Annotated in this window: 226 protein-coding genes, 7 tRNA genes and 1 other RNA gene (2 of these 234 only partly in view); 93 read left to right on the plus strand and 141 right to left on the minus strand. The window is 68.7% G+C overall.

Annotation, left to right across the window (positions count from 1 at the left end; genetic code table 11):
* From NE358_RS08800 to NE358_RS08820, 5 genes are all read left to right on the plus strand, one after another.
* A protein-coding gene (locus NE358_RS08800) for an alternate-type signal peptide domain-containing protein (protein WP_289937611.1) crosses the window boundary here: on the plus strand, nt 1–417 show its 3' portion. Its footprint begins 177 nt before the window's first position; only the last 417 of its 594 coding nucleotides appear in the window; its start codon lies off the left edge, out of view; the stop codon is at nt 415–417.
* A gap of 10 nt (nt 418–427) precedes the next feature.
* Entirely contained in the window at nt 428–949 is a 522-nt protein-coding gene (locus NE358_RS08805; protein ID WP_141377768.1) for a hypothetical protein, read from the plus strand.
* Nucleotides 946–1,437 (plus strand): hypothetical protein, encoded by a 492-nt coding sequence (locus NE358_RS08810; RefSeq protein WP_289937615.1) that lies wholly within the window; start codon nt 946–948, stop codon nt 1,435–1,437. Before NE358_RS08805 ends, NE358_RS08810 begins: the two co-directional genes overlap by 4 nt.
* Nucleotides 1,438–1,511: 74 nt before the next feature.
* Nucleotides 1,512–2,645 carry a signal peptidase I gene (locus tag NE358_RS08815; RefSeq protein ID WP_289937618.1) on the plus strand — a complete coding sequence of 378 codons (1,134 nt, stop codon included), beginning with the start codon at nt 1,512–1,514 and terminating at the stop codon, nt 2,643–2,645.
* A gap of 110 nt (nt 2,646–2,755) precedes the next feature.
* Complete coding sequence (locus tag NE358_RS08820) at nt 2,756–3,241, plus strand: Dps family protein (protein WP_056231037.1); 486 nt, start codon at nt 2,756–2,758, stop codon at nt 3,239–3,241.
* Nucleotides 3,242–3,441: 200 nt separating this feature from the next.
* Here NE358_RS08820 and NE358_RS08825 read toward each other — a convergent pair whose 3' ends face one another.
* The 5 genes from NE358_RS08825 to NE358_RS08845 form a co-directional block, all read right to left on the minus strand.
* On the minus strand, nt 3,442–4,935 hold the full coding sequence (locus NE358_RS08825; protein ID WP_289937626.1) for an amidohydrolase: 1,494 nt from the start codon (nt 4,933–4,935) through the stop codon (nt 3,442–3,444).
* Complete coding sequence (locus NE358_RS08830; protein WP_289937628.1) at nt 4,932–5,558, minus strand: FMN-binding negative transcriptional regulator; 627 nt, start codon at nt 5,556–5,558, stop codon at nt 4,932–4,934. The genes NE358_RS08825 and NE358_RS08830 overlap by 4 nt, the downstream gene beginning before the upstream one ends.
* Before the next feature lie 144 nt (nt 5,559–5,702).
* Nucleotides 5,703–6,695, minus strand: coding sequence for an Fpg/Nei family DNA glycosylase (locus NE358_RS08835; protein ID WP_289937631.1), 993 nt, complete (start codon nt 6,693–6,695; stop codon nt 5,703–5,705).
* Nucleotides 6,695–7,237, minus strand: a complete 543-nt coding sequence (locus tag NE358_RS08840; RefSeq protein WP_103209067.1) for a ribose-5-phosphate isomerase — start codon at nt 7,235–7,237, stop codon at nt 6,695–6,697. The genes NE358_RS08835 and NE358_RS08840 overlap by 1 nt, the downstream gene beginning before the upstream one ends.
* Before the next feature lie 89 nt (nt 7,238–7,326).
* Nucleotides 7,327–8,514, minus strand: a complete 1,188-nt coding sequence (locus NE358_RS08845; protein WP_116239880.1) for a ferrochelatase — start codon at nt 8,512–8,514, stop codon at nt 7,327–7,329.
* A 127-nt stretch (nt 8,515–8,641) separates the two neighbouring features.
* On the opposite strand from NE358_RS08845, the gene pepN reads away from it, so the two are divergent.
* The 5 genes from pepN (at nt 8,642) to NE358_RS08870 (ending at nt 14,782) form a co-directional block, all read left to right on the plus strand.
* Entirely contained in the window at nt 8,642–11,191 is a 2,550-nt protein-coding gene (gene pepN / locus NE358_RS08850) for an aminopeptidase N (protein WP_289937637.1), read from the plus strand.
* Nucleotides 11,192–11,321: 130 nt separating this feature from the next.
* Nucleotides 11,322–12,233 (plus strand): ABC transporter ATP-binding protein, encoded by a 912-nt coding sequence (locus NE358_RS08855; RefSeq protein ID WP_289937639.1) that lies wholly within the window; start codon nt 11,322–11,324, stop codon nt 12,231–12,233.
* Nucleotides 12,230–13,030, plus strand: coding sequence for an ABC-2 transporter permease (locus NE358_RS08860; protein WP_289937641.1), 801 nt, complete (start codon nt 12,230–12,232; stop codon nt 13,028–13,030). The genes NE358_RS08855 and NE358_RS08860 overlap by 4 nt, the downstream gene beginning before the upstream one ends.
* 67 nt (nt 13,031–13,097) lie before the next feature.
* Nucleotides 13,098–14,336, plus strand: coding sequence for a mechanosensitive ion channel family protein (locus NE358_RS08865; RefSeq protein WP_289937644.1), 1,239 nt, complete (start codon nt 13,098–13,100; stop codon nt 14,334–14,336).
* Nucleotides 14,333–14,782 carry a globin gene (locus tag NE358_RS08870; protein ID WP_103209051.1) on the plus strand — a complete coding sequence of 150 codons (450 nt, stop codon included), beginning with the start codon at nt 14,333–14,335 and terminating at the stop codon, nt 14,780–14,782. The genes NE358_RS08865 and NE358_RS08870 overlap by 4 nt, the downstream gene beginning before the upstream one ends.
* On the opposite strand, the gene NE358_RS08875 is transcribed toward NE358_RS08870, so the two are convergent.
* Nucleotides 14,783–15,616 (minus strand): cation-transporting ATPase, encoded by an 834-nt coding sequence (locus NE358_RS08875; protein WP_289937647.1) that lies wholly within the window; start codon nt 15,614–15,616, stop codon nt 14,783–14,785.
* 170 nt (nt 15,617–15,786) lie between these two features.
* Nucleotides 15,787–16,455 carry a DUF8185 domain-containing protein gene (locus tag NE358_RS08880; protein ID WP_289937649.1) on the minus strand — a complete coding sequence of 223 codons (669 nt, stop codon included), beginning with the start codon at nt 16,453–16,455 and terminating at the stop codon, nt 15,787–15,789.
* A gap of 53 nt (nt 16,456–16,508) precedes the next feature.
* Between NE358_RS08880 and NE358_RS08885 the strand changes: the two genes are divergently transcribed.
* Nucleotides 16,509–17,378, plus strand: coding sequence for an acyl-CoA thioesterase (locus NE358_RS08885; RefSeq protein WP_289937654.1), 870 nt, complete (start codon nt 16,509–16,511; stop codon nt 17,376–17,378).
* Between the two features lie 130 nt (nt 17,379–17,508).
* On the opposite strand, the gene NE358_RS08890 is transcribed toward NE358_RS08885, so the two are convergent.
* From NE358_RS08890 to NE358_RS08905, 4 genes are all read right to left on the minus strand, one after another.
* Nucleotides 17,509–18,054 carry an acyl-CoA thioesterase gene (locus tag NE358_RS08890; protein WP_289937657.1) on the minus strand — a complete coding sequence of 182 codons (546 nt, stop codon included), beginning with the start codon at nt 18,052–18,054 and terminating at the stop codon, nt 17,509–17,511.
* Complete coding sequence (ettA, locus tag NE358_RS08895) at nt 18,047–19,726, minus strand: energy-dependent translational throttle protein EttA (protein WP_103209039.1); 1,680 nt, start codon at nt 19,724–19,726, stop codon at nt 18,047–18,049. The genes NE358_RS08890 and ettA overlap by 8 nt, the downstream gene beginning before the upstream one ends.
* 56 nt (nt 19,727–19,782) lie before the next feature.
* Nucleotides 19,783–20,280 carry a DUF6993 domain-containing protein gene (locus NE358_RS08900; protein ID WP_170210692.1) on the minus strand — a complete coding sequence of 166 codons (498 nt, stop codon included), beginning with the start codon at nt 20,278–20,280 and terminating at the stop codon, nt 19,783–19,785.
* Nucleotides 20,281–20,371: 91 nt separating this feature from the next.
* A complete protein-coding gene (locus tag NE358_RS08905; protein ID WP_289937668.1) occupies nt 20,372–20,905 on the minus strand; it encodes a single-stranded DNA-binding protein in 534 nt (177 codons plus the stop codon).
* Between the two features lie 206 nt (nt 20,906–21,111).
* Here NE358_RS08905 and NE358_RS08910 point away from each other — a divergent pair, with 206 nt between their 5' ends.
* Nucleotides 21,112–21,369, plus strand: coding sequence for a hypothetical protein (locus NE358_RS08910; protein ID WP_103209032.1), 258 nt, complete (start codon nt 21,112–21,114; stop codon nt 21,367–21,369).
* A gap of 52 nt (nt 21,370–21,421) precedes the next feature.
* Here NE358_RS08910 and yczR read toward each other — a convergent pair whose 3' ends face one another.
* On the minus strand, nt 21,422–22,840 hold the full coding sequence (yczR, locus tag NE358_RS08915; RefSeq protein WP_141377747.1) for a MocR-like transcription factor YczR: 1,419 nt from the start codon (nt 22,838–22,840) through the stop codon (nt 21,422–21,424).
* Between the two features lie 61 nt (nt 22,841–22,901).
* On the opposite strand from yczR, the gene yczE reads away from it, so the two are divergent.
* Nucleotides 22,902–23,510: a membrane protein YczE gene (gene yczE / locus NE358_RS08920; RefSeq protein WP_116239889.1), complete on the plus strand. Its 609-nt coding sequence runs from the start codon at nt 22,902–22,904 to the stop codon at nt 23,508–23,510.
* A gap of 20 nt (nt 23,511–23,530) precedes the next feature.
* Here the strand turns inward: yczE and NE358_RS08925 are convergent, their stop codons facing one another.
* Nucleotides 23,531–23,740: a methyltransferase gene (locus NE358_RS08925; RefSeq protein ID WP_103209024.1), complete on the minus strand. Its 210-nt coding sequence runs from the start codon at nt 23,738–23,740 to the stop codon at nt 23,531–23,533.
* Nucleotides 23,741–23,841: 101 nt separating this feature from the next.
* Here NE358_RS08925 and NE358_RS08930 point away from each other — a divergent pair.
* The 6 genes from NE358_RS08930 (at nt 23,842) to NE358_RS08955 (ending at nt 25,991) form a co-directional block, all read left to right on the plus strand.
* A tRNA-Arg gene (locus NE358_RS08930) sits at nt 23,842–23,917 on the plus strand.
* A 35-nt stretch (nt 23,918–23,952) separates the two neighbouring features.
* Entirely contained in the window at nt 23,953–24,579 is a 627-nt protein-coding gene (gene orn, locus NE358_RS08935; RefSeq protein WP_103209021.1) for an oligoribonuclease, read from the plus strand.
* Nucleotides 24,580–24,615: 36 nt separating this feature from the next.
* A tRNA-His gene (locus NE358_RS08940) sits at nt 24,616–24,691 on the plus strand.
* A 144-nt stretch (nt 24,692–24,835) separates the two neighbouring features.
* Entirely contained in the window at nt 24,836–25,213 is a 378-nt protein-coding gene (locus NE358_RS08945) for a metallopeptidase family protein (protein ID WP_499317668.1), read from the plus strand.
* Nucleotides 25,210–25,512 (plus strand): ATP-dependent Clp protease adapter ClpS, encoded by a 303-nt coding sequence (gene clpS, locus NE358_RS08950; RefSeq protein ID WP_103209931.1) that lies wholly within the window; start codon nt 25,210–25,212, stop codon nt 25,510–25,512. The genes NE358_RS08945 and clpS overlap by 4 nt, the downstream gene beginning before the upstream one ends.
* Complete coding sequence (locus NE358_RS08955; protein WP_289937685.1) at nt 25,509–25,991, plus strand: DUF2017 family protein; 483 nt, start codon at nt 25,509–25,511, stop codon at nt 25,989–25,991. The genes clpS and NE358_RS08955 overlap by 4 nt, the downstream gene beginning before the upstream one ends.
* Nucleotides 25,992–26,003: 12 nt before the next feature.
* Here NE358_RS08955 and NE358_RS08960 read toward each other — a convergent pair whose 3' ends face one another.
* From NE358_RS08960 to gatC, 7 genes are all read right to left on the minus strand, one after another.
* A complete protein-coding gene (locus NE358_RS08960) occupies nt 26,004–26,468 on the minus strand; it encodes a hypothetical protein (RefSeq protein WP_289937687.1) in 465 nt (154 codons plus the stop codon).
* Nucleotides 26,469–26,484: 16 nt separating this feature from the next.
* Nucleotides 26,485–27,078, minus strand: a complete 594-nt coding sequence (locus NE358_RS08965) for a nucleoside/nucleotide kinase family protein (protein WP_246078287.1) — start codon at nt 27,076–27,078, stop codon at nt 26,485–26,487.
* The gene (locus tag NE358_RS08970; protein ID WP_246078284.1) at nt 27,053–27,373 is read right to left on the minus strand and encodes a hypothetical protein; all 321 of its coding nucleotides are present in this window, start codon (nt 27,371–27,373) and stop codon (nt 27,053–27,055) included. Before NE358_RS08970 ends, NE358_RS08965 begins: the two co-directional genes overlap by 26 nt.
* A 97-nt stretch (nt 27,374–27,470) precedes the next feature.
* Nucleotides 27,471–28,727: a DNA polymerase IV gene (locus NE358_RS08975; protein WP_116240070.1), complete on the minus strand. Its 1,257-nt coding sequence runs from the start codon at nt 28,725–28,727 to the stop codon at nt 27,471–27,473.
* 118 nt (nt 28,728–28,845) lie between these two features.
* Nucleotides 28,846–30,360, minus strand: a complete 1,515-nt coding sequence (gatB, locus tag NE358_RS08980) for an Asp-tRNA(Asn)/Glu-tRNA(Gln) amidotransferase subunit GatB (protein WP_116239894.1) — start codon at nt 30,358–30,360, stop codon at nt 28,846–28,848.
* The gene (gene gatA / locus NE358_RS08985; protein ID WP_289937695.1) at nt 30,360–31,880 is read right to left on the minus strand and encodes an Asp-tRNA(Asn)/Glu-tRNA(Gln) amidotransferase subunit GatA; all 1,521 of its coding nucleotides are present in this window, start codon (nt 31,878–31,880) and stop codon (nt 30,360–30,362) included. Before gatA ends, gatB begins: the two co-directional genes overlap by 1 nt.
* The gene (gene gatC, locus NE358_RS08990) at nt 31,877–32,176 is read right to left on the minus strand and encodes an Asp-tRNA(Asn)/Glu-tRNA(Gln) amidotransferase subunit GatC (RefSeq protein ID WP_103209004.1); all 300 of its coding nucleotides are present in this window, start codon (nt 32,174–32,176) and stop codon (nt 31,877–31,879) included. Before gatC ends, gatA begins: the two co-directional genes overlap by 4 nt.
* A 72-nt stretch (nt 32,177–32,248) precedes the next feature.
* On the opposite strand from gatC, the gene NE358_RS08995 reads away from it, so the two are divergent.
* Together NE358_RS08995 and NE358_RS09000 are read left to right on the plus strand one after the other, a co-directional pair.
* On the plus strand, nt 32,249–33,928 hold the full coding sequence (locus NE358_RS08995) for a long-chain-fatty-acid--CoA ligase (protein WP_289937698.1): 1,680 nt from the start codon (nt 32,249–32,251) through the stop codon (nt 33,926–33,928).
* A 129-nt stretch (nt 33,929–34,057) separates the two neighbouring features.
* On the plus strand, nt 34,058–34,555 hold the full coding sequence (locus tag NE358_RS09000) for a hypothetical protein (protein ID WP_289937699.1): 498 nt from the start codon (nt 34,058–34,060) through the stop codon (nt 34,553–34,555).
* A 59-nt stretch (nt 34,556–34,614) separates the two neighbouring features.
* Here NE358_RS09000 and ligA read toward each other — a convergent pair whose 3' ends face one another.
* The 5 genes from ligA to NE358_RS09025 all read right to left on the minus strand — a co-directional run bounded on the left by ligA (nt 34,615) and on the right by NE358_RS09025 (nt 40,835).
* Nucleotides 34,615–37,059: an NAD-dependent DNA ligase LigA gene (ligA, locus tag NE358_RS09005; RefSeq protein ID WP_289937700.1), complete on the minus strand. Its 2,445-nt coding sequence runs from the start codon at nt 37,057–37,059 to the stop codon at nt 34,615–34,617.
* Complete coding sequence (locus tag NE358_RS09010) at nt 37,056–37,973, minus strand: sigma-70 family RNA polymerase sigma factor (protein ID WP_289937702.1); 918 nt, start codon at nt 37,971–37,973, stop codon at nt 37,056–37,058. Before NE358_RS09010 ends, ligA begins: the two co-directional genes overlap by 4 nt.
* Nucleotides 37,974–38,005: 32 nt before the next feature.
* The gene (locus tag NE358_RS09015) at nt 38,006–38,464 is read right to left on the minus strand and encodes a carboxymuconolactone decarboxylase family protein (RefSeq protein WP_103208994.1); all 459 of its coding nucleotides are present in this window, start codon (nt 38,462–38,464) and stop codon (nt 38,006–38,008) included.
* Between the two features lie 79 nt (nt 38,465–38,543).
* Complete coding sequence (gene mnmA / locus NE358_RS09020) at nt 38,544–39,641, minus strand: tRNA 2-thiouridine(34) synthase MnmA (protein WP_141377728.1); 1,098 nt, start codon at nt 39,639–39,641, stop codon at nt 38,544–38,546.
* A 9-nt stretch (nt 39,642–39,650) separates the two neighbouring features.
* Nucleotides 39,651–40,835: a cysteine desulfurase family protein gene (locus tag NE358_RS09025; RefSeq protein ID WP_289937707.1), complete on the minus strand. Its 1,185-nt coding sequence runs from the start codon at nt 40,833–40,835 to the stop codon at nt 39,651–39,653.
* Nucleotides 40,836–40,881: 46 nt separating this feature from the next.
* Here NE358_RS09025 and glgX point away from each other — a divergent pair, with 46 nt between their 5' ends.
* The 3 genes from glgX (at nt 40,882) to glgB (ending at nt 47,248) form a co-directional block, all read left to right on the plus strand.
* Nucleotides 40,882–42,960: a glycogen debranching protein GlgX gene (gene glgX, locus NE358_RS09030; protein ID WP_289937709.1), complete on the plus strand. Its 2,079-nt coding sequence runs from the start codon at nt 40,882–40,884 to the stop codon at nt 42,958–42,960.
* Nucleotides 42,961–43,028: 68 nt separating this feature from the next.
* The gene (locus NE358_RS09035) at nt 43,029–45,113 is read left to right on the plus strand and encodes a maltotransferase domain-containing protein (protein WP_174799689.1); all 2,085 of its coding nucleotides are present in this window, start codon (nt 43,029–43,031) and stop codon (nt 45,111–45,113) included.
* Nucleotides 45,110–47,248, plus strand: coding sequence for a 1,4-alpha-glucan branching protein GlgB (gene glgB, locus NE358_RS09040; protein ID WP_116239903.1), 2,139 nt, complete (start codon nt 45,110–45,112; stop codon nt 47,246–47,248). The genes NE358_RS09035 and glgB overlap by 4 nt, the downstream gene beginning before the upstream one ends.
* Before the next feature lie 133 nt (nt 47,249–47,381).
* On the opposite strand, the gene NE358_RS09045 is transcribed toward glgB, so the two are convergent.
* Nucleotides 47,382–48,332, minus strand: coding sequence for a tetratricopeptide repeat protein (locus tag NE358_RS09045; protein WP_289937714.1), 951 nt, complete (start codon nt 48,330–48,332; stop codon nt 47,382–47,384).
* Nucleotides 48,329–50,140: a DUF8094 domain-containing protein gene (locus NE358_RS09050; RefSeq protein ID WP_289937716.1), complete on the minus strand. Its 1,812-nt coding sequence runs from the start codon at nt 50,138–50,140 to the stop codon at nt 48,329–48,331. The genes NE358_RS09045 and NE358_RS09050 overlap by 4 nt, the downstream gene beginning before the upstream one ends.
* Nucleotides 50,141–50,310: 170 nt before the next feature.
* Between NE358_RS09050 and NE358_RS09055 the strand changes: the two genes are divergently transcribed.
* Nucleotides 50,311–51,387, plus strand: coding sequence for an AI-2E family transporter (locus tag NE358_RS09055; RefSeq protein WP_289937717.1), 1,077 nt, complete (start codon nt 50,311–50,313; stop codon nt 51,385–51,387).
* Between the two features lie 3 nt (nt 51,388–51,390).
* Here NE358_RS09055 and NE358_RS09060 read toward each other — a convergent pair whose 3' ends face one another.
* The 9 genes from NE358_RS09060 to rpsB form a co-directional block, all read right to left on the minus strand.
* Nucleotides 51,391–52,113, minus strand: a complete 723-nt coding sequence (locus tag NE358_RS09060) for an alpha/beta hydrolase (RefSeq protein ID WP_141377720.1) — start codon at nt 52,111–52,113, stop codon at nt 51,391–51,393.
* Nucleotides 52,113–52,400 carry an Rv1322 family protein gene (locus NE358_RS09065; RefSeq protein WP_141377718.1) on the minus strand — a complete coding sequence of 96 codons (288 nt, stop codon included), beginning with the start codon at nt 52,398–52,400 and terminating at the stop codon, nt 52,113–52,115. The genes NE358_RS09060 and NE358_RS09065 overlap by 1 nt, the downstream gene beginning before the upstream one ends.
* Nucleotides 52,401–52,409: 9 nt before the next feature.
* Nucleotides 52,410–53,123 carry an aggregation-promoting factor C-terminal-like domain-containing protein gene (locus NE358_RS09070; protein ID WP_246078277.1) on the minus strand — a complete coding sequence of 238 codons (714 nt, stop codon included), beginning with the start codon at nt 53,121–53,123 and terminating at the stop codon, nt 52,410–52,412.
* A gap of 49 nt (nt 53,124–53,172) precedes the next feature.
* Nucleotides 53,173–53,748 carry a DivIVA domain-containing protein gene (locus NE358_RS09075; RefSeq protein ID WP_103208974.1) on the minus strand — a complete coding sequence of 192 codons (576 nt, stop codon included), beginning with the start codon at nt 53,746–53,748 and terminating at the stop codon, nt 53,173–53,175.
* The gene (locus NE358_RS09080; protein WP_103208972.1) at nt 53,745–54,797 is read right to left on the minus strand and encodes a phosphatidate cytidylyltransferase; all 1,053 of its coding nucleotides are present in this window, start codon (nt 54,795–54,797) and stop codon (nt 53,745–53,747) included. Before NE358_RS09080 ends, NE358_RS09075 begins: the two co-directional genes overlap by 4 nt.
* Nucleotides 54,798–54,803: 6 nt before the next feature.
* Nucleotides 54,804–55,358, minus strand: a complete 555-nt coding sequence (frr, locus tag NE358_RS09085; protein WP_094736471.1) for a ribosome recycling factor — start codon at nt 55,356–55,358, stop codon at nt 54,804–54,806.
* 75 nt (nt 55,359–55,433) lie between these two features.
* Nucleotides 55,434–56,153 carry a UMP kinase gene (gene pyrH, locus NE358_RS09090; RefSeq protein WP_116239906.1) on the minus strand — a complete coding sequence of 240 codons (720 nt, stop codon included), beginning with the start codon at nt 56,151–56,153 and terminating at the stop codon, nt 55,434–55,436.
* 144 nt (nt 56,154–56,297) lie between these two features.
* Complete coding sequence (gene tsf / locus NE358_RS09095; RefSeq protein ID WP_289937737.1) at nt 56,298–57,125, minus strand: translation elongation factor Ts; 828 nt, start codon at nt 57,123–57,125, stop codon at nt 56,298–56,300.
* A gap of 150 nt (nt 57,126–57,275) precedes the next feature.
* Nucleotides 57,276–58,145, minus strand: a complete 870-nt coding sequence (rpsB, locus tag NE358_RS09100; RefSeq protein WP_103208964.1) for a 30S ribosomal protein S2 — start codon at nt 58,143–58,145, stop codon at nt 57,276–57,278.
* A 314-nt stretch (nt 58,146–58,459) separates the two neighbouring features.
* Here rpsB and NE358_RS09105 point away from each other — a divergent pair, with 314 nt between their 5' ends.
* A complete protein-coding gene (locus NE358_RS09105; RefSeq protein WP_180993452.1) occupies nt 58,460–58,957 on the plus strand; it encodes a murein hydrolase activator EnvC family protein in 498 nt (165 codons plus the stop codon).
* Between the two features lie 6 nt (nt 58,958–58,963).
* On the opposite strand, the gene NE358_RS09110 is transcribed toward NE358_RS09105, so the two are convergent.
* The 10 genes from NE358_RS09110 to NE358_RS09155 all read right to left on the minus strand — a co-directional run bounded on the left by NE358_RS09110 (nt 58,964) and on the right by NE358_RS09155 (nt 66,870).
* Nucleotides 58,964–59,581 (minus strand): DUF3060 domain-containing protein, encoded by a 618-nt coding sequence (locus NE358_RS09110; RefSeq protein ID WP_289937744.1) that lies wholly within the window; start codon nt 59,579–59,581, stop codon nt 58,964–58,966.
* A gap of 113 nt (nt 59,582–59,694) precedes the next feature.
* Entirely contained in the window at nt 59,695–60,696 is a 1,002-nt protein-coding gene (locus tag NE358_RS09115; protein ID WP_289937747.1) for a tyrosine recombinase XerC, read from the minus strand.
* Between the two features lie 66 nt (nt 60,697–60,762).
* The gene (gene dprA / locus NE358_RS09120; protein ID WP_103208956.1) at nt 60,763–61,917 is read right to left on the minus strand and encodes a DNA-processing protein DprA; all 1,155 of its coding nucleotides are present in this window, start codon (nt 61,915–61,917) and stop codon (nt 60,763–60,765) included.
* Nucleotides 61,914–63,437 carry a YifB family Mg chelatase-like AAA ATPase gene (locus tag NE358_RS09125; RefSeq protein ID WP_103208954.1) on the minus strand — a complete coding sequence of 508 codons (1,524 nt, stop codon included), beginning with the start codon at nt 63,435–63,437 and terminating at the stop codon, nt 61,914–61,916. Before NE358_RS09125 ends, dprA begins: the two co-directional genes overlap by 4 nt.
* The gene (locus tag NE358_RS09130) at nt 63,434–63,796 is read right to left on the minus strand and encodes a YraN family protein (protein WP_103208951.1); all 363 of its coding nucleotides are present in this window, start codon (nt 63,794–63,796) and stop codon (nt 63,434–63,436) included. Before NE358_RS09130 ends, NE358_RS09125 begins: the two co-directional genes overlap by 4 nt.
* A 92-nt stretch (nt 63,797–63,888) precedes the next feature.
* Nucleotides 63,889–64,212: a DUF2469 family protein gene (locus NE358_RS09135; protein ID WP_055836674.1), complete on the minus strand. Its 324-nt coding sequence runs from the start codon at nt 64,210–64,212 to the stop codon at nt 63,889–63,891.
* An 86-nt stretch (nt 64,213–64,298) separates the two neighbouring features.
* Entirely contained in the window at nt 64,299–64,952 is a 654-nt protein-coding gene (gene rnhB / locus NE358_RS09140; RefSeq protein ID WP_141378312.1) for a ribonuclease HII, read from the minus strand.
* Nucleotides 64,949–65,698 carry a signal peptidase I gene (gene lepB, locus NE358_RS09145; protein ID WP_103209919.1) on the minus strand — a complete coding sequence of 250 codons (750 nt, stop codon included), beginning with the start codon at nt 65,696–65,698 and terminating at the stop codon, nt 64,949–64,951. The genes rnhB and lepB overlap by 4 nt, the downstream gene beginning before the upstream one ends.
* A 144-nt stretch (nt 65,699–65,842) precedes the next feature.
* Nucleotides 65,843–66,196: a 50S ribosomal protein L19 gene (rplS, locus tag NE358_RS09150; RefSeq protein WP_499317682.1), complete on the minus strand. Its 354-nt coding sequence runs from the start codon at nt 66,194–66,196 to the stop codon at nt 65,843–65,845.
* A gap of 182 nt (nt 66,197–66,378) precedes the next feature.
* Entirely contained in the window at nt 66,379–66,870 is a 492-nt protein-coding gene (locus tag NE358_RS09155; protein WP_258027936.1) for an MFS transporter permease, read from the minus strand.
* Between the two features lie 118 nt (nt 66,871–66,988).
* Here NE358_RS09155 and map point away from each other — a divergent pair, with 118 nt between their 5' ends.
* Complete coding sequence (gene map, locus NE358_RS09160; RefSeq protein ID WP_103208945.1) at nt 66,989–67,771, plus strand: type I methionyl aminopeptidase; 783 nt, start codon at nt 66,989–66,991, stop codon at nt 67,769–67,771.
* A gap of 222 nt (nt 67,772–67,993) precedes the next feature.
* Here map and trmD read toward each other — a convergent pair whose 3' ends face one another.
* The 4 genes from trmD to rpsP are packed head-to-tail and all read right to left on the minus strand — an operon-like array spanning nt 67,994 to nt 69,981.
* The gene (gene trmD / locus NE358_RS09165) at nt 67,994–68,683 is read right to left on the minus strand and encodes a tRNA (guanosine(37)-N1)-methyltransferase TrmD (RefSeq protein WP_116239912.1); all 690 of its coding nucleotides are present in this window, start codon (nt 68,681–68,683) and stop codon (nt 67,994–67,996) included.
* A 1-nt stretch (nt 68,684) separates the two neighbouring features.
* Nucleotides 68,685–69,332 (minus strand): ribosome maturation factor RimM, encoded by a 648-nt coding sequence (gene rimM / locus NE358_RS09170; protein ID WP_116239913.1) that lies wholly within the window; start codon nt 69,330–69,332, stop codon nt 68,685–68,687.
* The gene (locus NE358_RS09175; protein WP_094736438.1) at nt 69,332–69,562 is read right to left on the minus strand and encodes an RNA-binding protein; all 231 of its coding nucleotides are present in this window, start codon (nt 69,560–69,562) and stop codon (nt 69,332–69,334) included. Before NE358_RS09175 ends, rimM begins: the two co-directional genes overlap by 1 nt.
* Nucleotides 69,563–69,567: 5 nt before the next feature.
* Nucleotides 69,568–69,981 (minus strand): 30S ribosomal protein S16, encoded by a 414-nt coding sequence (gene rpsP, locus NE358_RS09180; RefSeq protein ID WP_056230889.1) that lies wholly within the window; start codon nt 69,979–69,981, stop codon nt 69,568–69,570.
* Nucleotides 69,982–70,214: 233 nt separating this feature from the next.
* Between rpsP and NE358_RS09185 the strand changes: the two genes are divergently transcribed.
* Both NE358_RS09185 and NE358_RS09190 read left to right on the plus strand, forming a co-directional pair.
* Complete coding sequence (locus tag NE358_RS09185) at nt 70,215–71,378, plus strand: glutamate--cysteine ligase (protein ID WP_289937783.1); 1,164 nt, start codon at nt 70,215–70,217, stop codon at nt 71,376–71,378.
* A gap of 49 nt (nt 71,379–71,427) precedes the next feature.
* Nucleotides 71,428–72,153 (plus strand): SGNH/GDSL hydrolase family protein, encoded by a 726-nt coding sequence (locus NE358_RS09190; protein ID WP_289937786.1) that lies wholly within the window; start codon nt 71,428–71,430, stop codon nt 72,151–72,153.
* A 30-nt stretch (nt 72,154–72,183) separates the two neighbouring features.
* Here NE358_RS09190 and ffh read toward each other — a convergent pair whose 3' ends face one another.
* Together ffh and NE358_RS09200 are read right to left on the minus strand one after the other, a co-directional pair.
* Complete coding sequence (gene ffh / locus NE358_RS09195) at nt 72,184–73,728, minus strand: signal recognition particle protein (protein ID WP_289937788.1); 1,545 nt, start codon at nt 73,726–73,728, stop codon at nt 72,184–72,186.
* A gap of 167 nt (nt 73,729–73,895) precedes the next feature.
* Complete coding sequence (locus NE358_RS09200) at nt 73,896–74,444, minus strand: TetR/AcrR family transcriptional regulator (RefSeq protein WP_289937791.1); 549 nt, start codon at nt 74,442–74,444, stop codon at nt 73,896–73,898.
* A 64-nt stretch (nt 74,445–74,508) separates the two neighbouring features.
* On the opposite strand from NE358_RS09200, the gene lipB reads away from it, so the two are divergent.
* The 4 genes from lipB (at nt 74,509) to NE358_RS09220 (ending at nt 77,798) form a co-directional block, all read left to right on the plus strand.
* Entirely contained in the window at nt 74,509–75,147 is a 639-nt protein-coding gene (lipB, locus tag NE358_RS09205; protein WP_289937794.1) for a lipoyl(octanoyl) transferase LipB, read from the plus strand.
* Nucleotides 75,144–76,178, plus strand: a complete 1,035-nt coding sequence (gene lipA, locus NE358_RS09210; RefSeq protein ID WP_181904660.1) for a lipoyl synthase — start codon at nt 75,144–75,146, stop codon at nt 76,176–76,178. Before lipB ends, lipA begins: the two co-directional genes overlap by 4 nt.
* Before the next feature lie 127 nt (nt 76,179–76,305).
* Nucleotides 76,306–77,475 carry an inorganic phosphate transporter gene (locus NE358_RS09215; protein WP_103209911.1) on the plus strand — a complete coding sequence of 390 codons (1,170 nt, stop codon included), beginning with the start codon at nt 76,306–76,308 and terminating at the stop codon, nt 77,473–77,475.
* Entirely contained in the window at nt 77,472–77,798 is a 327-nt protein-coding gene (locus tag NE358_RS09220) for a hypothetical protein (RefSeq protein ID WP_056230874.1), read from the plus strand. The genes NE358_RS09215 and NE358_RS09220 overlap by 4 nt, the downstream gene beginning before the upstream one ends.
* Nucleotide 77,799: 1 nt before the next feature.
* Here NE358_RS09220 and NE358_RS09225 read toward each other — a convergent pair whose 3' ends face one another.
* The 4 genes from NE358_RS09225 to smc form a co-directional block, all read right to left on the minus strand.
* On the minus strand, nt 77,800–78,228 hold the full coding sequence (locus NE358_RS09225; RefSeq protein WP_103208921.1) for an MSMEG_6728 family protein: 429 nt from the start codon (nt 78,226–78,228) through the stop codon (nt 77,800–77,802).
* A 4-nt stretch (nt 78,229–78,232) separates the two neighbouring features.
* Nucleotides 78,233–78,733: a DUF2004 domain-containing protein gene (locus tag NE358_RS09230; protein WP_103208919.1), complete on the minus strand. Its 501-nt coding sequence runs from the start codon at nt 78,731–78,733 to the stop codon at nt 78,233–78,235.
* Nucleotides 78,734–78,802: 69 nt separating this feature from the next.
* Nucleotides 78,803–79,675 carry a signal recognition particle-docking protein FtsY gene (ftsY, locus tag NE358_RS09235; protein WP_103208917.1) on the minus strand — a complete coding sequence of 291 codons (873 nt, stop codon included), beginning with the start codon at nt 79,673–79,675 and terminating at the stop codon, nt 78,803–78,805.
* Nucleotides 79,676–79,679: 4 nt separating this feature from the next.
* Entirely contained in the window at nt 79,680–83,231 is a 3,552-nt protein-coding gene (gene smc, locus NE358_RS09240; RefSeq protein WP_289937811.1) for a chromosome segregation protein SMC, read from the minus strand.
* A gap of 453 nt (nt 83,232–83,684) precedes the next feature.
* Here smc and NE358_RS09245 point away from each other — a divergent pair, with 453 nt between their 5' ends.
* A complete protein-coding gene (locus NE358_RS09245; protein WP_289937812.1) occupies nt 83,685–83,972 on the plus strand; it encodes a hypothetical protein in 288 nt (95 codons plus the stop codon).
* A 67-nt stretch (nt 83,973–84,039) separates the two neighbouring features.
* Complete coding sequence (locus tag NE358_RS09250; RefSeq protein ID WP_289937815.1) at nt 84,040–85,119, plus strand: GNAT family N-acetyltransferase; 1,080 nt, start codon at nt 84,040–84,042, stop codon at nt 85,117–85,119.
* 42 nt (nt 85,120–85,161) lie between these two features.
* Here the strand turns inward: NE358_RS09250 and NE358_RS09255 are convergent, their stop codons facing one another.
* The 10 genes from NE358_RS09255 to NE358_RS09300 all read right to left on the minus strand — a co-directional run bounded on the left by NE358_RS09255 (nt 85,162) and on the right by NE358_RS09300 (nt 93,409).
* The gene (locus NE358_RS09255; protein ID WP_289937817.1) at nt 85,162–85,446 is read right to left on the minus strand and encodes a WXG100 family type VII secretion target; all 285 of its coding nucleotides are present in this window, start codon (nt 85,444–85,446) and stop codon (nt 85,162–85,164) included.
* Nucleotides 85,443–85,868 (minus strand): hypothetical protein, encoded by a 426-nt coding sequence (locus tag NE358_RS09260; RefSeq protein WP_289937819.1) that lies wholly within the window; start codon nt 85,866–85,868, stop codon nt 85,443–85,445. Before NE358_RS09260 ends, NE358_RS09255 begins: the two co-directional genes overlap by 4 nt.
* A gap of 98 nt (nt 85,869–85,966) precedes the next feature.
* Nucleotides 85,967–87,787 carry an alpha/beta hydrolase gene (locus NE358_RS09265; RefSeq protein WP_289937821.1) on the minus strand — a complete coding sequence of 607 codons (1,821 nt, stop codon included), beginning with the start codon at nt 87,785–87,787 and terminating at the stop codon, nt 85,967–85,969.
* Nucleotides 87,787–88,074 (minus strand): hypothetical protein, encoded by a 288-nt coding sequence (locus tag NE358_RS09270; protein ID WP_141378302.1) that lies wholly within the window; start codon nt 88,072–88,074, stop codon nt 87,787–87,789. Before NE358_RS09270 ends, NE358_RS09265 begins: the two co-directional genes overlap by 1 nt.
* A 98-nt stretch (nt 88,075–88,172) precedes the next feature.
* The gene (gene mutM / locus NE358_RS09275; protein ID WP_289937824.1) at nt 88,173–89,063 is read right to left on the minus strand and encodes a bifunctional DNA-formamidopyrimidine glycosylase/DNA-(apurinic or apyrimidinic site) lyase; all 891 of its coding nucleotides are present in this window, start codon (nt 89,061–89,063) and stop codon (nt 88,173–88,175) included.
* Nucleotides 89,056–89,748: a ribonuclease III gene (gene rnc, locus NE358_RS09280; RefSeq protein ID WP_103208888.1), complete on the minus strand. Its 693-nt coding sequence runs from the start codon at nt 89,746–89,748 to the stop codon at nt 89,056–89,058. The genes mutM and rnc overlap by 8 nt, the downstream gene beginning before the upstream one ends.
* 10 nt (nt 89,749–89,758) lie before the next feature.
* On the minus strand, nt 89,759–89,968 hold the full coding sequence (gene rpmF, locus NE358_RS09285) for a 50S ribosomal protein L32 (RefSeq protein ID WP_013586329.1): 210 nt from the start codon (nt 89,966–89,968) through the stop codon (nt 89,759–89,761).
* A 2-nt stretch (nt 89,969–89,970) separates the two neighbouring features.
* Nucleotides 89,971–90,465: a YceD family protein gene (locus tag NE358_RS09290; protein ID WP_103208886.1), complete on the minus strand. Its 495-nt coding sequence runs from the start codon at nt 90,463–90,465 to the stop codon at nt 89,971–89,973.
* A gap of 230 nt (nt 90,466–90,695) precedes the next feature.
* The gene (gene coaD, locus NE358_RS09295) at nt 90,696–91,193 is read right to left on the minus strand and encodes a pantetheine-phosphate adenylyltransferase (RefSeq protein ID WP_289937886.1); all 498 of its coding nucleotides are present in this window, start codon (nt 91,191–91,193) and stop codon (nt 90,696–90,698) included.
* A gap of 41 nt (nt 91,194–91,234) precedes the next feature.
* Nucleotides 91,235–93,409 (minus strand): ATP-dependent DNA helicase RecG, encoded by a 2,175-nt coding sequence (locus NE358_RS09300; protein WP_103208880.1) that lies wholly within the window; start codon nt 93,407–93,409, stop codon nt 91,235–91,237.
* 83 nt (nt 93,410–93,492) lie between these two features.
* On the opposite strand from NE358_RS09300, the gene rsmD reads away from it, so the two are divergent.
* Nucleotides 93,493–94,059 (plus strand): 16S rRNA (guanine(966)-N(2))-methyltransferase RsmD, encoded by a 567-nt coding sequence (rsmD, locus tag NE358_RS09305; protein WP_289937892.1) that lies wholly within the window; start codon nt 93,493–93,495, stop codon nt 94,057–94,059.
* 4 nt (nt 94,060–94,063) lie between these two features.
* Here the strand turns inward: rsmD and thiL are convergent, their stop codons facing one another.
* Nucleotides 94,064–95,068, minus strand: a complete 1,005-nt coding sequence (gene thiL / locus NE358_RS09310; protein WP_289937893.1) for a thiamine-phosphate kinase — start codon at nt 95,066–95,068, stop codon at nt 94,064–94,066.
* A 25-nt stretch (nt 95,069–95,093) separates the two neighbouring features.
* Here thiL and NE358_RS09315 point away from each other — a divergent pair, with 25 nt between their 5' ends.
* Nucleotides 95,094–95,597: a DUF3515 family protein gene (locus NE358_RS09315; RefSeq protein WP_103208875.1), complete on the plus strand. Its 504-nt coding sequence runs from the start codon at nt 95,094–95,096 to the stop codon at nt 95,595–95,597.
* 127 nt (nt 95,598–95,724) lie between these two features.
* On the opposite strand, the gene NE358_RS09320 is transcribed toward NE358_RS09315, so the two are convergent.
* From NE358_RS09320 to leuC, 6 genes are all read right to left on the minus strand, one after another.
* Entirely contained in the window at nt 95,725–96,810 is a 1,086-nt protein-coding gene (locus NE358_RS09320; protein WP_289937896.1) for a D-alanine--D-alanine ligase family protein, read from the minus strand.
* The gene (locus NE358_RS09325; protein WP_141378296.1) at nt 96,710–97,852 is read right to left on the minus strand and encodes an NAD(P)H-dependent glycerol-3-phosphate dehydrogenase; all 1,143 of its coding nucleotides are present in this window, start codon (nt 97,850–97,852) and stop codon (nt 96,710–96,712) included. The genes NE358_RS09320 and NE358_RS09325 overlap by 101 nt, the downstream gene beginning before the upstream one ends.
* The gene (locus tag NE358_RS09330) at nt 97,842–98,582 is read right to left on the minus strand and encodes a lysophospholipid acyltransferase family protein (protein ID WP_103208868.1); all 741 of its coding nucleotides are present in this window, start codon (nt 98,580–98,582) and stop codon (nt 97,842–97,844) included. The genes NE358_RS09325 and NE358_RS09330 overlap by 11 nt, the downstream gene beginning before the upstream one ends.
* Before the next feature lie 5 nt (nt 98,583–98,587).
* The gene (murA, locus tag NE358_RS09335) at nt 98,588–99,961 is read right to left on the minus strand and encodes a UDP-N-acetylglucosamine 1-carboxyvinyltransferase (RefSeq protein WP_289937901.1); all 1,374 of its coding nucleotides are present in this window, start codon (nt 99,959–99,961) and stop codon (nt 98,588–98,590) included.
* A gap of 62 nt (nt 99,962–100,023) precedes the next feature.
* Nucleotides 100,024–100,620, minus strand: a complete 597-nt coding sequence (leuD, locus tag NE358_RS09340; protein ID WP_103208865.1) for a 3-isopropylmalate dehydratase small subunit — start codon at nt 100,618–100,620, stop codon at nt 100,024–100,026.
* A gap of 1 nt (nt 100,621) precedes the next feature.
* On the minus strand, nt 100,622–102,103 hold the full coding sequence (gene leuC, locus NE358_RS09345) for a 3-isopropylmalate dehydratase large subunit (protein WP_289937905.1): 1,482 nt from the start codon (nt 102,101–102,103) through the stop codon (nt 100,622–100,624).
* Nucleotides 102,104–102,410: 307 nt separating this feature from the next.
* Between leuC and NE358_RS09350 the strand changes: the two genes are divergently transcribed.
* Nucleotides 102,411–103,721, plus strand: a complete 1,311-nt coding sequence (locus NE358_RS09350; RefSeq protein ID WP_103208860.1) for an O-acetylhomoserine aminocarboxypropyltransferase/cysteine synthase family protein — start codon at nt 102,411–102,413, stop codon at nt 103,719–103,721.
* Nucleotides 103,718–105,031 (plus strand): LLM class flavin-dependent oxidoreductase, encoded by a 1,314-nt coding sequence (locus tag NE358_RS09355; protein WP_289937911.1) that lies wholly within the window; start codon nt 103,718–103,720, stop codon nt 105,029–105,031. The genes NE358_RS09350 and NE358_RS09355 overlap by 4 nt, the downstream gene beginning before the upstream one ends.
* Before the next feature lie 143 nt (nt 105,032–105,174).
* On the opposite strand, the gene NE358_RS09360 is transcribed toward NE358_RS09355, so the two are convergent.
* Nucleotides 105,175–106,257 (minus strand): TerC family protein, encoded by a 1,083-nt coding sequence (locus NE358_RS09360; protein ID WP_499317697.1) that lies wholly within the window; start codon nt 106,255–106,257, stop codon nt 105,175–105,177.
* 161 nt (nt 106,258–106,418) lie between these two features.
* On the opposite strand from NE358_RS09360, the gene NE358_RS09365 reads away from it, so the two are divergent.
* The 7 genes from NE358_RS09365 (at nt 106,419) to NE358_RS09395 (ending at nt 111,613) form a co-directional block, all read left to right on the plus strand.
* Complete coding sequence (locus tag NE358_RS09365; RefSeq protein WP_116239931.1) at nt 106,419–106,973, plus strand: RNA polymerase sigma factor; 555 nt, start codon at nt 106,419–106,421, stop codon at nt 106,971–106,973.
* Entirely contained in the window at nt 106,970–108,031 is a 1,062-nt protein-coding gene (locus NE358_RS09370) for a DUF4349 domain-containing protein (RefSeq protein ID WP_289937916.1), read from the plus strand. The genes NE358_RS09365 and NE358_RS09370 overlap by 4 nt, the downstream gene beginning before the upstream one ends.
* A gap of 277 nt (nt 108,032–108,308) precedes the next feature.
* Entirely contained in the window at nt 108,309–108,632 is a 324-nt protein-coding gene (locus NE358_RS09375; protein WP_289937917.1) for a WXG100 family type VII secretion target, read from the plus strand.
* A complete protein-coding gene (locus NE358_RS09380; protein WP_103208846.1) occupies nt 108,629–108,913 on the plus strand; it encodes a WXG100 family type VII secretion target in 285 nt (94 codons plus the stop codon). Before NE358_RS09375 ends, NE358_RS09380 begins: the two co-directional genes overlap by 4 nt.
* Before the next feature lie 3 nt (nt 108,914–108,916).
* Entirely contained in the window at nt 108,917–110,323 is a 1,407-nt protein-coding gene (locus NE358_RS09385) for an endonuclease toxin domain-containing protein (protein WP_289937918.1), read from the plus strand.
* Between the two features lie 14 nt (nt 110,324–110,337).
* Nucleotides 110,338–110,793 (plus strand): hypothetical protein, encoded by a 456-nt coding sequence (locus NE358_RS09390; RefSeq protein ID WP_289937919.1) that lies wholly within the window; start codon nt 110,338–110,340, stop codon nt 110,791–110,793.
* Nucleotides 110,794–111,451: 658 nt separating this feature from the next.
* Nucleotides 111,452–111,613 carry a hypothetical protein gene (locus NE358_RS09395; RefSeq protein WP_289937920.1) on the plus strand — a complete coding sequence of 54 codons (162 nt, stop codon included), beginning with the start codon at nt 111,452–111,454 and terminating at the stop codon, nt 111,611–111,613.
* Nucleotides 111,614–111,773: 160 nt separating this feature from the next.
* Here NE358_RS09395 and NE358_RS09400 read toward each other — a convergent pair.
* Nucleotides 111,774–111,849, minus strand: a tRNA-Glu gene (locus NE358_RS09400).
* A 187-nt stretch (nt 111,850–112,036) separates the two neighbouring features.
* Here NE358_RS09400 and NE358_RS09405 point away from each other — a divergent pair.
* Entirely contained in the window at nt 112,037–112,675 is a 639-nt protein-coding gene (locus NE358_RS09405) for an MBL fold metallo-hydrolase (protein WP_141377205.1), read from the plus strand.
* 170 nt (nt 112,676–112,845) lie between these two features.
* Here NE358_RS09405 and NE358_RS09410 read toward each other — a convergent pair whose 3' ends face one another.
* Genes NE358_RS09410 through NE358_RS09425 form a run of 4 tightly spaced genes read right to left on the minus strand, consistent with a single transcriptional unit; the run spans nt 112,846 to nt 116,966 of the window.
* A complete protein-coding gene (locus NE358_RS09410) occupies nt 112,846–113,115 on the minus strand; it encodes an HPr family phosphocarrier protein (RefSeq protein WP_055836516.1) in 270 nt (89 codons plus the stop codon).
* Between the two features lie 27 nt (nt 113,116–113,142).
* The gene (locus NE358_RS09415; RefSeq protein ID WP_289937928.1) at nt 113,143–115,209 is read right to left on the minus strand and encodes a PTS fructose transporter subunit IIABC; all 2,067 of its coding nucleotides are present in this window, start codon (nt 115,207–115,209) and stop codon (nt 113,143–113,145) included.
* An 18-nt stretch (nt 115,210–115,227) separates the two neighbouring features.
* Entirely contained in the window at nt 115,228–116,193 is a 966-nt protein-coding gene (locus NE358_RS09420) for a 1-phosphofructokinase family hexose kinase (protein ID WP_289937930.1), read from the minus strand.
* The gene (locus tag NE358_RS09425; protein WP_141377422.1) at nt 116,190–116,966 is read right to left on the minus strand and encodes a DeoR/GlpR family DNA-binding transcription regulator; all 777 of its coding nucleotides are present in this window, start codon (nt 116,964–116,966) and stop codon (nt 116,190–116,192) included. The genes NE358_RS09420 and NE358_RS09425 overlap by 4 nt, the downstream gene beginning before the upstream one ends.
* 211 nt (nt 116,967–117,177) lie before the next feature.
* Here NE358_RS09425 and NE358_RS09430 point away from each other — a divergent pair, with 211 nt between their 5' ends.
* From NE358_RS09430 to NE358_RS09440, 3 genes are read left to right on the plus strand one after another with little or no spacing between them, the layout of a single operon-like run.
* On the plus strand, nt 117,178–118,224 hold the full coding sequence (locus NE358_RS09430) for an ABC transporter substrate-binding protein (protein WP_289937933.1): 1,047 nt from the start codon (nt 117,178–117,180) through the stop codon (nt 118,222–118,224).
* A 56-nt stretch (nt 118,225–118,280) separates the two neighbouring features.
* Entirely contained in the window at nt 118,281–119,276 is a 996-nt protein-coding gene (locus tag NE358_RS09435; RefSeq protein WP_246078187.1) for a FecCD family ABC transporter permease, read from the plus strand.
* A complete protein-coding gene (locus NE358_RS09440) occupies nt 119,273–120,046 on the plus strand; it encodes an ABC transporter ATP-binding protein (RefSeq protein ID WP_289937938.1) in 774 nt (257 codons plus the stop codon). The genes NE358_RS09435 and NE358_RS09440 overlap by 4 nt, the downstream gene beginning before the upstream one ends.
* 16 nt (nt 120,047–120,062) lie before the next feature.
* Here the strand turns inward: NE358_RS09440 and NE358_RS09445 are convergent, their stop codons facing one another.
* The 6 genes from NE358_RS09445 to NE358_RS09470 all read right to left on the minus strand — a co-directional run bounded on the left by NE358_RS09445 (nt 120,063) and on the right by NE358_RS09470 (nt 124,639).
* Entirely contained in the window at nt 120,063–120,485 is a 423-nt protein-coding gene (locus NE358_RS09445) for a hypothetical protein (RefSeq protein WP_289937941.1), read from the minus strand.
* 92 nt (nt 120,486–120,577) lie between these two features.
* On the minus strand, nt 120,578–120,760 hold the full coding sequence (locus NE358_RS09450) for a hypothetical protein (RefSeq protein WP_103208828.1): 183 nt from the start codon (nt 120,758–120,760) through the stop codon (nt 120,578–120,580).
* A gap of 27 nt (nt 120,761–120,787) precedes the next feature.
* Nucleotides 120,788–121,702, minus strand: coding sequence for a CE1 family esterase (locus tag NE358_RS09455; RefSeq protein WP_289937943.1), 915 nt, complete (start codon nt 121,700–121,702; stop codon nt 120,788–120,790).
* A gap of 122 nt (nt 121,703–121,824) precedes the next feature.
* Nucleotides 121,825–121,896, minus strand: a tRNA-Gln gene (locus NE358_RS09460).
* A gap of 261 nt (nt 121,897–122,157) precedes the next feature.
* Nucleotides 122,158–123,666, minus strand: coding sequence for a glutamate--tRNA ligase (gene gltX, locus NE358_RS09465; RefSeq protein WP_289937945.1), 1,509 nt, complete (start codon nt 123,664–123,666; stop codon nt 122,158–122,160).
* Nucleotides 123,667–123,676: 10 nt separating this feature from the next.
* Complete coding sequence (locus tag NE358_RS09470; protein ID WP_289937947.1) at nt 123,677–124,639, minus strand: LysR family transcriptional regulator; 963 nt, start codon at nt 124,637–124,639, stop codon at nt 123,677–123,679.
* 80 nt (nt 124,640–124,719) lie between these two features.
* Between NE358_RS09470 and NE358_RS09475 the strand changes: the two genes are divergently transcribed.
* Nucleotides 124,720–125,808 (plus strand): aminotransferase class V-fold PLP-dependent enzyme, encoded by a 1,089-nt coding sequence (locus tag NE358_RS09475; protein ID WP_289937951.1) that lies wholly within the window; start codon nt 124,720–124,722, stop codon nt 125,806–125,808.
* Nucleotides 125,809–125,854: 46 nt separating this feature from the next.
* On the opposite strand, the gene NE358_RS09480 is transcribed toward NE358_RS09475, so the two are convergent.
* The 5 genes from NE358_RS09480 to NE358_RS09500 form a co-directional block, all read right to left on the minus strand.
* Nucleotides 125,855–127,126, minus strand: a complete 1,272-nt coding sequence (locus NE358_RS09480) for an MFS transporter (RefSeq protein WP_116239945.1) — start codon at nt 127,124–127,126, stop codon at nt 125,855–125,857.
* Nucleotides 127,119–127,886, minus strand: a complete 768-nt coding sequence (locus tag NE358_RS09485) for a fumarylacetoacetate hydrolase family protein (protein WP_103208816.1) — start codon at nt 127,884–127,886, stop codon at nt 127,119–127,121. Before NE358_RS09485 ends, NE358_RS09480 begins: the two co-directional genes overlap by 8 nt.
* A gap of 495 nt (nt 127,887–128,381) precedes the next feature.
* A complete protein-coding gene (locus tag NE358_RS09490) occupies nt 128,382–129,488 on the minus strand; it encodes a branched-chain amino acid aminotransferase (RefSeq protein ID WP_103208814.1) in 1,107 nt (368 codons plus the stop codon).
* A 54-nt stretch (nt 129,489–129,542) separates the two neighbouring features.
* Nucleotides 129,543–130,592 carry a 3-isopropylmalate dehydrogenase gene (locus NE358_RS09495; protein WP_141377225.1) on the minus strand — a complete coding sequence of 350 codons (1,050 nt, stop codon included), beginning with the start codon at nt 130,590–130,592 and terminating at the stop codon, nt 129,543–129,545.
* Between the two features lie 24 nt (nt 130,593–130,616).
* Entirely contained in the window at nt 130,617–132,119 is a 1,503-nt protein-coding gene (locus NE358_RS09500; protein ID WP_499317707.1) for an MFS transporter, read from the minus strand.
* Nucleotides 132,120–132,230: 111 nt separating this feature from the next.
* On the opposite strand from NE358_RS09500, the gene NE358_RS09505 reads away from it, so the two are divergent.
* Entirely contained in the window at nt 132,231–132,773 is a 543-nt protein-coding gene (locus NE358_RS09505; protein ID WP_141377227.1) for a TetR/AcrR family transcriptional regulator, read from the plus strand.
* 20 nt (nt 132,774–132,793) lie between these two features.
* On the opposite strand, the gene NE358_RS09510 is transcribed toward NE358_RS09505, so the two are convergent.
* The 10 genes from NE358_RS09510 to NE358_RS09555 form a co-directional block, all read right to left on the minus strand.
* A complete protein-coding gene (locus NE358_RS09510; protein WP_103208805.1) occupies nt 132,794–132,985 on the minus strand; it encodes a hypothetical protein in 192 nt (63 codons plus the stop codon).
* A 113-nt stretch (nt 132,986–133,098) separates the two neighbouring features.
* On the minus strand, nt 133,099–134,703 hold the full coding sequence (gene serA / locus NE358_RS09515) for a phosphoglycerate dehydrogenase (RefSeq protein ID WP_103208803.1): 1,605 nt from the start codon (nt 134,701–134,703) through the stop codon (nt 133,099–133,101).
* Between the two features lie 293 nt (nt 134,704–134,996).
* Nucleotides 134,997–135,335 carry a bacitracin resistance protein gene (locus tag NE358_RS09520; protein WP_289937955.1) on the minus strand — a complete coding sequence of 113 codons (339 nt, stop codon included), beginning with the start codon at nt 135,333–135,335 and terminating at the stop codon, nt 134,997–134,999.
* Nucleotides 135,332–135,874 carry a DNA polymerase III subunit gamma/tau gene (locus NE358_RS09525; RefSeq protein WP_141377231.1) on the minus strand — a complete coding sequence of 181 codons (543 nt, stop codon included), beginning with the start codon at nt 135,872–135,874 and terminating at the stop codon, nt 135,332–135,334. The genes NE358_RS09520 and NE358_RS09525 overlap by 4 nt, the downstream gene beginning before the upstream one ends.
* A gap of 142 nt (nt 135,875–136,016) precedes the next feature.
* On the minus strand, nt 136,017–137,042 hold the full coding sequence (gene ilvC, locus NE358_RS09530) for a ketol-acid reductoisomerase (protein ID WP_056230637.1): 1,026 nt from the start codon (nt 137,040–137,042) through the stop codon (nt 136,017–136,019).
* A 65-nt stretch (nt 137,043–137,107) separates the two neighbouring features.
* On the minus strand, nt 137,108–137,617 hold the full coding sequence (gene ilvN / locus NE358_RS09535; protein ID WP_056230635.1) for an acetolactate synthase small subunit: 510 nt from the start codon (nt 137,615–137,617) through the stop codon (nt 137,108–137,110).
* A 1-nt stretch (nt 137,618) separates the two neighbouring features.
* Nucleotides 137,619–139,427 carry an acetolactate synthase large subunit gene (locus NE358_RS09540; protein ID WP_116239949.1) on the minus strand — a complete coding sequence of 603 codons (1,809 nt, stop codon included), beginning with the start codon at nt 139,425–139,427 and terminating at the stop codon, nt 137,619–137,621.
* Between the two features lie 45 nt (nt 139,428–139,472).
* On the minus strand, nt 139,473–141,191 hold the full coding sequence (gene ilvD, locus NE358_RS09545) for a dihydroxy-acid dehydratase (protein WP_289937964.1): 1,719 nt from the start codon (nt 141,189–141,191) through the stop codon (nt 139,473–139,475).
* A 64-nt stretch (nt 141,192–141,255) separates the two neighbouring features.
* Nucleotides 141,256–142,035 (minus strand): trehalose-phosphatase, encoded by a 780-nt coding sequence (otsB, locus tag NE358_RS09550; RefSeq protein ID WP_289937966.1) that lies wholly within the window; start codon nt 142,033–142,035, stop codon nt 141,256–141,258.
* A gap of 61 nt (nt 142,036–142,096) precedes the next feature.
* Nucleotides 142,097–143,587: an alpha,alpha-trehalose-phosphate synthase (UDP-forming) gene (locus NE358_RS09555; RefSeq protein WP_116239951.1), complete on the minus strand. Its 1,491-nt coding sequence runs from the start codon at nt 143,585–143,587 to the stop codon at nt 142,097–142,099.
* Nucleotides 143,588–143,731: 144 nt separating this feature from the next.
* On the opposite strand from NE358_RS09555, the gene NE358_RS09560 reads away from it, so the two are divergent.
* Entirely contained in the window at nt 143,732–143,986 is a 255-nt protein-coding gene (locus tag NE358_RS09560) for a cytochrome c-type biogenesis protein (RefSeq protein ID WP_103208787.1), read from the plus strand.
* 70 nt (nt 143,987–144,056) lie between these two features.
* On the opposite strand, the gene NE358_RS09565 is transcribed toward NE358_RS09560, so the two are convergent.
* Genes NE358_RS09565 through NE358_RS09575 form a run of 3 tightly spaced genes read right to left on the minus strand, consistent with a single transcriptional unit; the run spans nt 144,057 to nt 146,664 of the window.
* Nucleotides 144,057–145,244 carry an acetyl-CoA C-acetyltransferase gene (locus tag NE358_RS09565; protein WP_103208785.1) on the minus strand — a complete coding sequence of 396 codons (1,188 nt, stop codon included), beginning with the start codon at nt 145,242–145,244 and terminating at the stop codon, nt 144,057–144,059.
* Entirely contained in the window at nt 145,241–145,891 is a 651-nt protein-coding gene (locus NE358_RS09570; RefSeq protein WP_289937976.1) for a CoA transferase subunit B, read from the minus strand. Before NE358_RS09570 ends, NE358_RS09565 begins: the two co-directional genes overlap by 4 nt.
* A complete protein-coding gene (locus NE358_RS09575; protein WP_141377240.1) occupies nt 145,891–146,664 on the minus strand; it encodes a CoA transferase subunit A in 774 nt (257 codons plus the stop codon). Before NE358_RS09575 ends, NE358_RS09570 begins: the two co-directional genes overlap by 1 nt.
* A 100-nt stretch (nt 146,665–146,764) precedes the next feature.
* Between NE358_RS09575 and NE358_RS09580 the strand changes: the two genes are divergently transcribed.
* From NE358_RS09580 to NE358_RS09590, 3 genes are read left to right on the plus strand one after another with little or no spacing between them, the layout of a single operon-like run.
* Nucleotides 146,765–147,547 carry an IclR family transcriptional regulator gene (locus NE358_RS09580; protein WP_103208781.1) on the plus strand — a complete coding sequence of 261 codons (783 nt, stop codon included), beginning with the start codon at nt 146,765–146,767 and terminating at the stop codon, nt 147,545–147,547.
* Between the two features lie 50 nt (nt 147,548–147,597).
* The gene (locus NE358_RS09585; RefSeq protein ID WP_103208778.1) at nt 147,598–148,125 is read left to right on the plus strand and encodes a MarR family winged helix-turn-helix transcriptional regulator; all 528 of its coding nucleotides are present in this window, start codon (nt 147,598–147,600) and stop codon (nt 148,123–148,125) included.
* Complete coding sequence (locus NE358_RS09590) at nt 148,122–149,363, plus strand: MFS transporter (RefSeq protein WP_289937986.1); 1,242 nt, start codon at nt 148,122–148,124, stop codon at nt 149,361–149,363. The genes NE358_RS09585 and NE358_RS09590 overlap by 4 nt, the downstream gene beginning before the upstream one ends.
* A gap of 267 nt (nt 149,364–149,630) precedes the next feature.
* On the opposite strand, the gene NE358_RS09595 is transcribed toward NE358_RS09590, so the two are convergent.
* Entirely contained in the window at nt 149,631–150,170 is a 540-nt protein-coding gene (locus tag NE358_RS09595) for an NUDIX hydrolase (RefSeq protein WP_289937988.1), read from the minus strand.
* A gap of 157 nt (nt 150,171–150,327) precedes the next feature.
* Between NE358_RS09595 and NE358_RS09600 the strand changes: the two genes are divergently transcribed.
* Complete coding sequence (locus tag NE358_RS09600; protein WP_289937991.1) at nt 150,328–151,242, plus strand: hypothetical protein; 915 nt, start codon at nt 150,328–150,330, stop codon at nt 151,240–151,242.
* Nucleotides 151,243–151,361: 119 nt separating this feature from the next.
* Here NE358_RS09600 and NE358_RS09605 read toward each other — a convergent pair.
* Nucleotides 151,362–151,437: transfer RNA gene (locus NE358_RS09605), tRNA-Lys, on the minus strand.
* A gap of 103 nt (nt 151,438–151,540) precedes the next feature.
* Here NE358_RS09605 and NE358_RS09610 point away from each other — a divergent pair.
* Nucleotides 151,541–152,365 carry an inositol monophosphatase family protein gene (locus tag NE358_RS09610; protein WP_289937992.1) on the plus strand — a complete coding sequence of 275 codons (825 nt, stop codon included), beginning with the start codon at nt 151,541–151,543 and terminating at the stop codon, nt 152,363–152,365.
* Nucleotides 152,362–152,931: a hypothetical protein gene (locus NE358_RS09615; protein WP_289937993.1), complete on the plus strand. Its 570-nt coding sequence runs from the start codon at nt 152,362–152,364 to the stop codon at nt 152,929–152,931. The genes NE358_RS09610 and NE358_RS09615 overlap by 4 nt, the downstream gene beginning before the upstream one ends.
* Nucleotides 152,932–152,949: 18 nt before the next feature.
* Here the strand turns inward: NE358_RS09615 and NE358_RS09620 are convergent, their stop codons facing one another.
* Nucleotides 152,950–153,204, minus strand: coding sequence for a hypothetical protein (locus NE358_RS09620; protein WP_289937994.1), 255 nt, complete (start codon nt 153,202–153,204; stop codon nt 152,950–152,952).
* A 30-nt stretch (nt 153,205–153,234) separates the two neighbouring features.
* Here NE358_RS09620 and NE358_RS09625 point away from each other — a divergent pair, with 30 nt between their 5' ends.
* Entirely contained in the window at nt 153,235–153,966 is a 732-nt protein-coding gene (locus NE358_RS09625; RefSeq protein WP_289937995.1) for a DUF6891 domain-containing protein, read from the plus strand.
* A gap of 81 nt (nt 153,967–154,047) precedes the next feature.
* Nucleotides 154,048–154,587 (plus strand): YaeQ family protein, encoded by a 540-nt coding sequence (locus NE358_RS09630; RefSeq protein WP_289937996.1) that lies wholly within the window; start codon nt 154,048–154,050, stop codon nt 154,585–154,587.
* A gap of 71 nt (nt 154,588–154,658) precedes the next feature.
* On the opposite strand, the gene ssrA is transcribed toward NE358_RS09630, so the two are convergent.
* Nucleotides 154,659–155,028, minus strand: a transfer-messenger RNA (tmRNA) gene (gene ssrA, locus NE358_RS09635).
* A gap of 186 nt (nt 155,029–155,214) precedes the next feature.
* On the opposite strand from ssrA, the gene NE358_RS09640 reads away from it, so the two are divergent.
* Together NE358_RS09640 and NE358_RS09645 are read left to right on the plus strand one after the other, a co-directional pair.
* Nucleotides 155,215–155,826 carry a hypothetical protein gene (locus tag NE358_RS09640; RefSeq protein WP_289937997.1) on the plus strand — a complete coding sequence of 204 codons (612 nt, stop codon included), beginning with the start codon at nt 155,215–155,217 and terminating at the stop codon, nt 155,824–155,826.
* A gap of 64 nt (nt 155,827–155,890) precedes the next feature.
* On the plus strand, nt 155,891–156,544 hold the full coding sequence (locus NE358_RS09645; RefSeq protein ID WP_141377257.1) for an SIMPL domain-containing protein: 654 nt from the start codon (nt 155,891–155,893) through the stop codon (nt 156,542–156,544).
* 20 nt (nt 156,545–156,564) lie between these two features.
* Here NE358_RS09645 and smpB read toward each other — a convergent pair whose 3' ends face one another.
* The 4 genes from smpB to prfB all read right to left on the minus strand — a co-directional run bounded on the left by smpB (nt 156,565) and on the right by prfB (nt 160,335).
* Nucleotides 156,565–157,041, minus strand: coding sequence for an SsrA-binding protein SmpB (gene smpB, locus NE358_RS09650; RefSeq protein ID WP_094734236.1), 477 nt, complete (start codon nt 157,039–157,041; stop codon nt 156,565–156,567).
* Between the two features lie 85 nt (nt 157,042–157,126).
* The gene (ftsX, locus tag NE358_RS09655) at nt 157,127–158,044 is read right to left on the minus strand and encodes a permease-like cell division protein FtsX (RefSeq protein WP_103208757.1); all 918 of its coding nucleotides are present in this window, start codon (nt 158,042–158,044) and stop codon (nt 157,127–157,129) included.
* On the minus strand, nt 158,041–159,099 hold the full coding sequence (gene ftsE / locus NE358_RS09660; RefSeq protein WP_116239970.1) for a cell division ATP-binding protein FtsE: 1,059 nt from the start codon (nt 159,097–159,099) through the stop codon (nt 158,041–158,043). Before ftsE ends, ftsX begins: the two co-directional genes overlap by 4 nt.
* Before the next feature lie 126 nt (nt 159,100–159,225).
* Nucleotides 159,226–160,335, minus strand: coding sequence for a peptide chain release factor 2 (gene prfB, locus NE358_RS09665; RefSeq protein ID WP_103208752.1), 1,110 nt, complete (start codon nt 160,333–160,335; stop codon nt 159,226–159,228).
* Between the two features lie 26 nt (nt 160,336–160,361).
* On the opposite strand from prfB, the gene NE358_RS09670 reads away from it, so the two are divergent.
* Nucleotides 160,362–161,645 carry an MFS transporter gene (locus tag NE358_RS09670; protein ID WP_499317718.1) on the plus strand — a complete coding sequence of 428 codons (1,284 nt, stop codon included), beginning with the start codon at nt 160,362–160,364 and terminating at the stop codon, nt 161,643–161,645.
* An 88-nt stretch (nt 161,646–161,733) separates the two neighbouring features.
* Here the strand turns inward: NE358_RS09670 and NE358_RS09675 are convergent, their stop codons facing one another.
* Entirely contained in the window at nt 161,734–162,753 is a 1,020-nt protein-coding gene (locus NE358_RS09675) for an NADPH:quinone reductase (RefSeq protein WP_289938005.1), read from the minus strand.
* A 127-nt stretch (nt 162,754–162,880) separates the two neighbouring features.
* Between NE358_RS09675 and NE358_RS09680 the strand changes: the two genes are divergently transcribed.
* Both NE358_RS09680 and NE358_RS09685 read left to right on the plus strand, forming a co-directional pair.
* Nucleotides 162,881–162,962: transfer RNA gene (locus NE358_RS09680), tRNA-Leu, on the plus strand.
* A gap of 42 nt (nt 162,963–163,004) precedes the next feature.
* Nucleotides 163,005–163,754: a DedA family protein gene (locus tag NE358_RS09685; protein ID WP_103208746.1), complete on the plus strand. Its 750-nt coding sequence runs from the start codon at nt 163,005–163,007 to the stop codon at nt 163,752–163,754.
* Here NE358_RS09685 and ku read toward each other — a convergent pair.
* Nucleotides 163,751–164,632 carry a non-homologous end joining protein Ku gene (ku, locus tag NE358_RS09690; protein WP_289938008.1) on the minus strand — a complete coding sequence of 294 codons (882 nt, stop codon included), beginning with the start codon at nt 164,630–164,632 and terminating at the stop codon, nt 163,751–163,753. The two genes, NE358_RS09685 and ku, sit on opposite strands and share 4 nt — an antisense overlap.
* Nucleotides 164,633–164,828: 196 nt before the next feature.
* Between ku and NE358_RS09695 the strand changes: the two genes are divergently transcribed.
* On the plus strand, nt 164,829–167,264 hold the full coding sequence (locus NE358_RS09695) for an ATP-dependent DNA ligase (RefSeq protein ID WP_289938010.1): 2,436 nt from the start codon (nt 164,829–164,831) through the stop codon (nt 167,262–167,264).
* Between the two features lie 21 nt (nt 167,265–167,285).
* On the opposite strand, the gene NE358_RS09700 is transcribed toward NE358_RS09695, so the two are convergent.
* The 6 genes from NE358_RS09700 to murI form a co-directional block, all read right to left on the minus strand.
* A complete protein-coding gene (locus NE358_RS09700; protein WP_289938013.1) occupies nt 167,286–167,987 on the minus strand; it encodes a GNAT family N-acetyltransferase in 702 nt (233 codons plus the stop codon).
* A gap of 57 nt (nt 167,988–168,044) precedes the next feature.
* Nucleotides 168,045–168,962: a cation diffusion facilitator family transporter gene (locus NE358_RS09705; protein WP_289938014.1), complete on the minus strand. Its 918-nt coding sequence runs from the start codon at nt 168,960–168,962 to the stop codon at nt 168,045–168,047.
* A 137-nt stretch (nt 168,963–169,099) separates the two neighbouring features.
* Nucleotides 169,100–170,605, minus strand: coding sequence for a hypothetical protein (locus tag NE358_RS09710; RefSeq protein WP_289938017.1), 1,506 nt, complete (start codon nt 170,603–170,605; stop codon nt 169,100–169,102).
* Nucleotides 170,606–170,717: 112 nt separating this feature from the next.
* The gene (gene rdgB / locus NE358_RS09715; protein WP_289938018.1) at nt 170,718–171,314 is read right to left on the minus strand and encodes an RdgB/HAM1 family non-canonical purine NTP pyrophosphatase; all 597 of its coding nucleotides are present in this window, start codon (nt 171,312–171,314) and stop codon (nt 170,718–170,720) included.
* Nucleotide 171,315: 1 nt separating this feature from the next.
* Nucleotides 171,316–172,041, minus strand: coding sequence for a ribonuclease PH (rph, locus tag NE358_RS09720; RefSeq protein ID WP_103208731.1), 726 nt, complete (start codon nt 172,039–172,041; stop codon nt 171,316–171,318).
* Between the two features lie 35 nt (nt 172,042–172,076).
* A complete protein-coding gene (gene murI / locus NE358_RS09725) occupies nt 172,077–172,895 on the minus strand; it encodes a glutamate racemase (RefSeq protein WP_103208730.1) in 819 nt (272 codons plus the stop codon).
* Between the two features lie 403 nt (nt 172,896–173,298).
* Here murI and NE358_RS09730 point away from each other — a divergent pair, with 403 nt between their 5' ends.
* Nucleotides 173,299–174,624, plus strand: coding sequence for a nicotinate phosphoribosyltransferase (locus tag NE358_RS09730; protein ID WP_289938025.1), 1,326 nt, complete (start codon nt 173,299–173,301; stop codon nt 174,622–174,624).
* 121 nt (nt 174,625–174,745) lie between these two features.
* Here NE358_RS09730 and NE358_RS09735 read toward each other — a convergent pair whose 3' ends face one another.
* From NE358_RS09735 to NE358_RS09745, 3 genes are read right to left on the minus strand one after another with little or no spacing between them, the layout of a single operon-like run.
* Entirely contained in the window at nt 174,746–175,012 is a 267-nt protein-coding gene (locus NE358_RS09735; protein WP_056230575.1) for a DUF3039 domain-containing protein, read from the minus strand.
* Between the two features lie 51 nt (nt 175,013–175,063).
* The gene (locus NE358_RS09740; protein ID WP_289938028.1) at nt 175,064–176,590 is read right to left on the minus strand and encodes a hypothetical protein; all 1,527 of its coding nucleotides are present in this window, start codon (nt 176,588–176,590) and stop codon (nt 175,064–175,066) included.
* A gap of 11 nt (nt 176,591–176,601) precedes the next feature.
* Nucleotides 176,602–178,626, minus strand: coding sequence for an ABC transporter ATP-binding protein (locus NE358_RS09745; protein WP_289938029.1), 2,025 nt, complete (start codon nt 178,624–178,626; stop codon nt 176,602–176,604).
* Nucleotides 178,627–178,955: 329 nt separating this feature from the next.
* Here NE358_RS09745 and NE358_RS09750 point away from each other — a divergent pair, with 329 nt between their 5' ends.
* Together NE358_RS09750 and NE358_RS09755 are read left to right on the plus strand one after the other, a co-directional pair.
* Nucleotides 178,956–179,894 carry a hypothetical protein gene (locus NE358_RS09750; protein ID WP_103208722.1) on the plus strand — a complete coding sequence of 313 codons (939 nt, stop codon included), beginning with the start codon at nt 178,956–178,958 and terminating at the stop codon, nt 179,892–179,894.
* Nucleotides 179,895–179,971: 77 nt separating this feature from the next.
* On the plus strand, nt 179,972–181,315 hold the full coding sequence (locus NE358_RS09755; protein WP_289938030.1) for a maltokinase N-terminal cap-like domain-containing protein: 1,344 nt from the start codon (nt 179,972–179,974) through the stop codon (nt 181,313–181,315).
* 73 nt (nt 181,316–181,388) lie between these two features.
* On the opposite strand, the gene NE358_RS09760 is transcribed toward NE358_RS09755, so the two are convergent.
* Complete coding sequence (locus NE358_RS09760; protein ID WP_289938032.1) at nt 181,389–182,936, minus strand: S1C family serine protease; 1,548 nt, start codon at nt 182,934–182,936, stop codon at nt 181,389–181,391.
* A 148-nt stretch (nt 182,937–183,084) separates the two neighbouring features.
* Here NE358_RS09760 and NE358_RS09765 point away from each other — a divergent pair, with 148 nt between their 5' ends.
* Nucleotides 183,085–184,290 (plus strand): aminotransferase class I/II-fold pyridoxal phosphate-dependent enzyme, encoded by a 1,206-nt coding sequence (locus tag NE358_RS09765; RefSeq protein WP_289938034.1) that lies wholly within the window; start codon nt 183,085–183,087, stop codon nt 184,288–184,290.
* An 880-nt stretch (nt 184,291–185,170) separates the two neighbouring features.
* Here NE358_RS09765 and NE358_RS09770 read toward each other — a convergent pair.
* Together NE358_RS09770 and NE358_RS09775 are read right to left on the minus strand one after the other, a co-directional pair.
* A complete protein-coding gene (locus tag NE358_RS09770) occupies nt 185,171–185,977 on the minus strand; it encodes a carbon-nitrogen hydrolase family protein (RefSeq protein WP_289942606.1) in 807 nt (268 codons plus the stop codon).
* Between the two features lie 156 nt (nt 185,978–186,133).
* On the minus strand, nt 186,134–186,298 hold the full coding sequence (locus tag NE358_RS09775) for a hypothetical protein (protein ID WP_289938035.1): 165 nt from the start codon (nt 186,296–186,298) through the stop codon (nt 186,134–186,136).
* A gap of 84 nt (nt 186,299–186,382) precedes the next feature.
* On the opposite strand from NE358_RS09775, the gene NE358_RS09780 reads away from it, so the two are divergent.
* Nucleotides 186,383–186,456: transfer RNA gene (locus tag NE358_RS09780), tRNA-Met, on the plus strand.
* Nucleotides 186,457–186,665: 209 nt separating this feature from the next.
* On the opposite strand, the gene NE358_RS09785 is transcribed toward NE358_RS09780, so the two are convergent.
* Genes NE358_RS09785 through NE358_RS09800 form a run of 4 tightly spaced genes read right to left on the minus strand, consistent with a single transcriptional unit; the run spans nt 186,666 to nt 190,271 of the window.
* Entirely contained in the window at nt 186,666–186,956 is a 291-nt protein-coding gene (locus NE358_RS09785) for a Dabb family protein (RefSeq protein ID WP_289938036.1), read from the minus strand.
* Nucleotides 186,957–187,940, minus strand: coding sequence for a GDP-L-fucose synthase family protein (locus NE358_RS09790; RefSeq protein WP_289938038.1), 984 nt, complete (start codon nt 187,938–187,940; stop codon nt 186,957–186,959).
* Nucleotides 187,937–188,986: a GDP-mannose 4,6-dehydratase gene (gene gmd, locus NE358_RS09795; RefSeq protein WP_289938040.1), complete on the minus strand. Its 1,050-nt coding sequence runs from the start codon at nt 188,984–188,986 to the stop codon at nt 187,937–187,939. Before gmd ends, NE358_RS09790 begins: the two co-directional genes overlap by 4 nt.
* A 16-nt stretch (nt 188,987–189,002) precedes the next feature.
* On the minus strand, nt 189,003–190,271 hold the full coding sequence (locus NE358_RS09800; RefSeq protein ID WP_353853270.1) for a glycosyltransferase: 1,269 nt from the start codon (nt 190,269–190,271) through the stop codon (nt 189,003–189,005).
* Nucleotides 190,272–190,325: 54 nt separating this feature from the next.
* Between NE358_RS09800 and NE358_RS09805 the strand changes: the two genes are divergently transcribed.
* From NE358_RS09805 to NE358_RS09820, 4 genes are all read left to right on the plus strand, one after another.
* A complete protein-coding gene (locus NE358_RS09805; protein WP_289938042.1) occupies nt 190,326–190,901 on the plus strand; it encodes an LbetaH domain-containing protein in 576 nt (191 codons plus the stop codon).
* Between the two features lie 14 nt (nt 190,902–190,915).
* Nucleotides 190,916–192,022 (plus strand): glycosyltransferase, encoded by a 1,107-nt coding sequence (locus NE358_RS09810; protein WP_289938044.1) that lies wholly within the window; start codon nt 190,916–190,918, stop codon nt 192,020–192,022.
* Nucleotides 192,015–193,115, plus strand: coding sequence for a glycosyltransferase (locus tag NE358_RS09815; protein WP_289938046.1), 1,101 nt, complete (start codon nt 192,015–192,017; stop codon nt 193,113–193,115). The genes NE358_RS09810 and NE358_RS09815 overlap by 8 nt, the downstream gene beginning before the upstream one ends.
* A 159-nt stretch (nt 193,116–193,274) precedes the next feature.
* Nucleotides 193,275–194,384, plus strand: coding sequence for a glycosyltransferase family 4 protein (locus NE358_RS09820; protein ID WP_289938048.1), 1,110 nt, complete (start codon nt 193,275–193,277; stop codon nt 194,382–194,384).
* Between the two features lie 133 nt (nt 194,385–194,517).
* Here NE358_RS09820 and NE358_RS09825 read toward each other — a convergent pair whose 3' ends face one another.
* The 6 genes from NE358_RS09825 to NE358_RS09850 form a co-directional block, all read right to left on the minus strand.
* Complete coding sequence (locus tag NE358_RS09825) at nt 194,518–195,684, minus strand: glycosyltransferase family 4 protein (RefSeq protein WP_289938049.1); 1,167 nt, start codon at nt 195,682–195,684, stop codon at nt 194,518–194,520.
* A gap of 28 nt (nt 195,685–195,712) precedes the next feature.
* Complete coding sequence (locus NE358_RS09830) at nt 195,713–196,909, minus strand: hypothetical protein (protein WP_289938050.1); 1,197 nt, start codon at nt 196,907–196,909, stop codon at nt 195,713–195,715.
* A 20-nt stretch (nt 196,910–196,929) separates the two neighbouring features.
* Nucleotides 196,930–197,280, minus strand: a complete 351-nt coding sequence (locus NE358_RS09835) for an acyltransferase (RefSeq protein WP_289938051.1) — start codon at nt 197,278–197,280, stop codon at nt 196,930–196,932.
* 157 nt (nt 197,281–197,437) lie between these two features.
* The gene (locus NE358_RS09840; RefSeq protein ID WP_289938052.1) at nt 197,438–198,097 is read right to left on the minus strand and encodes a hypothetical protein; all 660 of its coding nucleotides are present in this window, start codon (nt 198,095–198,097) and stop codon (nt 197,438–197,440) included.
* Between the two features lie 326 nt (nt 198,098–198,423).
* Nucleotides 198,424–199,761, minus strand: a complete 1,338-nt coding sequence (locus tag NE358_RS09845) for an O-antigen polymerase (protein WP_435302724.1) — start codon at nt 199,759–199,761, stop codon at nt 198,424–198,426.
* 420 nt (nt 199,762–200,181) lie between these two features.
* Entirely contained in the window at nt 200,182–200,832 is a 651-nt protein-coding gene (locus NE358_RS09850) for a CPBP family glutamic-type intramembrane protease (RefSeq protein WP_353853271.1), read from the minus strand.
* A 235-nt stretch (nt 200,833–201,067) separates the two neighbouring features.
* Between NE358_RS09850 and NE358_RS09855 the strand changes: the two genes are divergently transcribed.
* The 7 genes from NE358_RS09855 to NE358_RS09885 all read left to right on the plus strand — a co-directional run bounded on the left by NE358_RS09855 (nt 201,068) and on the right by NE358_RS09885 (nt 208,293).
* Entirely contained in the window at nt 201,068–201,664 is a 597-nt protein-coding gene (locus NE358_RS09855; protein ID WP_289942608.1) for an arsenate reductase/protein-tyrosine-phosphatase family protein, read from the plus strand.
* A 238-nt stretch (nt 201,665–201,902) separates the two neighbouring features.
* On the plus strand, nt 201,903–203,417 hold the full coding sequence (locus NE358_RS09860) for a tyrosine-protein kinase domain-containing protein (protein ID WP_289938057.1): 1,515 nt from the start codon (nt 201,903–201,905) through the stop codon (nt 203,415–203,417).
* A 168-nt stretch (nt 203,418–203,585) separates the two neighbouring features.
* On the plus strand, nt 203,586–205,304 hold the full coding sequence (locus NE358_RS09865) for a DUF4012 domain-containing protein (protein ID WP_289938060.1): 1,719 nt from the start codon (nt 203,586–203,588) through the stop codon (nt 205,302–205,304).
* A 222-nt stretch (nt 205,305–205,526) separates the two neighbouring features.
* Nucleotides 205,527–206,048, plus strand: coding sequence for an LPXTG cell wall anchor domain-containing protein (locus NE358_RS09870; RefSeq protein ID WP_103208681.1), 522 nt, complete (start codon nt 205,527–205,529; stop codon nt 206,046–206,048).
* Between the two features lie 148 nt (nt 206,049–206,196).
* Entirely contained in the window at nt 206,197–206,685 is a 489-nt protein-coding gene (locus NE358_RS09875; protein WP_116239994.1) for a cupin domain-containing protein, read from the plus strand.
* A gap of 49 nt (nt 206,686–206,734) precedes the next feature.
* The gene (locus NE358_RS09880; protein ID WP_103208676.1) at nt 206,735–207,655 is read left to right on the plus strand and encodes an SMP-30/gluconolactonase/LRE family protein; all 921 of its coding nucleotides are present in this window, start codon (nt 206,735–206,737) and stop codon (nt 207,653–207,655) included.
* A complete protein-coding gene (locus tag NE358_RS09885) occupies nt 207,652–208,293 on the plus strand; it encodes a formylglycine-generating enzyme family protein (protein ID WP_289938070.1) in 642 nt (213 codons plus the stop codon). Before NE358_RS09880 ends, NE358_RS09885 begins: the two co-directional genes overlap by 4 nt.
* A gap of 43 nt (nt 208,294–208,336) precedes the next feature.
* On the opposite strand, the gene NE358_RS09890 is transcribed toward NE358_RS09885, so the two are convergent.
* Nucleotides 208,337–209,944, minus strand: coding sequence for a glycosyltransferase family 4 protein (locus NE358_RS09890; RefSeq protein WP_289938072.1), 1,608 nt, complete (start codon nt 209,942–209,944; stop codon nt 208,337–208,339).
* A gap of 94 nt (nt 209,945–210,038) precedes the next feature.
* Complete coding sequence (locus NE358_RS09895) at nt 210,039–210,470, minus strand: MarR family winged helix-turn-helix transcriptional regulator (RefSeq protein WP_289938074.1); 432 nt, start codon at nt 210,468–210,470, stop codon at nt 210,039–210,041.
* 111 nt (nt 210,471–210,581) lie between these two features.
* Here NE358_RS09895 and idi point away from each other — a divergent pair, with 111 nt between their 5' ends.
* The 7 genes from idi to NE358_RS09930 are packed head-to-tail and all read left to right on the plus strand — an operon-like array spanning nt 210,582 to nt 216,169.
* Nucleotides 210,582–211,133, plus strand: a complete 552-nt coding sequence (gene idi, locus NE358_RS09900) for an isopentenyl-diphosphate Delta-isomerase (protein WP_289938076.1) — start codon at nt 210,582–210,584, stop codon at nt 211,131–211,133.
* Nucleotides 211,130–212,197, plus strand: coding sequence for a polyprenyl synthetase family protein (locus tag NE358_RS09905; RefSeq protein WP_289938078.1), 1,068 nt, complete (start codon nt 211,130–211,132; stop codon nt 212,195–212,197). Before idi ends, NE358_RS09905 begins: the two co-directional genes overlap by 4 nt.
* Complete coding sequence (locus tag NE358_RS09910; RefSeq protein WP_103208667.1) at nt 212,194–213,063, plus strand: phytoene/squalene synthase family protein; 870 nt, start codon at nt 212,194–212,196, stop codon at nt 213,061–213,063. The genes NE358_RS09905 and NE358_RS09910 overlap by 4 nt, the downstream gene beginning before the upstream one ends.
* Complete coding sequence (crtI, locus tag NE358_RS09915) at nt 213,060–214,616, plus strand: phytoene desaturase family protein (RefSeq protein WP_116239998.1); 1,557 nt, start codon at nt 213,060–213,062, stop codon at nt 214,614–214,616. Before NE358_RS09910 ends, crtI begins: the two co-directional genes overlap by 4 nt.
* A gap of 1 nt (nt 214,617) precedes the next feature.
* Complete coding sequence (locus tag NE358_RS09920; RefSeq protein ID WP_289938085.1) at nt 214,618–214,968, plus strand: lycopene cyclase domain-containing protein; 351 nt, start codon at nt 214,618–214,620, stop codon at nt 214,966–214,968.
* Nucleotides 214,965–215,279 carry a lycopene cyclase domain-containing protein gene (locus NE358_RS09925; protein ID WP_103208659.1) on the plus strand — a complete coding sequence of 105 codons (315 nt, stop codon included), beginning with the start codon at nt 214,965–214,967 and terminating at the stop codon, nt 215,277–215,279. The genes NE358_RS09920 and NE358_RS09925 overlap by 4 nt, the downstream gene beginning before the upstream one ends.
* Nucleotides 215,276–216,169, plus strand: coding sequence for a prenyltransferase (locus tag NE358_RS09930; RefSeq protein WP_103208656.1), 894 nt, complete (start codon nt 215,276–215,278; stop codon nt 216,167–216,169). The genes NE358_RS09925 and NE358_RS09930 overlap by 4 nt, the downstream gene beginning before the upstream one ends.
* Nucleotides 216,170–216,847: 678 nt before the next feature.
* Here the strand turns inward: NE358_RS09930 and NE358_RS09935 are convergent.
* Together NE358_RS09935 and NE358_RS09940 are read right to left on the minus strand one after the other, a co-directional pair.
* Nucleotides 216,848–219,793, minus strand: coding sequence for a UPF0182 family membrane protein (locus NE358_RS09935; RefSeq protein ID WP_103210875.1), 2,946 nt, complete (start codon nt 219,791–219,793; stop codon nt 216,848–216,850).
* Nucleotides 219,794–219,841: 48 nt separating this feature from the next.
* Complete coding sequence (locus tag NE358_RS09940) at nt 219,842–220,969, minus strand: YlbL family protein (RefSeq protein ID WP_141377328.1); 1,128 nt, start codon at nt 220,967–220,969, stop codon at nt 219,842–219,844.
* Nucleotides 220,970–221,095: 126 nt separating this feature from the next.
* On the opposite strand from NE358_RS09940, the gene NE358_RS09945 reads away from it, so the two are divergent.
* Nucleotides 221,096–222,583, plus strand: coding sequence for a zinc-dependent metalloprotease (locus NE358_RS09945; protein ID WP_371861611.1), 1,488 nt, complete (start codon nt 221,096–221,098; stop codon nt 222,581–222,583).
* Between the two features lie 824 nt (nt 222,584–223,407).
* Here NE358_RS09945 and NE358_RS09950 read toward each other — a convergent pair.
* The gene (locus tag NE358_RS09950) at nt 223,408–225,159 is read right to left on the minus strand and encodes an ATP-dependent helicase (protein WP_141377330.1); all 1,752 of its coding nucleotides are present in this window, start codon (nt 225,157–225,159) and stop codon (nt 223,408–223,410) included.
* On the minus strand, nt 225,156–226,067 hold the full coding sequence (nudC, locus tag NE358_RS09955; RefSeq protein WP_141377332.1) for an NAD(+) diphosphatase: 912 nt from the start codon (nt 226,065–226,067) through the stop codon (nt 225,156–225,158). The genes NE358_RS09950 and nudC overlap by 4 nt, the downstream gene beginning before the upstream one ends.
* Before the next feature lie 105 nt (nt 226,068–226,172).
* Between nudC and NE358_RS09960 the strand changes: the two genes are divergently transcribed.
* Entirely contained in the window at nt 226,173–227,669 is a 1,497-nt protein-coding gene (locus tag NE358_RS09960) for a phosphotransferase (protein WP_103210879.1), read from the plus strand.
* Between the two features lie 208 nt (nt 227,670–227,877).
* Nucleotides 227,878–228,000: the start of a hypothetical protein gene (locus NE358_RS09965; RefSeq protein WP_289938106.1), read on the plus strand. It continues 294 nt past the right edge of the window; the window shows 123 of its 417 coding nt (coding positions 1–123); the start codon lies at nt 227,878–227,880; its stop codon lies beyond the right edge, outside the window.

Genomic DNA, 228,000 nt, shown 5'->3' on the forward strand with positions numbered 1-228,000 from the left:
GGAAACCTCGCCCTGTCGCTCGGCACGGGCTCGTGGAGCCTGAAGGGAGTCCTCGGGCAGGCGACGTCGGTTTCGAACCTCACCAACGTCAAGATCGTCCCCGGCGACGTCCTCACGCTCACACAGCCGGTGACCGTCACCCTCGTCGGCGACACCCTGGCCGCCGACCTCGCGGTCACCCAGGGCGCCAGCTTCGTCACGGGTCCCGCAGCCCCCTACGTGAAGGTCGCTGTGAACATCACCGGCCTGGGCGCGCAGACGGGGACCAACACCTATCGCGTGACTCCCGCCACGGCCGGAACCCTGACCGCCACCGTCACGGTCACCTTCGATTCGACAACCCCCAACCTCGTGGGCGTGAACACCCCCGTGGACCTCAACCAGCTCGCGTTCTCGCTGACCCAGGCCTCCAGCTGAGGAACGACCCATGCACCGTCGCGACGATCGCGTTCCACGGCGCGTCCGGTGGACCGCGGTCCTCGTCGCAGCGCTCGTGCTGGGCCCCGGCACACTGGCGGCACACGCCGTCTGGTCGGACCGCCACCCGGTCACCACTGGGGTGACCTCGACCGGCTCACTCGGAGCGACCGCGAGCTGGGCGGGGAGCTGGAGCGCGTGGCAACCGCTCGTGCCGGGGCGCTCCAGCGACACCGCGGCCCTGCGTGTGAGTGCGACCGGGTCGGGTGACACGTTGCGCTGGCGAGTGAACGCCACGGCGTCCGTGTCGACCTCGCTCGCGCCGTACGTCTCGACGCAGGTGTTCGTCGGCGCCTGCGGGACCGGCACCCCCCTCCCCGCGGGTGGGTTCGCGCCAGCCGGCGGATATGCACTCGGAGCATCGGTGGACCTGTGCCTGCGCGTCACTCTCGACGCGAGCGCTCCGTCGACGACCCAGGCGACCGCTCTCACCCCGCAGATCACCGTCACCGTCGATCAGGCGACGTCATGAGCCGTCGCCTCGCGATCGTCGCCCTCGCCGCCGCCCTGGCCCTGGCGCTCACCGTGCCCACCGCCGCCGCGGCCGCCTGGCGTGCGACCACCTCCGCGCCGGTGTTCTCGCTCAGCACGTCCGCGCTCGCGGCGCCCGTCACGACGTGCACGTCGAAACCGGCGGTGCTCGGTGTGTCGTCGTACGCGCAGATCTCATGGTCCCCGGTCACCGATGCGACGTCGTACACCGTCACCGCCACGAACTCTGCGAACGGCGCCAACCAGGTGGTCGCCACGGGCGTGACCGCCACGGCGATCGATGTGACCGGCTCGGTGCTGACATCGCTCCTGTCGTCGGTCGTGAGGGCGCTGCTCGACGGTGGCAGTGTGGTGATCACCGTCACCGCCGTCACCCGAAATTGGACGTCACCGCCCAGTAACGGGCAGCCGATCGTCCTCTCCAGTGTGGTCGGCGGACTGCTCGGGGGCGTCAAGTGTCAGAGCTGATCGAGGATCCCCGCACTCCCGGCTCCACCGCTTCACCGCCGGAGCGGCCGAGGTGGACTCGGGCGCGCGCCATCGTGGGCAGCATCGTTCTCGTCGCGGTGTCGCTCTTCGCCCTGATCACCGTGGTGATCCCTCTGCTCCTCGGCGCGCAGACGTACACTGTTCTGACCGCGAGCATGCAACCCGGCATGCCACCGGGGACGTTGATCGCGGTTCGCCCGTCGTCGATCGACGACGTCCGGGTCGGGGACGTCGTGACTTATCAGCTGCGCTCGGGTGAGCCCGCCGTGGTCACGCACCGCGTCGTGGGCACGACCAGCAGCACCGGTGGCGCGCGGCTGTTGATCACCCGAGGAGACGCCAACGACGCCGACGATCCACCGGTGCAGAGCGAGCAACTTCGCGGGACGGTGGTCTTCGCGGTGCCCTATCTCGGTTACCCGGGGGTCGTCTTCGGGGGCCAGGAGCGCGGGATCGTCATCGCGGCGGTCGGTGTCGCGGTCGTCGGCTACGGCCTGGTGCTGCTCATCTTCGATCTCGTCCGTTCGCATCGCCACCGCAGAGCGACCACGGCGTTCACGCTGATCCTCGTGATGGCATCCGTCCCCTTGCTCATGCCGACTCCCGCGTCGGCGTCATCCACCCGGCTGCTCGTGAGCGACGATGGGGCGCGCTTCGTCTCCGACGGAGCGGTGCGTCTGTTCGACCAGCCGGACCGCATCGTTCCGGGCGGCACGCTCACCTCCACCCTCTGGATCCGAAACGCGAGTCCCGATCCGGCGCGGGCGGGGCTGCGCCTCGATACCGCCCCCGTCGACACGGACCCCGTCGACACGTCGTTCGCGCGCTCTCTCACCCTGATCGTGGCCTCGACCCCGGTGCCACAGGGGGACCAGTGGGTGAGCTCGGTGATCGCGCCGGGTGACACGCTCCGCGTCGACCTCGGAGTGAGAATGGATGCCGCATCCGGCAACATCTCGCGCAACGCTGACGCCGTCGTAACTCCCGTCGTCCAGCTCACGGACGCGACAGGGACCGACCCCGTGATTGGGGAACCTGATCCGACCCTCGCGGACCCGTCCCGGACCGGAGGATCGCTCGCGTGGACCGGCATCCGCTCCACACCCTGGGGCATGCTCGTCGCCGGGGCCGCCGCGGTGGTGACCCTTGGTCTCGCCCTGGGACTGAGACGCGACCAAGGAAGGTGAGGATTGCCAATTCACCAGGGATTTAGCCGAGCCTCATCTTGCTTGCGGAATGCTCCCACGTGAGTAGCGTTGCATTCAACGAGACTTCGAACGTCGCCTAAGGAGCACACATGAGCACCGTCCAGACCCCCGCCGCCACCACCGTCGACCCGACCATGGCCGCCGGCACGGCGCAGTTCCTCTCCCCCGTCGTCATCGGCCTCGAGGCGCTTGTCGTCAACGGCAAGCAGGCGCACTGGCACGTCCGCGGCGCCAACTTCATCGGTGTGCACGAGCTGCTCGACTCGGTGGTCGCGCACGCGCAGGAGTGGGCCGACCTGGCCGCCGAGCGCATCGTGGCCCTGGGTCTTCCCATCGACTCGCGCCTGTCGACGGTCGCCGCAAAGGCGAAGGCCACCGAGGTGCCGGCCGGTTTCGCACAGTCCGACGTGGTCATCCGTGCCGTGATCGCCGACATCGACGCGGTCCTCGTCGACATCGAAGCTGCCATCGAGGGTCTCGACGAGATCGACATGTCGAGCCAGGACGTGGCGATCGAGATCAAGCGCGGCCTCGACAAGGACCGCTGGTTCCTCTTCGCGCACCTCGCCGCGTAAGACATTCCTCGAAGGGGGCGGTGCTTCGGCACCGCCCCCTTCGTTCTTCTCGGGCGTGGATCGTCCTGTCCCGTCCGCCGCCTCGTGGGCCCTGCCGCCCGCCGCGCGCGTGAGGGGTCACTCTCTGTCGCCGAGCGCCGCTCCCTGTGACACATACCGACCTCTCACGCGAAGGCGAGATGGTGCTTCTGCGCCGCGCGTCAGGCGCCGTGCGTCACACGACCGGCCACGAGCGTCGTACGAACGGGCATCGCGCGCAGTCCACGCTCGTCGGCGGTCAGCGGGTCGGCCCCCACGATGACGAGATCGGCGACGGCGCCCGGTGAGATCTCCGCGGGTGCGGTCGATCCACCCGCCGTCGAGGCGCTGATCGCGGTGTCGATGTCGATCCGCTGATGCGGGTGCCACGCGTCACGTCCGTCGCGCGTGCGGAACACCGCCGAGGCCATCGCGGCCCAGGGGTCGAGGGGCGCTACCGGCGCGTCGGAACCGAAGCGGAGGTTGGCGCCGCTGTCGGCCAAGGCCCGCAGCGGATAGGGCTGTGCGGATTGCTCGGCCCAGATGGCATCCGTCATGTCCCGATCGTCGAGCGCGTGCTCGGGCTGCACGCTCGCGGCGACCCCCAGACGGGCGAAGCGAGGAATGTCGGCGTGCGCCACGAGCTGCGCGTGCTCGATGGTGCCCACCGCGCCGGTGAGGGCGTACGCGTCGAGCGCGTGCGCGTTCGCCACGTCGCCGATGGCGTGGATCGCGCATTCCAATCCGGCCGCCGTCGCCCGCGTCATCATCTCGATGAGCTCCTCCGGCGGGACGGTCAGCAACCCGTGGTTGCCGGTGTCGCCCGGATAGTGGTGGGCGCACGCCGCCGTGCGGGTGCCCAGCGAGCCGTCGGTGATCACTTTGAGCGGCCCGACCCGCACGAGACCGTTCGACGAACCCCTCACGGAATCGCCGGTGCGCAGGCCCTCGGCGATGGCCCGGTCCAGATCTTGCGGGTACGTGCCGTACGAGATGCGCAGGGTGTCGAAACCGCGCGCCGCTCGCCGCTGCCAGGGCTCGTCGTTCCAGGTCATGTCGAGGTCGACGAGGCCCACGACCCCGCGTGCCGCGGCCGTGCGGGCCATGCGCTCCACCGCGGCATCGGCGACGGCGGCGTCGACGGCGTTCAAACGGCGCGAGATCTCGAACGCGTCCTCTTCGACGAGCATCCCGGATGCCACGGGCTCGAAACCCTCGCGCCGGAAGGCCGCCGTGTTCATCCACACGCTGTGCACGTCGGCGTTGATCAGGTACGTCGGGACGCCCGCGGTGGTCGCATCCAGCAGCTCGAGGCTCGGCGCGTCGGACCAGAGCCCGTCACGGAATCCGGAACCCACACGGCGGCCGTCGGACTCGGGGGCGAGCGCCATGATCGTTGCGGCGTCGTGGGCGCTCGCCACCTCGCCGAGGGGCACACGATCCGCCGCGAGGGCCCACTGGAGCACGTGCACGTGGTGGTCCCAGAGCCCGGGGAGGAGCCACCCGCCCTCCGCGTCGATGAGGGCGCCGGTGGGTCGGAGGTTGCCCGTCGGCGCGATGTCGACGATCCGTCCGTCGGCGATGACGATGTCGACCGGTTCGGACGTCGGGAGGAATTCGCGTCCGGGCCCGGCGACACGCACCGCGCGGACGAACCCGACGTTCTCGCCGATCACGGGCGGACCCGCGCGTCGGCCGCGCGACGCATCTCGGCGGAGAGCTCGTGACGCCCCTCGGCGGTCAGACCCTCGATGATCGTGTCGACGACCTCCGCGGAGCGGTTCTGGCTGAGCTTGCGCTTCGCCGTTACGCGCGTCGGCGTGAGACGGAACCCCACGGTCCCGCGTTCGAGCCTCTCGACGAAGGCGGCGTCGTTGGGCAGGGCGTACAGCCCTCTCGCGTCGTCACCGTGACCCTCGAAATGCTCGACCAGGCGCTCGAGTACCCGCAGATTCTCCTCCGAAGAGAGCAGTTCCGGGATGCCGCTGAGGTGCGCCGTCACGAAATTCCATGTGGGCACGGCCGGGACGTCCCCGTACCATCGCGGCGTGATGTAACCGTGCGGGCCCTGAACGACGACGAGCAGTTCCCGGTCGCCGAGACCGAGGATCGCGTCGTCGGGTCTGCCGACGTGACCCACGATCGTGAGGTCGTCGCGGGTGTCGTCGAGCATGACCGCGTAGTGCGACGCGATGAGGCCGTCGTCGGTCTGACTGATGAGGGTCACCCACGGGTTGAGGTCGATGAGACGGCGGATCTCACCGACGTCGGTCATCGCGAAGCTCGGATTCTGACGCACCGGATCAGCCTAGAACGCGCCGCCTCGCGGCTTCGACAGGCTCAGCCGCCTCCGGCCCCGGTCGCCGAGCCCGTCGATGGGACCGGAGCCCCGCGCGAACCGCTCGGGTCCCGGAGCCTGTCGAAGGGACCGGAACCCACGCACTCATGCCTGGCACTTCGGGCACCAGTACAGCTTGCGCCCGGCGGCCTCCTCCATCACGATCGCCGTTCCGCACACGCGGCAGGGCAGTCCTTCGCGGTGGTAGACCCAGTGCCGGTCGTCTCGATGGGCCATCGCCCGACGGTACGCCTCGGGATCGAGGTCGTCCATGGTCATCATCTGGCCGGTCTCGACGCCGATCGGGAGCAGTCGCGCCCAGTCGCGCCAGAGGCCGCGAACGACCTCTTCCGGCACCTCACGGCCGGGCGTGTGCGGATTCTGCCGCGCCCGGAACAGCAGTTCGGCGCGGTAGACGTTGCCGATCCCGCTCACGACCGACTGGTCCATGAGCAGCAGGCCGATCGCGGTGGGCTTCTTGCGCACGGTCGCCGTGAACTGCTCTTCGCCCTCGGCGAGATCGTCGACCAACGGGTCGGGTCCGAGTTTGGCGATCGTCGCCGCCACCTCGTCGGGCGTCTGCAGCGCACAGGCCGTGGGTCCACGCAGATCGGCACATGTCGTCTCGGTCAGCAGGCGAAGTCGCACCGCACCGACGACGGGTGGGGGCCACTCGTTCTGCTCCTCGAGCCCCGTCGTCTGCTCCGACATGCGCACCCGAGCGCGCCGCGGGGCGCCGATCGATGTCAGGGAGTTCTCGCCCGCGGCATCCATGATCGGCCCGTCGTCGAGCACGGTGCCGCGCTGATTGGTCTGGCCCATGCGCCCGTTCGCCGAGGCGATCGTGGCGTCGACGACCACCTCGCCCGAGAAGTCCCACGCACCGTACATGCCGAGGTGCACGCGTAGCCACACGTCGCCGTCGAATCGCAGGAACATCTGCTTCGCCACGGCTCGCACCTCGAGGGCCTCGCGGCCGTCGATCACCTGTGAGCCCTCGACGAAACGCCCCTGCGGACTGGATGCCGAGACTGTGCGGCCCACGATGTTGCGCTCGAACTGGCGCGCGATGCGGTGGACGGAATGCCCTTCGGGCATCAGCCTGCCTCGGGGTCGAACGAGTCGCTGGCGTCGCTCATCGTGTTGCGCGTGTGCCCGGCGCGGGGGTCGGGGAGCAGCACTCCGTCTTGCTCGTACGCGGCGAGCTGGCCGATACGGCGCGCATGGCGCTCTTCGCCCGAGAAGGGGGTGGCGATGAAACGGTCGATGAACGACGCGGCCTCACCGAAGGTGTGCTGGCGCGCACCGATCGAGATGACGTTCGCGTCGTTGTGCTCGCGGGCGAGCTCTGCGGTGGAGATGTTCCAGACGAGCGCGGCGCGCACCCCGAGCACCTTGTTCGCGGCGATCTGCTCGCCGTTGCCCGAACCGCCGAAGACGACACCGAGGGCCTCGACGCCCGCGGCCTGGTCGCGGACGACCGCCTGGGCGGCGCGGATGCAGAACGAGGGGTAGTCGTCGAGGGCGTCGTACTCGATCGGACCGTGGTCGACGACCTCGTGGCCCTGCTCGGCCAGGTGGTGCTGGATCTGGGTGGAGAACTCGAGACCGGCGTGATCGGTGCCGATGTGGATGCGCATGCGGCAAGTCTATTGAGACCGTCCGACATCGCGGGCGGACATGACGACGCCGCCCGCTCCTCGAAAGGAACGGGCGGCGTCGAGGATGGTCAGGGGCGCAGGCCCGCGGCGACGGGCTTGAAACCGGCACGGATGTTCTCGCAGCATCCGGGGCGGCAGACGTCGTACCAGGGACCGAGGTCGGTGAGGTGCGGGCGCTCCGACTTCGGCGTGCCCTTCAGACGCTCTTCCACGAGGTCGATCAAGCCCGAGACGTACGCCGGGTCGATACCCGGGGTCGGCGTGCGCACCGCGCGGATACCGGCCTCATCGGCGGCCTCCATGGCCTCGGTGTCGAGGTCCCAGAGCACCTCCATGTGGTCGCTGACGAACCCGAGCGGAACGATGACGACGGCCTCGGCGCCGCGGCCCGGCAGCTCCGCGATCACGTCGTTGACATCCGGCTCGAGCCAGGGCTGCGTCGGCGGACCCGAACGCGACTGGTAGACCAGCTCCCACTCCACATCGGCGACGGCCGCGGCGACCTCGGCCATGACGAACGCGGCGACGGCCTTGTGCTGCGCCTCGTACGCTCCGCCCTCGCCGAAGTCGACGTCACGGGGGCCGGAGCGCTGCGCGTCCGCCGTGGGGATCGAGTGCGTCGAGAACAGCACACGGATCTTCTCGGGCGCGATCCCCTCGGCGACGTACGCCGAAACGGCATCCGTCACTCCACGCACGAACGTGGTGACGAAGCCGGGGTGGTCGAAGAACTGGCGGACCTTGTCGATGGTGACCGTCTCGCCGAGACCGGTGGCCTCGAGCACGCGCGCGTAGTCCTCGCGGTATTGGCGGCAGCTCGAGAACGAGCTGTAGGCGCTCGTGGCGATCGCCAGAAGAGTCGTGTCCCCCGCTGCTGCTGCCTCGGTCACGGCCTCTTCGAGATACGGCGACCAATTGCGGTTGCCCCAGTACACCGGGAGCCCCAGTCCGCGCTTGGCGATCTCGGCCTCCAGGGCCGCTTTGAGCTCGCGGTTGTGCTGATTGATCGGGCTCACCCCGCCGAAGTGGCGGTAGTGGTGCGCGACCTCTTCGAGGCGCTCGTCGGGGATGCCGCGACCGCGCGTGACGTTGCGCAGGAACGGGATGACGTCGTCCTGGCCCTCGGGCCCGCCGAAGCCGGCGAGGAGGATGCCGTCGTACGCCACCGGCGTCTCGACCCACTTGGGCCCGGACGCCGCGGCGGGCGACGCGTAGAGGACGGTCTCGGGGCTGATATCCGTGTCGGTCGTGCTCACGATGACATCCTCCCACCTGCCCGACGAGCCCGGACGCGAGATATCTCGCTACTAGGCTTATACGGTTGTCAGCGACGTCAACCGCGTCACCCGCGACAATTCCACCCAGATCCCCGGGAGTACGCCAGTGCCAGGAGAGAACCTCACCCGCCTCGAAGCGCAGGAGCGCCGCGCGATCGTCGACACGCACTCCTACGACGTGCAGCTCGACCTCACCCGCGGAGACGAGACCTTCTCCTCGCGGACCGTCGTGTCCTTCGCCTCCACCGAGGGGTCCTCGACCTTCATCGACCTCATCGCACGGACAGTGCACTCGGTGACGCTCAACGGTCGCTCGCTCGATCCCGCCGCGGTCTTCGCCGACTCGCGTATCGCGCTCGACGACCTGGCCGCGCAGAACGAGCTCGTCGTCGAGGCCGACTGCGAGTACACCAACACCGGTGAGGGCTTGCACCGCTTCGTCGACCCCGTCGACGGCGAGGTCTATCTCTACTCGCAGTTCGAGGTGCCCGACTCGCGCCGCATGTACACGGTGTTCGAGCAGCCCGATCTCAAGGCCGAATTCACCTTCTCGGTCACGGCGCCCGCTCGATGGAAGGTCGTCTCCAACTCCCCCACCCCGGAGCCGGTTCCCGTGACCGACGACACCGCCCGCTGGGATTTCCCCGCGACCCCGCGCATCTCCTCGTACATCACGGCTCTCGTCGCCGGCCCCTACGAAGCCACCTACAGCGAGCTGACCAGCGCCGACGGCCGCGTCATCCCGCTCGGTGTGTTCGCTCGCAAGAGCCTCTGGCAGTACCTCGATGCCGACTACGTCTTCGAGAAGACCCGTCAGGGCTTCGCGTACTTCGAGGAGAAGTTCGGTTTCCCGTACCCCTTCGCCAAGTACGACCAGCTCTTCGTCCCCGAGTTCAACGCGGGCGCCATGGAGAACGCGGGTGCGGTGACCTTCACCGAGACGTACGTCTTCCGCAGCAAGGTGACCGACGCCGTCAAGGAACGCCGCGTCGTCACGATCCTGCACGAGCTGGCCCACATGTGGTTCGGCGACCTCGTCACGATGAAGTGGTGGAACGACCTCTGGCTGAACGAATCGTTCGCCGAGTGGGCGTCGACCATCGCGACCGCCGAAGCCACCGAGTGGGAGGCCGCCTGGACGACCTTCAACGCGATGGAGAAGACCTGGGCCTACCGTCAGGACCAGTTGCCCTCGACCCACCCGGTCGTCGCCGAGATCAACGATCTCGAAGACGTGCAGGTCAACTTCGACGGCATCACCTACGCCAAGGGCGGCTCGGTGCTCAAGCAGCTCGCCGCCTGGGTGGGCATCGAGCAGTTCTTCGCCGGTGTCGCGGCGTACTTCCAGAAGCACCAGTGGTCGAACACCGAGGTCGGCGACCTGCTCGTCGAGCTCGAGGCCACCAGCGGTCGCGACCTGGGCGACTGGGCCAAGAAGTGGCTCGAGACCGCCGGCGTCAACACCCTGACCCCGCTCATCGAAGAGGGCGCCGACGGAACGATCACGCGCTTCGCCATCGTGCAGACCGCTCCGGCCGACTACCCCACCATCCGACCGCACCGCCTGGGTGTCGGCTTCTACTCGCTGAACGATGCGGGCGCCCTCGAGCGCGTGCACCGCGTCGAGATCGACGTCGACGGCGACCGTACCGAGGTCGCCGAGCTGCGTGGCATCCGTCGTCCCGACCTCGTCCTGCTCAACGACGACGACCTCGCGTACGCGAAGATCCGCCTCGACGAGCGTTCGCTGGCCACGGCCATCGCGCACCTGAAGGACATCTCCGACCCCCTCGCACGCTCGCTCGTCTGGGGTGCGGCGTGGGATCAGACCCGGGATGCCGAGTCCTCCGCGACCGACTACCTCGACCTCGTCCTGCAGAACATCGGCTCCGAGACCGAGTCGACCACCGTGCGCACGACCCTCGGTCAGCTGCAGCTCGCGGCGAACTCGTACGTCGCCCCGGCGAATCGCGAGGCCGCGCGCGAGCGCGTCGCCGACGGACTCTGGGCGCTCGCGCAGTCGGCGGAGGCCGGCAGCGACAGCCAGCTGCAGTTCGTCACGGCCTTCGCCTCGGCTGCCGCCACCCCGGCGCACGCAGAGACGGTCCGGGCCCTGCGCGACGGCGACGCGACGCTCGAGGGGCTCGAGATCGATACCGACCTGTCGTGGCAGCTGCTGGTCTCGCTCGCCTCCGCTGGTGTGGTCACCGCCGTGGACATCGACGAAGCCCGCGCCGCCGACAACACCGCCAAGGGCGGCGAGTTCGCGGCGATGGCCAAGGCATCGCTGCCCTCGCACGCGGCGAAGCAGGAGGCATGGGACTCGCTCATCGAGCGCACCGACGCCCCCAACACGATCGTGCGGTCGACGGCCGCCGGCTTCACCAACCCGGCGACGGTCGACGTGCTCGCCGACTTCGTCGAGCCGTACTTCGCGATGCTGCTGCCCATCTGGGAGTCGCGCAGCTACCAGATCGCGAACTACCTGATCGTGGGGCTGTACCCGGCCGCACTGGCGAACACGGCGCTGCGTGACGCGACACGCGCATGGCTGTCGCAGAACGCCGACGCCGCGCCCGCGCTGCGTCGCCTCGTCGGTGAGAACCTCGCCGGTGTCGAGCGCGCGCTGGCCGTGCAGGAGCGCGACGCCGCCTGAGTTCACCTCGACCGAGTGCCCCCTCTCCCTCCGGGGAGGGGGCACTCGTCGTTTCCGGATCATCCTCGCGGTGCGCCGCATCATCCTTCCGAAGGACGCGGCTCCCGGCGCTGCTTCGTAGCGTGGAAGCATGATCGTTGCAGAGAACCTCACCAAGCGTTACGGCGACAAGACCGCCGTCGACGGCGTCTCGTTCACGGTGGCCCCGGGACGGGTGACCGGCTTCCTCGGGCCGAACGGCGCGGGCAAGTCGACGACGATGCGCATGATCGTGGGCCTCGACCGACCCACGGCGGGACGCGTCACCGTCGGAGGCCAGGACTACCGCCGGCTTCGCTCGCCTCTCACCGAGGTCGGGGTGCTGCTGGATGCCAAAGCCATCCACACCGGCCGATCGGCGCGCAACCATCTCCGCGCGATGGCCGCCACACACGGAATCGGCGCGCAGCGGGTCGACGAGGTCATCGAACTCACCGGCATCGGTGCCGTCGCCGGAAAGCGTGCCGGTGGCTTCTCGCTCGGCATGGGCCAGCGGCTCGGGATCGCGGCGGCCCTGCTCGGCGACCCGCACACGCTCATCCTCGACGAGCCGGTCAACGGCCTCGACCCCGAGGGAGTGCGCTGGGTGCGCCAGTTCGTCCGGCACCTCGCCGGCGAAGGGCGCACCGTGCTGTTGTCGAGCCACCTGATGAGCGAGATGTCGCAGACCGCGGACCACGTGATCGTCCTCGGTCGGGGCCGCGTGCTCGCCGACGCCGCTCTTCCGGAGCTCGTGCGCACCTGGACCACGACCACGCTGCTGGTGCGCTCCCCCCGCCTCTCCGATCTCGTCACCGCTCTCGAGATCCCGGATGCCACCATCTCCGCCGTCGAGCCCGGAGCGGCCCAGATCACCGGGGTCACCCCCGAGACCGTCGGCGACATCGCCGCAGCTCATGGCATCCCCCTCTACGAACTCAGCCCACGGGTGGGTTCCCTCGAGGACGCCTACCTCGCCCTGACCGACGACTCCGTCGAGTACAAGACCAAGGAGATCGCATGACCGCCCTCGCCGCCGCGCCCCGCCGGGCGACGCACACCGATACCCACCGACTGAGCTTCGCGCACCTGCTGAAGAGCGAGACGATCAAGATCCTCACGCTCCGCTCGACCTGGTGGTCTCTCGGGGTCACCGCGGCGCTGTCGGTCGGGATCTCGCTCTTGATCGCTCTGGCGACCAGCGGTCACAACGCCGGCATGGCGCCCACGACCATCATCCTGGCGCCCACCCAGTTCACGATGCTCGTCGCCGGCATCCTGGGTGCGATCGTGGTGACCGGGGAGTACTCCACCGGCATGATCCGCTCCACGCTCACCGCCGAACCGCGCCGCGGCGCGGTGCTGCTCGCGAAGGCGATCGTGGTGGCGCTCACGATGATGGTGACCACGGTCGTCATCTACGCCGTCGCGATCGCAGCCACTGCTCCTCTGCTGGGCACGAGCGTCGATTGGTCGACGCCGGCCGACTCCGTCGTACCGCTGGCGCTCGGCGTGGTCTCGATGGCCTGCTTCACCCTGATGGGTGTCGGGTTCGGCTTCCTGCTGCGCAGCGGCGCCGGCGCGATCGCCGTGACGGTCGGCGTTCTCTTCGTTCTGCCGATCATGCTCAGCCTGTTCTCGATCGCCGGCCCGGAGTGGATGTGGGTCGTCGAGTCCGGCAGGTACCTTCCGGTCAGTGCGGCGGGGTCCCTGACACAGCCCGGAGTGGAAGACGTTCTCGAGCCCGCCGTGACGATGGCCGGGTGGGTCGTCGGTCCCCTCGTCCTGGGATGGACGGCCCTGCGCTCGCGCGACGCGTGACACTTCCTCCTCACGGATGCCTCGACGCTCAGCCAGCGCCGAGGCATCCGTCGTTAGTCTGAATCCGATGTTCGTTCTCGCCGAAAATCCCTCCCCCTCGCCCTCGATCACGTCGCCGAGCGACCTCACCAACCCCGATACGTGGGGCTGGATCGGCGGACAGCTGCTGAGCTTCGGCGGCACACTGCTGCAGATCCTCGGAATCGTCGTGGGCGTCGCCGTCGCCGCGTGGATCCTTCGTGTGATCATCCGCCGCGTCGTCGACCGCATCGTCAACGGTGCGAAGAGCAAGGCCCGCGTCGACGACACCCAGGCGCTCGACCGTTCGCCGCTGAGCGCCGTGCGCCTCGTGCAGCGCACGCGCACCCTGGGGACGATCCTGCAGAACATCGTCAACGTCATCCTCGTGATCGTGGCGCTCGTGTGGGTCGCCAGCATCGTCGCCCCCGATGCCCTCGCCTCCCTGACCCTCCTCACGGCGGCGATCGGCGCAGGTCTCGGCTTCGGCGCGCAGAACATCGTCAAAGACGTGCTGAACGGGATCTTCATCGTCGCCGAAGACCAGATCGGCATCGGCGACGTCGTCGACCTGGGCCTCGCGACGGGCATCGTCGAATTCGTCAGCGTCCGCATCACCCACGTCCGCGACGTCAACGGCACGCTCTGGTACGTCCGCAACGGCGAGATCACCCGCATCGGCAACATGTCGCAGGGCTGGTCTCGCGTCATCATCGACCTCGCCGTGCCCGTGGATGCCGACATCGACGATGTCGAGAAGGCCATGCTCACCGCGGCGAAGACGATGGCGAAAGAGACGAAGTGGCGCTCGCGCATCATCGAGCAACCCGAGATCTGGGGTCTCGAGTCGATCAGCGGCGACGCCCTCGTCATCCGGCTCGTCATGAAGACGCGCTCGAGCGCGAAAGACGACGTGGCCCGTGAGCTCCGAGCGCGACTGAAGAAGGCGATCGACGCGATGGGCATCGCTCTCCCGCAGCTGAACTCCATCGTGCTGACGGGCGCCGAGGGTGCGCAAAGCGTTCGCGGGGCGCACCCGCCCAAGACCAAGGAGACCCAGGTCGCCGTCGGTTCCGGCCGCCCGATCTGGCGGCCGCGGCGCAACAGGCTCGACGTGTCCGAGACGGTCGAGGACCACACCACCGACGCCCCCGCGCCGAAGGTCACCAAGAAGCCCGTCCGCGATGACACTCCCACCGCCGTCGTCGATCTTCCCGCGGCCCCGGGCGCCGCTCAGCCCAAGCCCACGCCCCCCGCTGTGCGCGCCGACGACAAGGACGACTCATGACCGAGCCGGTCAGCTTCTACGACCAGGTGGGCGGCATGGACACGTTCCGCCGGTTGGTCGACGCGTTCTACCGGGGGGTCGCCTCCGACGACGTGCTCAAGCCGATGTATCCCGAGGAAGACCTCGGCCCGGCCGCCGAGCGCCTGACGCTGTTCCTCGCGCAGTACTGGGGCGGCCCGACCACCTATGGCGAGACGCGCGGGCACCCGCGCCTGCGCATGCGCCACATGCCGTTCCACGTCGACCCCGATGCCCGCGATCGGTGGTTGCGCCACATGCGCGCAGCCGTCGACGAGATCGCGCTGCCGCCCGCCTTCGAGGCACCCCTGTGGGACTACCTCGAGCGGGCGGCCTACGCGATGGTCAATACGTTCGAAGCCCGCGGGATCGGACCGCAGCAGGGCGGACGCTCCGAGGACGGTCTCCCGATCCGCGCGAGCGACTGATCACCGACCGAGGAAGTCGCCGAATCCGGGAATGTCGAGGTTCGACAGTCCTTCACCGAACCCGCTGAGGTGCTCCCCCGCCCCCGATACGGCATCCTGGGCGCCTCCGGCCCACTCACCGATGCCCGTCCCCTCCGCGAGCGACGCGAGATCGGCCCCGGATGCCATCGCCTCCAGGTCGACGCCCTCCGCGAGTCCCGCGAAGTCGACGCCCAGCTGCCCGGCTTGCGCGAGCAGGGGGCCGGCGACGGCGCTGACGATAGCGCCGCCCGCTACCGCGGCGAGCAGTCCCCCGGCGCCCACCACGCCGGCGCCGATGAGTCCGCCGCGTCCCGCTTTTGCCAACAACCCCGACATGCGACCGGGGCGTGCAGCCTCCGCGCGTGCAGCGGTGCGCGCGAGGTCATCCGCGGTGTCGGTACGAGGACGCTCGTGCGGGGCCAGGTCGGCATCCATCCGCTCCTTCACGTGCGCGCGTTGCGCCGGTGTGAGCCGGGCGAATGCCTCGCGGTGCATCTGCTCGACCCGGTCGGAGTCGGCGGTGCGCAGAAGGTAGTCGTAGCGGGCGATCGCGGCGCGATCGTCGGTCGTCAGTGACGATGACGCACCGGATGCCGCGGGCGGGGCGTACCGACCGTTCGATGCGGGCGGCATGGAGCCGCGCGACGCGGCAGGCGGAGTCTCGACGCGGCGATCGCCCGTCACGGCGTCCGCGGCGGAGCGGACCATGTCGCGCCAGTCCTTGCCCCCGGACGGGTTCGAGGTCCGCTGAGACGACGCGGCCTTGCCGGCGGCTTTGGTGGCCAGATCGAACAGGCGGGAGAACGAGACCATGAAGGTACCTCTCGACGGGCGGCACGCGGCCGCGACGTCAAGGTCTCCTCCGCCCCTTCGGGCCGACATACCCGGAGTCCAACCGTGGACTCGTGATGACGGATATGCCGCGTCGGGAGTACTCCCCTTGCTGCCTTCAGCGTAAAGAGGCCACCTGTGCGCTTGCTGGATCAGCTCCCGGTGGTGCGCACGGCGGTGAGCCCCGAGCGCACCGGCCCTCGGACGAGCACGTGGCCGCGCGCGAGGCTCACGCGTGTCCACGCGCCGCTCCTGCGCACAGGTGCAATCTCCGACCCGGCGATGAAGCCGAGGGCGAAAGCCGCGAAGGCGGTTCCGAGCGGCAGACCACCCAAGGCGTCGTCGGGCTGGCCCCACACCTGCGCGCGGACGAGCCGCACGGCGTCCTCGCCCGCGTCGGCGGGAAGAGCGTCGGCGACCGCGGCGACCCCGTACTGGGCTCGAGAGGCCAGGACGGCCGCGTCGATGGCATCCGTCTGCTCCCATCCCCCGCGCGGGGGTGAGATGCCCGCCCAGGCGGGAGACGTCGCCGTGGCGGGGAGCGCGACAGCGGACGCGTCGTCGGGAGCGGGAAGGAGCGCAGAAGCATCGACGACCAGATCGCACTCGAGGTCGGGGTCGATCGCCGACACCCGCAGCCCCAAGACCGTCGGGGTCGCGTCGAGCAAGCCGCGCGGAGCGAGCGGGGCGGCGGTCGCGACGAGCACTCCCCCGTCCGCGCGCAGTCGCACGGTGCCGTCGCCGAGGCGGATCGTTCGGGCGGCGAAAGTGAGCAGGTCGGCTGCCGCCTGCGGGTCGGGAAACAACAGGCGCGCGGACACCCGCCCTAAACTATCAAGCGGTGCGGGTTCGTCGTGCCGGAACGGGAGTCCGTGTGTCCGAAGCCATCGATCCCGTGGCGTCCCTGCTCTCCGTGCTCGATCTGCGCGACGCTGGAGCGCGCACGACCGAGGACATCTTCACGGGGGTGTCGCAGCCTATGCCGACCGGCCGCGTCTACGGCGGTCAGGTGCTTGCTCAGACCATCGTGGCAGCTTCGCGCACCCTCCCGCCCGAGCGCTCCGTGCACTCGATGCACGGGTACTTTCTGCGCCCCGGCGATCCGGCCGACGGCATCACCTTCTCGGTCGATCGCATCCACGACGGCCGGTCGTTCTCGACCCGCCGCACGCAAGCGTTCCAGTCCGGCGTGCCGATCTTCTCGATGATCGCGTCGTTCCAGGACGAGGATCCGGGTCTCGAGCACTTCGAACCGATGCCCGACGGCATCCCGCAGCCCGAGGACGCCCCCGTGCTCGACGTCGAAGCGCTGCATCCGATCAGTCGGCGGATCTTCTCCGAGAGCCCGGTCGACGTCCGCCACGTGACCTCGCCCCTGTACGCCTCGGTCGAGGGTCCGCTCGTTCCACGTCAGGCCGTGTGGATGCGACTGCGGCGCTCGATCACCGACGACCCGGCGGTGCACCGCGCCGCCCTCGCCTACCTCAGCGACCTCACGATCCAGGAGTCGATCATGCGCGCGCACGGCGTCGCGTGGAACGCCGCCGGGCTCAAGGTCGCCAGCCTCGACCACGCCATGTGGTGGCATCGTCCCGGCCGTGTCGACGACTGGCTCCTGTACGTGCAGGAGTCGCCCAACGCGCGCGGCGGCCGCGGTCTCGCCACGGGCCGGATCTACGCGCGCGACGGCGCCCTCCTCGCCAGCGTCGCGCAGGAGGTCATGGTGCGCGTCCCTCGCAACTGATCCGGGATGCCGCTGTCCCGGCGCGTCTGCTCGAGGGTGCCGGCACGGTCCGGGGTCGGCGATCGGTGGGACGGCACCGGGTCGTGTTGCGGGCGGTGTGCAGATCGCGGAGCGGAGCCGGCGCCCCGTGTCAGCCGCGCGACGAACGGCGGCGGTACTCGATCGGGTCGCCGATGTACGGGGCCCACGCGGTGCGCTCCGCCTCGGTCCATCGCGTCGGCCGCCCGGTCGCCGTGTCGACGAGCACGGTGACCGCGGTCGCGCGCGCATACAGGACGGGCTCGGCGTCTCCGACGGGAGAGTAGACCTCGTAACAGATGTCGGCGCTGGATCCGCCCATGGCTCCGATCCACATCCGCACGTCGAGGGGACGCTGGGTGTAGGGAACCGGGCGCAGGTACTCGATCTCCTGCCGCGCGATGAGCGTGGCACGGTCGCCCCCGCTGTCGAGCACGTCCATGTCGAAGACCGCTGTCGGGAGCGGTTCTCCCTCGCCGTCGCTGAACCAGAACGCGCGCAGACGAGCCTCTTCGAGGAGCTTCAGCATCGACGTGTTGTTGACGTGCCCGAGTGCGTCGAGATCGCCCCACCGGAGGTGGATCGGCACGTGTACCCGCGAGGGACCGGCGGATGCCGGGCCCTCGCGGGGGGTGCTCGCGGCGGGGTTCTCAGTCACGCGTGAGCTTGCGGTAGGACGACCGCGACGGGTTGGCGGCATCGGCGCCGAGGCGCTCGATCTTGTTCGCCTCGTACGCTTCGAAGTTGCCCTCGAACCAGTGCCACTGGTCGGGATGCTCGTCCGTACCCTCGTAGGCGAGGATGTGCGTCGCGATGCGGTCGAGGAACCACCGGTCGTGAGTGATCACCACGGCGCAACCGGGGAACTCGAGCAGCGCGTTCTCGAGCGAGCTCAGCGTCTCGACGTCGAGGTCGTTCGTCGGCTCGTCGAGGAGCAGCAGGTTGCCGCCCTCTTTGAGCGTCAGGGCCAGGTTGAGGCGGTTGCGCTCACCGCCGGAGAGCACGCCCGCCTTCTTCTGCTGGTCGGGGCCCTTGAAACCGAACTTCGACACGTACGCACGCGAGGGGATCTCGGTCTTGCCGACGGTGATGATGTCGAGACCGTCCGACACGACCTCCCACAGCGTCTTCTCGGGGTCGATGTTGGCGCGGGACTGGTCGACGTAGCTGATCTTGACGGTCTCGCCGATCTTGAGCGAACCACCGTCGAGCGGCTCGAGGCCGACGATGGTCTTGAAGAGCGTGGTCTTACCCACACCGTTGGGGCCGATGACGCCGACGATACCGTTGGGAGGCAGGTTGAAGCTCAGGTTGCTGATGAGCGAGCGGTCGCCGAAGCTCTTCTCGAGCTTCTTCGCGTCGATCACGATGCTGCCCAGGCGGGGGCCCGCGGGGATCTGGATCTCGTCGAAGTCCAACTTGCGCGTGCGCTCGGCCTCGGCGGCCATCTCTTCGTAGCGGGCGAGGCGCGCCTTCGACTTGACCTGGCGGCCCTTCGCATTCGAGCGGACCCACTCGAGCTCTTCCTTGAGGCGCTTGGCGAGCTTCGCGTCCTTCTTGCCTTGGACGTCGAGACGCTGGCCCTTCTTCTCGAGGTAGGTCGAGTAGTTGCCCTCGTAGGGATACAGGTGACCGCGGTCGACCTCGGCGATCCACTCCGCGACGTTGTCGAGGAAGTACCGGTCGTGGGTGATCGCGATGACGGCGCCCTTATAGGCCTTCAGGTGCTGCTCGAGCCAGAGCACGCTCTCGGCGTCGAGGTGGTTGGTGGGCTCGTCGAGGAGCAGCAGATCGGGCTTCTGCAGCAGCAGCTTCGCCAGTGCGACGCGACGACGCTCACCGCCGGAGAGCGGGACGACCGAGGCGTCGGCGGGCGGGGTGCGCAGGGCGTCCATCGCCTGGGCGAGCTGCGAGTCGAGGTCCCAGCCGTCGGCCGCGTCGATCTCTTCCTGCAGCGTTCCCATCTCGGCCAGGAGCGCGTCGAAGTCGGCGTCGGGATCGGCCATCAGGGCGGAGATCTCGTTGAAGCGGTCGAGCTTGGGCTTGATCGCCACGCCGTCCTGGATGTTCTCCAGCACGGTCTTGGTGTCGTCGAGCTCGGGTTCCTGCATGAGGATGCCGACGGTGAAGCCCGGGCTCAGCCGCGCCTCGCCGTTGGACGGGACGTCGAGCCCGGCCATGATCTTCAGGATCGTCGACTTACCCGCACCGTTCGGCCCGACCATGCCGATCTTGGCACCGGGCAGGAACGACATGGTGACGTCGTCGAGAATCAGCTTGTCGCCCACAGACTTTCGGGCGCGGACCATGGAGTAGATGTATTCCGCCATAACCCGTCCAGTCTAGGGGCGGTGGAGCGGTCCGCCGACGAGACGTCGGCGCGGGTTCACCAGTCGATCGCTCGGGTCTGACCGATCAGGCACCCTCCGGACGACAGACCCGGCAGCACCGCGGTGACGGGATTGCCGATGGAGGGACCGACCTGGCCGACGAGGCATTGATCGCCGATGCGGACGGAGAACTCGATGCTCTCCGCCGGGTTGTCGACGGTGGTCTGATCGGCGGTCACCTGCATCGCGGCCTTGTCGAAGCCCGCCGCCGCCAGGGCGTCGATGTAGGCACGCCCGGCGACCTGGTTCGGTCCCGACCAGACTCCGTCGACGACCGTGGTGAAGAACGGCAGGTTCTCGGCGGCCGACCCTCCCGGGATCAGCGCCGGCGCCGCGGGGGTCGTCGGCGCCGACGACGGAGTGTCGGTCGCTGACGCTGACGGCTCCGTCGTCTCGACGGGCGCGGGGGTGGGCGACGGGCCGGTGCACCCGGCGAGGCCCAGCGCCGCGACGAGGGTCAGGGCGGCGAGGGGACGACCGAGGAGGCGAGACACGCGAACGAGTCTACGGACCCTCCCGCGTCGCCCCTGTCCGCCGCACGCGGACGCGCGCCGACTCGACCCCCGCGCCGCCTCGACGACCGCCTCAGAACGGACGGCTCTCCCCCGCGACCGACAGCGGGGCACCCCCGCCTGCGCCGGCTTCCGCGCCGACCGTCTCGGCGCCGTCCGCGCCCTCGTCGCCGCCGCCGGGGAGGGCCCACGCCTCGTCGGTGGGCTCGTCCGCGTCCTGGCCGTTCGCGGCGGCGGAGGAGTCCGATGACCTGGCCGCCTTCTCGAACCGCGTGGTGCCCCACCGCAGGTCGTGTCCGATGGCATCGGCCACGACATCGGCGCTGACCCCGCGCTTGGCCTCGTTCTCCCACTCGCGCAGGCGCAAGCGGCCGGCGAGGACGACCCGCTGTCCCTTTCGAAGCGAATGCAGGGCGTGAGCGCCGAGGTCGCCGAAGGCGGAGACGTTGTAGTAGTTGGTATGACCGTCCACCCACTCTCCGCGCTCGCGGTCGAGCCTGCGCTCGCCCACTGCGATGCGGAAGGCCGCGATGGGGCCTCCCCCGCGTGTCGAACGCTGTTCCAGCTCGCCGACGATGTTCCCCACCAGGGTGATGTGATCGCTCATGTCCGTGCTTCCTCTCGACGTGGTGTGCGCTCCGGCATCCGTGTGCCCGACGGATGCCGGAGCCACACCCAGAATGACCTCCTCCGCCCGTCCGGGAATCGTCGTATCCGCACTTCTGGGGAGGGATTGCGACGTCGCCCGGCTGGGGAGGAATCGTCGGGTCGCGGCACCCGGTCGATGTCGGAGGTTGGTTCTACCGTCATCGCATGAGCACCGCACTGTGGAACGACCTCGCTCCGGCCCCGCGTCCGGCCGGGTGGGGAGCGGCGACGCACGTCGCCGCGGGCCTGTGGCGCATCGCCGACCCGCGCGGCATCGTGGTCGGTCACGTCCGCGCGATCGCCGCCGAAGGCGGCTGGCGCTACGCCGCCGAGCGCTTTCACACCGCCTCCGGCAGTTTCCGACGGCTCGGAGAGTTCTGGTCGTCCGCCGACGCCGTCGAGTGCCTGCGCTACCTGCGGTGAGTCGCCGACCGGTGGGGAGGGCACCGCGGCGCGCACGGGGCTGCACCGGTCATCACACCACCGTCGCGAAGTCGGTCCGCGCAGGCACCGCGCTTCCTCCTCGCACGTCGTCCCACGCTCCACGAAGGATGCCGACCGCTCGGCGCAGTGTCGCCGGCGACGCCGTGAACGGCATCCGCAACCGGCGGTCGTGTCCGCCTTCGACCGCGAATCGCGAACCGGCCGACAGTGCCAATCCTCGCGCACGCGCCGCCATGACCAGAGGAGTGCTCAGCGGTTCGCCGATGCTCACCCACAGGGAGACACCTCCGTGAACCTCCGGGATGTCCCATTCGGGGAACACCCGGCGCAGCTCCTCCACGACACAGTCACGACCTTCGCGCAGGAGCGTTCCTCGCTGTGCGGCGATCTCGCCGAGACGAGGAATGAGCCGAGCGGCGATGGCCTGCTCGAGCTCAGGGGTGCCCAGGTCGTGCACCGGACGGCCGCTCGCCAATCTGCGGACGATGTCGGGCGCGGCCCGCACCCACCCGACGCGCAACCCGCCCCACACCGTCTTGCCCAGGGAGCCGACGCGGATGACACGCTCATCGTCGATGAAGGGCGCAGGCCCCGCTGCGCGGTCGATGTCCAGTTGGGCGGTGGTCTCATCGATCACCAGCAGAGTGCCGACCGATTGCGCGCCGAGGAGGAATGCCTCGGTCTCGGTGGTGTCCATGGTGCGGCCGGTCGGGTTGTGGAAGTCGGGCATGAGATACGCCAACGAGGGCAGTGTCCGCGCGAATGTCTGCTCCGCTCGTTCCAGGTCCCACCCGTGAGCGGAGTCGACCGGCACCCCCACCAGGCGAGCGCCCACGCGGCGGAAGGCGTCCGCGGCGTGCGGGTAGGTGGGCGTCTCGATCATGACCCGGTCGGCCCGGTGCAGGAGCACCGAGGCGATCAGGTGGATCGCGCTCTGGGCGCCCGTGGTGACGAGGATCTGGTCGGGAGAGGTTGCGAAGCCCCGGTCGCGATAGTGCTCGGCGATCGCCGTACGCAGCCCGAGGTCGCCGACGACGTCGTAGCCGATCCGCGCCACGAGGGCGGGAGCTTCTTGGACGACCTCGGCAATGACCCCCGGAAGGCCAGGCCACGCCGCCGGGCTCGCCTGCTGCAGGTCGATGGTCTCGGCGTCCAGCTCGTGACGACCGGGATCGGTGCGGCGCAGGGGCAATGTCACGCTGCCACTGCCGCGGAGGCTCTCGATGTGTCCGCTGTCCCGGAGGCTCCGGTACGCGGCCGCAACCGTCGTCCGGCTCACCCCGAGGGCTGCGGCGAGCTCACGCTCGGCGGGAAGCGCGGTGGCGGGAGCGAGCCGGTTGTCCAGACAGAGCAGGCGGACCGCATCTGCCAGAGCCTCATAGGCCGGGCCGTTTCCGCGCCAGCCGCCGAGAGACGAAGCAAGAGTGCGAGCGGATACGCGGGAGTCCATGCGGCCACAATAGTCAAATTGGCATCACTGCAGAAAGCCAATCGGATGATTGGATCGGTCCATGCCTTCTCGGATCGTGCGCCTCTTTGTCGGACTCGTGTTGTACGGCTTCGGCTGTGCCGTCACCGTCGCCGCCGGTCTCGGTGTCGACCCCTGGACCGTCTTCGCGCAGGGACTGTCGCGCGTCTCAGGAATCGGCATCGGCTGGATCACCAACATCGTCGGCCTGGGTGTCCTCCTCCTGTGGATCCCCTTGCGACAGAAGCCCGGTGTCGGAACCGTCGCCAACATCCTGCTCGTCGGCACGAGCCTGCAGCTCGCCCTCGGGTTCCTCCCTCACCCCGACGTGTTCTGGCTCCAGGCGGTCATGCTCGTCGTAGGCGTCGTGCTGGTGGCCGTGGCATCCGGTCTCTATATCGGAGCCCACTTCGGCCCCGGACCGCGCGACGGCCTCATGACGGGAATGAACGCGCGCTTCGGTTGGCCCATCTGGGCGTGCCGGCTCTCGGTCGAGGGGTCCGTCCTGGCCTTGGGATGGCTCCTCGGCGGAACCGTGGGAATCGGCACCGTCGTGTTCGCCGTCGGGATCGGACCGCTGGTCCACCTCGCTCTGCCGCTGTTGGCCGCGCCGAAGCCCGTTGGTCGTCGGCACGACGTGGTGAACGCCTGACCGCGGACGAGCGTCCGACCTCAGTGCTCGCGGAACTCCGGCCGCTCACTCCCGGGCTTCAGGTGCGAGTGCACCGCGTTCTTCGCGATCTCCATGGAGGGGTACACGCCCAGCGGCTCGTCCTTCCCCGCCATGTGGACGCGGTAGCCGTCGGCATCCTTCTGGATCTTCCCGACCACCCCATTGGGCCCGTACGCCACCCAGATGCGTCGTGTCACCGTCTCGGACATGAGTGCTCCTTTGCTCTCGTTGCGCGAAATGTACCGCCGCCCGGCCGGCCGCGCCAGGGGCTGGCTCGGCGGAAGGCGGTCGAGCGATATCCTGATGACGACCCCCAGTAGCTCAGTGGATAGAGCAGCGGCCTTCTAATCCGCCGGTCACACGTTCGAATCGTGTCTGGGGGACCAGAGCCGGCGTCGGGACCCCTCACTAGGATGTGGGGATGGTAAACGCCTCCGAGAACGACCGGCTCGTCTGGATCGACTGCGAGATGACGGGCCTCGACCTCGGCGTCGACGAGCTGGTCGAGATCGCTGTCGTCATCACCGATTTCGAGCTCAACGTGCTCGATCCCGGTTTTCAGATCGTCATCAAGCCCGACGATTCCGCTCTCGCCAACATGGGCGAGTTCGTGACCGACATGCACCGCTCGTCGGGACTGCTCGACGAGATCCCCAACGGCGTGAGTCTCGCGGATGCCGAGTTCCAGACGCTCGAATACATCCAGCGGTTCGCACCCGTCGAGGGCAAGGCACCCCTCGCCGGTAACACCATCGGCACCGACCGCATGTTCCTGGCCAAGTACATGCCGCGGGTCGACCGCTGGCTGCATTACCGCAACGTCGATGTCTCGAGCATCAAAGAACTTTCGCGCCGGTGGTATCCGCGTGCGTACTTCCAGGCGCCGGCCAAGAACGGCGGACATCGTGCCCTCGCAGACATCCGCGAGTCGATCCGCGAACTCGCCTACTACCGCGCCGCGGTGTTCGTGCCGCAGCCGGGCCCCACGAGCGAAGAGGCCAAGGCAGTCTCCGCGTCGGCCGTGTCGTCGTTCGCGCTCGACGTATGACATAATCGTTCAGTTGTCTGCTTCGGCAGACACATGGTGGCTATAGCTCAGTCGGTAGAGCACCGCGTTGTGGTCGCGGGGGTCGCGGGTTCAAGTCCCGTTAGCCACCCCACTACTCGAAGGCCCGGAAGAGCAACGCTCGCCGGGCCTTCGTCGTTCGAGACCGGCACTCCCCCGAGCCATAGAATCGACGAGGGGATGCCGGAGCAAGATGCCGGCCGCCCTCAGACGGCTCGAGACCCCCGGGAGGCCCGCCGTGAACGATGACGTCGACGCGCGCCCGGCGCTCGAGATGGACGCCACGACTTTCGAGAGGCTCGTGGTCGACGAGCTGGATCGGCTTCCCGACGATATGGTCGACGGGCTCGACAACGTGGTGTTCGTCGTCGAAGACCGCCCGGAGGACGGCTCGCTCGATCTGCTCGGCCTGTACGACGGCTGGGCTCTCACCGAGCGAGAGAGGTACGGGGTCGGCGAACTCCCCGACCGCATCATCCTGTATCGCGAACCGCACCTCGCCGCGTGCGACGACGAGACCGAGCTGAGGGACGAGATCCACACCACGCTGGTCCACGAGATCGCGCACTTCTACGGAATCGACGACGAGCGCCTGCACGAGCTGGGGTGGGCATGATGGCGGGCCTGGCCACTCCCGATCTCGACATCGAACGCGAAACGAACCTGTCCGCCGCACCCCCGTCGTCCTGGCAGACGGTCGTGTGGAACGACCCCGTCAACCTCATGAGCTACGTCACCCACATCTTCCGCACCTACTTCGGCTACGACGCCTCCACCGCGAACAGACTGATGCTCGCCGTACACCACGACGGTCACGCCGTCGTCGCCCGCGGGCCCCGAGAGGTCATGGAAGCGCACGTGCAGGCGATGCACGACTTCGGTTTGTGGGCCACCGTCCGGAAGGATCCCGCGTGAGCGAGCGGATCGTCGTCCTCGAGATCAGTGGACTCGAGGCCCTTCACCTCGCCGGCATCGTCGGACAGTTCCGCGATCTGCTTGCGGACTCGCACTCCGAGAACGACCCCGCCATCGAGCGTCTGCTCCCCGACGCGTACCCCGACGACGCTGCCGCGAGCCGCGAGTTCCGCCGCCTCACCAGTTCCGACATCCTCGAGCGCCGGTCTCAGGATGTCGCGACCGTGCTGCACACGCTGGGGCTCGACGGCGCCGATCTCGACCCCGACAGCGACCCCGACGCGACGATCGCCGTGGCCCTCGGCGAGACGGAGGCGCTCGCCTGGATGCGAACCCTGTCGGCGCTCCGGCTGGTCATGGCGACGCGTCTCGGCATCCGAAACGACGACGATCACGACCCCGAGGATCCTCGATACGGCGTGTACGACTGGATCGGATATCGCCTCGACGGCCTCATGGCCGCTCTCGACAGATCCTGACGCCCCTTCTCGTCAGTCGCCCCGACCCGTCGGCCATTCCGGTGCTTCCGGGGGACACTCGATGGGCTCACTCGTGACGCGAGAGGACTGGACCACGTACCGCCGGCACGCCTGGCCCCAGTAGTCGCCTGTCCGCCAGAGGAGGCTCGCGTCTCGTTCGAAGCGGTAGGCGGCCGCCACGAAGACGTCGCCTTTTTGCGAAAGCAGCCGCAGGTCGAAGGGGAAGAGTGTCTCGCCGGGCGATGCGGGACGGCCGAAAAAGGCGGCGACGTCGCCAGGGGAAGCACCGGGGACGGCAGCCAGGCGTCGCAGCTGTTCAAGGAGCTCCCCGTCCGCGTAGGCCGACGCGGCCCGATCTCCCTCGCGCTCGAGCGGAGCGGGTGCTTCTGCGACCGCCCGAGACGCGATCGATGCCACCACGACGGCAACGCCCAACGACGCGAGCCACACGCGCCTCGTTCTGGTCAGCCGGATCATGCCGTGTGACCGATCGTCACGGGATGGTGACGACGAGGTCGGCAAGGTGCGCGGGATCGTGGGCGGCGAGGTGGTGCTCCTCTTGCGCGGCCCACCGGTCCCAGTGAGGGCGGTAGGTCTCGCCGTCGCGACCGAGGGCACGCGTCTTCCGCGACGACAGCGGGGCATCCACCCACACCGACACGTCCGCGACCCGAGCGACCTCGGGAGTCAGAAGGCCGGCGCCCTCCACGAGCAGCGGCAGCGAGGGATCGACGGCATAGGCCTCCGCGCGCGAACCCGTCTCCCAATCCCATCTCTCCCAGACGCCGACGAGACCGCGCGCGTGAGGCGAGAGTATCGTCCGTCGGGCGTAGTCGACGCCGTCGGCCAGGCCATCCCACCCCGGGTAGACATCGTCGAGCGCAACGAGCTGCACGCGACTGCGGCCCGGCCACGTCGCGACGAGGCGCCGGGCCAGGGAGCTCTTCCCCGCGCCGCTGCGGCCGTCGAGGACGACGACGGGATTCGCGGCGCCCACCGCGACGACGCGTGCCGACACGGCAGCCACCGCCGCCGTGAGGGCGTCGTCGACCGGGTCTGCGCTACTTCTTGAGAGCGCGGATGACACGGCTGAGGGCTCGGCCGGCCACCCACACGAACGGGATGCCGACGGCGAGCAGCGAGACGAGATTCGGGTCGAACCGCAGGTCGTCGCCGCGACGGATGTAGGCGCCGAGCGGAAGCGTGTAACCGCCCCCGCCGCCACCGCCGTTCCCCTGCTCGTCGGATCCCCCGCCATAGCCGGCCCAGACGAGGGCGACGGGGACGATGCGCACGCCGTCGACGTCCTGCTGCTCGCCGTAGGCGGAGGTGACGCCGAAGCTCGTGGCCTGCTTGCCGAGTTCCAATGCGATGTTGGGCATGAGCCCACCGTAGCGGCCCGCCGGCGAGCAGCCCAGGGGCGTTGCGTCCGGTGTCCGCGCGTGCCATCGGCGGCGACGGACCTCGCCCGGTGTCGCCTCAGTGGTCGTAGGACGGTCGCGGGTTCGTCGGCAGGGCTCCCCCGCCGCGCGACGGGCCCAGGAGCGATCCTCTCGTCACCGCTCCGCGGCCGAAGCGCGCGGTGGCGCCGTCGAGAGCGCCCTCGACGCGGCGCCACTCGGCGTCGTCGTCCCACAGCGTCGCCGCCATCGCCGCGGGCTTCAACTTCTCGCCTCGCACACCGACCAGGCGCACGGCCTGTCGCCGGTCGAGGGAGTCGAAGAGCTCGATCGCGGCGTCGCCGATGCGTTGGCCGACAGAGGTCGGTTCGTTCAGCGTGCGCGACCGGCTCAGCGTCGTGAAGTCGGAGAAGCGGACCTTGATCGCGATCGTCGACGCCTCGTACTGCTGGCCGCGGAGGCGGGCTCCGACGCGGTCGGCCAGTCGTCGCAGCTCGACGTGCAGCAGGCGCGTGTCGGAGATGTCGGTGTGGAACGTCTCTTCGTGTCCGATGCTCTTCTCGGAACGCCCCGTGTGCACCTCGCGCGCGTCGATCCCGCGGGAGAGGTGCCAGATGCGCTCCCCCATCGCCGACCCGAGGACCTGGTCGAGCGCATGCCGCGGGGTGTCGAGGATGTCGGAGACGAGACGGATGCCGCGCGATTCGAGCGCCTCGGCGGCCTTCGGCCCCACGCCCCACAGCGCCCGCACCGATCGGGGGCGGAGGAAGGCCTCGGTGTCGGCGGCGGCCACGACGAGCAGACCGTCGGGCTTCGAGATCGTCGAGGCCATCTTGGCGACGTGCTTGGTGGCGGCGACACCGATGCTGCAGGTGAGACCCGTCTCGGCCTTCACTCGCGCGCGGAGGTCGCGCGCGATCGTGCCGGGACTCCCCCACAGCCGGCGTGCGCCGCGGACGTCGAGGAAGGCCTCATCGATCGACAGCGGTTCGACGAGCGGCGTGACGTCGTGGAAGATCGCCATGACCTGACGCGACATCTCGGTGTACCGGTGATACGGCGGGTTCACGACGATCGCCGTCGGGCAGAGGCGCAGGGCGATGGCGACCGGCATGGCCGATCTCACCCCGTAGCGGCGCGCCTCGTACGAGGCGCTCGAGACGACACCGCGCCCCTCGGACCCGCCGATGATCAAGGGCTTGCCCGCGAGCGAGGGGTCGTCGAGCACGGCGACCGACGCGAAGAACGCGTCCATGTCGACGTGCAGGATGCCGGTCCCCGTGTCGTCGGCGTCGGGGCGCGAGACGATGCGTCCCGATCCGTCGCCTCGTCCCATGGCATCCATTCTCCCTCGGACCTCCGACATCGGCCCCGGTGCGGGCGTCGAAGCCCGGAATGACGGATGCCACGACCCCGAGCCGTGCGAGACGGCCGAGGTCGTGGCATCCGGTGTCCTACTGAGCGGCGCGCTCGAGGACCAACTCACGCACGCGCGCGGCGTCGGCCTGGCCCTTCATCGCCTTCATGACCGCGCCGATGACGGCACCGGCGGCCTGCACCTTGCCGTCGCGGATCTTGGCGAGCACATCGGGCTGAGCCGCGAGCGCTTCGTCGATCGCGGCGATGAGCGCTCCATCGTCGGAGACGACGGCGAGACCGCGCGCGTCCACCACCTCTTGCGGGGTGCCCTCGCCGGCGATGACGCCCTCGAGCACCTGACGCGCGAGTTTGTCGGTGAGCGTTCCGGCGTCGATCAACTTCTGCAGCGCGGCGACGTTCTCGGGCGACACGAGGTCGGCTGCGTCTCGCTCCTGCGCGTTGGCGACGCGGGTGATCTCCCCCGTCCACCACTTGCGCGCCGACGCGGGCGCGGCGCCCGCGGAGATGGTGTCGGCCACCGCGTCGAGCAGACCACCGTTCGCGACGTCCTGGAACTCGAGGTCGGTGAAGCCCCACTCGCCCTTTAGACGGCGTCGGCGCGCGGCCGGCGGCTCGGGAAGAGCAGCGCGAAGCTCGTCGATCAGCTCGGGCGCGGGCACGACCGGCAGCAGGTCGGGCTCGGGGAAGTAGCGGTAGTCGTCCGCATCGGACTTCGGACGACCCGGGGACGTGCGGCCGGTGTCCTCGTGCCAGTGGCGGGTCTCCTGCGTGATCGTGCCGCCCTTGGCGAGGATGGCCGCCTGACGCTGGATCTCGTAGCGGACCGCGCGCTCGACGGATCGCATCGAGTTGACGTTCTTCGTCTCGGTGCGGGTACCGAGCTTCTCCTGGCCCCGGGGACGCAGGGACACGTTGGCGTCGCAGCGGAGGTTTCCGCGCTCGAGCTTGGCCTCGGAGATTCCGAGACCGCGCACGATGTCGCGGATCGTGGCGACGTACGCCTTCGCCAGGGCCGGGGCCGAGTGCTCGGCGCCGAAGATCGGCTTGGTGACGATCTCGACGAGCGGGACGCCGGCGCGGTTGTAGTCGACGAGCGAGTACTCGGCGCCCTGGATACGACCGGTCGAGCCACCCATGTGGGTGAGCTTGCCCGCGTCTTCTTCCATGTGCGCGCGCTCGATCGGCACGGTGACGATCGTGCCGTCTTCGAGCTCGACCTCGACCGAGCCCTCGAAGGCGATCGGCTCGTCGTACTGCGAGATCTGATAGTTCTTGCCGAGGTCGGGGTAGAAGTAGTTCTTCCGCGCGAACCGGCTCGACGGTGCGATGGAGCAGCCGAGGGCGAGGCCCAGGCTGATCGACGAACGGATCGCCTCGGCGTTCACCACCGGCAGGGCGCCGGGAAGACCCATGTCCACCGGCGCGACGAGGGTGTTCGGCTCGGCGCCGTGGTGGGCTTCGTTCGCCGGATTCGGCGCGGCCGAGAACATCTTGGTCGCCGTGTTCAGCTCGACGTGCACCTCGAAGCCGAGGACCGGCTCGAACAGCTCGAGCGCCTCGTCGAAGTCCATGAGTGCGTCTTTCGCCATCAGAGCGACGCTCCGTTCGTGAGGGAAGGGGCTTTGTCGAGAAGAGGTCCGCCCCACTGGTCGACCAGCAGCGCCTCGAGAGCCGCGCCGACGCGGTACAGACGCGCGTCTTCGCGAGCGGGAGCGAGGAACTGGATGCCGACGGGCAGGCCGTCCTCGGCCGCGAGACCGCTGGGAACCGAGATGCCGGGAACGCCCGCGAGGTTCGCGGGGATCGTCGTCACGTCGTTGAGGTACATCTGCAACGGGTCGTCGATCTTCTCGCCCAGGCGGAACGCCGTGGTCGGCGCCGAGGGGGTCGCGATCACGTCGACCTGCGCGAAGGCGGTGTCGAAATCCTGCTGGATGAGCGTGCGCACCTTCTGCGCGCTGCCGTAGTAGGCGTCGTAGTAACCCGCCGACAGGGCGTACGTGCCGAGGATGATGCGGCGCTTGACCTCGGGGCCGAAGCCGGCGTCACGCGTCGCGGCCATGACGTTCTCTACCGTGGCTGCTCCCTGCGGGGTCACCCGCATGCCGAAGCGCACGGAGTCGAACTTCGCCAGGTTGCTCGAGGCCTCGGCGGGCAGGATCAGGTAGTACGCGGCGACGCCGTACTCGAAGTGCGGGGCGCTGATCTCGACGATCTCGGCGCCCTGCGCCTCCATGGCCGCCAGCGACGCGCGGAACGAGTCCGACACGCCTTTCTGGAAGCCGCGGTCGTCGAGTTCGCGGATGACGCCGACCTTGAGGCCTGTGAGCACCTGACCGGTCGCTCCCTCGCGGGCGGCCGCGGCGAACGAGGGCCACGCGTCCGAGAGCGACGTCGAATCGTTCGCGTCGTGCCCTCCGATGACGTCGTGCAAGAGCCCCGCGTCGAGCACGGTGCGCGTGACCGGCCCGACCTGATCGAGGCTGGATGCCAGAGCGATCGCGCCGTACCGGCTGACCCCGCCGTACGTGGGCTTCACGCCCACCGTGCCGGTGACGTGCGCGGGCTGACGGATCGAGCCACCGGTGTCGGAGCCGAGGGCGACGGGCGCCTCGAAGGCGGCGACAGCAGCGGCGGATCCTCCGCCGGACCCGCCGGGAATGCGATCGAGGTCCCACGGGTTGTGCGTGGCGCCGTACGCCGAGAACTCGGTCGAGGAGCCCATGGCGAACTCGTCCATGTTGGTCTTGCCGAGCGGCACGAGACCCGCGGCGCGAGACCGCGCGACGACGGTGGCGTCGTAGGGCGACATGTAGCCCTCGAGGATCTTGGAACCACTCGTCGAGGGCATGTCGGTCGTGACGAGCACGTCCTTGATCGCCAGCGGGACACCCGCGAGCTCGTGGAGCTGCTCGCCGGCAGCGCGGCGGCGGTCGATATCGGCCGCGACCTCGAGAGCGCGGTCGCTCACGTGCAGGAACGCGCGCACGGCGCCGTCCACGGCGGCGATGCGATCCAGGTGAGCCTGCGTCGCCTCGACGCTCGAGACCTCGGACGACGACAGCTTGGCGGCCAGTTCGGCGGCGGTCAGGCGGGTGAGATCGGTCACTGCTCTTCTCCCAGGATCGCGGTCACGCGGAATCGGCCGTCGGCCTGGTCCGGGGCATTCAGCAGCACCTGCTCGCGCGTCAGCTGCTGCTGCACGACGTCGGGGCGGAAAACGTTCTCGAGCGGGATCGGGTGGCTCGTCGCGACCACCTCGGGGGTCGCCACCTCGGACACCTTCGCAATGTTGTCGACGATGGCATCCAGCTGGCCGGTCAGGCTCTGGACCTCCTCGTCGCTCAACTGGATCCGGGCGAGCACACCGAGATGGCGCACGAGATCAGGAGTGATTTCAGACACTCGGTCAGTCTAGTTCGCGCACCGTGCCTCGCCCGCCTCGACCCCGTCGCGCGCTCGCCCTAGGCTGGCCGCGTGACGAGTTTCGATCCGCCGCGCCCCTGGACCTCGAGCTACGCCGCGGGGGTGCCCGAAGATCTGGACCCTCAGAGCGGGTCTCTCGTCGACATCGTCGACGCCTCGGTACGGGATTATCCGGACGCCCCGGCCCTGCAGTTCTTCGGCCGCGAGACCACCTACGCCGAGATGTCAGCCCAGATCGCCCGCGTCGCGGCCGCTCTCGCCGAGCGGGGAGTCGTCGCAGGAGACCCGGTCGCCATCGTGCTGCCGAACTGCCCGCAGCACATCGTGGCGTTCTACGCCGTGCTGCGCCTCGGTGCGGTCGTCGTCGAGCACAACCCGCTCTACACGCCGCGCGAGCTGCGCAAGCAGTTCGAGGACCACGGCGCCAAGCACGCGATCGTGTGGAGCAAGGTCGTCGCCGCCGTGCAGGACTTCCCCGCCGATCTACGAGTCGACACGCTCGTGTCCGTCGATGTGACAACGGCCATGCCGATGCGCACCCGCCTCGCCCTGCGCCTGCCGATCCCCCGGGCGCGCGAAGCCCGCGCCGCCCTGACGACGAAGACACGGGATGCCGACGACTGGGCGGACCTCCTCCGCCACGCCCCCCTTCCCGAGACGCACCCGCGGCCGGGCTCGACGGACCTGGCGATCATCCAGTACACGAGCGGCACGACCGGAACCCCCAAGGGGGCGATGCTCACCCACGCGAACCTCCTCGCCAACGCCGCTCAAGCGCGGGCATGGGTGCCGCAGATCGTGCGCGGTGAGGGCTGCGTCGTCTACGCGGTGCTCCCGATGTTCCACGCCTACGGGTTGACGCTGTGCCTGACCTTCGCGATGTCCATGGGCGCGCGTCTGGTGCTGTTCCCGAAGTTCGACCCCGACCTCGTCCTGGAGGTGACGAAGAAGCACCCCGCGACGTTCCTGCCGCTGGTCCCGCCGATCGCAGAGCGGCTGCTCGCGGCGGCGGACGAGAAGGGGGTGTCCCTCACCGGAACCGACGTCGCCATCTCGGGGGCCATGGCGCTCCCGCACTCCCTCGTCGTACCGTTCGAACAGGCGACGGGTGGGTTCCTCGTCGAGGGGTACGGGCTGAGCGAGTGCTCCCCCGTGCTCATGGCCAACCCCGTCGCGGCCAACCGGGTTGCGGGCACCGTCGGTCTGCCTCTCCCCGGCACCGAATGCCGGGTCGTCGACCCCGACGACCCGCGCATCGACGTCGAGCGCGGCGAGCTGCTCGTGCGCGGCCCCCAGGTGTTCTCGGGCTATTACGGCAAACCAGAAGAGACCGAGGCGGTCTTCGTCGACGGGTGGTTCCGCACCGGCGACATCGTCACGATCGACGATGGCGGATTCGTCCGCATCGTCGACCGCATCAAGGAGCTCATCATCACGGGCGGGTTCAACGTCGCCCCGACCGAGGTCGAGAACGTGCTGCGCCAGCATCCCTCGGTCGCAGATGTCGCGGTCATCGGCATGCCGAGCGAGCACTCCGGCGAGGAGGTCGTCGCAGCCGTGGTGCCGTCGACGCCGGACGACTTCGACGCCGAAGCGGTGCGAGCGTTCGCACGCGGCATCCTGACGCCGTACAAGGTGCCCAAGCGCATCGTGGTGGTCGATGAGCTCCCCCGCTCGCTGATCGGCAAGGTGCTGCGCCGCCAGGTACGCGACCGACTTCTCGAGGGCTGACGATTCCCTGCTACATCCGGGCCCCGCGCGCAAGGGCAGGGGTGAATTGGCGTGCGCGCGCCCCGGATCGATACCGTCGGAGTAATCCGGGCCATGTGACGCCCGGACGTGACCTTTGGGGGGACTCACATGATCATCAAGCGCGCTCCATTCGCTCTCGTCGCAGCCTCGGCGCTGCTCCTTCTCGCCGGCTGCTCGGGCGGCTCAGGAACTGCCGAGTCGAGTGACGACAGCATGGCCGACGGCGGCACCACGACGACACAGGAGACGACGTCACCCGCGACGCCGTCGGCGCCCGCCGGTGACCAGACCAAGGCCGAAGCCTGCGACATCGTGCGCGAACAGTTCCAGGCCGTCAGCGGTGCGGGCAGCACGGTCAACAGCTCCGACCCGCAGGCGACCTTGACGGCGTTCAAGCAGCTCGCTTCCGACGTGGGCACGCAGTTCTCGTCGATCACGAACGAAGAGATCGCGCCCTCCGCCCAGAAGGCGAGCGGCGCACTGAACGACTACGCCGCGTACCTCGAGACCGTCGTGGCCGACCCGTCCAAGGCCAGCGGCCTCAGCGACCAGATCAGCACGCTGCAGGCGAGCTTCACCGAGGCAGCTACGGCCTGCGCCGGTTGACGCGACGCCCGACGGAACGACAGGAGGGCGGGGGCTTCGGCTCCCGCCCTCCTCGTCTCTCAGCCCTCGAAAGCGGACGGCCCGTCCTCGGCGTCGAGCCCATCCGTGGATGCCCGGCCCGTTGCAGCGTCGAGAGCCGCAGGGCCCTGCTCCACGAGGATGCGGAACTGCGCAGCATCCAAGATCCGCAGACCCAGTTCTTCCGCCTTGGCGAGCTTCGACCCCGCGCCCGGACCTGCGGCGACGAAGTCGGTCTTCTTCGAAACGCTCGACGCTGCCTTGCCACCCGCCGAGAGGATCGCCTCTTGCGCACCCTCACGGGTGTATCCCTCCAGCGAGCCCGTGGCCACGACCGTCAGACCCGCCAGCACCCCGCCCGCGGCCGCCGCCGCCCCCGGCCCGGGATGACCGGGGATCGAGAAGCGCACCCCGGCGGCCTCCCACCGCTCGACGATCTCGCGATGCCAGTCGACCTCGAACCAATCGATCACGGCATCGGCGATGATCCCCCCCACGCCCTCGACGGCGGCGAGCTCTTCCCGCGAAGCCGCGCGAATGGCATCCAGCGATCCGAACCACTGCGCGAGAGCGCGGGCCGCAACGGGACCGACGTGTCGGATGTTCAGCGAGACGAGCAGCCGCCACAGATCTTTCGTCTTGGCCTTCTCGAGTTCGACGATGAGCTTCGTCGCCTGCTCCGAGGGGCGGACCTCGCGATAGTCCTTGCGGATGCCGCGCCGACGGCGCTCCGCGGGATCGAGGTCTTCGGAGCCCGGAGGGTACGTCGCGGGCGAGAGCTTCTGGAAGGGCAGACGCCGCACGAGCTCGCCGGAGTCGGGGTCGACTTTTCGCTCGCCCGTCTCGGAGTCGCGCACGACGACCTCGATCGGCACGAGTTCCTCGACGGTCAGGTCGAACAGTCCCGCCTCGGTGTCGAGCGGAGGCTCATCGGGTACCTCGGGCTGCGTCAAGGCTGCTGCCGTGACCTCGCCCAGCGCTTCGATGTCGAGCGCGCCGCGCGAGCCGATGTGCTCGACACGTCCGCGCACCTGCGCGGGGCAGGAGCGCGCATTCGGGCAACGCAGGTCGATATCGCCCTCTTTCGCCGGGCGCAGAGGAGTGCCGCACTCGGGGCAGTCCGCGGGCATGACGAACGCACGCTCGCTGCCGTCGCGCAGCTCGACCACGGGCCCGAGAACCTCGGGGATGACGTCGCCCGCCTTTCGCAGCACGACCGTGTCGCCGATCAGCACGCCCTTGACCTTCACGACGTCCTGGTTGTGCAGGGTGGCCTGGCGGACGACGCTGCCGGCGACCTTGGCGGGCTCCATCACAGCGAAGGGGGTCGCGCGACCCGTGCGTCCGACCGACACTACGATGTCGAGCAGCTTGGTGTTCACCTGCTCGGGCGGATACTTGAAGGCGATCGCCCAGCGCGGAGCCCGGCTGGTCGCCCCGAGCTCGTCGTGGAGCGCGAGCTCGTCGACCTTGACGACGACGCCGTCGATCTCGTGCTCGACGTCGTGGCGATGCTCTCCGTAGTGCGCGACGAAGCCCAGGACGCCGTCGATCGTCGACTCGACGCGGGAGTACGGCGAGGTGGGCAGTCCCCAGGAAGCCAGCAGATCGTAGATCTCGCTCTGGGCGGCCACGGGAGGGTTCTGCCAGGCCCCGACGCCGTGCACGTAGAGCTTGAGGGAGGCGATGCGCGCGAGACCGGCCTCGAGTTCGAGGCCCGTCTTCTTCTCGATCTGCTGGCGCAGTCCGCCGCTGGCCGCGTTGCGGGGGTTGGCGAACGCGGGGAAACGTCGGGCCGCGGCGATCTCGGCCTTCTCTTCGTCGAAGGCGCGCCCCCCTCGTCGGCCGGCGGACCGCTCGCGCGCCTCGGCGAACGCCCGCCGGCGGAACTCGTCCTGCATTCGGTTGAGGTTCTCGAATGCGGCGACGGGGATGAAGACCTCGCCGCGCACCTCCACCATCGGCGGATGCCCTTCTCCCGCGAGCTCGCGCGGGATGTCGGCTAGACGTAGAGCGTTCTCGGTGACGATCTCTCCGACTCGCCCGTCGCCGCGGGTCGCGGCGGAGGTGAGCACGCCGTCTTCGTAACGCAGACTGATGGCGAGCCCGTCGATCTTGAGCTCGCTGAGCCAGTGCACGGCGCGCCCCGCGGCGGCCTCGGTCTTGACGGCCCAGTCGCGCAGCTCCTCGGGTGAGAAGACATTGTCGAGGCTGAGCATGCGTTCGGCGTGCTCGATCGTCGCGAGGTCGGTGGCCTCGGCCGCACCCACCGACAACGTCGGACTGTCTTGCCCCTGGAGCTCGGGGTGCAGACGCTCGAGGGCCTCGAGCCGGTGCATCCATCCGTCGTACGTCGCGTCGTCGACGACCTCGGCGTCTCGCCCGTAGTACGCGTCGCGCGCCCCGATGATCCGCTGAGTGAGGTCCGCGGCCTCGGCGCGCGCCTCGTCGAGGGTGATATCGGGAAGCTGATCGTGCTCGGTCACGCATCCAGCTTAGGGAGGGGTTCCGACATCGACCCCGAGCCGCCACCTGTCCACCACACCCTCGACAGCTTCTCGGGGTTCGATACGCGTCGGACACCGGCGATCAGTCCACCCCTCATCTCGAGGGAGATGACGTCGGCCATCCCGCCCACCGAGAGCGAGAGCCCCCTCTCGCCGTTGACGTCGACGACCCCGACGGAGATCGCGGCGCCGGAAGCCGCCGCCTTGTCCAGGATGCCGACGAAGAAGCGGACGATCCTCTCGGCGCCGAAGATGGGGTTGAGAGCGCTCTTGACCCGCCCGCCTCCGTCCGCCCAGAGGATCGCGTCGTCGGTGAGGATGCCCGCCACGCCCGCGACGTCTCCCGTCTCGATGGCGGTGACGAGAGCACGCACCGCCGCGACGTCAGCCCCTGACGCCGACGGCTCGTCGCGCAGCTGGAGCCTTTTCTCTCCGCGCGAGATCAGCTGTCGCACCGATGCGGGTGAGCGATCGAGGATTCGCGCGATCTCGACGGACGTCATTGCGAACGCCCGATGAAGCACCACCGCGGCACGTGCCGCGGGCTCCAGCTGCTCCGCGAGGTGCAGGACCGCCAGCGACAGCATCTCGCGGTCCGCGACCACGTCATCGGGCAGACGCTCGGTGGCGACCGGCTCCGGCAACCACGGCCCCGGATACTCCTCGCGAGCGGACTGCACCCGACGCAACTGGTCGATGGATCGTCTGACACACACCGTCGTCAGCCATGCCGCCCACGAGCGCACCTCGTCACCGCTGCTCTCCGCCCGCAGTGCCTCGAGGGCGACGTCCGAGACGATGTCCTCCGCAGCGCCGAAGTCGCCGAGCATTCGATAGGCGATTCCCACGAGTCGATTCCGCTCCGTGCTCCACGCGAGGCTGGCCGTCGTCACGTCGCCGAGGCTACCGGCAGGGCTGACGAAGCTCATGCGACGGGGTGGGCGGCGTCGACCGGCGGCGTCATCCCCGTCGCCAGAGCGATGCGATTCCAGACGTTGATCGTCGCGATGGCGACCACGAGGGAGCCCAGCTCCTTCTCGGAGAAGAAGACGGCCGCTCGTTCCCACACCTCATCGGTCACGCTCTCCGGCCCGACGAGCGTCACGGCATCGGTCAGCGCGAGGACCGCGCGTTGACGGTCGTCGAGAAGCTCACCGGCGTGTTGCCAGGCCGCGACCGCATGAAGCGTCCGCGCGGGTACGCCGTGCGTCGCGGCAGCGGTGGCGTGCATGTCGACACAGAAGCCGCATCCGTTGAGGATCGAGGCCCGCAGTTTGAGCAGCTCGTAAAGCGTCTTGTCGACGTGGGTGCGCGCGTACGCCTCGAGGGCGAGCACGGCGGCGTAGCCGCCGCGGTTGGTGCGGGACAGGTCGATACGGGTCATCGGGGACTCCTCGCGGTAACGGACGCGAACATCGCGTCTCTGAGAGGAGTCGGATGCCGACAGCGAAGTGTGACAGCCCTCAGGCCTCGACCGGGACCGCCGACACCGTCCGGTCGATCGTGAACTGTCCGAGCACGCGCGTGCCGTCGTAGAGCACCGCGGTCTGCCCGGGCGCGACGCCGTCGAACGGCGTCTCGGGGCGCACCGTGAGGACGCCGTCGGCGATCTCCGCCGTCGCGGGAACGGGATCGGCGTGCGCGCGGATCTGCGCGTGGCACGCGAACGAGCTCGACGAGGGCGCCCGCCCGGCCCAGGTGAAGCGCTCCCCCGCGATCTCGGAGCACGCGAGCGCCTCCTTGGGGCCGACGACGACGGTGTTGTTGATCGGACGCACTTCGAGGACGAAGCGGGGCTTGCCGTCCGCCGCCGGAACGCCCAGCTGCAAGCCGCGGCGCTGCCCGACGGTGAAGGCGTGCGCTCCCTCATGGGTGCCCACGACGGCGCCCGTGCGGTCGAGGATCTCACCGCGCTCGGCACCCACCTTGTCGGCGAGCCAGCCGCGCGTGTCGCCGTCGGGGATGAAGCAGATGTCGTGACTGTCGGGCTTCTGCGCCACGGAGAGCCCGCGCTGCTCCGCCTCGGCGCGCACGAGCGCCTTCGAGGGGGTCGATCCGAGCGGGAAGTACGTATGGGCGAGCTGCTCCGCCGTGAGCACGCCGAGCACATAGGACTGGTCCTTGGCGTTGTCGGAGGCCCGGTGCAGCTCGCGCCCCTCGGGCGTGTCGACGAGCGTGGCGTAGTGCCCGGTGCACACCGCATCGAAGCCGAGTTCGAGCGCACGCTCGAGCAGCGCTGCGAACTTGATCTTCTCGTTGCACCGCATGCAGGGGTTCGGCGTGCGGCCAGCGCGGTACTCCGACACGAAATCGTCGATGACGTCGTCGCGGAACCGCTCCGAGAAGTCCCACACGTAGAACGGCATGCCGAGCTTGTCAGCCGCCCGCCGCGCGTCCATCGCATCTTCGATCGTGCAGCACCCACGGCTGCCGGCCCGCAGCGTGCCGCCGGCGCGAGAGAGCGCCAGGTGCACGCCGACCACGTCGTGGCCCGCCTCCACCGCGCGGGCCGCAGCCACCGCGGAGTCGACTCCACCGCTCATCGCCGCCAGAACTCGCATCGTCCCAGTCTACGAACGTCGGTCTGAACGGGCGCCGGATGCCACGGCACGGGCGTACGCATCGGGAAGACGGGTGAGGACGGCGTCGACGTCGGCGTCAGTGGAGGTGCGGCCGAGGGTGAATCTCAGCACCGAACGGGCCGCGCGATCGTCGAGCCCGAGAGCGAGCACCACGTGCGACGGCTCCGCGACACCGGCCTGACACGCCGACCCCGTCGAGACGGCGATCTGCTCCATGTCGAGCAGGAACAGCAGCGTCTCGCCGGCGGCATCCGGGAACAGCACGTGAGCGTTGCCGGGAAGGCGCTCGGTGGGGTGCCCGAGCAACCGGGCCGAGGGAATCGACGACAGGATGCCGGAGACGAGGCGATTCCGCAGCGCTGCGAGACGCACGGCCTCGTCGCTCCGCTCGCGCTCGGCCGCGGTGACCGCGGCGGCGAAGGCCGCGGCTCCGGCGACGTCCTGCGTCCCGGCGCGCAGGGCACGCTGCTGCCCGCCGCCGTGGACGAGCGGGGTCAGCCGACCGTGACGCGACACGACGGCCGCGCCGACTCCGACCGGACCGCCGACCTTGTGCGCCGACACCGACATCGCGACGAGCCCGGACGAATCGCCGCCCGTCCCGCGCCACGCGGCGAAGTCGACCGGAATCTGGCCGAGCGCCGAGACGGCGTCGAGATGCAGAGGTACACCGGCGTCACGTGCGCGGGCCGCGAGGTCGGCGGCATCCTGGATCGTGCCCACCTCGTTGCTCGCGGCGAGGGCCGTGGCGAGGGCGGCACCGGGAAGGGCGCTCGCGAAGGCATCGACGTCGATGCGTCCGAGCGGGTCGAGGGGCACCGCCCGCACATGCGCGCCCTGCGTCGAGGAGAGCCATGCCACGGCGTCGAGCGTCGCGTGATGCTCACCGTCGGGCAGCACGATCACTCCCGCCCCGGCCGCACGCGACCACCACAGGCCCTTGAGAGCGAGGTTCGCGGCCTCGGTGCCGCCGGAAGTGAAGACCACCTCGATGGGCTGGCACCCGAGGACCGCCGCGACGGCCTCGCGCGCGTCTTCGAGCAGACGGCGGGCCTCCTGCCCCGCGGCATGGATCGAGGAGGGGTTGCCGAGCACGTCGTGCGCGGCGAGCCACGCCGCGCGCGCCTCGGGGCGCAGGGGGGTGGTCGCCGCGTGATCGAGGTAGATCCGCATCGTCGCCCTCCCGGTATCGCCAGCGCCTTTCACTACCCTAAGACGCATGGTCCGACCCGAGACTGTCCTGTCCGCCCGCCCCGCCCTGCTCCGTTCGTCGCTCGACGACCTGGGTGTGCGCCTCGACCCCGACGGCGGCACCCTGCGCGTCTGGTCGGGCTCCGCCGACGCGATGCAGCTGCTCGTCTTCGACGAGGTCGATCTCGACTGGGCGACCGAGACCATCGCCATGACCCCCGTCGGGGGCGGAGTCTTCGAAGCGAGCACTCCCCTGCTCCGGCCCGGTGCCCGCTACGCGATCCGCGTCGGCGGCCCGCACGGCCCGGGGCACACCTTCAATCCGCAGTCGCTGCTCATCGAGCCGTACTCGCGCGGGCTCGTCTCGGGCAGCTACGGCGATTGGCGCTCGGTAGTGGTGGAGGGCTCCTTCGACTGGGGCAGTTCGACGAAGCCTCGCGTACCGCTGGACCGCACGGTGATCTACGAGGGGCACGTGAAGGGGCTCACCAAGCGGCATCCGTTCATCCCGCCCGCGCTGCACGGTACCTACGCGGGACTCGCGCACCCCGCGATGATCGACCACCTGCTCTCGCTCGGCGTGACCAGCGTCGAGCTGTTGCCGGTGCATGCGTTCGCCACCGAACCGCGCCTTCTGCAGCTCGGCCTGTCGAATTACTGGGGGTACAACTCGCTGAACTTCTTCACGCCGCACGCCCCCTACGCCACGGCCGCGAGCCGCGCCGAGGGGCCCGAGGCGGTGCTGCGCGAGTTCAAGGGCATGGTGAAGCTCCTTCACGAGGCCGGCCTCGAGGTGCTCCTCGATGTCGTCTACAACCACACGGCGGAAGAGGGCATCGGCGGCCCCCGCACGAGCTTGCGCGGCATCGACAACAAGGCCTACTACCGCCAGACCGCCGACGGCGCGTACATCGACGAGACCGGCTGCGGCAACGCGCTGAACACCTCGACGGATGCCGCCGCGCGTCTGGTGCTCGATTCGTTGCGGTACTGGAGCGACGACGTGCAGATCGACGGCTTCCGCTTCGATCTGGCGGTCACGCTCGGTCGTGACGAGAACCACTCGTTCACGCCGGACCATGCCCTGCTGAAGGCGATCCGCGACGACGAACGCTTGGCGGGCACCAAGCTCATCGCCGAACCGTGGGACGTCGGCATGGGCGGTTGGCAGACCGGCAACTTCGGAGACGGCTGGTTGGAGTGGAACGACCGCTACCGCGACCGCGTGCGCAACTTCTGGCTGAGCGACATCGACTACGCCCGCCGAGCCGACACCGCGCCGGTCGGGATCGGCGGCTTCGCCACACGCCTCGCGGGCTCGTCGAACACCTTCAGCGAGGAGCGCGGCCCCCTCGCGAGCGTCAACTTCGTCACCGCGCACGACGGCTTCACGCTGCGCGATCTCGTCTCGTACGACGTCAAGCACAACCTCGGAAACGGCGAGCAGAACCGCGACGGCGCCGACACGAACCGCTCGTTCAACCACGGTGCCGAAGGCCGGACCGACGATGAGGGGGTGCTCGCCACGCGGCGCAAGGCGATGCGCAACCTCATGGGCACCCTGCTGCTGTCGGCGGGCGTGCCCATGATCACGGCGGGAGACGAGATGGGACGCACGCAGCGCGGCAACAACAACGCGTACTGCCACGACTCCGCTCTCACGTGGCTCTCGTGGGATCTCGCGGAATGGCAGCGCGACCTCTTCGCCCACACGCAACGGCTGACGCAGCTGCGCCGCGACAACCCCGCGCTCCGCCCCAGGCGGTTCGCCCGGCTCGGCGAGGTCATCCCCTCGGCATCCGTCATGGACTGGTTCGACGAACACGGCGAGACGATGTCGAGCGACCGTTGGAACGACCCCGCGCACCGGACCCTGCAGTACCTGGCCACCTCGACGCCCGAGGACGAAGAGCCCAATCGCGTCCTGCTCGTCGTGCACGGCACCGAGTCCGCCACCGAGATCGTGCTGCCCGGGATCGACGGGGCTGAATACGTGTCCCTCTGGTCGAGCGCTGACGAGAAGCCGTCCGACGACGTCGAGCGCTTCTCACCCGGAGACCTCGTCCCGATCGCGGGTGCCTCGATGCGTCTGTTCCGCGTCGACTGATCCGGGCCCGCTGTCAAGGCCGAGCGAAACCGTACGGCGAGGTGGGCGGCCCGCGATAGGTTCGGACCGTGGCCACCACGACGACTCCCTCGCCCGAGCTGCCCTGGCGCAGCGCCGCCTCGATTCCCGTGCGTCCGGTCAAGCCGACGCCCACTTCGCGCAGCGTGGTCACCCCGCGCATCCCCCTGGCTCTCCCGCACCCGAGCGTGCCGGGCGGGCAGTTCCGCCCGTCCGCGTACGTCGGCGAGGCGGTGCCGTTCACCGTCACGGCTTTCCGCGAGGGGCACGACCGGATCGGCGTGCAGTTGCGCCTCTTCTCGCCGTCGGGCGACGAGTCGCTGCACCGCTTGAGCCCGCTGAACGACGGCTTCGATCGCTGGTCGACGCTCGTTGCGCCGCTCGAACAGGGCGTGTGGCGTTTCCGCTTCGAGTCGTTCGCCGACGATTTCGCCACGTGGAAGCACGCGGCCGAACTCAAGATCGCGGCGGGCGTCGACGTCGCTCTCATGCGCGAGATGGGTGCACAACTCTTCGACCGCGCGCGGGGCGAGAAGAAGCGTCCGGGCGTCGACAAAGACCGTCTGTACGACGCGGCCCGCGCGCTCCGCGATCCCGACGTGCACGACGACACGGCCCTTCAGATCGTCCGCGACCCCGAGATCGCCGCGCTGTTCGACGCCCGACCGCTGATGGGTCTGGTCTCGGTCGGACGGGATGCCGAGCTGCTGGTCGAACGCGAGCGCGCCGGCGTGGGCGCGTGGTACGAGTTCTTCCCCCGCTCCGAGGGTGCGCATCGCGCCGAGGACGGATCCGTCATCAGCGGGACTTTCCGCACCGCCGCGGAGCGTCTCCCGGCCGTGGCCGACATGGGCTTCGACGTGGTGTACCTCCCACCGATCCACCCGATCGGTCAGACGAACCGCAAGGGCCCGAACAACACCCTCGTCACCGAGCCGGGAGACCCCGGTTCGCCGTGGGCCATCGGTGCCGCCGCGGGCGGGCACGACACCGTGCACCCCGATCTCGGCACGCTCGACGACTTCCGCGCGTTCGTCCAGACCGCTCGGGAGAACGCCATCGAGGTCGCGCTCGACCTGGCGTTGCAGGCCTCGCCCGACCACCCCTGGGTCACGGAGCACCCCGAGTGGTTCACGACCCTCCCCGACGGCTCGATCGCGTTCGCCGAGAACCCGCCGAAGAAGTACCAGGACATCTATCCGATCAACTTCGACAACGACCCCGAGGGCATCCGCGCCGAGGTCCTGCGGATCGTGCGGCACTGGATCGCGCAGGGCGTCACGATCTTCCGCGTCGACAACCCGCACACCAAGCCCCTGCAGTTCTGGGAGTGGCTCATCGCCACCGTCAGCGCCGAGGAGCCCGCAGCGGTGTTCCTCGCGGAAGCATTCACCCGTCCGGCGCCCCTGCAAGGCCTCGCGATGGCCGGATTCCAGCAGAGCTACACGTACTTCACGTGGCGCAACACGAAGGAGGAGCTCGAGGAGTTCCTCGGCGGTCTCGCTCACGAGACCTCCGACTTCCTGAGGCCCAACCTGTTCGTCAACACCCCCGACATCCTCACCGAATACCTGCAGTTCGGAGGCCGGCCGGCGTACAAGGTCCGCGCCGCGATCGCCGCCACCGCCGCGCCCACCTACGGGGTGTACGCCGGCTACGAACTCTTCGAGAACGTGGCGCGCCCCGGAGCCGAAGAGAACATCGACAACGAGAAGTTCGAGTACAAGTTCCGCGACTGGGGCGCCGCGGAGGCCGCAGGAGACTCGCTCGCCCCCTACCTGCGAATGCTCAATGGGGCACGTCGTGCGCACCCGGCGCTGCGGCAGCTGCGGAACCTCGACATCCACTGGAGCGACGACGACTCGATCCTCGTCTACTCCAAGCACCTGGCCGCCGCCCTCTCCCCCACCGGCGAGAGCGACACCATCATCGTCGTCGCCAACGTCGATCCGCATTCCGCCCGCGAGACCACCGTGCACCTCGACACGACCGTGTTCGGCATCGAACCCGGTGCCTCGTACGAGGTCGAAGACCTGGTCACCGGCCAGGTCTGGAGCTGGGCCGACCACAACTTCGTCCGCCTCGACGCCTTCGTCGAGCCGGTGCACGTCCTGCACGTCAAGGAGAACCGATGACAGCTCTTCCCCCCGAGATCCTGGACGCCGTCGCTCACGGCGCCCATCACGACCCGCACAGCGTGCTGGGCGTGCACGAGACGGGCGCGGGGTGGGTCATCCGCTCGCGTCGCCCCCTCGCCCGCGAGGTGGTCGCCGAGCTCGCCGACGGTACGTCTGTCCCGCTCGCGCACGTGCGCGGAGGAATCTGGGAAGCACCCGTCGCGGCCTACCCCGGTGCCTACACCGTTCGCGCGTCCTACGACGGTTCCGAGCACGTGTCCGACGACGGGTACCGGCACGCACCCTCTGTGGGCGAGCTCGACCTGCACCTCATCACCGAGGGCCGTCACGAGGAGCTCTGGCGCGTTCTCGGCGCTCACGTGCGCGAGCTCGACGGTTCGACCGGCACGGCTTTCACCGTCTGGGCTCCCGACGCGCGCGCCCTTCGCGTGATCGGCGACTTCAACGGCTGGGACGGCTCCGGCCACGCCATGCGTTCGATGGGCGGGAGCGGCGTCTGGGAGGTCTTCATCCCCGGTATCGGCGCCGGCACCCGCTACAAGTTCGAGATCCTCACCCGCGCAGGGCAGTGGATCGAGAAGGCCGACCCCATGGCCCGCCTCGCCGAGGTGCCCCCCGCCACGGCATCCGTCGTCACCGACTCGGAGTACGTCTGGGCCGACAGCGACTGGATCGACGAGCGTTCGCGCACGGCGCCGATCGACCGACCGATGTCGATCTACGAACTCCACTTCGGCTCCTGGAAGCCGGGCCTGTCGTACCGCGAAGCGGCAGACGAGATCATCAGCTACGTCGGCGCCCAGGGCTTCACCCACGTCGAGTTCCTCCCCCTCGCCGAGCACCCCTTCGGCGGATCATGGGGCTATCAGGTGTCGGGCTACTACGCCCCGACCAGTCGCTTCGGCTCCCCCGACGACCTGCGCTACCTCATCGACCGCCTGCATCAGGCCGGCATCGGCGTGATCATGGACTGGGTCCCGGGGCACTTCCCCAAGGACGACTTCGCCCTCGCCCGCTTCGACGGCGAGGCCCTGTACGAGCACCCGGACCCCCGTCGCGGCGAGCACAAGGACTGGGGCACGCTCATCTTCGATTACGGCCGCAACGAGGTGCGCAACTTCCTCGTCGCGAACGCGCTGTACTGGTTCGAGGAGTTCCACGTCGACGGCCTGCGAGTGGATGCCGTGGCATCCATGCTCTACCTCGATTACTCCCGCAACGACGGCGAGTGGGCGCCCAACCAGTTCGGCGGCCGTGAGAACCTCGAGGCCATCCGCTTCCTGCAGGAGGTCAACGCGACGTCCTACAAGCGTTATCCCGGCATCGCGCTGATCGCCGAGGAGTCGACCAGCTTCCCGGGCGTGACCGCCCCCACCTCGCACGCGGGCCTCGGCTTCGGGTTCAAGTGGAACATGGGGTGGATGAACGACTCGCTGCAGTACATCGGGCGCGACCCCATGTACCGTTCGCACCACGAGGGCGAGCTGTCGTTCTCGTTCGTCTACTCGTTCAGCGAGAATTTCGTCCTGCCGATCAGCCACGACGAGGTCGTGCACGGCAAGGGGAGCCTTTTCGGACGGATGCCGGGCGACCACTGGCAGAAGCTCGCCAACATGCGCGCGTTCCTGGCGTACATGTGGGGCCACCCCGGCAAGCAGCTGCTCTTCATGGGCCAGGAGTTCGGCCAGATGTCGGAGTGGTCGGAGTCGCGCAGCATCGACTGGTGGATGCTCGATCAGCCCTCCCACAAGCAGCTGCACTCGTTCGTCGCCGAGCTCAACCGCGTCTATCGCGACCAGGCGGCGCTGTGGGCGCGCGACCACGACGGCGCCGCATTCTCGCGCCTCGGTGCTCCCGCGTGGAACACGAATGTGCTGGCGTTCGCCCGCCGCGACCACCACGGGAACACGATCGCGGTCGTCTGCAATTTCTCGGGTGTCCCGCTGACGGACTTCCCGCTCGATCTGCCCGAATCGGGTATGTGGACCGAGATCCTCAACAGCGACGCCGAGGCGTTCGGCGGTTCGGGTCAGGGCAACTTCGGCGCCGTCGAGACGGACGACCGCGGGAGCGCCACTCTGACCCTCCCGCCCCTCGGCGTGCTCTGGCTCCACCACCGCGCGGGGGGCTGACACCGGCACCACAGACCCCGGGTACGGGACCGCGAGCTGCGTCCCGGTACCCGGGGTCTCTCATGTAGGTACCTTCGCGAACGACGACGGCCCCGTCCTCCCGAGGGAGTCCGGGGCCGTCGTCGTCCGGGCGTCAGAAGAGCAGCGACGCCAGACGCGAGCGCGCACGGATGACCCGGGCGTCGTCGTCGCCGACAAGGCCGAACAGGTCGAGCAGACGCTCGCGGACCGGCGCGCGCTCCTCCGCCGGCAGTGCGGCGAATAGATCGAGCAGACGGCCGAAGGCGTCATCGACGTGACCGCCCACGACATCGAGGTCCGCGACGAGGAACTGCGCCTCCAGACCGGTCGGCGCAGCGGCCGCGGCAGCACGGGCCGCGTGAAGGTCGGCACCCTGAACACGATCGAGCAGGCGCACCTGTCCGAGACCTGCCCGTGCGTCGGCGTCGCGAGGGTTCTCCGCGAGAGCCTGCTCGTACGCGCTGATCGCGCGGGCGTAGTCGCCCTCTTCGATGGCGGCGAACGCCTCTGCGTGCAGCGGGGGAAGCTCGGGCTCTGCGGCAGGAGCATCGGCGGCGGGGGCCCCGCCGACCGGCACGGTTCCCGTCACGCCGTGCTGGGCAGCGAGCTGCAGGAGCTGTGCGAAGACGTCACGTACCTGCTGCTCGGGCACAGCGCCCGTGAACAGGGGTACCGGTTGGCCGGCGACGAGAGCGAGCACCATCGGGATCGACTGCGCGCGGAACCCCTGAGCGAGCTGCGGGTTCGCGTCGACGTCGACCTTCGCCAGAACGAGGCGTCCGGCGAGGTCGGTCACGACCTTCTCGAGGACGGGGCTGAGCTGCTTGCACGGTCCACACCACTCGGCCCACAGATCGATGACCACCGGTACCGTGCGCGAGAGCTCGAGCACCTCTCCGAACGTGTCATCGGTCGCGTCGAAGACGAGCGGCAGCGCGCCGGCAGGGCGGGCGGGGGCAGCGGGATCACCGGCCGCGGGAGCGGCGGGCGGCTGAGGGCGGTTGCGCAGGGACGAGAGGTCGACGGCGCCGCGCATCACGGAACCGGGGGCGGGAGTACTCACGGGGACACCTTCGCTTCGAGGAGGCTGGATCGGTAGCCGAGCAGGCGGATCTGGTCGTCGGAGCCCTGACTGGGCACGTAGAAGAAGACCTGATCGGAATACGTCGTGGTGAAGCCTGTCGCAGACTGGTCGACACCGGTGAGGGCCTTGACCGCGGGGTTGTTGTCCAGCTTGATCACGGCGTCTTTGTTCGTCGGCTTGGCCGTATCGCTCTCATACACGTTGACGGCGACGATGGCCCCCGTGTCGAGCGTGGCGAGGGCGATCGGTGTCGCCGTTCCGGCCGAGGCGGAGAAGCTGATCTCGGCCGTTCCCGCACCGGTCTGGTTCAGCTCGTCGGTGCGCTTGGTCTTGTTGTCCTGGATCGCGGCCAGCAGGAGATCGTTGGCGGTGTCGAATTTCGCGAACGAGGCACTGTTCTGCCCGTTGTTGATGACGTCGGCGTAGGCCGCAGCGACCTTCTCGGGTGCCATGACGAGGAACGACGAGTCCGGCGGCACCTGCGTGGCGCCCACGTACGGCGCCGCCAGCTCGGGCAGATTGGTGGAGGCCTCGAGGTTGCCGACGTAGGACGCCTTGTACTCCTCCCACGGCGTCTGCTGGGTCATCATCATGATCGTGGTGGTGGGGGTCGCGGCATCCGCCGACTCCACCACCGTCATCAGCGTGCGGGGCCACGTTCCCGTGGTCTGCGGCAGGACGATCTGCACGGGCTCCGCCGGGATCGCGGGCAGGGCCGGACGGTCCGCGATCGCGGCTCGCAGCTTGTAATTGGTCTGACGCTCGGCCAGGGCCGGGCCCGCGAGGCGCTCGGCGACGACGTTCGCGTCGAGGGAGGCGTCCGCCTGAGCAACGGTCGACGACACCTTCGACACGATGCGCTGAGCCTGCGCTTCGGTCACCGCGGGCGGGAACTGTCCCTCGGGAACGATCACGGTGGGCGTGGGGCTGGGAGACTCTGTCGCGGCGAGCTGCGGCCACGCATCTGCGGAGCATCCCGCGAGCAGGGCCACCGACAGACCGAGGGCCGGCACGGCCACCAAGGCTCGACGACCGCCGAGGGCACCGCGGACCCGCGATCCTCCCCGACGAACGGGGCTCTGGCTCACGACGCCCTTGCTCTCGGCATCCGCGCCGACCGTCGAGATGGGCTCGGTCACGGGCAGGGGAAGACCCTTGCGGCGCGGGCGACGCTGTCGCCGAACGTGACGGATGCCGAGCAGGTACAGAACCAGTCCGATCAACAGCACGATGCCGCCGCCGACGATCAGGGGCCCGGCCCACGGCGTGGAGTCGTCGATCGGCCAGGTGAGACTGATGTTCGCGGGCGCCGGAGCGGTGCCGTCGGAGGCCACGAGGACACTCATGTCGCGGGGAAGCTGGAGGGTTGTCGACAGCGACCCCGTCTGCTCGAACTCATCGAGCCAGAGATCGGAGTCCACGGGCGAGCGACCCGCGGTCGCGGTGCCGGAGGCGGGGGTCACCGTCGGCTCGACCTCCGAGGTCTGCACCGTGCCCGCGTCGTCGAGCGTGACGGAGGTGTACGCGACGTCGGCGAGCCATGCTTTCACGTCGGCGGTGCGACCGTACGAGGCGAACACCGCACCGTCGCCCTGCACGCGCAGGGTCTGGGCGCCCGGCACGCTGTTGAGTACCGCGCCGTCGATCAGCGTGAACGCCGTCGACCCCTCGGTCTGCACGTTCGCCGAGGTCTCGGACGGTCCGTGGAAAACGGTTCGTTGAGCGATACCGGCACCGATCATGGCCGCAGCGATGACGAATGCCACCACGGCCCAGACGAATCTCACGCTTCACACCATCCCCACCGGTGGCTCGGGCGCCACCGAATCGACGTTTCAGACTATCCGAGGGTGCCTGAAAGTTCCCGACAAGGCCCGTCGCGCGCTCCGACGCGCCGACGGCTCAGTATCCTGACGACACGGGCGCACCTGCCCGGCTGATGCGGGAGTCGTTCGGCATGAAGATCCACAACCCCTTCCGGGTCGCTCTGCTCGCCACACTCGGCGTCGGGGTCGGCCTTCTGCTCATCGGCAGCGTGCAGAACCTGTCGACGATCCTGCTGTACGTCGGAACGGCCCTGTTCCTCTCCCTCGGGCTCGATCCGGTGGTCTCGTTCCTCGAGCGACGAGGTCTCCCCCGATGGGCCGCCGTGCTCGTGACGATCCTGGCCGTGCTGGGCGTTTTCGCCGGCATCATCTTCATGGTCGTGCCGATCATCGTCAGTCAGATCGCGCAGCTCGTGACCCAGATCGAGCAACTGCTCCAACCCGGCCGCTGGAACGAGATCGTCACCGACGTACAGACGTGGGTCTCGCAGACGCTCCCCTGGCTGAAGATCGACGAGGTCTGGGCCGGAATCCAACACTGGTTCTCGACGCTCGACGTCGGGAGCATCTCGACCATGATCGGCAACAGCCTGCTGACGATCGGCGGAGCGGTCGCGGCGGGCCTCGGCGGCGCGTTCATCGTGCTGATCCTCACGATCTACTTCACGGCATCCACCCCGTCGCTGAAGTCGGCCGTCTATCAACTCGTACCGGCATCGAAGCGCGCGCGCTTCATCGAACTCGCCGAGAAGATCTCGGATTCCGTGGGCTACTACGTGATGGGACAGGTGAGTCTCGGCGTCATCAACGGTGTCCTGAGCGCGATCTTCCTGTCGATCATCAACGCCCCCTTCCCCGCTGTCCTCGCCGTGATCGCGTTCTTCTTCTCGCTGATCCCGCTCGTGGGTACGCTCACCGGCTCGACGATCATCGTGCTCACCTGCCTCATCCCCGGTCTCGGAACGCCCACGTGGGCCATCCTCGCTGCGGCGATCTACTACCTCGTCTACATGCAGGTCGAGGCCTACGTGATCTCGCCGCGCATCATGAACCGCGCGGTGTCGGTGCCGGGCTCGGTCGTCGTCATCTCGGCGCTGGCCGGTGGCGCACTACTGAACCTGCTCGGCGCGCTCATCGCTATCCCGGTGGCGGCGAGCATCCTCATCATCTACCGCGAGGTCATCATCCCCCGGCAGAACGAACGCTGAGCCTCAGCCCGCGAGCTCGCCGTCCCACTCGACGGGAAGCGGCAAGGCATCGGGATTCACCGCGGCGACGATCTCGGTGAGCACACGGCGGGTCTGCGTCTCGCCGACCCACAGGTGCTTGCCGCCCTCGACCGCGATGAGGGTGGCATCCGGAACCGAGGCGAAACGCTCCCGAGCCTCGTCCGGACGCAGGTAGTCGTCGTGTTCGGGAACCAGCACGACCATTCGGCGCGGGTCTCCCGCCCAGGCGGCGACCTCGTCGGCGGTCGCCCGGTGCAGTGGAGGCGAGAGCAGGATGACGCCCTCGATGTCGTGGTCGCGTCCGTACTTCAGCGCGAGCTCGGTGCCGAACGACCATCCCACCAGCCACGGGCGCGGAAGACCGCGCTCGCGCACGAAATCGACCGCCGCGGCGACGTCGAAGCACTCTTTCGCACCCCCGTCGAAGGAACCTTCGCTCGTACCCCGCGGGGACGTGGTGCCGCGCGTGTTGAACCGCAGGACCGCGAGGTCGGCCAGCGCCGGAAGGCGACCGGCGGCCTTGCGCAGGATGTGCGAGTCCATGAAGCCGCCCGCGGTGGGGAGGGGATGAAGCGTCACCAGGGTGGCCGCGGGTTCGCGGTCGGCGGGCAGAGCCAGCTCTCCGACGAGGGTCAGCCCGTCGACCGTGCGCAGCTCGACATCTTCGCGGCGGGCGGGGAGCAGAACGGGTCCGCGAATCTCCATCAGGCAATCCTCCAACAGTGCGTGTGCCAGTGGCGTCGGGCGGCGAGGTCGGCGGCGTCTCCGAGGACGCCGTCGGCGCGCCAGACGACCACGTGGGCACTTCCGGCGGCAACCGTGCGGCCGCAGCCCGGGCACACATAATCTTTGACGGCCTGAGGAGCCGAGATCGGCTGCACCGTCCACTCCCCGCCACGCCTGACCTCGGTGCGCTTCCACCCCGCGATCAGACGGTCGAGAGAGTCGTCGCCGCGCGATGAATCGGTGCGTCTCTTACGTGAGCGGGGCATGGATGCCGCTCACCACCAGTGGTTCGCGGTCCAGAAGGCGTAGGCGCCGGCCCAGCCGCCGTACCGGCCAGTGGCGTATCCGGTTCCCCAGCGCAGGTTGTCGACGGGGTCGTAGCCGTTGCCCGGTACCTTGCCGCACGGAAGAGCCTGGACCAGACCACACGCCCCCGACGAGCGATTCGTCGCATTGGGATTCCAACCGCTCTCGCGGCTGACGATGTAGTCGACGAAACCCATATCGGACTCGGAGATGCCCGCCGCGGCCATCCACTCGGCGGGGGCGCCACCGCCGGAGTACAGCACCGGACCGGAGCTTCCCGACGACGACTCCGAGCCCGTGTCCTTCGAGCGCGACGGAGCCGGAGTGGGCGTCGGGGTCGGCTTGGGCTTGACGTAGACGTTGTAGCTCGCACGATCGAGCTGGGGGGCCTGCTTCTCGCCCGACGTCGAGACGGCCTGCGTGTCGCCGAGCCCCTCGGCGTAGAGAGTGACGGTGTGCGGCTCCTCGGCCTGAGCGGGGAGCAGGGATGCCCCCATAGGGCCGACGTACGCTCCGACGAACAGCACCGCGGCGGCGGCGCCGAAGACCCCGACCACGCCGCGGCGGCGCGACCATCGCGGCCCGGAGCGACGAGGGAGCGTCGGCGGGACCACGTCGACCGATGCGCCCCGGCGGCCGACGGGGGAAGCGGATGCGCGCGAAAGTTCCGAACCTGAAGTCACAGTGCGCTCGATTCTACCGACGCTCGAGCAAGGATGCCACGCGCGGTGGTCATCCGACGGCGAGCATGACTTCGACGACCGCATCGAGCACCGCATCGACCTGCGTCTCGCGATACCCGCCGCGCTGCATGCGGAACGCGACGGAGCGGACCTGTTCCGGTGTGATCGGATCGCCCGCCGCCAGGTAACGTGCGATGCGATCCGCGACGACGTCGACCTCGTCCACGCGATAGCCGTACCGGAAGAACCCGACGCGGTCGAACCGCGACCCCCGCGGTCGACGGAGACGGTCGAGCACCACCTGCGCCGTATCGCGCGTCTCCGCGACCCAGGCGCGCGCACCGAGACGCGACAGGGCGTAGTCGCGTTCACGCGCGGCGAAGGCGTCTTCGACCCGTCCGAGGGCGGCGTCGACCGCGTCGACTCTGTAGCCTCCCCGGACGAGGGGAAACGCCGCGATGCGCACCTCGGACGAACGCAGCGCTCCGAGGTCGTCAGCCTCGAACGCCTCGCGCGCGCGGGCGAGGAACACGTCGACGGCGCGCTTCTCGTACCCCTTCGTGCGACCGGAGGTCGTCGGGAACGGTGTCGCTGCCACGGTGTCGTGGATCGGCGTCTCGGTCATGACACTCCCAACGGGGCGAGCAGATAGAACATCACCAGGGCGGCCGTCGCCGACGGCAGGATCGAGTCGAGGCGGTCGAGTACTCCCCCGTGGCCCGGGAGCCACGAGCTCATGTCCTTGATACCCAGGTCGCGCTTGAGCATCGACTCTCCGAGGTCGCCGACGGTGGCCGTCGCGAGCACGACCGCCCCGAAGATGAGCCCGGCCCACCACGGCACCTGCAGCATGAACGCGGCGAGCAAAGCGCCGGCGACCAGGGCGGCGAGGCATGCACCCGCGAAACCCTCCCACGTCTTCTTCGGGCTGATGCGAGGGGCCATCGGATGCCGCCCACCCCGTCCGAAGGTCAGGCCTGAGACGTAGGCACCGGTGTCGGCGGCCACCGCGAGGATGAGGAACGCGAGCACCCACCACTCGCCTCGAGGCTGGGCGAGGAGGATCATCGCCACGCTGGTGAGGAAGGGGACGTACAGCTGCACGAAGCTCGCGACCAGGACGTCGCCGATGACCTCGATGTGCGCGCGACCGTCGGACGCGAACATCTGCGCCGTCAACCGCCACACGACCACCACGACGACAGCGACGAGGGTCGCGATCCAGTGCACCCAGGGTCCGAGGAAGAACCCGCTGAGCAGCAGCAGGAAGCCCATGGCGAGCTGCGGCACGACGTCGACGCGACGGCCCGACACCTGCAGGGCGCGCGAGAACTCGAGCACGCCCAGCACCATGGCGGCCGCTGCGAACAGCACGAACAGCCACTTGATGAAGATGAGCGAAGCGACGACGATCGCGCCGATGCCCACACCGATCAGGGTCGCGACGATGAGGTCGCGGCCGGTTCGCTGTTTGAGCCGCTCGTTCGCCTGGTCGAACTCCGCACGCGCGTGCGCGATGTGCTGCTCGGCATCCGATCGCATAGAGCGCAGCTGCGACTCGATGGCGGTCACGCCCTCGCCTGTGGTCGGCGAGCGGCGAGCCGAGTCGGCCCGGCGAGGCGAGGCGGTCGGATCGACCGGCTCGCCCTCGCCGATCTCAGGGGCTTCGGGCATGGGGGGTCAGACCTCGAGAAGCTCGGCCTCTTTGCGCTTGAGCGCCTCGTCGATCAAGTCGACGTGCGTGCGCGTCACGGTGTCGAGCTCCTTCTCGGCGCGGACGAGCTCGTCTTCGCCGACATCGCTCTTCAGGGCGTCGAGGTCGTCCTTGGCCTTGCGTCGAAGGTTGCGCACCTGCACCTTGGCGTCCTCGCCCTTACCGCGCACGATCTTCACGTACTCTTTGCGGCGGTCCTGGGTGAGCTCGGGCATGGTGACTCGAACGATGGTGCCGTCGTTCGTCGGGTTGACCCCGAGGTTCGGCATGTCGCGGATCGCCTGCTCGATCGCCTTCAGCGCCGACTTGTCGTACGGGTTGATGACGAGGGTGCGGGCCTCGGGGTTGTTCAGCGAGGCGAGCTGAGCGAGAGGGGTGGGCGACCCGTAGTAGTCGACCAGCACCTTCTGGAACATCTGGGGGTTCGCGCGCCCGGTACGGACGGTCGCGAAGTCCTCCTTGGCGGCCTCCACGGCGCGATCCATGCGCGCTCCGGCATCGGCGAGGACATCGGAAATCACGGTGACTCCATTCGTTGGGACTGACTGTCGAGTCTAGTCGCGCGCGAGCCCGGCTTCCCGGGCTCGCGCGGCGCGTCATGCGGTGACGAGGGTACCGATCGTCTCACCGAGCAGGGCCCGGGTGACGTTTCCGGCCGGCTCCATACCGAAGACTCGCATGTCCATACCGTTGTCCATGCACAGGCTGAACGCGGTGGAGTCCACCACCTTCAACCCCTTCTGCAGGGCGTCGCCGTAGGTCACGTGGTCGAGCTTGGTCGCGCTCGGGTCCACGTTCGGATCGGCGGTGTAGACGCCGTCGACGCCGTTCTTGGCGACCAGAACCTCGGTCGCGCCGATCTCGAGAGCTCGCTGGGCGGCAACGGTGTCGGTAGAGAAGTATGGAAGACCCGCGCCCGCACCGAAGATGACGACGCGGCCCTTTTCGAGGTGGCGCACAGCGCGGCGCGGGATGTAGGGCTCGGCGACCTGCGTCATCGAGATGGCGGACTGCACGCGCGTGGCCGCCCCGGCCTGCTCGAGGAAGTCCTGCAGTGCGAGCGAGTTCATCACGGTGCCGAGCATGCCCATGTAGTCGGCGCGCCCGCGGTCCATGCCGCGTTGGCTGAGCTCGGCGCCACGGAAGAAGTTGCCGCCGCCGACGACGATGGCGACGTCGACGCGGTCGACCGCCTCGGCGATCTCGCGGGCGATCTGTCCCACGATGTCGGGATTCACGCCCAGTTGGCCCCCGCCGAACGCCTCCCCCGACAGCTTCAGCAGAACTCGGCGGCGCTTGGTGGCTTCATCGATCACGTGTGATGTCCTCTCGTCTTGAACAAACTATCCCCCGCCTCCCGCCACCGGAATGCCGGAGGCGACACGAGGCGCGGGCAGGGAAAAGGCCCGGGATGCCGTGGCATCCCGGGCCTCATGACGGGCCCTGAGCCTGTCGAAGGGTTACGCGCCGACCTTGAAGCGGGCGAAGTCGGTCAGCGTGAGACCGGCGTCGGACGCGACCTTGGCGACGGACAGCTTGTTGTCCTTCGCGTAGTCCTGGTCGAGCAGCGAGACCTGCTTGAAGAACGCGTTGACGCGTCCCTCGACGATCTTCGGCAGGGCGGCCTCGGGCTTGCCCTCGTTGCGCGAGATCTCGGTGACGATCTCGCGCTCCTTCTCGACGTCTGCCTCGGGCACGGCGTCACGGGTGAGGTACGAGGGGTTCGCGAACGAGATGTGCTGCGCGATCGAGCGAGCGGTCTCGGCGTCGTCGCCCGAGTAGACGAGGACCACGCCGACCTGCGGGGGCAGGTCCTTGCTGGTCTTGTGCAGGTAGACCTCGAACTTGTCGCCCGAGATGGTGCGCACGCGACGGAGCTCGACCTTCTCACCGATGATGGCGGCTTCGTCCGAGATGAGCTGCTCGACGGTCTTGCCGTCGGCGTCGGCGGCCAGGGCGGCCTCGACCGAGTCGGCACCGGCGGCGGCAGCCGCGTCGACGACCTTGTCGGCCAGAGCGATGAAGCGCTCGTTCTTTGCGACGAAGTCGGTCTCGCAGGCGAGTTCGAGCAGGGTCACGGATCCGTCGTTCTCGCGCGCGGCGACGAGGCCCTCGCTGGTCGAACGGTCGGCGCGCTTGGCGTTGCCCTTGGCACCCTTGAGGCGCAGGATCTCGACGGCCTTCTCGACGTCGCCGTCGGCCTCTTCGAGCGCCTTCTTGGTGTCGACCATGCCCGTGCCGAGCTGCTCGCGCAGAGCCTTGATGTCGGCGATCGTGAAGTTTGCCATGGTGTGGCGTCTCCTTGTCGTTTGCGTTCTAGATGTGAGCCCGGCGGGGCCGTGTCGCTCCCCCAAGAGGGAGCCATCACGACCCCGCCGGATCGTAGCCTGTGCGGGTGGCGCACCGATCACGCGAAGGCGAACGGAATGCCTCGCGGCTTACTTGCTGTCGGTGGCCTCGGCGTCAGCAGCCTCGGTCTCGGCGGCCTCGGTCGACTCAGCGGCGGGCGCCTCGGCCGACTCGGCAGCCGGAGCCTCGGTCGACTCGGCGGGCGCCTCGAGGAGCTCGCGCTCCCACTCGGCGAGAGGCTCGGCGGCCTCTTCCTCACCGGCGGGCTGGTGACGCTGGATCAGGCCCTCGGCGGCGGCGTCGGCGATGATGCGCGTGAGCAGGCTCACCGAACGGATCGCGTCGTCGTTGCCGGGGATCGGGTACTGGAACTCGTCGGGGTCGGCGTTCGTGTCGAGGATGCCGATCACGGGGATGCCGAGCTTCTTGGCCTCGTCGACGGCGAGGTGCTCGCGCTTGGCGTCGACGACCCAGATGGCCGACGGGGTCTTCTGCAGGTTGCGGATACCACCGAGCGACTTGTGCAGCTTGTCGAGCTCGCGCTTCTTGAGCAGGAGCTCCTTCTTGGTGAAGCCGCTCTCGGCGGGGTTCTCGTAGTCGAGCTCCTCGAGCTCCTTCATGCGGGCGAGGCGCTTCGACACCGTCTGGAAGTTGGTGAGGAGGCCACCGAGCCAGCGCTGGTTGACGTAGGGCTGGCCCACGCGGGTCGCCTGCTCGGCGAGGACTTCCTGCGCCTGCTTCTTGGTGCCGACGAAGAGGATGGTGCCGCCGTGCGCGACGGTCTCCTTGACGAACTCGTACGCCTTGTCGATGTACCCGAGCGACTGCTGCAGGTCGATGATGTGGATGCCGGAGCGCTCGGTGAGGATGAAGCGCTTCACCTTCGGGTTCCACCGGCGGGTCTGGTGTCCGAAGTGAACGCCGCTGTCGAGCAGCTGGCGGATGGTGACGACGGCCATGGTCGTACTCCTGTTTCTGGGCGCTTTCGCGCCGTGGTTGTGGTTGTTCGCGCCAGACGGTCCGTCTGACGAGCCTGGTGCCCGGCGCACACCCGCCACTCGCCGAAGCGAAGGACCAGGGGGTGTGGATGCCGCGCGGTGCGCTGCCCCGAGAGGCCACGCGGTGCGCTGTGGGCACGCGGAGTCATCCCGACAAGCGAGATGCAAGGTCCAGCATACAGGACCGCTCCTCCCCACCCGCATGCCGGGGTCAACCTCTCCCCGGTTCCGCTCCTTCGCCCGCGGACGAGACGCCCGCGCGCAAGACTTCCCGGATGATCTCGGCATCCCTCCGCTGTGTGAGCCTGATCGCGCTGATCGCGGTGATGCTCGCCGTGACGCGAGCCGACGCCGTGGAAGGCGATCGACTCGCCGATCTCGGATGGGTGTGGCCCGTGACGCCCGTCGAGGTGACACGACCGTTCATCGCGCCCGCGCACGCGTACGGTCCGGGGCACCGGGGCGTCGATCTGCGAGCGGACGCGGTCCGTTCGCCCGCGGACGGACGCGTGGCGTTCGTCGGGATGGTGGCCGGTCGCAGCATCGTCACGATCGACCACGGCGGCGGTCTCGTGACGACGTTGGAGCCCGTCAGCACAGATCTCGCCGCGGGCGACCCGGTCGCCCGCGGTGCGCCGGTCGGCACGGTCTCCGACGAGGGCCACACCGGGCCCGGTACCGTCCACTTCGGCGTGCGGTTACGGGGCGCGTACGTCAACCCGCTGAGGTTGCTGGGCGGCGTGCCACGGGCCGTGCTTCTGCCGTGCTGCTGAGCGGGCTCAGCCGATCTGGTTGCCGCGGCCCTCGACGGTCTGCGTCCCGACGCCGCCCGAGGCTCGAACGACGTTGTCCTGCCCACGGACGGTCACGGAAGACACCGCGCCTTCCGCGTCGACCGTCGAGCGGTCTCCGCTCACGTCGACGCTTCCGATGGCACCCGCGGAACGGACCGAGCCGTCGTTGCCCTGGACGACGAGCGCGTCGATCGCGGCGGCGTCCACACGCGCGCGGTCTCCCGAGATTCGCAGGGTGCGGATGGATGCCGCCGAGGCGTCGACCGTGAGGGCGGAGCCCGAGACCGTGAGTTCGGCACAGGTCCCGACGACTCGGACGGTCTGCTCGGACCCCGACACCGATTGCGTACCGCCATCACCGCAGGACACGGTGTCACCCGATGCATTCGCGGGGGGACCGCTGGGGGCGCCCGTCGAGACGGGGGCGGGAGAGATGGTCACGACCGACGGGGACGGGACCGCGGCCGAGGACGGAGCGCTCGACGCCGCTCGTTCCGGAGGGAGTCGGGTCTCGACGGGCTCGGGAGTCATGCTGCAGGCGCTGAGCACACCGGCGAGGGCGAGCACGCCGAGAGCGGCAGGCACCGAGCGGTGAAGGTTCACGGCTCCACGCTAGGGCGTCACGCGCAGGTTCGCACCCGTTTCACCGTCGGCACGGCAGGCGGTCATCCGGTCGCGGCGACGCGGGCGCGAAACACCACCCGCCGACCCGTCCGTCAGGCTCTCGGGTGCGCGAGGCGGTAGGCCTCGCGCAGTCGTTCGGCCGAGACGTGCGTGTAGATCTGCGTCGTCCCCAGGCTCGCGTGACCGAGGATCTCCTGGACCGCGCGCAGGTCGGCGCCGCCGTCGAGCAGGTGCGTCGCCGCGGAGTGGCGGAGCGCGTGCGGACCGAGCACCTCCGCGCCGACACTCGGGGCGACGGTCCTCGAGACGAGCTCGTGAACGGCTCGCGGACCGAGCCGGGCCCCTCTCGCGCCGAGGAAGACGGCGCGACCCGCGGCGTCGGTGCGCGCGCGGGCGGCGTGTCGCTCGCCTCGAGCTGGCCCGCTCCCCTCCGAAGGCCCCCCGTTCCTGGCGCTTCCGATCGATACGGTCGCCTCGAGCGCGCGAGCCCGCAATACCGGCCGCGCCCGCACCAGGTACGCCTCCAGCGCCCGCGAAGCCGGCAGCCCGAACGGAACGACCCGGTCTTTGTCGCCCTTGCCGCGGAGCAGAAGGGTTCGTCGCTCGTGGTCGACGTCGTCGAGATCCAGACCGCAGATCTCGGAGACGCGCGCGCCCGAACCATAGAGGATCTCGAGCAGGGCGTGATCTCTCGCAGCGACCGGATCTCCGCCGTCGGCGCGTTGGGCCGCGGCGGCGAGCACGCCCTCCAATGCTTCCGCAGTCGCCACAGCGGGGAGCGTTCGTCCGCGCTTCGGCGACACCAGTCGCTGCGACGGGTCGGCGACGACGATCTCTTGCTCGACCGCCCATGCGAAGAGTCCTCGCAGCGTCGAGGTTCGACGCGCCGATGTCGCCTTCGACCGACCGGACCGGGCGGCCTGCCACTGCCACTCGCGCAGGTCTTCCACATCGACGTCAGCGAGGGGGCGATCGCCCAGAGCCGAGACGAGGTCGGCGAGATCGGACCGATATGCGCGCACCGTTGCGGCGGACAGCCGACGCACGTCGGCGAGATGGGCGAGGTAGCCCTCCACGGCCTCCGACAGGTGCATTCACCCAGAGTGCCCGCTGATCGCCAACGGAGGCGGGACGACGCGCGACGCCCATGCATTCCCCCGTCACTCTGGTCTCGAATGCATCGCCATCCAGAGACCGTCGTCATCGCGACGGGCTCTCCCCTCGAGTTCGGCGAACCCGAGGACGGCTTCGGTCTCCGCGACAGACAGGCCGCTCCGGCGTGCGACCTCCGCCGTCGAACGAGCCGACCTCGGGGAAAGGGCATCGCACACCCTCGTCGTGTCGTCTGTGCGATCCGTGAGACGCTCCGGCTCCCGCGCACCCCTGCCGAGCATCTCGAGGACATCCGCCGCGGAGGTCACGCACACCCCGCCGTAGTCGCGAAGGATGCGGTGACAGCCCGCGGATGCCGCGCTCGTCACCGGGCCGGGTACGGCCCCGAGCGCTCGGCCGAGGCTCGCGGCATGAGCGGCGGTGTTGAGCGAACCGCTGCGCCACCCCGCCTCGACGACCACGACCGCGTCGGCCATCGCGGCGATGAGACGATTGCGCGCGAGGAACCTCCACTTGGTGGGTGCCGCGCCGCAGGGCGTCTCGCTCCAGACCGCACCGGTGCTCGCGATCCTCGCGAGCAGGCTTTCGTGCCCGCGGGGGTACGCGCGATCCACGCCGCCGGCGAGGAACGCGACCGTCATGCCTCCCGTCGACAGCGCCGCGCGATGAGCCGCCCCGTCGATTCCGTACGCCGCCCCCGAGACGATCACGGCCCCCGACGCCGAGAGATCCGCCGCGAGGTCGGCCGCCACGCCCTCGCCGTAGGCCGTGGACGCCCGCGCGCCCACCAGTGCCACTGTCGGACGATCGCTCGTGCCCCCTCCCCCACGTCGCCAGAGAGCTACGGGCGCATGAACGCCGAGATCGTCGAGCCGCTCCGGCCACTGGTCATCCCCCGGCACGATCAGCGAGGCACTCGCTCGACGCGCGGCGTCGAGCACCGCGTCTATCGCCTCAGGCCGCAGTCGAGGAAGCCAGCGAGCGCGCGCCACCCGGACCTCCTCGTCCTGAGCCGACGTCGCGACATGCAGGGCCCCGGCCGCCCCGTGCGCGGCGATGAGCTCACCCGCCGCCCCGTCGCCCGGCTCGACGAGAACGCTCCACACCGCCCGGGCATATGCCTCGGCGGCCGCTCCATCGGTCGATCTGAGTCCCTGGAGCGCCCTCCGGGCTTCGTCGCGATCGACGACGAAGCCCGTCATACGCCCGCTCCCCGACGCAGGTACAGAGCGCGACCGACATCGTCTGAACGCAACTCGTCATGCCCGGCGATATCGGCGACCGTCCACGCGACGCGCAGCAACCGGTCGTACCCGCGCAACGTCAGGGCTCCACGACGGAGGGCCGTGTCGAGGGGCCGCACGACCTCGGGGGACGGTGCCGCCGGTCCACGCAGCCAGGTTCCGGGCACGTCGGCGTTTCGGCGCCACGGCGTCGCGGCCCACCTCCGCGTCGCGCGCGCACGCGCCTCGGCGACGATATGCCGTGCCCGTTCCGATGACACCGATCGCGCACCGCCCTCGTGACGCGCTGTCGACACACGCTGCAGCCGCAGATCGATGTCGATGCGGTCGAGCAACGGCCCGGACAGGCGTCGCGTATACCGGCGAATCGCCTGCGGAGCGCACTCGCACGAACCACCCGGTACCCCGTACTGACCGCAGGGACAGGGGTTGGTCGCCACGACGAGCTGGAACCGCGCCGGATACGTCGCCGCGACTCCGGAACGGTGCAGCTGGATGACGCCGTTCTCCAGCGGCTGTCGAAGAGCATCGAGAACGGACGCCGGGAATTCGCCGCCCTCGTCCAGGAACAACACCCCCTCGCTGGCGCGTGCGATCGCCCCGGGCCTGACGACTCCGGATCCCCCGCCGATCAGCGCTGCAGCGGTCGCCCCGTGGTGCGGGCTCTCGAACGGAGGCGTGCGGGACAGGCGTGTCACGGCCTCGCCCGACAAGGAACGGATAGATGCGACCGACAATGCCGCCTCGTCGTCGAGGGGTGGCAGGATGCCGGGAAGCCGACGGGCCAGCATCGTCTTCCCTGCCCCCGGTGGCCCGCTCATCAAGAGGTGGTGCCCACCCGCTGCTGCCACCACCAACGCGTCGACCGCATCCCCCTGCCCCACGACATCAGCCAGTTCGAGCGGCTCGTCCTCGCCGCCGCCGAGGGCCGGTGCCGCGACCGGCTCGAGGTCTGGAGCATCGCTCGCCCCGCCGTGCCACCGCACCACCTCGGCGAGGCACGAAGCCGCGAACACTTCGATGTCGCCGATGAGCCCCGCCTCCGCGGCGTTCGCTGCCGGGACCACGACGCGCCGATACCCCGCACGCTGGGCCGCGACCACCGCCGGGAGCACTCCGGGCACGGGACGAAGGCGCCCATCGAGCCCCAGCTCGCCGATGTGCACGGTCTGCGCGACGCGGACGGCATCCATCCGTATCGACGTGGCGAGAGCGGCGACGGCGATCGCCACGTCGAAACCCGACCCGCGCTTGGGAAGGCTCGCCGGAGAGAGGTTCACGGTGATCCGCCGCTTCGGCAGGTCGAGCCCGCGGTTGGTGCAAGCGCCGCGTACGCGTCGTCCCGCCTCGCCCAGAGCCTTGTCGGCGAGGCCGATGATCGAGAACTCCGGAGTCTGAGAGGACACATCGGCCTCGACCTCCACCAGGTCGCCGTGGAGGCCCGACAGCGCGACGGCCCAGGTGCGCGCGAGGGTCACAGCGCGTCCTCGAGGTGCTCGAGGCGAGCCCGCGCAGGATCGGGTCCGACCAAACCGATCGCGTCGACGCGAAGCGTTCGCCCGCGCGCCTCGTCAGGGTGGGCTGCGAGCCACGCCATCGCCAGACGCCAGAGCCGCTGCGCCTTGCGCGCGTCGATCGCCTCGAAGGGGTGTCCGTAGTCCTCGCTGCGTCGGGTCTTGACCTCGACCACGACGAGCGTGTCCGCACGGACGGCGACGATGTCGATCTCGCCCTGGGCGCATCGCCAATTACGCGTGAGGATGCGGTAGCCGTCGTCCGTCAGGTACGCGACGGCGCGGTCTTCGCCGGCTCTGCCGAGTTCGTCTTTCGCTGCCATGCCCGAGAGCGTGGCATCCGTCCCACCACGCCCGAGGAACGGAGACCGCTATCCGGGGACAGCGGCGGGAACCGACCGGCTGGGGAGGACCCTCAGTTGTCGAGGGAGAGCTCGTCGGGCAGTTGGAAGTCGTGACGCGAGAGCTCTTCGACGTTGACGTCCTTGAAGGTGAGCACGCGCACGGACTTCACGAACCGGTCGGCGCGATAGATGTCCCACACCCATACGTCGGTCATCGAGATCTCGAAGTAGAAGTCGTGCTCGGTGTCGCGGCGGACGACGTTGACGTCGTTCGCGAGATAGAACCGGCGCTCGGTCTCGATCACGTAGGTGAACTGGCGAACGACATCGCGGTACTCGCGGTACAGGGCCAGCTCGAGTTCGCGGTCGTAGTCCTCGAAGACGTCGTCATCCATGGTTGTTCCATCCTAGGCGCGCGCTGTCGTCCCGGCCGCACGGCAGGACACCTCGGGCGCGTCCGTCCGACTGCGCCCGCGAAAGCTCAGAAAAGGGTCGGTGCGGCCGCGATCGCCCAGGAGTGCCGGTGGTGCACACTCATCCCGTGAGCGCTGATCGCGTCGCGATGGTCGAGGCTCGCGTACCCCTTGTTCCGGGCCCACCCGTAGGCGGGGTGATCGTCGTGCAGGCCGGTCATGAGCGTGTCCCGCGCCACCTTGGCGATGACGGATGCCGCCGCCGCACTCGCGCAGTCACGGTCGGCCTTGATGATCGGCCGCACCGTCAGACCCGACTCCCCCGCGGGAGTGATGTAGTCGTGGTTGCCGTCGAGGATGACCAGGGCCTCTTCGGGCACCACGCCGTGAGCGCGCAGATCGGCGATAGCCCGGACCGCGGCGAGGCCCAGCGCGCGGATGATGCCGATCTCGTCTACCTCGACGGAGCTCGCCCAGCCCACGGCACTGTGCTGCACGAAGGCGGCCGCTCGCGCGGCGACCTCGGGGCGGCGAGCCTCGGGGACCAGTTTGGAGTCCCGAAGCCCCTGGGGGACCCGCTTCCGCGAGCGAGCCGGGTCGATCACCGCAGCACCCACCGCGACCGGGCCCGCCAGGGCTCCTCGTCCGACTTCGTCGCACGCGATGACGATCGCGTGCTCCTTGAGCAGGCGACGCTCGAGGGTGAGGGTGGGTTCGATCACTTCGCCGCCGGCGCGGGAACGCCCGCGAACACCTCGTGGTGGAAGTCGATCATCCCGAAGCGCGTGAACGGCCAGGTGATGAGGAAGGCACGACCCACGACGTTGTCGACGGGAACGAAACCCTGCCCCGGCTGATCCTGGTTGAAGCGCGAGTCGCGCGAGCTGTTGCGGTTGTCGCCGAGCACCCACAGCGAGCCGTCGGGCACGGTGATGTCGTACGGGACGGGTTCTGGCGCGGTGGCGCCGGGGGCGAGGCGGACGTAGCTCTCGTCGAGCGGCACGCCGTTGACGGTCGTCTGTCCCAGAGCGTTGCAACAGACGACATGATCGCCCGCCGTGCCGATGACTCGCTTGATCAGGTGGTCGTCGCTGTCGGGCGCCGACAGGCCGAAGAGCGAGAGCACCCAGTCCGCGCCCTCGACGATGGGTGACCGCTGCTCAGAGGGGCTGGGGGGAAGCCACCCACCCGGGTCGCGGAACACGACGACGTCACCGCGCGAGTACTGTCCGAACTTCGGAGTCAATTCGTCGACGAGGATCCGATCCTTGATCATCAACGTGTTCTCCATCGATGCGGACGGAATGTAGAACGACCGGACGACGAACGTCTTCACCACGAACGACACCACGAGCGCGATCAGCACGATCACGAGGAGGTCGCGGAAGAACGCCCCCCATCCGCGTCGACGCCGTCCGGCGGAGCGGGATGCCACGGCATCCGAGGTCGAGGCGGTCTGATCGCTCATATGTTCCTTCACCGGGTTCGACGCACACCGACCGAACCGCACGAACCAGGGTCGCACATCGCGGAGCCGCCCCGTGACCGACCTCGCCGTGAGAACGCCGAACGCCCCGCGGGTGTGACCCACGGGGCGTTCGAGAGAGCGGACTCAGCGGTCGCGCTTCTCCTTGATCTTGGCCTTCTTGCCGCGGAGGCTGCGCAGGTAGTACAGCTTGGCGCGACGCACATCACCGCGGGTGACGACCTCGATGTGGTCGATCACGGGGCTGTGGACCGGGAAGGTGCGCTCGACGCCGACCTGGAAGCTGACCTTGCGGACGCAGAAGGTCTCGCGGACACCGTCGCCCGAGCGGCCGATGACGACGCCCTGGAACACCTGGATACGCGAGCGGTTGCCTTCGGTGATGTTGACGTGCACCTTGACGGTGTCGCCGGGGCCGAAGGCGGGGATGTCGGAGCGGAGCGAAGCCGCGTCGACGGAGTCGAGGATCTGCATGATCATCACTTCCTGCGACCGCCACAGGTCGATCGCACGATAAGAGGGAAAAAGGTGAGGCGTGCCCGCGGCCGCGGATGCGGCATGACTCCCCTGAGGCAGAGCCGGTCAGGGCACAATCGTCTATTCTGCCACGCCCGCACCGACGGGCCAAAACGGTACCGTCGGCGGTATCCGCCCGCGCGGCGTCATCGGGGGCGGGGGGACTCCGAGACGACGATGACCTCGGCATCTACCGGCTGCGTCGGCCGCTCACGGACCGGCGGGATGTAGGCCGTTCCGTCGGTCGCGTGCAGCACGGTCACCGCACCGCGCGCCTCGTTCCAGAGCTGAGCGAGCGTCGACCAGAAAAGGACGAGCGCGCCCGCGATCGACAGCACGAGCAGGGGGAAGAAAACCCGCGAATCGAACAGGCCGAGTACGACGATCACCAGGTGCCAGGCACCGAGACCGAGCAGATCGCGCCAGGACACCGCGCGGTTCTCGCGCACGCTCCCGCGCGCGCGGATGAGCAACGACAGCACGAGCTGGGAGACGAACACGGCGGGCACGGCGACGAAGAGCCACAACAGACCCCAGGCGCTGCCTCCCGAGAACACGATCCACCCGACGAACAACCACAGCGGAAGAACGAAAGCGGCCGGGAACAGCCAGTGGAGGAACAGTCTTCGCAGCGCCATGACCCGATGCTACGGCTCGACCATGTGCTCCGCCTCTGAGAAAGCTATGGCGCCGTTCGGTCGGGCGGTCGCACCGCGGATCGGGGAGAATGGGGGTTCGACGCGAGAGGAACCACCCATGATCGAACTGCGCACCCCGGCCGAGATCGACGCGATGCGCCCCGCCGGACGCTTCGTCGCGGAGGTGCTGGCCACGCTGCGCGCCGAGACGAAGGTGGGGACGAACCTGCTGCAGCTGGACCGACGCGCGCACGAGATGATCCGCTCGGCCGGCGCGGAGTCGTGCTACATCGACTACCACCCCTCGTTCGGCGCGAGCCCGTTCGGCAAGGTGCTCTGCACCTCGATCAACGACGCCGTGCTGCACGGACTCCCCCACGATTACGTGCTGCGCGACGGCGACCTCGTCTCGCTGGACTTCGCGGCATCCGTCGACGGCTGGGTGGCCGACTCAGCCGTCTCGTTCGTCGTCGGCACCCCCCGCGACGAAGATCTCGCGCTCATCGACACGACCCAGCGCGCCCTGGCCGCAGCGATCGAGGCGGCGACCGTCGGCCACAAGATCGGCGACATCTCCGCCGCGATCGCGTCAATCGCCCGCGCGGACGGCCTCCGCATCAACCTCGACTTCGGCGGTCACGGGGTGGGCCGCACCATGCACGGCGACCCGCACGTCGCGAACGACGGCAAGGCCGGGCGCGGCTACCCCCTGCGCGCAGGCCTCGTGCTGGCTCTCGAGCCGTGGTTCCTGCAGACCACCGACGAGCTCGTCACCGACCCCGACGGCTGGACACTCCGCAGCGCCGACGGCTCGCGCGGCGCGCACTCCGAGCACACGGTGGCCATCACCGCCGACGGGCCCATCATTCTGACCGACCGCTCGTTCCTCGGCGTCGACTGAAGACCGGTTCCGGATGCCGCGGCCTCGAGGTCGCGGCATCCTTATGCCGCCGCTCGGTGAGGTGCTCGCCGAACGGGAGGAGATTTCGCGACGGGAGGACCGCCAGGGGTTCCGGCATCCTCCGCTCCTGGAATCTCCTCCCCGCAGCACGACTTCCCGGCAGCCCGCCTTCGTCGTGAGGCACCGAGGTACCCCCGCCTGCCGAACGCCGGATGCCGTGCGTCAGTCGGCGAGCAGGTCGGGCCGACGCTGGCGCGTACGCTCGAGCTGTTGCTCTCGCCGCCAGGTCGCCACGGCTCCGTGGTTGCCGCTGAGCAGCACGGGCGGGACCTCTCGCTCCCGCCACACCGCGGGCTTGGTGAACGAGGGGTACTCGAGGAGGCCGTCTTCGTGAGACTCCTCGACGAGGCTCTCGGGATTGCCGACCACACCGGGGATCAGACGGCCGATCGCCTCCACCATCGCCATGACGGCGACTTCGCCGCCGTTCAAGACGTAGTCACCCAGGGAGATCAGGCGCACGTCGCCGAGCTCGGCGGCGTAGTCGAAGACGCGCTCGTCGATGCCCTCGTACCGGCCGCAGCCGAACACGAGGTGCGGGGCGGTGGCGAGCTCGCGGGCCGTCGCCTGCGTGAACCGCTCTCCCGCGGGCGACGGGAAGATGATGACAGGCCGGCTCGCGGCGTCACGCGTGACGTCGTCAAGCGCCTCGCCCCAGGGCTCAGGCTTCATCACCATGCCGGCGCCGCCACCGTAGGGGGTGTCGTCGACCGTGCGGTGACGATCGTGCGTGTAGTCGCGCAGGTCGCGGATGCGAACGTCGAGAAGGCCGCTCTGTCGAGCCCTGCCCAGCAGAGACAACTCGAGAGCGTCGAAGATCGCCGGGAAGATCGAGACGACGTCGATGCGCACGTCAGTCCTCGGGGGCGTCAGTGGTCTCATCGTCGGAGTCGTCCGACGACGAGGCGGGCTCGGGCTCGTCGTCGGCCTCGGCCGGGAGCTCCTCGAACAGTCCCGCAGGGGGCGTGACGACGACGCGGCCACCGTCGATGTCGACCTCGGGCACGATCGCACCCACGAAGGGCACGAGCACCTCGCGGTCCTCACCGGCCATACGCACGATCAGCAGGTCTTGAGCGGGGAAGTGGTCGACGCGGGCGACGCGGCCGATCACTGCTCCGTCGCGCACGACATCGAGGCCCACCAGCTGGTGGTCGTACCAGGCGTCGTCCTCGGCCGGGGCGGCCTCGGAGTCCTGGTCGATCCAGAGGATCGCCTTGACGAGCTCCTCGGCCGCATTACGGTCGTCGACACCCTCGAAGAACGCGACCGGGTGAGAGTTCATCCACCGGAATTCGCGGACCTTCAGCTCGCGGCCGTGCCAGGGAGAGGACTCCGGCACCTGCAGGGTGAAGGTGCTCCCCGGCGTGAAACGCCCATCGGGATCGTCGGTGTACAGCTCGAGCTTGAACGCGCCCTTCAGGCCGTGGGCCTTGACGAGGCGTCCCACGCGGAGCTGGGTCTTGGCGGGCTGAGCACCCGCGATGTCGCCGTTCGCCATCAGTCGTCGGCGACGTCGACGCGCACACGGCGGCCGTCGGCCAAAGCCGACACGAGCGTACGCAGTGCTTTGGCGGTGCGTCCGCCGCGCCCGATCACGCGACCCCGGTCATCGGGGTGCACGCGAACCTCCAACACGTCGCCGCGAGGCGAGGAGCTGGAACGGATGGTCACGGCGTCGGGGTGATCGACGATCCCCTTGACGACGTGTTCGAGCGCGGCAGACAGCACGGGAATTACTCGGCCGAGGTCTCGGCGGCGTCCTCAGCGGGCGCCTCGGCGGGAGCTTCGGCCTTCTTCTCGGCCTTGGGCTTGACGACGGACTTCTTCGAAGCGTCGGCCTCGAACGCGGCCTTGGGCTCGCGGACCTTGACGGTGGAGACGGCGTTCTTGTCGCCCTTGAACTTGCCCCAGTCGCCCGTCAGCTTGAGGATGGCGGCAACCTGCTCGGTGGGCTGGGCGCCCACGGACAGCCAGTACTGCGCGCGCTCCGAGTCGACCTCGATGAACGAGGGCTCCTCGGTCGGGTGGTACTTGCCGATCTCCTCGATGACACGACCGTCGCGCTTGGTGCGCGAGTCGGCGACGACGATGCGGTAGTAGGGCGCGCGGATCTTTCCGAGGCGCTTGAGACGGATCTTGACAGCCACGATGACTCCAAATGATGAAAACGAACGAACCGAACGCCTGGAGAGTGGGGTGCACACCCGGCGGAAGCTCAAAAGGGTGGACCGACACTGGATAGAGGGTCGAGTGGCGGGTCCAGCCCTCTATTCTGCCAGATACTCAGGCCCCACGCTGACACGCGACGCACCGCGACACGCGGTGTCTCGGAGGGTAGCGGAGGATCCCGGCATCCGACCCCCGTGTCAGACTGAGCCGCATGAGGCTGCCGTTCGCTGCATCGACGCGTTCGTCCGTGGGTCTGGAGTGGGAGCTCATGCTCGCCGACCGCGAGACGGGCGACCTGGTCCCCCGCGCACCGGAGATCCTCGACCAGCTCGAGGAGAAGACGGCTCTCGAGCGCTTCACCGTCACCGGCGAGCTTCTCACCAACACCGTCGAGGTGACCAGCGGCGTGGGTCACACGGTCGCCGAAGCCGTCGACGACATCGCCGACGCCATCTGCGCCCTCCGGGACGAGACCGAGCCGCGCGGCGTGGAGATCCTCTGCGCCGGCAGCCACCCCTTCGCGCAGTGGTTCGACCAGGAGGTCACCGACAAGACGCGATACCACTCGCTCATCGAGCGCACGCAGTGGTGGGGGCGAAACATGATGATCTGGGGCATCCACGTGCACATCGGCGTCGACGACGTCGAGAAGGTCGTGCCGATCGTCAATGCGCTCAACGTGTATCTCCCGCATCTGCAGGCACTGTCGGCATCCAGCCCCTTCTGGGCGGGCGAGCGCACCGGCTACGCCTCCAACCGAGCCCTCGTCTTCCAGCAGCTGCCGACCGCGGGGCTCCCCTGGCAGCTCGACTCCTGGGGCGACTTCGAGAGCTACCTCGACGACATGGTTCGGACGGGGGTGATGGCGGATGCCAGCGAGGTGCGCTGGGACATCCGTCCGGCGCCCAAGTGGGGCACCGTCGAGATCCGCGCCTGCGATGGGATGTCGACCCTGCCGGAGCTGGCCGCCGTCGCCTCTCTCGCGCAGACGCTCGTCGAGCATTTCTCGCGCCTGCTCGACGAGGGGCGCGAGCTTCCCGGCATCCCGGCGTGGTACGCCCGCGAGAACAAGTGGCGCGCCGCGCGCTACGGCCTCGACGCCCGTGTGATCGTCGACCGCGAGGGTACGCAGCGCCCGGTGGTCGATCACCTGCGCGAGACGATGGAAGAGCTCGCCGACGTCGCACTCGAGCTCAAGTGCGCGAAGGAGTTCGCGAGCCTCGAGACGATTCTGGCCACGGGCGGCAGCTCGGCACGTCAGATCGCGGTGGCCGAGGCCGCAGACGGGGATCTGCGCGAGGTCGTTCAGCATCTCATTCGCGAGTTCCGCGGAGGCCCCACGTTGAGAGAGCATCTCGCGGCGCTCCGCGTCTAGGGGTCGAGCTCGGCGCTCGTTCATAGGTGCGCGATCTTAGGATCGCGTCATGACGTTCGGACGCCGTATCAGGGGGGCCTCGATGGTCGCGCTCTCCGCGGGCGTCATCGCGATGGTCGCCGGGTGCGCGTCCGATCCCTCACAGCCCGCAACCGTGCCCACCTTCGCGGCTCCCGTTCTCGAGGCCACACCGTCGCCTTCACCCAGCCCTGGGACGCCGCTGCGCGTGGTGACCCTCGGAGACTCGCTCATGTCCGGCTTCGGCCTGGAGCCGCAGCAGGCGTGGCCGACGCTGCTGGCTGGACGTGCGCACCTCTGGCTGACGAACCTCGCCTGTCCCGGCATGGGCTTCGTCGTCCAAGGAGATTGCGGCACGACCTACGCCGGGCTCGTTCCCGCGGTCGCGGCCCTGCAACCTCAGCTGCTCATCGTGGAGTCGTCGAGTAACGACTTCTGGGAGGACGAGGACGAGATCCGCGCCGACACCGAGGACACGGTGGACCAGTTGCGCTCAGCCGCCCCCGACGCGCGGATCATCGGCCTGAGCACCATTTGGAACGACGACCCCGATGTTCCCGGCGACACCACAGTCACCTCCGACGCGCTGAAGAACGCCGTCGAGAAAGTCGGAGGGTCGTTCATCGACGTCGGTCAGCCGCTCGCGGGCCATCCCGAGTGGATGCAGGAGGACGACGTCCACCCCACTCCGCGGGGTCAGCGCGCGATCGAGCAGACGGTCATGTCGGCTCTGCAGGACGCCGACGTCCTGCCCTGACGTCGCAACCGGTACACCCCGGAAGACGGGTCAGCCGCGACCGAGCATCTTCTGCTGTTCGGCGAGGTCGGCCTCGCTCGGCGCCGCCTGACCGCCCAGGCCGAAGCCCGAACCCGTGGCCGGAGCGGAAGCCGCGATGCCGGCGTTCTCGGCCGCCCGCTTGGCCGGGTTGCCCGAGCGCGAGCCCTTCGCCTTCTGCTGCTTGCCGCGCTTCGACGACGCACCGGGCTTGCCACCGACGGGCCCCATGCCGGGGATGTTGGGCACACCTCCGCGAGCGACGGTCTTCATCATCTTCGCGGCCTGCTCGAAGCGCTGCACGAGCTGGTTGACGTCGGTGACGGTCATTCCCGAACCGCGCGCGATACGCAGACGACGGGAGCCGTTCAGCAGCTTGGGGTTCCGACGCTCGGCGACCGTCATCGAGCGGATGATGGCCTCGGTGCGGTCGATCTCGCGCTCGTCGAAGTTCTCGAGCTGTTGCTTCATGTTTCCCATGCCCGGGAGCATCCCGAGCATCTTCTTCATGGAGCCCATCTTCTTCATCTGCTGCATCTGCTCGAGGAAGTCCTCGAGAGTGAAGGTCTCCGTCGCGAGCTTCTCGGCGACCTTCATCGCCTCGGCCTCGTCGAAAGCCGACTGCGCCTGCTCGATCAGGGTCAGGATGTCGCCGAGGTCGAGAATGCGGGATGCCATGCGGTCGGGGTAGAAGGGCTCGACGTCGTCGAGGCCTTCACCTGTCGAGGCGAAGATGATGGGGCGACCGGTGACCGAGGCGACCGACAGCGCGGCGCCACCGCGAGCGTCGCCGTCGAGCTTCGACAGCACGACGCCGGTGAAGTCGACGCCGTCCTGGAACGCCTTCGCGGTGTTGACCGCGTCCTGACCGATCATCGCGTCGATGACGAACAGCACCTCGTCGGGGTTCGTCGCGTGACGGATGTCGGCGGCCTGCTTCATCAGCTCGGCGTCGACACCCAGACGGCCGGCGGTGTCGATGATGACGATGTCGTGCTGCTGACGCGTGGCGTACGCGACGCCGTCACGGGCGACCTTGACCGGGTCGCCGACGCCATTGCCCGGCTCCGGCGCGTAGATGGTGGCACCGGCGCGCTCGGCGACGACCTGGAGCTGGTTGACGGCGTTCGGGCGCTGGAGGTCGCACGCGACCAGGAGCGGCGTGTGTCCGTCCTTCTCGAGCATCTTGGCGAGCTTGCCGGCGAAAGTGGTCTTACCCGACCCCTGGAGGCCGGCGAGCATGATGACCGTCGGCGGGTTCTTCGCGAACTCCAGACGACGCTGCTGTCCGCCCAGGATTCCGATGAGCTCGTCGTTGACGATCTGCACGACCTGCTGCGCCGGGTTGAGCGCACGGTTGACCTCGTCGCCGAGCGCACGCTCGCGCACGGCAGCCGTGAACTCCTTGACCACGGGCAGGGCGACGTCGGCGTCGAGAAGGGCACGGCGGATCTCGCGCACCGTCCCGTCGACGTCGGCGGGCGTGAGCTGGCCCTTCTTCCGGAGATTGCGGAAGGTCTCTGTGAGCCGGTCGGAGAGGGTGCCGAAAGTCGCCATGATGAATCGAGTTTACGCGGGGCGGGGGTCGTTCGCCGCCCTCGTCGTCGGTGCACGGCCACCCGGCGCGCGCGCGACCTCCGTGATCCGCGTGATCTTCGCCGGAATCGACCGGATGCCAGGTCGCTCGCACCCATCAGGAGGCGAGACGACCCGCCCCACCTGCGTCACGCCAGGGCGAGCGCGGCTTCGAGCACCTCAGCGAGCGGGCGCCCCGTCGCGGTGCGGTCGGCCCATGCCCAGACCGCGGCCAGCACCGCGGCCGAGAGGGCGCCCGCACGGACCTGAGCCACCAGCTCCGGTTCGCCGTCGCGCCCGATCCGCAACGCCAGATCCCGCTGGAGACGGAACTGGCGAACCGCACGATCGCGATCCAGCTCGGCCGCGATACCCATCGCCTCCGCGTTCGTGATCGCCAGAGCGAGAGCGTCGGGGGCGAGACCCGCACCGATGCCCGCGAGGCACTCATCGACGGCCTGTCCCTCGCGCAGCCGCGCGACCGCGGCATCCGCCTGCTCGTCGAACCCGGACCACAGGACGTCGCTCTTCGCCGAGAAGTAGTTGAAGAAGCTCGAGCGACTGACACCCGCGCGGCGGGTGATGTCGGACACGCTCGTAGCGTCGTACCCCTGCTCGAGGAAAAGTTCGCACGCTGCTTCCGAGAGCACTTCGCGCGACGAGGCGCGCGGTCGTCCGCTTCGAGATTCGGGGGTCACGGCCCCAGCCTACGGTTCGCCCTCATGTGTATTGTTGGACGCAATCCAACATTGGAGGCGGTCGATGATCGACATCCATCACATGGGCCTGGCCCCGCACTACGTCCCCTACCTCGACGGGTGGGCGCATCAGCGACGCGTGCACGCCGACGTCGTGTCGGGCGCCCGCGCAGACACCCTGCTGCTGCTCGAGCACGAGGCCGTCTACACGGCCGGCAAGCGCACCGAGGCGCACGAGCGCCCCGACGACGGCACACCGGTGGTCGACGTGGATCGCGGCGGCAAGATCACCTGGCACGGGCCCGGTCAACTCGTGGGTTATCCGATCGTGCGCCTTCCCGAACCGCTCGACGTCGTCGCCCACGTTCGCCGCCTCGAAACCCTTCTCATCACCACCCTCGGCACGCTGGGTGTCGACGGCTTCCGCATCGAAGGACGCAGCGGCGTGTGGGTGCGCCGTCCGCTCGGCGTCGACAAAGTCGCGGCGATCGGGGTCCGCGTCGAAAAAGGAGTGACCATGCACGGCTTCGCCGTCAACTGCGACAACACCCTCGCCGGTTTCCGGCACATCGTCCCCTGCGGGATCACGGATGCCGGGGTCACCACGGTCAGCGAGGTGCTCGGCGCCGACATCTCCCCCGCCGACCTCGTCCCGGCAGTCGAGCGCGTGTTCCGCGCCGAGTACGCGGCGGCCGCCGCGTGACCGCCTGCGGGACCGGCAACGCCGGGGCACCGGCATCCACCGCTCCGAACGGTCGGAAGCTCCTGCGACTCGAGGTGCGCAACGCGGAGACGCCGATCGAGCGCAAGCCCGAGTGGATCAAGACCAAGGCCAAGATGGGCCCGGAGTACACCGCCCTGCAGAACCTCGTCAAGACCGAGGAACTCCACACGGTCTGCCAGGAGGCGGGCTGCCCGAACATCTTCGAGTGCTGGGAGGACCGCGAGGCGACCTTCCTCATCGGCGGCTCGCAGTGCACGCGTCGGTGCGACTTCTGCCAGATCGACACCGGCAAGCCCGCCGACTACGACCGCGACGAGCCGCGCCGCGTGGCCGAGAGCGTCACGCGGATGCAGCTGCGCTACGCCACCGTCACGGGCGTCGCACGCGACGACCTGCCTGACGAGGGCGCGTGGCTGCACGCCGAGACGGTGCGCCGCATCCACGCCGACAACCCGGGTACCGGGGTCGAGATCCTCGCGACCGACTTCTCGGGTAACCCGGCACACCTCGAAGAGGTCTTCTCGTCGCGACCCGAGGTCTTCGCGCACAACGTCGAGACCGTCCCCCGCATCTTCAAGCGCATTCGCCCGGCGTTCCGCTACGAACGCTCCCTCGGCGTGCTCACCGCCGCGCGAGAGGCGGGGCTCATCACCAAGTCCAACCTCATCCTCGGCATGGGCGAAGAGCCCGAAGAGGTCGTCCAGGCCCTCGAAGACCTGCACGCTGCGGGCACCGACATCATCACGATCACGCAGTACCTGCGCCCCACCCCGCGCCACCTCCCCGTGCAGCGCTGGGTGAAGCCGGCCGAGTTCGTGGAGTTCAAGGAAGAGGCCGAGCGCATCGGCTTCCTCGGCGTGCTCGCCGGGCCCCTGGTGCGGTCGTCATACCGCGCCGGACGCCTGTGGGCGCAGTCGATGGTGTCCAAGGGCCGCGAGATTCCGCCGCACCTCGCGCACCTCGCGAAGGACATCGCGTCCGCCGACGCGGGCTTCGCGCAGGCGGTGTGAGCGCGCAGAGCGGAGAGTAGACCTCTCCGCTCCCACGGGATAGGGAACACTTCGTTCACCGCCGAGGTCTACCGTGTCGCCGGGCCAACCGACCCGCTTCCGGTATCACTTCTCGATCGGAGTCGCGGTGGATCTCACCGTCCTCGTCCCCGTCCTTCTCGTCGTCGCCCTCTCGATCTTCTTCGACTTCACCAACGGCTTTCACGACACCGCCAACGCCATGGCGACGTCAGTGGCCACGGGCGCGCTGAAACCCAAAGTCGCGGTGCTCATCTCCGCGATCCTCAACCTCGTCGGCGCGTTCCTGTCGACCGCGGTGGCCAAGACGGTGTCGGAGGGGATTCTCGCCCAGAACGACCAGGGGCTTCCGCAGATCACCGCGCCGATGATCTTCGCGGGGCTCATGGGCGCCGTGGTGTGGAACCTGCTGACCTGGTGGCTCGGGCTGCCCTCCAGCTCCACCCACGCGCTTTTCGGCGGACTGATCGGGGCGGCCGTCATCGGCGTCGGCTTTCAGGCCGTCGAGTGGGGAGGGGTGCTGTCGAAGATCGTCCTGCCCGCTCTGCTCTCGCCCTTCATCGCCGGGATCGTGGCCCTCGCCGCGACCTATCTCGTGTACCGCGTGACGAAGATGGCGACCGTCGCCGGATCGTCCACCGCCTTCCGTCACGGCCAGACGGTCTCGGCCTCGCTCGTCTCGCTCGCGCACGGCACCAACGACGCCCAGAAGACGATGGGCGTCATCACGCTGACCCTCATCGTCGCCGGCTTCCAAGAGGCGGGCACCGGCCCGCAGCTGTGGGTCATCCTGTCCGCGGGGCTCGCGATCGCCCTCGGCACCTACCTGGGCGGCTGGCGCATCATGCGCACGGTCGGCAAGCGCATCACCGACGTGAAACCTCCGCAGGGCTTCGCCGCCGAGACCAGCGCCGCCTCGACCATCCTCATCTCGTCGACCCTCGGCTTCCCGCTCTCGACCACGCAGGTGACCTCCGGCGCCGTGATCGGCTCGGGGCTCGGCAAGCGCCTCGCGTCGGTGCACTGGAACGTCGTCACCCGGATCGCCTTCGCGTGGGTCGTCACGCTGCCCGCGGCCGCCGTCGTCGGCGGAGGCGCCGCATGGGCGGCCTCGTCGGGCATCGCCGGCCTCGTGGTCGTGCTGGTGGGCGGCCTGGCCGTCTGCGTGGGCCTGTTCCTGCTCGCCCGCCGCCGCCCGGTGTCGGCCGAGAACGTCAACGATGAGGCGGTGGATGCCGATCGCATCGGCCAGCGCCAGACCGAAGGAGAACGCGCGTGATCACTCCCCTTGAAAGCGCCGGCGCCTCGGGCTGGCTCGGCACCGAAGCAGGGTCGATTCTGCTCGTCTTCGTGGTGGGCCTGGCCGCCACCCTCATCATCGTGGGGCTGTACGCCCTCGGCATCCGATTCTTCGCCGTCGGCGCCCCCGACGTTCGAGTGCCGGATGGAGACGACCCCGAAGGACCGACCGCGGTGGTCGCGCCGCGCGAGACGCCGCGACCGCTGCCCGCCACCATGGCCGGTCTCGTCTGCTTCGCCGGCGTCGCCGCCGCGGTGGTCTACGGGATCTACCTGGTGATCCCGCTTTTCCACGGAAAGTGAATCAGACCGGCCAGACGTACGGCAGGTCGTCGGGGACGTCCCCGAAACGGGGGATGTAGAACTCGGGGTCCTTGCGCACGAGGTTGGAGCGGTGGGCGAGGTGGAACGCCTCGTCTCCGATCCAGGGCGGGAGGTCGAGCTCGTTCTGCGTGAGGCCGTCGACCTCGGGCGCGAAGACGCGGATCTTCTCTCGGACGGTGTCGGCCCGGCCCTGGGCGATCCACTCGTCCGTCACGACGAGGCCGTACGACACGAGCGCCGGCAGATGTCCGTCCCACATCTTCGCCGCCGGATGATGACGCCAGCCATGGTCGGGCACGGTCAACGCGCGCAACAGCTGGAACGTCTCGACGCGCTGCTTGCCCAAGCGCTTGAGGTCGAGAGCGGCGGCGGATGCCGTGAACGAGGGGTACGGCAGAAAGGTTTGCACGCGCTCAGTCGGCGCTAGTGACCGACTGGACGCTGCCGTCCGAGGCGAGGTTCACCAGGAGTACGTCGTCGGTCGCGTCGGGGTCCAGCGCATACTCGAGGACGGCGAAGGGGTCGGCTCCCCCGTGTTCGTCGGCGAGGATCGTCATGCTCATCAGCTGCAGCGCCTTGATGACGTCGATGTGCGTGTCGCCCGAGACATCCGTCAGCAGGTCTTCGAGCTCCTCGCCCAGGGTGGCCTGCTGCTGCAGGATGTACTCGGTCACCTCACTCGTGCGCGAGTCGAGCTCGTTCACCATCGCGTTCCGCGCGGCGAGGTCGATGGCCTCGAGCGACGAGACCATGGATGCCGCCACGTCCAGGGCCTCGGCCGACACGTCGTCCTGGTCGGGAGCCGTCAGATCGACCGTGACGCTCTGATCGCCGAACTCGACGTTCTCACTCCAGAAGATCGACCCGTCGGGGCCCGACTCGAGGAGTCCGAAGAAGTCGTGCTCGATGGCCATGACTCCATGTAAGCATTCCGCCCGGTGTTCGGGAAGACGACCCGCCCGGGTCGATGCGTGCGAGAGAAGTCAATCGACGAGCGAGGCGGCGAACACGTGCGGGGTGAAGCCCGTGAGGTCGTTGATGCCTTCGCCCTGACCGAGGAGCTTCACCGGGATGCCGGTGCGCTCCTGGACCGCCAGCACGAACCCGCCCTTCGCGGAACCGTCGAGCTTCGTGAGCACGAGGCCCGTCACCCCGGCGCTGTCGAGGAACGCCTGCGCCTGCATGAGGCCGTTCTGGCCGGTGGTGGCATCCAGCACGAGGAGGACCTCGGAGATCGGCGCCTGCTTCTCGATGACGCGCTTGATCTTGCCGAGCTCGTCCATGAGCCCGCCTTTGGTGTGGAGCCGACCTGCCGTATCGACCAGAACGATCTCCGTGCCCGTCTCTTTCGCGTGCGCGACGGTCTGGAAGGCGACGGATGCCGGATCCTGGCCCTCGTGCTGGGGGCGGACGATGGTCGCTCCCCCGCGTTCGGCCCAGGTCGCCAGCTGGTCGACGGCCGCGGCGCGGAAGGTATCGGCCGCCCCGACCGTGACGGTGCGACCGTAGCGCTGCAGGAACTTCGCGAACTTCCCGATGGTGGTGGTCTTGCCCACACCGTTCACCCCGACGACGAGCACGACCGCCGGACGCTCGGTGAGGCGAAGGGTCGTGTCGAACTTGGCGAAGTGCTCCTCGAGGGTCTCTTTGAGCATGCGCTGCAGATCACGCGGGTCGGTCGTACGGAAGCGCTCGACCTTCTCACGGAGTTCGTCGACCAGACGCTCGGTGACGTCGGGACCGAAATCGGCGGTCAACAGGGCCGTCTCGAGGTCGTCCCACGTGGTCTCGTCGATCGTGGGTTTGACGAACAGTCCGCGAAGAGCGCGGCCCAGCGACCAGGAGTTCTCAGCCATTGCTTCAGCTTACGGGGGCGGCCTCGTCGGGGGCCTTCTCGGCCGACGCTCGCGACGCGCGCACCGTCGCTCGATCGCCGACCCTCTGACCCACCACAGCCGACACACCGTCTTGACGCATGGACACTCCATAGAGCGCGTCGGCGATCTCCATCGTGCGCTTCTGGTGTGTGATGACGATGAGCTGACTGCTCGCTCGAAGCTTCTCGAAGACGCCGAGCAGGCGCCCCAGGTTCGCGTCGTCGAGCGCCGCCTCCACCTCGTCGAGGATGTAGAACGGGCTGGGACGGGCCGCGAAGATCGAGGTGAGGAACGCCACCGCCGCCAGCGACCGCTCGCCTCCCGACAGGAGCGACAGTCGCTCGATCTTCTTGCCGACCGGGCGCACCGAGACCTCGATGCCGGTGGTCAGCGGGTTGTCGGGATCCGTAAGCGAGATGCTGCCCGCCCCACCCGGGAAGAGAATCGGGAAGATCTCGGTGAAAGCCGCACGCGTGTCCTCGAAGGCGGCAACGAAGATCGTCTGCATGCGCTCGTCGAGGTCGGCGATGATCGTCTGCAGATCCGCACGCGTCTGCTGCAGATCGGCGAGCTGCTCGGTGAGGAACGCATGTCGCTGTTCCAGTGCGGCGAACTCCTCGAGGGCCAGCGGGTTCACGCGACCGAGTTGCGACAGCTTGCGCTCGGCATCCTGGAGCCGACGCTTCTGAGCGGCGCGCTCGAAGGGCACGCCCTCCTCCGCGTTCTCGGTGGGGATCGGCTGGTCGGGGCCGTATTCCGAAACGAGAATGTGCTCGTCCAACGCGAGCTCGGACTGAGCACGCTCGAGAAGTCCGGTCACGTGGAGCTTCTTCTCATGCATCTGCAGCTCGAGCCCGTGGACGCTCTCGGTCAACCGTGCCAGACGCTCTCGGACGAGGGACTCGTCGGCTCGAGCACGAGAGAGCTCCTCCGTGATCGCCGTGCGGGCGGACTCTGCGGCCGTCAGCTCGACGCGCGCCTGACTGACCGAGCGATCGACCGAGTCGAGCAGGGTCGGGAGCTGGCCCGCGACCTCAGCCGCGATCTCACGCTGCGCGCGACGAAGCACAGCACGGCGGGCCGCCTCGGCGGCCGCGGTTCGCTCGCGATCCCGCTGCTGCTCGAGTTGCACGACGCGCGCCTCACCGGCACGGACGCGTTCTTTCAGCGTCTCGATGTCGAGGCGGGCGCGCATCTCGGTCTCGCGCGCGGCGTCGACCTCTGCCGCCATTCCTTCGCGCGCTGAGGCGTCGAGGAGCGGGCGTGGCGCGTCGAGGGCCCGGGCCAGCGCGTCGTCGGCCCGACGTGCCGCGTCCTCCGCCTCGGCGACCGCGCTCTCGGTCTGCGCGAGCCCGGCGACAAGCCGGTCGCACTCGGCGACCGCGGCTTCATGGCGTACGGTCACGCGGTTGACCTTCTCCGCGTGGGCGGCCAGGGCTGCGTCATGCGCGCGAAGGGTCGAAAGAGCGTCTTTCGTGCGCTGGCGCGCATCGACCTGCAGACGCTGTTTGTCGGCGAGGGCTTCTCTCAGCGAATCCACGATCACGACGACCTCGTCGAGCCGTTCCACGGCGGCGTCGCGCTCGGCGGCGAGTTCGAGGCGCGAGCGGCCCGAGCCCGAGCCGGCGCGAACGGTCCGTGCGGTCACGACCTCGCCCGCGCGAGTGACGACCGTGAGCCCGTCCGACAGACTCGACTGCGCCGATCTCGCGGCGTCGAGGTCGTCGACGATGAGGACGCGAGCCAGGATGCCGAGCACCCCGGGCGAGGCCGTGACGACATCCGCTGCGAGCACCGCACCGTCGAGAGCCGGCGGGGACTCCCCCGGCCCGGGGGCGTCGGCCAGAGCGATCTCGACAAGACCCAGGTCGGCCTCGGCGGCCGTGCGGGCCGCGGTGAACGCCGCTTCCGCGTCGTCGACGAGCAACCCTTCCGCGAGGGTGCCGAGCACCGCGGCCACCGCCGCTTCGTATCCGGCCTTGACCTTCACATCGTCGCCGACGAGACCCCGGATGCCGGAACCCCCGGCCGAGATCAGATCGGCGGCCGCGTTGCGGACGTCCAGAGCGCGGCCGAGAGCCGTGGTCTGCGCGGTGAGCGCGTCGCGCTCGCGCTCGGCGGCGTGCAAGCGTTCGCGCAGGCCGGACACGCGCGCCTCGACGTCGTTGGCGTCGCGTTGAGCTCGCTCGTAGGCGGCCGCGTGCTCGGCCGTCGAGGCCTCGGGGACCACGTCGGGATCCAGCTCGGCGACGGCTTGCTCGGCTTCCGCCCGTCGGATCAGCGCGGCGTCGAGCGCCCGCTGCTGCCGGTCGACACCGGCGCGCACGGCGGCAAGAGCCGAGCTCGCCGCATCCGCCGCTCCCCGCAGACTCGTGATCTTCATGTCGTGTTCCGACACCAGCGCGCTCTGCGCAGCGATGTCGACGTCGAGCGCGTCGAGGTCGGCGCGGGCACGCGCCACCGCTCGGGACGCCTCTGCCGCGGCATCCTGAGCCTCGCCGAGACCCCCGGCGATGTCGTCGATCTCGGCGCGGACGTCGTCGATCATCGACTGTGTCACCGTCGGGGCGAAGCCCGACCCGTCCGTCTCGTCGTCGCCGAGAAGCGTCAGGCGCTGGCCGGCCAGTGTGTAGAGCCCTCGCAGTCGCTCCTGCACCTGCTCGAGCGCGAAGGCGACACCGCGCGCGCGGTCGACGGCGTCCGAGCGCTGATCCTTCTCGAGGCGCTCCACCCGGCCGCGCAGCCCCTCCGACTGCTCCTGCAGGCCCAGCCGCTCGGTGTGGCGCTCGCTCTCGGCTCGAGCGGCGTCGGCGAGTTCCGCGCGTAGACGGACGAGCTCATCGGCGTAGAGGCGCGCTTTCGCGTCGCGGACCACCGCGGCGATCGTCGCTGCCTCTCGGGCGATCTCGGCCTGCTTGCCCAGCGGCTTGAGCTGCCGGCGCAGTTCGCCGGCGAGATCGCTCAAGCGAGTGAGGTTCGTCTCCATCGCCTCGAGCTTGCGGACGGTCTTCTCTTTGCGTCGGCGATGCTTGAGGATTCCTGCGGCTTCCTCGATGAACCCGCGACGGTCCTCCGCCGATGCCTGGAGCACGGTGTCGAGGCGGCCCTGCCCGATGATCACGTGCATCTCACGCCCGAGGCCCGAATCGCTCAGCAGCTCCTGCACGTCGAGCAGGCGGCACGTCTGCCCATTGATGGCGTACTCGCTCGCGCCGGTGCGGAACAGCGTGCGACTGATCGTCACCTCGCTGTAGTCGATCGGCAGAGCACCATCGGCGTTGTCGATCGTCAGCTGGACCTCGGCGCGCCCCAGGGGTCCCCGCGTCGAGGTGCCGGCGAAGATGACGTCCTCCATCTTGCCGCCGCGAAGGGTCTTCGCCCCCTGCTCCCCCATCACCCAGGCCAGGGCGTCGACGACATTGGACTTGCCCGACCCGTTCGGTCCGACGATGCATGTCACGCCCGGCTCGAGGGCGAAGGTGGTCGACTGCGCGAAGGACTTAAAGCCCTTGAGCGTCACGCTCTTCAGGTGCATGTCACCCGCCCTCCGCTCGATCGACCCGCGTGTTCACGGTATCCGAGAAACCGCAGGATTCCGCGGCGGCGGGCCGGTGGGCGCGGTTCGACGCGCCCGGCACCCGCCCCAATCTGAGCGGGAGCTTGACATTCGCTGACAGCCTTCGCTAGCGTCTGAGGTCGCAACCGACGTCGAAAGGAGGTTACTTCCATGATTCGCACCACGACCGGCTTCACCGCCATTGGCTTCAACGCCGTCCCCGTGCTCTCCGCATACGCCACGGGAGTGACCACCGCCGTCGGCATGCCCCCTCGTCAGGGCTAGTTCGCCGCGTCGAGACGCCTTGTTGTCTCCGCTTCCCGTGAGCCCGTCTCCTCGACGTCGGCCACCCGGACCCTCTGCGTCCGCCCCCGCGTGAGCTATCTGCTCGACGCGTTCCTCCTCGCCAGATCTTCTTCACGGAGCTTCCGCATGAACGCCCTGTTCACGCGCGCGCCGCAGCACTCCTCGGCCGCGCCTTCCATCCCTCCCACTCCCTCCACGGTCACGTTCGACACGACGGCGTACCGACCTCTCGGCCTCTTCGACCGGCTGTCGCTGCGCCTGGGGCTGTGGCTGCTGAACCGCCATGCCAACCGGGCGCGCGCCCTCGACCACCGCGCGGTCGAAGCCCTGCGAGCTCGCGACGCGGCCGCCGAGCGGGACCGCCGCGAGCGGGCCTGGCAGAGCACCGCAGCATTCAGCCGCCCGCCGTTCTGATCCCGGTGGGGTCGGCCTCTCGGCCGGCCCCACCCCTCCCCCGTCTCATCCGACGAAAGACCTTCGAATGACTTCCTTCCCCGCCGGCCTCGAGCTGCGCCCGCTTCACATCCCCGCCCGCATCGACGATCCGGATGCCGCGGACTTCCGCGAGATGGTCCGCCTCCGCAACCTGGTCTACGCCGAGATCTCGGGGCACGACGATTCGTTCATGCCCGCCGACGAGCTCCTCCCCCTGTACCAACCCCAGCCCGAGATGAAGCGGTACGCGTGGATCGCCGTCTTCCACGGCGAGGTCGTCGGGCGGGTGGGCCTCGACTTCCCGCAGGAAGAAGGCGCCCGCACCGGATTCTGGCTCATCGAACTGCGCCGCTCCGCGTGGGGCCACGGCATCGGACGCGCCGCCTATGCGCTCATCGAGAGCACGGCGCGCGAGCACGGACGTACCGTCCTGCAGTCGTGGGCCGAGCATCCCGCCGCGGACGGACCGCGCCTCGACGCGCCGACGGGATTCGGCTCGATCCCGCGGGATCACGCGGCGCGGTTCCTCCTGGCATCCGGATTCTCGCTCGAACAGATCGTGCGCGTCAGCTCGCTCGATCTCGCCGGGGCACGACCACGTCTTGATCAACTGCTCGCGGACGCCGAACAGGCGGCCTCGGGCTACCGGATCGTGCAGTGGACTCTGCCCACGCCCGACGAGTTCGTCGATGCGTTCGCGTGGATGAAGTCGCGTATGGTGACCGACGCCCCCTCGGCGGACCTCGAGTTCGACGAGGAGGTGTGGGATGCCGGTCGGGTGCGCCGCTACGAAGCCGGCTACATCGACGCCGGACGGCACATGCTCGTCACCGCCGCCCAGCACGTCGACACCGGTGAGCTTGCGGCCTTCAACGAACTCGTCATCGGCAAGGACCGCACCGCTGCCACCAGCCAGGAGGACACCCTCGTCGTCGACGCCCACCGCGGGCACCGCCTCGGCATGCTCGTGAAGTGCGCGGGACTCCTCGCGTGGCACGATGTCGCACCGGAGTCACCCCGTGTGCTGACCTACAACGCCGAAGAGAACCGCCCCATGCTCTCGATCAACGAAGCCATCGGCTTCACGCCGATCTCGTACGAGGGAGTGTGGAAGAAGGTGCTGTGACCCGAGAGGGGGACGGGTCTAGCGTCCCGTCCCCCTCTCGCGTCATGACCACAGTGCGGTCACATCTGCCTCGGTCTGGGTGAGGCGGTCACCGGCGTGCTGCGCCGCTCCCGTCGCATCAGCCAGCGCGGAATGCAAGCGACCGATGGAGTCCGCCCATTCTCGGTGAGTACGCTCGTACGCCGCCTGCGCGGCACCCGACCACTGCCCACGCAGTACGGTGACCTCCCGATCGAGGCCGTCCAGCTGATCCTGGATGCCAGCGATCACCCGTCGCAAAGCGGCGATCGTCTCCGCGTGCCGCTGGGGATCGAACCTGAGGATCATGGGGTCGGCGTGGGGCTGGTGAGTTCGAAGATGTTGCCGGGTACGCAGGCGCTGTAAGCACGGAAGTACACCGCACTCTCGCTCACGTCGAGCAGATAGTAACTGCCGTCTGGATGAGTGCCGGTGAGGTACGGCGGATCTGAGAGGATCCACCTGGGCGGAGTCAGGTTGGTATCCCGTTCGATGGTGACGTCGTGGCCGTGCTTCTGCCACACGATCTGTGCCTGCGAAATGAGTTCCGCGGGATCACCAGGCAGCGGCGCCGACCGAGAAGCCGCGAACAGGAGGTTCACACCGTCTCCTGTCGAGTTATCCGAGCACGACAACCATGACGCGTCCACCTTCCAGCCGTCCGGGGCGATCGCCGCTGCGCTGGCCTCATAGAGGTCGGTTATTTGCGCTTCGACTGCTTCGGGGGTCATCTCGGGTCCCTTCGAGTTCTGGTCGCCACCGGGTGAGCAAGCGGTGAGCAGGCCGACGAGCAGCGCGCTGACTGCGAGGTAAGTGCGTCTGTTCATAGTCAACGAATGCCGTTCCACCCGACCGGGTACTCATTCGATCCGCTCGAGTGACGCGGCCCGATCAGGTCTGATTCTGTCAGCGGTCGGTCGACGATGACCTCGTCCCCGCGGCCCGTCGTTGCCAACGCCGTGTTGAACTGCGCGGTCGTGTTCGCATCGAAGTAGCTGAATGTCTCCGAGCCGTCGCCGAACGGTCCGTGTTTGTCAACCGCGCGCAGCGTCTCGCCGCCGGGGGTGATGCCCGCTTCCGAGGAGAACTCGCGCGCCCCGAACGATGCCGCTGTCGGGTCGACGCGTCCGTCTAGGACGACGTACGAGGTGATCTGCCCGACAGGCGCCCAGCCGTCGTGACGGGCTTGAGATGCGAACACCTGTCCGGGAGGCACATTCAGGTCCGCGACGTTGTCTACTTGATTGTCTACACCGGCCGAGCCGAGCAGGACGACGTGGTCCGCGTGAGCGTCGGTGAGCGCGAGTGCAGCGACATCGGTGCCATAAGAGTGGGCAATGACCGAAACCGAGGCAGGAACGCCAGACGCATCGTGAACAGCAGCCATCGACGTGAGGTCCCTCGCTAAGGCGGGTGCGCCCGCCTCGGCCTTCCCGTTGAATGCCACGTCCACCGGCATATCGTTCATCGGCGGGTGATAGCCAAGCCAAGCGATGACCGCATAGTCACCTAGATCACCGCCTCCTACGAGCTGCTGTTGCAACTGTAGTTTGGCGGCCGCGTTGACGTATGTTCGCATGTCACCCGCCACGTTCGAGTTCATCCCCGGCACGATGAACGACACATTCCTCGCGGCATCCAGGTCGCCGACGGCGACCTGCGCGAGCGGAGGTTCGTCAAGCACAACCGACACCAACGTGTGACTCTGGGCCGACTTCTTCAACGCCTCTAGCGCCGCGATCTGCTCCGACTTGTCGAGGGGGCTGCGCTTGGCATCCGCGATCGCTTGGTCGAGCACGATGCGATTGGCCTCATCACGCGCGCGGTAGGCCACTCCGCCGAGGTTGCCGATGGCGGCGGGGGCAGCGTGGACCAGCGCTTCCTGCTGGCCACCGTCGAGACCCGACCACCAGCTCGCGACATCGGCGGGCGACGCCTGCGAGAGAAGAGCGGCAAGGTCGGGACGCGCCGACAGCAGCGACGTGAGGTCGTCGCCGCGCAACGACTTCAGGACCGACAGCGCCGTCGCCGGCGTCACCGGCCCGCTTCCGAGGGCTGCGCTCGCCGACGCCCACACGGATCCGCTGTCGGCTCGGAGCACCGCGGTCGCAGCAGCCACAGCCGCGGTTGCGGTGCGTGCCGCATCGGCTACCCATGTCCGCCCCTCGGCAAGCCAGCTGTCAGCCGTTGCGAACGCCTCCGCACTCGTGCGCGGCGGAGTCGTGTCGGCGCCCCCGGCGAACACGAGGGGCCACGCACCGGAGAACGGCTCGACGAAGCCCGGCAACTCCGCACCGGCCGTCTGCTCCGTGCGTTGAAGGGACCGCGCATAATCCCAACCCTCGATCGCGGTCGCAGCTCTCGCCTGTGCCCCCGCCAACGCCGAAGCGTATGCGCGCATCGCGGCGCCGACACGGGCCAGCGCCTCGTCCGCGTCGGACCACGCGGTCGCCACCCGGGTCACGCGGGCGGTGTATGCGTCGGCGGACTGCCCCACCCAGTCGTCGATGTTCTTCTTCCTGCCGACCGTCTCGGCGGCCTGCCGTGCGACACGCGAGCGCCGGGCGCACAGCTCGACGATTGCCTGGACGTCTCCGACCGAGCCCGGCACCAAGGAAATCGGATCGGAGGTCTGCCCCAGTTCCGCCATCAGAAATTATCCGCCTGGCGCACGTCACGAACACCTTCTTCATCGGCTGTTTCATACAACGTCGCCGAGGCCGCCAATGTCTGACACACACCCTCGGTCGCGGACACCCGCTGCATCCACCCACCTGTCAGAGCCTGCATGAACGCCGACAAGGCCGCGGCGAGCTCAGCATCGCCGACACGTGCGGTCGCCGCCGTTGCCGTCTCCGGCTCAGTGATCTGTACGGCGTACCGGACGACCGAAGCCGCGAAACGCAGTCCTTCCGGATCCACCGACCACTCGTTCATCGCCAACACTGTACCGATTACGCAACGTTACCGACGAGCACGACGACAGAAATCACCCGACGAATCAGCCGCTCTGGAGCGCGCGGCCCACGGTCCTTTCAGCGCCGCTTCTGGCAATGCGGGCAGAAGTGGCTCGACCGGTTCATGAACGACACCCGCACGATCGGTCGCCCGCACCGCGGACACGGCTGGCCGGTGCGTCCGTAGGCGTTCAGCGAGTGGGCGAAGTAGCCGGCCTGACCGTTGACGTTCACGTACTGCGCGTCGAAGCTCGTCCCGCCCTCAGCGAGGGCCTTTTCGAGCACCGCCTGGATCTCACCGAGCAGACGGTTGACGGCGCGCGTCGAGAGATCGGATGCTGCGGTCTCGGGGTGGATACGCGCGGCCCACAGCGACTCGTCGGCGTAGATGTTGCCGATACCGCTCGCCACTGTCTGATCCAGCAGCACGCGCTTGATCCCCGAGGAGGTCCGCGCCACTCGCGCGCGGAATCGCGCGGCATCGAACGCAGGGTCTAGGGGATCTCGACCGATGTGCGCGACCTGCGTCGGCACGCGGGCGAGCTCCGAGCCGCGACCGCCCGCGGCTCCATCGGGCGTATCGACGAGCCGGTCAACGGCGAGCGAGCCGAAGGTGCGCTGGTCGGCGAAGACGACCGAAAGCGACCCGTGCACCGGATGCTCCAACTCGATGCGGATGCGCTCGTGCCGCTCCTCCGGCGCCCCGGGGGTACGCAGGAGCATCTGGCCGCTCATTCCGAGATGGGTGACGATGGCCTCATCGTCGGCAATCGGCATCCAGAGGAATTTGCCTCGCCGCACGGCGGACGCGATGCGCCGGCCGGTCAGCTCCGCCTCGAAGTGCGCCGCTCCGCCGGTATGCCGGGTCAGCGCTCGGTCGTCGCGCACGTCGACAGAGGCAACGAGTGCACCGGACACGGCGGGTTCGAGGCCGGCTCGGACGACCTCGACCTCGGGAAGCTCAGGCACGTGCGTCGAGCTCGCGCCACGCGGTCAGCGCCGCTGCCATCTCGGCGTGCTTCTTGCTCGAGCCGACGCCCGTGGTGACGACGTCGCCCGTCGTGACGGTGGCGGTGAACCGCCGGTCGTGGTCGGGGCCGGTGGCCTCGACCACGTACGCGGGTGCCGCCAGTCCCAGGCGGGCCGCGATCTCTTGCAGGCTCGTCTTCGGGTCCATCGCCGCGCCGTAGCGCTCCGGGTCAGCGAGAAGCGGTTCGACCAGGCGAAGCACCATGCCGGTCGCCGCATCGGGGCCGGCCGACAAGAACGTCGCCCCGATGAGGGCTTCCATGGTGTCGGCGAGGATCGAATCCTTGTCGCGCCCACCGGTGAGGATCTCGCCCCGACCCAGTCGCACGTGGTCGCCGAGACCGATCGTGCGGGCGACCTCGGCCAACGCCACCGTCGACACGACGCTCGCGCGACGTTTCGCGAGGCTTCCTTCGTCGAGGTCGGGATGCCGTGTGAACAGCCGGACCGTGACGGCCTGGCCGAGCACCGAGTCGCCGAGGAACTCGAGACGCTCGTTGTGCGGAATGCCGCCGTTCTCGTAGGCGAACGAGCGGTGCGTCAAAGCAAGAGAAAGAAGCTCGGGGTCGATCTCGACCCCGAGCTTCTCGGTGAGCGCTGTGCGCTCGACGTTCTTACGCGTCACGAATCGCCGATCAGACGTCGGCGACCTTGCGGCCCTTGTACTCGAGGAAGAGCTCGGTGCCCTGCGAGTCGGTGACGACCTTCGCCTGGTGGGGACGGCTGTAGACGACCTTGCCGTTCTCGATGGTCTTGACCAGCGCGGGGGCTTCAGCCTTCCACTGCGCACGACGCGAGCGGGTGTTCGAGCGGGAGACCTTCCGCTTCGGGGGGTTACCTGCCATGACTAGCTCTTCTCTGTCTTGGGGGCGGCGCGGAGCGCATCGCCGTCGTCTGGGGTGTACTGCTGGAGCGCAGCCCATCGAGGATCGACAGGCTCCTGCTCCGTGGTGCCGGGGCTTTCCGTCAGCCTCTCGCCCGTGTTCGGGTCAAGCCCGGGGCAGTCCGGCTGACACACCGGCTGGAACGGAAGCGACAGGACAATGGCATCCCGGACCAGATTTTCAAGATCCACGTGGTCGTCTTGAACGTCGAAGTCACTCGCTTCGTCCCCAGGATACGCGAAAAGTTCCTGGAACTCGACTTCGACAGGCTCGACGATGTCGATGAGGCAGCGTCCGCACACCCCCGTGGCGCTGGTGTCGACCGTGCCCGACACGAGGATCCCCTCGTGGACGGACTCGAGACGCACATCGAGTTCGAGCATCTCGGCCTCGGGGACGGAGAGCAGGCCCTCCCCCCATTTCTCGGGGGTCGGGATGTCGAGGGTGTGTTCGCGCATCTCGCCCGGGTGGCGCTCGATGTCGCGTACGGGGAGCTGGAAGGGTCCGGGTCGGCGAGTTCTCACGGTGGTCAATGCTACCCGTGCGCCCCTGAGCAAGGGCCGGGCGGACGCGCCGGTGCCGCACTCGCAGAGCCCACATCACGCATAAGCGCTCTCAGCGCTCACAAACGCGAGGAGCGCGCGTTTCTGAGCGCGGATCGCGTTTATGCGTGGGGGGACGGCGCGCGTCAGAGGCCGCGGGCGCCGGTATCGAGGAAGCGCGCGACGGCGGGCGGGACGTAGGGCGACACGTCGCCGCCGAGTCCGGCCACCTGACGTACGAGCGAGCTCGAGACGAGCGCGTGCGAGGGGTCGGGCAGCAGGAACACCGTCTCGACGTGCGCGAGGTCGCGGTTCACGATCGCCATCGGCGTCTCGTAGGCCACGTCCACCTGAGAACGGATGCCCTTCACCAGCACCTTCGCCCCCACCTCGGTGCAGTAATCGACGAGCAAGCCCATGCTCCACGCGGCGACGATGACGTCGCCCTCGACGCCGGCCTCGGCGATCGACCGCTCGAGCAGGCTCTGCCGCTGGGCGATGGGGAGCATCGCTTCTTTGCCCGGGTTGTGGACCACGAGCACGTGCAGCTGGTCGAAGAGCCCGGCCGCGCGGCGGATGACGTCGAGGTGGCCGAGGGTGGGCGGGTCGAATGAGCCGGGAACGACGGCGATCCGGGGGTCCATGCGGCCAGCCTACCGATGCGACCCTCGGAACGACCCGATGGTCAGGACTTCGCCAGAGCGGCGCGCTCCTCGACACCCACGCGCCGTTCGAGTGCTGCGGCGAGGCCGGGATGCCGAAGCAGAGCCGGATCGTCGGCGAGAAGCCTCTCACCCTCGGCGCGGGCCTCGGTGATGAGATCGGCGTCGGTGACGACGCGCAACAGACGCAGCGACGAACGGGCCCCCGACTGCGCGCCGCCGAGCACGTCTCCCTCTCCGCGCAGCTCGAGGTCGACCTCGGCGAGGGCGAACCCGTCGAGCGTCGCAGCCACGGCTTCGACGCGAGAGCGCGCCGACGTACCCGGCGCGGCCTCGGTCACCAGCAGGCACAGGCCCGGGAGGCCGCCCCGGCCGACGCGCCCGCGCAGCTGATGCAGCTGCGAGACGCCGAAGCGGTCAGCCTCGAGGATGACCATGGTCGACGCGTTCGGCACATCGACGCCGACCTCGATCACGGTGGTGGCGACCAGCACGTCGATGTCGCCGCGCGCGAAGGCCTGCATGACGGAGTCTTTCTCGTCGGAGGGCATCTTGCCGTGCAGGATCTGCACGCGGATGCCGTCGAACGTGGGCAACCGTGACAGAAGCGCCTCGACCTGAACGACACCCCACCGGGTGCGCGCTCCCTCGGCCGCGGCAGCGGGCACATCGGCGGGTTCGTCGGTCTTCTCGTCGGCGGTGAGCTGGTCGGAGTCGATGGCGGCGCACACGACGAAGGCCTGGCGGCCCAACGCGACCTCTTCGGCGACGCGATCCCACACACGGGCGAACCACGCGGGTTTCTCGGCCAGCGGCGCGACGAAGGACTGGATGCCGGCACGCCCGGCCGGCATGGTGCGAATGGTCGAGACGTCGAGGTCACCGAACACCGTCATCGCCACCGTGCGCGGAATCGGAGTGGCCGTCAGCACGAGCGTGTGCGGGGAGCTTCCCTTGGAGCGCAGCGCCTCGCGCTGGTCGACCCCGAATCGGTGCTGCTCGTCGACGACGACGAAGCCGAGGTCCGCGAAGGTGGTGCTCGCACTCAGCAGCGCGTGGGTCCCCACGACGATCCGCGCCTGACCCGACGCGACGCGCAGAGCCGCCTTGCGTCGTTCGGCGGCGGGCATCTGCCCGGTGAGCAGCGTCGGCATGATCTCGGGCGCGAGCTCGGGGCCGAGCATGCGGGCGATCGAGCGCAAGTGTTGACCGGCCAGCACCTCGGTGGGGGCGATGAGGGCGGACTGCCCGCCGGACTCGGCGACCTGCAGCATCGCGCGAAGCGCCACGAGCGTCTTGCCCGAACCCACCTCACCCTGAACGAGACGGTTCATGGGCCAATCGGCCACGAGGTCGGCCTCGAGCTGAGCTCCCACGCTCTGCTGGTCGGCGGTCAATTCGAACGGAAGGATGGCATCGAACCGCTCGAGCAGACCGCCGGCCTCCGCCGGCCGCTTCGTCGCCGACAGAGCCCGCACGAACTGCCGCTGCTGGAGCAGGGCTGTCTGCAGAACGAAAGCCTCATGCATGCGCAGGGTCGCGACCGCGGGCGGGATGTCGTCGTCGGTCTCGGGGCGATGGATCTGCTCGAGCGCCGCGCGCGCGGGGAGGAGACCGCGGCGGGCTCGCAGGTCGTCGGGCAGAGGGTCTTCGACCTCTCCGAGTCCGTCGAGCACGAGGGAGATGGTCTTCTGCACGAGCGTGCTCGGGATCGAGCTCGTCGCGGGATAGATCGGGATGGGCCGCTTCGCCGTCACCTCGGCCTCGGCACGAGCCTCGGCGATGTCGTCGAACAGCTCATAGTCGGGGTTCGTCAGCTGCGTCTGGCGGCGGTACTCGCCGACCTTGCCCGAGAAGATGCCGCGGCGCCCCGGAGTGAGGTCTTTCAAGCGCCAGGGCTGATTGAAGAAGGTCAGCGACATGCGCCCGTCTCCGTCGCTGATGACGACTTCGAGCAGGGAGCCGCGGCGGTTCTGCATGCGACGCTCGTTCGCGCTGACCACCTCGGCGACGATCGTGACCGGCTCCCCGAGCGGGAGGGAATCGATGGGCGTGAGCTCACCCCGACGGGCATAGCGCCGGGGGTAGTGCTCGAGCAGCTCGCCCACCGTCTTCACGCCGAACGCCTTCTCGAATGCCGTCGCGGTCTTGCCGCCGATGGCGCCGTCCAGGCGCGACGCGAGCGAGAATCCGGGCATGCTCCGAGTCTAGGCAGGCCCTCGGACATCGCCGTTCGCGCGCGCGCACGGGACCGCCGCGCCGAGGACCCTAGGCTGGAGAGGTGACGCGCATCATCTCGGGCCGGGCCGGAGGCACGGTCCTCGACGTCCCACCCAAGGGCACCCGTCCCACGAGCGACCGCGTCCGCGAGTCGCTCTTCGGAGCTCTCCAATCCGCGGGCCTGCTCGACGACGCGCGCGTGGCCGATCTCTTCGCGGGCTCCGGCGCCCTGGGGCTCGAGAGCCTCAGCCGCGGCGCCGCTTCGGCGGACCTCGTCGAACTGTCGGCGCCCGCCGCGGCCCTCATCCGCAAGAACGCCGAACGGGTGAAGACGGCCGGCGTCACCGCCCCCGCGCGCGTGCACAAGGCGAACGTCACGACGTTCCTCTCGGCATCCGTTCTCGAATGGGACCTCGTCTTCCTCGATCCGCCCTACGACCTCGCCGACGACGAGCTCACGAAAGCGCTCGTCGCGCTCGCGCCGCGCCTGCACCCCGACGCCACGGTGATCGTCGAGCGGGCGAAACGATCCGCCGCTCCCGAGTGGGCCGCCGCGGGACTCGAGGCCGAGCGCGACCGCGCCTACGGCGACACCACGATGTGGTGGGGACGACCGCAGAGCGACTGATCCCTCAGCCGCGGCCGGCGTCCCAGTCGCGGTACGGATCCCAACCGCCCCGGCCCGACCAGCGCCGATCGTCGACGGTGACGGCTTCGCTCCTGCGTGCCACGACCGTTCCCACGCGACGGCCCAGCGGGCGCGCCTCGGCGGCGAACGTCACGAGGAACCCGTGGTCCTCTCCCCCGCCGAGCGCCCGGTCGGGGTCGTCGCCGAGGGTCGCGGAGTCGAGGGCGATCGTGACCCCCGAGGCATCGGCCATGCGTGTTGCGTCGAGGACGAGACCATCGGAGATGTCCATCATCGCGGTGGCCCCCGCGTCCGCGGCGCGCAACGCCCCCGCGATCGGCGGTCGCGGTGTGAGCTGGCGAGCCAGCCCGCGCGCGTCGTCGGCACCGAGCGCCGCCCGGGCCTCGGGCGTGATCACGAGGGGAGTACCGTCGGCATCCCGGAACCGCCCGAACAGCACCTCGAGTCCCCTCGCGGCTTCGCCGAGCTCGCCGATCACGTAGACGCCGTCTCCGACGCGGGCACCGGAGCGGCGCACGGGCTCGCGCCCGTCGAGGCTCCCCAGGGCCGTCACGGCAATGGTCAGGGTGTCCGAGACGGTGAGGTCGCCGCCCTCGACCGCGCAGTCGGGGGCGAGCTCCGCGCAGGCGGCGGCGAGACCGTCGGCGAACCCGCGGACGAAGGAGATCGGCGTGTCGTCGGGCATCGCGAGCGCGACGAGCAGAGCGATCGGGCGCGCACCCATGGCGGCGACATCGGCGAGGTTCACCGCCGCGGACTTGAAGCCGAGATCGAACGGCGACGACCACGCCAGCCGGAAGTCGGGCCCGTGCACGAGCGTGTCGGTCGTCGCCACGACCCGCCCGTCCGGGACAGACAGCACAGCGGCATCGTCACCGGGCCCGACCGGGGCGGTCGACGGCGGAAGACGGTCCAGGATGCCGCGCAGGATCTGCCCCTCGCTCAGGTCGCCCACAGTGGTTGCACGGGTGGTCTCGGCGTCGGTCACTCCCCCACGCTATTAGCCTGGAGGGGTGCCCCGCTCCTCCCGCCTCCTCGCGCTCCTCGCCGCCGCCACCCTCCTCCCCGGGCTCGCGGCGTGCAGCACCACGGTCGCGATGCAGCCGGCCAAGAACGCGAACGACCCGGCGTGCGCCGAGATCACCTCGCGACTGCCCCAGACGATCTCGGGGCAGAACCGTCGCTGGACCGATGCGCAGTCGACCGGTGCGTGGGGAGATCCCACCGCGATCCTCATGACGTGCGGGCTCGAGACCCCCGGCCCGTCCACCCTGCCGTGTCGCCCGTTCAACGGCGTGGACTGGCTTGTCGACGAGTCGCAGGCAGCCGAGAACCGGTACACACTAACGACGTTCGGGCGCAGCCCCGCGGTCCAGGTCTACCTGGACTACAAGGAGGCCAGCAGCGCCGATGTGGCGCAGGCCCTCGGACCGCTGATCAGCCAATACCTGCCGTCGACGGGCGCCGTGTGCACCTCGGCATCCGACGCCACGCCCTCGCCGAGTCCGACGCCGTAGCGCGCGCCGCGTCCGACCCCCGCGTGCACAGCCGCGGGACGATCCCCGACGCACCGGCGTCACCGGCCCCGGCCACGGCGCGCCGCCGACCCGGCCCGCCGGTGTGCACGACGGACCGAGCCGTGGCTCAGGCCTTCGCGAGCCCCGCGTCGAGCAGGTCGGTGATGAGGTCGGGATACGACAGCCCCGAGGCGATCCAGCAGGTGGGGAACATCGAGATCGGGGTGAACCCGGGCATCGTGTTGACTTCGTTCACATAGAACTCGGTGCCGGTGTAGAAGAAGTCCACGCGAGCAAGGCCCTGACCGCCGATCGCCTCGAACGCCTGGGCGGCGATGCGCTGCATCTCCCCCAGCTCGCCCTCGCGCAGGTCGGCGGGACACACGAGGTCGACGCCCGCGGCTCCCAGGTACTTGGCCTCGAAGTCGTAGAACTCGCGGCCCGTCACCACGATCTCGCCGGCCACGCTCACGCGCACCGGTCCGCCGTCGCGCCCGGGAAGCACGCCGCACTCGACCTCGCGTCCGACGATCGCCTTTTCGATCAGCACCAGGCCGTCTTCGGCGAAAGCGGTGTCCAAAGCGGCATCCAGGTCTTCCCAGCGCGACACCTTCGTGACGCCCACGCTCGATCCGGCCTCGTTCGGCTTCACGAACACCGGCAGGTCGAGCGCGCGGATACGCCGCTCCCACAGCTCGCGGTCGCGGGCGAGGTCGGCGCGGGTGACCGCCACCCACGGCACGACCGGCACGTTCGCCGCGCGGAGCACCTGCTTGGTCACGTGCTTGTTCATGCCGATCGCCGACATGAGCACACCGCCGCCGGCGTACGGGATGCCGAGCAGCTCGAGCAGACCCTGCACCGTCCCGTCCTCACCGAATCGTCCGTGCAGGATCGGCAGTACGACGTCGACGTCTCCGAGCGACCGAGTGCCCTCGGCATCCGTCACCGTCCACTCGCGTGAGAGCGTCGAGTCGGGCAGGCGAACGCGCGTGCCGTTGTCGCGCACCTCGGGCAGTGCGTCGGGGATCAGCGCGAACTTGTCGGGATCGTCGTCTTCGAGAACGAAAGCGCCGTCGCGGGTGATGCCGACCGGGATGACCCGGAAGCGGTCACGGTCGATCGCCCGCAGCACCCCGCCCGCCGTGGCGGAACTGATCGAATGCTCGCTGGAGCGCCCGCCGAAGAGCACCACCACCACCGGTTTGGTCATTCTGCGTCCTCTCGCCCTGCGGCTGGTCGTCGTCTGTCGTCAGGTGCGGTGCGATGTCGCGCGGGTCCATCGTCCCGTCGAGCACCATCTTCACCTGCTGCACGATCGGCATGTCGACGCCGACCTGCTTCGCGAGCTGAAGAACGGGAGCCACGGATGCCAGCCCCTCGGCGGTCTGCTGCATCTGAGCGACGACCTCCTTGTAGCCGTAGCCCTGTCCGAGCAGGCGCCCCGCGGTGTTGTTGCGGCTGAGCGGCGACTGGCACGTCGCGATGAGATCGCCGAGTCCCGCGAGGCCCTGGAGCGTCTCGGGCTGCGCGCCCTGCGCGACCGCGAAGTCGGTCATCTCGACGAGGCCACGGGTGATGATCGAGGCCTTCGTGTTCTCGCCGTACCCGACGCCGTCGACGATGCCGATGGCCACCGCGATGAGGTTCTTCAGCACTCCACCGAACTCGGTGCCGATCACGTCGGTGTTCACGAACGAGCGGAAGTACCGGTTGCGCGCGCGACGGGCCACGGCCTCGGCGGTCTCGGGGCTGAGCGAGCTGATGACGGCTGCGGTCGGCTGCTCGCGCGCGATCTCGAGGGCGAGGTTCGGGCCGGATGCCACCGCGATGCGCGCAGGATCGCACTGCAGCACCTGCTCGATAACCTGGCTCATGCGCAGGCCCGTCGACTTCTCGACGCCTTTCATGAGCGACACGATCGGCACGTCGGTGCGCTCGACGAGCGGCTTGATGGCGGCGAGGTTCTCTCGGAGAGACTGGCTCGGCACCGAGAGGTAGATCTGCTCCGCACCGTTCAGCGCCTGGGCCAGATCCGTCGTCGCGGTCATCGTGCGTGGGAGGTTGATACCCGAGAGGTACCGGCTGTTGCGCTTGGACTCGGTGATCTCGGCCGCGAGCTCCGGGCGGCGCGCCCACATGACGACCGACGCACCGCCGTCGGCCAGGATCTTGCCGAAGGTCGTCCCCCAGCTTCCGGCGCCGACGACGGCGACTCTGGGGCCGGCGACGGGCAGGGCGCTCTTACGGCTCAAGGCGGCCCGTCTCGTTCTGCCCGTGCTGCGACGGGTTCCAGCGCTCTGCGGGGGCAGGAAGCCCCCGGATGCCGGAGAGCATCGCCGTGACCTCGTTCATCATCGCGTCGGTCGCTTTCGTCAGCGTGGCCGGTTGCGTGGGCGTCGCCGTGTAGGCGCTCATGTCCATCGCGGGGCCGAACTCGACGATCACGTGCGAGCGGCGGGGGAATCTCAGCTTCCCGTAGCGCGGCAGGATCTGCTGGACGCCCCACTGCGCCATGGGGATGAGCGGCAGGTCTGCGGCCAGGGCCAGGCGCACCGCGCCCGTCTTGCCGCGCATCGGCCAGAGCTCGGGGTCGCGTGTGAGGGTGCCCTCGGCATAGACGATGACGCCGCGCCCGTCGCGCGCGATCTGCTCGGCGGCCTTCATCGACTGGTTCGCGCTCGTCGAGGCCCGGGGTACCGGAACCATTCCGGTCGCGCGGAGCGCGGCCCCGAGCACGGGAACCTTGAACAGGCTCTCCTTCGCCATGAACCGGGGGGCGCGGCCCAGCCGCCAGACGGCGACCGCGACGATCACCGGATCGAACTCCGAGTTGTGGTTCGGCGCCAGCACGTACGCTCCCTCGCGCGGGAGGTTCTCGGCGCCGCGGATCTCGATCCGGGCGAAGAGTCCCGTGAGGGGGACGATGATCGCCGCGAGCGGCCAGAAGGCGCTCGGGCGGCTCTTCTCGGGATTCGAGACCACCGGCGTCAGCCCACGACGTCGAAGTCGGCGTCGAGAGCGGTGAGCTTCTCGAGGAACTTCTCGTACCCGCGACGGATGATGCCGATGTTGCGCACCGTCGATTCGCCCTCGGCCGCGAGAGCCGCGATCACGTAGCTGTAGCCGCCGCGGAGGTCGGGCACTTCGACGTCGGCGCCGCGCAGTGGCGTCGGTCCGTTGATGACGGCAGCCTGCTCGAGGTCGCGTCGAGGAACGCGGCGGTCGGGGCTCGAGATGCCCTTCGGGTGCACGACGATGTCGGCCCCCATCTTGTTCAGCGCCTCGGTGAAGCCCAGGCGGTTCTCGTACACGGTCTCGTGCACGGTCGAGGTGCCGGGAGCCTGCGTGAGAGCGACGATGAGCGGCTGCTGCCAGTCGGTCATGAAGCCCGGGTGCACGTCCGTCTCGACCATCACGGGCTTGAGGGCCTCACCGCGACGGAACAGGATGCCGTCCTCTCGGACGTCGAACCATCCGCCGGCCTTCCGGAACACGTTGAGGAAGGTCAGCATGTCCTGCTGACGGGCGCCCTTGGCGAAGATCTCGCCGTCGGTGGCCAGGGCCGCGCACGCCCAGGAGGCGGCCTCGTTGCGGTCGAAGATCGCGCGGTGGTCGTAGCCGACGAGCTTGTCGACGCCCTCGATGAAGATGACGCGGTTGGGCTCGTACGAGATGATCGCGCCCATCTTCTGCAGCACCGCGATGAGGTCCATGATCTCGGGCTCGATCGCGGCGTTGCGCAGCTCGGTGACGCCCTTCGCGCGCACAGCGGTGAGCAGCACCTGCTCGGTCGCACCGACGCTCGGATACGGCAGCGTGATGTTGGCGCCGTGCAGGCCGTTGGGGGCCGTGATGCGGATGCCCTCGTAGCTCTTGTCCACGACGGCGCCGAACGCGCGCAACGCGTCCATGTGGAAGTTGATCGGGCGGTCGCCGATGCGGCATCCGCCCAGGTCGGGAATGAGCGCCTCGCCCAGCAGGTGCAGCAGCGGCCCGCAGAACAGGATCGGGATGCGCGACGCGCCGGCGTGCGCGTCGATCTCTTCGAAGTGCGCGGCGACCGCGCCCGAGGGGTCGAGGTGGAGCGTGCCTTCCTCGTCGCCCTCGGTCACGGTGACACCGTGCACCTCGAGGAGGGAGCGAACGACCTTCACATCGCTGATCATCGGTACGTCGCGCAGCGTGCTCGTGGTCTCGCCCAGGAGCGCCGCCACCATGGCCTTGGTCACCAGGTTCTTGGCGCCCTTGACCTCGACGGTCCCTCGGAGGGGCCGACCGCCGCGAATCGCGAGAGTCTCTGCCGCCTCCCAATCGGGCTGTCCGGGGTTCTGGTCTCCGGAGTCGGTGACGAGTGTGCTCATGGGGGGTGGACCTCACTTCGTGGACGAGGGGCGGCAGATCGACCCGATCGGGTCGATCGGGCTCAGCGGACCGGAAGGGTCTGCGGCCGCCATGCCTCGCGGCGCGCCTCGAACTGCGTGATCTTGTCTTCGTCACGCAGCGTGAGCCCGATGTCGTCGAGCCCTTCGAGAAGCCGCCACCTAGTGTAATCGTCGATCTCGAACGAGACCTGGAGGTCGCCCACCGTGGCGGTCTTCGCGGTAAGGTCCACGGTCATCTCGATGCCCGGATTCGCCTCGATCACCGCCCAGATCTGCTCGACCTGGTCTTCGGTGATCACGCCCGTGACCAGGCCCTGCTTGCCGGAGTTGCCGCGGAAGATGTCGGCGAACTTGGGGCTCAGCACCACCTGGAAGCCGTAGTCGCGCAGCGCCCACACGGCGTGCTCGCGGCTCGACCCCGTTCCGAAGTCGGGACCGGCGACGAGGACGGATGCCGAGCGGTAGGCGTCCTGGTTCAAGACGAAGTCCGGATCCTGGCGCCAGTTGGCGAACAGCGCGTCGTCGAAACCGGTCTTGGTGACGCGCTTGAGATAGACGGCCGGGATGATCTGATCGGTGTCGACCGCCGAGCGCTTCAAGGGCGCGGCGACACCGGTGTGCGTCGTGAACTTCTCCATGTCAGGCCTCCGCCCCGGTCGAAACGGACTCTGCGGGGACAGGGCCGAGGTCGGCCGGACTCGAGAGCGTCCCCCGCACGGCGGTGGCCGCGGCGACGAGAGGCGACACGAGGTGCGTGCGTCCGCCCTTGCCCTGGCGCCCTTCGAAGTTGCGGTTCGAGGTCGAGGCACAGCGCTCTCCCGGAGCCAGCTGGTCGGGGTTCATCCCCAGGCACATCGAGCAGCCGGCGAATCGCCACTCGGCGCCGAAGTCGGTGAAGACCTTGTCGAGGCCCTCGGCCTCGGCCTCGAGCCGGACGCGCGCCGAACCGGGAACGACCATGACCCGCACGTTCTCGGCCTTGGTGCGGCCCTGGATGACCGAGGCGAAGGCGCGGAGGTCTTCGATGCGACTGTTCGTGCACGAGCCCATGAAGACGGCATCCACGGGGATGTGCTTCATCGGCGTACCGGCCTGAAGGTCCATGTACTCGAGGGCGCGTTCGGCGGCGGCGCGCTCGTTGGGGTCGGCGATCTCGGCCGGGGTCGGAACGACGTCGGACAGCGAGACGCCCTGGCCGGGGTTCGTGCCCCAGGTGACGAAGGGCTCGAGCTCGGCGGCATCCAGGAACACCTCGGCGTCGTAGACGGCGCCCTCGTCGCTGGGAAGCGTCCGCCAGTAGGCGACCGCGTCGTCCCAGTCCTGGCCCTGCGGGGCGTGCGGCTTGTCTTTGACGTACGCGAAGGTGGTCTCGTCGGGGGCGATCATCCCGGCTCGGGCGCCCGCCTCGATCGACATGTTGCACATCGTCATGCGCCCCTCCATCGAGAGGGAGCGGATCGCGCTGCCGCGGAACTCGAGCACGTAGCCCTGTCCGCCGTTCGCGCCGATCTTGGCGATGATCGCCAGGATGATGTCCTTCGCGGTGACGCCGGGCTTGAGGTCTCCCTCGACCGTGATCGCCATCGTCTTGAAGGGCTTGAGCGGCAGGGTCTGCGTGGCGAGCACGTGCTCGACCTCGCTCGTGCCGATACCGAAAGCCATCGCACCGAATGCACCATGGGTCGAGGTGTGCGAGTCTCCGCAGACCACCGTGATCCCCGGCATGGTGAGTCCGAGCTGCGGGCCCACGACGTGGACGATGCCCTGCTCCTTGTCGCCGAGTGAGTGGATGCGCACGCCGAACTCCTCGGCGTTGCGGCGCAGGGTGTCGATCTGCGTGCGGCTGGTCAGATCGGCGATCGGCTTGTCGATGTCGAGCGTGGGGGTGTTGTGGTCTTCCGTGGCGATCGTCAGATCGAGTCGCCGCACGGGGCGCCCCTCGGCGCGAAGGCCGTCGAAGGCCTGGGGGCTGGTGACCTCGTGCACGAGGTGCAGGTCGATGTAGATGAGATCGGGCTGACCGTTGTCACCCTTGACCACGAGGTGGTCGTCCCAGACCTTCTCGGCCAGGGTGCGCGGACGGTCCGGGATCCGGATGCCGTCGATCGGGGTGGTGCTCATGTTTGCGTTTCTCCTCGGAAGGGGTGTGAGGCCCGCGACGAACTCCGCGACGAGAAAGGCCTAGGACAAGGTCTCGTCGCGGCCGCTAAGGAGGAGGCGAGCGATCCGCACCCGGTCACGATACCACCGGGCACGCCCGTGCCAGCCGCGCCACGGCGTCCGCGACGCGGGTGCCGCCCGTAACAGAGCGCCGCACATTTCGTCGTCGACGACTCCCCCGTGCGAGCCTGGCCCGATCCCGAACACCCCTCGGACCGGGCCCGCGCCCCGCGAGCCCGCCCCGCCCCCGCGAAACGGAGCGTGACCCATGGCCGCGAACGCCGACACCGGATTCTCCACCCGCCAGGTACATGCGGGCTCGGCCACCGCGCACGCCTCGCCGCGGGCCATGCCCATCTACCTCACGGCGGGTTTCACCTTCGACGACCTCGACGCCTCGGCAGCGCATTTCGGCACCGGCGCCGGTTTCGGCTACACCCGAACGGGCAACCCCACGATCCAGGCCGTCGAAGAGCGTCTCGCCTCTCTCGAGGGCGGCGACCAGGCCGTCCTCGTGTCGAGCGGCCAGGCCGCCGTGACCGTGGCTCTGCTGGCCCTCGCCGGGGCGGGTGACCACGTCGTCGTCTCGGAGCACATCTACGAGGGCACGCGCGGCCTGCTCCTCGACAACCTCGCGCGGCTCGGCATCGAGGCCACCTTCGTGCCCACGGGGGATCTCGACGCCTGGAGGGATGCCATCACCCCGCGCACCCGTGCCCTGTTCGCCGAGACGCTCTCGAACGCCCGCAACGACGTCCTCGACATCGCCGCCGTCTCGGCGATCGGCAGAGAGCGAGGGATTCCTCTCGTCGTCGACAGCACCTTCACCACGCCCTACCTGCTTCGCCCGATCGAGCACGGTGCCGCCGTCGTCGTGCACTCGGCGAGCAAGTTCCTCGCGGGGCAGGGGGCAGTGCTCGGCGGGGTGATAGTGGACGACGGTCGCTTCGACGCCGCGGCATCCGGTCATCTCTTCCCGCATCTCGTGCAGACCGACCGTCTGGGCGGGGCGAGCTACGCCGAGAAGCACGGGCCGCGCGCCCGCGGGGCGTACATCCGCGAAAGCGTCGCGCCGCGGTTCGGCCCGTCGCCGTCGCCCCTGAACGCCTTTCTCATCGGTCAGGGCATCGAGACGCTGAGCCTTCGTGTGGAACGCCAGTCGCAGAACGCCCTCACCGTCGCTCGGTGGCTCGAACAGCGCCCCGAGGTCGAGCGCGTCGACCACGTGGGTCTCGAGTCGCACCCGGACTTCGACCTCGGGCGGCGGTACCTCACGCGCGGCACCGGGTCGGTGTTCACCGTGACCCTGCGCGGCGGCCTCGAGGCGGCGCGCCACGTCGTGCAGTCGGTCGAGGTGATCACGCACATGACCCACCTCGGCGACGTGCGTTCGCTCGTGCTTCACCCGCAGAGCACCTCGCATTCCGCGCGGACCGTCGACGAGCGCGAGAGGGCGGGGGTGTTCCCCGGCACGATCCGGCTGTCGATCGGGATCGAGGACATCGACGATCTGCTCGCCGACCTCGAGCAGGCGCTCGTGGGCGTCCCCGTCGTCGAGCGCGAGACGGTCGTGCTGTGAGCCGGCTGCAGCACTTCGGCTGGTTCCTCGCGCGCGGCTTCGGTCCGCACGGATGGGGGCACCCCTACCTGCGCTGGAACCACCGCTGGACCGAGCCGGGGCTCTATCAGGACTCGGCGCGGACGCTCGAGCAGGCCGGCTTCGACCTGCTGATCATCGAGGACGCGCCCTCGCTCGGCAGCGCCGACACGATCGACCTGCGGGTGCGTCACGCCTTCGGCGGGCCCAAGCACGACCCGCTGCTGCTCGCGCCGTACCTGTTCGCGGCGACGCAGCACCTGGGCGTGGTGCCGACGGTCAACCCGGCCGCCTACCTGCCGTACACCGCCGCCCGTCAATTCGCGACGCTGCAGCACCTGAGCGGCCACCGTCTCGGCCTGAACGTCGTGACCGACACCGGCAGCGCGCGCCACTTCTCGACCGCGCCGCAGCTCGGGCACGACGCGGCCTACGACCGGGCCGAGGAGTGGCTCGACGGCATCCGGAAGCTCTGGGACAGCTGGGGCGAGGGCGCCCTCGTCGCCGACGAAGAGACGGGGATCTACGCCGACGGGACGAAGCTCGAGGCGGTACAGCACCGGGGTGAGCACTTCGGCTTCGACGGGCCGCTGAACGCGGTCCCCTTCACCGACGGCGCGCCCGCGATCGTCTCCCCCGGCGGATCCGGTCGCGGCCTGTCGTTCGCGGGACACAACTCCGACGTGCAGTTGGCCCTCGCGCCTCTCGACGAGCAGAGCATCCGGGCCTATCGCGCACGCATCCACGCGGCAGCCGAGGCCGCGGGACGCGCCGCGTCCGACATCAAGATCCTCTTCGCGATCCAGCCCGTGCTCGTGTCTTCCCCGGAAGAAGCCGATCGCCTGGTCGCGGCATCCGTCAACCCCTCCGAGGACGCGCTCGTCGCCATCGCCCGCAAGCAGTCGAGCGATCTCGAGACCGATCTCACCGGCCTCGACCTCGACAAGCCTCTCGACCGGTCGATCTTCGGCGAGCACGTGTCGGAGGGCAGCATCAACCGCCTCGTCGGAAAGCACGACGCCGACACTCCGTTACGGACGCTTCTGGGCGCGCACGCGCGCGTGGGGCGCCTCCGCGACGGCTCGGGCTTCGTCGGCACGGCGGACGAGTTCGCCGACCGCATCGAGGAACTGGGCGAGTGGGGCAACGACGGCGTCCTTCTGTGGGGAGACCTGCACCCGGTCACCGTGCACCGCGTGCTCGACGACCTCGTGCCGATCCTCCGCCGACGCGGCATCCTCCGCGAGGAGTTCGTCGACGGCGGCCTGCAGGCGAACCTGCGCGCGTTCTAGGTCCCGGATGCCGGGGTCGGCGCAGACGGCTCGACGCCGGATCACCCCCATGTCCCAATCGTGGTTGTCTCGGGGCTGCTCGGGCAACCACTTCTGGGACACGCAGCGCATCCACCGGGACAAGCGGAGTGTGCGGCGACGCGTCAGTCGCCCTTCGGCTGATCGACCGTGCGCGGCGTCCCCTTCTCGTCGGCGACATCGGCCGCGGCATCCTGGGGGCCCTCGACGGACGCGGGCTCCCGGCGCGCGGCGATGAGGCTCGCGATCGTCGCGACCGCCATCGACAGCACGATCACGGCGAGCGACACCCACGTCGAGATCTCGGGAGCCCACTCGATCGGCTCGCCGCCGTTGATGAACGACAACTCGTTGACGTGCATCGCGTGCAGGATGAGCTTCACGCCGATGAAGGCGAGGATGAAGGCGATCCCGTAGTGCAGGAACTTCAAGCGGTCGAGCAGGTCGCCCAGCAGGAAGTACAGCTGACGCAGCCCCATGAGCGCGAACAGGTTCGCCGTGAAGACGATGAACGGGCTCTGCGTGATGCCGAAGATCGCGGGAATCGAGTCGATCGCGAACAGCAGGTCGGTCACACCGATCGCGACGAACACGATGATCATCGGGGTGAAGAGCTTCTTCCCGCCGATTCGCGTGATGACCTTCTTGCCGTCGTACGCATCGCTCATCGGCAGCACCCGACGCAGTGTCCGCACGATGAGGTTCTCTTTCTGCGAATCGTCGTCGTGGTCGTCGCCCGGGAACGCCTGGCGGATCGCCGTGTAGACGAGGAACGCGCCGAAGAGGTAGAAGATCGGACTGAAGTTCTCGATGATGGTCGCGCCGACCAGGATGAAAGCGCCGCGCAGGATGAGCGCGATGATGATGCCCACCATCAACACCTCCTGCTGATACCGGCGCGGCACCGCGAACTGCCCCATGATCAGCACGAACACGAAGAGGTTGTCGATCGACAGGCTGTACTCGGTCAGCCAGCCCGCGACGAACTGCCCGGCGACCTCTCCCCCGGCGACGATCCACAGCACACCCGCGAAGATCAACGCCAGCGTCACGTAGAACACGACCCAGAGCGTCGACTCCCTCGCCGCAGGGATGTGCGGGCGCTTGAGGATGATCAGCAGGTCGGCGACCAGGATCAGCACGAGCACGACGAGCGTGATCGTCTGGAAAAGGGGGTCGAGCTGCAGCTCCATCGCGGGGCCTTTCATCGGGGGAAACGCTCGAGTTTATCCGTCGGCCCCGTTCGCACAGGGGCTTGTGCACGTAGAGCTCATTGCGTGCGTACATCCGTGAGACGATCCGCCGCGCCCGGACACCCCTGAGTGAGAGAGTGCTTTTCCGGGCTCACCCGGAAGGCGGAACGGATGCCATGACCCACGGAGTCATCGACGACAGGGCCCTCGTGGCGCGCGCCGCCGGCGGGTCGGAGGTCGCGTATCGCGAGCTGTATCGGGCGTACGCGCGGCCGGTCTACTGGATCGCCTTCGGTCTGGTCGGCAATCCCGCGGATGCCGAGGACGTGGTGCAGGAGACCTTCGTGGTCGCGTGGCGGAAGATCCCGTCGCTGCGGCTCGAGGGCGAGTCCCTGCTGCCCTGGCTCGCGACCGTCTGCCGTCTGCAGGCGCAGAACCGTCTGCGCGCTCGCCGCCGTCACAGCTCGCACGCCGCGCTGAGCGATGAGATCCCGTCAGCCGTCGACGTCGAAGCCCAGGTCGTGCAGGCGCACACGGTGTCGGCGATCCTCGCCGAGGTCGACCGCCTGAGCGATCTCGACCGCGAGATCTTCCGCCTGTGCGCCGCCGAGGGCTACGGATACGAAGCGGCCGCCGTCTCACTGGGCGTCTCGCACGGCACCGTCCGCAACCGGCTCTCGCGCATCCGCTCCCGGGTGCGCGCCACAGCGATCGAGACGGAGACCCCATGACCGCGCACACTCTTCCCCCTCTCCCCGCCGATCGGATGGATGCCATCGAGGCCGCGGTCTTCGGGAGGATCGCCGACGAGCGCGAGCGTACGCGCCGCCGTCGTCGCGGGATCTGGACGGGCGCCGGGGCCGCGGCCGCCGTGGTCGCGGTCGCCGCGTTCGTGGGCCCCTCGCTGGCCGCCACCCCGGGGTCCAGCGGATCGAGCGCCATCGTCGGGGCCAGCGAGCAGCACTCGAGCGGAGCCGCCCAGAACCCACCCCTCGTACCGGTGGACCCGGGTCAGGGTGCCGGGGGGTCAGCCTCGTCTTCCGAGGCCGCTGCGGGTGATGCAGCGGCGCGCGACACGGCGACCCGAGACATCGTCGCCACCGCGTCGAGCACCGTCGAGGTGGACGACATCGCTGCGGCGATCGCCGCGATCGGCGCCTCCGCGACCGGGGCGGGTGGATACGTCGAGTCTTCGCAGCTGGGCGGCGCGATCGGCGCGGTGCCGTACGAGGGCGCGGTGACGGGCCCCACGGCATCCTCGGGATGGATCACCGTGCGCGTTCCGGCGGCCGCCCTCACGAGCACGATGGACGACCTGCGCCAGGTCGGAGAGGTCACCGCCACGACGGTCAGCCGCTCCGACGTGACCGAGCAGACGGTCGACCTGCGCGCTCGCGTCGCGGCCGGCGAGGCCTCGGTGGCGCGCTTGACGCAGCTGTTGGCGCAGGCCGGGTCGGTGTCGGACCTGATCACCGCCGAGTCCGCTCTCGCCGAGCGGCAGGCGCAGCTCGAATCCGACCGCCAGGTGTTGCAGTCGGTCGAGTCGCAGGTCGCGATGTCGTCTCTGAGCGTGCAACTCGTCGAGCGTTCCCCCGCCGTCGCCGCCGACCCCGCCGGCTTCGGCGACGGCCTCGGCGCCGGCTGGAACGGACTGGTGGCCACGCTGAACGGGATCGTGATCGGCCTCGGGTTCCTGCTGCCGTGGATCGCGGTGGCGGGCGTGGTCCTGGCGGTGGTGTGGGGGGTGCGCCTCCTGGTGCGGCGCCGCCGAGCCGAACGCGAAAGCTGAGCCGCGCTTCTTCCGCACCGGATTCGGATCGGAGCAACGGAATCGGATGCGGGGAGCCTCGGCATCCGAATCCGTTCGACGTATCCGAACCTGTCGCGGTGCGCATCCACCCCGAGAAGCTCGTAAGCGCTTTTCTCCCGGTTCCGCGAGTGCCCGCAGGAGCCATTTGCGGTGACGGGTGCTCGCTCGGATCCCTTGCCGTACTGACCCGTATGTGAGGCGCACAGCGCCTCCCGGTTACCTTTCTGGGGCGACTGCACGTGTGTCCCCTGGCCGCATGGAAATTCGGGCTGGTTTTCAGGCGCTCGTTTCGGAGACGACGCGTCTCGATGAGGCTTCGGATGACCTATCCGCTCGAGTCCGGCAAGTGCGCGAGAGCGTCGAAGACCTCCTCGCCGTCGGGTGGACAGGGGATGCGGCCTCCGCGTTCCGGCCGCTCTTCGACGCGTGGTTCACAGCAGCAACGGGAAGTACGGAGGAACTCTCCCGCCTGACCGCCGCGTTGCGAGGCGCAACCGCTGACATTGCCGCTGCTGAGCAGGCCAGCCGCGATGCCGCCCGCACCCTGGGATCGAATCTGCCTGCGGGCGGTCAGCGATGAGGCACTCGGTCCATCTCGCGCAGCTTTCGGAGTTCGTCGAGGAGCTGACAAGCATCACCCGCAGCGTCACGCAGGCTCTCGAAGACGCGAACGCAGCCTCTCATCGCCTTCACGGGACGTGGGACGGTGAAGCGTCGGACGCCCACACGCTCGCCCACACCGCCTGGGCCGACGACTCTCGCGAGATGGCGGAGGCTCTGGCCGGGATGCGCCGACTGCTCGACGGCGCACGAGCGAACTACGACGCGGCGGTGGATGCCAACTCACGGATGTGGGGGTGACCAGTGCTCATCACCGTTGACCCCGACGCCTGGTACGCGGCGTCGACGAAGTTCGGCGCCAACGTCGCCCGGACGCTCAGCGACGCTGAATCTGCCCTCGGCGCTACCCTCGCTGACTCAGGACGCATCGCGGGCAATGACCCCTCGGGGGCAGCGTGGGCGCAGGCGTACGACCAGACCGCTCCCGCCGTCGCTCAGGCCATCAACGACGCGGTGGCCGCCGCGCTCACGGTGAGCGGGTTGCTCCGGCAGACGGGTTTGAATCACGCGTCCGCGGATGCGGACTCGAACGCGCTCGGCGCTATGCTCCAGGCGCCGATCGCCGTCGATGCACCGGCGTTCGGTGTCTGCGTCTCCGTTCCCAGCGTCGCGGGTGGCTCGCTCGGCCCACCAAACGGCTGGCTGGACATTCAGAAGTATGTAGCGGTCATTTGGCCGGACGGCGACCCTACGAAACTGCGCGCCCTCGCGCTCGCCTGGAGAGACTGCGCCACCACGCTTGAAAGCGCCTGGCCCTCGATATCGTCTGCCCTCACCGCGCTTGCGGATGAGGAGTCGCCGGAGGTGGATTCCGCCCGAGGTGTCTGCATCACGGTGGGCGATTCGCTGACCGACATCGCCGCGCAGGCACGAGCCATCGCGGACTCTGCCGAGACGCTTGCTCAGCACATCGACGATGCGCAGAACGAACTGCGCAAACAAGTCGCTCTCTTCCTCGCAGAGACCGCAGCCATCGAAGCAATCGCCCTAGCCGCTGGCGCGGCTACGGAAGGGGCGGGCCTGCTCGTTGGACACGGCGTCGCTGTCTTCAACGCCAGTAAGTACACGGTCCGGTTCGTCGAAATCGTCGTACGCCTAGCCGAAGGTGCGAGGGCCGCCGCCGCAGGTCTCGCCTGGCGCTCCCTCGACGCAACGAGCGACGGACTCCGGGCGATAGCCGCCCGGACGCCCTCCGTCGCAGCCACAGCCAGCGTCACCGGCGCAGCAGAGAAGCTGACCGCGCTGGCGGACAAACTCGCTAAGTCCCCTTGGCCCTTCGGCCCCTCCCCTCGGGGATTCGCCATTGAGGCTCGCCTGGGAGGCAACCTCCCGGCGTCCTTCCCCACCATCGACCGGTTCAACGACGCGACCGGCGTCGCGACGAGCATCAAGAGCATCGATCTAGCTTCGAAGACGTATCTCGTTCCGTCTCGTCTCCGCGGCACCCTGAGGGGGTACATCGATAGACTTGCTGAGTTCAAGGGTGCGACCTGGGGCGGTCGAGAAATCGACGATATCGCCATACAAGGTCGCGAGTTGCAGCTCGCGGTTCCCCGCACGGCGACGGCTGAGCAGCAGGCTATTCTGAATAGCATGAAGGACTACGCACTAGAGAAGGGCGTACGCCTGACTGTGGAGGTCATTCGGTGAGTCAAACCTACGGAGTGGTCAACATCGACCTACGACCGGACGGCACTCTTCTCGTCCATGTGATGGCCCGCACGACGGAGGGTGCGATGATTCTGAGCGGTCTCCCAAAGGTCCTTACGGATGCCGATGACGACATTTCGCTTGGACAGACCGTCATGGCAGCGACCGACGAGGCCGTGTCCACCGTGCTGCCTGCCCGTGACCTACGACACAACCCGCCTGACGCTGAACTACTGGAGTGGTTGAAGCTCCCCTCCTACGCTGCATACGCGAAGGGGGTTCGAGAGGTAAAGGTGCACGGTTTCTATGAAGCTGGTGCACTGACGCACGTCCTGGTAACGCCCGCCCACAATGGCGGCGCACGAAGCGGTTTCACTCCGCTCACTGACCATCGGGTCAGGCTGGATAGCCCCACGGCGGCGCAGCTTGGGGCGGCTGTCCAGGAAGCTTTTGCTCTGGCCACTCTTTAGGGAAGAACGAGCGGGCGAGCGGAACGGATTGGTGACAACTGATCGCTCGTTCCGTCAGGTGCTGGCGGGGAGGACGCCGTCGCGGCCCGTCCCAATCCCAGGGGCTTGGCGAGGGCGTTTCGGTGGCCGCCCGTGGGCCTCAAAGCGGCGTCACCATCGAACAGATCGTGACCGATTTCGGGATCAGCGAAGCAATGCCGCAGAACTGGCTCCGCGGGCCGATATCGAGGAAGGCAACCGGCCCCGCCAAGCTGCTGTCGCGCGTCCTCTGAAAGCCTCCACTGCGTGAGCCGGGCGAGGCATGACGAACCCCTCGATATCGGTCCTGAGAACTCCGAGACGCCCCGAGTTCTCAGGCGGGGCACGCAGCCGGTTCGCCACGACACTTCAATTCCCACGAATCCCAGTCAGGCCACGTCTCTCTGTGCGGTCGCGATGACAATGTGCTCGAACAAGCTGTCCACTCGGCCCACCGCGTAGGCGGCGCACCAGGGCTGGCGTCGGCTACAGCCAGCACTCCTTTCACCGCTGGGTGATACGGCAGAGCTGCCTTGATATTGACATTCGCGGCGGTTAGCTCGGCGCGTAGGCCGATGACACGGCGACCGTGATGGCATCAGGCCACACAGCGACGAGCAGACTCATCAGCTTCTCTCGCATGAGACGAGCGTCCGTCGGTATAAGGGCGCTCCCGCTGAACGGGATCGTCGTCGGCCTCGGGTTCCTGCTGCCGTGGATCGCGGTGGCGGGCGTGGTCCTGGCGGTGGTGTGGGGGGTGCGCCCCCTGGTGCGGTGCCGCCGAGCCGAACGCGAAAGCTGAGCCGCGCTTACTCCGCACCGGATTCGGATCGAAGCAACAGAATCGGATGCCGGGAGTCCTGGCATCCGATGGTGGTGCACGTCTCCGATTCTGTTGCGAAGTCCGGGCATCCCCTGCCAACGAAAAATGCCCCGACCATTCGGTCGAGGCATTTTCGTGTTGGTGACCCCAGCGGGATTCGAACCCGCGTTACCGCCGTGAGAGGGCGGCGTACTAGGCCGCTATACGATGGGGCCGCGTCGTCAACCATTCAAGTATGCATGACAGTTGACGCCCACGCAAAATCGAGGCCGAGGCGTCGACTTCTCGGGCGTGTCCGGCCACGGTACCGCGAGATGGCCTCGCGCGGAAGAGCCGTTAGACGCTGTTCACCCACCGCGCCAGCGCTTGCTCCACTCCGGCGTGCAGGAGTTGACTCGTCTCATGCGCCTCACGAAGCACGAACACGCCGCCCTCGTCCTCGCCGAATCCGGTCACTCGCTCGTGATCGACCCGGGCAGCTTCACCTCGCCCCTCGAAGAGCTGACGAACCTCGACGGCATCGTCATCACCCACGAGCACGCCGACCACTGGACGCCCGAGCACCTCACCCGCCTGCAGAAGGCCCACCCCGGCGTGCCGATCTACGGCCCCGAAGGGGTGCGCGACGCCGCGGCCGGTTTCGACGTCACCGTGGTGCACCCGGGCGACACCCTCGACCTCGGGCCCTTCCACCTGGAGTTCTTCGGCGGGAAGCACGAGGTCATCCACTCCTCCATCCCCGTGGTCGACAACGTCGGCGTTCTCGTCAACGACGCGGTGTACTACCCGGGCGACTCGTTCGCGGTCCCCAAGCACAAGAAGGTCGAGCTGCTCGCCGCCCCCGTCGGCGCCCCGTGGCTCAAGGTCGGCGACGCCATCGACTACGTGCTCGCGGTCAAGCCCGAACGCGTCTTCGCTACCCACGACATGACCCTCTCGGTCGCCGGAAAGCAGATGGGCGACGCGCGCCTCACCTGGGCCGTGGAGCAGAACGGCGGCTCGTTCGTCGACCTGAAGCCGGGCGACTCCGTCGAGGTCTGACGGCCCCAGCGTGCCAAACTCCTGAGAGGTTTGCCGGCGTGCGTCCCGAACCGCCGAACATCAACATCCGTCGTTGACTTCTCAGGAGTTTCGTACGCCTCGATCTCGCAGAAACACCGCATGCCACGAGCCCTGGGGCCGTGGCATCCGGTGTTCTGTGAAGAGGTGCGTTACTGCGCGTCGAGATCGGTCTCGAGAAGGGCGACGAGCTCGTCGAGCGCCTGCTCGGCGCCGTCGCCCTCGGCCTTCAGCGTCACGACGGTGCCGTGACCGGCGCCGAGGCCCATGAGCGAGAGGATGCTGCCGGCGTTGAGGTCGGCACCGCCCTCGGCGGCGATCGTGACGGGGATCTTCTTCTCCTGCACGGCCTGCACGAAGAGCTTCGCGGGGCGTGCGTGGAGGCCCGAGGCGCTCGCGATGGTGGCCTGACGTTCTGCCATGGTGAATCCTTCCGATTCGACGGGGTGTTACGCAGCGACCGTGGCTACGGGAGCAGCCTCGGCGACGGCGGCGTCCTGCGTGCTGCGGCCGATGCCCTTGAGGGCGACGACGATCAGCGCAGTCACGACGGTACCCGCCACGATTGCGAGGGCGAAACCCCAGAAGGGGTTGATCGCGAAGAACACGAAGATGCCGCCGTGGGGGGCGAACGACTGCACCGACAGCAGCATGCTCAGACCACCCGTGATCGCGCCGCCCACCATCGAGGCGGGGATGACGCGCAGCGGGTCGGCAGCGGCGAACGGAATCGCGCCCTCGGAGATGAACGAGGCGCCGAGCAGCCACGCGGCGGCGCCGTTCTCGCGCTCGACCGGGGTGAACTTCTTGCGGGCGAGCAGCGTCGAGGCGAGGGCCATCGCGAGCGGCGGGACCATACCGGCGGCCATGACCGCGGCCATGATGAGGTACGGCGTCGTGTTCGTCTGGGTCGCGGCGGCCAGGCCGGTCGTGGCGAAGACGTAGGCGACCTTGTTGACGGGGCCACCGAGGTCGAAGCACATCATGAGGCCGAGGATGACACCGAGCACGATGGCGCCGGCGCCGCTGGCGGCGAGCGAGGTCAGGCCGTCGGTGAGGGCGGCCATGAGAGCGGCGATCGGGCGGCCGAGGAACAGGATCATCAGGCCCGAGGCGAAGATCGATCCCAGGAACGGCACGATCACGACAGGCATGAGGCCGCGCAGCCACCGCGGGGCGTCGAAGCGACCCAGCCACCAGGCGATGAAGCCCGCGAGCAGACCGCCGATGATGCCGCCGATGAAGCCGGCGTTCATGAGCACGGCTACGGCGCCGGCGACGAAGCCGGGGGCGATACCGGGGCGGTCGGCGATCGCGTAGGCGATGAAGCCGGCCAGCACGGCCACGATGAAGCCCATCGAGGTCGCACCGATCATGAAGGCGACCGAACCCAGGTACTGCCCGACGGGGCCGAACGACGAGGTGATGTTCTCGGTCGGGAGATCCCACAGGGAGTTCTGGATGATGACGTTCGAGGCGTTCTTGGTGACCTCGTAGCCGCCGAGCAGGAAGCCCAGGGCGATGAGCAGACCACCGCCGGCGACGAACGGGATCATGTAGCTGACACCGGTGAGCAGCCACCGCTGGATGCGACGGCCCACCGACTGCTGCGCCACGGGAGCATCGGACGCGGATGCCGCGGCGGCACCGCCCTGCACGCGTGCGGCGTTCGGGTTGTCGCTCGCGGCGAGGGCCTCGGCGATGAGCTGCTTCGGCTGCTCGATGCCGCGCTTGACGCCGGCGCGGACGACGGGCTTGCCGGCGAAGCGCTGGGGCTCGCGCACGTCGACGTCGACCGCGAAGATCACGGCGTCGGCGTCGTCGATGACGCTCTGCGGAAGCGCCTTGTAGCCGCTCGAGCCCTGGGGCTCGACGACGAGCTCGACCCCCTCGGTCTCGGCGCCGGCGGCGGTGAGTGCGTCAGCGGCCATGAAGGTGTGGGCGATACCGGTGGCGCAGGCGGTGACGGCGACGATCTTCTTCATCTTCACGGCCGTGCGGGCCTCGGCGCGCGTCGCGGCCGGGGCCGCTGAGGCGGGCGCTGCGGCCGCGACCGGCGTCTCGGCCGGGCTGATGGCATCCGTGATGATCCGGACGGCCTCGGCGGGCGTCTGCGCCGAACGCAGGCCCGACATGAAGTCGTTGTTCATGAGGCTGCGCGCGAGCTGCGACAGCACCGACAGGTGGGCCTCGTCGGCACCTTCGGGGGCCGCGATGAGGAACACGATGTCGGCGGGGCCGTCGGGGGCGCCGAAGTCGACGCCCGGGGTCAACCGCGCGAAGGCGAGGGTGGGCTCGGTGACCGAGGCGCTGCGCGCGTGCGGGATGCCGATGCCGCCGGGCAGGCCGGTCTCGTCCTTCTGCTCGCGGGCCCAGGCGTCGTCGAACAGCTCTTGCGCACTGCGCGCGCGGCCCTGCGCGACGACGCGCTCGGCCAGAGCGCGGATCACCGACTGCTTGTCGGTGCCCAGGGGCACGTCGAGGGTGACGAGCTCCGGAGTGATGATGTCGGACATTGTCAGTGACCTCCGTGGTCAGGATGTTGCGATGGGGGTGGGGAATTCGGTGACGGCGATCGCACCCGCGGGCAGATCGTCGGGAGTCGGCGCCTGCGTGCCCGGAAGAGTGGCGGCGGCCGCTCCGTAGGCGATGCTGCGCGCGAGACGGTCGGGGGCCGAGGCCCCTTCGAGGTCGGCCAGCAGGTAGCCGGCGAGCGAGCTGTCGCCCGCGCCGACGGTGCTGGCGACCTGGATCTTGGGGGCGCGTCCGCGCCAGGTTCCCTGGGCCGTGAACAGCAGGGCGCCGTCGGCGCCGAGGGTCACGAGGGCGGATGCCACACGGTCCGGCACCAGGGACTGGGCGCGGCGCGAAGCCGTCGCGAGGAGGTCGTCGTCGGACGCAGGATCGTCTCCGACGAGTTCCGCCAGCTCTTCGTGGTTCGGCTTGATGAGGTCGGGCCGGGCGGTCTCGACGACCGCGGCAAGAGCGGGACCGGAGGCGTCGACCGCGATGAGCGGGGCCGCGCTCCCCCACTTCGCACGAACGGCGGCGATGAGATCTGCGTAGAACGTGAACGGGACGCCGGGAGGCAGCGACCCCGCGAGGACGAGCCACGCGGCGCCCTCCGAGGCGGCGACGACGCCGGCGACGAGCGCTTCGGCCTCGGTGACCGAGAGCTCCGCGCCGGGCAGGTTGAGCTTGGTGGTCTCACCCGCGGGGTCGGTGATCGTGAGGTTGGCGCGGGCACGGCCGGCCACCTCGATCACGTCGAGCTCGATACCGGTGTCTTCGAGGAGCATGCGGTACGGGTCATGGGCGTTGACCGGCACCACCGCGCGGGCTGGGGCACCGGCCGCCGAGACGACGCGGGCGACGTTCACGCCCTTGCCGCCGGCATCTTCGCGCGAGGACACAGCGCGCTGAACCTCCCCGGGCTGCAGGGCCTCGGACAGCACGACGGCCCGGTCGGCGGAGGGGTTGGCGGTCAGTGTGACGATCATGCGACGCGCACCTCGATGTCGGCGGCCTCGAGGGCCTCGGAAAGCGCCGCGGGAGGAGCGGCGTCGGTGACGAGCACGTCGAGCTCGTCGAGTCGGGCGAAGCGCACGAGCAGCTCCTCGCCGAACTTGGCCGCGTCGGCGACGAGAACGACGCGACGGGCGGACTGGATGATCGCCGCCTTGACAGCGGCCTCATCGGGGTCGGGGGTGCTCAGGCCGAACTCCACGCTCAGGCCGTTCGTCCCCACGAACGCGATGTCGGGACGGAGCTGGCCGATGGTGCGCACCGTGTGGGCGCCGACCGCGGCCGCGGTGACACCTCGGACGCGCCCGCCGATCGTGGTGAGCGACAGGCGTTCTTCGCCGGCGAGCAGGTGCGCGGCCTCGAGCGAATGCGTCACGACCTCGACTGCGCTGATACCCCCACCGAGAGCGGACGGCAGAAGCGAGGCGACAGCTGCGGGCGTGGTGCCGGCGTCGAGGAAGATCGAACCGCGGAAATCGGAGCCGAGCAGGGCCACGGCCTCGGCGGCGATGGCACGCTTCGCGTCTCGGTGACGCTCTCGACGCTCGGTGAGCGGGGACTCCGCCGTACTGGCACGGCCGATGTCGACCGCGCCGCCGTGGACACGACGGAGAGAACCGAGCCCCTCGAGCCGGTCGAGGTCGCGACGAACGGTCTCCGTCGTGACGTCGAAGCGACGGGCCAGATCGACGACGCTGACGCGTCCGATCTCGCGCAGTTCGCGCTCGATGAGCTGCTGGCGCTCCATTGCGTACACGGGGATCCCCTTCGAAGATTCCCACACGATACAACACGAAACCACACACGGCAACAGATTCGCGACACCCCGCACGACGCCGCGGGCGACGGCACTCCCCCACGAACGAAGAGACCGGTCCGGCGCGCGCAGCGAGTGAGGCTATCCTTACCCGTGGTCCGCCGTCGGGCCGCTCGTTCCACGATCCCTACGGAGTTCCCGGATGCCACGCGCCCGCGCCCTCGCCTTCCCGCTCGTCCTCGTGACCGCCGCCGCCCTGCTCGCCGGGTGCGGCGCCTCGGAGGTCGTCCCCGAAGCTTCGGCCTCCTCGACCGGAGAGGGCGCCACCGCCTACCCGCTGACGCTTCAGAACTGCGGGCGCGAGATCACGGTCGACGAGGCGCCCAGCCGGGTCGTCTCGCTCGACCAGGACTCCACCGAGATCCTGTTGTCGCTGGGCCTGCAGGACCGGATGGTCGGCACGGCATCCTGGACCGATCCGGTGCTCGACACGCTCGCCGACGCGAACGCCGCGGTCCCGCGCCTGTCGGACAACGCTCCCTCATACGAGGTCGTTCTCGGCACCGACCCCGACTTCGTCACCGCGTCGTTCGGCCGCCACTTCGCCCAGGGCGGCGTCGCGACCCGTGACCGCTTCGCCGAGACCGGCGTCGCGTCGTACCTCTCTCCCACCGATTGCGACGGCGACGTGAGCTTCAACGCGGGCGGCAAGCGCACCTCACCCCTCACGGTCGACACGCTCTACGGCGAGATCCGCGACCTCGCGCGCATCTTCGACGTGTCAGATCGTGGCGAGACGCTGGTCCAGTCGCTGCAGCAGCGTGCCGCGGCCGCGACCGAGGGCATCGACTTCGAGGGCCACACCGTGGCCTTCTGGTTCGCCGACACCAAGACCCCGTACGTCGCCGGAGGCTTCTCGAACGCGGCTCTGCTGGCATCCACCACCAAAATGACCAATGTGTTCGCGTCGCAGACGGACGACTGGCCCGCGGTGGGCTGGGAGAGCCTGGTGTCGGCCGACCCGGACGTGCTCGTGCTGGGCGACCTGCAGCGCGACCGTTTCCCCGGCGACCGGCTCGCCGACAAGATCGCCTTCCTCGAGAGCGATCCGCTGACCAGCACCATGACCGCTGTGAAGAACAAGCGCTACATCGCGCTGCACGGCGCCGAGCTCAACCCGTCGATCCGCTTCGTCGACGCGCTCGACAAGATCCGCGCCTGGTGGGATGAGAACGGGAGCACGCTCTGAGTACGGGGCTCGTCTCGCGCGCGCGGCTCGGACGGGGCTCGGCGGGTCTCGGCGTCGTGCTCGCCCTCGTCGGGCTCGTGGTGCTGGTGGTCTCCGTCGGCGTCGCCGTCACGTTGGGACCAGCCGACGTCTCCCTCGTGAACGTTCGTGACGTGCTGCTGAATCACCTCGGACTCGCCGACATCCCGGTCAAAGCCGCGAAGAATGCGATCGTGTGGGAGGAGCGCCTCCCCCGCGCCCTCGTCGCGGCGTGCGCCGGGGCCGGGCTCGCCCTCTGCGGCGTGGTCATGCAGTCGCTCCTGCGCAACCCCCTCGCCGAGCCGTTCGTGCTCGGCGTGTCGTCGGGAGCGTCGACCGGCGCCGTCGTGATCGGCGTGCTCGGAATCGGCGGCGGAGTGCTCGGCCTCTCGGGCGGGGCCTTCGTCGGCGCGCTCGTGGCCTTCGGCCTCGTGCTGCTGCTCTCTCGCTTCACCTCGGGCGGCACCTCCGGCGTCATCCTGGCCGGTGTCGCCAGCACCCAATTCTTCTCGGCACTGACCTCGCTCGTGGTGTTCGCCGTGGCCGACAGCGACGAGACGCGCGGGGTGATGTTCTGGCTCCTCGGCTCGCTCGAGGGCATGCGGTGGGACAAGGTCGCGCTCTGCGCCGTGGTGGTCGTCGTCGGCGGCGCCGTGTGCCTGTTCGCCGCGCGCGCCCTCGATGCCTTCACGTTCGGCGACGATGTGGCCGCCTCCCTCGGCATCCCGGTCGCTCGCACGCGCATCGGCCTGCTCATCGTGACAGCGCTCATGACCGCCGCCCTCGTCAGCGTCGTCGGCGCGGTCGGCTTCGTCGGGCTCGTCGTGCCGCACGCAGTCCGCCTGATGGTCGGCCAACGTCACGCGCGCGTCGTTCCGCTCGCAGCGGTCGTCGGCGCCGTCTTCATGGTGTGGGTGGATGCCGCGACCCGCACCCTCTTCGCGCCCACGCCCCTGCCTGTCGGTGTAGGAACGGCGCTGGTGGGCGTCCCGGTCTTCGTCGCCCTGCTCGTTCGACGCAAGGGGCGCGCATGACGCTCGAAGCCCGCGAGGTGCGCTGGACGCGCGGGGGAACCCTCGTCGTCGACGGTGTCTCGCTGCATCCCGAGCCCGGGACCACCGTGGGTCTGCTCGGGCCCAACGGCTCGGGCAAGTCTTCACTGCTGCGCCTGCTGCAGGGCGCGGCGCGACCGGACTCCGGCGACGTCCTGCTCGATGAGCGGCCGCTGACGCAGTGGCGCCGCCGCGATCTCGCCCGCACGGTCGCGGTGGTCACGCAGCACGCCGAGACCGACGCCGACATCGTGGTCCGCGATGTCGTGCGCCTCGGTCGCACTCCGCACCGCCCGATCTGGGGCGGGTCGACCAGCGGCGACGAGGAGGCGATCGACGCGGCGCTCGAGCGGGTCGCCCTGACGGACAAGGCCGACCGCCTCTGGCACACCCTGTCCGGCGGAGAGCGTCAGCGTGCGCAGATCGCCCGCGCCCTGGCGCAGGAGCCCCGCGAGCTGCTGCTCGACGAGCCGACGAACCACCTCGACATCCGCCATCAGCTCGACGTCCTCGCCCTCGTCGTCGCCCTCCCCGTGACGAGCATCATCGCGCTGCACGACCTCAATCTCGCCGCGACCTACTGCGACAGCGTGCTCGTGCTCCGCGCCGGCCGTGTCGTGGCGGCGGGGGCTCCCGCCCAGGTGCTCACGCCGGCGCTCATCGCCGACGTCTACGAGGTGAAGGCACGAGTGATCCCGGATGCCGAGACGGGGCGCTCCACGATCCTGTTCGACGGGCCGCTGGCGTCCTGATCCCTGTTCTGCGGCCTCAGGGTGCCACCACGGACAGGGTGAAGCGGATCGTCTTGCCGTCGGGGCCCGTGAGGGTGGCGGCGGTCTTGCCGACAGCGTGCGGCAGGAAGCCGGGGCGGAACACCGAACCCTCGGAAGGCCCTCCCGGGGAGAAGTCGGCGATCGCCACGTCGGCTGTCGACCCGGTCCATTCGGCCTCGGTGCCGTCGGGGACCGCGAGCACGAGCGAGGTGCCGATCTTGACGGTGGCGTCTTTGCCGTCGAGGTCCTCGGGAGAGACGACCGTGGGCGCGAAGGCCTGGTCGTCCGCCGATGCGGAAGGACTCGGCGCTGGCGCCGCGGGTGCGACGGGAGTGTCGGATGCGGCGGGCGCGCAGCCCGCGAGCAGAACGCCGGCCGTCACGACCAGGGCGAGCCGAAGAGCGAGGGAGCGCTTCACGAGGACCTTCTTCCGCGAGGAGGGGGACGGCCCGCGTCCCCGCTCGGATGCTAACCCGCGAAGTCTTTGATCGCGCCGAGCGCGCGCCGGGTTCAGTCGCCGAGAGGGATCTGCACCGAGGTCACCGACGAACCGCCGAGGTCGAGCAGCCCGGGCACGGCCGCAGGCTGCTCGTCGTCGGGCAGGAGTTCGGCCCGGGTCTTCGGCCGCGCGGGTTCGCCGGGGAGCCCGGCCCACTCGCTCGGTTCCTCGGGTCGCTGTACGAAGAGTCCCATGGAGCTATCCTCCCCCCGATCCGCGGCTCACGGCAGAGGGTGGGCTGTGAAGAACGTTTCGATCAGGGTCGTCGCCGAGATCGCCGTCTCGCCCGAGCCCGCCGCTCCCGGCCACACGTGCCCTCCCCCGTCGATCCGGTAGTGCACCAGGGCACCGCGGTCGTGGCATCCGGTCCACGTCTGCCTCTCGACTCCCGTCGCAACCGATTCCGAGCGCGGATCGGCGGCGCAGCCGTTGCGCGTCGCCACCTGCGATAGCCAGAGCGACACCGGGGCGACGGTCGCGTCGTGCCGGATGCCGCCGTCGTAGGGGATGACGTCGTCGGCGGTGCCGTGGAACTCGATCACCGGCACCGGGGAGCCACTCGCGCACGGCGGATTGGTCGCGGGGTAGATCGCCCCGGAGACGACGGCGAAAGCGGCGATGCGTTCGGGGAGGGCGCACGACAGCAACGACACGAACCCGCCGCCGTTCGAGATCCCGGCGGCGAACACGCGTTTCGGGTCGATGCAGAGACGCGACTCCACGTCGTCGAGGAGGGCGGTGGTGAAGGCCACGTCGTCCTCGCCCGACGAGTACGGCGCCCCCTGCCAGCCGACGCCCGCCGCGGTGCTCGCCGCCTGCGGGTAGACGACGATCGCGCCGCTGCCGTCGAGGCCGCTGAGCTGCTCGAGCTGCCCGGGCGGCATGCGGTATCCGGCGAAGGCGAGGATGAGCGGCGTCGGAGTCTGCGCCGTCATCGTCGCCGGGACGTGCACGGTGTATCCACGGGCCGCGCCGTCGACCGTCACCGCGAGCGGGATGCTCATGCCCGGTTCCAGGGACGGATTCGCGTCGCAGCCGGATGCCGTGGGGGGCTCGCTCGTGCCCGCCCCGCATCCCGCCAGCACCGTGCCCGCCACGACCAGGGCGGCGAGGGCGACGAGCGGGCGGAGGCGCATCGGGTCATCCTACGGTTCGCCCGCAACGGCGCGGAGAAGCCTCACGCATGCGGCCACCTGCGGCAGCCCCCATGGCACGCGAAAGGCCCGGGATCTTTCGATCACCGGGCCTTTTCGCAAAGCTGGGGTACCTGGACTCGAACCAAGAACAACGGAACCAGAAACCGCCGTGTTGCCAATTACACCATACCCCAATGGCTTCGAGCCGTAACTCGTGCCGAGGATCAAGCTTACGTGACGCGGAGCCATGCGCCAAACCGGGGCCCCGCCCCGCGCGTCCCGGGCGCGTCCAGGGCGGCCCGTCTCGAGGGCGCCGACCTCAGAGAACCGCGTGGAGATCGGACCTCCGGCGGGAGAATCTTCGATCCGCGTCGCATGCTCCGAGTTCCGCTCCCCCGCGCGCCGGAAACCAGCGATCCCCGCGACAGCGAAGTCGCGGGGATCGCTGGGGCGTCTCAGCCCAGGTGCGCCACCAGCGCCTCGAGGCGACGGATCGACTCGGCCTTGCCGAGCAGTTCCATCGACTCGAACAGCGGCGGCGAGATGCGACGTCCGGTGAGGGCGACGCGGGGCGGACCGTAGGCCACGCGAGGCTTGAGCCCCAGGTCGTCGACGAGCGCACCCGACAGCGCCTCCTGGACGGCAGCGGCGCTGAAGTCGTCGACCCCCTCAAGAGCGCGGACGGATGCCGCGAGCACCTCGGCCGCGTTCGCGGGAAGGCCCTTGAGCGCGTCCTCGGCGTAATCGACGTCGGAGACGAAGAGGAAGCCGAGCATGCCGGGGACCTCCCCCAGCAGCTGCACGCGCTCCTGCACGAGCGGCGCCGCCTGGGCGATGATCGCGCGGTGCTCGTCGCTCGGCTGCTCGGCGATGTATCCCGCACCCGCGAGATAGGGGACGATCCGGGCGGCGAAGTCCTCGGCATCCAGCATCCGGATGTGGTCACCGTTGATGGCTTCGGCCTTCTTCTGGTCGAAGCGTGCGGGGTTGGGGTTCACGTCGGCGATGTCGAAGGCGGCGATCATCTCGTCGAGCGAGAAGACGTCGCGGTCGGCGGACAGCGACCAGCCGAGCAGCGAGAGGTAGTTCAGCAGCCCCTCGTGGATGAAGCCCTTCTCGCGCTGCAGGAACAGGTCGGCCTGCGGGTCGCGCTTGGAGAGCTTCTTGTTGCCGGTCTCGCCCAGCACCAGCGGCATGTGGCCGAAGCGCGGCAGGAAGTCGGTGACGCCGGCATCGAGCAGCGCGCGGTACAGCGCGAGCTGACGAGCGGTCGAGGGCATGAGGTCTTCGCCGCGGATGACGTGGGTGATCCCCATGAGCGCGTCGTCGACCGGGTTCACGAAGGTGTAGAGCGGGATGCCGCCGGCGCGAACGATCACGAAGTCGGGGAACGAGCCCGCGGGGAAGGTCACCTCGCCGCGGATGAGGTCGACGAAGGTGAGGTCTTCGTCGGGAACGCGCACGCGCCACGCGGGCTCGCGCCCCTCGGCACGGAAGGCGGCCTTCTGCTCGTCCGTGAGGTCGCGGTCGTAGTTGTCGTAGCCGAGCTGCTTGGCGCGGCCGTTGGCCTCGTTGCGCGCGTCGATCTCTTCGGCGGTGGAGTAGCTCTCGTACACCGCCCCCGCGGCGATGAGCTTGTCGAGCACGCCGCGGTAGATCTCGTGGCGCTGCGACTGGCGGTACGGCGCGTGCGGGCCGCCGACCTCGACGCCCTCGTCCCAATCGATGTTCATCCACCGCAGCGCCTCGAGGAGCTGCCGGTAGCTCTCTTCGCTGTCTCGCGCGGCGTCGGTGTCTTCGATGCGGAAGACGAGCTTGCCGCCGTTGTGCCGGGCATAGGCCCAGTTGAACAGGACGGTGCGGATGAGACCGACGTGCGGCAACCCCGTGGGTGAGGGGCAGAAGCGGACGCGAACGTCGGCGCCGGTGGCGGTCGTGGTGCGGGGATCGGGCGTGGCAGACATCCCCTCGATCCTACCGGCGGGCGGTGTCTCTTCCCGAGTGCCGGAGGTGATCGGCCAGCACCTCGCCCATGACTTCCAACGCCGCTCCGACCGCGGGCACGTGCTCGGCCCCCCGCGCGGTCACGACGTGCAGGGTGCGCGCCTCGGTCGCGGGCAGTCGAGGAGCCGCGATGCCGGCGAGCATCGGGAGCGACGCCACCGCCATCCGCGGCAGGATCGCCATGCCCACCCCCTGGGCGACGAGGTTCTCGACGGCGATGAAGTTGTCGGTCTCGAACGCGATATCGGGCGTGAATCCGGCACGGCCGCACGCCTCGAGCAGGTGCCCGCGGCACTGCGGGCACCCCGCGATCCACCGCTCCCCCGCGAGTTGCGAGAGGTCGATGGGGTCGTGGGCGGCCGCGGGGTGGTCCGTGGGCACGACCACCACCGTGTCGTCGTCCCCGATGAGTCGGGACGAGAGTCCGGATGCCGCCGACTCCAGGTGTTCGCGTCGATCGCCCGGGTAGCTGTAGATGAGCGCGATGTCGGCGCGATTCTCGCGCACGGCGGCGATGGCCTCGGGCGGCTCGGCCTCGACGAAGCTGATGGACACACCCGGTCGGCGAGCGGTCACGGCGGCGATGACGCGCGGAACGACCGTCGACGACGCCGACGGGAAGGCGGCGATCCGTACGCGACCGGCCCGCAGACCACGCAGCTCGGCCAGGTCTCCGGCTGCCGCGTCGAGCGCCGTGGTGACGGCGGCCGCGTGACGGGCGAGGATCGACCCCGCCTCGGTGAGACGCACGCCTCGTCCGACACGTTCGACGATCGGCATCCCGGCGCGCCTCTCGAGGCGGCGAAGCTGCTGGCTCACCGCGGGTTGACTGTAACCGAGCGCTCGGGCAGCGGCGGTGATCGAACCGGTGTCGGCGATGGCCTTGACCACCCGCAGGGCGTTCGCGTCGAGGGAGTCGTCGATCTCAGCCATTCCCACACATAAGCAGAGGTGATGGTTCTCATGCAACACCTGTTCTAGTGCAATGTCAGGCGCGAGGCGATCCTGGTTTCATGAGCAGCCTCGCCTCGCACTTCGCCGGTGGCCGCGACTACCTCGCGGCCTGCACCCTCGGCCTGCCCTCGCGCGCCACGGTGGCCGCGGTCCGCGCCGACCTCGAGTCCGCGGCATCCGGACGCCCCGATGTCGTCGCCGCGTCGCAGGCCGTCGAAGAGGCGCGGGCCTCGTTCGCGCACCTCGTGAGCTCCCCGGTCGGTGACGTCGCGATCGGCTCGCAGACGTCGGTGCAGGTCGCACTCCTCGCCGCCGCCGCACCCGACGGCGCCGAGGTGCTGTGCGCCGAGGGCGACTTCTCGTCTCTCATCGCCCCCTTCGCTCACGCGGGCCGGGGCGTACGCCTGCGCACCGCTCCCCTGCACGAGCTCGCCGCCGCGATCTCACCCGACACCTGGCTCGTGGCATTCTCGCTCGTGCAGTCGGCGACCGGAGAGGTCGCGGACGCCGCGGGCATCGCCGCCGCAGCGGCTCGTAGCGGCGCCCGCACGCTGTGCGACCTGACACAGGCCGCCGGATGGCTCCCGGTCGACGCGACGATGTTCGACGCGACCGTCTGCCACGCCTACAAGTGGCTCTGCTGCCCGCGCGGGGTGTCGTTCCTCACCCTCGCGCCCGCCTTCGCGAGCGAGATCCGCCCCGTGCAGGCCGGGTGGTACTCGGGCGACGACCCGTGGGCGTCGTGCTACGGCACCGGCGGCCCGCTCGCCCCCGACGCTCGTCGATTCGACGTCTCGCCCGCATGGCAGGCGTTCGTCGGAGCGGCGCCGGCCCTGGCCCTGTTCGCCAACGCCGACATCACCGCGACCTACGCCCACGTCACGAGCCTGGCCGCCCGCTTTCGCGACGGATTGGGCCTGGAGCAGCCCGAGCGTCCCTCGGCGATCGTGACCTGGCCGGATGCCACGGGCGAAGCGCTCGCGCAGCTCACGGCCCACGGGATCACGGCGTCGGGCCGCGCGGGCCGCGCCCGCGTGGCGTTCCACGTCTTCAACGACGAACTCGACGTCGATCGCGCGCTGCACGCGCTCGGCGTGCGTGGCGCCGAGGACCTGTCGCCGTTCGACGGTCTGGTCTACGCGATCTGAAGGGCGCGTCTCACAGCTCGGACGCCTCGACCGTCGCCGCCACGACTCACGCGACGCCCGAGGACTGGCGCGAGCGGACGACGACCGCGCCCACGCAGACGGCGGCGACCGGCACCAGCGCCCAGAGCGCGAGACCGTCGTAGCCGACCGCCCCGAGGACCAGGCCGGCCAGTACCGAGCCCGCGGCCGCACACGCCGTCATGAGCGTGTCGCTCCGGCCCTGACGGCGCGGGCGAAGCGAGAGAGGCGACGCCTCGGTCAACAGGGCCGAACCCGAGACGGTGGCCGCGCTCCAGCCGAGACCGAGCAGCACGAGGGCCACGAGCACCCCGGCCTGCGAGTCGGGCAGTAGCGCCGCGACAGCCAGCGACGCCGCGAGCAGTACCTGACCGAGGACGATGACGCCGACGCGCCCGACGCGGTCGGCGAGAACACCGAAGACGGGCGAGAGCCCGTACATTCCGAACACGTGCGCGGAGATCGTGATGCCGACGGCGAGGGTCACGGCATCCGGAGCGACGATGTGCGAGAGGTGGACCGGAGTCATCGCCATGACCGAGGCCATGGTCACGTGCGACGCCGCGACGGCCAACATCGCGAATCGCGCGACACCCGGTCGGTCGGCCTGGGGAGCGGGAGCGGTGACGGATGCCGAGGCCTCCCGCTCGACGCGTTGGGCCAACAGCAACGGGTCGGGTCGCAGCACGAGCACGTACAGCGCGAACGCGCAGACCTGGGCCGCGAACGAGAAGAGGTAGGCGCCGGTCAGGCGCGGCATCCCGATGCTGGCCCCGATGAGCTCGCCGGGCGCGAGCAGGAGCGGGCCGACGACCCCGCCGACGGTCGTCGCCCAGACGACCGTCGCCAGGTCGCGCCCGCGGCGGGCGGTACTCGCGAGGTCGGTGGCGGCGAAACGCGACTGCAGGGTCGCGGCGTTCCCCGCGCCGATGAGGGCGATTCCGACGAGCAGCAGCGGGAACAGGCGGAGTGCGGCGGCCGCGATGACCACGGCGATGCCGATCAGGGCCGCGACGTTTCCCGTGGTGAGCGCCACACGCCGACCACGACGACCGGCCAAGCGAGCCAGCGGGATCGCGGTGAGAGCCGCGCCAAGGGTGACCGAGGCCGTGGCCAAGCCCGACAGGGCCTCCTGCCCCGACAGGTCAGCGGCGAGCAGTGCCCCGAGCGAGAGGGTCGCCCCGAAAGCGACGCCTGTGAGCACCTGGCCCGCGGCGAGCACCCGGACCGTCCGGCGCTGGGTGACGGCGAGGTCGCGCTCGGTGAGCGCGGCGCCCGCCGCCACAGGGGAGTCAGGCATCGCGCGCCGTGTTGCGCAGGATGCCGATGCCACTCACCTCGACCTCGACGGTGTCGCCGGCCTCGAACGGACCGACGCCGGCCGGCGTGCCCGTGAGGATGAGGTCGCCGGGGAGGAGCGTGAACACCGCGGAGGCGTACGCGACGAGCGCGCCGATGCCGTGGATCATGTCGGAGACCGGGCCCTGCTGACGCACCTCGCCGTTGACGCGCGTGGTGATAGCCGCGGAGTCGAGGTCGAGATCGGTCTCGATGACGGGCCCGACGGGGCAGAAGGTGTCGAATCCCTTGGCGCGCGACCACTGACCGTCGGTGCGTTGCAGGTCGCGAGCCGTGATGTCGTTGGCGACGGTGTAGCCGAAGATGTAGTCACTGGCGCGCTCGGCGGGAACGTTCTTCGCGATACGGCCGATCACGACGGCGAGCTCGCCCTCGTAGTCGGTGTGCGAGCTCAGGCTCGTGGGGCGCACGATCACGTCGTTCGGCCCGATGACCGACGTGTTCGGCTTGAGGAACATGAGCGGTTCGGCCGGTGCCTCGCCGCCCATCTCCGCGGCGTGGTCGTGGTAGTTCTTGCCGATGCAGACGACCTTCGAACGCGGGATCACCGGCGCGAGCAGGGCCGCATCGGCGAGCGGGACGCGCTCCCCCGTCGTCTCGAACCCGGCGAACATCGGGTCTCCGGCGAGGACCACGAGTTCGCCGTCGTCGACGATCCCGTAGCGAAGGGCATCCTGGTAGCTGAATCGAGCGATCTTCACGGAGCCAGCCTATCCGCGGCCCCCGACATCCCACCGGGTCCGCCGAGGCCTCACCCACGCTCAACCACCCGCATGTGCGCCCGACGTCGCGCCGCTCCCCACGCATAAACGCGATCCGCGCTCATAAACACGCGCACCACGCGTTTTTCGCCGCAGATCGCGTTTATGCGTGGAACCCGCTGCCGCTCCCCACCGCCGCCACGCTCGACACACGACAACCGCGCCGGGCGCCGCTACCCCGGGCGTCACGCCGCGCGACGCCACCCCGTGCGCCGCTACCCCGGGCGTCACGCCGCACGCCGCCACCCCAGGCGCCGCCACCCCACGCATAAACGCGATCCGCGCTCATAAACACGCGCACCCCGCGTTTATGAGCGCAGATCGCGTTTATACCCGCTTGCCGGGGCCAGGACCCCACCGCACGCCGTCGCGGACGGTGAGCGGATACGACGGAGGGACCCCCGGCATCCGGGAGCCCCTCCGTGTGCGCGACGCTCAGGCGTCGAGGCGGTACAGCCAGCCGTGCTTGTCTTCGGCGCGGCCGTACTGGATGTTCGTGAGCTCCTCGCGCAGTTCGAGCGCGAGAGTGCCGGTGGGCTGCTCGTCGATGAAGTCACGGCCCTTGAGCACACCGATCGGGGTGACGACCGCGGCGGTGCCGCACGCGAACACCTCGACGATGTCTCCGGATGCCACTCCCTGGCGCCACTCGTCCAGCGAAACGTTGCGGCCCACGACGTGGTGACCGCGGTCGCGAGCGAGCTGCAGGAGCGAGTCGCGCGTGATCCCCTCGAGGATCGAGTCCGACTGCGGGGTCACGATCGTGCCGTCCTTGTAGACGAACACGACGTTCATACCGCCGAGCTCCTCGACATTGCGGTCTTGGTCGAGGAAGACGACCTGATCGCACTCGTTCTCGTAGGCCTCCGACTGCGGCAGCAGGCTGGCGGCGTAGTTGCCGCCGGTCTTGGCCGCGCCCGTGCCGCCCTTGCCGGCGCGCGAGTAGTCCTCGCTGAGCCAGATCGAGACGGGCTTCACGCCACCCTTGAAATACGCGCCCGCGGGGCTGGCGATCAGGTAGTAGGCGACCTTGTGCGCGGGGCGGACCCCGAGGAACGCCTCTTTCGCGAACATGAACGGACGCAGATACAGGCTCTGGTCCTCACCCGAGGGAACCCATGCGCCGTCGACGGCGATGAGCTCCTTCAGCGACTGCAGGAAGTACGGCACCGGCAGCTCGGGAAGGGCGAGTCGTCGCGCGGAGCGCTGCAGGCGGCGCCCGTTCTGGTCGGGGCGGAAGGTATGCACCGAGCCGTCGGCGTGGCGATAGGCCTTGATGCCCTCGAAGATCTCCTGGCCGTAGTGCAGGACCGCGGCGGCCGGGTCGAGCGAGATCGGGCCGTAGGGCGAGACGCGCGGGCGGTGCCAGCCGCCGCGGACCGACCAGCAGATGTCGACCATATGGTCGGTGAAGCTCTGCCCGAAGCCGGGATTGGCGAGGACCGCGTCGCGGTCGGTCGTGCTCTTGGCCGCGAGGTTGCGCGTGACGGAGAACTCGAGCGGTTCGAGTCCGGTGTCGGGATCGGTGTCGATGGTGGTCATTCGTTGTCCAAAGCTTCTCGAGTGCCGGAGGCGATGCTCGCCGATCGGTCCAGGTTACGCCTGGACGCGTTCGGCGATGGCGTCGCCGATCTGGGCGGTGGTGCGGACCCCGTCGCGGCTGGCGATGTCGTCCTCGACCGCGCGGGTCACGCGGGCGGCCTCGTCGGTCAGCCCGAGGTGATCGAGCAGGAGGGCGACGGAGAGGATCGCGGCCGTGGGGTCGGCCTTCTGGCTTCCCGCGATGTCGGGCGCCGAACCGTGCACGGGCTCGAACATCGAGGGGAACGCGCCGTCGGGGTTGATGTTGCCCGAAGCGGCGAGGCCGATGCCACCGGTGACGGCGCCGGCCAGGTCGGTCAGGATGTCGCCGAAGAGGTTGTCGGTGACGATCACGTCGAAGCGGCTCGGGTTCGTGACCAGGAAGATGGTTGCCGCGTCGACGTGCAAGTAGTCTACGGCGACACCGGGGAACTCGGATGCCACGGCGTCGACGATCCGCTTCCACATACCGCCCGCGTGCACGAGCACGTTGGTCTTGTGCACGAGCGTGAGCTTCTGCCGGCGACGCTCCGCGAGGGCGAAGGCGTAGCGGACCACGCGCTCGACGCCGTAAGCGGTGTTGACGGAGGTCTCGTTCGCGACCTCGTGCGCCGTCCCGCGGCGGATCGAGCCGCCGTTGCCGACGTAGGGCCCCTCGGTACCCTCGCGCACCACGACGAAGTCGATCTCGCCCGGCTCGGCGAGCGGCCCGGTGGCGCCCGGGTAGAGCTTCGACGGGCGGAGATTGACGTAGTGGTCGAGCTCGAAACGAAGCTTCAACAGCAGGCCGCGCTCGATGTTCGCATCTTTGAGTCGGGGATCGCCGGGCACTCCCCCGACGGCGCCGAGCAGGATCGCGTCGTGCGCGGCGATCGCGGCAAGGTCGTCGTCGGTGAGCGTGTCGCCCGTCTCGAGGAAGCGACCTGCGCCGAGGGAGAACGGCGTCTTCTCGAACGAGACGTCGGATGCCGCGGTGACGGCGTCGAGCACCTTCACGGCCTCGGCGACGACCTCGGGACCGATGCCGTCACCGGGGATGACGGCCAGCTTCACGACACGCGACATCGCTCTCCTCAGAGCTCGGGCACGTCACTGCTTCGACGTGCTGCGGGATCCTCCCAGGGTAGTGGCAGCGATGACCGCGGCCACGACGATCAGCGCCGCGCCGATCAGCGCGGTGACGACGACGCCGGAGTCGAAAGCGTGTGCAGCGGCGGTGCGCAGGGCATCGGCCAGGGCGACGTCGTCGAGGGTGTTCGAGACGGCCACCGCGCCGGCGAGGGTCTCTCGGGCGGCGTGGGCCGCGGCATCCGGAAGCCCGGCGGGCAGGACGAGCTGCGCCCGGTAGAACGCGGCGAGGATGCCTCCGAGCACAGCTGTGCCCAGGACGGCACCCACCTCGTAGGCGGTCTCGGAGACCGCGCTGGCCGCGCCGGCCTTCGCAGAAGGGGCACTGGAGAGGATCAGTTCGTTCGAGACCGTCTCGGCGGCGCCGATTCCGATACCCAGCAGGGCGAACGCGACGATCAGCAGCGTCAGGTCGCCCGTGGAGACCGCGACCATGATGTACGCGACGACCGAGAACGACAGGGCGACGGGCACGACGATCTGCGACGGGAATCGCTTCGCCACGGGCACGACCGCGAGCCCCGAGATGATCATGAGAACGAGCCCCGGCAGGAGAGCGAACCCCGCGACCATCGGGGAGAGACCGACGACCAGTTGCAGGTGCTGAGCGACGAAGTACAAGAAGCCGACGAGTCCGACGACGCTCAGTAGGTTCACCAGGATCGCGCCGGAGAACGTGCCCTGGCGGAACAGTGTCATGTCGAGCATGGGCGTCGTCAAGCGGCGCTGACGCCGGACGAACAGCCACCCGAACACCACCCCGACGACGAACAGCACAGGAGCGAGCGACATCGGGCCGTCGACGGCGAGCTTCTTGATGCCGTAGACGATCGGCACCATCGTCGCGAGCGAGAGGAGAACGCTGAGGGGGTCGAACCGGCCCGGCTGGGGGTCGCGACTCTCGGGCACGAAGAACGGCGCGAGAACGACGAGCGGCACGAGCACCGGCACGGCCATCAGGAAGACCGAGCCCCAGGTGAAGTGCTCGAGCAGGAACCCGCCGACGATCGGACCGAGTGCGGCCCCCGCAGAGAATCCGGAGGCCCACACGGCGATCGCGATCCGGCGCTGGTCGCGGTCGCGGAAGATGCTGCGCAGCAGAGACAGGGTGGACGGCATGAGCATGGCGCCGAAGACGCCCATGAGCGCGCGCCCGGTGATCAACAGGGCCGCGGTGGGGGCGAACGCCGACAGCGCCGACACCGCCGCGAAACCGGTCGCACCGATGAGCAGCATGCGGCGGCGACCGAAACGATCGCCCAGCGTGCCCATCGTCACGAGGAGTCCGGCGAGGACGAGCGGGTAGACGTCGATGATCCACAGCTGTTCGATGCTCGAGGGCTGGAGCGACAGCGCGATCTCGGGCAGCGCGAAGCTCAGCACCGTGTTGTCGACCGAGACGAGCAGCACGGGCAGCATGAGCACCGCCAGCGCGAACCATCCCCGCCAACCGGCGCGGGTCACGGAGATTTCCGAGGTGGGCAACGAGGTGAGCATGAGGGAGTCCGTTTCTAAACCGTCCAGCCGGTATAGTAACAGAGCACGCCACCCCGCCGCCAGTACGATCGAGGAGTCATGAGCCGCCCCCCTCTCGCCCGCGAAGCCGTCCTCGACGCCTTCAGCCGCATCCTCGTCGACGAGGGCGAGCGCGCCGCCACGATGGATGCCACCGCGCGCGGCGCCGGGGTGTCGAAAGGTGGACTGCTCTACCACTTCAGCTCGAAGAGCGCTCTCGAGGCGGCGCTCGTCGAACGGCTCGAGCGGCTCGCCGACGAAGACGTCGCCGAGATCGAGAGGTCGGACGAGGGGGTCGTCGCCGCACACCTGCGCTCCTCGCAGAACACCGGGTCGCCGCTCGACGTCACGATCTTGGCCGTGTCTCGCCTCGCCCAGAACGGCAGCGACGCCGCTACGGCATCGCTCCGCCGCGTCCGCGAGCTGTGGGAGAACAGCCTCCGCGCGCACACCCGTGACGAGACGGCGCTGCAGATGGTGCTGCTGGTGAGCGACGGGCTGTACTTCAACGCCGTTCTCGATCTGAACGCACTGCCCGGGCCGACTCTCGAGGGTGCCGACCTCGATGCGCTCATCGCCCGCGTCGTCGCCGCGACCACGTAAAGCGCGGCCGAGGGCCCGGGTCAGTCTCGCTGCCGCTCCGCCCGCCGTTCGCGGCGCTCGCGCCGAAGGTCCATGACCACGCCGAGCAGGATCAACACTCCCCCGATCACGCCGAGGAGGCCCCAGGGGGTGCGGCGCACGACATCGGCCACCCCCGCGACGAGGAAGAGGATGCCGAGACAGGCGGAGACGACGCGAAGGACCAGGGCCACTCGCGCAGTGTGAACCCCTCGATTTTGCGCGGGCCCTGAATCTCCGACGCGCCGGCCCAGAACAACGGAAGAGGGGGCCGCCGCAGCGACCCCCTCCCCCTGACGACCGGGCCTCAGCCCTCGACGATGTCGATCTGCCGAAACAGGTCGGCGCCGACGGCCTCGCGCATGGCGCCGAGGATCTCGTCGGGAACGGGCGAGTCCACCGTCAGCACCGAGAGCGCACGACCCGTGGCATCCGGTGCCGCCACCTGGAGGCCCGCGATGTTGATGCCCGCCTCCCCCAGCTTCTGGCCGTAGATCGCGACAATGCCCGGACGGTCGGCGTAGCGCATGACGACATGGTGCTGTTCGATGGGCACCTCGATCTCGTAGCCGTTGATCGAGACGACCTTCGGGACCATCCGCGTGCCGGCGAGCGTGCCCGCGACCTCGAGCGTGGACCCGTCGGCCAGGGTGCCGCGGAGGATGGTGATGTTGCGGTAGAGCGGGCTCTCGGCCTCGACGACCAGACGCGCCTCGACACCGCGCTGTTCGGCGAACAGCGGGGCGTTGACGTACGAGACGCTCTCGCTGACGATCCGGCTGAAATAGCCCTTCAGCGCGGCCAGGCGGTAGACGCTGACGTCGTACTGCGCGAGCTCTCCGCGCACCTCGATGTCCAGGCTCGTGAGCGCGCTGTCCGCGAGACCGCTGAAGAACTGGCCGAGCATTTCAACGAGGGCGATACCGGGGCGCACGAAGGGATCGATCGCACCGCCCGCGACGTTCACGGCATCCGGGACGAGGTCTCCCTCGAGCGCCAGCTTGACCGAGCGCGCGACCGAGACGCCGGCCTTCTCTTGCGCCTCCTCGGTGCTCGCGCCGAGGTGGGGCGTGACGACGACGTTCGGCAGGTCGAGGAGCTTGCGAGCGGGGCCGCCCTCGACCGGGGGCTCTGTCGTGAAGACATCGAGTCCGGCGCCCGCGATCTCACCGGCCGTGAGCGCGTCGAAGAGCGCCTCTTCGTCGATGAGACCACCGCGGGCGACGTTGACGACGTAGGCGGTCTTCTTCATACGACGCAGCTGCTCGGCGCCGATCATGCCCGTCGTCTCGGGGGTCTTCGGCATGTGGATCGTCACGAAGTCGCTCTGCTCGAGCAGTTCGTCGAGAGAGACGAGCTGCACGCCGAGCTGCTGCGCGCGAGCCGCGGTGACGTACGGGTCGTACGCGATGACGCGCATGTCGAAACCCTGCAGACGTGCGGCGATGAGCGCGCCGATACGACCGAGACCGATGATGCCGATCGTCTTCTCGAACAGCTCGGTGCCGGTGAACGAGCTGCGCTTCCACAGGCCCTGCGCGAGCGAGGCGTGCGCCGCCGGGATGCGGCGCGCGAGGCTCAGGACGTGCCCGACCGTCAGCTCGGCAGCCGAGATGATGTTGGAGGTCGGCGCGTTGACGACCATGACACCGGCCGCGGTCGCCGACTTGATGTCGACGTTGTCGAGGCCGACACCGGCGCGGGCGACCACCTTCAGCGACGGCGCGGCCGCGAGGGCCTCGGCGTCGATCTGAGTGGCCGAGCGCACGAGCACCGCGTGCGCCTCGGCCAGAGCCGAGAGCAGCGCGGGGCGGTCGGTCCCGTCGACGTTGCGCACGTCGAAGTCGGGGCCGAGCGCGTCGATCGTGGCGGGAGAGAGTTCTTCGGCGATGAGCACGACGGGCTTCGTCACGGATGCGTCCTTCGAAACGGTGCTGGGGGCTGCCGCGCACCGTCGCACACCACCGGCGCGAACCGGGCGCGCGACCCGTGCGGGCCGTCTGCCAGCCTAGCGCGGGGGCGACGCCGCACCCGACCGTGTGACGGCGGACGACAGGGCAGCGGGCGGACGCTCAGCATCGCGAGACGGCATCTCGCTGACGAACCCGCGTCAGAATGACGCCCACCTGTCAGCGGGGTGCAGTCTCCCGCCCATGGGCGCCGCACCGGGCAGAAGGAGGTCCCGGATGCCGGAAACCCGCCGCGTCAACCGCCGTACAGACCGTACGACGTGGTGCCGTAGCCGACGATCGCGAGCCAGAACGCGGCGGAGAGCGTCAGGCCAGCGAGCAGAACGACCGCGAGTTCGCCCGCCTTGCGGCGCTGGCCGATCGCGAAGGCGACGCCGAACGCGAGGAGGGGGAACACGATCGGCAGGATGTAGACGAACCAGCCCAGGCCGTTGAGCCCGAGCGGGCCGTTGACCTGCTGGATGACCAGAGCGACCGAGCTCCAGACGACGTAGGCGTAGAAGAGTCCGAACAGGCCCGAGATTGTGACGAGGAGCCAGGTCGGCAGGTGGCGGGTGCGGGCGGGGGTGCTCATGCGAAAGCTCCCAACGACAGGAAGGGCCAGGGAACGAGCAGCACGATTCCCACGATCAGCAACAGGAACCGCTGCCAGGTGCGCCACTTACGGGTCAGTGCGAGCACCGCGACGAACCACACGACGGGCGCGAGGGCGGCACCGATCGTGAGCGCGATGACGGTCACCGACGGGATGGGAAGCCCCAGCCCGTTCAGGCGGAGTCCCGCGAGCAGCCACCCGATCGCGAAGAGAAGGAAGGTCGCCGCGACCATGCCGATGCCGACGAGGCCGACGTTTCCGAGGGGCGCCGCGTGGCCGGCATCCAGCTCCTCGCCATCGGTCACCGCGACGGCGGTCGGCTCGGAAGCGGCAGGCTCAGGATGCCGGGCGACCGGCGCTGCGGCGGGCGCTTCGGGCTGCAGGGGCTCGAGGGGCTCGGCTTCGACCCGCGGCTCGGTCTCGGCGGAACGCGTCGGCGCAGGCTTGTCGCCGACGTCGAGGGTGGGGTCGTCGTCACCGCCCCAGGACAGGGCGTCGTCATCGCGCGGAGTGCTCACGGGACCACGCTAGCGGCGCTCCCCCGCGCCCGGGTCGCGCCCCGCCGATCGCCGGGGTCCACGGCATCCAGACCCGAACGACGCCGCGGAGAACGCGAACGCCCCGGAACCGCGGGGTCCCGGGGCGTTCGCGTCGGACGGATCAGCGCGCGGCCGAGCCCTCGACGTAGTCGGTGTCCTGCTGCTTCCACGCGAAGAGGCCGCGGAGCTCCTTGCCGGTCGCCTCGATGGGGTGACCCTGCTCCTTCTCGCGGAGCTCGAGGAACTCGGGGGCGCCCTTGTCCTGGTCGGCGATGAAGCGCTCGGCGAAGGCACCCGACTGGATGTCGCTGAGGACGGCCTTCATGCTGGCCTTGACGTCGGACGAGATGACGCGGGGGCCCGAGACGTAGTCGCCGTACTCGGCCGTGTCGGAGATCGACCACCGCTGCTTGGCGATGCCGCCCTCCCACATGAGGTCGACGATGAGCTTGAGCTCGTGCAGCACCTCGAAGTAAGCGATCTGGGGCTGGTAGCCCGCCTCGACGAGGGTCTCGAAGCCGGCCTGCACGAGGTGGCTCATGCCACCGCAGAGCACGGCCTGCTCACCGAACAGGTCGGTCTCGGTCTCTTCGGTGAACGTCGTCTTGATGACGCCGGCGCGGGTGCCGCCGATGGCCTTCGCATACGAGAGGGCGGTGTCCCAGGCCGAGCCCGAGGCGTCGCGCTCGACGGCGATGATGTCGGGGATGCCGCGGCCCGCGACGTACTCGCGACGCACGGTGTGACCGGGAGCCTTGGGGGCGACCAGGATCACGTCGACACCCTCGGGGGCGTCGATGTAGCCGAAGCGGATGTTGAAGCCGTGCGCGAAGGCGAGCGTCTTGCCCTCGGTGAGCTTGTCCTTGATCGAGTCGGCGAAGATCGAGCGCTGGTGCTGGTCGGGCGCCAGGATCATGATCAGGTCGGCCCACTCGGCGGCGTCCGCGACGTTCTTGACCTCGAAGCCGTCTTCCTGCGCCTTGGCGGCAGACTTGGAGCCGTCCTTGAGCGCGATGACGACCTCGACACCGGAGTCGCGGAGGTTCTGCGCGTGCGCGTGACCCTGCGAGCCGTAGCCGACGATCGCGACCTTCTTGCCCTGGATGATCGAGAGGTCGGCGTCGTCGTCGTAGAAGATCTCTGCCATGAGGATGTTTCTCCTTGAATCGTGGCCCCCGCTCAGGGGCCGCTGGTGAATGGAAGTTGAGGAATTCAGCCGCGCAGGACGCGCTCGGTGATGCTCTTGCCGCCGCGACCGACGGCGAGCAGGCCCGACTGCGCGAGTTCTTTCACGCCGAACGGCTCGATCGCCTTGAGGAAGGCGGCGACCTTGCCCGAGTCGCCGGTGATCTCGATCACGATGGCGTCAGGGGCGTAGTCGACGACCGACGCGCGGAAGAGGTTGACGACCTCGAGCACGTTGGAGCGGCTGGCGTTGTCGGCGCGCACCTTGACGAGCACGTGTTCGCGCTGCACGGAGCTGGCGGGGTCGAGCTCGACGATCTTGATGACGTTGATGAGCTTGTTGAGCTGCTTGGTCACCTGTTCGAGCGGCAGACCCTCGACGTCGACGACGACCGTGATGCGCGAGAGACCCGGCACCTCGGTGACGCCCACGGCGAGCGACTCGATGTTGAAGCCGCGACGGGCGAAGAGGCCCGCGACGCGCGTGAGCAGACCGGGCTTGTCCTCGACGAGGAGGCTCAGAACGTGGCGGGACATCTCAGTCCTCCTGCTCGTTGAAGGTGGGCGAGTGATCGCGCGCGTACTGGACGTAGCTGTTGCTGACGCCCTGCGGGACCATCGGCCACACCATCGCGTCGGCGCTCACGACGAAGTCGATGACGACCGGGCGGTCGTTCGTGTCGAGCGCGAGCTGGATGGCCGCATCGATCTCGTCTTCCTTCTCGACGCGGATCGCCAGGCACCCGTACGCCTCGGCCAGCTTGACGAAGTCGGGGACGCGGCGCGTGCCGTGACCCGTGTTCAGGTCGGTGTTGGAGTGGCGTCCGTCGAAGAACAGCGTCTGCCACTGGCGCACCATGCCGAGCGAGGAGTTGTTGATGATCGCGACCTTGATCGGGATGTCGTTGATGACGCAGGTCGCGAGCTCCTGGTTGGTCATCTGGAAGCAGCCGTCGCCGTCGATCGCCCACACGGCACGCTCGGGCTGGGCCACCTTGGCGCCCATGGCCGCGGGCACGGCGTACCCCATGGTGCCTGCGCCGCCGGAGTTCAGCCACGCGTTGGGGCGCTCGTACTTGATGAACTGCGCGGCCCACATCTGGTGCTGGCCCACGCCCGAGGCGAAGACGCCCTCGGGTCCGGTCATCTCGCCGATGCGCTGGATCACGTATTGCGGCGAGAGCAGACCATCGGTGGTGGGCGTGTACCCGAGCGGGAATTCCTCGCGGAGGCCGTTCAGGTAGGTCCACCACTCGGTGTAGTCATGCGGGTTCTCGGCGTCGGCCGCCCGGAAGGCGGCGTCGAGGTCGACGAGCACCTCTTTCAGATCGCCCACGATCGGCACGTCCGCCGTGCGGATCTTGGAGATCTCGGCGGGGTCGATGTCGACGTGCACCACCTGGGCGTGGGGGGCGAACAGCGCCGCCTTGCCGGTCACACGGTCGTCGAAGCGGGCACCCAGCGAGACGATGAGGTCGCTCTCCTGCAGCGCGAGCACCGCGGGAACGGTGCCGTGCATACCGGGCATGCCGAGGTGCTGCTCGTGCGAGTCGGGGAACGCACCGCGCGCCATGAGAGTCGTGACCACCGGTGCACCGGTCGCCTCGGCCAGCACCTTCAGCTCGGCCGACGCGTTCGCTCGAATGGTGCCGCCGCCGACGTAGAGCACGGGCTTCTTGGCGGTGGCGAGCAGCTGGGCCGCGGCCTGGATCTGCTTGCCGTGGGCCTTGGTGACGGGCCGGTAGCCGGGGAGCTCGACCTTGGGGGGCCAGACGAACGGCGCCTCGGCCTGCTGCGCGTCCTTCGTGATGTCGACGAGCACGGGACCGGGGCGACCGGTCGAGGCGATCTCGAACGCCGCGGCGATCGCGCCGGGGATCTCGTCGGCCGACTTCACCAGGAAGGAGTGCTTGGTGATCGGCATGGTGATGCCGACGATGTCGGCCTCCTGGAAGGCATCCGTTCCCATGAGCGTCGAGAACACCTGGCCGGTGATGCACACGAGCGGCACCGAGTCCATGTAGGCATCGGCGATCGCAGTGACGAGATTGGTCGCGCCGGGGCCCGACGTCGCGATGGCGACGCCGACCTTGCCGGAGGCGGCGGCGTAGCCCTCGGCCGCGTGGCCGGCGCCCTGCTCGTGACGCACGAGGATGTGGCGCACGTGCTCGTCGTCCATGAGCGGGTCGTAGACGGGCATGATCGCCCCGCCCGGCAGACCGAAGACATCGGTGACGCCGAGCAGGTCGAGCGATCGGACGACCGCCTGCGCGCCGGTCATCACGGGCGCCGGAGCGGTGCGGGCGGGCGGCCGCGGCACGGCCGTCGTTGAGGAATCGATGGACATGGGAGTACCTCGAGAACCGGGAGAAGGTGAGAAGGGGGACGGCCGTCAGCCCGTGACCGCGCCCTCCGCGGCGGAGTGCACGAGCTTGGAGTACTTGGCCAGAACGCCACGGGTATAGCGCGGGGGAAGCGGTTCCCAGCCTTCGCGGCGGGAACTCAGCTCGGCGTCATCGACGATCAAGTCGAGAGTGCGAGCGGCGATATCGACCCGTATCAGATCACCATCGCGCACGAAGGCGATAGGACCTGCGTCCACCGCTTCGGGAGCTATGTGGCCGATGCACAGGCCGGTTGTGCCGCCTGAGAATCGTCCGTCCGTCAACAGTAGTACATCTTTTCCGAGCCCCGCGCCCTTGATGGCGGCGGTGATCGCGAGCATCTCGCGCATACCGGGACCGCCCTTGGGGCCCTCGTAGCGGATGACCACGACGTCGCCGGCGGTGATCTCGCCCGCCTCGAGGGCGTCCATCGCGCCGCGCTCGCGCTCGAACACGCGAGCGGGACCCTCGAAGACGTTGCCGTCGAAGCCCGCCGACTTCACCACGGCACCCTCGGGGGCCATCGAGCCGTGCAGGATCGTGATGCCGCCGGTGGCGTGGATCGGGTCGTCGAACGAGTGGATGACCTTGCCGTCGACCGGGTCGGGGTTCAGGTCGGCGAGGTTCTCGGCGAGCGTCTTGCCCGTGACGGTGAGCGCGTCGCCGTGGAGCAGACCCTCGTCAAGCATGGCCTTCATGATGACCGGGATGCCGCCGTGCCGGTCGACGTCGTTCATCACGTACTGACCGAAGGGCTTCATGTCGGCCACGTGCGGCGTGCGGTCGCCGATGCGGTTGAAGTCGTGCAGGTTCAGCTCGACCTCGGCCTCGTTCGCGATGGCGAGCAGGTGCAGCACGACGTTGGTCGAGCCGCCGAGCGCCATGGCGAGGGCGATGGCGTTCTCGAACGCCTCTTTGGTGAGGATGTCGCGCGTGGTGATGCCCTGCCGCAGCAGGTTGACGACGGCCTCTCCCGAGCGGTGGGCGAAGTAGTCGCGGCGGCGGTCGGCGGAGGGCGGGGCGGCCGAACCCGGGAGGCTGAGACCGAGCGCCTCGGCGACCGATGCCATGGTGTTGGCGGTGTACATGCCACCGCACGCGCCCTCACCGGGCGCGATCGCGCACTCGATGCGCTTGAGGTCGGCCTCGCTCATCTTGCCCGCGAGACACGCGCCGACGGCCTCGAACGAGTCGATGATCGTGACGTCCTTCTCGGTGCCGTCGCTGAGCTTGACCCAGCCGGGAGCGATCGAACCCGCGTAGAGGAAGACGCTCGAGAGATCGAGTCGAGCGGATGCCATGAGCATGCCCGGAATCGACTTGTCGCAGCCCGCGAGCAGCACGGACCCGTCGAGGCGCTCGGCCATCATGACGGTCTCGACGCTGTCGGCGATGACCTCGCGCGACACGAGCGAGAAGTGCATGCCCTCGTGGCCCATCGAGATGCCGTCGGAGACGGAGATGGTGCCGAACTGGAGCGGGTAGCCGCCGCCGGCGTGCACCCCCTCTTTCGCGCCCTGCGCGAGGCGATCGAGGCTGAGGTTGCAGGGGGTGATCTCGTTCCAGCTCGACGCGATGCCGATCTGGGGCTTTTCCCAGTCCTCGTCGCCCATCCCGACCGCGCGGAGCATTCCGCGGGAGGTGGTGGCTTCGATGCCGTCGGTGACGACGCGACTGCGGGGCTTGATGTCGAACTCGCCGGTGTTCGGATTCTGCGGTGCGGGCATTGTCGAAGTCTATTGCGCGCGCCGACGACGTGACGCGAACGGGGCGGGTCGAACCGGCGTCGATTCAGTGGATGTGCGCTCGGCGCAGGCGTGCGACGTCATCCAGCACCGCCACGAAGGCGTCGATGTCCTCCACGCGCAGCGTCGCCGCGGTGTCTCCCCCGCCCACGCGCACGCCGAGGTCACCGGCATCCAGGGAGCTCAGAGCATCTTCATCGGTGACGTCGTCGCCGGCGAAGAGCACGGCCGTCGCCCCGACACGCTCGCGCAACCGTGCCACGGCGGAATCCTTGCCCTCGTGTCGGAACGAGAACTCGAGGATGTCGTGTCCGGTGCGTCGACGCCACGACGGCGCCTCCGCCGCGAGCAGCTGGTCCACGAGCGATCGCGCGGCGTCGGCGGTGTCGGCATCCGCGGTGCGCGTGTGCACGCCGAGGCCGTACTCTTTCGGCTCGATCCAGACCCCCTGCATGTCGGCGGTGCGGTCCGTGACCTCTTTCTGCAGGCGGTCACGCAAGGCGATGTCGGTCTCGTCGTCGCCGGCAGCCTGGGCACCCGCCCCGGGAATCCAGAACTGCGCGCCATGCGAGCCCGCGAGCCAGATGGGCGAGGAATCGTCGTGCTCGGAGATCTCGCGCAGGTGTCCGAGCGAGCGCCCCGAGACCAGCGCGACGACCGTGCGCGGAAGCATCGCGAGGGCGTCGACCGCGGCCCGGGCACCCGGGGTCATCCGCGCCGACATCGGCTCGTCGACGAGCGGCGACAGCGTGCCGTCGAAGTCGAGCGCGACGAGGAGCGTGTCGGTGGTGGCGACGGCCTCGACGGTCGCGTCTGCTGCGGTCACTCGGCATCCACCCCTCTCGTGACGCCGGCAGCGGTCACGTCGAACGTCACGTCGGCGGCGGTCATTCGGCATCCGTTTCGTCGATGGGCTCGCGTTCGGGGACCGAACCGTCGTCGCCCTCGCCGACCTCGGCCGCCGCGGCGGCGCTCGACGATTTCTCGTGGAAGACCGACAGCGCGTCGAGGAACTCACGCGACCAGTCCTCGACGTCGTGGTCGCGCACGCGCTTTCGCAGGGCGCGCATGCGGCGGCCCTGCTCGGCGGCGGGCATGTCGATCGCCCGCAGGATCTGGTCTTTCAGGCCGTCGATGTCGTGAGGGTTGACGAGCAGCGCGCTGCCCATCTCGTCGGCGGCCCCCGCGAACTCGCTCAGCACGAGCACGCCGCGGTTGTCGATGCGGCTGGCGACGTACTCCTTCGCGACGAGGTTCATCCCGTCGCGGAGCGCCGTCACGAGCATGACGTCGGCGGCGAGGAACAGGGCGACCATCTCTTCGCGCGGGTACGACTGGTGCAGGTAGCGGATGGCCGTGTGGGTGGTGGTGTCGTAGTCGCCGTTGATGCGCCCGACGGTCATCTCGATCTCGTCGCGCAACTGCACGTAGGCATCGACCCTCTCGCGGCTCGGGCTCGCCACCTGCACGAGGGTCGCGTCCTCGACGGTGGCCCGACCGTCTTCGAGCAGTTCGCCCCACGCCTTCAGACGGTGGCGAATGCCCTTGGTGTAGTCCAGGCGGTCGACGCCCAGGAGGATCTTGCGGGGGTTGCCGAGACCCTCGCGGATCTCCTTCGCGCGCTGCTGGATCTCGGGCTTCTGCGCGAGCTCGATGTAGGAGTCGGCGTCGATCGAGATCGGGAACGCCTTCGCGAGAGCCACGCGCGTGCCGCCCGCGGAGTCGGGGACCAGGATGCCGCTGGCTTTGGTCTCGTATCGCAGCTGACGCCGCACGGCCCGGGCGAAATTGCCGGCATCCGCCACGCGCTGGAAGCCGATGACATCGGCGCCGAGCAGCCCCTCGAGCACCTGTTTGCGCCAGGGCAGCTGCGAGTACAGGCCGTAGGCGGGGAACGGGATGTGGTGGAAGTAGCCGATCGTCAGGTCGGGGCGGAGTTCGCGCAGCAGTTTGGGAACGAGCTGGAGCTGGTAGTCCTGTACCCAGACGATCCCGCCTTCGGCGGTGACGTCGGCGGCGGCACGAGCGAAGCGCTCGTTCACCTTGACGTAGGCGTCCCACCACGCGCGCTTGTACGTGGGCGCGGCGATGACGTCGTGGTAGAGCGGCCAGATGGTGTCGTTCGAGAAGCCCTCGTAGTACAGCTGCACGTCTGCGGCCGAAAGGGGCACCGGAACGAGGTGCGTGCCCTCGAAGTCGAAGGGCTCGACGGTCACATCGGCTTGTCCCGCCCACCCGACCCACGCGCCCTCGGCGCTGCGCATCACCGGTTCGAGAGCGGTGACGAGACCGCCGGGTGAGCGTCTCCACCCCTCTCCGTCGGGGGTGCGATCGACGGGCAGTCGGTTGGCGACGACGACGAAATCGGCCTGGGGCACAGGTCCTCCTCGGGGATCTTCCTCAGGCTAACAGCGGGTGCGATCGCGTCGAGGGGGTGGACGGATTGCGCGAGGTCGTTCCGGGAATCGACCCGCTCCTGTCAAGGTCCGACGCCGGAGCGCCCCGCTCGATAGGTTGGGCGCATGCGGCAGTACATCTTCGGAACCGGTCTTCTCAGCGCCATCACCGGCGGCATCACCCTCTTGAGGGGCCTCAAGAACGACGAGCCGTTCACCTGGCGCACGGCGCTGGCATGGCTCAGCTGGGGCATCACGCTGGCTCTCGCGATCGGCGCGGTCGTCGACACGCGTCGCGCGCGCCGGGGGCGCGTGATCGCGGGCGACTCCCCCGTCTCCAAGAAGCAGGAGAAGCTCTTCAAGAAGCGCCTCGCACGCTGACTTCACGACGGTCGGAGGGATGCCGTGGCCTCGAGGTCGCGGCATCCCTCCGCCGTGGGTGCGGGTGACGTCAGCGGGTCAGGATCAGCGCGTCGCCCTGACCCCCACCGCCGCAGAGCGCGACCGCGGCCGTACCGCTGCCCCGCCGCACCAGCTCGTGCACGGCGTGCACGACGAGGCGGTTGCCCGACGCGCCGATCGGGTGACCGATCGCGATGCCGCCGCCGTGCGGGTTGACGACCTCGTCGGAGAGGCCGAGCTCGGCCTGCGAGCGGGCGACGACCGCGCCGAAGGCTTCGTTGATCTCGACGAGATCGAGCTCGGAGGCCGAGATCTGCTGCTTCTCGAGCGCCCGGGCGATCGCGCGGGCGGGCTGGTCGTGCAGGGAGTTGTCGGGGCCGGCGACCTGACCTGAGGCGCCGACGACGGCCAGCACGTCCCACCCGCGCTCGGCGGCGATCGCTCGGGTGGTGACGACCACCGCCGACGCGCCGTCGGAGATCTGCGAGGCGTTGCCCGCGGTGATCGAGCCGCCCTCGGTGAAGGCGGGGCGCAGCTTCGCGAGCGTCTCGACCGTCGTGTCGGCGCGGATGCCCTCGTCGGCGGTGACCACGACCGGGTCGCCCTTCCGCTGCGGGATCGACACCGGCACGATCTCGGCGTCGAAGATCCCCTCCGCTTGCGCGGCGGCGGCGCGCTGGTGGGAGCGCGCGGCCACGGCATCCTGAGCTTCGCGCGTGACCTCGTACCGGGCGTTCGCGCGCTCGGTCGACGCGCCCATGCTCTCGCGGTCATAGGCGTCTGTGAGGCCGTCGAACGCCAGGTGGTCGAGCACCTCGACCGAGCCGTACGCGTAGCCGTCGCGCGAGTTCATCAACAGGTGCGGGGCGCGGGTCATGGACTCCATACCCGCGGCGACGACGACGGTGGCGTCGCCGAGGCGCAGCATGCGCGCGGCGTCGATGATCGCCGTGAGGCCCGAGAGGCAGACCTTGTTGATCGTGGCGCTGTGCACGTCCCATCCGATACCCGCGGCGATCGCGGCCTGTCGCGCGGCGTTCTGCCCGGCCCCGGCCTGCAGCACCTGGCCGACGAGCACCGCATCGACAGTGTCGGCCGGGATGCCGCCGCGCTCGAGCGCCCCGCGGATCGCGGTGGCGCCGAGCTGCACCGCGGTGAGCGGGGCGAGCTGGCCTTTCAAGCGCCCCTGCGGGGTCCGGGCGGCGGCGACGATGACGACGTCGTTCTCGGTGGTCATGCGATCTCCTCGGTGAGTCTCACGGTCAGCGCGGGCTCGGTGGCGGCCCGCACCTCGTCGACGCTCACCCCGGGGGCGAGCTCGACGAGCACGAGTCCATCCTCCGTCACATCGAGGACGGCGAGGTCGGTGATGATGCGATCGACGACGCCGCGGCCGGTGAGCGGCAGCGAGCACTCGTCGACGATCTTCGGCGAGCCGTCTCGGGCGACGTGCTCCATCAGCACGATCACGCGGGCGGCGCCGTGGACGAGGTCCATCGCTCCGCCCGGGCCCTTCACCATCTTGCCGGGGATCATCCAGTTGGCCAGGTCTCCGGATGCCGACACCTGCATCGCCCCGAGGATCGCGGCGTCGATCTTGCCGCCGCGGATCATTCCGAAGCTCAGCGCCGAGTCGAAGAACGCCGACCCCGGGAGGGTGGTCACGGTCTCTTTGCCGGCGTTGATGAGGTCGGCATCCACGGCATCTTCGGTCGGGTAGGGACCGACGCCGAGGATGCCGTTCTCTGACTGGAGCACGACCGTCATACCGTCGGGCACGTAGTTGGGCACGAGGGTGGGCAGGCCGATGCCGAGGTTGACGTAGGAGCCGTCGGCGAGCTCGCGAGCGGCGCGGGCGGCCATTCCGGTGCGGGAGAGAACCATCAGCGGGTCTGCTCACTCACGGTGCGCTTCTCGATGCGCTTGGGGATGTCGGGGCCGACCTCGACGATGCGGTGCACGTAGACACCGGGGAGGTGCACGGCATCCGGATCCAGCTCGCCGGGTTCGACGAGGTGCTCGACCTGAACGATGCAGGTGCGGCCGGCCATCGCGGCGAGGGGGTTGAAGGCGCGCGCGGCCTTGCGGAAGACGAGGTTGCCGTGACGATCGGCCTTGTAGGCGTGCACGAGCGAGAAATCGGTGGTGATGGCCTCTTCGAGCACGAACTCGCGTTGCTCGCCGTTCACCTCGAACGTACGCACGTCCTTGACCGGCGACGCCACCGCGATGCCGCCTGCCCCGTCGTAGCGACGCGGCAGGCCGCCCTCGGCGACCTGGGTGCCCACGCCGGTCTGCGTGTAGAAGGCCGCGATCCCCGACCCGCCGGCCCGGAGCTTCTCGGCGAGGGTGCCCTGCGGGGTGAGCTCGAGCTCGAGTTCGCCCGAGAGGAACTGCCGTTCGAACTCCTTGTTCTCGCCGACGTACGACGAGGTCATCTTGCGGATGCGGCCGGCCCCGAGCAGGACACCGAGCCCCCAGTCGTCGACGCCGCAGTTGTTCGACACGACCGACAGGTCGCGGGTCCCCTGGGCGAGCAGAGCCTCGATGAGGGCGACGGGGTTGCCCGAGAGTCCGAACCCTCCGACGGCGAGCGACGCTCCGTCGGGGATGTCGGCGACGGCCTCGGCGGCCGAGGCGACGGTCTTGTCGATCACGCGAACTCCTTCGTTTCGTGCTCCTACGCTGCGCCGGGTGGGCCCGCGGAGTCGACCGCGCTCTTGTCATGTGGATGACGTGGGGCATAGCGTCCACATCGTGGACACTGCATCGCGATCCGTTCCCGGCGCCCAGGCCATCTCGCGTGCCGCTCGACTCCTGCGCCTCGTCACGGCCGCGGGCGAGACCGGCGCGCCGGTCGGCGACCTCGCGCGCGACGCCGATCTGACGCGACCGACCGCGTATCGCCTCCTCAGCGCCCTCCGCGCCGAGGGGCTCGTCGACCGCGACGAGCCGACCGGTCACTGGCTGCCGGGGCCGGAGCTCTACCTGATGGGGAGTGTCGCGGCATCCCGGTTCGACATCACCTCGACCGCGCGCGACATCGTGCGCTCCCTGGCGGTGCGAACCGAGGAGAGCGCCTTCCTGTCGGTGCGGCGAGGCGACGAGACGGTGTGCCTGGTGCGCGAGGACGGGAGCTTTCCGATCCGCTCGTTCGTGTTGTCGGAGGGGGTGCGCTTTCCGCTCGGGGTGGCCTCGGCGGGGTTGGCGATCCTCGCATTCCTGCCGTCGAGCGAGGTGGATGCCTATCTCGAGCGACATCCGGAGCTCCCCGAGAAGTGGGGGGTGTCGCACTCCCCCGGGCGTCTGCGCGCGCGGATCCGTGACACGCAGGCGCGCGGATACGCGGTGAACCCTGGGCTGATCGTCGAGGGGAGCTACGGCCTCGGCGCGGCCGTGTTCACCCGCGCGGGCGACCCGCAGTGGGCTCTCAGCCTGACAGGGGTGGAGTTCCGCTTCGGCGGCGAGCGCCTCGCGGAGCTCGGACGCATCCTTCTCGCGCACGCACATCAGTTGTCTACGCGCATCGCCGCCCGGTGATCCCGTCCGATTAGATACACAAGGTATATACCGGGGGTATACTTCTTGATATGACCCGCCACGACGACCTGCAGACCCTTCTGCTCGCGGTGCACGCCCTCACCCGCGTCGCGGCTCTCGACACCCAGACCGACGCCCCCGCCGCGCAGTGGCGCACGCTGACGCTCCTGCGCGACCACGGTCCTCAGCGCCTGGGCGATCTCGCGACACTCAGTCGCGTGACGCAGCCCGGCATGACCCGCCTCGTTCACCAGATGGACGAGGCGGGACTCGTCGAGCGCCGCCGCCTGCCCGACGACTCGCGCGTCAGCGTGATCGCCGCGACGGCGAAGGGCCTCGACGCGCTGGCCGGGTGGTACGAGCAGTTCCGCGCGGCCCTCGCGCCGCACGTGGCCGACCTCTCCGAGAGGGAGTGGGATGCCGTGGGCGTCGCCGCCGCCGCGCTCTCGCTCCGCGTGGGGATGGCGCCGACGTCCGCGGGTCGAAACGAAACCACCGACGACGAAGACGACGCCGATCCGACCGAAGATCGCGGAGCCCCCACGGGATCCGCAGAAGAACAGGAGGTGGTCCGGTGAGTGCCGGTACCGCAGCAGTCAGCAAGGCGCCCAGCGTCTGGAAACAGCCCGCGCAGGTCTGGGCCGTCGCCTTCGCATGCGTCGTCGCGTTCATGGGCATCGGTCTCGTCGACCCGATCCTTCCCGCGATCGCGGACTCCCTGAAGGCCACCCCGGTCGAGACGGAACTGCTGTTCACCAGCTACCTCGTCGTGACCGGTCTGGCGATGCTCATCACCAGCTGGATCTCGAGCCGCATCGGCGCCAAGGCGACCCTGCTCGTCGGTCTCGGGTTGATCGTCGTGTTCGCGTTCTTCTGCGCCATCAGCGGCAGCGTCGACGCGGTGATCGGCTTCCGCGCCGGATGGGGTCTGGGTAACGCCCTGTTCATCTCGACCGCGCTGGCGACGATCGTGGGCGCCGCATCCGGCGGGAGCTCCGCCGCGATCATCCTCTACGAAGCCGCGCTGGGCCTCGGCATCGCCGTGGGACCGCTGCTCGGCGGCATCCTGGGTGAAGTCAGCTGGCGTGGGCCGTTCTTCGGCGTCGTCGTTCTGATGGCCATCGCGTTCCTCGCGGTGGCGGTCCTCCTGCGCGGACCCCAGCCCGCGCGCACCCCTCTGCCCTTCAGCGCGCCGTTCCGCGCCCTCGGCCGCCCCGCGCTCGCGATCCTCGCGGCGACCGCGCTGTTCTACAACATCGGCTTCTTCACGCTGCTCGCGTTCTCGCCGTTCCCCCTCGGGTTCGGGGCGATGGGCATCGGTCTGACCTTCTTCGGCTGGGGCGTGGGCCTGGCGATCACCAGCGTCTGGGTCGCTCCGCTGCTGCTGCGTCGGCTGCGACTGACGACGGTCCTGCTGATCGCCCTGCCGCTGCTGGCCCTCGACCTGCTCGTGGCCGCGTTCATCGTGTCATCGCCCGCCGCCCTGGTCGTCTGCATCATCGTGGGCGGTCTGGTGCTGGGCGTCGTCAACACCGCGCTGACCGAAGCGGTCATGGAGGCCACCGACCTCCCCCGCTCGGTCGCGTCGTCGGCCTACTCGGCCGTGCGCTTCCTGGGCGGTGCGGTCGCTCCCCCGCTCGCCGCGATGCTGTGGCACGCGTACGGCGCCGGAGTGCCGTACGTGATGGCCGCGGTGTCGGTCCTGATCGCCGCCGCCTGCATCCTCTTCGGGCGGCGTCTTCTCGCCCACGTCGACGGATCGCACGCGGATGCCGCTGACGAGGGTGCCGCCGTTCTCATCGGGGACGCGGCCTGACGCCAGGGAGCAACGCCCGACACGGAGGGGCCGGCCGAAAGGTGCGGCCCCTCCCTGCATGCCGGACGTGACCTCGACGATCCTGGGCGATGCCGTGTCGGGCCGGATCGGCAACGCCCTCACCTCGCCGAATCTTCTGGTGCAGGTGCCGTAGGCGCCACGACCCGCCAGTGCGGAGACCACCCGTCCCGCACACGAACATCCCCTCCGTCCGGCGAATCGCCGCGGAGGGGATGCTTCGTGGGCGTGCCGGGGAAGGGGGCGGTTCTAGGCGCCGTCGACGCGGTCGCGCATCTCTGCGACCCGTTGCTCCAGCGTCTCCCACAGCTGATCGAACCGGTCGTTCCACGGCGTCGCGAACACACCGTCCTGCCATCGCTGGTGCACGACGTCGAGGGTGACCCACTCGGCATCCTGAACCTCCTCCGGGTCGGGCACGGGCACCGGCTCTCCCTCGATGCGAGCCACCCACAGGTCGAACAGGGCTCTCTCTTCCACGACGCGTCCGACGAGCACGAGATCGTCGGGAGTCCGCACCATCCCGGTCTCTTCGGCGAGCTCGCGCACCGCGCCCGTACGGCTGGTCTCTCCGCGTAGGGCACTGCCGGCGGGAAACTCCCACGCCAACGGGTAATCCTTGCCCGCGGCCCGCAGGCTCATCAAGACCCGCCCACTCGACGACACCAGGCACACGGATGCCACGATGTGGAACGACCCCGTCGGCACGGGACCATCGCCGCGTCGGTGCAGAGTTCCCGTCGGGGTGCCCTGGATGTCGGTGACATCCCACATCTCGTCGTCGGCCATGGGAACCTCCCGGGTTCGTCGTGCGCCGCGTGCGGCGCGTCGTTCCATCCTGCCGGGCACCGGAACCCCGCGCAGGAGGATTGCGCAGGGTAGACGCGGCGATTTGAAAGGCGCGGGATCCCCCAGTAGCGTTCCGAGCCGGGGGTCACGGGGAATCATGCTGCTGTTGTCGGTGGGGATCGTCATCGTCTCTGTCGCTGTCGCCATCGTCGTCGCTGCGTACTCCTTCGCCCGACCCCTCCCCCTGGATCCCCGCGCCGCCGCGTTGAGAATCGCCGCCGCGGCCGCGGCGCTCTCCGTCGGGTCGGCCGTCATGCGTCTCATCGGAGACCGCGATGTGAACGTCGTCTCCGTCGCCTTCCCCGCCGACACCACGTTCGTTGTGTCCATTGGCCTCATGTGCGTCGCGATGACCATGGTGCGGCAGCCTCTCGCACGCTTCGCAGCGGGCGCGACACTCCTCGCGGGGCTGACGGTCGCCACGAGTTCGGTGTTGCTTCCACCTGACGCAGCGCGCATCGTGCTCCTCTGCACGCTGGCCCTCGCCTGCGGCGCCTGCGCGACACTGGCACTGCACAACACGGTCTTACCCCGGCCACCCCGCATCGTCATCGCCGTCGCAACGGCCTTCTACGCCCTCCACTGCGCCACGCGCGCGCTGGCTTTTCTGACGAACGGGTCGGACGCCGTCTTCGGCGCCGCGCCATTCGGCGTGAGCTCCTTGGCTGCGGCGCTCCTCGCCAACGCACTCGTCGCCGCCGCGATCGTCATGCTTTTCCTGCCCGTCGCCCGAGAGACCACAGCCGTCTCACGAGCGTGGACGACCTTGACCATCGCGGACTGGCGTCTCGTGGTCGACGCCTACGGAATCCTGCGCGCTCGAGAACTCGTCTCCGAGCTTCAGATCGCCGTACGCGATCGAGACCCCGACGCGGTGACAGTGCGCCATGGAATCTCCACGACCCTCCTGTCACCGATGCAGATCCTCACGACGTACCTGCCCTACGAGTACGGATGGCAGCCGCACGAAGTCGCGCTCATCGATGAACGGACGGAGCAACGCGCCGCCTGAGACATCGGACACATGACAATGCGTCAACGCCTCGGGAGAGATCGGGATATGACAGGGACCCGGCTCCGTGTGAACGCGAAGAAGCCCCGTAATCGAACTGATTACGAGGCTTCTTCAGGTGGTGCACCCCCTGGGACTTGAACCCAGAACCCACTGATTAAGAGTCAGTTGCTCTGCCGATTGAGCTAGAGGTGCGTTCCGTTCGGCCGAAGTTTCGCTCTCCGCGCCGAGGAATGACACTACCAGTCGTGACTCGAGCACACCAAATCGAGCCAGGAGTGCCGGTTATCCTTGAGCCGTGTCCTCCTTCGAAGAGCCCGCCGCGCCCCTCGCGGACCTGACCGACGATCTCGCGCTCGCCCTTCGTCTGGCCGATGCCGCCGACGCGGTCGCCATGGAGCGCTTCGATTCCGCAGACCTCCGGATCGACACGAAGCCCGACCGCACGCACGTCACCGAGGCCGACCTCGCCACCGAGCGCGCGATCCGTCAGATCCTGGATGCCGAGCGCCCCGGCGACTCCGTCCTCGGTGAGGAATACGGCACCTCGGGCGACACATCCCGCCGCTGGGTCATCGACCCCATCGACGGCACCCACAACTACATGCGGGGAATTCCCGTCTGGGCGACGCTCATCGCCCTGACCGTCGACGGCGTCCCCCGGGTCGGTGTCGTCAGTCAGCCCGCGATCGGCCGACGCTGGTGGGCCGCTGACGGCCACGGCGCGTGGACCACCACAACCGCCGGCGACACCCGACGCATCTCCGTCTCCGCGATCGATGAGGTCTCGGCATCCAGCATCAGCTTCCAGAGCATCGAGCAGTGGGACGACGTCGACCTCGTCCCCACCCTCGAGAAGCTCGCACGGGCCGTGTGGCGCGACCGCGCGTACGGCGACGCTCTCCCGTACATGTGGCTCGCCGAGGGCCGCCTCGAGCTCGTCGCCGAGTTCGGTGTGAAGGAGTACGACATCGCGGCGATCGCCCCGATCGTCCGTGAGGCCGGCGGACGCTTCACGGCGTTCGACGGAACCGACCGTCTCGACGCCGGGTCATCTCTCGCGACGAACGGCATTCTGCACGACGACTTCTTCGCCCTGCTGCACGAGGAGGGCCCCCGATGATGCGCGCACGCACACCCCTGCTGATCACCACCGGTCTGCTCGCGGCGCTCGTGCTCGCGGGCTGCACCTCGACGCCCGACGCCGCTCCGAGCGTCGCAGCCAGCGCAACCGCGACCGACCTTCCCGCACCTGACGCCGACACCAGCGCGTCGCCGACGACGGCTCCGATCGATCCGACCTGCGAGAACATCATCCCGAAGTCCACCGTCGACGACTTCAAGAGCCTCGGGTGGACCTCGCAGGAAGAGCCGTTCCGCATCGGCGCGACCGCCCTCGACGACGGCATCCAGTGCAAGTGGGGCGACGCGAAGGTCGCCTCCGACCGCGTGCAGATCTTCGGTTGGGCCCCCATCGACGACGCGACCGCGCAGCAGGCGGAGAAAGACCTCGTCGCCTCCGGCTGGAAGCTGGAGCGCGACGCCACCGGCGATTACGTCACCGAGAACCCCGACTGGCTCGGCGGTCGCGGTGCCGACGGCTACGGCCTGACCTATCTCTTCGGTGACGGCTGGGTGAAGTTCGCCGACACCCGCCAGAGTCTCCTCCTCGTCGAGACGCCTCAGTAGCACGCGCGTCCCGCCGGCTCACCGGTACGGGTTCGCCGCTGCCACGTCCTGAGCCGCTGCGAATCCCTCGTCCCACGCGTCTCCGCGCGCCTCGAGGCCTCGCCAGAGTTCGTCGGCCTGCAGGATGCGTTGTGCGAACGCGACCCAGTCGCTCCACCCGCCCTCGACCGGGGCGTCGCCGCCTCGCCCTTCGGCCCGCCACCGCGCCGACTCGTGAACGGCGTCGAGGTGGAAGGGACCGACATCGATGCGGGTGTGACGCGGATCGGGCATTCCCCGACGCTAGCTGGTTCACTGGGACGCATGGGATTCCTGGATCGCCTGTTCGGCAAGAACGTCCCCGCCCCGCAGGCCGCTCCCCCCGCGACCGACGCTGCCCTCGCGGAGCTCAGACGGACAGCTCAGGATGCCATCATCCCCGGCTTCCGCGACTTCGATGAGGTCGTGCAGCAGGTGCAGGACGTCCACGAGCTCGACGATGCCGCAACGGCCGAGGCCGTGGTGCGCGAGGTCTGGGCCGAGCGCCGCCGCGTGGAGGAGGGGTGGCCGTCCGTCACGGAGGGCGACCGCCTGCGCACGGCGTTCGCGATCCTCGAGGCGCGTGGTTTCGTCGCCCGCGCCGACTTCACCTGCTGCAATACATGCGGAACCGCTGAGATCGACGACGAGCGCACGCCCGCGCCGAACGACGAGACGGGTGCACCGCAGTTCCGCGAGTGGGCCTACACCTTCTTCCACCAGCAAGACGCCGAGCGACTCGCCGAGGAGCCCGCGCACCTGTTCCTCACTTTCAGCGCCTTCGCGCCCCTGCGCGATCTCGACCCCGGGCTTCTCGCGGCGGCCGACGTCGGTGACGAGGCCGCGCGCAGCGAGGTCTGGCGACAGACCGATGCCCGCGTCGGGCGGATCGTCGCCGACGCTCTCGCCGAGGCCGGCCTGCCGGTCGAGTGGGACGGCGATCCCGCCCACCGCATCGTGATCCCCCTCCCCCAGTGGCGCAACCGCCTTCCCGGCACCGCCCCCGCGACCGCGTAGGCACGGCGCGGCGGGCACGGCACAGCGGGCACGGCACAGCGGGCACGGCTCAGCCCGCACGACAACGTAGGCTCGACCCTCGTGGCTATCGGCTCGACCATTCACCAGTTCACCGTGCAGCTCTCCGACGTCGATCGCGGCGTCTACGACGAGCTGGCGTTACGCGTCGCTCGGCACCCGTCGGAGACCGCTCCGTTCATGCTGACGCGCGTGCTCGCCTACTGCCTCGAGTACGAGGAGGGCATCGGCTTCAGCGAGGGCGTCGCCGCGACCGACGAGCCGGCCGTGATGATCCGCGACCTCACGGGCGCCCTGGTGGCGTGGGTCGAGGTCGGGGCTCCGGATGCCGCGCGCCTGCACACCGGCAGCATGAAGGCCGAGCGCGTCGCGATCTACACGCACCGCGATCCCGACAAGGTCGCCGCCCCGTGGGCGGGAAAGCGCATCCACCGCGCCGAGGAGGTGCTCTTGCACAGCTTCGAACCCGGCTTCGTCGAGAAGCTCGCGGATGCCATCGAGCGACGCAACACCGCGACTCTGACGCGCACCGAGGGGCGCATCTACCTGGAGCTGAACGGCGTTGCCGGCGAGAGCGACATCCACACGCGCTCCGCGGGCTGATCCCGGAACCAAGAAAGCCCCCACCCCCGCCGAAACGGGCGAAGATGGGGGCTTTCTCACGTGACGATGGTTCGTGGAGCTGGGGGGAATCGAACCCCCGTCCAACGCTGGGTCTCCGCGTTTTCTCCGGGCGCAGTCTGTGCAGACGTTCTGCTCGGCTCCGACCTTTGTCACAGACACCTAAGTCGACAAGCCCAGCCTGGGAAAAGTCCCGCGTGACGTCCAGACGCCGTCACACAGCAAGACCCCTAAATGACGCCAGATTCCGTGGCGGGGTCACACACGGTCTGACGGACTATCGGGCTCGCTTACGCAGCGAGGGCGAAGTCAGTGCGCTTAGCATTGGCACTTATTGTTTTGCAGGGAGCGTTTACGAGATAACCCCACATCCTCGGCCCGCTTCTCGCGGGTTCGCAGGCGCTGTCGAAACCGATCAGCCCCGGGAACTCCGTGAAGGAGCGACCATCGTCACGCTGTTGAGTTACCACCTCGGGAGCCGTAAGCACCCGAGCGTCACAGTCTACAACGCTTCACAGCGCACGATGATTCCTGCCCCGTGCACAACGATTCAATGACGACGGCGGAAACCGCCATTCCGCGCTGTTCGCTCTCGCTAGCGTGAGCGTCATGGCCAACCGCCCTCTCCTCCCCGTCGTCCTCATCGTGACGGGTGTCCTCAGCCTCTCGGCATGCTCGGCGGCGAACACGCCTGCCGCAGAGACGTCGGCGCCCGCGGCATCCCCCGTTTCGAGTGCTCCGTCTGCGAGCCCGGCTGCCGAACCCCGCAGCACCCCCGACGCCGCGCCCCCTGTCTTCACGTCATGCGACGAGGCGATCACGCCGGAGTTCCGGCAGATGGTCGCCGATAACGGGTGGGTGGGGTGGAACATGGTCGGCCAGCAGATCGGGCACAGCCCCTTCGACGTCTTCCCCGGCGGAGCTCCCACGGGCCAGCTGAGCTGCCGCTTCGGTGCGGGGCCCGAGGTCGCGACCGACAACGTGCTCGACCTCGCGTGGGCGCCGATCGACGAGGCTGCCGCGCAGTCCGCGCAGAAGTATCTCGCCGAGGCGGGGTTCCAGCGCATCGAGGGCACGGGCGCAACGCAGTGGGCCACCCGCCCCGGCGACGGCGGCTGGGCGGACGATGACGGCTGGGGCGAGACGTATTCATTCACCGGAACCGACGTCCGCTGGGCGGTGACCCGCGAGGATCTCGCCTACATCGCTCCTGCGGCCTGACGAGCACCTTTCGGCACGGGCGGTCGTCCTCCGCCGTCCCGCCCGCGTCCCGTAGGCTCACCGCATGAGCGACGTCGTCATCACCGTCCGGGGCGAGAGCAACGCCCGCGTCCGCGCTGAAGAGGCCGCCGTCCGGGTCACGGTCTCGACCGACGGACCGGCTCGCGGTCCGGTCGTCGAACGGGCGCAGGAGCGCGCGGCGAGCGTTCAGGACGGCTTGGTCGCCCATCTCCGCTCCGGTGAGGTGTCCGAGTGGTCGAGCGCCCGCGTGTCGGTCTGGTCCGATCGCCCCTGGAACAACGAGGGCGCGCAACTCCCCCTCGTCCACCATGCGGCCGTGGAACTGTCCGCCACCTTCACCGATGCCGGAGCCCTGTCGTGGTGGCTCGGCGACGTCGCGGAGTCCGATGACGTTCAGGTCACCGCGGTGGAGTGGCGCCTGTCCCCCACCACCCGCGCCCGTGTCGAGCGCGAGGTGGCCGCCGACGCCGTCCACGTGGCCGTGGAACGCGCGACCGCGTATGCGGACGCTCTCGGGCTGGCATCCGTCTCCGCCGTCGAGATCGCGGATGCCGGCTTGCTCGCCGCCCACCCCGAGACTCCGGCACCGCTGGGCGCACGCATGATGGCCGCGTCCGCCGGCGGACCGTCGTTCAGCCTGCAGCCTCCCGAGATCGTGGTCACCTCGGTCGTGGAGGGGCGTTTCCGAGCGGAGTGACGCCGGGGCGTCGAAGCGGGCTAGTCGCCCAGCCGGTTCTTCGTCCGCATCGCACGTTCGGCTTCGCGCTTGTCTTCGCGCTCGCGGATCGTCTGACGCTTCTCGAACTCGCGCTTGCCCTTGGCGACCGCGATCTCGACCTTGGCGCGCCCATCGAGGAAGTACAGCCGCAGCGGAACGAGGGTGTAACCGCCCGCCGATACGGCGTGGGAGAGCTTGATGATCTCTTCTTTGTGCAGCAGCAGCTTGCGCGTGCGCTTGGCCGAGTGGTTCGTCCAGTGCCCCTGCGAGTACTCCGGAATGTGCACGGCATCGAGGAAGGCCTGACCGCCGTCGATGTAAGCGTAGCCGTCGGTGAGGTTCGCGCGCCCCTGACGCAGCGACTTCACCTCGGTGCCCGTGAGCACCAATCCGGCTTCGTACGTCTTTTCAATGGCGTAGTCGTGGCGCGCCTTCTTGTTCGACGCGATGAGCTTCTCACCCTGCTCACGAGGCATGGTGCCACCTCCTCATGATCATGGGCACACAGAGCCTTACAGTCTACCCACACCGGATGCCAGCCGAGCGCGACACCGCGAGATGTCAGGCCCGCAGCCAGCGCCGGATGGCGAAGCTGGCACTCAGCGCCGCGAGCACGATGCCGATGACGATGAGAAGCGGGATCACGATCGCGACATCCGCGAAATCCACCCACGAGGTGATGAAGGCGATCCGGTCTCTCAGGTACTGGTTCACGCCGACGCCGACGATCGCCCATACCGCCACGCTCGCGAGTGCCGACCCGATGAGGGCCGCCAGCACGCCCTCGACGATGAACGGCGTCTGGATGAACCGGTTGGACGCGCCCACCAGGCGCATGATCCCGAGCTCCTTGCGTCTCGCGAACGCCGACAGACGGATTGTCGTGGCGATCAGCAGCACGGCGGCGATCAGCATGAGCCCGGCGATTCCGACCGCGACGTAGGTGGCGACGGTCAGCGCCTGGAACAGGGGTTCGAGGTATTGCAGCTGATCGGTGACCGCCTCGACCCCGTTCTGCCCGCTGAAGGCCTCGGCGATCACGTCGGACTGGCTCTGATCCACGAGGTTGATGCTGAAGGTCGCGTTGAACTGGTCCGCGGTCACGACGCCGGCGATGTCGTCGGGAAGCTGCTGCTTCGCGTTCTCGAAGACCTGGTCGCTGGTCTGGAACGTGTAGTCGCGGATCAGCGGTGCGAGCGCCTGACCATCGAGCGTCGCCTTGACGGCGTCGATCTGGTCCTGGGTCGCTGGCTCCCCGGCCACGCAGGTCGGAGCGTTCGATGAAGCCGCGCACATGAACACCGCCACCTGGGCGCGGTCGGCCCAGTACGACTGCATCTTGCCGATCTGCATCTGCATGAGCATCGCGGCGCCGACGAAGGTCAGCGACACGAAGGTGACGAGGATGACCGAGATCACCATCGACGCGTTGCGGCGGAGACCGGTGAACGCCTCCGACAGGATGAGCCCGAATCTCATGACGTGGGTCCCACTTCGTCGTTGCGGTCTTTCTTCTCGCCCAGGCCGAGCCGGTCGGCGAGACCGAGAGCATCGACGTCGGGGCGGGTGACCGGGATGGAGCGTGTGTTCGTGCCGGGCTCGCGCGGCTCGGCTGCAGACGCCTCGGGCTCGGAGTCTTCGGTGGGAACCTCGGATGCCACGGGAGCAGCGGAAGCAACCGGCGCGTCCGACCGTGGCGCGGCGGGCGGAGCGTCGACACCCGGCCTCGTCAACGGTTCGACCGGGCCCGTGAGCCCGGTGACCTCGCGCTGCACCTCGAGGACGGCCGTGAGGGCCGCGACCGCGGCAGCACCACGCTCGACCTCGGGAGCCAGCCGCGGGAGGCTCGACGTGTCGCCGTACCCACCGTGACGCTCGTCACGGACCATCTCGCCGCCACGCAGCTCGATCACGCGACGCTGCATCTGGTCGACGAACCCGGCCTCGTGGGTCGCCATGACGACGGTCGTCCCACCGGCGTTGATGCGCGCGAGAAGGCGCATGATGTCGATCGACGTACCGGGGTCGAGGTTTCCGGTCGGCTCATCGGCGAGCAGCACCTGCGGACGGTTGACGAGCGCGCGGGCGATCGCCACGCGCTGCTGCTCCCCACCCGACAGCTCGTGCGGCAGCCGCTTCTCTTTGCCGTCGAGGCCGACGAGCGCCAGCACCTCGGGCACGGCCTGCTGGATGAACCCGCGCGAGGCGCCGGTCACCTGCAGGGTGAAGGCGACGTTCTGATGCACCGTCTTGTTCGGCAGCAGGCGGAAATCCTGGAACACCGAACCGATGTGACGGCGGAAGTAGGGAACCTTGCGGTTCGACAGCGTGCGCAGGTCGCGACCGAGCACGACGACGCGGCCGTCGCTGGGAGTCTCGGCGCGCAGGATGAGCTGCAGGCACGACGACTTGCCGGAGCCCGACGCGCCGACGAGGAAGACGAACTCCCCGCGCTGCACTTCGAAGTCGACGGCGTTCAGGGCGGGCTTCGCGGTGCCGCGATACCGCTTGGTGACGTTCTCGAACCGGATCATGGCTCGATGAGCCTAAGCGCGGGCACCGAGCACGCGGAGAGGACGCGCCGTGTCGCGAAACCGAGAGAGCCCTATGGATGCCGGTTCAGCGGCATCCACAGGGCTCTTGTCACTCGTGGAGAGCGCTCAGTCGTCGTCCTTGCGCTTGCGCCAGCGGATGCCGGCCGCGATCAATCCGTCGAGGTCGCCGTCGAAGACCACCGCGGGGTTTCCGACCTCGTAACCGGTGCGCAGGTCTTTCACGAGCTGCTGACCGTAGAGGAAGTACGAGCGCATCTGGTCGCCCCAGCTCGCCGTGATCGTGCCGGCGAGTTCTTTCTTCTTCGCGGCCTCTTCTTCGCGCTTGAGCAGGAGCAGTCGCGTCTGGAGCACGCGCATGGCGGCCGCGCGGTTCTGGATCTGCGATTTCTCGTTCTGCATCGAGACGACGAGGCCCGTGGGCAGGTGCGTGATGCGCACGGCGGAGTCGGTCGTGTTGACCGACTGGCCGCCGGGACCGGACGAGCGGAACACGTCGACACGGATGTCGCCCTCGGGGACCTCGACCTCGACGGCCTCTTCCATCACGGGGATGACCTCGACCGCGGCGAAGCTCGTCTGACGCTTGTCGGCGCCGCCGAAGGGGCTGATGCGCGCGAGACGGTGCGTCCCTGCTTCGACCGACAGCGTGCCGTAGGCGTAGGGAACGTCGACCTCGAAGGTGGCCGACTTGATGCCGGCGCCTTCGGCGTAGGACGTATCCATGACCTTAACGGGGTACTTGTGACGCTCGGCCCAGCGCAGGTACATGCGCAACAGCATCTCGGCGAAGTCGGTGGCGTCGTCGCCGCCGGCGCCGGAGCGGATCGTGACGACCGCGGAACGCGGGTCGTATTCGCCGTCGAGGAGCGTCTGCACCTCGAGCTGGCCGATCACATCTTTCAGGGAGGCGAGTTCGCGACGAGCCTCGTCGGCCGACTCCTCGTCCTCCATCTCGATCGCGAGCCCGACCAGCACCTCGAGGTCGTCGAGACGCTGCTCGATCTCGGAGACGCGCTTGAGCTCCGCTTGGCGGTGGCTGAGACGGCTGGTGACCTTCTGAGCGTTCTCGACGTCGTCCCAGAGGTCGGGGGCACCGGCCTCGTCGCTGAGGCGTTCGATGTCGGCTTTGAGTGCGTCGACGTCGACCACGGCCTGGATATCGGCGAAGGTCGAGCGCAGCGCCTGGATGTCGGCGGTCAAATCGAGTTCGAGCATTTGAGATCAAGCCTATCGTGGAGACAGTGACAGCCGACTCTCCCCGGAACGTGCTGGTGCGCTTCGCACCGATGATCTACGGCCCCACCCTGCTCTTCGCCCTGGGCGAGGGCGCCGTGATCCCCCTCATCCCCGTGATCGCGAACCGCCTCGGCGCCGATGTCGCCCTGGCCGCGCTCGTGGCGGCCGCTCTCGTGGTCGGTCAGCTGTGCGGGAACATCCCCGCCGGATGGGCCGTCGCCCGCTTCGGCGAGCGCCTGACGATGGGGGTCGCCGGCATCATCGTGCTCGCCGGACTCCTCGGCATCGTCTTCGCGCAGTCGCTGGCGTTCTTCACCGCCGCGGTGTTCCTCATCGGCTTCTGCGCGGCCTCGTTCGCCCTCGCGCGTCACTCGTTCATGACCACGCGCGTCCCCCTGACCTTCCGCGCTCGCGCTCTGTCGCTCCTGGGCGGCACGTTCCGCCTGGGCATGTTCGTCGGCCCTTTCATCTCGGCAGCCCTCTTGGCGATCTTCGGCTCCGAGACGGCGTCCATCGTCTTCTTCGCCGTCTGCCAGGTCGCGACGATCCTGCTCGTGTTCTTCGGCCCGGATCCCGAGAAGGCCGTCCCCGTGGGCGCGGGCTCGCCCACCCGCCGCGGAGCGGGCGACTCGCGCGACGCGGAAGACACGGGCGAACCCGTCACCGGAGCGATCCCCACCGTTGAGCGGGTCGGGGTGTTCCGCACGATGTGGCGGTACCGCGGCGTGCTCGCGCGCCTGGGCCTCGCCGCCTCGTCGCTGTCGGCCGTTCGCTCGGCACGCCAGGTGGTCCTGCCCCTGTGGGGTGTCTCCCTCGGACTGGATGCCGGCACGATCGCCGTGGTCGTGGGCGTCTCGGGGGCGATCGACTTCGCCCTCTTCTACGCGAGCGGCCAGGTCATGGACCGCTTCGGTCGCCTGTGGGCGGCCCTTCCCGCCATGGTCCTCATGGGCGCGGGCTTCTTCGCCCTGTCGTTCACGCACGAGCTGTCTTCGGCGGCCATGTGGTACGCGATGTTTGCGGCGGTTCTGGGCGTCGGCAACGGCCTGTCCAGCGGCATCCTGCTCACCCTCGGCGCCGATGTGGCGCCTCCGACCGACCCCGCGGCGTTCCTCGGATCTTGGCGGACCCTGACGGATGCCGGTGGTGCGGTGGCCCCGTTGATCGTCTCGGCCTTGACGGCCGTGGCGTCCCTGTCGGTCGGTGTCGGCGCGATGGGTCTGATCGCGGTGCTCGGCGCCGCGGGCTTCATCCGGTGGGTGCCCCGATACGTGCCGCGCTCCCGCTGACCGCACCACACCCGCGTGAGGGGCCACTTCCTGTCGCTTCGGGCACCCCTCGGCGACAGGTTCCGACCCCTCGCGCGGGAGGGCGCACTCACTCCGCGACGCGGATCAGCACCTTGCCCAGCGCACCCTGCTCGACGGCGTCGTGCGCCGCGGCGGTGTCGTCCAGCACGAACCACGTGAGCGGGAGCCCGGCGTCCTCCCCGACCGGGAGCGCTCCGTCGGCGACGGCGGCGGCGACGTCTTCGGCGGCGGCGAGCAGCGCCCGCTCCCCCACCGTGTACAGCAGCAGCCCCTGCCAGCGCACGTTCTTCGCGAAGCTCTCGCGCACGCGGGCCGTGAAGTCGGCCCCGCCGTTGTCGGCGTAGTAGCCGATCGTTCCGTGGTTGGCGACCACCTCGACGTCGAGGCCGGCGTTGTCGGCGATGGCGACCTCGACGACGTGCTCGACGCCGTTCGGGGCGAGCTCCCGGATGCCGTCGGCCAGCGTCTCGCTCGGGTACTGCAGCACGTGGTGGGCGCCGGCCGCGCGAGCCAGGGCCTCCTTCTCATCACTGCTCACGGTGGCGATGACCGTGGCTCCGGCCCACGCGGCGAGCTGGATCGCGGCGTGACCGACCGCCCCGGCACCGCCCTGCACGAGCACGGTGCGACCGGCGAGCGCACCGGGGGCCAGACGCGAGGGTCCGTCCTCGTGCACGGTCAGGGCGCGATGCGCGGTCATCGCGGGGACTCCGAGGCTGGCGCCGAGCTCGAACGACGCGCTGTCGGGCAGGGGTACCGCGCGCGAAGCGGGAAGGACGGTGTACTGCGCCGCCGTGCCGAACGGACGCTGGTGGGCGGCGAGGTACACCCACACCCGCTGACCGACCGACAGCGTGTCCACGTCGGCGCCGATGGCATCCACCACTCCCGCCCCGTCCTGGTTCGGGGTGACCTCGTCGAAGGGCAGCGGGCGCCCGGTCGTCGCGCGGGCCTTCCAGTCGGTGGGATTCACGCCCGACACGGTGAGGCGCACGCGCACCTCGCCCGCGGCGGGCTCGGGCAGCGGTCTGTCCTCGAGCGAGAGGACGGAGGAGTCACCGGGCTGGGAGTACGTGATCGCCTTCATGCGAGGATCCAGCGTCGAAACGGCCCGAAACATTCCTTGGGCGTGTCGCGGCGCGCGGGACGAGCGCGGCGTTTGACGGCGGCTTCACAACGTCGGAGCGCTGCGCCCGCTTAGAATGAGCACACTCGCGGGAGTGGTGAAATCGGTAGACACGCAGGATTTAGGTTCCTGTGCCTTCGGGCGTGGGGGTTCGAGTCCCCCCTTCCGCACGGTAACCGCTCTCTGCACCCTTCCGACCCGACGGGACCGATGTGATCCACACCACCAGCTCGTTGCTCCCGTGGCTCGACCCCGCGACGATCATCACCAACTCGCAGCCGTGGGCGCTGCTCGTCGTCTGCTTCATCATCTTCGCCGAGACCGGTCTGCTCATCGGCTTCCTGCTGCCGGGCGACACCCTGCTGATCATGGCGGGCCTGCTGTCGCACTCGACCGACGCCGCCCCGAACGGCGTGTTCGGGCTCAACGCCTGGTGGGTCGCCCTCGCGATCGGTTTCGCGGCGTTCGTCGGCGGCGAGGTCGGGTACTTCATCGGCCACAAGGCCGGTCCGTCGATCTTCGAACGCAAAGAGTCTGGACTGTTCAGCAAGAAGAACGTCGAGCGCACGAACGCTTTCTTCGAGCGCTTCGGTGGCCTGACCGTCATCCTCGCCCGCTTCGTTCCGGTCGTGCGCACCTTCGCGCCGATCGCCGCGGGTGTCGGACACATGCCGTGGAAGAAGTACTCGCTGTACAACTTCATCGGCGCGGTTATCTGGGGCATCGGCCTCACGATGATCGGCTACCTGGTCGGCTACATCCCCTTCATCCGCGACATTGTCACCGAGTACATCGACGTGATCCTGCTCGCCGCCGTCGCCGGCACGGCGATCTTCATCGCGATCCACTACTTCCGCGAGCGCGCCGCCGCCAAGCGCGAGGGTGCCGTCACCCCCGCCGAGGCCGAATCGCTCACCCTCGACGCGAAGACCCTCGAAGACGGCGACCAGCCGACGCGCTAAGACGCCTTCGCGCTCTTCTTCTTGGCCGCCGGCTTCGTGTCGGCGGCCTTGCCTTTCTCGTCGGCCTTGCCGGTGTCCGTGCCGCCCGATCGGGCCGCGCGACTGCGCTCGACGCTCGCGCGAAGGGCCTCCATCAGATCGATGACCTCGCCGCCGTCTTCTTCTTCCTTCTTGCCGAAGGTCGCGTCGGTGTCGATCGCGTCGCCCTGCTCGAGCTTCGCGTCGATGAGGGTGCGCAACTCCGACTGGTACTCGTCGGTGAACTCCTCGGGGTCGAAGTCCTTCGAGAAGCTGTCGACGAGCGATGCCGACATCTCGAGCTCCTTCGCCGAGATGCGCACGCTCTCGTCCAGCGACGGGAACGCCGCCTCGCGCACCTCGTCAGCCCACAGCAGCGTCTGCAGCACGAGCACCTCGCCGCGCACCCGGAGGGCCGCCAGCCGCGTCTTCTGCCGCAGCGAGAAGCGCACGATCGCCGTCCGTTCGGTCTGCTCCAGCGTCTTGCGCAGCAGGACGTACGCCTTGGGCGAGGAGGAATCCGGCTCGAGGTAGTACGCCTTGTCGAGGGTCAGCAGGTCGACCTGGTCGCTCGGCACGAACTCGACGACCTCGATCTCGCGACTGCGCTCGCTGGGCAGCGACGCCAGGTCGTCCTTGGTCAGCACGACCGTCTGCTCGCCGTCGTCGTAGGCCTTGTCGATGTCCTGGTACGGCACGACCTCGCCGTCGATCTCGCAGATCCGCTGGTAGCGGATCCGCCCGCCGTCCGCGTTATGCACCTGGTGAAGAGAGACGTCGTGGTCCTCGGTGGCGGAGTACACCTTCACGGGCACGTTGACGAGGCCGAAGGTCAGGGCGCCCTTCCAGATCGATCGCATGCGACCAGTGAACACCGGATGGGGCGCGAATGCCGAGACCCTTGCGGACCGGGTGCGCGCCCGTCCCACGCCGGCCACACCCATGCGGCAGGCCCCCACCGCTCTACCCCGGACTCGCCCCTGTCCACCGGAGCCCCGCACCGCGTGCTCGCAACCCCCTGGGCACGCGTCACCGTCCTCGCCCTACGCTGGGGCGATGACGGAGCAGACGGTGCGCATCGGCGGTCGCCGCCTGCGCCTGTCGAACCTCGACAAGGTGCTCTACCCCGAGACCGGCACCACCAAGGGCGAGGTGATCGACTACTACTCGCGGGTCGCTCCCCTGCTGCTCCCTCACGTCGCCGACCGCCCGGTGACCCGCAAACGCTGGCCCGACGGAGTGGGAACGGATGCCAGCCCGGGCGAACCGTTCTTCGCCAAGGCTCTCGAGCCGGGCGCTCCGGCCTGGGTGCGCCGCCTCTCGATCAATCATTCCTCGGGCGCGAAGGACTACCCCCTCGTCGACGACCTGCCGACCCTCGTCTACCTCGCACAGGTCGCGAGTCTGGAGCTGCACGTGCCGCAGTGGCGCTTCTCGGGCGACGGCGAACGGCAGAACCCCGACCGTCTCGTGCTCGACCTCGATCCGGGGCCCGGGGTCGGTCTCGTCGAGTGCGCCGAGGTGGCGCGGTGGGCCCGAGCGATCCTGCAGGACATCGGCCTCGACCCCCTCCCGGTCACCAGCGGAAGCAAAGGGATCCACCTCTACGCGCGCCTCGACGGACGACAGTCCAGCGACGCGGCCAGCGCCGTCGCGAGGGAGCTCGCGCGCGCGATCGAGGCCGACCATCCCGACCTCGTCGTCAGTCAGATGTCGAGAGCTGCGCGCCCGGGGAAAGTGTTCATCGACTGGAGTCAGAACAACGGCGCGAAGACGACGATCGCGCCCTACTCGCTCCGCGGCCGCCCTCACCCCTACGTCGCCGCCCCGCGCACCTGGGCAGAACTCGACGACCCGCACCTCCGCCACCTGTTGTTCACCGAGGTTCTCGAGCGTCCCGACGACCCGCTGGCTCCCGTCGACGCGACGCACGGACCGCTGCGCGCGTACCTCGCCAAGCGCACCGCCGGGAAGACTCCCGAGCCCGTGCCCGAGAATCCGCATGGCACTCCCGCTCGCGAGGGACTTGCCCGCTTCGTCATCCAAGAGCACCACGCCTCACGTCTGCACTGGGACCTCCGGCTCGAACGCGACGGCGTGCTCGTCAGCTGGGCCGTGCCGAAGGGCGTGCCCTCGACCACCGCGAAGAACAGTCTCGCCGTCATGACCGAGGATCACCCCCTGCCGTACCTCGATTTCGCCGGAGAGATCCCCCGCGGAGAGTACGGCGCGGGCACCATGACCGTCTGGGACACCGGCACCTACGAACTCGAGAAGTGGCGCGACGACGAGGTGATCGCGACCCTCGAGGGCCGCGGCGACGGCCCCCTCGGTCGCGTGCGGCTCGCGCTCATCCGCACCGAGGGGCGGGGCGAGAAGTCGCAGTGGTTGCTGCACCGGATGAAGACGGATGCCGATGGCCGCCCGCAGAGCGACGGAGCGCCCGTCGTGCCCCGGGATCACCGTTCCACCAGCCCCGGGGTCGCGATCTCCTCGGCCCCCGCTGCCCCGCCGACCGCCGCCGAGCTCACGCCGATGCTCGCCCGTACCGCGACCGCCGGTATGGCCCGCGCCGCCGCCGAACGCTGGGGCGGCACACCCTGGGTGGAGATGAAGTGGGATGGCATCCGGGGTATGGGGATCTGGGATGGAGAACGATTGCAGTTGCGCTCCCGCAACGGCGTCGATCTGACCGCGGCCTACCCCGAGCTCACGAGCGTCCACCTGGGGCTCGGGTGCACCCCCGCGGTGTTCGACGGCGAGATCGTCGCCCTCGACGAGCAGGGTCGACCGAGCTTCCCTCTCCTGCAGAAGCGGATGAACCTCGCGAAGCCGCGCGAGATCGCTCACGAGGCCGAGCGCACCCCCGTTCACCTGTACCTGTTCGATGTGCTGTCCGTGGGAGGGCGCGATGTGGCATCGCTTCCCCTGTTCGAACGGCGCGAGATGCTCGAGACGCTGGCCGAGGAAGCCAGCGGCCCGGTCGTCGTTCCTCCCGTGTTCGACGACGTGGATGCCGCGGTCTCGACGAGCGGTCGTTTCGGCCTCGAAGGGGTCGTGGTGAAAGACCCGGGCTCGATCTATCGTCGTGGCGTGCGATCGGAGCAATGGCTCAAGGTGAAGCATTCGCGGACGCAGGAGGTCGTGATCGGCGGGATCCGACCGGGCAAGGGCAACCGTGAGGGCTCGATCGGCTCCCTGCTGGTGGGGATACCCACGGAGCGCGGGCTGCAGTACGCAGGCCGGGTGGGCTCGGGATTCGGCGGGCGGACCCTGGCCCGGCTGACCGAGGTGCTCGAGCCGCTGCACGCCGACACGAACCCGTTCATCGGTGTGCCGGCCGCCGATGCGCGCGACGCCCTGTGGGTGCAGCCCACCCTCGTGGCGGAGGTCGAGTTCGCGGAGTTCACCCCCGGCCGGATCCTCCGACAGGCGCGGTGGCGCGGACTTCGTCCGGACAAGTCGCCCGCCGAGGTCGTGCACGAGAACTGATCCTCGTGAGACCTGGACCGTTCAGTCGTCGACGACGATCCATTCGCCGAAACGGCGGAATCCGGATGCCAGCGCGAGAGCCACCGACGGCGCGTTGTCGAGCTGGCACCGGTACTGGGGTTCGTACCCGCGCTCCAGCGCGTCGGCAGCCATCGCCAGCACCGTCGCTCGCGCCAGTCCGCGCCCACGGAATTCCGGCAACGTGATGACGCCGAGGTCGGCGAGTCGCGTGCCCGTCCAGGGATACATGCTCGCCGCAGCAGCCAGCGTGCCGTCGACGAACGTGCCGAACACGAGCCAGTGATCGAGCTCGACGAACGCTTCGTCGAGCTCGTCTTCGGGCGCCGCCGCGACGAGGGCGGCGAAGGCGTCGGCGTCTTCAGCGGTCAGCCGGCGCGTGTTCGCCTGCGGCTCGGGTGCGGTGACGTTGGCATGCTCTTCGACCGGAAGGTAGAAGAGGTGGTCGGGGTCGTTCAGCGCGATGCCCGCCGCGTCGATGCGCTCCACAACCTCATCGGCGGCGAGACGTTCTCCGTCGGACACACCGAGCTGATCCGCTCGCTCGGGGCTCAGCGAGACGACCGTCGCCCCGTCGCCGATGCGCAGGATCGAGACGGACCGGTTCTCGGGCGCCTCCGGATCGACGACGACGACCGCGTCGTCATCAGAGAACGCGCTCGCGGGAGACGGCAGCCAATGGTCGATGACGAGTGACGAGAACATGAGGAACCTTCCGGGGGTGCGGGTGCCTGTCCGAAGGCTACCGGACGGCACCGACATTCACGCGTGACGCGAATCGTGCTCCACGTGCCCCGCGGGCTCCAGCTGAAAAGTGGAATGCTCGACGTCGAAATGGTCGGCGAGACACGTCTGGAGCGAAGCGAGGATCGCGGCGGCGCGCCCATCGGCGAGCGCGGCATCTTCCACGATCACGTGAGCGCTGAACACCGGCGCTCCGCGGGTGAGCTGCCACACGTGCACGTCGTGCACGTCGACCACCCCGTCGGCCTCGCGCAGGTGCTCGCGGATCTCGGCCACGTGCACCCCCACCGGCGCCGACTCCGTCAAGACCACGACGACCTCGCGCAGCAGACCGATCGCCCGCGGGACGATGAGCACCGCGATCAGCAGCGAGGCGACGGCATCCGCCTGCATGAATCCCGTCGTCACGATGACAAGGGCCGCGATGATCACCGCGATCGATCCGACGAGATCGCCCAGCACCTCGAGATAGGCGCCGCGCACGTTGATGCTGCGCTTCTGCGCGCGAGAGAGCAGGAACATCGACACGGCGTTGGCGATCATGCCGACGGTGGCCACCACCAGCATCAGTCCGCCCTGCACCTCGGTCTCGGCCGGGGCGAGCAGACGTTGCACCGCCTCGACGCCGACCCACGCGCACAGCACGATGAGGATCACGCCGTTGGCGAGGGCCCCCAGCACCTCGGCACGCTGGTAACCGAAGGTGCGACGATCATCGGCCGGGCGCGCGGCGATCGCGGTGGCGATGAGCGCGACCACCAGAGCAGCCGCGTCGGTGAACATGTGCGCGGCGTCGGCGAGCAGGGCGAGCGAGCCGGTCAGGACAGCCCCGACGATCTGCACGAGCATCACCGTGGCCGTCAGGGCCAGGGCGGTCGCGAGCAGGCGCCGATTGCTGGCATCTCGGATGCCGCCGGAGGGCGCGTGATCGTGCATAGTTCCAGGCTAGAACGGGCACAGGCTCCGCCGCGGTGGTTCGGCCAAGTCGGGAATGAGAACCGGTGTCGGTCTCGCCGAGAAGGTGCACGCGGACGGGGTTGGTCCCGCCGTCGGCAGCGTTGCGAGCGGACTCGTCACATCGAACGACAGTGCCTGGACGGATCTCTGGCCCCGTCAGCCCAGGTACTCAACGAGGCCTCGAAGCGCGCCTTGCTCACCTCGAACTCGTATCGAGCGTGGGTGTTATGCACCCTCATCACGAAGCGCGCAACGGTGAAGACGCCGGGCCAGAAGGACAGAGCGAGGGCGCACGTGACCAGAACCGACGAGATGACCCACGGAACCGCGTACGGCGTGGCCTGCAACGCTGTCAAGAAGACCGGCGGAACGGAGGTGGACGCCACCACGGCCGCGGCCAAACCCATCCACGTCCACAAGACCCACCACCGGAACCATCCTCTCCGCACGTCGACCCCCGCATCGCGTAGCGCGCGGTACTTCACGACCCAGCCGACCACATCGAGAACTGCCTGCCCGGCACCGCAGAGGATGAGAGCAATAGCAATGACGTAGATCACGGGAAGCGCGACCTCGCTCGACACTCCGAAGAGGAACAGGAACACGAGAACACAAAAGAGGATCATTACGACTGCCCCGCCCAGCGCCCCTACGCGGTCCATCGTCTTCGTCCTTCGGATGGCTGCGCGCCGGAGAGCCCTGAGCGCGACGAATCCGACGATCGCGACGAAGAGCATCCCACCGATCCAGCGACCAGCGGCGGTGTCTGTCAGATGCGTCGTGGCGAAGCTGTTCGCGTCGAGCTGCCACTGCTGCAGCACTCCCGTCTGGTTCAGCGTGATCAGCGCAAACGGGAGGGTTAGTGCAAGACCTGCGGTCACAATCCCTCTCGTCGTCCATGTGCTGGTCGGACCGATCACGGTCACAGCGACCTTCCAGAACCGTCGGCCGAGGGCGAGAACGAGTGCGACAACCGTGCTGACAGTCACCACCACACCCACGAAAGACATCCAGGCGACACCTGCCTCGCCTGAGTCGGTCAATCTGTGCGTGAACCCCCAGGCGAGCAGCCCGCCTGTGATGCCCAGGATCGTCGCGACGAGCAGGTAGCGTTCGGCCACCTGGGAAACGCTCTTGAAACAACGAGGCGCGAACCACACCAAGCCGCGCCAAAGAACGACGGCCAAGGCGAATTTCCGGCGAAACGCCCAGACCCTGCTCGCGAGATCGAGGTTCGCAATGTTCGCCACCGATGCGAACACGCCTGTCAACGCCGCTTCAAGAAGCACCTGGCTGCGCGCATCGAGTTGAGCCTGCAGGGTCTCGTGGTCGTCCTCCCCCACGAGGACGCCGATGGTGCGAACAATCCGCGTTCTCTCAGCAGGGTCAGGTGCTTCCGCCACCTGCCCGTCTCCGATGAAGCGCCGCATCTGCAACTGCTCCGATTCCGACTGCACTCGGTCCGTCAGACCACGTCGCATCCAGTCGTATCGCGCGAGAGCTTGAAACTCGCGTTCCCAGTGAGGAGCCTTGAGCGCGAAGGAACCGAAGACGCCGATGGCGACGATGAAGAACAGAACGATCAGCGTGCAGAGCCAACCGGTCCAGAGCAGGACGTCCATGCGAGGAAGATAGTGCGGACGTCCGACACCGGCGGAACCGACCAGTCGGCACATCGGCTTTCGCTCCGGCCCTCACGAGGGTCGCTCCGACGCCTCGCCCATCCAGATGAGATCAGAGCGTCTTCAACAGCGGCGCCAACTCCCGGAACGCGCGGGCTCGGTGCGACTCGGCGTTCTTCTCGGCCGCGGACCACTCACCGACCGTGCGCTCCCGCCCCGCGGGCTGGCCGTCGGGGATGAAGACCGGGTCGTAGCCGAAACCGCCGGGACCGGCCGGGGCCGTGGCGAGGCGGCCGGGCCAGCGGCCCTCGACCGTCTGCTCGGTGCCATCGGGATGCACGAGCGCGATGACCGAGACGAACTGCGCGGTGCGGTGCGGGTCGGCGACATCCGAGAGCTGGTCGAGCAGCAGCTCGAGGTTCGCCGTGGCGTCTTTCTTGTGCCCCGCCCAGTAGGCCGAGAACACCCCCGGCGAACCGCCCAGTACGTCGACGGCCACACCGGAGTCGTCGGCCAGAGACGGCAGACCCGTGTGCGCCGCCGCCGCTCGCGCCTTGATCAGTGCGTTCGCGGCGAAGGTGACGCCGTCTTCGATCGGCTCCGGACCGTCGTAGCCGACCACCTCGAGGTCGGGACGCACCTCGGCGACGATCGCCTGGAACTCCTCGACCTTGTGCGCGTTGTGCGTGGCCAGAACGATGCGAGACACGTCAGCCCTCGAGCGTCGCGAGCTGGATGCCGCGCAGCTCGGCGCAGCCGTTCACGCCCAGCTCGAGCAGCTGATCGAGCTCGCGCTTGTCGAACGGCGCACCCTCGGCCGTGCCCTGCACCTCGACGAAGAGCCCCCGACCGGTGACGACGACGTTCATGTCGGTCTCGGCGCGCACGTCTTCGACGTAGGCGAGGTCGAGCATGGGCTCACCGTCGATGATGCCCACCGAGACCGCGGCGACCGAGTCGCGCAGCACCTCGGCCCGCTGACCGATGAACTTCTTCTCGCGCCCCCAGGCGATGGCATCCGCCAAGGCCACGTACGCACCCGTGATCGCGGCGGTGCGCGTGCCCCCGTCGGCCTGCAGCACGTCGCAGTCGATCACGATCGTGTTCTCGCCGAGCGCTTTGGTGTCGACGACGGCGCGAAGCGCACGACCGATCAGGCGCGAGATCTCGTGGGTGCGCCCGCCGACCTTGCCCTTGATCGACTCGCGGTCGTTGCGGCTGTTCGTGGCGCGCGGGAGCATCGCGTACTCCGCCGTGACCCAGCCCTTGCCCTTGCCGGTCAGCCAGCGCGGAACACCGTTCGTGAACGACGCGGTGCACAGCACCTTGGTGCCGCCGAACGTGACGAGGGCCGAGCCCTCGGCGTGAGCCGACCAGCCGCGCTCGATGGTGACGGGACGGAGCTGATCGTTGGTGCGACCGTCTTTGCGGGTCATGAGTCCTCCAGAGGAACGGGAATGGATGCCGCGACTCAGCGCGGCAGGTCGATGGCGCCGGTCTGCACGAGCTGCACCTCGCGCACCTCGCGGCCCATGAGACGGTGAGCCAGGCGCAGGAAATCGTCGGCGGATGAGCCGGTGGCCTCGTAGCGGGCGGTGGGCACGGCATCCGGAGTCGCGAGAAGGTCACGCGACACGAGCTGGCGGTACACGTCTTTCGCGGTCTCGCTGTCGCTCGAGACCAGGCTCACCTCGGAGCCCATCACGTAACTGATGGCGCCCTCGAGGAACGGGTAGTGCGTGCAGCCGAGCACGAGAGTGTCGACGCCGGCGTGACGGAGCGGCGCGAGGTACCGTTCGGCCGTGGCGAGCACGTCGGGTGAGTCGGTGACGCCGGCCTCGACGAACTCGACGAAGCGCGGGCACGCCTCGGCGAACACCGTCAGGCGCTCGTTGACTTCGAGCATGTCCTGGTAGGCGCGCGAACCGATCGTGCCGACGGTGCCGATCACACCGATGCGGCCGTTGCGGGTGGTCGACATGGCGGTGCGGACGGCGGGGCCGATGACCTCGACCACCGGGACGTCGTAGCGCTCGCGCGCGTCGCGGAGCATCGCGGCCGAGGCGGTGTTGCACGCGATCACGAGCATCTTCACGCCCTGTTCGACGAGGGTGTCGAGCACCTCGAGCGCGTATTTGCGGACGTCGGCGATGGGCTTGGGGCCGTAGGGCGAGCGGGCGGTGTCGCCGATGTAGAGGATGGACTCGCGCGGCAGCTGCTGAGAGACGGCCCGGGCGACGGTGAGTCCGCCGACCCCTGAGTCGAAGATCCCGATCGGCGCGTCGTTCATAGGGCTCCAGCCTACCGGGAGGGGGTGGGATGGGCTGGTCTGCGGCGTCGCGTGGTACCGGACTCCTGAGGAACGAGGCGAAGAGCCGCCATGTGCTGCCGATTGGCCGTCTCGCGGTCGGAAAGTCAGGAGTTTCGCACGACGCGGCGCGGGGGTGGCGCGAGGGTGGCCGGCGGCGCGAGGGTGGCCGGGGACGCGGGTGCGGCGCGCGGGTGGCCGGGGACGCGGGTGGCCGGGGACGCGGGGCGTGCGAAACTCCTGAGAAAATCCGACGGCTCGCGGTGCCACGGCATCCATGGCTCGCATCCGTCCCGAGAGTTCAGGATTTCGGTACGCCGGGCGGCGACTGTCAAGCGCGGGGGTCCGCGCGGGCACGGCCACGGGGCCGCAATATGCTGGCGCCATGAGCCGCAGCACCGCCCTGCACACCGACCGTTACGAACTCACGATGCTCGACGCGGCGCTCCGCGACGGCACGGCCTCGCGCCGTTGCGTGTTCGAGGTGTTCGGCCGACGCCTGTCGGGTGGGCGCCGGTTCGGCGTGGTCGCGGGGACGGGGCGTCTGCTCGAAGCGATCCGGGACTTCCGATTCGGCGACGACGAGCTGCGTTACCTTCGCGACAACCGGGTGGTGGATGCCACGACCCTCGACTTCCTGGCCGATTACCGGTTCACGGGCTCGGTGACGGGATACCGCGAGGGCGAGGTCTACTTCCCCGGCTCTCCCCTGCTCACGATCGAGGGGACATTCGCCGAGGCCGTGCTGCTCGAGACGCTCGCGCTCAGCATCCTGAACTACGACTCCGCCGTCGCCACCGCGGCCGCCCGCATGAGCGTGGCCGCGGGTGACCGGCCGCTCGCCGAGATGGGTTCGCGTCGCGCGAGCGAGGAGGCCGCTGTCGCGGCCGCCCGCGCGGCGTACATCGCCGGCTTCTCGGCGACCAGCAATCTCGAGGCCGGCCGTCGCTGGGGCGTGCCGACCATGGGCACGGCTGCTCACGCGTGGACGCTGCTGCACGACAGCGAAGAGGACGCGTTCCGCTCTCAGGTCGACGCGCTCGGCGCGGGTACGACCCTGCTCATCGACACCTACGACATCACCGAGGGCGTGAAGACGGCCGTCCGCGTCGCCGGCACCGATCTGGGCGGGGTGCGCATCGACTCGGGTGACCTGCCGATTGTCGCGGGCGAGGTGCGCGCGCTCCTCGACGAGCTGGGCGCTGTGAACACGCGTATCACCGTAACGAGCGACCTCGACGAGTACGCGCTCGCGGCTCTGGCGGCCTCCCCCGTCGACTCGTACGGCGTGGGCACCTCGGTCGCCACCGGGTCGGGTGTGCCGACCGCGGGGCTCGTCTTCAAGCTCGTGGCGCGCGAGGCCGCCGACGGTTCGTGGGTGGGCGTGGCCAAGGCATCCGCGCAGAAGGCCTCCCACGGCGGGCGCAAGGCCGCCTTCCGCACGGTGGACTCGGGCACGGCGACCTCGGAGCTCGTCGTCGTCAGCGATGGGTTCGAAGAGCTCTCGACGGCGGCGGAGCACCCCGACGCCCGCGCCCTGCAGGCGATGCTCATGCAGAACGGCGAGGCGGATGCCGGCGCTCTCGGCTCAGCCGGCGTGCAGGCTGCTCGGGCGCACCATTCGCGCGTCCGCGAGGAGCTCCCCGTTCGCGCGCTCGCGTTGAGCAAGGCCGACCCCGCGCTGCCGACGGAGTATCGCGAGGCGGTCTAGCGACGCACGGCTGGCCCGCGCGCTGCGTCGTCCGTCGCACGGACACGTGAGGGGCCGACGGACGTCGCCGAGCGCAAGCCGGCGTGACGTCTCTCGGCCCCTCACGTGGGAGCCAGGAACCTCAGTTGATGAGGGACTCGTAGATCTCTTTGCACTGCGGGCAGACCGGGAACTTCTCGGGGTCGCGCCCGGGCGTCCACTTCTTGCCGCATAGGGCCCGAACCGGCTTGCCGCTGAGGGCGGACTCGAGGATCTTGTCCTTCTTCACGTAATGCGAGAAGCGCTCGTGGTCACCAGGCTCGATGTTCTCTTCGCGGATGAGCTCTTCGAGCTCACGATCCAGGGTCGCGAGACCCCCGCTGTCGGGACTGTCGAGAGGCGTGCTCATGGAGAGCCAGTGTAGCCGCGGTCAGCCCCGAACGGTCGGCCGGGACCGAGGTCAGGTCGCTTCTGCGAACTCCATGAGGCGCGTTCCGCGGCGCTCGAACAGCGCCGCGCCGATGGCGACACCGGCCACGAGCACGATCGCTCCCGCACCGACGCCGACCCACAGGGCGAGAATCGTGTCGACGGTCTCGCCGTTGATCGCCTGCCAGGTCAGCCACGCGGCGGGCGACGCCGCGGCGATCGCGCCGACCATCACGAGGCCCTGGGCCACGACGCCGCCAGAGCCCGTGCGCTGCGGCTGTTGGAAGGGGCTGTCGCCCGGCCGCGAGACCGCGTACGGCGCCACGACCGACGAGATGCTCGACAGGCCCAGACCGGCGAGGAACAGTGCCGCGCACACGCCGACCATGGCGGGGAAGATCGCCCAGCGCCCGTGGGCCACGACGGCGAGCGGCAGCGTGACGGCGAGGATCGGGATGCCGATGAGCAGCACGGGCACGAGACGCCCGATGCGGTCGGGAGCGCCGCGCATGCCGCTGGCGATGTGCATCCAGAGGGCGGTGGAGTCGTAGGCGAGGTCGTTGTGCGGCAGCCACCCGAAGAACAGCGCCATGATCGGCACCGGCAGCAGCACGGCGAGCTCGAACGGGACGCCCGCGACGAGCAGCGGCACCGTCGAGACGACGGCGGCGATCGGCACGATGATGACGTTGACGAGGTAGCGGCGGTCGCGCAGCCAGTACGAGAGGCTGCGGGCGGCGACCGCTCCCCCGGGCGTGCCGGGAAGGATGGCGAACCACCCGAGGCCTCCCCGCTCGCGCACGGCGACCGGTCGGCGGGTGGTGGTCAGCAGGACGTCGACGAGCACGAACCAGGCGAGTGCCAGCAGGACGACGGTGGCCAGCGCCACGACGAAGCTGCCGACGGCCGCTCCGGCCGAGGGAGCCAGGGCGATGCCCCATGCGGCGCCGATCGGCGTCCACGCGAGCACCTCGGCGGCCGAGGCGAGCTGCGAGGGCACGACACCCCGCCACTCGAGCGAACCGAGGAAGACACCCACCGGCACGACGACGACGAGCACCGCGATCAGGTACACGCCGACGAGTTCGCGCGACTGTCGAGGCCGCTGCACGAGGGTGCCGAGCGCCATGCTCACGCGAGCGAACAGCACGCAGGTGGCGAGGCCCAGGACGACGGATGCCACGCTCGCCCAGGCCGAGGCGCCGTGCGCGCCCCACGCGATGGCCAGGCTGACCCCGAGAACGAGAACCACCAGCACCGGCACGCTGAGGAATCCGGCGAGGAGCAGCGCTGCGGCCAGGGGCCGGGGCTCGGGACCGACGACGGCGAAACGTCGCGGGTCGAGGGGGTCGATCGAGGCGGTCACGGGAGGACCGACCGCGAAGCCGAGGGTCACCGCCGATCCCGCGAGGACGGTGACGACGGCCGTGGTGAGGGGGCTGGCATCCGCGAGACCGGCCGCGCTGCGGGCAGCCACGACGGTGGCGGCGATCAGGATGACGATGCCGATGGCGCGCCGGAGGACTTCGCGCCGGTCGCCCCGGAGGGCGCCGAGCATCATCGCGAGTCTCAGGCGGAGAACGTGTGCAACCACTCGAGGCCCTCCACGTCGCCGAGCCCACCGGACAGCTCCCGGAAGCGCTCCTCGAGCGTTCCTTCGCCGCGCACCTCGTCGACGGTGCCCTCGGCGAGCACCTGCCCCGACACGATGACGGCCACGCGGGAGCAGACGCGCTCGACGAGTTCCATGCCGTGGCTCGAGAGGATGACGGTGCCCCCGTGCTCGACGTAGGTGCTCAGGATGTCGAGGATCACGCCGCTCGACACGGGGTCGACGGCCTCGAACGGCTCGTCGAGCACGAGCAGACGCGGGGAGTGGATCATGGCGCCCGCGAGCATGACCTTCTTGGTCATACCGGCCGAGTAGTCCGAGACCGGTCGCGACAGCGCCTCGACGAGGTCGAAGGCCCGGGCGAGGTCGGCGGTGCGGCTCTCGACGAGCGCCGCCGGGAGTCCGCGCAGCGCCCCGTAGTACGACAACAGCTGACGGCCGGTGAGCCGGTCGAAGGTGCGCAGCCGGTCGGGCAGCACGCCGATGAGCTTCTTGGCTTCGCGCGCACGCGTGGCCGCGTCGACGCCGTTGATCGTCACGGTGCCGCGATCGGGACGCAGGAGCCCCGCAATGATCGACAGGGTCGTGGTCTTGCCGGCGCCGTTCGGGCCGACGAGCCCGTAGAACGCGCCCGCGGGCACGGTGAGGTCGATCGCATCGACGGCGCGCAGCTCGCCGAAGCTCTTCGTGATCGTGCGCAGGGCCAACGCCGGGACGGCGGTTTCGTCGTCGGATGCCGTGTGCACGTCGGCGGCGGCTTCCGCCCCGACCACGGCGGGCACGAGGGCGCCGTCGACCGGGGTGGCGGACTCGTCCGGCTCAATGGGGGGCGCGAGATCGGCCGTGGCCGCGTCGACCACGGTGGTCTCTTCGTTCTCGGCGGCCGGAGTCGCCTCGAAAACGGCGGTCTCGGGCATGTCGGGCGACGCAGGAGCATCGACGGACTCGGACTCGGACTCCGCGGATTCGGGTGCGATCTCGTCGACGCGCACGTCAGCGGGAGTCGGGTCTTCGGTCTCGCTCTCGCCGTCGATGACGGAGGGCGAGGGGTCGGCGGGGCCGGTGCCGGCGGGAACGTCATGCTCGAGAGGGGTCTCGGTGACGACCTCGACCGGGGGCGACACGGCGAGCGAAGTCGACGACTCGTCCTGCTCCGGCTCCTCTGGCGTGCGGGTCGCCGGTTGCTCGACCGCGACGTCGGCGGGAGTCGGATCGCCCACGGTCTGCGCAGCAGAAGCCGCGGACGCGGGCAGCTCCTCGGCGGAGGCCTCACCCGACGTGGCATCCGCCCCAGACGGAGCAGCGGGCGTCTCGGGCTCGAGGTCAACCCGCGCGTCGATGCCGTCCGCAGCGACCGGAGGCTCATCCGCGGTCTTTTCGTGACCGCCCTCTTCCGACCCGTCCGCCACGGGCAGAGGCGGGCGCGGCGGCACGACGATGTCGTCGGGCAGCAGAGGCGGGATGCCGGCGCTCGGCGCACCCGCGATGGCCGCAGCCTGCGGCGTCTCGACGGCCGGCGTCTCGGCCTTCGCCGCCTCGGCCTTCGCCGCCGCCGCCTTCGCGGCCGCCGTCTGGCGTGGAGCCGCGGGCTTCCGGGGAGTCGCGGGTTTCTTGGGCGCAGCGGGCTTCGCGGCCGCCGGCTTCGCAGCCGTCGACCCCGCAGCCTTGGATGCCGCCGTGGCGCGGGGCGCGGCCGGTTTCTTCGGCGCAGCGGGCTTCTTCGCCGCGGGTGTGCGGGCTGTCGTCCCCGAGCCCGAGGCAGCGCGGGCGGCGGTCGTTCGCGGAGCGCGCGGCTTGGGAGCCGGCTTCGGCGCCTCGGCCGAGTCGACTTCCTCTGCGCCGCTCGCGGTCGCCGCGGTCGATCGGCGCGGTGCGCGGGGCGTGGTCGCCCGCGGCGTGCGGGGCGTGGGCGGAGGCGACGCCGAGGCTTCGGCGCTCGCCGACGCGCCCTCGGTATCTGCGGAGGACTTTTCGGGGGGCACCGGCAGCGACGCTGTCATCACACCAAACTACCAACCCCCTCCGACACCGACCGACGCCTGGTCGCGTGCCGCACACACTCACAGACAACAGGGGGACGGTGGACCCGCGCGAGACATCTCATCCGAACGACGGCCGTCCTCTCCGGCACCCCGGGCGCGCATCCGCACGCCGCACGCTCGCCCCCTCGCGTGAGGCGCCGACGCACGGCGCTTCTGCGACCTCGGGAGACCGCTCCGGCGCCTCGCGCAACCCCGCGCCCGGGAGTCGGCGTCCGCACCCTGCCGTCAAGCACCCCCGCCCGGCTCGCCGAACGGGTGAGGATGGAGGCATGGCTGAGAAGGTGCACCGCATCCACACCCTGCCCGACGATGCCCCCTGGAAGGGCGGTCTCCCCCCGGTGGGCTCGGAGGAGCACCCGCGCACCATCCGCATGCTCGATCGTGTGCTGTCGGTCCAGCGCCCCGTCGTGCTCGCGCACCTGCGCAGCATTCGTCTGCGGCATCCGGATGCCACCGTCGACGACATCCTGAAGATCCTCGAGCGCCGCTATCTCGCGGCCGTCACCACCGGCGGAGCCGCCGTGGGCGCCACCGCCGTCGTGCCCGGGATCGGCACGGGCGTCACGCTGGCCCTGAGCGGCGTCGAGACGGTCGGCTTCCTCGAGGCGACCGCGCTCTACGCCCAGTCGGTCGCCGAGGTGCACGGCGTCGTCGTCGAAGACCCCGACCGCGGTCGCGCGCTGGTCCTGGCCCTCATGCTGGGTAAAGAAGGCATCGACCTCGTCTCGCAACTGGCGTCTCAGGCCGCTGGCCGCGGAGTGTCCCGCTCCACCTACTGGGGTGAGATGGTGACGAAGACGCTGCCGCGCGCGATGATCGGTCCTCTCGTCGACCGCCTCAAGACGACGTTCGTGCGCCAGTTCGCCACGCGCGGCGGCGCCTCGTGGATCGGCAAAGCCCTCCCCTTCGGCGTCGGCGCCGTGGTGGGTGGGGCGGGCAACCACCTGCTGGGCCGCCGCGTGCTCGTCAACGCCCGCCGTGCCTTCGGCGCTCCCCCGCGCGCGCTGCCCGCCGATCTCGAGCCCCAGCCGGGTGCGGAGCGTCTCGAGCGCACCGCGTTCGCCGGGGTGCGCCGCGCAGGCGGGGCCCTCGTGGGAGCGGGGCGCCGCACCGGCTCGGCCGCTCGAAAGGCCCTCCCCCGTCGCACACGCCGCACGGACGCGTCGGAGCTCGAGGCGAGCGGTGACGACGAGGCGGCGGCATCCTGAGTCTTCTCTTCTCTCATCGACACGGGTGCGTGCGCAAGACCTGCGCCGATGACGCGTCGGCGCGTTAGCCTCACCGCATGGGCGACCTCCTCGAACTTCTCGCTGTCTGGATGCCGCGTCAGCGCTGGTACGGAACGAAGGGCCGCGATCCGCTGCTGACTCCGGTGGCCGACTGGCCGATCGATGACGCCGATGCGCGCCTGCTGTTGGTTCGCGACGACGCCGTGCAGCCGGCGATCGTCTATCAGGTGCCCGTTGCGCGCAGGGCGGAGGGCTCGGTCCCCCCGGGGAGTCTGATCGGTCCGGCCGATGAGGGACGGGTGTGGACGGATGCCACGACAGACCCCGCCTTCACCGATGCGCTGTACGCGCTGGTCACGGCGGGCGGCGAAGCGGGGACGGACGAGGACGGGTTCCGCGGCATTCCCCTCGGGGCGGCCGACCGGCGTCCGCTGGCCTCGCGGATCACCGCTCGCGTGCTGAGCGGTGAGCAGTCGAACACCTCGATCATCTACCGTCCCGACGACGACGAGGCGGGTGTTCCCGTCATCTGCAAACTGTTCCGACAGGTGAACCCGGGGATCAATCCCGACGTCGAGCTCCAGTCGGCCTTGGCGGCCGGCGGGGCCGCTTTCGTGCCCGGAGCCATCGGCGAGGTGCGCGGAGTCTGGATGACGCTCGAGGGTATTCCGGTAAGCGGTTCGCTCGCCTTCGCGCAGGAGTTCTTCGAGGGCGTCGAAGACGCCTGGCGGGTCGCCCTCGACGCCGCCGCGGCCGGCGAGGACTTCTCGCAGCGCGCTTACGCGCTCGGAGCGAGCGTCGCGGGCATGCACGTGGCTCTGGCTGAGCGCTTCTCGACGCTCGCGCCGAGCGCCGCCGACCGATCGTCGGTGAACAACGCGTGGGAGCGCCGCCTCGCCATCGCGCTCATGGAGGTCCCCCAGCTGGCGCCGTACGCGGAGCAGATCCACCGGGTCTACGAACGTGCTCTCGAGACGCCGTGGCCGGACCTGCAGCGGGTTCACGGCGATCTGCACCTCGGCCAGGTGCTCGACACCCCCTCGAACGGCTGGGTGCTGCTCGACTTCGAGGGTGAGCCGCTCCGCCCGATCACCGAGCGGCTGCAGCCCGATGTCGCCGTGCGCGATGTCGCCGGCATGCTGCGCTCGTTCGACTACGTCTCGGGTGCTGTCGCCGATGACGACGGCGCTGCCGTGCGCGCGTGGGTCATCGCGGCGCAGCAGGCCTTCCTCGACGGGTACGCCGACACGACCGGCCGTCCCCGCACCGACGACGACCCGCTGCTGAAGGCCTTCGAGCTCGACAAGGCCGTCTACGAGGCCATCTACGAGACGCGCAACCGTCCGGACTGGGTGGGCATCCCCCTCGCGGCGATCGGGCGACTCGCGCCCCTGAGCTGACGAGACCCGTCACGACGAAGAACGCCACCCCGCCTGATCGGGCGGGGTGGCGTTCTTCGTTCTGGTCAGCGGGTCAGCTCGTGGGCATGGAGCCCAGGGTGACCTCGGCCGTCTTCTCCTGGCTTCCGCGGTTGTAGGTGACCTCGGCCTTGCTGCCGGCGGCGAGAGCGCGCACCTGAGCGGTCAGGTCGATGGAGTTCGTGATCGGGATGCCGTTGAACTTGGTGATCACGTCCCCCTTCTGGAGCCCTGCGGCCTGTGCGGCGCCGCCGCTCGAGACGTCGGCGATGTAGGCACCGGTCGTGGTCGCTCCCTGGATGGAGGCGGCATCCTGAACCGAAGCGCCCAGCAGACCGTGCGAGGCGGAGCCGTTGTCGATGATCTCCTGCGAGACGCGCTTGGCGATGTCGGAGGGGATCGAGAAGCCGACACCGATGTTGCCCGACTGTCCGCCCGACGAGGATCCGCCGGCGCTCGCGATGGCGACGTTGATGCCGATCAGCTTGCCCTGGTTGTCGACGAGCGCGCCACCGGAGTTGCCGGGGTTGATGGCGGCGTCGGTCTGGATGACCGCGATCTTGATGGTCTGGTTGGTCGACTGCTGCTGCTGACCCTGACCGAAGTCGAAGCGGAACGGGCTCTCCTGGCCGGGCTCCTGCTGCTGCTGGTCGGATCCGTCGCTCGGGGCGGCCGAGGACGCGACCTGGATCGAACGGTTCAGCGCGCTGACGATACCCGTGGTGACCGTGTTCGGCAGGTCGAGCGGGGCGCCGACGGCGATGGTGTTGTCGCCGACGTTGAGCTTCGACGAGTCGGCCCACTCGATCGGGGTCAGGCCCGAGGCGTTGTCGAGCTTGATGACCGCGAGGTCGTAGGTGGGGTCGGTGCCGACGACCTTGGCCGCGTAGACCTTGCCGTCGGAGGTGGTGACCGAGATCTTCGCGCTGCCGCTCTGGCCGTCGAGGGTGACCACGTGCGTGTTGGTGAGCACGTAGCCGTCCTGGCTGAGGATGACGCCCGAACCGGTGCCGCCCGACTGCCCGGCCGTGGCGCTGATGGTCACGACGCTGGGGACGACCTTCGCGGCGACCGCGGAGGTGTTGTTCACGCTGTCGGGGTTGTTGACCGTGATGGCCTGCGGTCCCGAGGCGACGGACGAGTTCGACCCGCCCCAGAGAGTGAGGCCGGCGTAGGTGCCGCCGAGGCCCGCACCACCGCCGACGAGGGCGGCCGCGACCAGCAGGGCGGCGATCCGAGGCGCGGAACCCTTCTTGCGGGGAGCGGTGGATGCCGAGGACGGCATCGCGAGCGTGGGGTGCGCGTCGGTCGCGGCGGGGCCGAAGGCCTGGCCGGTCGGCGAGGTGGCGCCCGAGGGGGCCGAGGCGTAACCGGGCTGCTGGGGCGCGGCTCCGGCGTGGGCCGCGGCACCCGCCGCGGGCGGCGGCCAGGCCGCGGCGGCCGAGGCCGGCGAGCGGGTGGGAACCGGCGGCACGTCGTAGCGCGGCGCGGCGGGGGTGGTGGACTCGGGCTGCGGCGACGCGGAAACGGCGCCGTTCGCGGCCGAGGTGTTCAGGTGGCTGTTGTCGTTGCCGTCGGGACGGTTGTCCGTGGTGTCGCTCATGGGGTGCTCCTTGTTCCAGGTGCTTCTACGATGACCACCGATCCTGTGGACCACCTATGACGGGCGTGGGCCGTCTCTATGGGTCTAGCAGGAGAGACCCGCGTGGCATTCCCGCTTGCGCTGCACGAGGGTGCGGCATCCTGGATCCATGCGACACATCCCCGGCGCTTGGCAGCGCACCGCTCGAGGCGCGGGTCTGCTCGCGCCCGACGGCTCGTCGGTTCCCACGATCTTCGCCGAGATGAGCGCCCTCGCCACCGCGACCGGAGCCCTGAACCTCGGCCAGGGCTTTCCCGACGAGGACGGGCCGGAAGCGGTGCGGGATGCCGCCCGCTCGGCGATCTCGTCGGGAATCAACCAGTACGCGCCGGGGCGCGGATTTCCCGACCTGCTCGCCGCCGTCGCCGAGCACCAACAGCGCTTCTACGGGATCGAGCTCGACCCGCAGCGCGAGGTGCTCGTGACGGTCGGGGCGACCGAGGCGCTCGCCGCGACCCTGCTGGCGCTCGTGGACTCCCCCGACGACGAGGTGGTGGTGTTCGAGCCGTACTACGACTCTTACGCGGCCTGCGTGGCCCTCTCGGGTGCGAAACTGGTGACGGTGCCCCTGCGGTGGCCCGACTTCCAGCCCGACCTCGAGCAGCTGGCATCCGCCGTCACCGATCGCACACGCGTCATCCTCGTGAACGACCCGCACAACCCGACCGGCACGGTCTTCTCGCGCGAGGTGCTCGACGAGGTGGTGCGCCTGGCCCACCAGCACGACGCGATCATCGTCACCGACGAGGTGTACGAGCACCTGGTGTTCGACGGACCGCACGTGCCGATCGCCACCCTGCCCGGAGCTTTCGAGCGCACGGTGTCGATCTCGTCGGGCGGCAAGACATTTTCGCTCACGGGCTGGAAGACCGGATGGGTCACCGGCCCCGCCGACCTCGTGTCGGCCGTGCTCGCCGTCAAGCAGTACCTCACCTACGTGGGCGGCTCCCCCTTCCAGCCGGCGATCGCTCTGGGCCTGCGCCTGCCCGACGCCTTCTTCGCCTCGGTCGCCTCGGAGATGGCCGCCAAGGCCGCCCTGCTGGGCACCGGACTGCGCGCCGCCGGTTTCGACGTGTCGACCCCGGCGGGGTCGTACTTCACGGTGGTGGATGCCGCCCCGCTCGGCGCCACCGACGCAGATACGTTCTGCCGCGAGCTGCCCGCCCGCGCCGGGGTGGTCGGGATTCCGCTCACCGCGTTCGTGACGCCCGAGCATCGGCGCGACTACGCCACACTCGTGCGGTTCGCCGCGTGCAAGCGGGTGGAGGTGCTGCAGGATGCGGCGGGGCGTTTGGCGGGGATGACGTTCAACTGAGGCGCCCGAGGCGCGCAGACAACCACTGAGCATCGACGAGAACGCGCTTTCCCCGCTCGAAGCGCCCGCCGTCTGGGAGAAACGTCGACCACCCAGGGAAGCCGCCCCCTTTCCGCGGGGGCGCCGCGGGGGCGCCGCGAACGCCTCTTCGACGACCTCTACGAGGGCTGTCACGAAACCCGCGAGAACCTCCCGGCACTCTCGAACCGCGCACGAGCGTCGTCGACGCAATGCGACGCGCGGTTCGAGCTGATGCGGCACGCACTCGTCGAGCGCCACTCCGCTCAAGGGTGTGACGTTTGTTGCGTGCAAAATACGAAATATTGTCAAATGGTCAACAAACCCGCATCGCTGGTCTCTCACGTGAAAATGTAGCGGTGCGCCGTGACGAACCCGCGTTAGTTGGAGGCCGTGTGACCGAGGGCGTAAGAGAAGTGATCCGTCGGGTGCTCCGCGACAATCCGACCGTCGAGGTTCGCTACACCTTCGCAATCCGGCCTGGCAGTTTCCACCAGGGCGTCGGGGTGTTATTTCTCCACCCGTCTCACGAGTCCGTCGTCGCCGCAGAGAGAGCGCATGCCCGTGGTCAGCTCTGAGACGTCCAGGTCCGCGTCGATGGAATCGTGTCGAGCCTGCGGCCACGCAGCCGTCGGGCTGCGACGCAGCAAGCTGGCGATGTTCGTGGAACGTGTCACGCGCGGGCGGTGCTCATCGACATCGTGCGCGAGCTTCGAATACTCCGAGACGGCGTCGATGACACCAACGTTCTGCCCGTGTTCTGGACCTGCACATCAGCTCCGCGTGGTCGACCGAGCAGACGGGATTGAAGTCAACGGCTCGGGCTGGTGACGACCGTCAACGACGTGACGCCTCGAGCTCATCAGCGCGGCGTGACCCGGTACCGCCGCAGCTCCAGAGCGGGGTTCACACGCCTCACACGCGCAATTGCGGCCGGATCGACATGCGCCACTGCCACATCGGTCGTCGTGCCCACCTGAGCCACGGTGACGCCCTGCGGGTCGACAATCATCGAATGCCCCACACCGAGCGGCGGCGGGTGATCGGCCGCCGCCACGAAGAAGGTGTTCTCAATCGACCTGGCGGTCAGCAGCGTCTTCCAGTGGTGTTCCTTGAGTGGACCACGGACCCATTCCGCCGGAACCAGAGCCACGTCGACTCCCGCATCCGCCAACGTGCGAGACACCTCGGGGAACCGCAGGTCGTAACAGGTCATCAACCCAAACCGCAGACCACGCACCTCGAACGTCTGAGGCGGAACGATCTCCCCCGGTTCTACCCAGTCGGATTCACGCTGGCCGAAGGCGTCGTACAGGTGCAGCTTTCGATAGACCGACCGGATGCCGTCGGCACCCACCGCAACGACCGCGTTCCGCACGCGACGGCCGTCGTCGGCTCTTTCGACGAGCCCCGCGACCACAACGATGTCGAGTTCCGCCGCCACCGTGGTGAGCGCCTGCACGAACGGGCCGTCGAGGTCTTCGGCGTTCTCCGCGAGGGAGGGGTCAAAGGGGTCCACAAAGTAGCTGGAGTACTCCGGGAAGACGACCACACCGGCCCCGCGCGCCGCGGCCCTACGGGAGAGGTCAGCGATGTCAGCGAGGTTGCCCTCTCGCGAGGCCGACGGCGCGAACTGCGCGACGCCAATGCCGACGGTGTCGTGACTCATCGAGCGCTCCCCCTCTCCCGGTGCCGGGCGATCACCGGCACCGAGATCCACAGTACGAGGACTACCACGCTGCGCACGACCCCGCACGCCACGCCCGCGCTCACTGCGGCGACGCAGATGGGCGTGAGTCGGAGCACTCGCTGGGCGGTCTCGAGCTCAGCGAACGGCGTCGAACGCCGAGGCCAGCAACAGGCGCGTGAGGATCGGATTGCCGGTCCGCAGCGCCCGCAATTTCGCCAGAGTCTCGTTCCTGCTGCGGTCGGCTCGGTGCGCCAGCGTTTCGGGGCATTCCCTGGCGAGATCGCCGATATTGCCGCTCACCAGCGCTATTCTCTCGCGACACTCCCGGGCCGTATGCCCGGATTTGCGGGTTCGTTCATCTGTGGGTAATGTTTTCTCTTGTGCCGCGGGGTGGAGCAGCTCGGTAGCTCGCTGGGCTCATAACCCAGAGGTCGTAGGTTCAAATCCTGCCCCCGCAACAAGAAGAAGGCCCCGGATCGCAAGGTCCGGGGCCTTCTGCCTTTTCCGCACGTCACCGAAGCCCGTCACGGGCAGTGGACACGAATCGGAGTTGCCCTGTCGTGCCCAGGTAAAGATGGCGAAGCGTCGTGCCCGCCGTCACAGTCTGTTAGCGGCAAAGATGAACCACTGTGTTGCGTGGATCGAACGACGCCGCTGACCGCCCCATTCACGGGACATCCGTCGACCAATCCCCCACCCACCAGTCAGCCATCCCAGCCATACGCCGGGCAACCTGCCTGTGCGTCTCCCCCGCGCGCCACGTCTCGAATGCGCACCGGTCCCCAAAGGTCCCGTCCTGGACGATGATCCGCCCCTTGCGTGTATCGAGCGACGGGACGACAGTCCACGCCGTGACCTCCGGTGCATTTCCGGCTGCGCGAAGCTCGTCTATGGCCGCAGACACGTCGGGGTCCGTGACGTCATCACGGACCCGGAATAAGACGATGTGTCGGAACACCTACTCGCGAATGGTGTCGACGTGGTCGCGGTACCAGGCGACCGTGCGCTCCATGCCCTCTTCGAGCGAGATGGATGCCGTCCAGCCTGCATCGGCAAGCTTCGACACGTCCAGGAGCTTCTGCGGGGTTCCGTCAGGCTTCGTGGTGTCCCACTCGGTTTCACCGGTGAAGCCCGTGACACGAGCGATCGTCTCGGCGATCTCGCGAATCGTCACGTCGCTGCCAGTACCGACATTGACCTGGTCCGGCCCGTCGTAGTGCTCCATCAGATGCAGGCAGGCATCGGCCATGTCATCGGCGTGCAGGAACTCGCGACGCGGTGTGCCGGTCCCCCAGTTCGTGACGCTCGCGGCGCCGGAGTGCGCGGCCTCGTCGTAGCGACGAATGAGCGCCGGCAGCACATGCGACCCCTTCGGCGAGAAGTTGTCGTTGGGGCCGTAGAGATTCGTCGGCATGGCGCTGATCCACGGTAGGCCGTACTGGCGGCGCACGGCCTGGGTCTGCAAGATGCCCGCGATCTTCGCGATCGCATACGCATCGTTCGTGGGCTCGAGGTGTCCCGTCAGCAGCGAGTCCTCGCGTATGGGCTGCTCAGCAAACTTGGGGTAGATGCAGGATGAGCCCAGGAACAGCACCCTCTCCACGTCGTTCGAGAGGGCCGCATCGAGGACGTTGACCTGAATGCGCATGTTGTCGCTCAGGAAGTCCACGGGGTATGTGGAGTTCGCCAGGATGCCGCCCACCTTCGCCGCAGCCAGCACGACGTACTTCGGTTTGGTCTCCCCCATGTAGGCGAAAACGGCGTCGCGGTCCTTCAGGTCGAGCTCGGCGGAGGGCTTCCCCACGACGTTCTCGAACCCGGATGCCTCGAGCTTGCGCACGATGGCCGACCCGACGAGCCCGCGATGACCGGCGACGTAGAACGTCGCATCACGGTCGAGCTCCCCCGGGGTGTACTGCACCCCGTCGACGGCAGTGCTCATGCCCGCGCTCCGAGCATGTCGCGGTTGCTCCAGGTCGGAAGCGACACCGTATCGATCCACTCGGAACCCCGCTCGAGAAGAGTGACGTCCGCATCGACCATGAGCTTCGCCAGTTCGTCACCGTGCACCGAGGGCACCCAGCCGAGCTTGTCAGCTGCCTTCGTCGGGTCGCCGATGAGCGCGTCAACCTCGGTCGGACGTAGGTAACGCTCATCGAACTTGACGAACTCAGCCCAGTCGAGACCGACGTGGCCGAACGAGACCTCAAGGAAGTCGCGGATCGTGTACCCCACGCCGGTGGCCAGCACGAAGTCTTCGGGCGTGTCCGCCTGAAGCATGCGCCACATGCCTTCGACGTACTCTGCGGCGTATCCCCAGTCGCGGATGGAGTCGAGGTTGCCCAGGTACAGGTCCTTCTGCACGCCGGCTTTGATGCGGGCGACTGCACGCGTGATCTTACGCGTGACGAAGGTCTCGCCGCGGCGGGGAGACTCGTGATTGAACAGGATTCCGTTGACCGCGTACATGTCGTACGCCTCGCGGTAGTTCTTGGTGATCCAGTAGCTGTACAGCTTGGCCGCCGCGTACGGCGACCGCGGGTAGAACGGAGTCTCCTCGTTCTGCGGCGGCGGCGTCGCGCCGTACAACTCTGAGGTGGACGCCTGGTAGAACTTCGTCTGGATGCCGGACAGACGCACGGCTTCAAGGAGGCGGATGGTTCCCGTGCCGGTGGTGTCCGCGGTGTGCTCGGGCTCGTCGAACGAGACTCGCACGTGCGACTGGGCCGCGAGGTTGTAGACCTCGTCGGGGTTGATCTCCGACATGAGCGTCACCAGGCGCGCGCCGTCAGACAGGTCGCCGTAGTGGAGGAAAAGCTTCGCACTCGGGTCATGTGAGTCGACGTAGAGATGGTCGATCCGGTGCGTGTTGAAGGTCGACGCCCGGCGGATGAGGCCGTGAACCTCGTACCCCTTGGACAGGAGCAATTCGGCGAGATAGGACCCGTCCTGGCCCGTGATACCAGTGATGAAAGCACGCTTGGTCACGTTTTTGAACCAATCTTCAGGAGGATCTGGGATGAGCGGAATGCTTCTTGGCAGCGGCGGCGGTGAGATCCGCGAGAAGACTATCGAATTGGTTGATCGCGAATGTTTCGCCCAGAAGGTGCTCCTTGTAACGTCTCCCGTTCGCCCCGAGCCGAGCGGACTCCTCGCCGCTCGAGGCAAGACGCTTCGCTCCGTCCAGGATCGCCTCGGCATCGCCCGCGGGGACCGTCGTTCCTGCCTCGGCCATCGCTATCTCCTGCGCGGTGATTCCGGCGGCATCCGTGGCGGCCAGAACGGGGCGTCCGGATGCGAAGTAGGAGGTCAGCTTGCTGGGCACTGCCATCTCGGCAACGCCGGGCAGCTCGTTCACGAGAAGGATGTCAGCTGCTTGCAAGACGTCGCCGAAGGAGCGATCGTCAAGCGGTGCCATCAGTTCCGTCGTCGTTGGAGAGTCCTGGATCTGCTCCAGGAGTTCTTCTCTCTGAGATCCGTCGCCTACGAGAATGAATCGCACACGCTCTCCGCGCACCTTCGCAAGGCGTCCGGCTTCCACAACATGTCGAAGCCCCTGTTTGACGCCCATATTGCCGGCATGCACCACGATGACCTCGTCGCTCGCCCATCCGTACGCTCGCCGAACGGCGGCCGCATCCACCGGTGGGAGCGGAGGAAGATGCGACCAATTACGAACTACGGCGATGCGCTCGCGAGGAACACCGAAGTCCTCATGGACACGGTCGGCAAATCGGTCATGAATTACCACGACAGTCGTCGCAGATTTCAGAAGCCATCTCTCCACAGCGAGAATGGCTCGCGCCGCGAGGCCGCTCCCCTGCCCCGTCTCGAGCACGCCGAGGCCGTAGAGGTCTTGCACCCAGACGACGAAGGGCGTCCGCCGATGGGTGGCCAGCGCTCGCAAACGCACGAGCGCTGACGACAACAACGCGGGCGAAACCGCAATGATCGACGTGGGACGACCCCACCGAATCAGCATCTGGCGAAGGCCGAATGTCACCTCGGAGAGGGCGCGAGGAAGGGGGGATGGCTTCCTCGGGACGTAGTGACGCAGACGTTCCACAGCTACTCCGCCGTGATTTTCTCGTCGGCTCCATTGTCCGTAACCCTGGGAGATCTTCCAGGCCGGATAATGGGGGTGGGCGACCACGGAGCGCACATGATGGCCACGTTCCGCAAGGCCGGAGGCAAGACCTCCCGTGTAAGGGGAGATTCCCGTAGCCTCCGGGGGAAAGTTCAGCCCGAACACGAGGGTTCGCAGAGGTTGCACATTCCGAACCCTACAGCGGTCACCATGACGGAGCAGTGAAACGAAAGGGACGCCGTGGGCGACATTCCCGTGATCGACCTCTCGAAAGCCCCGGGCGAGAGAGCCGCGTGGGATCAGCCGCGTTGGAAGATCTATCTGTGGGGCGCTTGCGAGCTGCTCTTCGTCACAAATGCTTGGCAGATCAGTTCTGGTCTCCGCATCCGTGTTCTGCGCGCCTTCGGCGCAGAAATCGGCCGCGGTGTCGTCTTCCGCCCGCGCACCCGAGTGAAATTCCCGTGGAAGCTGCACGTCGGTGACCGATCATGGGTCGGCGAAGGTGTGTGGTTCCACAACCAGGACCATATTCATGTGGGTCACGACGTGGTGATCTCGCAGGAAACCTTTCTGACCACCGGGAGCCATGCCCACCGTCGCGACATGGCCCTCATAACCCGCCCCATCCATATCGAAGCCGGGGCTTGGGTCACCTCGCGGTGCATTGTGCTGGGAGGAGCCCACATCGGTCGTAGCGCCCTCATCCGTCCTCTTAGCGTGGTCGATGCGCGTGCAGTACCCCCCGGCGAAGTGTGGGGCGGTAACCCGATGGCGTTCGTCGAGCCGCGCGGAGTAGATGCACGGTTCCCCGCGTGAGAATCGCGCATGTCGTGACCTACTCGTCGGCCGACGGAGCCTTTGGGGGGCCGACGCGAGTGGCCTTCGGGCAGGCCAAAGCACTTGCCGAGCTCGGCCACGAAGTCACCGTCTTCGCAGGGTCTCCCCGGGATGAGGCGGGAGATGTCCAACGCGACGGCTTCCGCGTTCGGACGTTCCCTGTCCATAAAGTCGCGCCCTTCGGCGGCTTCGCGACCCTGAATCCGCGTGGCCTGAGTGCCGCTGTGCGCGCGCAAGCGAGCGAACTCGACGTCGCCCACGTGCACTTAGCCCGGGACCTGGCGACTCTTCCCGCGGCCCTCACCCTTCGCAAGGCAGGTGTGCCGTACGTCACGCAGACGCACGGCATGATCGATCGCTCCCGCAAAAGGCTCGCCTCGCTGCTCGACCGTCTCGCAACTCGCCGAGCCCTCACGGGTGCCGCGAGTTGGTTGTTGTTGACGCCCGAGGAAAAGATCGATCTCGCCGAGGTGGCGACTCCGGGTCGGCTGAGAGCGATACGTAACGGGGTGGAGTTGCGCGAGATGACTCCGCTAGACGAGCGGAGCGACACGGTGCTGTTCCTCGCGCGACTGCACGAGCGGAAACGTCCTCTCGCTTTCGTCGAGATGGCGGAGCGCCTTGCGGAGGATCTCCCGGACACGAGCTTCCTGCTCGTCGGACCCGACGAGGGCGAAGGAGCTGCTGTGACCCGAGCCATCTCAGCCAGCAAGTTGGGTAACCGTCTGAAGTGGGTGGGCGCACTGCCCCCCGACGAAACGGCGTCCGCCATGGCATCTGCGCGGGTCTACGTGCTTCCCGCCATCAACGAAGTTTTTCCGATGACCGTTCTCGAATCTTTCGTGGCTGGTACTCCGGTCGTCACGACCTCCTCACTGGGCATCGCTCCCGACTGTGAGAGATTCGGCGCCGCTCTCGTCACGAATGGAACTGTCGAGGCGCTTGCTGCTGCCGTGCTGCAAGTACGCACCGACCAGGACGTCGCCGAGTCATTGCGTCGTGGGGCCGCTACCTATCTGCGAGACGAACTGGACATCAGGAGCGTTGCACGCGAGCTTCAGGACGAATATGCCTACGCGATGGGGACGCGCCGTGACTGAGGTCGTCATCGTGCAGCCGTATCTCCCTCGGTATCGCTTGCCCTTCTTCGATGGCCTGTTCGCGGCTCTGGAAGAACAGGATGTGCGCCTGCGCGTTATAGCCGGAGAAGCCTCGAAGGAGCAGGCGCAACGAGGAGATTCGTCGCGCGCCTCGTGGCTAGAGCAAGTTCCTCCGCGCGCGCTCTCCATCGGCTCCCGTCAGCTCGTCCTGACACGCACGTCCCACTTGTGGAAAGGTTCGGACGCTGTCGTCGTCCCTCACCAGGGCTCGTCGCTCGATGCTCTCATGGCATCAATCGGACGATATTCGCGCCCGGTGGGCGTGTGGGGGCATATCGCCTCTTACACCTCGCCGCTCAACCCGATCGACGGCGCTATCGAACGCTGGCAACTTCGTCGTGCCCAGCACGTCTTTGCCTACATGCCCGGCGGTGCAGCCTTCGCTCGAGGACAAGGAGTCCCCGCAGAGCGCATCACGACCGTGATGAATACGATCGACACGGCGAGCCTCGAGGCATCTCTTGCGCGTACGACGACGGCCGATATCGAGGCGTTTCGCAAGCTACATCACATCCCCGACACTCCCTACGTGTCCTACGTGGGCGGTCTAGACCGAAGCAAGAGAGTCGACGTACTCGCCGAGTCCCTCGACGTACTGCACAGGCGCGGAAGCGACGTTCACATCGTCGTCGCAGGCCACGGCGAGCAGGAGCATCTGCTCCGGGCTGCGGCCGCGCGTGGGCAAGCCACTCTCGTCGGCTACGCCGATGTAGGCACGAAAGCAGTGATTCTGAAGGGCTCAGAGGCAATCGCCAACCCAGGCCGGGTGGGCCTGATCGCCGTCGATGCCTTGACGGCCCAGCGCCCCATCGTCACAACCCAATGGCCCTGGCATGCGCCCGAAATCGAGTATCTGCGCGTGAACGAGAGCCTCTTTATGACTCCGGACAACGCCACTGACTTCGCTGACGCATTGGAAATTGCTGCCATACGCACAAGAAGCACATTGCAGTTCGAGTGGCCCGAACCTCCGCGCATCGAGGCCATGGTGGCCAAATTCCGAAACGGCATCCTCGAACTGCTAACCTCCTAAGCGCGTTGTCCCGAGGCGCACCTTCTCGACATGAGGCAGGCGCAGACGGCTGCCGCGCCAAGCAGTTCGCGGTGCGACAGTTGTTGCGAATGAGAGGGTCTGACCCGCCAATTTGCCCGTCGAACCCCTAACGTATGACGTATCATGTACCGTGCGCGAATGCGGAAGAAAGTGACACTGATGCAGAAAGTCGATTGGCTCACAGGCCGAGCGGCGCCCTACCGCCGCCCCATCTGGGACAATCTGAGCGATAGGTTTGATTTCCAGATCCGGCTCCTCGAAAGTAGTAAGCAGTTTCATAGCAAACCCGGCAATCGCCCGGAAGACTGGTACGAGATTGGTCTGCGACGCAACGACACCGCGTTCGTACCCACCAAGCGCGTGCAGTGCGGTGAGGAGAACTATTACCTTGCCCTGCGTCAGCCCCTACGACGCAACGTCGATGGCGTGGTGCTCGGCGGTTGGGAATCGCCGGCGTACTGGCAGGCCCTTGCTCAGATCAAGACCGCGCGACACCAGGCTCGTAGCGTCGGATTCTACGAATCGACGCTCGCGAGCCAAGGACACGCCGACGGACCTATTGCCGCAGCCCGTAAGTGGTACTTCCGGCATCTCGATGCCGTCGTGGTGCCCGGGGAAGCGGCCGCCGACGCCGTCGCGGCGATGGGTGTAGACGAGCGCAAGATTTACGTCGGATTCAACCCCGTAGACGGCGATTGGGTTGCTCGAGAATCGGCTCGCTCTCCTTTTGCGGGTCCGGGGCACCGGTTCGTGTTCATTGGGCAACTCGTCCCACGCAAGGACCCCCTCACGCTTGTCCGCGCGTTCGCCGACTGTCGCGACGAGGCCGATCGACTCACGATCGTCGGGCAGGGAGAACTGACCGCGCATGTCATCGCCGAGATTGGCCGACTCGGTCTCTCAGCGGTCGTCGAGCTCATCCCCACCGTCTCCTACAAAGACATCCCGGCGTTGCTCTCCGTGCACGACACGCTGGTCCTCCCCTCGATCACCGAAGTGTGGGGACTTGTCGTAAATGAGGCGCTTGCCGCGGGCTTACACACCGTTGTTTCACGCAACGCGGGCGTCGCGCCGTCGGTGGCGGACATGAGTGGAGTCTTCCTCTGCGATCCGAAACGTGCAGCGATTGGGAAAGCAATGGCCACGAGCCGCGCAGCCTGGGCTGGTCCCGTGCAAAACCCCGCAATTCTTTCTTGCACGGCAGACCGATTCGCCGAAGTGTTTGCTCAAGCGCTGACGCGATCGTGATACTCGTGGCCGTTATCCAATCCGGCACTTGCCATCACGGACTCCGATTCACCGCATCGTAAACTCAGCTTCGGAACGTCCGGCGGGCGCGTCACGCCGGTGTTTCAGACGCGAGTTCGTACAGACGATCAAGTCAGAGTTGCATCACATCCCTCACTTTTGATCGAAAGACGGCCCAAGACCTCTTTCGGGCGTGGCTACTGTTCTCTCGGGGATCTACTATCCCTGCCTCAAAAGCAGCCATATGCGCTTCAATCGCTGCGGACAGGGGATCGACGCGACCCGGCGCTACTACGTAAGCGACCGGAGGTTCTAGCTCATAATCGGTTAATCCAGTGTTTGTGGAGGCAATCAGGGTGCATCCATTTGCCAATGCCTCCCCGAGCACCAGCCCAAATCCCTCCACGAGGCTCGGCAAGACAAGCGCCGACGATGTTGCGTAAAGACGCGTCAGCTCGCCGCTCGAAACGGCACCCGATGCAACAACACTTGGAGTCTTGTCGAGAAGATCGCGCATCGCAGGGTCAAGCCGAGACGCGACTACCCGCAGCGTCCAGCCGTTAGGACGAATACGACGCCATGCCTCCAACAGCAGGTGAAGGCCCTTCCTCTGCACCCCCTGTCCCACAAAGAGAAGCACCCGTTCCCGATCGCTCGCCACGATCGGGGGTGGGACGGGACATCCGTATGGAACTACGCTGACCAGCTCAGGAGCAACGCCCGACAATAACAAGCCACGTGCTGTGAAGTTCGACGCGCAGATTACACCGGTCGCGAGCTCAAGCTCAATCCGTTCAACCTCGGTACGATACGGGTCAACTTCCTCGACCTCGTGCTGCCATTGACGAAAGTTTCCGAGTTCGTCTGAAGACATCGCCTCCTTGATGATCTGGTTACCAGGATGGTACTGAAACAACAACTTTCTCGTCGTCACTGCTTGCTGGAAGGCCATCCAGGCGTAATTCGAGTACACGAGGAGGCCGTCACCTGGACGCCGTCTGGACTCGTCCGCTATCGCAGAAGCGATACTCGAGTCTATTCGCCGCGAGGGAAACTCTCTGGACCACCCAAATCTTTTGGCGTTCTCGTGAAGAATCTGCACACCAAGAGCGACAGGCACGTTACGCGCCAGACTTCTGTCGATATACGGCGAAGATCGGTGCGAGAGGCGACGAATTCGCAGAGCAGAAGCTCCGTCGTAGTAATCAGTCACTAATCGACTCAACGCACCTATTTCCGCCAGGGCAGCGGGAACCTGATAGCTATCCCTGTCTCGATTGAAGCCCACGATGTACTTCATCGAATGAATCCTGAAACTGGAAGCATAATCACATTAACTCCTTGCGATAGCCACGTTCATAGCCTATGGCCCACCCAGCGAGAGTAGAGAAACTGGAAATAATTGCTACGATCCCGACGGGGTCACTCCAAGGGATCCACGCCCCCGAGAGCGCTAACAGACTTATACCTAGCGCCGAAAGCACCACAATAACACGAACTAAAAATCCTACTCGCTGATATCCCATCGCGGTCGCCGCAGCGTTCACCGGAATGGTCGCCGCACCCAGAACACCGGAGACGCCGAGAATTATTGCCACGCGGATAGTGTCAGAGGAAGGGATGCCAGCAATGAAGATGATCAGAGGATAGGCCAACGCATAGAAGACAGCAGCTAAGGCGGTTAGAATAAACGTTTGGCGAATGACTCTTCTCCGTAGCGCTTTCACCTCCTCAAGATCATCCAGTTTCCAGGCATCCATTCCCACAGATGTTATAAACGTCGTGGACAGGATATTGAACGGTCCGTTTGCGGTTTGCAGAATCCGGTAAATAGCCGCAACGGGAGAACCCAGCGCCAGGGTCGAAACGGCCATTGGCAACAGATTTGCCGCACCTGAGAGCGCCGCATCAGAACCGGACCATTTACCGAGGGGCATTACGTCCCGAATCCGCACATTGGCGACGTCACCTCCGCGTCGAGCCGAGGTGAGCACAAGAAGAAGAGCAATACAGGAGGCGCCTGCGGCCGACAGACCCCATGCGAGGAACAACGTCGTCCAAGTGAGGAGACCAGCCATGTGAATCGCGACACTAAGGGCACAGAAAAAAAGAAGAAAAGAACCATCCGAAACTAGTGCGAAAGTGGGCCGCAACCGGGTGAACAATGCGAAGCGCAGCAAGTCCTGCGCCAACGCCGCATAGGACACACCAGCGCTCACCAAAAAGAGTTGAACGTATGCCAAGCCCCCGCTGGGCATCATCACCGGCACCACCAGTGACCAAACAAGAGCCGCCGGGAAGGTTATCCACACCAACCACGTCAACGGCAGCACCGTACGACCCGTACCGCGCTGAGACGCAAATGCGGGAGTTAGAAACGTGGCTCTCTGTAAGCCCACGATTGTCACGACCAGCAGTTGCGCCATCGTGATCGCCGTCAGATCATCCGCCTCGAACAGTCGCGCGGACACGATGAGGACCAGCGCATTAGTAGCCGCTACGATCCCGGTATCGACAGCCAGCACGGCGCTTCTCGAGAATTTCACTACGTGCTCGTCGGCTTCATCATCCGTGCGAGACGAGCGGGCACACCGACGTAGACGCCGTATGGCTCGAGGTCCCGCACGGCCACGGCTCCCGCCCCGAGAATCGCGTGGCTTCCCACGTTCACACCGGGGAGAACTGTGGCGCCAGAACCGATCCAGGCGCCAGAACCAACGCGAATCGGCGATGTCCTGCTCGCGCCCGCGATACGAGCGCCGTCCGGAGAGATATCGTGTGTCGAGGTGATGAAACGCACATGGTCGCCAATTTGCGCCAGCTCTTCAACCACGATCACATCAGAGGCGTCTAGATAAACACTCTCGTTCAGAAACGAGCCCTCGCCAAGCGTCACGCGCGCTCTCCCAACTATTCGCACGCCCGCCCGAAGGTTCGCAGTTCGCGCGACATCTATCCCTGCTGCTCGAAGAATCCGGCCACGTAGACGATGAGGAACCGGCGGCAGCGACGCAACCCAGGTCAAAAGATCCCGCCGCAGCCAGCGTCGTGCACTACGCCTTTTTTCTATCACTCGATCTACCTCCCGCGTCATTGATGGCACGCGCGGCGGAACCGGCTATATCGAGCGCCATGCGAAATGGTCCGCGACTATGCAACCCAAAAGCCCGCCCGGATCGTCGCACGAAGTCTGCATGGTCTGACCGCCAGAACCATGAGTCGACATCGACTACGGAAGGATACAAACGCCGGAACCCTCGATCTTTCTCAGCCGGCAGGTGCCAGAGCAGGAGATCGTGTTCGTCACCGGATACGGTACGGAAGCTGTGTGCAGTCCATATTCTCCGAACAAAGGTGTCTGCCGGCGTTACCGGCGCATCTGCCAAGGCAAAGTTTAGGATGTGCTCTTCCGTCGTGAAGTGCGGACGCCCCCGCTTCCAGAGATCAAGCGAATACAACCACGCTTGATCCACCCGGTCCATAATATGATCCTTCGATGATTGGGGTATTCCGTAGAACTCTCCGCCGTAGTGAAAATCAACTTCACGCGGCTCTCCCAATCCGAGATGGATCTCGTCTGCCTCACGCGGCGAGAGCCCGTTAATCTTCGTGCCCCTGGGAGAAGGCACGGGCAAGGCCTGAATAGCACCGGGCGGGCTTAGAACATCGTCGAGTGCTCCCACGCAGAAAACGTCAGGATCGACGATCGCCAAGTAGTCAGCATCGATACTCGCGAGTACGTCGAGAAGATATAGCGACCCAAGGAAGGTCTTCGCGAATCCGGGGGGAGGAAGGTGAGCAAACGGGGCGTGCTGTATCTCGACACCAAATTTCTCTAGAAGTGACCGCCACGGTTCGTGCGGCCCCTCAGTAGTAACGAAGAGCAACTGTACGTCTGGATTCCATCGACGAATCGATGCCATAGTGACGACGGAGGAGACCAAATATGTATCGAGACTCCGACTTTTAGTGTTCGGATTCTGCGTAGGGGGCATCGGGACGTACGGAATGGCAATCTTAGGCATACGTGCGCCCCGGGTCAGCGGGCAGAGTAGCGCAAGGACTGCGCCGTGCCGGAAGCGCGCGAGTCGATATTTCGTAGTTGGCGTTCTTTTTGGCCTGTGTAAAACACTTGCACCCCAATGTATATCAAGATGATGGGAATGGCGGGGATCAGCAACCGCTGGGAGTCAAAGGTCAGGCTACCCCGCACAATCGGGAAGAGAGAGCCCACGACCAGTGCGCACAAAGACAATCCGAATACGCTGAGATTGTTCATCATGAGGTTGTCCACTATTGCGAAAGCAACTCCCAGGAACGCACAAAAGAGGACCACGCCGAAGAAGCCAAAATTCAGGTAGGGCTCACTATAGACGCCGAACGAGAAACCAATGCTCCGTGAGGCAGTGTCGGGGAAAAGGGCTTGATTGAGCAACGTGTCAACGGTCTGCGGCTTGTCCGTCCACCATGCACGGGGGATCGCTGCCCCCAGAGCACCCACGTACGTAGAACCATTCGCAAGCGGCAACTGCCCACTGCCCTGTTCGGCAACCTGGTGTGCGAAGGCGTCAATCATTGCAGTATCAAGCCCGCCGAAAAATCCATCGAGAACCTGATCGGGCGCGAGTTGCGAGAAAAATCCCGATCCTGGCGCGTCCGTAGGCATCTGTCGGAGCAACCTAGGAATAATGAAAAATAGCAGGAACGCCGGAAGTGCGGCGACGGCAACATATACCGGCTTAATCCGTCCCGGGAATATCCACACAAAACAAACGAGAAGTGTCACCGCGAGCGGGAGAAACACTGACCGACTGCCCGCGAGCAATTGGGGCCCAGTTCCGACCGCGAGGAGGGCGACCCCTAATATCGCGAGTCGTTTCCGTCCGGACTTCAATCCGTGGCAATAAATGAGGACCGACGCACCGAATGTAAATAGCAGCCCAGATGTGAAGTACCCCGACGAACTCGCCAGCGCCTGTGTAAGTTCGACAGATCTGCCGCTACTGACGGCTAACAGTCGATCGATTCCACCGAGCTGACGGACGTAAACCGAGTACAGCGCGACGCCAGCCAATATTACGATAACTACGCCTGGGGCTGCGGTCCGCCAGGCCCCACTCGACAGCGGAGAGATAGTAAAATTCGGCCGACCAGGATGCTTGAGCATGCCATAAAGCAATGATACGGTGATAAAGCCCAGCGCGGCGATGACGGCAGCCAGAATGAGCGTCGAATTGTGTTGGCCCGCGCCGAATGGATCAATGGCATTCTGAAAAATCCCGTTATATGCGGGACGAATGACGAAAAGTGCTATGTGGGAGTAGGTGAATACGGCGTAGAGTGAAAGTGGATGAAAATTTCTGCCGAGGAAGGCCACTATCGCGAGCCCAAGAGGAGCCCCGATTGCGCCCACGAGCGCCGCAACCTCGCTGGCGTTCCCCGCTGCCGTCGCCGCGCATATGAACGCTGAGAAAATGACGACCAAGAGAACAGGGACAGCTACGCCGAGACTTCGCGTGAACGCAAGCTTCGCTGTCATCGGATCGTTGCCCCCCAGGATTCATTCCCGTCGCACTCGGCGTTGACTCTACAGGCAACGGCCCGAACGGCCGTCATTGCGGCGTTACATTCCGCTCCCCCTCCGTTACTAGCGTGTCTCAAGTGCCCTCTCGGCCGCGAACCGCCGAGCGACGTGTCGAAGCTGCTGATGTGCGGCCTCCTCCGTCGAGGTCGAGGCGGCGAACCGGCCCAGCAGACACCGCCCGGGGCCGGTAGCGAGACGTCGGCAGGCGGCGATCTATTGAGGTATGGCGCTCAAAACGACGAGTGACAGATACGCGAGGTTGTACACCGAGTGAAGGATGACTGCCCCCCAAAGTCGGCCCGTTAGCAGCACGAGGAGCCCGGCGAGAGTCCCAAGAACGAGCAGCGAAACACTGTCAACGACCTCGAGGGGGGCGAATAGCAGGTGCAAAGCCATGAACCCGAACGCAGACGTGAACAACGCAGCGCACGCGCCTGCGACTGGTCCGATGGACCGCCGTAGGAGCTGGTACACGGACACGAGGACGACCGCACGGAAGAAGGACTCCTCGAGGACCGGGCCCACAAATCCCGCGGGCACCGCGGTCTGCCAGGCCCACAGCCACATCTCGCCCCTTTGGAGCTCGGGAGAGATTGGAAACGCTGTTGAATTTGCACCAGCCAGAATGCCCTGTGCAAAACGCGCTATGAGCCCGAGCCCGACCCCCCAAAGAATGTCGGTCAACCGAAACCGAAGCAGACCTGCCGGCCTACCCCTGGTGAACGCGGCGAATACTGCAATGGCGAGACCAGCCCACAGAGCAGCGCTCGAAGCAATGGGCAACTCGGGTACGAAGCGTGCCGCGACGCCCGCAGAAAACACGCCGACGCCCACCGACACTAGTGCGATCGAAAGCAAGTTCATGTCCCAGCGACGGACGGAGCTACCACCCTGCCGCCAATCAATGCGTCTACGACGACTCCGCCTGCCTGACACGTTGTCCGAGGTACCGTCTAGCCCGTGACCGGGATCGGCGGCCGCCCGCGCTTGTCGCGTAAGGTCACTATGCTGTTCGGCCACACGGTAAATCTATCCGTTACGCCACCGACACATACGTTCGCTTCGACGACCGGAGACAGCTCTGCTTCGAATACTCGCCATCTGCACCGGCAACGTTTGCAGGTCTCCTGTCGCGTCGCTTGTGTTGTCAGAGAGGCTCGCTGACCTCCCTGTATGCGTCTCAAGCGCTGGCACTCACGCTCGCGAGGGAATGCCCATGACGGAGGAAGCCATTCGGCTGGCGGTCGCCCGCGGCGTCGATCCGTCTAAGCCGCTCACGCACTCAGCGCGGCTTCTCACCCCCGAGATGTTGGACGAAGCTGATCTCATCCTCACGATGACAAGGGACCATCGCCGGCTAGCTGTAGAGCTACTTCCTGCAGCCCTCCGTCGCACCTTGACTATTCGCGAGTTCTCCCGCCTCGCCGCAGGCGCAGCAGAAGCCGAGATCCGCTCGACACCCGCTCTTGGGTCCCGTGACAATGCGGCCCGTAGCGATTTCGAATCTGCGCTCGCAATGTTGACTGCGCTTCGTGGAGTGGTCGGCAGCCCCGCCGCAGCAACCGACGACGATGTCGTCGACCCGTTTCGACGCTCTTGGACTACGTATGAGAGGTCGGCGTCCGAGCTCGACCCCGGACTGTTCGCTGTTGAGAAGTTTGTGCGGTCGGTTGCGGCATCGTTTTCTGAAAGTTAGCGAAGGCGTAGCCCGGAAGCAGACCCTGCGGCGGGCGACCGTCTGGGAGAGAGATCCATCCAGCCGCGACAATACGCCGAGAAGCGCGAAGTCAACCATTCTCTGCGCGGCATTGTCCCCGCAGCACACGGCGAACAACGGCGCGAACAGACTCTGACCGAAACGCAGGTATGGCAGACTGGCGCAGATTACTCGACCTGAGCCCCCGCAGGTCGTCAGCGCGTCCTCGAGAGGCACCATGGAGCTCAGCGACTACATCCGGACCCTTCGAAAAAATTGGGTCATCATCCTGGTGCTGACCGTCGTCGGGCTCGGAGCTAGTGGGGGGTACTCGCTGAGTCGAACCTCTATCTACGAATCCACCAGCACAGTTTTTGTGTCTACGCAGGCGGGCAGCACGGCCGCTGAGTTGCAGCAGGGCTCCAGCTTCACGCAGGCGCGTATCAATACGTACGTCGGGCTCATCACGACTCCAGTCGTCCTGAATCCTGTGATCGCCGAACTCGGTGTTGCAGAGTCTGCAGACCGCCTCGCAAGCCAAATCAAGGCTTCGGCCGCATTGAACTCGACTCTCATCACGATCACGGTGTCCGACTCGGATGCCTCACAAGCCGCACAGATTGCTAACGCAGTCGCATCGAGTCTCGCCGAAGTCGTCCCTCGACTTGAGCCCGGCAGCGAAGGCGGATCGAGCCCGGTCCGTCTGAGCACGGTTAGAGATGCGCAACCAGCTCTCTCTCCCTCGAGCCCGAACACCCCCCTCAACATTCTTCTCGGGGGGCTCCTCGGACTTGCCGTGGGCATTGCTGTGGCTGCGTTGCGCACTCGCCTTGACACTCGAATCCGCACTCCACGCGACGCTGAGGAAGTCACCGCTGCACCAGCAATCGGAGCGATCGCCTACGACGCGAAGGCAAAAGAGCGCCCGCTGATCGTGCACGCCGATCCCCTGAGCCCGCGAGCCGAGTCGTTCCGCGCCCTCCGCACGAACCTCCAGTTCCTCGACATGGGAGGTCGCGCGAGCTTTGTTGTGACCAGCTCCATCCCCAGCGAGGGAAAGTCGACAACCACGATCAACTTGGCGATCGCTCTGGCCGACGCCGGCAAGCGAGTCGCCCTGCTCGACACCGATTTGCGCAAGCCCAAGGTTGCCGAGTACCTCAGCATCGAGGGTGGCGCGGGTCTGACAGACGTTCTGATCGGTCGGGCCAAGGTCAACGAAGTGATGCTGCCCTGGGGCGGCCGCAGCCTCTACGTTCTACCGGCGGGAAAGATTCCCCCGAACCCCAGTGAGCTGCTCGGTTCAGCGCAGATGGGGACTCTGCTGAACATGTTGGAGAAAGACTTCGACGTGGTGCTCTGCGACGCTCCCCCGCTTCTGCCCGTCACCGACGCCGCCATCTTGGCGCGCGTGACCAGTGGCGCACTCATGATTGTTGCCGCCGGCAAGACGACCAAACACCAATTGACGGGCGCGACCGAAGCGTTGAGCACGGTGGGGGCCAAGCTCGCCGGGTTCGTGATGTCGATGGTCCCCACCCGTGGCCCCGATTCGTACTACTCCGCATACGGGTACGGATACGGCGCGTACGGATACACGGAGACGCCGAAGAAGCTGACTCGCGCAGAGCGGAAGCTCGCCAAGCGAAAGGTCTCGACGCCCGTGGCGGAAGAGGCCCCGGACGACGCGACGCTCGACGAACTCGGCTTCTCGCTGCGTCGTGGCACACGGGAAACGCAGCGCGAGGGCTGAGGAATACTCTTACGATCCGCCTGAGAACGCGTCCGGAGAGGCGCCCTGGTCCGCGATGAAGTCAGGTTGGCAATGAGCGCACACACACTTCCTCCTGCGATGCGAACTGCAGGGCGCATCTCGACGTGGACACTCGGAGCAGTACTCGTTCTGCTCACCCTCGCCGTGGTGTGGGTGGGCGTGCGAGGAGCAATTGCCTACGGCCACCTCGAGCGCATCCAAACCGACGGGAGCGCTGCGGCCAGCGCGGTGGCCTCCGACCCGTCTAGCGCTGCGCCGACGCTGGCTCGCCTGGCTTCTGACGCAGAGGCGGCCCACGGGCTCACCTCCGACCCCGTCTGGCAGATCGCGGAACGCACCCCGTGGATCGGTCCCCAACTCGCGGCCTTCGGCACCGTCGCTGCGGCTTCCGATGAGCTCTTGCGCAACAGCCTTCTGCCGCTCGCGGTCGCCGCGCAATCCACGTCCCTCGACAGCCTGAAGCCAGTCGATGGTCGCATCGATACCAGCGGTCTGGCGACGCTCGTCGCCCCGTCCGAGGCTGCGGCAACGTCGGCACACGAGGCTGCAGCCGCCATCGAGAACATCGATCGCACGCCCCTGATCGGCGTCGTCGGCAACGCCGTCGGACGCGCGGCAGATCTCTTCACGACAAGCTCGAACGCCCTGGACGCGCTTTCTCGAACTACGCAGCTGCTCCCCGCCATGCTGGGGGAAGAAGGACCGCGGGATTATCTGCTTCTCGTTCAGAACAACGCCGAATGGCGTTCTCTGGGGGGCATCACCGGAACAGCGATCCTCCTCCACACAGATGCAGGAGCCGTTTCACTCGTCGATACGCGCTCCGCCACCGCGCTCTCTCAGGGCATCTCCGCCCCTCTCGTGCAACTCCCGGAGGACATCCAGGCGATCTACCAGACCCGACCGGCCCGGTACTTCCACAACCTCACCCAGATTCCCGACTTCACAATCGACGGCCCCCTCGCCCGCGACATGTACAAGGCGCAGACCGGTACCGATGTCGCCGGCGTGATCGTCGTCGATCCTGTGGTGCTGTCCTATCTGCTCCAAGCCATCGGCCCGGTCACCGTTGCGGACGGACAACAGCTCACCGCAGACAACGCCGTTCCGATGCTTCTCAACCAGGTTTACGAGCGGTACTCCGCACCCACAGCTCAGGATGCGTTCTTCGCCAGCGCCACCGGCGCCGTCTTCCAAGCGCTGTTGAAGGGCCAGGGATCGACGGCAGGAATGCTCACGGCGCTCGCGCGAGCAACCGAAGAACATCGAGTGTTGATGTGGGCGGCGAACCCCGACGAGCAGTCGGTTGTGGCAGGGACGACGCTCGCCGGAGAGCTCCCGATAACGGACGAACACACGGCCCGCTTCGGCGTTTACCTGAACGATGGCACCGGCTCGAAGATGAGCTACTACGTCAAGCCCGACGTCTCACTGAGCTGGGACCACTGTCAACAAACGGGCGAGAAGTCGCCCCGCCAGCTGACCCTTACTCTCGCCCTCGGCAACAGTGCACCGGAGGATGCGCAGACCTCCTTGCCCCCGTACATCACCGGAAACGGCGTATACGGCGTCGCGCCAGGCTCGGCATCCGTCGTCAGCAACATCTACCTGCCGCAGGGGTACGAACTCGTTTCCGCATCAGCGTCCAACGGAAGCCCGTACGAGGAGGGAACGCTCGACGGACGGCGCGTCCTCACCTTCGGCGTGAACCTGGACCCGCAGGCCTCCGCCAGCGTCACCGTCGTCGTCAAGGCGACCACCTCCGCGACCGAAGCGGAGGCCCTTGTCACTCCCACCGCCGATGCGTCGCTCGATCCGACGGTCTTCGGGGTCTGCAACAATGCGTCGGCGCCCGCGTTGGAATGACGCGCGTCTGGCTGCGTAAATGCGCCTCCCACTGCGCGTCAGCGTAAATTTACGTAGTCGAAACCTTCACAGTTTGCAACCGAGCCAATGCCTAGGTAATACTCAGGAAGGGTCTCAGTACCGCCCACCGCTTCATTGTTGTCCTTCCCCTTGCAGCTTCATCGGGATAGCACGGACGCGGACCACCACCTCCCGGTAGCCCGGATTCGAAAGCAGGCACTCATGAAGCTCTCCCTCAAGAAGGCTGGCGTCTCCGCCGCCCTCGCCGGCGCGCTGCTGTTCGCAGCTCCCGCCGTGGCTCAGGCATACGTCCCCACCGCTCCCGGCACGCAGACCGTGACGATCACCAACAACGGCCCGGTCACGTTCAACGTGGCTCCCGGCGCCACCGTCACCTTCGTGCTCGTCGGCTACAACGCCAACCAGGCCGGCCTCGCCACCGCGAACCTGCCCGTCAGCTCGAAGTCGATCACGAAGGTCGCCGACGCCTCTGGCAACGCCACCGCGAACGTCACGCTCCCCGCTGACGCCCGCGGCACCTACACGCTGTCGGCAACGCCCGCCGGCGGCACCGCCGGCGGCTCCGGAAACAACGCGGGCGGCTCCACCGGTCTCCCCGCGACCGGCTTCGACGCCAGCTCGATGCTCGGCCTCTGGGTCGGCGGCGGCGCACTCGCGCTGGCCGGCGGCACGATCGCCGTGGCCACCACGGTTCGTCGCAACCGCGCCGACAGCAAGGCCTGAGGCACCACGCGTCCCCGAGGGGCGTCGTCGACTCCGGTCGGCGGCGCCCCTTCTTCGTTCGCACCGGTCGGCTGCGCCGACGGCACCTGGCATCCGTCCCCTCCGTCAACCCTCCGCTCCCCCACGTCGCGCGCGGTTGACTCGACGCATGGACACCACCACCACCGCCCCTCTCGACAACGACGGGCGCGACGCCGACACCCCGCCGACGCTGCCCTTCGTGCACATGTGGACGGGGCTCGACGGCAAGAGCCGGCTCGACGAATCGGTGATGCGCGGCTTCGGGCTCCAGAGCGTGGGCGGCGGAGCCGACCCGCAGTGGATGCGCCCGTTCCCCGGGGAGGTATCGGCGGTGCTGTTCGCGGCGCTCCCGGTGGGGTGGGTGGGGCAATGGCATCCGTCGCCTCATCCTCAGTGGGTGATTCCGCTGCGCGGACGCTGGTTCCTCGAGACGCAGGACGGCTCGCGCGTCGAGATGGGCCCCGGCGACATCCATTTCGGGCAGGACCTCGAGACTCACGACGTCGACGGGACCGAGGGTCATCTCTCGGGCACCGTGGGAGATGAGCCGTGCCTGCAGGTGCTCATCCAGTTCGCGTCCTCGCCGGCCGCGCCGACGCCCCACCCGTTCGGCTGAGCCCGTCAACCCGGCTCGCCCCATCGCAGGCACACGTTTGACTAAGATCATGCCCCGTATTCCTCTCGACGGTCAGCTCCTGCAGCGTCCTCGTTCCCCCGAGCCGGTCCGGATCGCTCCGCCCCGCGTCTGGGACGAACGTCTCGCCGCCGTGCTGCCGCGCACCGCGCGCCTGCTCTCGCTCTACGCCGACGCCACGTGGGCCGAAGGACCGGTGTGGTGGCCCGAGGAGCGCTCCGTGATCTTCAGCGACGTGATCGGCCGCCGCACCCTCGCGTGGCGCGAGGACGGGAGCATCGTCACGGTGCGTGACCGGTCGAACTTCGCCAACGGAAACGCCATCGACGCTCAGGGACGGCTCGTGCAGGCCGAGCACGGGCGCCGAGGTATCAGCCGCACCGACGAGAACGGCACTCGACTGCTGGTCGACGCCTTCGAGGGCGAACCGCTCAACTCGCCCAACGACCTGGTCGTGGCATCCGACGGCGGGATCTGGTTCACCGACCCCACCTACGGGATCTCGGATCCGCGCGAGGGGTACCCCGCCGACCCCGCGCTCCCCCACCAGAGCGTCTACCGCTGGCGCGACGGCGACGGGCTCCAGCGCATGATCGACCTCGACCAACCCAACGGCCTCGCCTTCAGCCGCGATGAGAAGACGCTGTACGTGGCCGAGTCGAACGCCGAGCGGCTGCCCCGCATCGTCGCCTGCGACTGGGACGGTGAGACGCTCGGCGCCCCGCGCACCTTCGCGACGGTGGATGCCGGCATCCCCGACGGCTTCGTCGTCGACAGCCGCGACTGGCTCTGGATCTCGAGTGAGGCGGGCGTCGTCATCGTCGACGAGACGGGAGCGCGCCTGGGCGTCATCCCCACCCCGCACGTCGTGAGCAACTGCACGTTCGACGCCGATGAGAAGCGCCTGTTCATCACGGGCGACAGCGACCTGTGGATGGTGGAACTCTCGTGACCGACGTCGAGATGGCGCGCATTCCGGCCGGACGCGTGTTGCGCGGAGACCTGCAGGGTGCGGAGCGACGAGAGATCGTCGTCGACGCCTTCGAGATCGGCGTCTACCCGATCACCGAGGAGCAGCTGGCCGAGCTGCTCGGCATCCCGTCGCGCTTTCCCCGGCGACCGGCGACGCAGGTGAGCTGGCTGCGGGCGATCCGGCTCTGCAACGCGCTCAGCGAGTGGGAGGGGCTCGATCCCGTCTACTCGTTCGACGGGGAGGTCGTCACGCGGGATTTCGACTCCGACGGCTTCCGCCTGCCCACCGAAGACGAGTGGGAGTACGCCTGCCGCGCGGGATCGACAGCGTCGGCCTACGGACCCGTGCGCGAGGTGGCGTGGACGGCCGCGGACGGCCTGCGATTTCCCGCCGAGGTCGGAGGACGGATGCCGAACCTGCACGGACTCTTCGACACTCTCGGAAACGTGTGGGAGTGGTGCGCCGACCTGTACGACCCCGAAGGGGAGAGCGATGCACGAGTGTTCCGCGGTGGCGGGTGGTCGGATGCGCCGGCGCAGGTGCGAGCGACGGCCCGGCGGGGCGGGCGTCAGCGCGACGCGTTCGACGACGTCGGGGTGCGGGTCGCGCGCGGCTGACGCATGGGAGGCACCGAGCTAACCCTCATGCGCCAGCACACGCTCACGCGTAGATCGCGTCACGAAGCTCGGCGACTCGCTCTAACGCTGTGTTGTTCAACCCAAGAAGCAGACGTTGCGCATCTGCACAAGCGAACTTGTACGTTTCTGGGGTCGAGCAGATGGAAGCAATTGTCTGAGCCCACTCGTCTGGCCTGTTCGCGGGGAGCACCCACCTCTCCATCCCCAGCTCCCGGTAGAAGGTCGAAATCCCCGATAGGTCGCTCACCAGGGTGGGGCGTCCACGTTTGAGACCTTCCATGGCCGCGAGCCCTAGCGCGTCGGCCGAAGACGGCAGGACCACTATCGCGCTGGTAGCAATGAATTGGGCGACCGTAGGGTGCGGCACGTTCGGGAAGATGGACAACATCGCTCTCTCACCGGGCTGCATGTCAGCGAGTAGTTGTGCCTCGGTCTGGGAGTCGGCCCCGACCACAACGAACTGATAAGGCTGAACCGGCAGGCGGTGGTCTGCCAAAATGCGTACGGTCTCTCGCGCAATGTTCAGACCCTTGACGTCGCCGTCGTCGAGCCTCCCGCTTAGAAGGATCTTGTAGACGGGATCGTTGATGGGGTGGGGAAGTGGCTCATCCGCTGAGGCTCGATCGATCTCATGCTTTGTTAGAACGGGAAAGACGAAGCTTTTGAGGCTCCGCTCATCGAGACCATTCTCGATGTCAGGAAGGAAGTCGGAAGCGGAGTTGCCAACGAAGATCACCAGGTCTGCAGCCGACATCAACTCACGCTCCCGCGACAGCTTGCGCAGCGCCTTCTCTCCCTCACCGGGCTTGGACCGAGCGGCCGCTGTCTGCGTCGGGGACATATGGACCATATGCATCCGACGCATGATCGTAGCCGCCGCACTCGGAGCATGTTGCGACGAATTGAACTCGCTCTGGACGAGCTGGGCTTCTTCGCCGGAGAACCGGGTGTGCCCAATCACCCAAACCAACGTGTCGGGCTGACGGGCATCTTCCAAGATTTCGCGGAATCTCGATGAGAACGCGTAGCACTCATGATCGCCCAACTCGTAGCCCGACGGCTTCCGAAGGAGGACATTCCACGCTTCTACGTCCGACTCCGGTCGCGAAGCTCCGGAGGACTCTTCGGGGTCGTCGACTGTCTGATTGAAGGCTTCCACGAGCAACGAACTCGCAGTTGCAACACCGCCGTTGACACCTGCCGGGCCGTCGATCATGGAGAACACGCGAAGGCGACGTGGTCGATCCGCCGTCCGCGGAAGCCGCAACTCCGACGCCGTCGACTGAGCCACAGTGCTGTCCGATCGACCCCGCGACAGCGTGATCAGCACCGGTTTGTGCGGCTGCGGACTAGCCGATATCCGGTAGCGGGAGCCCTGCGTAAGACGAAGACGCTCGAAGGCTTCTGCGACAAAGGGTCCGCCGACCGTGAGGTTCGACGTGAGTGTCATCGTCGCGTGTTCCTGATGCATTCCAGGTTCGGATACCGTCAGGTTGATCTCATCACCCGCGCTCAGTCCAAGTTGCTTGGCAAAACGCGTGCCTACATATATGCGCGCGCCGTCCCAGTAGGACGACGTGATCACATGCTCGTACTCGAACTCGTCGCGTCCTTGCGCAGCTTCGCGCACCTCAGCACGATCTTCCCCAGAAGTCACAAATTCCCCCACTGATCAAACTGACATTCGCACAAACATAGCGAACGCGACAGTGATGAGTGATTGATTACCTGTCGGTGGTGATCGACTCGGTCAGCTCGTCGAGGAACGCGACGATCGTATCGAGCTCGGCGTCGTCGAAGCGCCCCGCGACCTCGCGCATGGCGCCCAGGTGCACGCCGAAGTGCCGGAAGAACTCGCGCCGCGACTTCTGCGTCAGCACGACGACGCGCGCCCGACCGTCGGAGGGGTGCGGCAGGCGCTCGAGGTGACCCGACGCGACGAGGCGGTCGATGAGCTTCGTCGTCGACGCGGTCGAGATGCGCAGATGGGTGGCCACGTCGTGCGGGCTGACCATCTGACCCCGGTACTCGCGGATGGTCAGCATGCGCAGCGTCGCGAGATCGCTGGCATTCATCTCCATCTCGCCTTTCATGCCGGAATGCATGCGGTCGAGGGCGTCGCTGAGCGTCTGAACAGCGCGTAATGTGTCGGTCACGGCAGGCCTCGTATCAGAGGCCGACACGGCTTTCGTCACGGTGGACACCCCCTTTCGGCGTCGGTATAGTCAAGGCTACATCGCTAGCTAAACTAGCAAACGGGAGGCACGATGAGCGAGACCGAATACGTCGTCCTCCTGGACGACTTCGGCAACGAGATCGGCACGGCGCCCAAGGCTACCGTGCACGACACCGATACCCCTCTGCACCTGGCCTTCTCGTGCCACGTCGTCAACCCCGCGGGCGAAGTTCTCGTCACGCGTCGCGCCCTGCACAAGAAGACCTGGCCCGGCGTCTGGACCAACTCGTTCTGCGGTCACCCCGGCCCCGCCGAGCCCGCGCTGTCGGCGGTCCATCGCCGCGCCGAGTTCGAGGTGGGCCTGGTCATCCGCGACCTCGAGCTGGCGCTGCCGACCTTCCGCTACCGCGCGGTCGACGCGAGCGGCATCGTCGAGCACGAGATCTGCCCCGTCTACGTCGCCCGGGCCGACGTCGACCCTCAGCCCAACCCCGACGAGGTCGCCGAGTACCGCTGGGTCGACCCGCTCGAACTCGCGGCCTCTCTCGAATCCACGCCCTGGGCGTTCAGCCCGTGGCTCGTGCTGCAGGCGCAGCAGCTCCACCTCTTCCAGACCCCTGAACCGGTGAGGCGCGCCTCGTGATCAGTCTCGACTCCTCGCCCGTCGCCCGCCAGGGCATCGAACGCGAGATCGACGGCGCGCTCTCGCGCCTGCAGCGTCGCGCCACCAACCTCGGCGACGGCGCCCGGTACCTGGCATCCGCTATCCGTCGGGCGACAGAGGGCGGCAAGCGTTTCCGCCCGCTGCTCGTCGCCTCGGCCTTCCAGACGCTCGGCGGCGACGACGACCACCGCATCGGGGTCTACCAGGTGGCCGCGGCCTTCGAGCTGCTGCACACCGCCTTCGTCATTCACGACGACGTGATCGATCACGACACCGAGCGCCGCGGCCTGCCCAATGTGGCGGGCGAGTTCCGCGACCGGGCGGCGAAGAAGGGCGCGGATGCCGCGGGCTCGGCCCTGCTCGGAGACGCCGCCGCCATCCTCGCCGGTGACCTGCTGCTGCACGAGGCCGGACGCATGATCGCGCTGGCACAGCTCCCCGACCACATGCGTCACGCGCTGCTCGAGATGCTCGACGACGCCGTCCTGATCTCGGCCATGGGCGAACTGTCCGACGTCGAGCACTCCGTCTCGTCCGGCGAAGTCGACGCGGAGGCGATCCTGCGCACCACGCGCGATAAGACCGCCGCATATTCGTTCTCGGCCCCGCTGCAGGCCGGGGCCGTCATGGCCGGAGCGCCTACCCCCTCGATCTACGCGCTCGAGCGCTTCGGCCAGAAGCTGGGTCTTGCCTATCAGCTCGTCGACGATCTGATCGGCGCGTTCGGTTCGTCGTCGCTTTCGGGGAAAGAAGAGGGCTGCGACCTGCGCGAGGCGAAGAAGACGCACCTCATCTCGCTCGCGCGCCAGTCACCCTACTGGCCCGAGGTCAGCGAGGCTCTCGCCCAGGCCCACACCGGTCCGATCGCCGTGCGCGCCGCTCAAGACGCCCTCGCGCTGTCCGGTGCCCGCGCCGACCTCGAGTGCCTCATCTTCGACACCCTCGAAGACACGCTCGGCATCATCGAGGCGTCGACCCTGCCCGACGCCTGCCGGAACATGCTCCGCGGTCTCGTGCGCGCCGTTCAGGAGCGCATTCCGTGAGTCATGCGCCCACGGGCCTCGAACTGTACTCACGAACGGCGGACGACGCCGCCGCCGCCGTGATCAACCGCTACTCCACCTCGTTCGGGATCGCGGCGCGGCTGCTCGGGCCTCGTCCCCGCCCGCACGTGCGCAACATCTACGCCCTCGTCCGCGTCGCCGACGAGATCGTCGACGGACCCGCGCACGACGCCGGACTCAGCCCCGAGCGGGAGCGCGCGGTGCTCGACGGCCTCGAGAACGAGGTTCGGGATGCCATCGCCACCGGATTCAGCGCCAACCTCGTCGTGCACGCCTTCGCGCGGACGGCGCGGGAGTGCGGCATCACCGACGAACTGATCGCCCCGTTCTTCGCATCGATGCGCACCGACCTCGACACCGCGGCACACGACGACCTGTCGCACGACGCCTACGTCTACGGTTCGGCCGAGGTCGTCGGGCTCATGTGCCTCCAGGTGTTCCTCAACGCCGGTATGTCGGCCCCCGCGAAGCCCGCCGCCGATCTGGTCGACGGCGCCCGACGCCTGGGCGCGGCCTTCCAAGACGTCAACTTCCTCCGCGACCTGGCCGACGACGCCGACCGTCTCGGCCGCGACTACCTCGACGGCGCGGCCGACGACGAACGGCGTATCGCGGTGCTCGACCGGATCGACGCCGACCTCGCCGCCGCGGCATCCGTCATCCCCCACCTGCCGCCCGACTGCCGCGCCGCCGTCACGACGGCCCACGACCTGTTCGCCGAGCTGTCTCGACGCCTTCGCTCCTCCCCCGCCGGCGCCCCGCGCGTCCGCGTCCCCGACGGTGTCAAAGCCACCCTCGCCGCCCGCGCCCTCCTGGGCCGCCCCCCGAAAGGTTCACGCCCATGAGCGCCCAGCGCATCGTCGTCGTCGGAGGCGGGATCGCCGGTCTCGGTACCGCTGCCCTGCTGGCCGACCGCGGACACGACGTCCACCTGTTCGAGGCGCGCGACGCCCTCGGCGGCCGCGCGGGCTCGTGGGAGAAGGACGGCTTCCGTTTCGACACCGGGCCCAGCTGGTACCTCATGCCCGAGGTGTTCGACCACTTCTTCCGCCTGCTCGGAACGAGCGCCGACGAGCAGCTCGACCTCGTCCGCCTCGACCCGGCCTACCGTGTGTACGGTCCTCCCGGAAAGGGCGAGCCGATCGACATCGTCTCGGGCCGCGAGGCCGTGCGGGCGTTGTTCGAGGAGCACGAGCCCGGATCGGGTGCCAACCTCGAGGCGTACCTCGACTCGGCGAAGGACGCCTACGAACTGTCGACGTCGAAGTTCCTCTACGATCCCTACTCGTCGACCAAGGGCCTGCGTGACCCCGCGCTCGTCAAGCGCCTCCCCACCCTCATCCCGCTGCTCACCCGAACCCTGTGGAAGCGCGTCACCACCGACTTCACAAACACGCGGCTGCAGCAGATCCTCGCCTACCCCGCGGTGTTCCTCGGCGGGTCGCCCTTCGAGGTGCCGAGCCTGTACCACCTGATGAGCCACCTCGACCTGGGCGACGGCGTGCTGTACCCCAAGGGCGGCATGACCGAGATCATCACGGCCATCGAGAAGCTCGCGCGCGAACGCGGCGTGACGATCGAGACCTCGGCCCCCGTCGAGGCGATCATCACCGAGTCGGGCACGGCGCGCGGCGTGCGCCTCGCCGACGGGCGCGTGATCGCCGCGGATGCCGTGGTCTCGGGCGCCGACCTGCACCACACCGAGAACGACCTCCTCGAGGCGAAGGACCGCCAGTATCCCGAGAAGTGGTGGAAGGACAAGGTGCCGAGCCCCGGCGCCCTGCTGCTGCTGCTCGGGGTGAAGGGAGAGCTGCCGCAGCTCACCCACCACACGCTGCTGTTCACCGACGACTGGCACACGAACTTCGACGCGATCTTCGGCGAGAACAAGCGCATTCCCGACCCCGCGTCGATCTACATCTGCCGACCCAGCGCCTCGGACGACTCCGTCGCGCCGGAGGGGCACGAGAACCTCTTCGTGCTCGTCCCCGTGCCCGCCGACCCCGACAGTGGGCGCGGAGGCGTCTCGGGCGCCGGCGACGAGCGCATCGAGAAGGCCGCCGACCGTGTCATCGCCCAGATCGGCGAGTGGACCGGCATCCCGGATCTGGCCGACCGGATCGTCGTGCGCAAGACGATCGCGCCCGAAGACTTCAAGGAAGACCTGCACGCCTGGCACGGCAACTCGCTGGGACTCGCGCACACGCTGAACCAGAGCGCGATCTTCCGCCCCAAGAACCGCTCCCGCAAGGTCGACAACCTGTACTACGCGGGCACCTCGGTGCTGCCGGGCATCGGTCTGCCGATGTGCCTCATCTCGGCCGAGCTCGTGGTCAAACGTCTGACGGGCGACACCACGGCCGGTCCCCTGGCGGAACCCGCGCGCGCGGCGGTCTGACGTGCCCGGGATCTACCTGGGCGCGATCGTCTTCTCGCTGGTCGGCATGATGCTGATCGATTGGAAGTACTCGCTCGCGCTGCGGGTCGCTCCATGGCGCACCGCTCTCGCCGTGGTGGCGGGGACGGTGTTCTTCCTCGTGTGGGATCTCGTCGGGATCGTGACGGGCGTGTTCGTGAAGGGCGAGAGCCCGCTGTTCGTCGGAATCGTGCTCGCGCCGCACCTGCCGCTGGAAGAAGTGTTCTTCCTCCTGTTTCTGAGCTACCTGGCGGTCGTCATGTTCGCGGTGTTCGAACGGCGGGCGGCGGCTCGGCGCTCCGGCGCCGCAGCGGTCGAGAGGCGGCTCGAGTGACCTACCCACTCATCGTGCTGCCGTTCGTCGTGGTAACCGTCATCGTCACCCTCGCGACGGTGAAGCGGCCGCGGTTCCGAGAGCGCATGGCATCCTCGGGCCTCACCGCCCTCGTGCTGGTGGGCCTCACCCTCGTGTTCGACAACCTCATGATCGCCGTCGACCTGTTCTCGTACCCTCAGGAGCACCTGAGCGGCCTCAAGATCGGTCTGGCACCGATCGAAGACTTCGCCTATCCCCTGTGCGCGGCGTTCCTGCTGCCGGCGCTCTCCACGCTCTTCGCTCCCCTCCCCTCGAAGGACACCGCATGACCGCCCCCGCCGCCCTCACCCCCGGCCGCGTGCTGAGGGAGCTGTTCGTGTCGTCGCGACCGGTCAGCTGGATCAACACCGCGTTTCCCTTCGCCGCCGCCTACCTGCTGACCACCCGGACGATCGATGCGCCGCTGATCATCGGCATCCTGTTCTTCCTCGTGCCCTACAACCTCGCGATGTACGGCGTGAACGACGTGTTCGACTACGAATCCGACCTGCGGAACCCTCGCAAGGGCGGCACGCACGGCGCCGTGCTCGACAAGCGGATGCACACGATCACGCTGTGGGCCTCGGCGCTGACCTGCCTGCCGTTCGTCGTGTACCTCGTGGTGATCGGGTCGCCGCTGTCGTGGCTCGTGCTGGCGGTGAGCCTGTTCTTCGTCGTGTTCTACTCGGCGCCGCCGCTGCGACTCAAGGAGCGGCCGTTCGCCGACTCGATGACGAGCAGCATCCACTTCTTCTCGCCCGCCGTGTACGGGCTCGTACTGGCCGGGGCGGTGTGGACGCCGCAGCTCGTGTTCGTGCTGGTGGCCTTCGCGCTGTGGGGCGTCGCCTCGCACGCTTTCGGTGCCGTGCAGGACGTCGAGGCCGACCGTGCCGCCGACATCTCGTCGATCGCGACCGCCCGCGGGGCCCGTTGGACCGTGCGCTTCGCCCTCGTCGCGTACGCCCTCGCCGGGGTGGCCATGCTGTTCACCGCGTGGCCCGGACCGCTGGCCGCCGCACTGGTGGTGCCGTATCTCGTCGTCTGCTGGCCGTACCGCAACGTCACGGACGCCGACAGCGACCGCGCAACCGCCGGTTGGAACCGCTTCCTGTGGCTGAATCAGATCGCCGGCTTCGGCACGACGATGCTGCTGATCTGGTGGTGGTTCCTGACCGCGTGAGCGGGGGCGCGGGCGCGGGGGCGCGGGGGCGCGTGAGCGGGGCGCGGGCGCGGGGGCGCGTGAGCGGGGCGCGGGCGCGGGGGCGCGTGAGCGGGGGCGGCGGGGCGGTGTGGTGTGCGCGAGGGCGGTGCGGTCCGCACGGCGGGCGGGCGCCGGCATCCGGTGTTCCCCCGTTGAGTGTCCAAAACACCCGGACGAATTTCGAAACCGTCCGGGTGTTTTGGACACTCAACAGCGATCACGCGGGGTGCGCGGTGGCACGGTGCACGGTGCACGGTGCGGGCGGGATGCCGGCACCCCGCCGATGAGTGTCCAAGGCGGTACCCGGAGGACTCCCGGGCGGCGGGATTCGCACGGCGGGCGGGCGCCGGCATCCGGTGTTCCCCCCGTTGAGTGTCCAAAACACCCGGACGAAATCTGAAACAGTCCGGGTGTTTTGGACACTCAACAGCGATCACGCGGGCTGCGCGACGGCACGGTCGTGGGCACGGCGCGGGACCGGATGCCAGCACCCCGGCGTTGAGTATCCAAGACACGCCGGGTGCGGGGCGAGGCATACGGCGTGTTTGGACACTCAACGGAGCGACGACTGCGGGACCCGCGCCCCGCGCGCGGCCTGCGCGAAACGACGACGCCCGCGCCCCGCGAAGATGCGGGACGCGGGCGTCGAGGGGTCGGTCAGCCGGCGGGCGTGGCCGAGGGGGCGGGGGTCGGCGAGGTGGTCGCCGTACCGCCCTGGCCCTGCGACTCGAGGTCGAGCAGGCGTTGGACGGCCGCGGTAAGACGGGCGTCCTGCGTGGCGAACCCGGCGAGGTCACCGCTCGTGAGGGCCGCCTGTCGCGCGGTCAACGCATCGCGTGCCTCCTGCAGCGCCGCGGCGTAGTCGCCGGTCGGCGCCGGGGTGCCCGACGATCCGCCCGTGCCGCTGTTCTGATCGGTCGGGGTGACGGTCTCGTCTCCGGTATTGGCTCCGGAATCACCGCCGAACAGGGTGTCGAGCGCTTCACTCAGCGTGTTCTCGAACGCGATCTTGTTGCCGAAGGCCACAAGCACACGTCGGAGCTGCGGGAGCTTGGTGTCACCCGACGACTGCACGTACACGGGCTGCACGTACAGCAGACCGCCACCCACCGGGAGGGTCAGCAGGTTGCCGTTGAGCACCTGCGACTGCCCCTGTTTCAAGATGTTGATCTGCGACGACACGTTCGTATCGGAGTCGAAGGTGTTCTGCACCTGGCCGGGGCCGGGAACCGTGGTCGACGCGTCAATCACGAGCATGCGGAGCTTGCCGTAGTCGTCGCGTTTGACGCCTTGCTGACCACCCGCGTCGGAGTCGACGGCGAGATAGCCCGTCAGAACGTTTCTGGCCTGACCGCCCTGAGATGCCGGGATGAAGCTCGTGAACATCGAGTACGTCGGGTCTTGCTGACTCGGCATCTTCATCGTCAGGTAGTAGGGCGGCTGGAAGGTCGCCGGGTCCTGCGGGTCGTTCGGCGTGGTCCACCGGTTGTCCTGACGGTAGAACGACGTCGCATCGTCGACGTGGTAGACGCCAAGCATCGAGCGCTGAACCTTCATCAGGTCGGTCGGGTAGCGCACGTGGCTCATCAGGTCGGCCGACATCTCGGACCACGGCTTGACCGTCGACGGGTAGATGTTCTGCCACGCCTGGAGCAGCGGGTCCTGGTCGTCCCACGCGTAGAGCGTCACCGAGCCGTCGTAGGCGTCGACCGTGGCCTTGACCGAGTTGCGGATGTAGTTGATGTCATCCAGCGCGTAGGTCGGGGCCGGGTTGTTCGAGTCGGCGATCGCGCGCGAGAGCGAGACGCCGGACGAGTACGGGTAGTTCGCGCTCGTCGTGTAGCCGTCGATGACCCACTTGATGCGTCCGTCGACGACCGTGGGGTACGGGTCGCTGTCGAGCGTCAGGTACGGTGCGACCTTCTGCACGCGGTCTTTGGGGTTGCGGTCATAGAGGATCTGCGAGTCGGCGTTGACGCTGTCGGAGAACAGGATCTGCTCGGACTGGAACTTCAGCGCGTAGATGAGGCGATTGAACACGTTGCCGACGCTCGGTCCGCCGTTGCCGGTGAAGGTCGTGCGGGTCTCGGTGCCGCCGTCCGCACCCAGCGGGTAGTCGAGCTCGATCGGATCGGTGCTCTCGGGCGCGCCGACGATCGAGTACTGCGGCGAGCTCTCCCCGAAGTACACGCGCGGCTCGTACTTCAGATCGGTGAGGAAGCCCGTGCCCGGGATCGCCTGCTCGAGGAAGACCGGGTCGCCGTCGGCGGTGCGCTCGTTACCGGCGGCGGCGACCATGCCGTAGCCGTGGGTGTAGACGAGAGTCGTGTTCTGCCACGAGGCCGCGTCGCCGAGCTGACCGATGTTGAGCTCGCGCAGCGACACCACCGTGTCTTGCGTCTGGCCGTTGATCGTGTAGCGGTCGACGTCGAGGGGGGTTTTGAACTGGTAGTAGGCGCGGTACTGCTCGAGCTGACGCACGGTCGGGCCGATGATCGCGGGGTCCATGATGCGCAGCTGCGCGGTGGACTCGGCGTCGTTGCGCAGCTGCCCCGCCTGCGCGGTCGTCGTCGCCTGGAAGTTCTCTTTCTCGATGTTGTCGAGGCCGTAGGCGGCCTTCGTCCCGTCGAGGTTGCGCTGGTAGTACTGGCTCTCGAGGGCGAGTTCGTTCGGGCGCACCTGGAAAGTGGTCACGGCCCACGGGATGGCCGCTCCGACGACGATCGCCGAGACGACGAGCAGCGCGGTACCGATCAGCGGGTAGCGCCAGCGGCCGAGGAACGCGGTGACGAAGAACGCGAGCGCGACGATGACGGCCGCGATCGCGAGGATCGTCTGGCCGGGGATGACGGCGTTGGTGCCGACGTAGCCGGGGCCGGTGATGCGCTCCGACGGCTCGACGAGCGTCCGGAAACGGTCGAGCCACAGGCTCGCACCCTGCAGGAGCAGGTAGAGACCGGCGAGGATCGCGAGCTGGATGCGCGCGGCCTTCGAGATGCGCAGCTCTCGCTGCCCCACCCGCACCGAGCCGTAGAGGTACGAGACCACACCGGTGAGCAGGAGGCACACCAGCACCACCGCGGACGCGAACCCGAGGGCGGCCGCGTAGAACGGCATCCCGAACAGGTAGAAACCGGTGTCGAGACCGAACTGGGGGTCGGTGGTGGAGGTGGAGACGCCGTTGAACCACAGCCACGTGGTCTCCCACTGGGCGGAGGCCGCGAAGCCGGCGAAGAAGCCGAAGAAGATCGGAATGCCCCACATCGCGAGGCGCCGCAGCGGCTCGACGACCTCCTGGTAGCGGTCGAGCTGCGAGCTCAGACGCGCGTACACCGGACGAAGCCGGTAAGCGAGCTGGATGACGCCCCACACGGGCACCGCCATCGCGAGGAAGCCCACCACGAACATCACGCTGCGGCCGATCCACTGGGTGGTCAGCACGGTGGTGAAGCCCAGCTGGTCGAACCACAGCCAGTCGGAGTACAGGTTCGCGAAGACGAAGAACGCCACGACGAGCGCCGCGATCACCGCCAGAGTGATCGAGATGATCCGTCGAGAGCGGTTAGCGGGCGTGGCCTGATTCGGCGCCGAGGTCGTGGTCACCCGTCCATCCTAGGCGCGCCCTGCCGGGGGTTCGCCGTGAAAGGACGATCACGAAGTACACGTCGGCAGGGCGTCGAGATCGCCCCCGTCGCGGATGGTCTCGAGCACGGTGAGCGACTGCTTCAGCGTGGAGGTCGAGAACACCCGGATGCCGTCGGGAACGTGTCCCACGACCTCGTTGCAGTTCGCCTCGGGGGCGAGGAACCAGGTGGCCCCGGCATCCCGTGCTCCGTAGAGCTTCTGACGGATGCCGCCGATCGGGCCCACGTTTCCGTCGGCGTCGATCGTGCCGGTGCCGGCGATGTGCTGACCCCCGGTGAGGTCGCCGGGCGACATCTTGTCGATGATCCCGAGCGCGAACATCATGCCGGCACTGGGACCGCCGACGTCGTTGAGCTGGATCTTCACATCGACGGGGAGGTCGAACGTCATCATCAGCCCCACGCCCAGCAGGTACTGCGCCTGGCCGTCCACCTCGGTCTGCCGGGGAGTGATCTGGACCGTGGATGCCGTGCCGTCGCGCTCGTAACCGACGGTGACCGCCTGACCGGCGGCCTTCTGCACCGCGGCGCGGACGTCGTCGATGCTCGAGACGGCGGTCCCGTCGACCGAGGTGAGGACGTCGTTCTGCTGCAGCTTGTCTTTCGCGGCTCCGGAATCGTCGATCGTGCCGACCGCGATCTGCTGAGGAACGTCGTAACCGAGCTCCCGGAGGGCAGCCGCACTCGCCTCGAGCTGCGAGTCGGTCATGAGGGCGGCGTTCTCGGTGTTGCGCTGCTCGGTGCTCTGCCCCGCGGGGAAGATGCGGTCGATCGGCACGACCGCCCGAGAGCGGTCGAACCAGGCCGAGGCGAGCTCGATCCACGAGGGGGTGTGCTCGCGGTTACCGCTGACCTGCACGGTGAGCAGGTCGAGCTGACCGGTGCTCGTGGAGTCCTTCTCGTCACCCTCGGGGACCGAGATGAGCGGGACCTGCTGGCCGTCGGCGGAGGCCGTGGTGCCGAGCGTGTTGTACACCGGGCCCGGCTGCTGGATGACGTAGGCCGAGGGCAGGAACGTCATGACGAACAGCACGATCACCGCGACCGTGAGGGACCAGACACCTACGACGGTGCCGCGCCGCCACCGCTGGCGCGGGGCGGGCACGACGGAGACGTTCTCATCGAACAGGGTCACGGTCTCAATCCTTTGCCGGGTCGTTCGCGCGCGGCGTAAGCGGCGCGATGCCGAGCCGACTGATGCGGGGAAGCGTGCGACTAGCGTAGAACCCGTTCCCCCAGACCTGGCTGAAAGGCGGCTCACGTGGCAGACGACAACCCCGGCGGCGACCGGAGCCCCGAGGACGAGTTCCAGGAACTCATGCGCCGTCTCATGTCGGGAGATGTCAGTGGCATCGACCCCGAGCAGCTCTCGCGACTGTCGGGCATGCAGATCGACCCCGCGATGCTGCAGGCCGTCATGAACCAGCTGCAGGGCGCCTTCGCCGGCACCCAGGAGGGCGTGGACTGGAGCCTGGCCGAGCGCCAGGCCCTGCACATCGCCAACCAGGACGGTCTCGGCGTGACCACCGGTCAGCGCACCGACCTCGACCAGGCCTTCACCCTCGCAGCTCTGTGGTTGGGCGAGGCGACGTCGATCAGCGACCTGCCGCGCCCTCCGCGTGCCGTCACCCGCGGTGCCTGGGTGAGCGCGACCCTCCCCATCTGGCAGGAGCTCGCCGAACCCGTCGCCACGAGCATCGCCGACGCACTGACCGCGGCCCTCGGCCAGCAGGCCCCCGACGACATGCAGGACATGATCGCCGGAGCCGGTCGCCTGATGCGCACCGTCGGCGGTTCGCTCTTCGCCACCCAGCTCGGCCAGGTCGTCGGTCGACTGTCCACCGAAGTCGTGGGTGGCGGGGATGTCGGCATCCCGGTCATGCCCGACGGCGACGCGGCGATCCTGCCGCAGAACTTCGCCGACTTCGGTCGCGACCTCGAGATCCCCGACGATCAGCTGGCCCTGTACCTGGCCACGCGCGAGCTGGCGCACGCCCGCCTGTTCCGCCACGCGCGGTGGCTGCGCCTGCACGTCATCTCGCAGGTGCGCGACTTCGCGCACGGCATCCGCGTCGACACCGACGCCCTCGAAGACCTCGCCTCGCGCTTCGACCCCTCGCAGCCCGAAGAACTGCGCGGCGCGCTCGAGAGCGGCGCCCTGCTGCCCGAGCGCTCCGAGGAGCAGACCGCGGCGCTGACGCGCCTCGAGAACCTGCTCGCGACGATCGAGGGCTGGGTCGACGTGGTGACCGAGGACGCCACCTCGCGCCTCCCCTCGGCCGCGCGCATCGCCGAGGCGGTCCGCCGCCGCCGCGCCGTCGGCGGCCCCGCCGAGCAGGCGCTCGGCTCGCTCGTGGGCCTCGAGCTGCGTCCCCGACGCATGCGCGAGGCCGCCGCGATGTGGCGCGCGGTCACCGACGCCGTGGGCGTCGACGGTCGCGACGGCCTCTGGGATTACCCCGACCTCATGCCGTCGTCGGAGGACATCGACGATCCCGCGGCGCTGATCGCCCGGCTGACCGCCGCCTCGCGCGGAGAAGCGGCACCGTCGGATGCGATGGACGACGCCCTCGCGCAGCTGCTGGCCGAGGAGGCCGACGGCGGGCGGCGCGACGGTGGTGCGGAGAGCGCGAGCCCGGATGCCGGAGCCCCGGATGACGGCTCGGATGGCGGCTCGCGCGGTCGGACGGATGGGCCGCGCGACGGCGACGATGACGCAGCGGCGCCGGGAGATCAGCGGCCGGTGTGAGCCTTTCGGCGGACTGCGGCTCGTCGTGTGGTCAGGCCTGTGTGGAGTGACGCCCGTGTCGTGGTGACGCCCGCGGGGAGGATGAGGCTCCTCCCCACGGGCGTTTCTCTGTTTTCGCCCTGGGGACAGCGGCCCCTGCGATCTTGCGCGACGCGATGATCGGGCGATGATCCGTCTCGACTCTGCCGCTCCCCCACTCTGGCGTCCCGACGGGAGCGTGCAGTTCGGCGCCCCCGCGGTGGCCGTCTCGCCCTTCACCGGTTCGTGGGTCGACGTTGTCGTCGCCGCGCTCGCGGAGGGCACGAACCCCACCGCGGTCCGGGGCCTCGCCCGTGTGCACGGGGCCGAGGACGGGGAGGCCGACGAACTGCTCGCGGCAGTGGCCCCGGCGTTGGCGCGCAGGGCCCGGCATCCGCCCCTCGCTCTTCAAGTCGACGACGACCTGCCCCCGCGCGCGGCTCGCGCCGTGCTGGCGGCATTGCCTCCGCGCACCCGGGTCCTTCCCTGGGCGGGGGCGGCCACCGAGAGCGTCGCCCCGGGCACGCGAGTGGTCCTGCTGGCCGCGCACCGCGTCGATCCGCGACGGGCAGCGCCGCTCGTCCGCGATGACGTGACACACGCCCCGCTCGTGCTCGACGGGTCGAGCGCCCGGATCGGACCGGTGGTCGTGCCGGGACGGACGGCGTGCCTCGCGTGCCTCGACGCGGATCAGCGGCGCGACGACCCGGACTGGGCGACGGTCGCCGCGCAGCTGGTGGGCCGACCGCGCCCCGAGGTCGACGTGGCGCTGGCGGCCGAGGCCGGACGCGCGGCGCGGTTTCTGCTCAGCGCTCCGATCGGCCAGACGACGCGATCGCTGCGCCTGCGCGCCGACTCGTTCCGGCGGGCCTGGGCGCTGCATCGGCCGAGCGCAGACTGCCGCTGCCGATCTCTCGAAGAAAGCGCGATGGAGACCGCTCCATCCGTCCTCGACCCCGCGCCCAGCTCACCGACAGGGTTCGCGCGGCCCGCGTGACGCCCACGTATGCCAGGCGACGCTCTTCGTCGACCGCCTCGAACGTCTTCGCGTACGAGATCGGCAGCAGCCCTTCGCTGAATCCCACGAGGTACACGTGATCCCACTCCAGCCCCTTCGCCGCGTGCAGCGTCGCGAGCGTCACCGTGCGCGTCGTCGGCTCGTGCTGATCGCGCGCGCGTGCCTGCAGGTCGTCGGTGAAGGCGCGCAGGTCGGTGCCCGCGGGCGCTTCTTCCGCCAAGCGCAGGATGGCGGCTCGCGCTTCCCACGCTTCGCGCAGCGCACCGCCCGCCTCGGGAGGGTCGTCGGTGAGCCCGACACTGCGGAGCACGTCGCGGACGGTCGGAAGGAACCCGGTCTCGAGCGGCGCCACCGACGCCGCGCGAAGCGCCATGAGCGCCTGTCGCACCTCGGGGAGATCGAAGAACTTGCGGCCCCCCAAGACGGACGCTGCGACTCCGACCGAGGCGAGCGCCGAGATCAGACCAGCCGACTGCGCATGCGAGCGATAGAGCACCGCGATGTCGTGAGGATCGACGCCGCGCGAAAGCGCGTCGCGGATCGAGCGGGCGACCGCGGCAGCCTCTTCTTCGTCGTCGTCGAAAGCGCGCACGGTCGGTATCGGCGTGTCGTCATCGCTCGCCGCCACGAGTTCGAGCGCCCCGGCTCGGCCGCGCATGAGATCGTTGGCGACAGCGAGGACGGGAGCCGTGGAGCGGTAGTTGCGCTCCAGACGAACGACGCGCGCGTCCTCGTGCGTGCGCTCGAAGTCGAGCAGGTAGCGCGCGTCGGCGCCGGTGAACGAGTAGACCGTCTGGCTCGCGTCGCCGACCACGCACAGGTCGCGGCGATCGCCCAGCCAGAGCTCGAGCAGGCGGTTCTGGAGAGGCGAGACGTCCTGGTATTCGTCGACGGTGAAATGTCGGTACTGCTCGCGCACGGCCGCGGCGACCCGCGGCTCGGCCTCGATCATGCCGGCGCAGGTCAGAAGGACGTCTTCGAAGTCCATCTGCCGACGCTCGTCCTTGAGCTTCTCGTACGCGCGCTGCAGGGCGACGACCTGGTCGACGCTCAGACGACCGACACCCTCGGGGCGATCCGCCGCGTATTGCTCGATCGAACGGAGCGTCACCTTGCGCCACTCGATCGCCGACGCCACGTCGCGCAGGGTCGCCGTGTCGGGGGCGAGCCCCACGCCGTCGGCCGCGTGGGCGAGCATGCGCACCTTGTTGTCGATGATCGACGGGGCTTGGTCACCGGCGAGCGTCGGCCAGAAGAAGTTGACCTGCGCGAGAGCGGCGGCGTGGAAGGTGCGGGCGGAGACCCCCGCGACGCCGAGGGCGCGCAGACGTCCGCGCATCTCCCCCGCGGCCTTGGCGGTGAATGTCACCGCCATCACGCGCTGCGGCGAATAGGCGCCCGTGTCGACGCCGTGCGCGATGCGACGTGTGATCACACGCGTCTTGCCCGTACCCGCACCCGCGAGCACGCAGACGGGACCGCGGAGGGCGCGCGCGGCCTCCAGCTGGTGCTCGTCGAGTCCCTCGAGGGGCGCGGTCACGCGACACCCCGGTACCAGTCGTCGATCAGACGACGGGCGATGGATGCCGGGCCCGGAAGCATCGCTGAGCCCTCGCCGCGGAGAGCGGCGCCGATCTCGTCGCGGTTGAACCAGCGCACCTCGACGATCTCCTCACCGTCGGCCTGCGCCTCGTGGTCGTCGACGACCGCCGCGCGGAAACCCAGCATGAGAGACCGCGGATACGGCCACGCCTGCGAGCCGCGATACGCGATGTCGCGCAGACGCACCCCGGCTTCTTCGCCGACCTCGCGAGCGACGGCATCTTCGAGCGACTCCCCGGCCTCGGCGAACCCGGCGAAACACGAGTATCGGTCGCCGCCCCACGCGGCGTTGGCGCCGAGCAGGATTCGGTCATCGCTCGTTGCGGAGGTCACGAGCACGATCACCGCAGGGTCGGTGCGCGGGAAGTGCTGCCGCCCGCAGACGGGGCAGTGGCGCGACCAACCGGCATGGCGCACCTCCGTCGCCGAGCCGCACGCGGGACAGAAAGCGGCATCGCGCAACCACCCCGCCAAGGCGACGGCGGTGGTGAGCAGTTCGGCTTCGCCGTCGGGCAGATCGCCTCCGGCCGCGCGAAGCGGCACCCCGTCGGCATCCGGGACGAGGTCGTCGGGGGCGTCGTCGGCGAGGGCCGCGAGGACGACCGCGGTGTGCTCGGGGGTGCGACCGAGGAACGCCCACTCCTGGACGTGGTCGTCGGCGATCCGCGCGCGAGAAACGAGGACGAGGCGGCCGTCTCTGAGGGGTGCGACATCTCGACGGATGGCGAGGACCACGGTGCGGGGCTCCGACAAGACGCGCTCGAGCAATGTCTCGTCGCCGCGTTCACCGCCCGCGCGGTCGACGGTCAACGGGACCTCGGACGGCGAAGACGCGGAACGCGGCATCGAACACCTCTCTGACGGTGGTGCGGGTGGCGGTCGGCGGCCCGACCTGCTCGGTGAAGGGCGTGGCGCGAGCCGGTGGAGGAAGGCCCGACCTACCCTGGGGGCATGGCACGCTCGCCCCTCATTTTAGCCGCGTCGGCGACAACGGCCCTGCCCGGCGCAGCCTTCTCGAACGTCAGCGCCCTGACCGAGAACGCCGCCGGGCGCTTCGACGCCGCGCTGGCCCGCACCGCCGACGGACGCGAGGTCGTCATCCGCATGCCCGCCGGCGAAGAGGGTGCTCCCGACCTCGCCGCGGAGTCCCGCGCGCTGCACGCGCTGACGGCGGGCGTTCGAGCGCTCCTCCCTTTCGCCGTGCCGGAGGTGATCGGCGAGAGCGGTTCCGGGGCGCAGCGTGTGCTCATCGTCGACCGCATCGAGGGATACCGCATCGACCCGGCCCACCTGCCCAAAGGTCCCGGGTACGCCCCGGCGATCGGCGGCGCACTGGCCGCTGTGCACGCCCTTCCCGTGTCGATCGTCCGGACCGACGGACTGCCGGTGCGCTCGCCCGATCAGGTTCGCGACGACGTCAAACGACTTCTCGACCGCGCGGACGCCACCGGCCGCGTCAGCGACGACCTCATGCTGCGCTGGCGCCGCGCCCTCGACGTCGACGAGCTGTGGCGCTTCGAATCGGCGGTCGTCCTGGGCGGTGCGACGAGTTCGTCGATCCTGCTCGCCGACGACGCCGACGAGATCCCTCACGTGGTCGGCATCCTGGACTGGGCCGGCCTGAGCGTCGGCGACCCCGCCGTCGACCTGCGCTGGCTGGCATCCGCCCCCCTCGCCGCCGACGACGTCCACGCCGGATACGCCGCCGCCGGCGATCGCTCCCCCGATCCACTGCTGCGCGAGCGCGCCCGGCTCTACGCGGAGCTCGAGTTCGCCCGCTGGCTCGTGCACGGTCACGACGCCGGCGAGACCGACGTCGTCGCCGATGCCGTCGCCCTGCTCGATGCCCTGGCCGACGGAGTGCGCGGGGACCACATCGTGCCGGACTCGCGTAGCGACATCGACGACGCGATGGCCCTCGTCGAAAGCGTCCCCCCGGTCTCGGCCCCGGCCGCCGTCGACACCTCGATGCAGACCGACGCCTACGATCCCGAAGCGCTGTCGTTGTACCTGTCCGCGGAGCGCGACCGCGTCATGGCTGCCGAGGCACTGGCTGAAGCCCTCGCGAACGCGAAGGAATCGGATGCCGACAGCGGCGCGATCCACGTCGACCGACTGCCCGTACCCGACAGCGTGGAGCCGGGCGAGACCGAGCCCCTCGACCTCGACGGGTGGTCCGGCACGACTCCCGAGGCCCAGAAGGATCGTGGCCAGGGTCCCGCGTTGAGCGGCGACACCGACGCGACCTCGCTGTGGTCCCGCTCTGCCGTGTCGGCTGACCCTTCCGGGCCGGCCGTGCGCGAAGAAGGCTCCTCGGGTGACGACGCGACGGGATCCGACACCCCGGGCGACTCCGATCCCGCCGCGCATATCGACGACGAAGAGGACGCCGCTCGCGCGAGCCGCGCCGCGCTGCGTCGCTGGGGTGTCTCCGGCGACGGGTCCTGACGAGCATCACGGCTTCGCCGTCGCCGCTCCCTCGGGTTCGTCGCGGCATCCGCCCTTGCCGGCGCGGCCCACTACCCCGAACCCCTCATCCCGCCCCCTCCGCGGTGAAGAGCCGGCCCGGGCACCGGTGCGCCGCTCACCGGCTTGCGGCGCGAGGCGGGGCGTGCGAGGCCGGAGCTCGACGGACCACACGCGATAGCCTGTGCACATGCTGTTCCGGCCATCCAAAGAGGCTCCCCCGCCCCTGCCCGCGGGTGTCGAGGCGGGCCTGTACAAGCTCGGCCTGCCGGAGCGTCCACGCGAGCTCGTCGGCTACCTGTCCGTGCGCCCC

The organism is Sphingomonas sp. G5 (genome assembly GCF_052660795.1).

Coding starts and splice junctions, on each gene's coding strand:
- NE358_RS08805 (WP_141377768.1), top strand. CDS start 428: ATGCACCGTCGCGACGATCGCGTTCCACGGCGCGTCCGGTGGACCGCG.
- NE358_RS08810 (WP_289937615.1), top strand. CDS start 946: ATGAGCCGTCGCCTCGCGATCGTCGCCCTCGCCGCCGCCCTGGCCCTG.
- NE358_RS08820 (WP_056231037.1), top strand. CDS start 2,756: ATGAGCACCGTCCAGACCCCCGCCGCCACCACCGTCGACCCGACCATG.
- NE358_RS08835 (WP_289937631.1), bottom strand. CDS start 6,695: ATGCCCGAAGGGCATTCCGTCCACCGCATCGCGCGCCAGTTCGAGCGC.
- NE358_RS08840 (WP_103209067.1), bottom strand. CDS start 7,237: ATGCGCATCCACATCGGCACCGATCACGCCGGTCTCGAGTTCTCCACC.
- NE358_RS08855 (WP_289937639.1), top strand. CDS start 11,322: ATGATCGTTGCAGAGAACCTCACCAAGCGTTACGGCGACAAGACCGCC.
- NE358_RS08860 (WP_289937641.1), top strand. CDS start 12,230: ATGACCGCCCTCGCCGCCGCGCCCCGCCGGGCGACGCACACCGATACC.
- NE358_RS08865 (WP_289937644.1), top strand. CDS start 13,098: ATGTTCGTTCTCGCCGAAAATCCCTCCCCCTCGCCCTCGATCACGTCG.
- NE358_RS08870 (WP_103209051.1), top strand. CDS start 14,333: ATGACCGAGCCGGTCAGCTTCTACGACCAGGTGGGCGGCATGGACACG.
- NE358_RS08875 (WP_289937647.1), bottom strand. CDS start 15,616: ATGGTCTCGTTCTCCCGCCTGTTCGATCTGGCCACCAAAGCCGCCGGC.
- ettA (WP_103209039.1), bottom strand. CDS start 19,726: ATGGCGGAATACATCTACTCCATGGTCCGCGCCCGAAAGTCTGTGGGC.
- NE358_RS08905 (WP_289937668.1), bottom strand. CDS start 20,905: ATGAGCGATCACATCACCCTGGTGGGGAACATCGTCGGCGAGCTGGAA.
- NE358_RS08910 (WP_103209032.1), top strand. CDS start 21,112: ATGAGCACCGCACTGTGGAACGACCTCGCTCCGGCCCCGCGTCCGGCC.
- yczR (WP_141377747.1), bottom strand. CDS start 22,840: ATGGACTCCCGCGTATCCGCTCGCACTCTTGCTTCGTCTCTCGGCGGC.
- yczE (WP_116239889.1), top strand. CDS start 22,902: ATGCCTTCTCGGATCGTGCGCCTCTTTGTCGGACTCGTGTTGTACGGC.
- NE358_RS08925 (WP_103209024.1), bottom strand. CDS start 23,740: ATGTCCGAGACGGTGACACGACGCATCTGGGTGGCGTACGGGCCCAAT.
- orn (WP_103209021.1), top strand. CDS start 23,953: ATGGTAAACGCCTCCGAGAACGACCGGCTCGTCTGGATCGACTGCGAG.
- clpS (WP_103209931.1), top strand. CDS start 25,210: ATGATGGCGGGCCTGGCCACTCCCGATCTCGACATCGAACGCGAAACG.
- NE358_RS08960 (WP_289937687.1), bottom strand. CDS start 26,468: ATGATCCGGCTGACCAGAACGAGGCGCGTGTGGCTCGCGTCGTTGGGC.
- NE358_RS08970 (WP_246078284.1), bottom strand. CDS start 27,373: ATGCCCAACATCGCATTGGAACTCGGCAAGCAGGCCACGAGCTTCGGC.
- NE358_RS08975 (WP_116240070.1), bottom strand. CDS start 28,727: ATGGGACGAGGCGACGGATCGGGACGCATCGTCTCGCGCCCCGACGCC.
- gatB (WP_116239894.1), bottom strand. CDS start 30,360: ATGGCGAAAGACGCACTCATGGACTTCGACGAGGCGCTCGAGCTGTTC.
- NE358_RS09000 (WP_289937699.1), top strand. CDS start 34,058: ATGATCATCAAGCGCGCTCCATTCGCTCTCGTCGCAGCCTCGGCGCTG.
- NE358_RS09015 (WP_103208994.1), bottom strand. CDS start 38,464: ATGACCCGTATCGACCTGTCCCGCACCAACCGCGGCGGCTACGCCGCC.
- mnmA (WP_141377728.1), bottom strand. CDS start 39,641: ATGCGAGTTCTGGCGGCGATGAGCGGTGGAGTCGACTCCGCGGTGGCT.
- NE358_RS09025 (WP_289937707.1), bottom strand. CDS start 40,835: ATGCGGATCTACCTCGATCACGCGGCGACCACCCCCCTGCGCCCCGAG.
- glgX (WP_289937709.1), top strand. CDS start 40,882: ATGGTCCGACCCGAGACTGTCCTGTCCGCCCGCCCCGCCCTGCTCCGT.
- glgB (WP_116239903.1), top strand. CDS start 45,110: ATGACAGCTCTTCCCCCCGAGATCCTGGACGCCGTCGCTCACGGCGCC.
- NE358_RS09055 (WP_289937717.1), top strand. CDS start 50,311: ATGAAGATCCACAACCCCTTCCGGGTCGCTCTGCTCGCCACACTCGGC.
- NE358_RS09060 (WP_141377720.1), bottom strand. CDS start 52,113: ATGGAGATTCGCGGACCCGTTCTGCTCCCCGCCCGCCGCGAAGATGTC.
- NE358_RS09065 (WP_141377718.1), bottom strand. CDS start 52,400: ATGCCCCGCTCACGTAAGAGACGCACCGATTCATCGCGCGGCGACGAC.
- NE358_RS09075 (WP_103208974.1), bottom strand. CDS start 53,748: ATGACCGAGACGCCGATCCACGACACCGTGGCAGCGACACCGTTCCCG.
- NE358_RS09080 (WP_103208972.1), bottom strand. CDS start 54,797: ATGCCCGAAGCCCCTGAGATCGGCGAGGGCGAGCCGGTCGATCCGACC.
- tsf (WP_289937737.1), bottom strand. CDS start 57,125: ATGGCAAACTTCACGATCGCCGACATCAAGGCTCTGCGCGAGCAGCTC.
- rpsB (WP_103208964.1), bottom strand. CDS start 58,145: ATGGCCGTCGTCACCATCCGCCAGCTGCTCGACAGCGGCGTTCACTTC.
- NE358_RS09105 (WP_180993452.1), top strand. CDS start 58,460: ATGATCTCGGCATCCCTCCGCTGTGTGAGCCTGATCGCGCTGATCGCG.
- NE358_RS09115 (WP_289937747.1), bottom strand. CDS start 60,696: ATGCACCTGTCGGAGGCCGTGGAGGGCTACCTCGCCCATCTCGCCGAC.
- dprA (WP_103208956.1), bottom strand. CDS start 61,917: ATGACGGGCTTCGTCGTCGATCGCGACGAAGCCCGGAGGGCGCTCCAG.
- NE358_RS09130 (WP_103208951.1), bottom strand. CDS start 63,796: ATGGCAGCGAAAGACGAACTCGGCAGAGCCGGCGAAGACCGCGCCGTC.
- NE358_RS09135 (WP_055836674.1), bottom strand. CDS start 64,212: ATGGATGACGACGTCTTCGAGGACTACGACCGCGAACTCGAGCTGGCC.
- lepB (WP_103209919.1), bottom strand. CDS start 65,698: ATGAGCGATCAGACCGCCTCGACCTCGGATGCCGTGGCATCCCGCTCC.
- rplS (WP_499317682.1), bottom strand. CDS start 66,196: ATGATCATGCAGATCCTCGACTCCGTCGACGCGGCTTCGCTCCGCTCC.
- NE358_RS09155 (WP_258027936.1), bottom strand. CDS start 66,870: ATGGCGCTGCGAAGACTGTTCCTCCACTGGCTGTTCCCGGCCGCTTTC.
- map (WP_103208945.1), top strand. CDS start 66,989: ATGATCGAACTGCGCACCCCGGCCGAGATCGACGCGATGCGCCCCGCC.
- rimM (WP_116239913.1), bottom strand. CDS start 69,332: ATGGCGAACGGCGACATCGCGGGTGCTCAGCCCGCCAAGACCCAGCTC.
- NE358_RS09185 (WP_289937783.1), top strand. CDS start 70,215: ATGAGGCTGCCGTTCGCTGCATCGACGCGTTCGTCCGTGGGTCTGGAG.
- NE358_RS09190 (WP_289937786.1), top strand. CDS start 71,428: ATGACGTTCGGACGCCGTATCAGGGGGGCCTCGATGGTCGCGCTCTCC.
- ffh (WP_289937788.1), bottom strand. CDS start 73,728: ATGGCGACTTTCGGCACCCTCTCCGACCGGCTCACAGAGACCTTCCGC.
- lipB (WP_289937794.1), top strand. CDS start 74,509: ATGATCGACATCCATCACATGGGCCTGGCCCCGCACTACGTCCCCTAC.
- NE358_RS09230 (WP_103208919.1), bottom strand. CDS start 78,733: ATGGCCATCGAGCACGACTTCTTCGGACTCCTCGAGTCGGGCCCCGAC.
- ftsY (WP_103208917.1), bottom strand. CDS start 79,675: ATGGCTGAGAACTCCTGGTCGCTGGGCCGCGCTCTTCGCGGACTGTTC.
- smc (WP_289937811.1), bottom strand. CDS start 83,231: ATGCACCTGAAGAGCGTGACGCTCAAGGGCTTTAAGTCCTTCGCGCAG.
- NE358_RS09245 (WP_289937812.1), top strand. CDS start 83,685: ATGAACGCCCTGTTCACGCGCGCGCCGCAGCACTCCTCGGCCGCGCCT.
- NE358_RS09250 (WP_289937815.1), top strand. CDS start 84,040: ATGACTTCCTTCCCCGCCGGCCTCGAGCTGCGCCCGCTTCACATCCCC.
- NE358_RS09255 (WP_289937817.1), bottom strand. CDS start 85,446: ATGATCCTCAGGTTCGATCCCCAGCGGCACGCGGAGACGATCGCCGCT.
- NE358_RS09260 (WP_289937819.1), bottom strand. CDS start 85,868: ATGACCCCCGAAGCAGTCGAAGCGCAAATAACCGACCTCTATGAGGCC.
- NE358_RS09265 (WP_289937821.1), bottom strand. CDS start 87,787: ATGGCGGAACTGGGGCAGACCTCCGATCCGATTTCCTTGGTGCCGGGC.
- NE358_RS09270 (WP_141378302.1), bottom strand. CDS start 88,074: ATGAACGAGTGGTCGGTGGATCCGGAAGGACTGCGTTTCGCGGCTTCG.
- rpmF (WP_013586329.1), bottom strand. CDS start 89,968: ATGGCAGGTAACCCCCCGAAGCGGAAGGTCTCCCGCTCGAACACCCGC.
- NE358_RS09290 (WP_103208886.1), bottom strand. CDS start 90,465: ATGCGCGAACACACCCTCGACATCCCGACCCCCGAGAAATGGGGGGAG.
- coaD (WP_289937886.1), bottom strand. CDS start 91,193: ATGGACCCCCGGATCGCCGTCGTTCCCGGCTCATTCGACCCGCCCACC.
- NE358_RS09300 (WP_103208880.1), bottom strand. CDS start 93,409: ATGCCCGGATTCTCGCTCGCGTCGCGCCTGGACGGCGCCATCGGCGGC.
- NE358_RS09320 (WP_289937896.1), bottom strand. CDS start 96,810: ATGACCAAACCGGTGGTGGTGGTGCTCTTCGGCGGGCGCTCCAGCGAG.
- murA (WP_289937901.1), bottom strand. CDS start 99,961: ATGAGCACACTCGTCACCGACTCCGGAGACCAGAACCCCGGACAGCCC.
- leuD (WP_103208865.1), bottom strand. CDS start 100,620: ATGGAGAAGTTCACGACGCACACCGGTGTCGCCGCGCCCTTGAAGCGC.
- leuC (WP_289937905.1), bottom strand. CDS start 102,103: ATGAGCACCACCCCGATCGACGGCATCCGGATCCCGGACCGTCCGCGC.
- NE358_RS09350 (WP_103208860.1), top strand. CDS start 102,411: ATGGCCGCGAACGCCGACACCGGATTCTCCACCCGCCAGGTACATGCG.
- NE358_RS09360 (WP_499317697.1), bottom strand. CDS start 106,257: ATGAAAGGCCCCGCGATGGAGCTGCAGCTCGACCCCCTTTTCCAGACG.
- NE358_RS09365 (WP_116239931.1), top strand. CDS start 106,419: ATGACCCACGGAGTCATCGACGACAGGGCCCTCGTGGCGCGCGCCGCC.
- NE358_RS09370 (WP_289937916.1), top strand. CDS start 106,970: ATGACCGCGCACACTCTTCCCCCTCTCCCCGCCGATCGGATGGATGCC.
- NE358_RS09375 (WP_289937917.1), top strand. CDS start 108,309: ATGGAAATTCGGGCTGGTTTTCAGGCGCTCGTTTCGGAGACGACGCGT.
- NE358_RS09380 (WP_103208846.1), top strand. CDS start 108,629: ATGAGGCACTCGGTCCATCTCGCGCAGCTTTCGGAGTTCGTCGAGGAG.
- NE358_RS09395 (WP_289937920.1), top strand. CDS start 111,452: ATGAGACGAGCGTCCGTCGGTATAAGGGCGCTCCCGCTGAACGGGATC.
- NE358_RS09405 (WP_141377205.1), top strand. CDS start 112,037: ATGCGCCTCACGAAGCACGAACACGCCGCCCTCGTCCTCGCCGAATCC.
- NE358_RS09410 (WP_055836516.1), bottom strand. CDS start 113,115: ATGGCAGAACGTCAGGCCACCATCGCGAGCGCCTCGGGCCTCCACGCA.
- NE358_RS09415 (WP_289937928.1), bottom strand. CDS start 115,209: ATGTCCGACATCATCACTCCGGAGCTCGTCACCCTCGACGTGCCCCTG.
- NE358_RS09420 (WP_289937930.1), bottom strand. CDS start 116,193: ATGATCGTCACACTGACCGCCAACCCCTCCGCCGACCGGGCCGTCGTG.
- NE358_RS09425 (WP_141377422.1), bottom strand. CDS start 116,966: ATGGAGCGCCAGCAGCTCATCGAGCGCGAACTGCGCGAGATCGGACGC.
- NE358_RS09430 (WP_289937933.1), top strand. CDS start 117,178: ATGCCACGCGCCCGCGCCCTCGCCTTCCCGCTCGTCCTCGTGACCGCC.
- NE358_RS09440 (WP_289937938.1), top strand. CDS start 119,273: ATGACGCTCGAAGCCCGCGAGGTGCGCTGGACGCGCGGGGGAACCCTC.
- NE358_RS09450 (WP_103208828.1), bottom strand. CDS start 120,760: ATGGGACTCTTCGTACAGCGACCCGAGGAACCGAGCGAGTGGGCCGGG.
- NE358_RS09455 (WP_289937943.1), bottom strand. CDS start 121,702: ATGCGCCTCCGCCCGCTCGTCGCCCTCGCCGCCCTGGTCGTGGCGGGC.
- gltX (WP_289937945.1), bottom strand. CDS start 123,666: ATGTCTGCCACGCCCGATCCCCGCACCACGACCGCCACCGGCGCCGAC.
- NE358_RS09470 (WP_289937947.1), bottom strand. CDS start 124,639: ATGGCTGAGATCGACGACTCCCTCGACGCGAACGCCCTGCGGGTGGTC.
- NE358_RS09475 (WP_289937951.1), top strand. CDS start 124,720: ATGAGCAGCCTCGCCTCGCACTTCGCCGGTGGCCGCGACTACCTCGCG.
- NE358_RS09480 (WP_116239945.1), bottom strand. CDS start 127,126: ATGCCTGACTCCCCTGTGGCGGCGGGCGCCGCGCTCACCGAGCGCGAC.
- NE358_RS09490 (WP_103208814.1), bottom strand. CDS start 129,488: ATGACCACCATCGACACCGATCCCGACACCGGACTCGAACCGCTCGAG.
- NE358_RS09495 (WP_141377225.1), bottom strand. CDS start 130,592: ATGTCGCGTGTCGTGAAGCTGGCCGTCATCCCCGGTGACGGCATCGGT.
- NE358_RS09505 (WP_141377227.1), top strand. CDS start 132,231: ATGAGCCGCCCCCCTCTCGCCCGCGAAGCCGTCCTCGACGCCTTCAGC.
- NE358_RS09520 (WP_289937955.1), bottom strand. CDS start 135,335: ATGAGCACCCCCGCCCGCACCCGCCACCTGCCGACCTGGCTCCTCGTC.
- ilvC (WP_056230637.1), bottom strand. CDS start 137,042: ATGGCAGAGATCTTCTACGACGACGACGCCGACCTCTCGATCATCCAG.
- ilvN (WP_056230635.1), bottom strand. CDS start 137,617: ATGTCCCGCCACGTTCTGAGCCTCCTCGTCGAGGACAAGCCCGGTCTG.
- NE358_RS09540 (WP_116239949.1), bottom strand. CDS start 139,427: ATGTCCATCGATTCCTCAACGACGGCCGTGCCGCGGCCGCCCGCCCGC.
- ilvD (WP_289937964.1), bottom strand. CDS start 141,191: ATGCCCGCACCGCAGAATCCGAACACCGGCGAGTTCGACATCAAGCCC.
- NE358_RS09560 (WP_103208787.1), top strand. CDS start 143,732: ATGCGGCAGTACATCTTCGGAACCGGTCTTCTCAGCGCCATCACCGGC.
- NE358_RS09565 (WP_103208785.1), bottom strand. CDS start 145,244: ATGACCACCGAGAACGACGTCGTCATCGTCGCCGCCGCCCGGACCCCG.
- NE358_RS09570 (WP_289937976.1), bottom strand. CDS start 145,891: ATGGTTCTCTCCCGCACCGGAATGGCCGCCCGCGCCGCTCGCGAGCTC.
- NE358_RS09585 (WP_103208778.1), top strand. CDS start 147,598: ATGACCCGCCACGACGACCTGCAGACCCTTCTGCTCGCGGTGCACGCC.
- NE358_RS09595 (WP_289937988.1), bottom strand. CDS start 150,170: ATGGCCGACGACGAGATGTGGGATGTCACCGACATCCAGGGCACCCCG.
- NE358_RS09600 (WP_289937991.1), top strand. CDS start 150,328: ATGCTGCTGTTGTCGGTGGGGATCGTCATCGTCTCTGTCGCTGTCGCC.
- NE358_RS09615 (WP_289937993.1), top strand. CDS start 152,362: ATGATGCGCGCACGCACACCCCTGCTGATCACCACCGGTCTGCTCGCG.
- NE358_RS09620 (WP_289937994.1), bottom strand. CDS start 153,204: ATGCCCGATCCGCGTCACACCCGCATCGATGTCGGTCCCTTCCACCTC.
- NE358_RS09625 (WP_289937995.1), top strand. CDS start 153,235: ATGGGATTCCTGGATCGCCTGTTCGGCAAGAACGTCCCCGCCCCGCAG.
- NE358_RS09640 (WP_289937997.1), top strand. CDS start 155,215: ATGGCCAACCGCCCTCTCCTCCCCGTCGTCCTCATCGTGACGGGTGTC.
- NE358_RS09645 (WP_141377257.1), top strand. CDS start 155,891: ATGAGCGACGTCGTCATCACCGTCCGGGGCGAGAGCAACGCCCGCGTC.
- smpB (WP_094734236.1), bottom strand. CDS start 157,041: ATGCCTCGTGAGCAGGGTGAGAAGCTCATCGCGTCGAACAAGAAGGCG.
- ftsX (WP_103208757.1), bottom strand. CDS start 158,044: ATGAGATTCGGGCTCATCCTGTCGGAGGCGTTCACCGGTCTCCGCCGC.
- ftsE (WP_116239970.1), bottom strand. CDS start 159,099: ATGATCCGGTTCGAGAACGTCACCAAGCGGTATCGCGGCACCGCGAAG.
- prfB (WP_103208752.1), bottom strand. CDS start 160,335: ATGCTCGAACTCGATTTGACCGCCGACATCCAGGCGCTGCGCTCGACC.
- NE358_RS09675 (WP_289938005.1), bottom strand. CDS start 162,753: ATGAAGGCGATCACGTACTCCCAGCCCGGTGACTCCTCCGTCCTCTCG.
- ku (WP_289938008.1), bottom strand. CDS start 164,632: ATGCGATCGATCTGGAAGGGCGCCCTGACCTTCGGCCTCGTCAACGTG.
- NE358_RS09695 (WP_289938010.1), top strand. CDS start 164,829: ATGACGGAGCAGACGGTGCGCATCGGCGGTCGCCGCCTGCGCCTGTCG.
- NE358_RS09700 (WP_289938013.1), bottom strand. CDS start 167,987: ATGTTCTCGTCACTCGTCATCGACCATTGGCTGCCGTCTCCCGCGAGC.
- NE358_RS09705 (WP_289938014.1), bottom strand. CDS start 168,962: ATGCACGATCACGCGCCCTCCGGCGGCATCCGAGATGCCAGCAATCGG.
- NE358_RS09710 (WP_289938017.1), bottom strand. CDS start 170,605: ATGGACGTCCTGCTCTGGACCGGTTGGCTCTGCACGCTGATCGTTCTG.
- rph (WP_103208731.1), bottom strand. CDS start 172,041: ATGACCCGCAAAGACGGTCGCACCAACGATCAGCTCCGTCCCGTCACC.
- murI (WP_103208730.1), bottom strand. CDS start 172,895: ATGAACGACGCGCCGATCGGGATCTTCGACTCAGGGGTCGGCGGACTC.
- NE358_RS09730 (WP_289938025.1), top strand. CDS start 173,299: ATGAGCCGCAGCACCGCCCTGCACACCGACCGTTACGAACTCACGATG.
- NE358_RS09735 (WP_056230575.1), bottom strand. CDS start 175,012: ATGAGCACGCCTCTCGACAGTCCCGACAGCGGGGGTCTCGCGACCCTG.
- NE358_RS09740 (WP_289938028.1), bottom strand. CDS start 176,590: ATGCTCGGCGCCCTCCGGGGCGACCGGCGCGAAGTCCTCCGGCGCGCC.
- NE358_RS09750 (WP_103208722.1), top strand. CDS start 178,956: ATGGCTGAGAAGGTGCACCGCATCCACACCCTGCCCGACGATGCCCCC.
- NE358_RS09755 (WP_289938030.1), top strand. CDS start 179,972: ATGGGCGACCTCCTCGAACTTCTCGCTGTCTGGATGCCGCGTCAGCGC.
- NE358_RS09760 (WP_289938032.1), bottom strand. CDS start 182,936: ATGAGCGACACCACGGACAACCGTCCCGACGGCAACGACAACAGCCAC.
- NE358_RS09765 (WP_289938034.1), top strand. CDS start 183,085: ATGCGACACATCCCCGGCGCTTGGCAGCGCACCGCTCGAGGCGCGGGT.
- NE358_RS09770 (WP_289942606.1), bottom strand. CDS start 185,977: ATGAGTCACGACACCGTCGGCATTGGCGTCGCGCAGTTCGCGCCGTCG.
- NE358_RS09790 (WP_289938038.1), bottom strand. CDS start 187,940: ATGAGCACTGCCGTCGACGGGGTGCAGTACACCCCGGGGGAGCTCGAC.
- NE358_RS09820 (WP_289938048.1), top strand. CDS start 193,275: ATGCGGAAGAAAGTGACACTGATGCAGAAAGTCGATTGGCTCACAGGC.
- NE358_RS09825 (WP_289938049.1), bottom strand. CDS start 195,684: ATGAAGTACATCGTGGGCTTCAATCGAGACAGGGATAGCTATCAGGTT.
- NE358_RS09850 (WP_353853271.1), bottom strand. CDS start 200,832: ATGAACTTGCTTTCGATCGCACTAGTGTCGGTGGGCGTCGGCGTGTTT.
- NE358_RS09860 (WP_289938057.1), top strand. CDS start 201,903: ATGGAGCTCAGCGACTACATCCGGACCCTTCGAAAAAATTGGGTCATC.
- NE358_RS09870 (WP_103208681.1), top strand. CDS start 205,527: ATGAAGCTCTCCCTCAAGAAGGCTGGCGTCTCCGCCGCCCTCGCCGGC.
- NE358_RS09875 (WP_116239994.1), top strand. CDS start 206,197: ATGGACACCACCACCACCGCCCCTCTCGACAACGACGGGCGCGACGCC.
- NE358_RS09880 (WP_103208676.1), top strand. CDS start 206,735: ATGCCCCGTATTCCTCTCGACGGTCAGCTCCTGCAGCGTCCTCGTTCC.
- idi (WP_289938076.1), top strand. CDS start 210,582: ATGAGCGAGACCGAATACGTCGTCCTCCTGGACGACTTCGGCAACGAG.
- crtI (WP_116239998.1), top strand. CDS start 213,060: ATGAGCGCCCAGCGCATCGTCGTCGTCGGAGGCGGGATCGCCGGTCTC.
- NE358_RS09930 (WP_103208656.1), top strand. CDS start 215,276: ATGACCGCCCCCGCCGCCCTCACCCCCGGCCGCGTGCTGAGGGAGCTG.
- nudC (WP_141377332.1), bottom strand. CDS start 226,067: ATGCCGCGTTCCGCGTCTTCGCCGTCCGAGGTCCCGTTGACCGTCGAC.
- NE358_RS09960 (WP_103210879.1), top strand. CDS start 226,173: ATGGCACGCTCGCCCCTCATTTTAGCCGCGTCGGCGACAACGGCCCTG.